213 protein-coding genes and 3 tRNA genes (1 of these 216 running past the window's edge) are annotated in these 230686 nt (G+C 51.5%); 109 read left to right on the top strand and 107 right to left on the bottom strand.

What is annotated here, in order from left to right; translation table 11 throughout:
• Positions 1–193: 193 nt before the first annotated feature.
• Positions 194–1540 carry an MATE family efflux transporter gene (locus RIC29_09375; GenBank protein MEQ8735123.1) on the top strand — a complete coding sequence of 449 codons (1347 nt, stop codon included), beginning with the start codon at positions 194–196 and terminating at the stop codon, positions 1538–1540.
• A gap of 11 nt (positions 1541–1551) precedes the next feature.
• On the opposite strand, the gene RIC29_09370 is transcribed toward RIC29_09375, so the two are convergent.
• Both RIC29_09370 and RIC29_09365 read right to left on the bottom strand, forming a co-directional pair.
• Positions 1552–2463, bottom strand: coding sequence for an alpha/beta hydrolase (locus RIC29_09370; protein MEQ8735122.1), 912 nt, complete (start codon positions 2461–2463; stop codon positions 1552–1554).
• 39 nt (positions 2464–2502) lie between these two features.
• Entirely contained in the window at positions 2503–3066 is a 564-nt protein-coding gene (locus tag RIC29_09365) for a VOC family protein (GenBank protein MEQ8735121.1), read from the bottom strand.
• 170 nt (positions 3067–3236) lie between these two features.
• On the opposite strand from RIC29_09365, the gene RIC29_09360 reads away from it, so the two are divergent.
• Together RIC29_09360 and RIC29_09355 are read left to right on the top strand one after the other, a co-directional pair.
• The gene (locus tag RIC29_09360) at positions 3237–4199 is read left to right on the top strand and encodes a hypothetical protein (GenBank protein MEQ8735120.1); all 963 of its coding nucleotides are present in this window, start codon (positions 3237–3239) and stop codon (positions 4197–4199) included.
• Positions 4200–4303: 104 nt separating this feature from the next.
• Entirely contained in the window at positions 4304–4510 is a 207-nt protein-coding gene (locus tag RIC29_09355) for a hypothetical protein (protein ID MEQ8735119.1), read from the top strand.
• A gap of 25 nt (positions 4511–4535) precedes the next feature.
• Here RIC29_09355 and RIC29_09350 read toward each other — a convergent pair whose 3' ends face one another.
• The 14 genes from RIC29_09350 to RIC29_09285 all read right to left on the bottom strand — a co-directional run bounded on the left by RIC29_09350 (position 4536) and on the right by RIC29_09285 (position 20716).
• A complete protein-coding gene (locus tag RIC29_09350) occupies positions 4536–5480 on the bottom strand; it encodes a Gfo/Idh/MocA family oxidoreductase (protein ID MEQ8735118.1) in 945 nt (314 codons plus the stop codon).
• A 27-nt stretch (positions 5481–5507) separates the two neighbouring features.
• Entirely contained in the window at positions 5508–6953 is a 1446-nt protein-coding gene (locus RIC29_09345) for an MFS transporter (protein MEQ8735117.1), read from the bottom strand.
• 101 nt (positions 6954–7054) lie between these two features.
• Positions 7055–8446 carry an FAD-dependent oxidoreductase gene (locus RIC29_09340; GenBank protein ID MEQ8735116.1) on the bottom strand — a complete coding sequence of 464 codons (1392 nt, stop codon included), beginning with the start codon at positions 8444–8446 and terminating at the stop codon, positions 7055–7057.
• A 128-nt stretch (positions 8447–8574) separates the two neighbouring features.
• Entirely contained in the window at positions 8575–10119 is a 1545-nt protein-coding gene (locus RIC29_09335; protein ID MEQ8735115.1) for an ABC transporter substrate-binding protein, read from the bottom strand.
• A gap of 116 nt (positions 10120–10235) precedes the next feature.
• A complete protein-coding gene (locus RIC29_09330) occupies positions 10236–10613 on the bottom strand; it encodes a DUF6481 family protein (GenBank protein MEQ8735114.1) in 378 nt (125 codons plus the stop codon).
• Positions 10614–11212: 599 nt separating this feature from the next.
• Positions 11213–12514 (bottom strand): serine hydrolase, encoded by a 1302-nt coding sequence (locus RIC29_09325; GenBank protein ID MEQ8735113.1) that lies wholly within the window; start codon positions 12512–12514, stop codon positions 11213–11215.
• Between the two features lie 26 nt (positions 12515–12540).
• Positions 12541–13407 (bottom strand): NmrA family NAD(P)-binding protein, encoded by an 867-nt coding sequence (locus RIC29_09320; protein MEQ8735112.1) that lies wholly within the window; start codon positions 13405–13407, stop codon positions 12541–12543.
• Between the two features lie 47 nt (positions 13408–13454).
• Positions 13455–14633, bottom strand: a complete 1179-nt coding sequence (locus RIC29_09315) for an FAD-dependent monooxygenase (GenBank protein ID MEQ8735111.1) — start codon at positions 14631–14633, stop codon at positions 13455–13457.
• Between the two features lie 190 nt (positions 14634–14823).
• Positions 14824–15648: an alpha/beta hydrolase gene (locus RIC29_09310; protein MEQ8735110.1), complete on the bottom strand. Its 825-nt coding sequence runs from the start codon at positions 15646–15648 to the stop codon at positions 14824–14826.
• Between the two features lie 130 nt (positions 15649–15778).
• Entirely contained in the window at positions 15779–16588 is an 810-nt protein-coding gene (locus RIC29_09305; GenBank protein ID MEQ8735109.1) for an alpha/beta hydrolase, read from the bottom strand.
• Between the two features lie 2 nt (positions 16589–16590).
• Positions 16591–17967: an MmgE/PrpD family protein gene (locus RIC29_09300; GenBank protein ID MEQ8735108.1), complete on the bottom strand. Its 1377-nt coding sequence runs from the start codon at positions 17965–17967 to the stop codon at positions 16591–16593.
• Positions 17967–18887 carry a hypothetical protein gene (locus tag RIC29_09295; protein ID MEQ8735107.1) on the bottom strand — a complete coding sequence of 307 codons (921 nt, stop codon included), beginning with the start codon at positions 18885–18887 and terminating at the stop codon, positions 17967–17969. Before RIC29_09295 ends, RIC29_09300 begins: the two co-directional genes overlap by 1 nt.
• Before the next feature lie 77 nt (positions 18888–18964).
• Positions 18965–19816 (bottom strand): alpha/beta fold hydrolase, encoded by an 852-nt coding sequence (locus RIC29_09290; protein MEQ8735106.1) that lies wholly within the window; start codon positions 19814–19816, stop codon positions 18965–18967.
• Between the two features lie 90 nt (positions 19817–19906).
• Entirely contained in the window at positions 19907–20716 is an 810-nt protein-coding gene (locus RIC29_09285) for a helix-turn-helix domain-containing protein (protein ID MEQ8735105.1), read from the bottom strand.
• A 175-nt stretch (positions 20717–20891) separates the two neighbouring features.
• Between RIC29_09285 and RIC29_09280 the strand changes: the two genes are divergently transcribed.
• Positions 20892–22511: an ABC transporter substrate-binding protein gene (locus RIC29_09280; protein ID MEQ8735104.1), complete on the top strand. Its 1620-nt coding sequence runs from the start codon at positions 20892–20894 to the stop codon at positions 22509–22511.
• A gap of 87 nt (positions 22512–22598) precedes the next feature.
• Here RIC29_09280 and RIC29_09275 read toward each other — a convergent pair whose 3' ends face one another.
• Positions 22599–23126 (bottom strand): flavin reductase family protein, encoded by a 528-nt coding sequence (locus tag RIC29_09275; GenBank protein ID MEQ8735103.1) that lies wholly within the window; start codon positions 23124–23126, stop codon positions 22599–22601.
• 260 nt (positions 23127–23386) lie between these two features.
• On the opposite strand from RIC29_09275, the gene RIC29_09270 reads away from it, so the two are divergent.
• The 4 genes from RIC29_09270 (at position 23387) to RIC29_09255 (ending at position 28161) form a co-directional block, all read left to right on the top strand.
• Entirely contained in the window at positions 23387–24418 is a 1032-nt protein-coding gene (locus RIC29_09270; GenBank protein ID MEQ8735102.1) for an alpha/beta hydrolase, read from the top strand.
• 27 nt (positions 24419–24445) lie between these two features.
• Positions 24446–26005, top strand: coding sequence for a class I adenylate-forming enzyme family protein (locus tag RIC29_09265; GenBank protein MEQ8735101.1), 1560 nt, complete (start codon positions 24446–24448; stop codon positions 26003–26005).
• 196 nt (positions 26006–26201) lie between these two features.
• On the top strand, positions 26202–26996 hold the full coding sequence (locus tag RIC29_09260) for an enoyl-CoA hydratase/isomerase family protein (GenBank protein MEQ8735100.1): 795 nt from the start codon (positions 26202–26204) through the stop codon (positions 26994–26996).
• 1 nt (position 26997) lies between these two features.
• Entirely contained in the window at positions 26998–28161 is a 1164-nt protein-coding gene (locus RIC29_09255; GenBank protein ID MEQ8735099.1) for an acyl-CoA dehydrogenase family protein, read from the top strand.
• Between the two features lie 517 nt (positions 28162–28678).
• On the opposite strand, the gene RIC29_09250 is transcribed toward RIC29_09255, so the two are convergent.
• Positions 28679–28755 (bottom strand) — tRNA-Ile (locus tag RIC29_09250).
• 327 nt (positions 28756–29082) lie between these two features.
• Between RIC29_09250 and RIC29_09245 the strand changes: the two genes are divergently transcribed.
• Positions 29083–29907 carry an alpha/beta hydrolase gene (locus tag RIC29_09245; protein MEQ8735098.1) on the top strand — a complete coding sequence of 275 codons (825 nt, stop codon included), beginning with the start codon at positions 29083–29085 and terminating at the stop codon, positions 29905–29907.
• Complete coding sequence (locus RIC29_09240; protein MEQ8735097.1) at positions 29904–30638, top strand: hypothetical protein; 735 nt, start codon at positions 29904–29906, stop codon at positions 30636–30638. Before RIC29_09245 ends, RIC29_09240 begins: the two co-directional genes overlap by 4 nt.
• 19 nt (positions 30639–30657) lie before the next feature.
• Here the strand turns inward: RIC29_09240 and rpoD are convergent, their stop codons facing one another.
• The 3 genes from rpoD to RIC29_09225 all read right to left on the bottom strand — a co-directional run bounded on the left by rpoD (position 30658) and on the right by RIC29_09225 (position 35090).
• On the bottom strand, positions 30658–32676 hold the full coding sequence (gene rpoD / locus RIC29_09235) for an RNA polymerase sigma factor RpoD (GenBank protein MEQ8735096.1): 2019 nt from the start codon (positions 32674–32676) through the stop codon (positions 30658–30660).
• A gap of 102 nt (positions 32677–32778) precedes the next feature.
• On the bottom strand, positions 32779–34587 hold the full coding sequence (gene dnaG, locus RIC29_09230) for a DNA primase (protein MEQ8735095.1): 1809 nt from the start codon (positions 34585–34587) through the stop codon (positions 32779–32781).
• A gap of 47 nt (positions 34588–34634) precedes the next feature.
• Entirely contained in the window at positions 34635–35090 is a 456-nt protein-coding gene (locus tag RIC29_09225; protein MEQ8735094.1) for a GatB/YqeY domain-containing protein, read from the bottom strand.
• 365 nt (positions 35091–35455) lie between these two features.
• On the opposite strand from RIC29_09225, the gene carA reads away from it, so the two are divergent.
• From carA to greA, 3 genes are all read left to right on the top strand, one after another.
• Positions 35456–36664: a glutamine-hydrolyzing carbamoyl-phosphate synthase small subunit gene (gene carA / locus RIC29_09220; protein MEQ8735093.1), complete on the top strand. Its 1209-nt coding sequence runs from the start codon at positions 35456–35458 to the stop codon at positions 36662–36664.
• A 3-nt stretch (positions 36665–36667) separates the two neighbouring features.
• Positions 36668–39934, top strand: a complete 3267-nt coding sequence (gene carB / locus RIC29_09215) for a carbamoyl-phosphate synthase large subunit (protein ID MEQ8735092.1) — start codon at positions 36668–36670, stop codon at positions 39932–39934.
• 82 nt (positions 39935–40016) lie between these two features.
• Positions 40017–40490: a transcription elongation factor GreA gene (gene greA / locus RIC29_09210; GenBank protein ID MEQ8735091.1), complete on the top strand. Its 474-nt coding sequence runs from the start codon at positions 40017–40019 to the stop codon at positions 40488–40490.
• Between the two features lie 17 nt (positions 40491–40507).
• Here the strand turns inward: greA and RIC29_09205 are convergent, their stop codons facing one another.
• Positions 40508–41002 (bottom strand): Lrp/AsnC family transcriptional regulator, encoded by a 495-nt coding sequence (locus RIC29_09205; GenBank protein MEQ8735090.1) that lies wholly within the window; start codon positions 41000–41002, stop codon positions 40508–40510.
• Positions 41003–41226: 224 nt separating this feature from the next.
• Here RIC29_09205 and trxB point away from each other — a divergent pair, with 224 nt between their 5' ends.
• Both trxB and RIC29_09195 read left to right on the top strand, forming a co-directional pair.
• Positions 41227–42171 carry a thioredoxin-disulfide reductase gene (gene trxB / locus RIC29_09200; GenBank protein MEQ8735089.1) on the top strand — a complete coding sequence of 315 codons (945 nt, stop codon included), beginning with the start codon at positions 41227–41229 and terminating at the stop codon, positions 42169–42171.
• 39 nt (positions 42172–42210) lie between these two features.
• On the top strand, positions 42211–43170 hold the full coding sequence (locus RIC29_09195) for a LysR family transcriptional regulator (GenBank protein ID MEQ8735088.1): 960 nt from the start codon (positions 42211–42213) through the stop codon (positions 43168–43170).
• A gap of 15 nt (positions 43171–43185) precedes the next feature.
• On the opposite strand, the gene RIC29_09190 is transcribed toward RIC29_09195, so the two are convergent.
• Both RIC29_09190 and RIC29_09185 read right to left on the bottom strand, forming a co-directional pair.
• Positions 43186–44142 (bottom strand): alpha/beta hydrolase, encoded by a 957-nt coding sequence (locus RIC29_09190; GenBank protein ID MEQ8735087.1) that lies wholly within the window; start codon positions 44140–44142, stop codon positions 43186–43188.
• Between the two features lie 57 nt (positions 44143–44199).
• A complete protein-coding gene (locus RIC29_09185) occupies positions 44200–45402 on the bottom strand; it encodes a pyridoxal phosphate-dependent aminotransferase (protein MEQ8735086.1) in 1203 nt (400 codons plus the stop codon).
• A 155-nt stretch (positions 45403–45557) separates the two neighbouring features.
• On the opposite strand from RIC29_09185, the gene uvrB reads away from it, so the two are divergent.
• From uvrB to RIC29_09165, 4 genes are all read left to right on the top strand, one after another.
• Positions 45558–47711 (top strand): excinuclease ABC subunit UvrB, encoded by a 2154-nt coding sequence (gene uvrB / locus RIC29_09180; GenBank protein ID MEQ8735085.1) that lies wholly within the window; start codon positions 45558–45560, stop codon positions 47709–47711.
• 179 nt (positions 47712–47890) lie between these two features.
• A complete protein-coding gene (locus RIC29_09175; GenBank protein ID MEQ8735084.1) occupies positions 47891–48475 on the top strand; it encodes a PadR family transcriptional regulator in 585 nt (194 codons plus the stop codon).
• Entirely contained in the window at positions 48472–49629 is a 1158-nt protein-coding gene (locus RIC29_09170; protein MEQ8735083.1) for an efflux RND transporter periplasmic adaptor subunit, read from the top strand. Before RIC29_09175 ends, RIC29_09170 begins: the two co-directional genes overlap by 4 nt.
• Positions 49626–52784, top strand: a complete 3159-nt coding sequence (locus tag RIC29_09165) for an efflux RND transporter permease subunit (GenBank protein MEQ8735082.1) — start codon at positions 49626–49628, stop codon at positions 52782–52784. The genes RIC29_09170 and RIC29_09165 overlap by 4 nt, the downstream gene beginning before the upstream one ends.
• A 7-nt stretch (positions 52785–52791) precedes the next feature.
• On the opposite strand, the gene pssA is transcribed toward RIC29_09165, so the two are convergent.
• From pssA to RIC29_09145, 4 genes are all read right to left on the bottom strand, one after another.
• Positions 52792–53616, bottom strand: a complete 825-nt coding sequence (pssA, locus tag RIC29_09160) for a CDP-diacylglycerol--serine O-phosphatidyltransferase (protein MEQ8735081.1) — start codon at positions 53614–53616, stop codon at positions 52792–52794.
• Positions 53617–54324 (bottom strand): phosphatidylserine decarboxylase, encoded by a 708-nt coding sequence (locus RIC29_09155; protein MEQ8735080.1) that lies wholly within the window; start codon positions 54322–54324, stop codon positions 53617–53619.
• A 104-nt stretch (positions 54325–54428) separates the two neighbouring features.
• On the bottom strand, positions 54429–55400 hold the full coding sequence (locus RIC29_09150; GenBank protein ID MEQ8735079.1) for a LysM peptidoglycan-binding domain-containing protein: 972 nt from the start codon (positions 55398–55400) through the stop codon (positions 54429–54431).
• Between the two features lie 102 nt (positions 55401–55502).
• Positions 55503–56294: a hypothetical protein gene (locus RIC29_09145; protein MEQ8735078.1), complete on the bottom strand. Its 792-nt coding sequence runs from the start codon at positions 56292–56294 to the stop codon at positions 55503–55505.
• 171 nt (positions 56295–56465) lie between these two features.
• Here RIC29_09145 and RIC29_09140 point away from each other — a divergent pair, with 171 nt between their 5' ends.
• Positions 56466–57212: a cytochrome b/b6 domain-containing protein gene (locus tag RIC29_09140; GenBank protein ID MEQ8735077.1), complete on the top strand. Its 747-nt coding sequence runs from the start codon at positions 56466–56468 to the stop codon at positions 57210–57212.
• Positions 57213–57287: 75 nt separating this feature from the next.
• Here the strand turns inward: RIC29_09140 and RIC29_09135 are convergent, their stop codons facing one another.
• Entirely contained in the window at positions 57288–57728 is a 441-nt protein-coding gene (locus RIC29_09135; protein MEQ8735076.1) for a cytochrome c, read from the bottom strand.
• Positions 57729–57856: 128 nt separating this feature from the next.
• Between RIC29_09135 and RIC29_09130 the strand changes: the two genes are divergently transcribed.
• Both RIC29_09130 and RIC29_09125 read left to right on the top strand, forming a co-directional pair.
• Positions 57857–58474, top strand: a complete 618-nt coding sequence (locus RIC29_09130) for a TIGR00730 family Rossman fold protein (protein MEQ8735075.1) — start codon at positions 57857–57859, stop codon at positions 58472–58474.
• Between the two features lie 110 nt (positions 58475–58584).
• Entirely contained in the window at positions 58585–59799 is a 1215-nt protein-coding gene (locus RIC29_09125) for an NADP-dependent isocitrate dehydrogenase (GenBank protein ID MEQ8735074.1), read from the top strand.
• 75 nt (positions 59800–59874) lie between these two features.
• Here the strand turns inward: RIC29_09125 and RIC29_09120 are convergent, their stop codons facing one another.
• Positions 59875–61239, bottom strand: coding sequence for an MFS transporter (locus RIC29_09120; protein MEQ8735073.1), 1365 nt, complete (start codon positions 61237–61239; stop codon positions 59875–59877).
• Positions 61240–61357: 118 nt separating this feature from the next.
• Between RIC29_09120 and RIC29_09115 the strand changes: the two genes are divergently transcribed.
• Positions 61358–61936, top strand: a complete 579-nt coding sequence (locus RIC29_09115; protein MEQ8735072.1) for a CIA30 family protein — start codon at positions 61358–61360, stop codon at positions 61934–61936.
• A gap of 22 nt (positions 61937–61958) precedes the next feature.
• On the opposite strand, the gene RIC29_09110 is transcribed toward RIC29_09115, so the two are convergent.
• Positions 61959–63005, bottom strand: a complete 1047-nt coding sequence (locus tag RIC29_09110) for a TRAP transporter substrate-binding protein (GenBank protein ID MEQ8735071.1) — start codon at positions 63003–63005, stop codon at positions 61959–61961.
• Positions 63006–63135: 130 nt separating this feature from the next.
• Between RIC29_09110 and RIC29_09105 the strand changes: the two genes are divergently transcribed.
• The 3 genes from RIC29_09105 (at position 63136) to RIC29_09095 (ending at position 67270) form a co-directional block, all read left to right on the top strand.
• Positions 63136–64287, top strand: coding sequence for a methyltransferase domain-containing protein (locus RIC29_09105; GenBank protein ID MEQ8735070.1), 1152 nt, complete (start codon positions 63136–63138; stop codon positions 64285–64287).
• A gap of 101 nt (positions 64288–64388) precedes the next feature.
• Complete coding sequence (locus RIC29_09100) at positions 64389–65516, top strand: class I SAM-dependent methyltransferase (protein MEQ8735069.1); 1128 nt, start codon at positions 64389–64391, stop codon at positions 65514–65516.
• Between the two features lie 389 nt (positions 65517–65905).
• The gene (locus tag RIC29_09095; GenBank protein MEQ8735068.1) at positions 65906–67270 is read left to right on the top strand and encodes an MFS transporter; all 1365 of its coding nucleotides are present in this window, start codon (positions 65906–65908) and stop codon (positions 67268–67270) included.
• 12 nt (positions 67271–67282) lie between these two features.
• Here the strand turns inward: RIC29_09095 and RIC29_09090 are convergent, their stop codons facing one another.
• Entirely contained in the window at positions 67283–68275 is a 993-nt protein-coding gene (locus RIC29_09090; GenBank protein MEQ8735067.1) for a hydroxymethylglutaryl-CoA lyase, read from the bottom strand.
• A 218-nt stretch (positions 68276–68493) separates the two neighbouring features.
• Here RIC29_09090 and RIC29_09085 point away from each other — a divergent pair, with 218 nt between their 5' ends.
• The gene (locus RIC29_09085) at positions 68494–69696 is read left to right on the top strand and encodes a CaiB/BaiF CoA-transferase family protein (protein MEQ8735066.1); all 1203 of its coding nucleotides are present in this window, start codon (positions 68494–68496) and stop codon (positions 69694–69696) included.
• A 67-nt stretch (positions 69697–69763) separates the two neighbouring features.
• Here RIC29_09085 and RIC29_09080 read toward each other — a convergent pair whose 3' ends face one another.
• The 5 genes from RIC29_09080 to leuC all read right to left on the bottom strand — a co-directional run bounded on the left by RIC29_09080 (position 69764) and on the right by leuC (position 74784).
• On the bottom strand, positions 69764–70786 hold the full coding sequence (locus RIC29_09080; GenBank protein MEQ8735065.1) for a hypothetical protein: 1023 nt from the start codon (positions 70784–70786) through the stop codon (positions 69764–69766).
• A gap of 1 nt (position 70787) precedes the next feature.
• On the bottom strand, positions 70788–71723 hold the full coding sequence (locus RIC29_09075) for a diguanylate cyclase (GenBank protein MEQ8735064.1): 936 nt from the start codon (positions 71721–71723) through the stop codon (positions 70788–70790).
• Positions 71724–71812: 89 nt separating this feature from the next.
• Positions 71813–72718 (bottom strand): DMT family transporter, encoded by a 906-nt coding sequence (locus RIC29_09070; GenBank protein ID MEQ8735063.1) that lies wholly within the window; start codon positions 72716–72718, stop codon positions 71813–71815.
• An 18-nt stretch (positions 72719–72736) separates the two neighbouring features.
• Complete coding sequence (gene leuD / locus RIC29_09065; GenBank protein ID MEQ8735062.1) at positions 72737–73357, bottom strand: 3-isopropylmalate dehydratase small subunit; 621 nt, start codon at positions 73355–73357, stop codon at positions 72737–72739.
• A 23-nt stretch (positions 73358–73380) separates the two neighbouring features.
• The gene (leuC, locus tag RIC29_09060; GenBank protein ID MEQ8735061.1) at positions 73381–74784 is read right to left on the bottom strand and encodes a 3-isopropylmalate dehydratase large subunit; all 1404 of its coding nucleotides are present in this window, start codon (positions 74782–74784) and stop codon (positions 73381–73383) included.
• Between the two features lie 220 nt (positions 74785–75004).
• On the opposite strand from leuC, the gene RIC29_09055 reads away from it, so the two are divergent.
• Positions 75005–75505, top strand: coding sequence for a hypothetical protein (locus RIC29_09055; protein MEQ8735060.1), 501 nt, complete (start codon positions 75005–75007; stop codon positions 75503–75505).
• Positions 75506–75557: 52 nt separating this feature from the next.
• Here the strand turns inward: RIC29_09055 and RIC29_09050 are convergent, their stop codons facing one another.
• The 7 genes from RIC29_09050 to recA form a co-directional block, all read right to left on the bottom strand.
• Positions 75558–76763: an ABC transporter permease gene (locus RIC29_09050; protein ID MEQ8735059.1), complete on the bottom strand. Its 1206-nt coding sequence runs from the start codon at positions 76761–76763 to the stop codon at positions 75558–75560.
• 9 nt (positions 76764–76772) lie between these two features.
• Positions 76773–77495 (bottom strand): ABC transporter ATP-binding protein, encoded by a 723-nt coding sequence (locus RIC29_09045; GenBank protein MEQ8735058.1) that lies wholly within the window; start codon positions 77493–77495, stop codon positions 76773–76775.
• Positions 77492–78820, bottom strand: a complete 1329-nt coding sequence (locus tag RIC29_09040; GenBank protein ID MEQ8735057.1) for an efflux RND transporter periplasmic adaptor subunit — start codon at positions 78818–78820, stop codon at positions 77492–77494. Before RIC29_09040 ends, RIC29_09045 begins: the two co-directional genes overlap by 4 nt.
• Before the next feature lie 236 nt (positions 78821–79056).
• Positions 79057–79437, bottom strand: a complete 381-nt coding sequence (locus RIC29_09035) for a phasin family protein (GenBank protein ID MEQ8735056.1) — start codon at positions 79435–79437, stop codon at positions 79057–79059.
• Positions 79438–79646: 209 nt separating this feature from the next.
• Positions 79647–82313, bottom strand: a complete 2667-nt coding sequence (gene alaS / locus RIC29_09030) for an alanine--tRNA ligase (GenBank protein MEQ8735055.1) — start codon at positions 82311–82313, stop codon at positions 79647–79649.
• Between the two features lie 206 nt (positions 82314–82519).
• Positions 82520–82993, bottom strand: a complete 474-nt coding sequence (locus RIC29_09025; GenBank protein MEQ8735054.1) for a hypothetical protein — start codon at positions 82991–82993, stop codon at positions 82520–82522.
• A gap of 213 nt (positions 82994–83206) precedes the next feature.
• Positions 83207–84304: a recombinase RecA gene (recA, locus tag RIC29_09020; GenBank protein ID MEQ8735053.1), complete on the bottom strand. Its 1098-nt coding sequence runs from the start codon at positions 84302–84304 to the stop codon at positions 83207–83209.
• A gap of 241 nt (positions 84305–84545) precedes the next feature.
• Between recA and RIC29_09015 the strand changes: the two genes are divergently transcribed.
• Positions 84546–84677, top strand: a complete 132-nt coding sequence (locus RIC29_09015) for an entericidin EcnA/B family protein (protein MEQ8735052.1) — start codon at positions 84546–84548, stop codon at positions 84675–84677.
• An 83-nt stretch (positions 84678–84760) separates the two neighbouring features.
• On the top strand, positions 84761–84895 hold the full coding sequence (locus RIC29_09010) for an entericidin A/B family lipoprotein (GenBank protein MEQ8735051.1): 135 nt from the start codon (positions 84761–84763) through the stop codon (positions 84893–84895).
• A 7-nt stretch (positions 84896–84902) separates the two neighbouring features.
• Here the strand turns inward: RIC29_09010 and RIC29_09005 are convergent, their stop codons facing one another.
• From RIC29_09005 to RIC29_08975, 7 genes are all read right to left on the bottom strand, one after another.
• Positions 84903–87422 carry a PAS domain-containing protein gene (locus RIC29_09005; GenBank protein ID MEQ8735050.1) on the bottom strand — a complete coding sequence of 840 codons (2520 nt, stop codon included), beginning with the start codon at positions 87420–87422 and terminating at the stop codon, positions 84903–84905.
• On the bottom strand, positions 87406–88479 hold the full coding sequence (flhB, locus tag RIC29_09000; GenBank protein ID MEQ8735049.1) for a flagellar biosynthesis protein FlhB: 1074 nt from the start codon (positions 88477–88479) through the stop codon (positions 87406–87408). The genes RIC29_09005 and flhB overlap by 17 nt, the downstream gene beginning before the upstream one ends.
• Positions 88472–89248 (bottom strand): flagellar biosynthetic protein FliR, encoded by a 777-nt coding sequence (gene fliR / locus RIC29_08995; protein ID MEQ8735048.1) that lies wholly within the window; start codon positions 89246–89248, stop codon positions 88472–88474. The genes flhB and fliR overlap by 8 nt, the downstream gene beginning before the upstream one ends.
• Before the next feature lie 50 nt (positions 89249–89298).
• Positions 89299–89565 (bottom strand): flagellar biosynthesis protein FliQ, encoded by a 267-nt coding sequence (gene fliQ, locus RIC29_08990; protein ID MEQ8735047.1) that lies wholly within the window; start codon positions 89563–89565, stop codon positions 89299–89301.
• A 35-nt stretch (positions 89566–89600) separates the two neighbouring features.
• Positions 89601–89915: a flagellar hook-basal body complex protein FliE gene (locus RIC29_08985; protein ID MEQ8735046.1), complete on the bottom strand. Its 315-nt coding sequence runs from the start codon at positions 89913–89915 to the stop codon at positions 89601–89603.
• A gap of 79 nt (positions 89916–89994) precedes the next feature.
• Entirely contained in the window at positions 89995–90405 is a 411-nt protein-coding gene (flgC, locus tag RIC29_08980; protein MEQ8735045.1) for a flagellar basal body rod protein FlgC, read from the bottom strand.
• A gap of 12 nt (positions 90406–90417) precedes the next feature.
• Positions 90418–90828: a flagellar basal body rod protein FlgB gene (locus RIC29_08975; protein ID MEQ8735044.1), complete on the bottom strand. Its 411-nt coding sequence runs from the start codon at positions 90826–90828 to the stop codon at positions 90418–90420.
• Between the two features lie 318 nt (positions 90829–91146).
• Here RIC29_08975 and RIC29_08970 point away from each other — a divergent pair, with 318 nt between their 5' ends.
• The 4 genes from RIC29_08970 to fliP are packed head-to-tail and all read left to right on the top strand — an operon-like array spanning position 91147 to position 92907.
• On the top strand, positions 91147–91485 hold the full coding sequence (locus RIC29_08970; GenBank protein MEQ8735043.1) for an EscU/YscU/HrcU family type III secretion system export apparatus switch protein: 339 nt from the start codon (positions 91147–91149) through the stop codon (positions 91483–91485).
• Positions 91478–91816, top strand: a complete 339-nt coding sequence (locus tag RIC29_08965; GenBank protein ID MEQ8735042.1) for a hypothetical protein — start codon at positions 91478–91480, stop codon at positions 91814–91816. Before RIC29_08970 ends, RIC29_08965 begins: the two co-directional genes overlap by 8 nt.
• A 3-nt stretch (positions 91817–91819) precedes the next feature.
• On the top strand, positions 91820–92128 hold the full coding sequence (locus RIC29_08960; protein MEQ8735041.1) for a flagellar biosynthetic protein FliO: 309 nt from the start codon (positions 91820–91822) through the stop codon (positions 92126–92128).
• Entirely contained in the window at positions 92125–92907 is a 783-nt protein-coding gene (gene fliP / locus RIC29_08955; GenBank protein MEQ8735040.1) for a flagellar type III secretion system pore protein FliP, read from the top strand. Before RIC29_08960 ends, fliP begins: the two co-directional genes overlap by 4 nt.
• Positions 92908–93045: 138 nt before the next feature.
• On the opposite strand, the gene RIC29_08950 is transcribed toward fliP, so the two are convergent.
• The 8 genes from RIC29_08950 to RIC29_08915 all read right to left on the bottom strand — a co-directional run bounded on the left by RIC29_08950 (position 93046) and on the right by RIC29_08915 (position 102193).
• Positions 93046–96519, bottom strand: coding sequence for a tetratricopeptide repeat protein (locus RIC29_08950; GenBank protein MEQ8735039.1), 3474 nt, complete (start codon positions 96517–96519; stop codon positions 93046–93048).
• 9 nt (positions 96520–96528) lie between these two features.
• Positions 96529–97284 carry a flagellar motor protein MotB gene (locus RIC29_08945; protein ID MEQ8735038.1) on the bottom strand — a complete coding sequence of 252 codons (756 nt, stop codon included), beginning with the start codon at positions 97282–97284 and terminating at the stop codon, positions 96529–96531.
• A 17-nt stretch (positions 97285–97301) separates the two neighbouring features.
• Positions 97302–98015, bottom strand: a complete 714-nt coding sequence (locus RIC29_08940) for a hypothetical protein (GenBank protein MEQ8735037.1) — start codon at positions 98013–98015, stop codon at positions 97302–97304.
• Positions 98016–98057: 42 nt separating this feature from the next.
• Positions 98058–98450: a response regulator gene (locus RIC29_08935; protein ID MEQ8735036.1), complete on the bottom strand. Its 393-nt coding sequence runs from the start codon at positions 98448–98450 to the stop codon at positions 98058–98060.
• A 203-nt stretch (positions 98451–98653) separates the two neighbouring features.
• Positions 98654–99379, bottom strand: coding sequence for a hypothetical protein (locus RIC29_08930; protein ID MEQ8735035.1), 726 nt, complete (start codon positions 99377–99379; stop codon positions 98654–98656).
• A 198-nt stretch (positions 99380–99577) separates the two neighbouring features.
• On the bottom strand, positions 99578–100243 hold the full coding sequence (locus RIC29_08925; protein ID MEQ8735034.1) for a DUF6468 domain-containing protein: 666 nt from the start codon (positions 100241–100243) through the stop codon (positions 99578–99580).
• A 171-nt stretch (positions 100244–100414) separates the two neighbouring features.
• Entirely contained in the window at positions 100415–101575 is a 1161-nt protein-coding gene (gene fliM, locus RIC29_08920; protein ID MEQ8735033.1) for a flagellar motor switch protein FliM, read from the bottom strand.
• Positions 101576–101611: 36 nt separating this feature from the next.
• Positions 101612–102193 carry a flagellar basal body-associated FliL family protein gene (locus RIC29_08915; protein MEQ8735032.1) on the bottom strand — a complete coding sequence of 194 codons (582 nt, stop codon included), beginning with the start codon at positions 102191–102193 and terminating at the stop codon, positions 101612–101614.
• A 363-nt stretch (positions 102194–102556) separates the two neighbouring features.
• Between RIC29_08915 and flgF the strand changes: the two genes are divergently transcribed.
• From flgF to RIC29_08890, 5 genes are all read left to right on the top strand, one after another.
• A complete protein-coding gene (flgF, locus tag RIC29_08910; protein ID MEQ8735031.1) occupies positions 102557–103300 on the top strand; it encodes a flagellar basal-body rod protein FlgF in 744 nt (247 codons plus the stop codon).
• A gap of 40 nt (positions 103301–103340) precedes the next feature.
• Entirely contained in the window at positions 103341–104126 is a 786-nt protein-coding gene (flgG, locus tag RIC29_08905; protein MEQ8735030.1) for a flagellar basal-body rod protein FlgG, read from the top strand.
• Positions 104127–104147: 21 nt separating this feature from the next.
• Positions 104148–105530 carry a flagellar basal body P-ring formation chaperone FlgA gene (flgA, locus tag RIC29_08900; protein ID MEQ8735029.1) on the top strand — a complete coding sequence of 461 codons (1383 nt, stop codon included), beginning with the start codon at positions 104148–104150 and terminating at the stop codon, positions 105528–105530.
• Positions 105531–105584: 54 nt separating this feature from the next.
• Positions 105585–106337: a flagellar basal body L-ring protein FlgH gene (gene flgH / locus RIC29_08895; protein MEQ8735028.1), complete on the top strand. Its 753-nt coding sequence runs from the start codon at positions 105585–105587 to the stop codon at positions 106335–106337.
• A gap of 565 nt (positions 106338–106902) precedes the next feature.
• Positions 106903–107778, top strand: a complete 876-nt coding sequence (locus RIC29_08890; protein ID MEQ8735027.1) for an IS1595 family transposase — start codon at positions 106903–106905, stop codon at positions 107776–107778.
• 105 nt (positions 107779–107883) lie between these two features.
• Here the strand turns inward: RIC29_08890 and RIC29_08885 are convergent, their stop codons facing one another.
• From RIC29_08885 to RIC29_08870, 4 genes are all read right to left on the bottom strand, one after another.
• Positions 107884–108822: a hypothetical protein gene (locus RIC29_08885; protein MEQ8735026.1), complete on the bottom strand. Its 939-nt coding sequence runs from the start codon at positions 108820–108822 to the stop codon at positions 107884–107886.
• A gap of 9 nt (positions 108823–108831) precedes the next feature.
• On the bottom strand, positions 108832–109443 hold the full coding sequence (locus RIC29_08880; GenBank protein ID MEQ8735025.1) for an RHS repeat domain-containing protein: 612 nt from the start codon (positions 109441–109443) through the stop codon (positions 108832–108834).
• A 60-nt stretch (positions 109444–109503) separates the two neighbouring features.
• Positions 109504–109761 (bottom strand): hypothetical protein, encoded by a 258-nt coding sequence (locus RIC29_08875; protein MEQ8735024.1) that lies wholly within the window; start codon positions 109759–109761, stop codon positions 109504–109506.
• A 94-nt stretch (positions 109762–109855) separates the two neighbouring features.
• Positions 109856–111343, bottom strand: a complete 1488-nt coding sequence (locus tag RIC29_08870; GenBank protein ID MEQ8735023.1) for an RHS repeat-associated core domain-containing protein — start codon at positions 111341–111343, stop codon at positions 109856–109858.
• 71 nt (positions 111344–111414) lie between these two features.
• Here RIC29_08870 and RIC29_08865 point away from each other — a divergent pair, with 71 nt between their 5' ends.
• The 7 genes from RIC29_08865 (at position 111415) to RIC29_08835 (ending at position 118056) form a co-directional block, all read left to right on the top strand.
• Positions 111415–112581 (top strand): pyridoxal phosphate-dependent aminotransferase, encoded by a 1167-nt coding sequence (locus RIC29_08865; protein ID MEQ8735022.1) that lies wholly within the window; start codon positions 111415–111417, stop codon positions 112579–112581.
• 193 nt (positions 112582–112774) lie between these two features.
• The gene (locus RIC29_08860; GenBank protein ID MEQ8735021.1) at positions 112775–113314 is read left to right on the top strand and encodes a methyltransferase domain-containing protein; all 540 of its coding nucleotides are present in this window, start codon (positions 112775–112777) and stop codon (positions 113312–113314) included.
• A 358-nt stretch (positions 113315–113672) separates the two neighbouring features.
• Complete coding sequence (locus RIC29_08855) at positions 113673–114014, top strand: flagellar biosynthesis regulator FlaF (GenBank protein ID MEQ8735020.1); 342 nt, start codon at positions 113673–113675, stop codon at positions 114012–114014.
• Positions 114015–114512: 498 nt separating this feature from the next.
• The gene (locus RIC29_08850; GenBank protein MEQ8735019.1) at positions 114513–115355 is read left to right on the top strand and encodes an NAD(P)H-binding protein; all 843 of its coding nucleotides are present in this window, start codon (positions 114513–114515) and stop codon (positions 115353–115355) included.
• 9 nt (positions 115356–115364) lie between these two features.
• Positions 115365–115919, top strand: coding sequence for a hypothetical protein (locus tag RIC29_08845; GenBank protein ID MEQ8735018.1), 555 nt, complete (start codon positions 115365–115367; stop codon positions 115917–115919).
• Between the two features lie 133 nt (positions 115920–116052).
• Positions 116053–117198, top strand: a complete 1146-nt coding sequence (locus tag RIC29_08840; GenBank protein ID MEQ8735017.1) for a DNA cytosine methyltransferase — start codon at positions 116053–116055, stop codon at positions 117196–117198.
• A gap of 18 nt (positions 117199–117216) precedes the next feature.
• Positions 117217–118056, top strand: a complete 840-nt coding sequence (locus RIC29_08835) for a NotI family restriction endonuclease (protein ID MEQ8735016.1) — start codon at positions 117217–117219, stop codon at positions 118054–118056.
• Between the two features lie 114 nt (positions 118057–118170).
• Here RIC29_08835 and RIC29_08830 read toward each other — a convergent pair whose 3' ends face one another.
• From RIC29_08830 to RIC29_08820, 3 genes are all read right to left on the bottom strand, one after another.
• The gene (locus tag RIC29_08830; GenBank protein MEQ8735015.1) at positions 118171–119376 is read right to left on the bottom strand and encodes an NAD(P)/FAD-dependent oxidoreductase; all 1206 of its coding nucleotides are present in this window, start codon (positions 119374–119376) and stop codon (positions 118171–118173) included.
• 98 nt (positions 119377–119474) lie between these two features.
• Positions 119475–119891, bottom strand: coding sequence for an RNA polymerase-binding protein DksA (gene dksA / locus RIC29_08825; GenBank protein MEQ8735014.1), 417 nt, complete (start codon positions 119889–119891; stop codon positions 119475–119477).
• A 184-nt stretch (positions 119892–120075) separates the two neighbouring features.
• Positions 120076–120531: a flagellar assembly protein FliX gene (locus tag RIC29_08820; protein MEQ8735013.1), complete on the bottom strand. Its 456-nt coding sequence runs from the start codon at positions 120529–120531 to the stop codon at positions 120076–120078.
• Between the two features lie 348 nt (positions 120532–120879).
• Here RIC29_08820 and RIC29_08815 point away from each other — a divergent pair, with 348 nt between their 5' ends.
• Genes RIC29_08815 through RIC29_08795 form a run of 5 tightly spaced genes read left to right on the top strand, consistent with a single transcriptional unit; the run spans position 120880 to position 126875 of the window.
• Entirely contained in the window at positions 120880–121986 is a 1107-nt protein-coding gene (locus tag RIC29_08815; protein ID MEQ8735012.1) for a flagellar basal body P-ring protein FlgI, read from the top strand.
• Positions 121986–122471, top strand: a complete 486-nt coding sequence (locus tag RIC29_08810; GenBank protein ID MEQ8735011.1) for a rod-binding protein — start codon at positions 121986–121988, stop codon at positions 122469–122471. Before RIC29_08815 ends, RIC29_08810 begins: the two co-directional genes overlap by 1 nt.
• Before the next feature lies 1 nt (position 122472).
• Positions 122473–123033 (top strand): hypothetical protein, encoded by a 561-nt coding sequence (locus tag RIC29_08805; protein MEQ8735010.1) that lies wholly within the window; start codon positions 122473–122475, stop codon positions 123031–123033.
• Between the two features lie 43 nt (positions 123034–123076).
• A complete protein-coding gene (flgK, locus tag RIC29_08800; protein MEQ8735009.1) occupies positions 123077–125248 on the top strand; it encodes a flagellar hook-associated protein FlgK in 2172 nt (723 codons plus the stop codon).
• Between the two features lie 28 nt (positions 125249–125276).
• Positions 125277–126875 (top strand): hypothetical protein, encoded by a 1599-nt coding sequence (locus RIC29_08795; protein ID MEQ8735008.1) that lies wholly within the window; start codon positions 125277–125279, stop codon positions 126873–126875.
• Between the two features lie 8 nt (positions 126876–126883).
• On the opposite strand, the gene RIC29_08790 is transcribed toward RIC29_08795, so the two are convergent.
• The 8 genes from RIC29_08790 to RIC29_08755 all read right to left on the bottom strand — a co-directional run bounded on the left by RIC29_08790 (position 126884) and on the right by RIC29_08755 (position 137021).
• Positions 126884–128830, bottom strand: coding sequence for a tetratricopeptide repeat protein (locus RIC29_08790; protein MEQ8735007.1), 1947 nt, complete (start codon positions 128828–128830; stop codon positions 126884–126886).
• A gap of 56 nt (positions 128831–128886) precedes the next feature.
• Positions 128887–131664 (bottom strand): tetratricopeptide repeat protein, encoded by a 2778-nt coding sequence (locus RIC29_08785; GenBank protein ID MEQ8735006.1) that lies wholly within the window; start codon positions 131662–131664, stop codon positions 128887–128889.
• 64 nt (positions 131665–131728) lie between these two features.
• On the bottom strand, positions 131729–132172 hold the full coding sequence (gene flaF, locus RIC29_08780) for a flagellar biosynthesis regulator FlaF (protein MEQ8735005.1): 444 nt from the start codon (positions 132170–132172) through the stop codon (positions 131729–131731).
• Positions 132165–132557: a flagellar biosynthesis repressor FlbT gene (locus RIC29_08775; GenBank protein MEQ8735004.1), complete on the bottom strand. Its 393-nt coding sequence runs from the start codon at positions 132555–132557 to the stop codon at positions 132165–132167. Before RIC29_08775 ends, flaF begins: the two co-directional genes overlap by 8 nt.
• Before the next feature lie 217 nt (positions 132558–132774).
• Complete coding sequence (locus tag RIC29_08770; protein MEQ8735003.1) at positions 132775–133668, bottom strand: flagellin; 894 nt, start codon at positions 133666–133668, stop codon at positions 132775–132777.
• Between the two features lie 262 nt (positions 133669–133930).
• Complete coding sequence (locus RIC29_08765) at positions 133931–134842, bottom strand: flagellin (protein MEQ8735002.1); 912 nt, start codon at positions 134840–134842, stop codon at positions 133931–133933.
• Between the two features lie 234 nt (positions 134843–135076).
• Entirely contained in the window at positions 135077–135985 is a 909-nt protein-coding gene (locus RIC29_08760; GenBank protein ID MEQ8735001.1) for a flagellin, read from the bottom strand.
• A 148-nt stretch (positions 135986–136133) separates the two neighbouring features.
• Positions 136134–137021, bottom strand: a complete 888-nt coding sequence (locus RIC29_08755; GenBank protein ID MEQ8735000.1) for a flagellin — start codon at positions 137019–137021, stop codon at positions 136134–136136.
• Positions 137022–137310: 289 nt separating this feature from the next.
• On the opposite strand from RIC29_08755, the gene RIC29_08750 reads away from it, so the two are divergent.
• The 3 genes from RIC29_08750 to RIC29_08740 are packed head-to-tail and all read left to right on the top strand — an operon-like array spanning position 137311 to position 141159.
• The gene (locus tag RIC29_08750; GenBank protein ID MEQ8734999.1) at positions 137311–138195 is read left to right on the top strand and encodes a hypothetical protein; all 885 of its coding nucleotides are present in this window, start codon (positions 137311–137313) and stop codon (positions 138193–138195) included.
• A gap of 54 nt (positions 138196–138249) precedes the next feature.
• Positions 138250–139173 (top strand): hypothetical protein, encoded by a 924-nt coding sequence (locus RIC29_08745; protein ID MEQ8734998.1) that lies wholly within the window; start codon positions 138250–138252, stop codon positions 139171–139173.
• A gap of 9 nt (positions 139174–139182) precedes the next feature.
• Complete coding sequence (locus RIC29_08740; GenBank protein MEQ8734997.1) at positions 139183–141159, top strand: tetratricopeptide repeat protein; 1977 nt, start codon at positions 139183–139185, stop codon at positions 141157–141159.
• Positions 141160–141175: 16 nt separating this feature from the next.
• Here the strand turns inward: RIC29_08740 and RIC29_08735 are convergent, their stop codons facing one another.
• Complete coding sequence (locus RIC29_08735; GenBank protein MEQ8734996.1) at positions 141176–142357, bottom strand: glycosyltransferase family 4 protein; 1182 nt, start codon at positions 142355–142357, stop codon at positions 141176–141178.
• Between the two features lie 159 nt (positions 142358–142516).
• On the opposite strand from RIC29_08735, the gene RIC29_08730 reads away from it, so the two are divergent.
• From RIC29_08730 to RIC29_08720, 3 genes are all read left to right on the top strand, one after another.
• Complete coding sequence (locus tag RIC29_08730) at positions 142517–142807, top strand: hypothetical protein (GenBank protein ID MEQ8734995.1); 291 nt, start codon at positions 142517–142519, stop codon at positions 142805–142807.
• An 86-nt stretch (positions 142808–142893) separates the two neighbouring features.
• Positions 142894–144186, top strand: a complete 1293-nt coding sequence (locus tag RIC29_08725) for a 3-deoxy-D-manno-octulosonic acid transferase (protein ID MEQ8734994.1) — start codon at positions 142894–142896, stop codon at positions 144184–144186.
• Entirely contained in the window at positions 144179–145951 is a 1773-nt protein-coding gene (locus RIC29_08720) for a hypothetical protein (protein ID MEQ8734993.1), read from the top strand. Before RIC29_08725 ends, RIC29_08720 begins: the two co-directional genes overlap by 8 nt.
• A gap of 4 nt (positions 145952–145955) precedes the next feature.
• Here the strand turns inward: RIC29_08720 and RIC29_08715 are convergent, their stop codons facing one another.
• Both RIC29_08715 and RIC29_08710 read right to left on the bottom strand, forming a co-directional pair.
• Complete coding sequence (locus RIC29_08715; GenBank protein MEQ8734992.1) at positions 145956–146609, bottom strand: hypothetical protein; 654 nt, start codon at positions 146607–146609, stop codon at positions 145956–145958.
• A 53-nt stretch (positions 146610–146662) separates the two neighbouring features.
• On the bottom strand, positions 146663–148210 hold the full coding sequence (locus RIC29_08710; GenBank protein MEQ8734991.1) for a tetratricopeptide repeat-containing glycosyltransferase family protein: 1548 nt from the start codon (positions 148208–148210) through the stop codon (positions 146663–146665).
• Between the two features lie 104 nt (positions 148211–148314).
• On the opposite strand from RIC29_08710, the gene RIC29_08705 reads away from it, so the two are divergent.
• From RIC29_08705 to RIC29_08685, 5 genes are all read left to right on the top strand, one after another.
• Positions 148315–150051, top strand: a complete 1737-nt coding sequence (locus RIC29_08705; GenBank protein ID MEQ8734990.1) for a tetratricopeptide repeat protein — start codon at positions 148315–148317, stop codon at positions 150049–150051.
• Positions 150052–150189: 138 nt separating this feature from the next.
• On the top strand, positions 150190–151311 hold the full coding sequence (locus RIC29_08700) for a hypothetical protein (GenBank protein MEQ8734989.1): 1122 nt from the start codon (positions 150190–150192) through the stop codon (positions 151309–151311).
• Positions 151312–151545: 234 nt separating this feature from the next.
• Positions 151546–153330, top strand: a complete 1785-nt coding sequence (locus RIC29_08695) for a flagellar hook-length control protein FliK (protein MEQ8734988.1) — start codon at positions 151546–151548, stop codon at positions 153328–153330.
• 24 nt (positions 153331–153354) lie between these two features.
• Positions 153355–154062, top strand: coding sequence for a flagellar hook assembly protein FlgD (locus RIC29_08690; protein MEQ8734987.1), 708 nt, complete (start codon positions 153355–153357; stop codon positions 154060–154062).
• Positions 154063–154145: 83 nt separating this feature from the next.
• Positions 154146–156023, top strand: a complete 1878-nt coding sequence (locus RIC29_08685) for a flagellar hook-basal body complex protein (protein MEQ8734986.1) — start codon at positions 154146–154148, stop codon at positions 156021–156023.
• An 86-nt stretch (positions 156024–156109) separates the two neighbouring features.
• On the opposite strand, the gene RIC29_08680 is transcribed toward RIC29_08685, so the two are convergent.
• From RIC29_08680 to RIC29_08665, 4 genes are all read right to left on the bottom strand, one after another.
• On the bottom strand, positions 156110–156991 hold the full coding sequence (locus RIC29_08680; GenBank protein ID MEQ8734985.1) for a class I SAM-dependent methyltransferase: 882 nt from the start codon (positions 156989–156991) through the stop codon (positions 156110–156112).
• A 14-nt stretch (positions 156992–157005) separates the two neighbouring features.
• Positions 157006–157863 (bottom strand): carboxylating nicotinate-nucleotide diphosphorylase, encoded by an 858-nt coding sequence (nadC, locus tag RIC29_08675; protein MEQ8734984.1) that lies wholly within the window; start codon positions 157861–157863, stop codon positions 157006–157008.
• 34 nt (positions 157864–157897) lie between these two features.
• Positions 157898–158926 (bottom strand): quinolinate synthase NadA, encoded by a 1029-nt coding sequence (nadA, locus tag RIC29_08670; protein ID MEQ8734983.1) that lies wholly within the window; start codon positions 158924–158926, stop codon positions 157898–157900.
• A gap of 197 nt (positions 158927–159123) precedes the next feature.
• A complete protein-coding gene (locus tag RIC29_08665) occupies positions 159124–160131 on the bottom strand; it encodes a hypothetical protein (protein ID MEQ8734982.1) in 1008 nt (335 codons plus the stop codon).
• 184 nt (positions 160132–160315) lie between these two features.
• Between RIC29_08665 and fliF the strand changes: the two genes are divergently transcribed.
• From fliF to RIC29_08615, 10 genes are all read left to right on the top strand, one after another.
• Complete coding sequence (gene fliF / locus RIC29_08660; GenBank protein MEQ8734981.1) at positions 160316–161944, top strand: flagellar basal-body MS-ring/collar protein FliF; 1629 nt, start codon at positions 160316–160318, stop codon at positions 161942–161944.
• Positions 161945–162065: 121 nt separating this feature from the next.
• Positions 162066–163085, top strand: coding sequence for a flagellar motor switch protein FliG (gene fliG / locus RIC29_08655; protein MEQ8734980.1), 1020 nt, complete (start codon positions 162066–162068; stop codon positions 163083–163085).
• A gap of 27 nt (positions 163086–163112) precedes the next feature.
• Positions 163113–164177, top strand: a complete 1065-nt coding sequence (locus RIC29_08650; protein MEQ8734979.1) for a FliH/SctL family protein — start codon at positions 163113–163115, stop codon at positions 164175–164177.
• 50 nt (positions 164178–164227) lie between these two features.
• Positions 164228–164653 (top strand): flagellar motor switch protein FliN, encoded by a 426-nt coding sequence (fliN, locus tag RIC29_08645; protein ID MEQ8734978.1) that lies wholly within the window; start codon positions 164228–164230, stop codon positions 164651–164653.
• A 7-nt stretch (positions 164654–164660) separates the two neighbouring features.
• On the top strand, positions 164661–165476 hold the full coding sequence (locus RIC29_08640; protein MEQ8734977.1) for a MotA/TolQ/ExbB proton channel family protein: 816 nt from the start codon (positions 164661–164663) through the stop codon (positions 165474–165476).
• Positions 165477–165554: 78 nt separating this feature from the next.
• Positions 165555–166874 (top strand): sigma-54 dependent transcriptional regulator, encoded by a 1320-nt coding sequence (locus RIC29_08635; protein ID MEQ8734976.1) that lies wholly within the window; start codon positions 165555–165557, stop codon positions 166872–166874.
• Positions 166875–167057: 183 nt separating this feature from the next.
• Positions 167058–169238, top strand: coding sequence for a flagellar biosynthesis protein FlhA (gene flhA / locus RIC29_08630; GenBank protein ID MEQ8734975.1), 2181 nt, complete (start codon positions 167058–167060; stop codon positions 169236–169238).
• Positions 169239–169309: 71 nt separating this feature from the next.
• Positions 169310–170344, top strand: coding sequence for a GTP-binding protein (locus RIC29_08625; protein ID MEQ8734974.1), 1035 nt, complete (start codon positions 169310–169312; stop codon positions 170342–170344).
• Positions 170344–171171, top strand: a complete 828-nt coding sequence (locus RIC29_08620; protein ID MEQ8734973.1) for a MinD/ParA family protein — start codon at positions 170344–170346, stop codon at positions 171169–171171. Before RIC29_08625 ends, RIC29_08620 begins: the two co-directional genes overlap by 1 nt.
• A 19-nt stretch (positions 171172–171190) precedes the next feature.
• Complete coding sequence (locus RIC29_08615) at positions 171191–173308, top strand: hypothetical protein (protein MEQ8734972.1); 2118 nt, start codon at positions 171191–171193, stop codon at positions 173306–173308.
• A 4-nt stretch (positions 173309–173312) separates the two neighbouring features.
• Here the strand turns inward: RIC29_08615 and RIC29_08610 are convergent, their stop codons facing one another.
• On the bottom strand, positions 173313–173816 hold the full coding sequence (locus RIC29_08610; GenBank protein MEQ8734971.1) for a YbaN family protein: 504 nt from the start codon (positions 173814–173816) through the stop codon (positions 173313–173315).
• Between the two features lie 397 nt (positions 173817–174213).
• On the opposite strand from RIC29_08610, the gene RIC29_08605 reads away from it, so the two are divergent.
• The gene (locus tag RIC29_08605) at positions 174214–174660 is read left to right on the top strand and encodes a hypothetical protein (GenBank protein MEQ8734970.1); all 447 of its coding nucleotides are present in this window, start codon (positions 174214–174216) and stop codon (positions 174658–174660) included.
• Between the two features lie 50 nt (positions 174661–174710).
• Here RIC29_08605 and RIC29_08600 read toward each other — a convergent pair whose 3' ends face one another.
• On the bottom strand, positions 174711–175586 hold the full coding sequence (locus tag RIC29_08600; GenBank protein ID MEQ8734969.1) for a TauD/TfdA family dioxygenase: 876 nt from the start codon (positions 175584–175586) through the stop codon (positions 174711–174713).
• Between the two features lie 91 nt (positions 175587–175677).
• Positions 175678–176748 (bottom strand): ferrochelatase, encoded by a 1071-nt coding sequence (hemH, locus tag RIC29_08595; protein ID MEQ8734968.1) that lies wholly within the window; start codon positions 176746–176748, stop codon positions 175678–175680.
• A gap of 54 nt (positions 176749–176802) precedes the next feature.
• Here hemH and RIC29_08590 point away from each other — a divergent pair, with 54 nt between their 5' ends.
• The 3 genes from RIC29_08590 (at position 176803) to RIC29_08580 (ending at position 179755) form a co-directional block, all read left to right on the top strand.
• Positions 176803–178368, top strand: a complete 1566-nt coding sequence (locus RIC29_08590) for an MFS transporter (protein MEQ8734967.1) — start codon at positions 176803–176805, stop codon at positions 178366–178368.
• A gap of 20 nt (positions 178369–178388) precedes the next feature.
• Positions 178389–179396, top strand: a complete 1008-nt coding sequence (locus RIC29_08585) for a DUF1838 family protein (GenBank protein MEQ8734966.1) — start codon at positions 178389–178391, stop codon at positions 179394–179396.
• A gap of 188 nt (positions 179397–179584) precedes the next feature.
• Entirely contained in the window at positions 179585–179755 is a 171-nt protein-coding gene (locus RIC29_08580) for a hypothetical protein (GenBank protein ID MEQ8734965.1), read from the top strand.
• Between the two features lie 126 nt (positions 179756–179881).
• Here the strand turns inward: RIC29_08580 and RIC29_08575 are convergent, their stop codons facing one another.
• On the bottom strand, positions 179882–180814 hold the full coding sequence (locus tag RIC29_08575; protein ID MEQ8734964.1) for a hydrogen peroxide-inducible genes activator: 933 nt from the start codon (positions 180812–180814) through the stop codon (positions 179882–179884).
• A 110-nt stretch (positions 180815–180924) separates the two neighbouring features.
• Here RIC29_08575 and RIC29_08570 point away from each other — a divergent pair, with 110 nt between their 5' ends.
• Both RIC29_08570 and nhaA read left to right on the top strand, forming a co-directional pair.
• Complete coding sequence (locus tag RIC29_08570; GenBank protein ID MEQ8734963.1) at positions 180925–181845, top strand: universal stress protein; 921 nt, start codon at positions 180925–180927, stop codon at positions 181843–181845.
• 51 nt (positions 181846–181896) lie between these two features.
• On the top strand, positions 181897–183123 hold the full coding sequence (nhaA, locus tag RIC29_08565) for a Na+/H+ antiporter NhaA (GenBank protein ID MEQ8734962.1): 1227 nt from the start codon (positions 181897–181899) through the stop codon (positions 183121–183123).
• Positions 183124–183221: 98 nt separating this feature from the next.
• Here the strand turns inward: nhaA and RIC29_08560 are convergent, their stop codons facing one another.
• Positions 183222–183914, bottom strand: a complete 693-nt coding sequence (locus RIC29_08560; protein ID MEQ8734961.1) for a GntR family transcriptional regulator — start codon at positions 183912–183914, stop codon at positions 183222–183224.
• Between the two features lie 136 nt (positions 183915–184050).
• On the opposite strand from RIC29_08560, the gene RIC29_08555 reads away from it, so the two are divergent.
• Positions 184051–184824, top strand: coding sequence for an alpha/beta hydrolase (locus RIC29_08555; protein MEQ8734960.1), 774 nt, complete (start codon positions 184051–184053; stop codon positions 184822–184824).
• A complete protein-coding gene (locus tag RIC29_08550) occupies positions 184821–186023 on the top strand; it encodes an LLM class flavin-dependent oxidoreductase (GenBank protein MEQ8734959.1) in 1203 nt (400 codons plus the stop codon). The genes RIC29_08555 and RIC29_08550 overlap by 4 nt, the downstream gene beginning before the upstream one ends.
• Before the next feature lie 36 nt (positions 186024–186059).
• Here RIC29_08550 and RIC29_08545 read toward each other — a convergent pair whose 3' ends face one another.
• Positions 186060–186800, bottom strand: coding sequence for a cytochrome b (locus RIC29_08545; GenBank protein ID MEQ8734958.1), 741 nt, complete (start codon positions 186798–186800; stop codon positions 186060–186062).
• Between the two features lie 307 nt (positions 186801–187107).
• Between RIC29_08545 and RIC29_08540 the strand changes: the two genes are divergently transcribed.
• Entirely contained in the window at positions 187108–188520 is a 1413-nt protein-coding gene (locus RIC29_08540; GenBank protein ID MEQ8734957.1) for a di-heme oxidoredictase family protein, read from the top strand.
• 30 nt (positions 188521–188550) lie between these two features.
• Here the strand turns inward: RIC29_08540 and RIC29_08535 are convergent, their stop codons facing one another.
• Genes RIC29_08535 through RIC29_08525 form a run of 3 tightly spaced genes read right to left on the bottom strand, consistent with a single transcriptional unit; the run spans position 188551 to position 191415 of the window.
• Positions 188551–189963: an MFS transporter gene (locus RIC29_08535; protein MEQ8734956.1), complete on the bottom strand. Its 1413-nt coding sequence runs from the start codon at positions 189961–189963 to the stop codon at positions 188551–188553.
• A 39-nt stretch (positions 189964–190002) separates the two neighbouring features.
• Positions 190003–190299 (bottom strand): hypothetical protein, encoded by a 297-nt coding sequence (locus RIC29_08530; protein ID MEQ8734955.1) that lies wholly within the window; start codon positions 190297–190299, stop codon positions 190003–190005.
• A gap of 27 nt (positions 190300–190326) precedes the next feature.
• Positions 190327–191415, bottom strand: coding sequence for a class I SAM-dependent methyltransferase (locus tag RIC29_08525; GenBank protein ID MEQ8734954.1), 1089 nt, complete (start codon positions 191413–191415; stop codon positions 190327–190329).
• Positions 191416–191698: 283 nt separating this feature from the next.
• On the opposite strand from RIC29_08525, the gene RIC29_08520 reads away from it, so the two are divergent.
• The 4 genes from RIC29_08520 to RIC29_08505 all read left to right on the top strand — a co-directional run bounded on the left by RIC29_08520 (position 191699) and on the right by RIC29_08505 (position 196695).
• Positions 191699–192130: a hypothetical protein gene (locus RIC29_08520; protein ID MEQ8734953.1), complete on the top strand. Its 432-nt coding sequence runs from the start codon at positions 191699–191701 to the stop codon at positions 192128–192130.
• A 91-nt stretch (positions 192131–192221) separates the two neighbouring features.
• Complete coding sequence (locus RIC29_08515; GenBank protein MEQ8734952.1) at positions 192222–193823, top strand: amidohydrolase family protein; 1602 nt, start codon at positions 192222–192224, stop codon at positions 193821–193823.
• Positions 193824–193925: 102 nt separating this feature from the next.
• Positions 193926–195917 carry a hypothetical protein gene (locus tag RIC29_08510; protein MEQ8734951.1) on the top strand — a complete coding sequence of 664 codons (1992 nt, stop codon included), beginning with the start codon at positions 193926–193928 and terminating at the stop codon, positions 195915–195917.
• 94 nt (positions 195918–196011) lie between these two features.
• Complete coding sequence (locus RIC29_08505; protein MEQ8734950.1) at positions 196012–196695, top strand: OmpA family protein; 684 nt, start codon at positions 196012–196014, stop codon at positions 196693–196695.
• A 4-nt stretch (positions 196696–196699) separates the two neighbouring features.
• Here RIC29_08505 and RIC29_08500 read toward each other — a convergent pair whose 3' ends face one another.
• Positions 196700–197743: a hypothetical protein gene (locus RIC29_08500; GenBank protein ID MEQ8734949.1), complete on the bottom strand. Its 1044-nt coding sequence runs from the start codon at positions 197741–197743 to the stop codon at positions 196700–196702.
• A 168-nt stretch (positions 197744–197911) separates the two neighbouring features.
• On the opposite strand from RIC29_08500, the gene RIC29_08495 reads away from it, so the two are divergent.
• Both RIC29_08495 and RIC29_08490 read left to right on the top strand, forming a co-directional pair.
• A complete protein-coding gene (locus RIC29_08495) occupies positions 197912–198985 on the top strand; it encodes an LLM class flavin-dependent oxidoreductase (GenBank protein ID MEQ8734948.1) in 1074 nt (357 codons plus the stop codon).
• 13 nt (positions 198986–198998) lie between these two features.
• Positions 198999–199436 (top strand): hypothetical protein, encoded by a 438-nt coding sequence (locus RIC29_08490; GenBank protein ID MEQ8734947.1) that lies wholly within the window; start codon positions 198999–199001, stop codon positions 199434–199436.
• A 13-nt stretch (positions 199437–199449) separates the two neighbouring features.
• On the opposite strand, the gene RIC29_08485 is transcribed toward RIC29_08490, so the two are convergent.
• Positions 199450–200490 (bottom strand): NAD(P)-dependent alcohol dehydrogenase, encoded by a 1041-nt coding sequence (locus tag RIC29_08485; protein ID MEQ8734946.1) that lies wholly within the window; start codon positions 200488–200490, stop codon positions 199450–199452.
• 260 nt (positions 200491–200750) lie between these two features.
• Between RIC29_08485 and RIC29_08480 the strand changes: the two genes are divergently transcribed.
• Together RIC29_08480 and RIC29_08475 are read left to right on the top strand one after the other, a co-directional pair.
• The gene (locus tag RIC29_08480; protein ID MEQ8734945.1) at positions 200751–201356 is read left to right on the top strand and encodes a superoxide dismutase; all 606 of its coding nucleotides are present in this window, start codon (positions 200751–200753) and stop codon (positions 201354–201356) included.
• Positions 201357–201530: 174 nt separating this feature from the next.
• A complete protein-coding gene (locus tag RIC29_08475; GenBank protein ID MEQ8734944.1) occupies positions 201531–201887 on the top strand; it encodes a hypothetical protein in 357 nt (118 codons plus the stop codon).
• Positions 201888–202082: 195 nt separating this feature from the next.
• On the opposite strand, the gene RIC29_08470 is transcribed toward RIC29_08475, so the two are convergent.
• Both RIC29_08470 and RIC29_08465 read right to left on the bottom strand, forming a co-directional pair.
• The gene (locus RIC29_08470) at positions 202083–202232 is read right to left on the bottom strand and encodes an entericidin A/B family lipoprotein (protein ID MEQ8734943.1); all 150 of its coding nucleotides are present in this window, start codon (positions 202230–202232) and stop codon (positions 202083–202085) included.
• Positions 202233–202505: 273 nt separating this feature from the next.
• Complete coding sequence (locus RIC29_08465; GenBank protein MEQ8734942.1) at positions 202506–202733, bottom strand: ribbon-helix-helix protein, CopG family; 228 nt, start codon at positions 202731–202733, stop codon at positions 202506–202508.
• 316 nt (positions 202734–203049) lie between these two features.
• Here RIC29_08465 and RIC29_08460 point away from each other — a divergent pair, with 316 nt between their 5' ends.
• The 13 genes from RIC29_08460 (at position 203050) to RIC29_08400 (ending at position 213179) form a co-directional block, all read left to right on the top strand.
• The gene (locus tag RIC29_08460; protein ID MEQ8734941.1) at positions 203050–203604 is read left to right on the top strand and encodes a sigma-70 family RNA polymerase sigma factor; all 555 of its coding nucleotides are present in this window, start codon (positions 203050–203052) and stop codon (positions 203602–203604) included.
• An 18-nt stretch (positions 203605–203622) separates the two neighbouring features.
• Entirely contained in the window at positions 203623–203820 is a 198-nt protein-coding gene (locus RIC29_08455; GenBank protein MEQ8734940.1) for a hypothetical protein, read from the top strand.
• 190 nt (positions 203821–204010) lie between these two features.
• The gene (locus tag RIC29_08450) at positions 204011–204181 is read left to right on the top strand and encodes a DUF1328 domain-containing protein (protein ID MEQ8734939.1); all 171 of its coding nucleotides are present in this window, start codon (positions 204011–204013) and stop codon (positions 204179–204181) included.
• An 82-nt stretch (positions 204182–204263) separates the two neighbouring features.
• Positions 204264–205406: an AI-2E family transporter gene (locus RIC29_08445; GenBank protein ID MEQ8734938.1), complete on the top strand. Its 1143-nt coding sequence runs from the start codon at positions 204264–204266 to the stop codon at positions 205404–205406.
• 88 nt (positions 205407–205494) lie between these two features.
• The gene (locus RIC29_08440) at positions 205495–205752 is read left to right on the top strand and encodes a hypothetical protein (GenBank protein MEQ8734937.1); all 258 of its coding nucleotides are present in this window, start codon (positions 205495–205497) and stop codon (positions 205750–205752) included.
• 28 nt (positions 205753–205780) lie between these two features.
• Entirely contained in the window at positions 205781–206245 is a 465-nt protein-coding gene (locus tag RIC29_08435; protein MEQ8734936.1) for a hypothetical protein, read from the top strand.
• A 116-nt stretch (positions 206246–206361) separates the two neighbouring features.
• Positions 206362–206565 (top strand): hypothetical protein, encoded by a 204-nt coding sequence (locus tag RIC29_08430; protein MEQ8734935.1) that lies wholly within the window; start codon positions 206362–206364, stop codon positions 206563–206565.
• A gap of 187 nt (positions 206566–206752) precedes the next feature.
• Positions 206753–207259, top strand: a complete 507-nt coding sequence (locus RIC29_08425) for a hypothetical protein (protein MEQ8734934.1) — start codon at positions 206753–206755, stop codon at positions 207257–207259.
• Between the two features lie 130 nt (positions 207260–207389).
• Positions 207390–208148, top strand: coding sequence for a hypothetical protein (locus RIC29_08420; GenBank protein ID MEQ8734933.1), 759 nt, complete (start codon positions 207390–207392; stop codon positions 208146–208148).
• Between the two features lie 360 nt (positions 208149–208508).
• On the top strand, positions 208509–209501 hold the full coding sequence (locus RIC29_08415; protein MEQ8734932.1) for an alpha/beta hydrolase: 993 nt from the start codon (positions 208509–208511) through the stop codon (positions 209499–209501).
• A gap of 206 nt (positions 209502–209707) precedes the next feature.
• Positions 209708–210874 (top strand): nitrilase-related carbon-nitrogen hydrolase, encoded by a 1167-nt coding sequence (locus RIC29_08410; GenBank protein MEQ8734931.1) that lies wholly within the window; start codon positions 209708–209710, stop codon positions 210872–210874.
• A gap of 12 nt (positions 210875–210886) precedes the next feature.
• Complete coding sequence (locus RIC29_08405) at positions 210887–211738, top strand: DUF1838 family protein (GenBank protein MEQ8734930.1); 852 nt, start codon at positions 210887–210889, stop codon at positions 211736–211738.
• A gap of 4 nt (positions 211739–211742) precedes the next feature.
• Entirely contained in the window at positions 211743–213179 is a 1437-nt protein-coding gene (locus RIC29_08400; GenBank protein MEQ8734929.1) for an NAD(P)/FAD-dependent oxidoreductase, read from the top strand.
• A gap of 95 nt (positions 213180–213274) precedes the next feature.
• On the opposite strand, the gene RIC29_08395 is transcribed toward RIC29_08400, so the two are convergent.
• From RIC29_08395 to RIC29_08375, 5 genes are all read right to left on the bottom strand, one after another.
• A tRNA-Met gene (locus RIC29_08395) sits at positions 213275–213343 on the bottom strand.
• A complete protein-coding gene (locus RIC29_08390) occupies positions 213313–213993 on the bottom strand; it encodes a hypothetical protein (protein MEQ8734928.1) in 681 nt (226 codons plus the stop codon). The genes RIC29_08395 and RIC29_08390 overlap by 31 nt, the downstream gene beginning before the upstream one ends.
• Before the next feature lie 17 nt (positions 213994–214010).
• A complete protein-coding gene (locus tag RIC29_08385; protein ID MEQ8734927.1) occupies positions 214011–214637 on the bottom strand; it encodes a GNAT family N-acetyltransferase in 627 nt (208 codons plus the stop codon).
• Positions 214638–215390: 753 nt separating this feature from the next.
• Positions 215391–216554, bottom strand: a complete 1164-nt coding sequence (locus tag RIC29_08380; GenBank protein MEQ8734926.1) for a response regulator — start codon at positions 216552–216554, stop codon at positions 215391–215393.
• Entirely contained in the window at positions 216544–217776 is a 1233-nt protein-coding gene (locus tag RIC29_08375; protein ID MEQ8734925.1) for a response regulator, read from the bottom strand. The genes RIC29_08380 and RIC29_08375 overlap by 11 nt, the downstream gene beginning before the upstream one ends.
• 119 nt (positions 217777–217895) lie before the next feature.
• On the opposite strand from RIC29_08375, the gene RIC29_08370 reads away from it, so the two are divergent.
• Positions 217896–218921: a response regulator gene (locus RIC29_08370; protein ID MEQ8734924.1), complete on the top strand. Its 1026-nt coding sequence runs from the start codon at positions 217896–217898 to the stop codon at positions 218919–218921.
• Here RIC29_08370 and RIC29_08365 read toward each other — a convergent pair.
• Complete coding sequence (locus RIC29_08365; protein MEQ8734923.1) at positions 218918–220240, bottom strand: ATP-binding protein; 1323 nt, start codon at positions 220238–220240, stop codon at positions 218918–218920. The two genes, RIC29_08370 and RIC29_08365, sit on opposite strands and share 4 nt — an antisense overlap.
• The gene (locus tag RIC29_08360) at positions 220237–220791 is read right to left on the bottom strand and encodes a heme NO-binding domain-containing protein (protein MEQ8734922.1); all 555 of its coding nucleotides are present in this window, start codon (positions 220789–220791) and stop codon (positions 220237–220239) included. Before RIC29_08360 ends, RIC29_08365 begins: the two co-directional genes overlap by 4 nt.
• A gap of 144 nt (positions 220792–220935) precedes the next feature.
• Here RIC29_08360 and RIC29_08355 point away from each other — a divergent pair, with 144 nt between their 5' ends.
• Positions 220936–221367 carry a response regulator gene (locus RIC29_08355; protein MEQ8734921.1) on the top strand — a complete coding sequence of 144 codons (432 nt, stop codon included), beginning with the start codon at positions 220936–220938 and terminating at the stop codon, positions 221365–221367.
• Positions 221368–221369: 2 nt separating this feature from the next.
• The gene (locus tag RIC29_08350) at positions 221370–221774 is read left to right on the top strand and encodes a response regulator (GenBank protein ID MEQ8734920.1); all 405 of its coding nucleotides are present in this window, start codon (positions 221370–221372) and stop codon (positions 221772–221774) included.
• A 192-nt stretch (positions 221775–221966) separates the two neighbouring features.
• Here RIC29_08350 and RIC29_08345 read toward each other — a convergent pair whose 3' ends face one another.
• Entirely contained in the window at positions 221967–223208 is a 1242-nt protein-coding gene (locus RIC29_08345; GenBank protein ID MEQ8734919.1) for a porin, read from the bottom strand.
• A 155-nt stretch (positions 223209–223363) separates the two neighbouring features.
• Between RIC29_08345 and RIC29_08340 the strand changes: the two genes are divergently transcribed.
• Together RIC29_08340 and RIC29_08335 are read left to right on the top strand one after the other, a co-directional pair.
• Positions 223364–224263 (top strand): phosphate/phosphite/phosphonate ABC transporter substrate-binding protein, encoded by a 900-nt coding sequence (locus tag RIC29_08340; GenBank protein ID MEQ8734918.1) that lies wholly within the window; start codon positions 223364–223366, stop codon positions 224261–224263.
• Positions 224248–226152 carry an ATP-binding protein gene (locus RIC29_08335; GenBank protein MEQ8734917.1) on the top strand — a complete coding sequence of 635 codons (1905 nt, stop codon included), beginning with the start codon at positions 224248–224250 and terminating at the stop codon, positions 226150–226152. The genes RIC29_08340 and RIC29_08335 overlap by 16 nt, the downstream gene beginning before the upstream one ends.
• Positions 226153–226473: 321 nt before the next feature.
• Here the strand turns inward: RIC29_08335 and RIC29_08330 are convergent, their stop codons facing one another.
• Positions 226474–227499, bottom strand: coding sequence for a tyrosine-type recombinase/integrase (locus RIC29_08330; protein MEQ8734916.1), 1026 nt, complete (start codon positions 227497–227499; stop codon positions 226474–226476).
• A gap of 495 nt (positions 227500–227994) precedes the next feature.
• The gene (locus RIC29_08325) at positions 227995–228258 is read right to left on the bottom strand and encodes a helix-turn-helix domain-containing protein (GenBank protein MEQ8734915.1); all 264 of its coding nucleotides are present in this window, start codon (positions 228256–228258) and stop codon (positions 227995–227997) included.
• Positions 228259–228414: 156 nt separating this feature from the next.
• On the opposite strand from RIC29_08325, the gene RIC29_08320 reads away from it, so the two are divergent.
• Positions 228415–228930, top strand: a complete 516-nt coding sequence (locus RIC29_08320) for a hypothetical protein (protein ID MEQ8734914.1) — start codon at positions 228415–228417, stop codon at positions 228928–228930.
• 12 nt (positions 228931–228942) lie between these two features.
• Complete coding sequence (locus RIC29_08315) at positions 228943–230136, top strand: site-specific integrase (protein ID MEQ8734913.1); 1194 nt, start codon at positions 228943–228945, stop codon at positions 230134–230136.
• 108 nt (positions 230137–230244) lie between these two features.
• Here the strand turns inward: RIC29_08315 and RIC29_08310 are convergent.
• The 3 genes from RIC29_08310 to RIC29_08300 all read right to left on the bottom strand — a co-directional run.
• Positions 230245–230320 (bottom strand) — tRNA-Phe (locus RIC29_08310).
• Positions 230321–230403: 83 nt separating this feature from the next.
• Entirely contained in the window at positions 230404–230634 is a 231-nt protein-coding gene (gene yacG / locus RIC29_08305) for a DNA gyrase inhibitor YacG (GenBank protein ID MEQ8734912.1), read from the bottom strand.
• 6 nt (positions 230635–230640) lie between these two features.
• Positions 230641–230686, bottom strand: the 3' end of a protein-coding gene (locus RIC29_08300; protein MEQ8734911.1) for a ribonuclease E/G. The gene runs 1094 nt beyond the window's last position; only the last 46 of its 1140 coding nucleotides appear in the window; its start codon lies beyond the right edge, outside the window — the gene reads right to left on this strand; the stop codon is at positions 230641–230643.

The following is a 230686-nucleotide window of genomic DNA, read 5'->3' as shown; positions in this document are numbered from 1 at the left end:
CAAAATAGCAGTAGGACTTTTGGCCAATGTCGCATTTTATTCCCCTGATTCTGACTTCACCTTGATCATCGTAGGGCTAAGAGCCTCCCCCGCGTCAATGGTCAAGTGTGAGCCGGTCACGTGTTTGTCAAACCCATAGCCAATTTTATCGCGTAGAGTGTCCTCATAGAGATTTTGGGGTTCAGGGATTTATATGACCGACGCGACGCCAACACCACTGCCCGCAAGTCGGCTTAAGACAATTCTAACGCTATCGCTGCCAATTGTTGCCGGCATGGTCTCGCAAAACATCCTGAATCTGGTCGATACAGCCATGGTCGGACGGGTTGGTCCGACCGCCCTAGCAGCTGTTGGGATCGCCAGTTTTACAAATTTTATGGCGATCGCAATCATTCTAGGGTTGGGCACCGGCGTTCAAGCCATTGCGTCGCGCCGAAAAGGCGAAGGCAAGGAGCACGAAACCGCGATTCCTTTAAACGGCGGCTTATTCCTCGCCTTCATTATCGGCGTGCCGCTGACGGTCATATTTTACTATGCGACCCCCTATGGGTTCCCTCTCTTGGTCAGCGATCCGGAGGTTGTTGAGCAAGGTGTGCCCTACTTACAGGCCCGCTTTCTGGGCACAGTTGCGATTGCCATGAACTATTCCTTCCGCGGGTTCTGGAACGGAATCAACATGTCGTTGGTCTACATGCGCACTCTGATCGTGATGCATGTGGTCAATATTTTCCTCAACTGGGTTCTCATCTTCGGCAATCTGGGAGCCCCGGCCCTGGGGGCTGAAGGCGCCGGTATCGCGACGACGATTTCAATTTTTGTGGGGACTGTCCTCTACGCCACTCAAGCCTGGCATCTGGCCCGCGACCGGGGCTTTATGGACCGCCTGCCCAAACGCGAAACTCTTGTAGGTATTCTGCGCATCTCAATCCCAGCTTCCATTCAGCAGTTCTTTTTTGCCGCCGGGTTTACCGCCCTATTTTTGATTATTGGAAAAATTGGGACCGCAGAATTGGCCGCGGCAAACGTTTTGATGAATGTCTCTCAGACCGCATTTTTGCCGGGATTAGGGCTGGGGATTGCCTGCGCGTCCATGGTCGGCCAAGCCTTGGGGCGCGGCGATCCGGAAGATGCCAAAGCCTGGGGGTGGGATGTCGTGAAAATCGGGATCTGCGTTATGGGCGTGCTGGGCATTCCCATGGTCTTTCTGCCAACGCCGATCCTGTCGATCTTTCTCACCGACCCTGAGGTCATTGCGCTGGCACGACCGGCCCTCATTTTGGTTGGGGCAACGATATGGTTTGAAGCCGTTTCGATGATTCTCCTGAGCGGTCTGCAAGGTGCTGGCGCGGCCAAGATCGTGGCTAAGATGTCGATCAGCTTGCAGTGGCTGGTGTTCTTACCCCTGGCGTATGTAATCGGACCGGTGATGGGCTATGGACTGATGGGCGTATGGACGTGGTTCATCACCTACCGCCTGCTCACAACGCTGATCTTTGCCGGGTTCTGGCAATTTGGCCGCTGGCAACACATTAAGGTTTGAGCGCGATTAGCTTATTCAGTCATCTGGACGGTTTTGGCAAATTTCGACAGTTCGTCATTAAAGCGATCAACGCGCTGGAAAAACGGCAAGTGGCCTGTGTCCGGGTAGAATGACAAGATCGCATTGGGGAGCGTTTCCAGCGCCAACGTCGTATCTGAATCAGGCATCATGAGATCGTCCGAACCGCGTGTTAACAGCATGGGCACAGTCATCTGCATCGCGATGTCTATATTGTCCAACTTGCGGCCCGCCATAGCACGGCGCACGTAAGCGGGCATCATCAGCCCCATAGCCACTTGCGCCGCTTTATCGGTCTCGGTCATGTTGTCCGTGTAGAACGATGCCGCCACATTCTCAGCGGCGATGACGTTTTCCACGAGATTCAAGGACCGCGTGCGGGCAGAGTTTTCCATAATCTCTTTGACATCATCGGTCTGGGGAAAAGGTGAGCGCGGCACCAAACCGCCAAGCGACCCAACCAGGTTGATGCCGGCGACATTACCCACGCCATAGTGACGGACGTAATCCGCGACCACAAAGCCGCCATAGGACCAGCCGACGACAACCGGTTTATCTAGGCCCGTGACGGCCATGACTGTTGCGATATCACCGGCCCAGGGTTGAGAGGGTCCTAGGAGTTCAGGTTGCCATGGCTTACCCGACAAACCATGACCCCGCATGTCAAACGCAACCAGATAAAATTCATCCGCAAGGCCGGATTCAAATTGAAGACGAAATGCCTGTGAGGCTTGCGCCATGCCGTGAATAAATAAAATCCCCGGATTGTCGGGATTGCCCGCTGTCATCACGTTCAATGGCACGCCGCCATAGCCTTCGACCGTCATAAACTCAACATCGGCTGACGCGATCGCCGACCAGGTCAACGTGACCAGAAGAGACATGTGAAATATAAATTTTTTCATTTTATTCTCCGAAGGGGCAGTACTTTTTGTCTGAGTCTTCTAGTACTCGTAAATCTCAAGCCGGAGACCATTGGGGTCTAGAATGGAGATGGATCGGCTGGTCCGCGTTGTACCTGAGTCACCGAGATCAGCGACAAGGGGCGCGCCAGCTACTTGGGCGCGTGCGACGACCTGATCCAAGTTGTTGACGCTTAGTCCCAGTATGGCATCCCCCACAAAGGAAGGGTGGCTTGCGTTTCCTCTATTTGGGCGCGACGACGCTGATGGCACTTCAAAGAAACTAAGGATCGCGAGCGACTTATCACCTTTGACCCAGGAATCCGGTGCCAGAGCAGCATAGCGAACAGCTTCACCAGACGTCACACCGACCACTTGGCGTGTCTTTGACGCCGTTACATCAGTAGCTCCCACCACAGAAAAGCCGAGAACGGTCTCGTAGAAATGAATGGTGGCGTCTAAATCATCGGTAACGAATCCGACAGAGCCCATCTTGGCCAGAGGGCGTTCCACCTCTTCTTGCGCCCCTAGAACAGAGCCTCCGGCGAAAACGAACAGGACGCAGCACGCTAGAGATAATAACCCTCTATGTTTTAAAGCTGACATGTAGCAATGCTCCGGTAAAGTCTATGAACTTTCATAGCGATTACCTTAGCTGGCCTGAGAGAGGCTCAAAAGCTCTAAGGTTGGGCGGGTCAGAGAAAATGACCTTTACCGCCCCAAAAGAGGTTATAAATACCCTTGAAGTGTCGTCTCAACGATTCGGATGAAAAATCATGACCCTGCGCCTTGCATTGACAGCTTTCTCACTGGTGGCGGCCTCAGCATCTGCCCTTGCCGATGCGGACCGATACACGGGCAATCCAGGACCATATGAAGTGAGCTACGTGCGCGATCTGGAACTGGTTGCACCCAACCGCCCTGAACCCTTTGTTGTACAGGTTACGCGGCCTGTTGATAAATCTGAGTCGCCAGTGATTATTTTTTCGCATGGCTTTAAGTGTGAATTAGACGGCAACGACCCATTGGTCGCCCACTGGGCCAGCTATGGCTATACCGTGATTCAACCGCGCCATCTGGATGCCGAACCGGACTCAAAAGCCGAAGCCTACCCGCAAGAGGTTATTTGGACAGAACGGCGGCGTGACCTGGAGCGCAGCCTGGACTTGATGGATCAGATCGACGCTGCCATTCCGGGCCTAAGTGACTCTCTCGACCTGTCTACCGTGGTCGCCGCAGGTCATTCCTATGGCGGCCTCACGGCGCAATCCGCAGGCGGTCTAAAAAGCTATTCACGCGGCGAGCCAAATGTGCTGGTTCACGAACCGGACGGCCGCTTCAAGGCCATTGTTGCGGTTTCCCCCCCTGGCCGGATGCCTGGGTTTGTCGACGAGCAGTCTTCGTTGTCCATTGACCGACCGATGATCGTGACCACCGGCACTGAAGATTTTACTCCACCCATGATGCCGACTTGGGAAGTTCACGCGGACACGTACCGAGACGCCTTGCCCAGCGAGAAATACTTGGCTGTGGTGCAAGGCGCTGATCACCGCTTTGGCGGTCTCATCTGTGGCGACGTTGGTGGCGAACCGATGCCTGTGCAAATGGCGACCCTGAATGCGGCGACTCTGGCCTTTATGGACCTGTATGCCCTGGATATGGACGCCGCCCGCGTTTATCTGGAGGCTCTAAGCGAGGCCGGACAGACAGAGGCGATGTATGCGTTTGAGCGTAAATGATGTGGCATGACCACTGTTGGGTCGGCGAGACCTTGCGTTGGTGCCAAAAAGGCGACAGAAATACCGTAGATTAATCACTGCCGAGTTAAACACAGGTAAGACATATGTGGATTTTAAAACTCTTGAAAGTTCTGGGACGCGCCCTTGTGGACCTACTTTTCATAATTTTGTTCGTTGTTCTGACCTCTATTGTTCTTAGCTCGGTCAGTTTGGTTATGGCCTTCGTGCTAGCCATTCCCATCTGGCTTGCCTGCGCTTATGTCTATCGCGCGCTGCAGTCTATTGGTGGTCAGAAAGCCCAAGCGGCTTAAGCCCTGAGCGAACCCTGCGGTCGCTTCACGCAGCCGCATACAGCTCATCAATCAGCGTTAAAGCTGGCAACACATCTTCCAGTGTGACCGGAAACGGTTCTTCGCGTGAGAGTGCCTGTGTCGCCTCGGCCACAAGTGTGCCGTGTCCTGGCCCGAAAAAGAAATCCGAATGCGTTGGCTCTGGGGCTGGCGGGTCTGAAACACCTGATGCTGTTACGATCTGATGCCCGTGCATTTCGACGCGTTGGGCGTTTTCACCGGTTTGTCCTTCGATAATGCAAACGACAGGTCCAGCCGCCCGTTCTTTAATCGCTTGAAGGGACACAGACGCCTGGCATCCGGACTCAAACTCAAAGGCTAAATCGCACGCATGATCCTGAGGCTGCCCCCTCAGTTGAACCTTAACCTGTGTGGGCGTCCCAAACCACCACAACAACAGATCCAAGTAGTGCAAACCGATGGTGCGGAGCACACCGCCCCCGGAACGACTAGGATCAGCATGCCAGCCCGTTAAGCGTGCCAGATCACCCGTGAAGGTCACGCGCGTTGGGTTCAGATGGCCACTCTGCATAAGGCTAGTTACCCAGCGTGTGTGCGCCTGAGCGCGTTGATTTAGAACCACACCAAACGGCACACCCGCAGTCCTCGCTTTTTGATTTAAGGCCTTAGCCTCAGCCAATGAGACGCCTACGGGCTTCTCGCATAAAACAGGGAGGCCAGCCGCGATCGCTTTTTGGGCTATCGCCGCTTGCACATCGTTGGGCGTCGCGATGATAAGACCATCTGCTGGACCGGCTGACAGAGCAGACTCAAAATCCTTAAAAAAAGAGGGAGCTCCAGAAGCTCGCGCCAGATCATCGGTCAGGGATGGATCAATCACGCCAACCAAAACTGCGTCGGAGCACCTTTTGATCGCAGCGATATGACACCGTCCGGCTTGCCCTGCCCCCGCCACAAGCCAGTTGACCACCCTACAGCACCCGTTTGCCTTCAAAGATCACTCTGCCTCAGACTTTGCAAAGACGGGATATGGGCCTAAGGCCAGCATCATTAAGCCGCCCAAAACAAACAGGCCAGCCGTTGAGTACAGAATCAGTTCATAGCTGCCAAACGCATCGAATGATAATCCAAACACGGCCGGTGCGGCGCCAGACCCAATGGCAAAGAAAATAAACTGCGCGCCATACAATTGACCGTAGTGCTTCATCCCGAAGTAGCGGCTGGTCAAATACGCAATCAGGTCAAGTTCAGCGCCAGCAGCCAGGCCAATAGCTAAGGCCGCGATGGTGATCATGGCCGGCGTCAATTCGCCCTGTGCGAGAAGGATGCAAGACACAGCCGGCAATATCAAAAACAAGCACGCCACCTTTGGTGCCCAAATGCGGTCGATGAGATAGCCCACGAGCAGTCGACCAACCACAACCATCGCCCCCACAAAACCGGCATAGCTTGCCGCTTCGGCAACGGGATATCCCTTGTCCATAAGGAGCGGGACAAGGTTAGAAATCAGCCCAGCCACGCCATAACACACGAAGAAGAGCGCAATCCCCATCACCCAAAAGCGATATCCTGAAAGCGCTTCTTTAGGGCTCAGACCTTGGTCACCTGCTGGCGCATGCGAATCAGAGATGCCTTTGCCGCGCTCACGCAGATAGAAGAGTGCCACGAGTACGCCGAACCCCACCAGCACCAAGCCAACGGTCATGTCCTGCATGATCTTGAGGGCGAGGTTAGACAGCAATCCCCAAAACACATACACAACAAACAATACTGCGGCGGCCATGATAAGCAGCCGTATCCCCTTAGGCTTTACGCCTAAATCTGCGCGGTCTGTATCTGCACTGCCCTTTTCGTAAAAGAAGAAATAGGCAATCGGAAAGGTGCAGACAAGAAGTGCCAATCCTAAGACGCGATACGCATCTCGCCATCCGTAGTCTTCTATGAGCGACGCGGCAAACGCAGGCCCCACAGCCGCCACCAAGCCTGTGCCCATCATCGTCAGACCAAGTGCCAGCCCACGGTTGGCATTGAACCAGGTGTTTACACCCCGCGTCCAGGTCACCGGAAAGGTGCCCGCGGCCAAGACCGACATAATGATCCACAAAGCGTAGTAGACGAAAATCTGATCCGTTGTCAGAGACAGGGCGGCAAACGTTGCGCTGAGGGTAATCAGCGATATGAGTGACAATTTACGTGCACCATACTTGTCGCTCAAAAACCCAATGAATGGGGCTGTAACCAACGCACTGATCATAACAAAGGAAAAGGCGAATTGGGTTGCACCTCGAGTCCAACCAAATTCTTCCGTCAACGGAATGACGAAGACACCATGGGTATAGAAGACAATTCCGGTCAGGCCCGCACCAACACCAAAGATCGCGCCAACAAGTGGTTGCCACCCGGCGCGAAACTCATCCAAGGACCGTATGGATTGCTCTGACATAAAACGGCCCCCTCGCCGATCTTTAAAGAGAACCACAGCTTAGCTTAAATTCTGAGACAGAGTCTCTGCTGGGGCTTACAGGTAATGATAACTCTATAATATTAGGTAACAATCTTGGCCGCCGCGCGACCAGAGAGCCAGCCAAAAGCGGTGGCTGTCAGGAGGCCATTGCCAGCCATGTAGCCTGATGCCCCTGGCCCCGAAATACCGCGCGCGGCACCTCCCCCGGCAAACAGATTCGGGAACAGCGAACCGTCCTCCCGTTTAACTTGACCGTTGCCATCGACAACCAAACCGCCTTGAGTATGGAACAAGGCCGCGCTGACCTTCACGGCATAGTACGGTGCTTTCAGAACCGCGTGACCAGTGAAATCACGCCCGAAGGAGTCTTCAGCCTCGCCACGTGTCATGGCTTCCACATCTGCGACTGTTTTCTTCAAAGCATTGGGCAGCTTTGTGATCGCGACAAGATCATCCAGTGTTTCGGCCTTACGAATACAATCCGCCTTCAAGGCATCGTGGTAATCGTCAAATTCTTTCATGACGTTATGACAACGTTCATCGTAGATGCTCCAGGCGTAATGATCCGGTTGCGCGACAATTTGTACAGCTTGTTCCGAATAGCCTTTGGCTTCGTTTGAGAACCGCTCCCCCTGAGCATTCACCTGGAAGCCGCCTTCCATAATATGCGCCCAAAGGATGGGAACCCCCTGACCGTAGGCAAGACCGCCATGACCTTGGTACGAATGAATATCACCAATGGCTGCGCCCATACCTCGCCCCCAACGGATGGCATCGCCCTTATTGCCAGGGTGCCCAAAAAACTCCGCCGCAACGATTTCAGGAATATATTCCTTCAGCATCTCCTGATTGCCGGCGAAACCGCAGCATCCGAGGATCAGGGCATTACAGCCGAGGTCTTCAACCGTGCCGTCTGGACGAGTGATGCGCACACCTTTGACCAAACCTGCGCTATCCGCAAACAAAGCCGTTACAGGCGCTTCCAACACGATATCCAGGCTGTTGCGCGCCATCGCATCGTGCAGCGCACCCATCAGTTCAGACCCGGTGCGGTTGGGTGTGCCATGCATGCGGCGTTTGGTGTGACCGGGGTAGTCGAAGGAGTCAACCAGGGACAAAGGTACACCGCAAGACTCAGTAAGCCATTCGACCGTTGGTGCAGAGACCTTGGCCATATGAGCCGCCATATCATGATCTGTTTCATTATGTGTTTTACGAAGAAGATCGGCCGTGAAGAGTTCTGGCGAATCTTTAATGCCCTTCTCTATTTGGAACCTGCTGCCTGCCCCCGGAATCAAACCGGTCGACATGGCTGTCGTCCCAAGGGCAGAAGAATCCCGTTCAAGAACCAGAACTTCAGCGCCTGATTCATGAGCAGAGAGCGCCGCTGTTAGACCACAGCCGCCAGCCCCAATCACCAGAACATCAACTTCGCCGTCAAAATTCGCTGTTTCTGGACTTAAAATACTCATGCCCGCCTTACTTTCTAATCTATTGATGCGCGTACGCTTGAAGACCTTATAAATTAACAATCATTACTGACTTCAAAAAGCGCGATGATGCACACTGAATGACTGTTTGTTCTTGCTCACCCCTGAGTTTAATTAGCATCAATGGTGATCTTATCGTAATCGATATGTCCTATGACAATTTCATAGCCCTGCACAGACCGGCTGACCGCATCAAACCGTGATGTTTCATACAGTAAAATAGCCGGTGCTAAACTCAACTGATGACGCATAACCGCCTGGGTGAGCTTACGGCGTTCCTCTATATCAAAAGCAGCCTCGGCCTTAGCCATGAGCGGCGGCACAGAGGGATCACAGAACCAGGGCTGAACCCATAGGCAGGAATGACGCACCAACGGCGTTAAGGCATCCAGCGTTGGGTTAATGCCGTAATCCACACCAAACGCTTCGCCGCCCCAGTCACCCTGATAGAGACCACGCGCATACTGAGAAGCAGGAATCTGACGCAGAGAGAGGGTCACACCGATGCGGGCCAGGTCGGCCGCCACCTGCTGATAGACCTGCGGTGCAAACGACGCACTATTGAGTAAGATATCTGCCGAAAACGAAAACCCATCAGGATAACCAGCTTCGGCAAGCATGGCTTTTGCTTGATCAGGATCATAGGGCCAGGGTTTGATCTCCGGGTCCCAGCCGAACGCAAAGCTCGGCGTGGTCTGGGTCGCCATTTTAACGCTGCCACCAAGCAACCCCTCAGCGATTGCCGTGCGGTCTACCGCATAATTGAGCGCGCGGCGCACTTGGAGATTTTGTAGTGGAGACTCTTTCTCGGTGATAAAGGCCAGCACCTGCATGCTGGGGTCAACACCGACAACCATGCGATGTCCGGCGGCTTCCACCATCGGTGTTTCATCAGGCCCCAACTGCAAACCTATATGCAAACGCCCCGACAAAACGCCTTGCACGCGGGCTATGGCCTCAGCTGCCGCAATAATTTCCAATCCATCAACACGTGGCTGACGCCATGCGGTTGGAGATCGGGTTAACGTCATGGAGGACGATCTATACTCTGTGATCATAAACGGTCCGGTGCCGATCGGTGCCGAGGCAAAACCATCCACACCGACATCAGCCCAATAGCGCGGTGGAACAATTTTCAGGGCCGCGATTTTGTTTGGGAGGAGGATGTCCGGCGCTTGAGTGCGCACACGCACCGTTCGCTCATCGACAACTTCAATAGCCGTAATGCCCGCCAACTCACGAGCAATGGGATAAGTAACGCCGATCTCTGTTTGTAAAATCGCGTACGTGGCCGCTACGGCAGCCGCATCTAGTGGTTCGCCATTAGAAAACAAGACATTTGGCCGGAGGTGAAAAAGCCAGGACGTCGTCGTCTCTGACTCCCATCGTTCTGCAAGCATGGGCACCGGCGCGGCGACACTGTTGACGCGAGTCAGCCCCTCGAAGAAAGCCGCATAGGTATAGAGACTGGGCAGGCCACTTGTGGTGTTAAACGGATTACCCCGCGAGGTTGGCAAGCTCGTGACACCAACACGTAAAATCTGCTCGCCATTGGCAGTTTTGTGAATGGCGGGGCTAAAGAAGAGGCCAATAGTCAGCGCGGTAAAGAGTCCCACTGCGCGTGTCCAGCGGCTTAAGATCGAGAAACGAACCATGTCTCACCCAGGTCAGTTGACGAATCGTAGCACTAGCATGGCAGTCTATGCTGCGGGCGTCACGCCGCAGTTGATAAAAAATGACGTCGATTTTAGGGAGGTCTAAGACAAGACGATTAACGTCGGCGGGCCTTGCGCGCTGCATACTTAGCGTCACGCGCCGCTTTTTGTTTGGCCTTCAGCTCCTCTTCAGCGGCCGCTTGGGCCTCGACATCAGCCACCTTTGCCGCTTCGGCTTCTTCCAGCTCTTTTTGACGCTCGAGTTTCTTGGCCGCGCGCTCTTCTGCAACACGGGCCAGCTTCTCTTTCTTCTCAGCGGCCTTTTTTGCTATGCGTTCTTCACGCTCTTTGGCTTTTGCCAGGCGTTCTTCTTGGCGTTTTTCAAAGTCAGGATCGTTCTCCGGAGCTTTAGCACGGGCCCGTTCCAGCAGCGCTTGCTTCGCCTTTGCTGCTGATTTCATGCGTTCGGCATGGTCCGGTTCGTTGTGCTTCATGTGTGTCCTGGCTCCGATTGATGTGATTACAGTTGATGGCCTAAAGATTTGAAGGCCGTTCCTATCAGAAATTTCTCATACAGGTCAAAAAATAGCGCTTTGTACACAAAATTATAGATATCGGCCTCCCCCTGACTTTTTACCTTATCGCCGGTATTTGCTATGTAATCCGTCTAAGTATTATCGCCTTACAATAGCACCCTCATGCTCAAGAGGCTGCGGAATTGGGGAATTCTTACTTAGAGATTTAGGTGAGTCCGAACACGATCTTAATATCGGGCATAGCTCTTCAATGTCTAACGAAGATGGACCTCTCCAAATAGGGTTTTGTGGCCAAGACATTTCTGAACATTGAATCGATAACGCGCCCGATATATCCATTTTATCATGGAGATCCAGATGCCGTTGCGCGGTCTCTGATGCCGATGGAAATGCCTCAGTGCGATGTTCTCTGCCGCAAGGCATTTCTGTGTCTTGCTCAGAGCCAAAATTGCCACAATGAAAACGCCGCGAATTAGATCATCCCAATCCGATGACAGATGATCCATGACCTATTCAAGCGAGTGAGATTTCCCAAAGGGACAGCGATGGTTTTAAATTTACTGACTATTCAATAAACCCGATTGCGGGACCGACACCCGCTGATCCTTATAGATACCGCGCATAATTGCATTGGGAAGGTATGAATTATCCCATTCAATGCCCTCGCCACGCGCTGGCGGCAGTCCTGTTCGAAGTACGACAAGGTTCTGAGAAGGGACGATATAAACGACTTGGTTTGCATTGCCATCAAACAGATAAAGATCATCCGCAAAATAGGGCTCGCTGTGAAGAATTTGCGGCAATCCGCTGTCCGGATTTGAAAAACCGCGTCGGTCAGTATAGGGACCAGCCACCCATATACTCAAACCAAAGTATGGGTTTTCTTTGGTCGGCGTTATCATTTTCTGAACATAACCCTCTGGCAAAAGCTGCTGCCCGCCCCAAACGCCGTCCTGCAGCATTAAAATACCGAGGCGCAAGAAATTCTCAGCAGGCACCATCATGCAGCATCCAGCGTGGGCCATACCTTCGGGCCGATTAACCCAAACCGTTCCGCCCATGGCCCCGATCTTTTGCCAAATTTCAGTCCCTACGAATTCTGCGTACCGCCGCCCAGTGGCACGTTCAATTAATACAGCAACCATTTCGCTTGCTGCATTGTTGTAATCGTAGCGCGTGCCAGGTTCATTTATTACCGGATATTCCGCAATGATGATCTCATCATGCCTTGGATGTAAGAAGGTTCGAGACATGACGTCCCTCGGATCAGCGCCCCCACCTTGCGGTAAAAACCCAGCGCGCATATCCAATAAATGACGAACAAGTATCTTATTGCGTAGAGGGTCGTCTCTCCATTCTGTTACATAGTCAGCTACTGGCTGATCAAGCGATTTAATATCTCCGAGGGAAAGTGCGCGCCCAATGGCGAATGCCGTGACTTGCTTTGCAAGAGAATGAGAAATGATCGGTGTGGAACGCGTATGGTCACCAAAGTAGCTTTCCAACTCAACTTTACCATTCCGCCAAACGATAAAAGCGTTTGAATTATTTTTGGCCACATATGTGACCGCATCCTGCAGAGCTGGTTCTGAGATCGTTCGCTCGTCCGGCAAGGCAGTCGGAAGCGGTTCCCAGTTCGGGGCTCCGAGAATAGTTTCTTGATCAACGTAGATCTCATCCGCTGCTGCTCGCACCTGAGCCTTTTTATGACGCTCCAGGTATTCCGCTTCCTCTTCGGAGGAAAACATCAGTTCCCCGACATAGAAACCGTCAATTTTTTTTAATTGCGCATACACAGGCGTTACAGCTGCGACGGCGCAAACAATAATAATAGCGAGGTACCCAAATGGCACTTTCATGTTTGAGATCCTACTAAATAACCAGATCATTTAACGGATATCGTACCCGTGCTCATAAGCTCGCGCGCAAACTTTTCGAAGGTAATTAATTCATCTGGCAATAGACTGCTTTTTGCCTCGCCTTCTTCGGGTTTCATTCCCGTTTGTTGAGTCGCAGCATACATGTGACGCAGCGCATTCAACGACCACGGAGGAAATGTACCCTTTTTAAATTCCGCCCATTGATCAAGGTCATCTCCATAGTAGCGGATCGGTTTTCCGAGGAGTTTTGAATAGATTTCAGCAATGCTATCGCCAGTAAGAGAGTCCGGTCCAAAAACACGAAATTCACCTGTTTCAAAAGGCTCTTTGGTCAACGCTTCTGCCATCGCATACCCAACATCGCGCGTATCTATGCGATTAACGCCCACCGATCCAATTGGTGCGCTAAACACACCTTGATCAACAATTTCTGATTTCAAACCAGCATCCGACTGAAAAAAGCTGCTCGACCTGACAATGGCCCACGCCATGCCCGACTGTTTGAACGCCGCTTCGATTGCAAGCTTGCTTTGGTAGAAGGGCACCTTCTCTGTTCCTGGCCCATGCACCAGAGACAAAAAGGCCAATCTTTTAACACCGGCAGCTTTAGCTGCCTCTACCACGGCCAAGCCCCGCGCTTGCTCTGCCGGATTAACCGCTAAGATGAGCATCACCTCATCAACGCCGTCAAAGGCTGCCGGGATAGTCTCAGGTTTATCGAGATCACCTTGCGCAGCCTCGACACCAGATGGAAGAATCGAGAGTTTGTCTGGAGAGTGTGTAAACACACGAACGGTTCGGCCCTTCTCGACCAAACGCCTAACCGCCGCCGAACCTACTTTACCGGTTCCGCCGAATACCAATGTAACCATAATTATGTTCCTAACTTAGGTTTGGTGTCATACCTGCGCCGACAAGATTATGCTGCGAGAGGACATTGAATCGCATCGTAGCTGTAAATCTCTTCTACACTCGCAGCTCGCTCTTTAGACTTATCTCCGTGAACACGTTGATATAGTTTCGTGGCTTGTCGAGCATGCTCGACAAGCCACGTGGTGCGCGAAAGGCGTGTGTTTTGATAAACTTTTAGCGCACGTTCGTCATTATCTTGGTCAGCCAATGCACGACCTAATACAACAGCATCTTCGATCGCCATCGCGGAACCTTGCGCAGCAAATGGGAGTGTCGGATGCGCGGCATCGCCAAGCAACGTTACACGACCGACAGTCCAAGATTTCAAAGGTTCTCGAACGAACAGTCCCCACTTGTAACAATCCTTTAACGGCGTGGAGGAAATAAGTTGCAAGATATCTGGGTGCCACTCAGCAAACTGCGCAATGACCTCCTCAACAGGCGCAGCTCTATTCCAACCTTCTTCTGCCCAATCTTCAAGGGCTACAATCGCAACATAATTGATCAAGCGTCCCTGCCGGACAGGGTATTGTATGATGTGCTTGTCCTCACCAATCCAGGAGATCATGCTTGGCTCAATCACAGATTCAGGCAGTCCTTCAGTTGGGACCATGCCGCGCCAGGCAGATTGCCCGGTGTACTGCGCATTGCTCTTACCAAACAAACTCGCGCGCACCTGAGAGTGAATGCCGTCACAGCCAATTAGGAGATGGCCGGAAACGGACTCCCCATTTTCAAAGCGCACAGCAACACTCTCATCACTCTGATCTATTCCGGTAACCCCGTAACCCGGACATATAGCTTCAGGGTCATAAGCCAGCACAGCCTGCATCAGAATAGAGTGCAAATCAGCTCTGTGGATCAGGTAGTAACCGGCACCATAAGTGTCGCGCATTCTGTCTTTCACCCCAGCGCGCATAATAACTTCAGCAGTATCGAATTTACGATAGATTGACTCTGAAGGTTCGATCGCAGCCGCCGCCAATGCTTCACCAACGCCCAAGTATTCTAAGCATTTAACCGAATTGGGCGTGAGCATGATGCCTGCGCCAATTTCACCGAGCGTCTTTGCACGCTCGAAAATACGAACCTGCCGCCCGATCTTTTGACAGGATAAAGCCGCTGCCAGACCGCCAATACCCGCACCAGCAATAATTAAGCGAGTCCCTATCTTGTTAAGTGGCAAGTGAAAACTCCGGGTTTCAATGCGTCAGCAACAGCTTGATTTATGAGACTTATTCGCTTTGGTTAGAACAAAAACCTATTTCACACGCAGAAATGCAGACAAGTTGTCATGCATAGAAAGCGCGCAATGCGTGCACCGTGAACGATTATCTCTGTGTTTTGTGTTTAACAAAACAATGGCCAAGCGCGCTTTAACGATCTTGCCGATTCAAGAAGTCTTCCACGCGTTCGGTAATTTGTTCAACTCCGAGGTCAAAAATCGCACCTGACAATGTCGGGAGTTCAATGAACTCGACATTTTTGAGTATTTTTGCAGCAGCCCTGGACGGACCAGAAAGCGGGTTGTTCGGATTTAATATCAAAACAGGGCAATCAACCCGCTCTAAGCTGGAAACAGTGTCATAAGTAAATAAGGCTTCATGCGCCCACCATTGATTAGGATAAGCGCGTAATTCGTCAACGAAACATTCAAAGGCTCGTGACAAAGATAAGCCTGGTGTGCGGTCGCGAATAAAGTACTCCCAACGCGCTCTGAACTGTTCAAAGTCTTCCGTCAATTTGGTTTTCTCAGCCAGCACCGCCCTCCGCTCTTCTCTCTCTGCTCCGAGATAATGTGGCACGCCAATGAGGATTACAGATCGAAACAACTCAGGGCGTTGAGCAGCTACCTCAAGCGCAATAAAAACACCTGTGTGATATCCAAGAACATCAACGGGACCAGACTCCGAATTGGTTGTCTTGGATACGAGGTCAATAAATGCTTCAGCATAGCCGCCAAGGTCTGGAAGTTCAGACGGACGGTCTGAGCCACCATATCCGGGTGTGTCCGGTGCATGCACAATCCGATTGTCAGAAAGCTTTTCCATCAATGGAGAAAACGTTCGGCCTGAATATGCAGTGGCATGAAGCATATATAAGGGCGGTTTGGAAGCCCGCTCTTGCCCACCAGTTAACATATGTACTTGGCCATAGAGGCCATCAACATAGGACTTTCTAAGAGCAGACGTTCTGGTCATTTCAACTCACGCTCAATGGCACGTGAGGCCAGATAGAAATGAAGCGCGGACCAAATCCACCAACCTTTGCCGCTACAATGAAATGGCAGCTCTGCCTCTTTTGCTATTTCTGCCATCTTCCGACCAACCTCTATCTATTGATGAAGTCAGCAATGTATTTTGCCGCCAATTCAGGCTGCTCAATGACGAGATAGTGCCCACATTGATCTAGTATTTTGGTTTCACAGGTCTTGAGGCCCTCGGAAATATTAGACATTCCAACACCGCTCTCGGAGGGACTGAAGGGAGTCATATTGTCTTCATCACCCGCGAGCAGGAGCGTAGGCGCTGATATCTTCGAAGTCAGATGACTAAGGTCAGTCTTCTCAATGGTTTCGGTGCCGGCGATGAATGCCTCAGGGTCAGTATTGTTAAAGGCATCGCGCATGGATTGCAGTTGTGCTCGTGCACCATCAAGATCGTAGAAACTGCGGGCGAATCCAGCAACTGATGTTAAGTCAGCGACAGCTTCCATACCGCTGTCTCGCGCCGCACGCTTCCAGGTTCCGCGCATCATGCGGGCCGCGTTATCATATCTCGCGAGGAAACAACTCAGAATGAGATGATCAATCACTTCGGGATGATGTGCGGCAAGGCAAAAACCGATCATGGCCCCAAATGATGTGCCGTGTAAGTTTACCCGCTCATAGCCAGTCCGAAGGATAAACTCATACACCTGCTCCGCGAGACCCTCCATACCGCCTGGCCTGGACGCCCCAACGCTTTGGCCGTATCCAGGTAGGTCAAAGTCAATCACTTCAAACTTTTCTGCAACACGCGGGGTGAGCTTTTCAAAGTTACGGTGACCAAAGGCTGAGCCATGGATGTGGAGTAAAGGTGGACCTGATCCGGTCTTCTTATACCAGAAGGTCTCGCCCTGGCTTAGGGTAACAGTTGTCATTTTCACACCGTCTGCTTGAGAGTCAGAAGCGATATGAGGTTAGAGATACTGTCAGCGTCTTCGAGGGTCCAAACCGCATCTAAAATTTGATCCGCACGGCCCTGAGGTAAAACATCAGCTGAAGACATGCGGAACAGATCAGAAAGCTGCTCGTCTGTCATGCGACTGCCTGGGCTGCCCAAAAATGCATCGACGTTTGCGGTTTCGGTGGTCCCGTCCGTAAATCTAACGGTCAAAGAACAGCCTTCAAAGGTCTCGCGCGTTTCATCCTTTACGAGACGCGTCCGTGATCGCAGATCAAGAATATCTTTATCTGTGTAGGCTGGTTCCCGCATTTCATCCAAGGTGAACCGGCCACGCTGCCAGGCAGCTGCAGCGCAAAAGCAAAGATCAAACCTTGCGGTCAATTCACTGTCGGGATCACCAAACCGCTCCATCCGCTCGTCGCAAATTTCTTTGACGATCGGACACACTGCAAACTCGAGACTCTCGACGTCACGGCCTTTGGCCCTTGGCAGAACGTCTAGGACTAACTCAACTGGTCCATGGGTAATGGTTTCAGTTGGTATGACTTTGTAAGTTTGACCATGAATGCGCCAACTCTGACCTAATGTGCCAAGCACCTCATCAATTTTTTTCACATCTTCATCGGAGTGAGTCACCAACATACCCTTGTCGCCTTCAAAGGCCGTCTTCGGTGCGTCGAACCCCTTCTCTGCAAGACTGAAAGCCGTCAAGCCGGATCGTGCGGTTGCTCCGGTGATGTAGGAGAGCGTCATACTGCCAACAGAGACATACAGCCCGAATGCCGTGCACATGGCGATGCCGATCGCGTTACGCATCTGTTCCTTGCTCAATCCTGCCAAGATACTGCAGGCCGCCGCAGCTCCGACACTGCCTGTCAAACCTGCTGGGACGTAGCCACGAAAATAGGCCGTCGGCATGAGTATCGTCGCGATGGCCAATTCAATTTCCATGCCCAACGCGAGCGCTTCAATGACCTCTTTGCCACTTTTACTCCTCCCTTCAGCGGCAGCCATAACTGCTGGTAAAACCGCCGATGTGGCATGCATGTAGCAAGGGATATAGGTGTCGTGGAAATCAAGGACTTCATAGAGAGCACCGTTAACCAGTGCGGCGTCTTCTTGGGTGGTTTGAGTCCCCAGCCAAAGAACGTGTGCAAGTTTTTGATCTGGCCGAGGTGGCGCGATAGACTCATGAAGAATTCTAACGGTTTCAGTTTGGGTTGCGCCGACCGACGCTTTGAGTTGATTAAGAAGAAGCCGCTTAGCTTCGTGCGTCACATCCTCGGGAACCCCACGCTCTTTCCATTCAAAGGCGAAATCAATCAATCTCTCTGATACTGATCTGTCTAGCATTAGGAGCCCTCTGCCGTTCCGTTTTTAGCAATATCGCCATACATCCACTCCAACAGGCTTGTTTGCCGCTGGTTTTCGGCATCTAGAGCGGTCAAAGCTTCGTAAGCAGGATATCCACGCAGGCCCACCAATGTCGGTTTTCCGTTGTAGTTGCTGGTGTAGATGACACGTACGGGGTAAGCGTGAATAACCGAGATGTGAGACGCATAATCAATCCCATCATCGTCGCAGACCAATGTCTTACCACGCGCTTCAGTGTCCAAAGCGATCTCTATACAGGCTTGATATTGCCGTTCCACGGGATGAGTCTTAACCGGGTAACCCGCCTGACGCTCTTTCTCCATATCGGGCGCGTCAAACAAGCTAAGCCGGAGACGGAGAACACCCGTTATTTTTGACCAGCTTTCTGCAATTTGGCGCAGGCAAGACCGGAACTCTTCTTCGCTCGATTTGCTGCGAATGAAGAGCGCGAATGTCGGCGCGGCACATGGCCCCTGCGGCATAGCGATGCCTGTCTCGTCTACATAGGTAAACGCATTTCCATTTACAGCACGGTAAGTGGTGCTCTGATCCACAATAATATCAATATCACCAAGGATATCGGATTTCGCTTTACCCTCAGGCGACTTATCGAAAAGCGCTAAAGCCGCCTCGTCTCTATAGCGAACATCCGACGTCCACATCAGCTGTTCGAGAGGGGGGGCAGCAAATTCAACGCTCACAATCGGAGCCAATACATCTTTACGTACGGGGTCATATTGATAGTGGCGGTAATCATAGAGTCCAGCGCGCCGCGCGATAGCAGGACTGTGCACGTCGCGCCAGTAACGCCGCACCCAGTCAATTGGTAATTCAGGTTTTTTCCAGCCGCATGTGATGCGGCACAGACCTGCCTTATTTTCAATATCGACGAGGGTCATGTGTTACCTATTTAACTCGTTCTGTATTGGTAATTTTCTTGTGTAACTGAACCAAGCTGATTCACTTGATGCCGTGCTTAAAACACTGTCAGAAAGTCAGCAACTGCCTTCTGGAAACGAATACGCGGATTCTGAATGTGCGCATAATCGCCAGCCCCTGGAATGACCATCAGTGATTTATCTTGAGTGCCTAGACTTTCAAAGAAATCACCACGCCGCTGGCTGCCATGCATATAGTTTGCTGCGCCCGCGGCATCACCATACAGCAGCATTGTGGGGCGTGTTATGGCCGCCGGATTAGTGGGTATGCTTCCGTTAGCATTTTCCTGCCGAATGCCATTTGGTGCCTTTGGTTCAGTAGACGAAACAAGGGCGGCAAACGCCTTACGGGCTTGTAACTCGGTGTATTCTTCTTCCAAACGGTTGAAGAAGTAGTCGTAGGTATTATCCCACCATTCCTCTGTCGGATGAGGAAGAACCAATTGACCGCCCCCCAAGGCAGGGTCCAGCAGCACAAGCCGGTCTATGCGATCCGGATTGCTTTCAACATAGCGCCCAGAGATTCTACCTCCCCAAGACCAACCAAGAAGGTGCGGTTTTTTTATGCCTTCTGAATTCAGCCAATTGACAACGGCGGCGAGATCTTCAATGGCTTGCTCTGTTTGTACAGATAGCGGAGCACTTTTTAATTCTGATTTTTCATATCCGCGAATAGAAAATGTAACAGAGCCAATTCCGCGCGCTGACAGGCCATCCATAAACGAATAATCTGCGCCGCCATCAAACTTGAAATCATACCCGGCCTGCCCCGAAACATTGGCACCCTGGACGAGCACAACAACGTTGCCGTTATTGTCGCCCATACCGCGTGTTCGAACGGAGATTCTCCCATCGGGGCCAGGAATCATAAGGTCTGCGTTGTCAAGCATGGATTATCCTCTGTAAAAAAAACTTATGAGTTGCAGCTGAGCTGGCAAGGTGAACCCGGCAGCAGGACTTAATCTCAACGAAGCACTCGCTCATCGCTGGTCGCTCTTTTTAGAACTCGTGATGCTGTGCTGATCAACTCCAACAAGTGATTCGGCAATATTATCGGCGCTGTCGGTCAGGGGCTGATAAAATTGTGTTGCCGCTTTCGCAGGACTCAGAGCTGATTGAAAATACCGAAGAGATAACGCTCCAAACATTATGTCTCCGAATCTAATCGGAACTGAAATAGCACCTGTGTTGGCCAACTGACCTCGAACAGACGCGTATCCCTGGCTGCGGATTTTATCAAGACGCGAGGATAAATTCGCAGAACTCAAGATGGACAAATCATCGGGGTCATCCAACAATCTTAGCAGCACTTCAATTAACGAAGCACGTTGCTGCTGCGTGCTAAACGCTAGATAGGAAAGTCCTGACGCTGACTGAGGTATAGAAAACCTAAATCCTCTGGAATACCGATTCAAAACCAGAGGGCTTTGTGAGTCTGACGAAACTCTCACCAGCATGGAATTACCCGACAATGTGGTCAGCGATATTGGCCACATCAAATCTCGACCAAGTGCATTCACCACCGGTTTGGCAATTGTCTCAACCCATTCCTCATCATTGAAGCCATCTGCCAGATTACGCACAGCATTTGTGAGCCAATACTTAGGGGACTCAGCCTTTTTTGTGACGTAGTTCTTCTTGCGAAGCGTTTCCAAGAGGCGATAAACAATCCCACGGTTAATTCCTGTGGCACTGGCCACTTCACCGATGGACGCGCCATCGTGCGTGTTCAAATAGACCAAGACGTCCAGACCCCGATCAAAAGCTTGTACTATTCTTTTTTGCTCCATATCTGATGAGTTCACTTCGGTTTATGGGATGTGTTTAGAGTGACGCTAAATAATCGTTTCACAAGACCAGCCACCATTAAAGCACGCAATGCGTGCCATCGAAAAGTTAGCTTGTAGCAGGCAGAGGGATCGCATGTTTTCATTCTTTTACACCGACTGACCGACAAGAGGCCCCATGTCACAAAATACAATAAAATTCGACACCGACTTTGGAACTCAGAAAGTCCAGGCCCGGTGTAATGGCCTCAAGCTATTCTGGCTTCAGCAGAAGCGGAAAAGGCTACTTATTCTCTCAAGTACCTTTCTACTATTCGGCCTTTGGAGCACTGGACCTAGCTTTGCTAAGCCGGACATTTTGCACGTGGGCATCGCTGAGCTACCGCCCTCTCTTGGCAATCCTTATACAGCTATGGGGCTTCCATCTGGACATTTCTGGGCAAGCATTTTCGACCCCCTGACTGAGATCTCTGAAGATGGGACTGTCGCTCCGTCTTTAGCGGTGAAATGGGAACAAACAGAGCCGAAACGATGGGTGTTTAGCTTGCGTCGTGATGTGCTTTTCCATAATGGTGCTCCTTTTGATGCCCAATCCGTTACAACGACAATTAATTATTTGAAAAGTGCAGAAGCTGCTCGTTACCTTTTGGCCACTGAGGTCAAGAATATTGATAGCGTTCATGCCCTCTCGGACCATGACGTAGAAATCGTCACCATCGAGCCGGATGCTATCTTACCGCGTCGCCTCAGCCTTATCATGATGATCGAACCAAAGCTTTGGACCGAACTTGGGCCAGAGAATTATGCTCAGGCACCAGTCGGCACAGGTCCCTATGCATTGGTTCAATGGGGCCGTGGCAACAACTCTGCCACCCTAGAAGCGTCAATAAATTCTATATCATCAGCACCTGCAATAAAGACTCTGATTCTGACTGAGGTGCCTAATAACGTTTCACGGGAACAAGCCTTACTGTCTGGTGATTTAGACCTCATCGACAACCTCAATTCCGACTCGTACGAGGGATTGCAGAACGCTGGCTTTAACGTGCAGGTACATTCGCGTTCGCAGGTGTTATCGGTTGCACTCCCGAATGCGACGCGGGGATCGTCTCCATTGAACTCAGCTTTGGTGCGTCAAGCTCTTAACTTTGCTGTTGATCGACCGAGCATCGCAAAACATATCTTTGGGGGATTCGTTGAAGCGGCAAGTCAAGGAGCTGTTCGCGGAACAGTCGGCTTCAACCCTGACTTAACACCCTATCCTTATGATCCCTCTACCGCACGCGAGCTTCTCGTTAAAGCTGGATATCCGCTTGGCTTTCCGCTGACGATAGGTGTCTTGAGCGCTGCCGGATCGGGACAAGAATTAGCTTACCAGAAAGTTGCCCAGGACTTAAACGCAGTCGGCATTTCAGCGGAAGTCAGAGCTCTACCCGGAGCAGAATTCTTACGGCGCTTTACTAGCAATGACTGGGGTGAGTACGATGCGTTCTCGTTGCTCTGGAATAATGAACCGATGCGCGATGTTGGTAGGGCATTGGAATACTTTTCCTGCCTTCGGCCAAAGCCGTTTTTCTGTGATGAAGCATTGGCTGACGACATCCGCTTAAGCCGGACACAAGCTGACCCAGAAATAAGAGATGCTACGCTTCAACAGATCATGTCGGCTATGCGTGAATTAGCGCCAGCCATCTGGCTTACCAACACGGCTCAAATCACTGCGTCCAACCCTAAACTTACAAACGTCAAAATGGGATCACGCGGCCTGAAATTTGAGGATATGGCATTTCAGCCATAAACGATCTTTTTTCGCAATTACATAATGTTGGAAGTTACAAGAATACTCATTAATCACTTATGTGTGTTCAACAATTAATCCTAAACATCACACAACAAGCGCTTCGCCAACGAGCCGATCATATACGCCGTTTGCGTAAACCAGCGGCTCTATTTCATGGCCGAAATGAATATCTCTCACGAGGCCAATAAAAATATCATGAGAACCATACGACTGACAAAGATCTTGCTCACAAATTATTGATGATTGTGCATCATCAAGATAAGGAACGCCAAATTCGTCTTGAGTCCACGCGCCTTGATCAAAACGCGCTTCGCCCTTTGCGCCAACACTGCAGACATGAGCCAGCAACAAATGATCTCTGGCCAAAACATTTATGCAAAAATCGGCTCCCTCCTTGAGCGCTGGATAGGATGATGCATCACGGTTGATACAGAAAAGCATGGAAGGCGGTGCCATACTTACTGGTGTTACTGCGGTTGCTGCCATCACGTGGCGTTGCCCGTTTTTATCTACGCTCGAGATGAGCACGACGGACTTTGCAAGACCGCGCATTGCCAATCTAAATGAGTCCGCAGTATTGGATTTGGTTTCATTTCTCGGTGCATTCGGCATATCAATTTTTGCTTGTGAAGAAAGCAGCTACTCCCTGTTCGTATCGACCTTGCGGTATGAAAAACTTGATCATCACGTCTCTCTAACTTTGGGCAAATCAAACACAATCTCCAGACACAACGCAGCATACGCACGTAATGCGTGCGAAAACGGGATTGCCAATTGTGGGGATAATTCTGTTGCTTTCTACTTTCGTAATCAAATTTAGTAAGCGAATAATCGTCCATTAACCGGCACCACAAGCAGGAAAACCCTACTATATGAAATTCTCTGCGCTGCTGAGGGCCCTCAAGTATCTGACTGGCGTTACCGCAGCAATTTGTGTTGCCGGTCTACTTGCAACACTTTGGATTTATCGCGACATACCAGTTGAAGTTCTGGAAGCGGATTATGGTAAGCCGCCATCACAATTCATGATGATTGACGACGTTCGGATCCACTATCGTGACGAAGGTGATGGTACAACGATTGTTCTTATTCACGGACATTGGGGAAGCCTGTTTCAATGGGACTTCTGGATGCCAACCCTTCTGCAGAACCATCGCGTTGTGCGGTTTGACCTGACAAGCCACGGCTTAACTGGTGTTGATCCAACTGGTGACTACACAAATGAACGTGCCGTTTGGTTGCTGGAACAGCTTGCCGACCGGCTAAACCTCGAAAAATTTCACATAGCTGGGACTTCAATTGGCGGAATGATCGCTTACAAATATACTGCAGCTAACCCCGATCGAATTTTAAGTCTTGGGCTGATCAATTCTGGTGGCCTCAAAAACCCTACTAGGGGACCAGACGACCGTTATGAGATGGCTTGGTGGATTGACGCTCTTGCCTACTACACCCCGAAATCAATTGTAGAGAATATATTGCGCAACGTTGCTGGCGATCCGGCGAGCATCTCCGATGACGTGGTCGATCAGTGGTACCGCTTCAATATGGTTGAAGGTCAACGGGAAGCAGAGATAGAACGCAATCGACAATTCACAATCGGTCGCACCACTGAAGAACTTAATTTGATACGCTCCCCCACCCTGCTGATGTGGGGTGAATCTAACGGCAATTTACCTTTGAGTCAGGTTGATGAATTCAAAAGTCGATTGATAAACGCGCCCGTTACAACGGTGACATACGAAGGCGTTGGACACAATGTTACTTATGAGAATCCAAAGGAAAGCGCTAGAGATTACCTAGAGTTTGTCAAACAAGTACCTGCTGATGTCGCCGCACTGACTCACATATTTCGCAGATCATATTCTAAACTTTCTGAAGATAACTTCAGACACAAGAACTAACGCACCAAACGTATTTGGATCTCAAACATGCAAACACGCCTTCATCAAAATAGAGCAGCAGCATCGCCTCCTTCGTCATTTATTTCACTATTGATCTCGGACGGTGTTCGGTCGACTGCGGTTCGAAATCCAAACAAACCAGCCCTTATGATAGATTCCGAAGTGAGAACCTACCGCGAGTTTGTCAGTCGCATGAACAAAATCATCAATGCCGCTGCTGAAGACTTAAATTTAGGGCCTGGCGATCACGTTGCAATATTGGCAAGAAACCGCTTCGAATTCATGGAAGTAATGGTAGGCATTTCTGATCTGGGTGTTGCAGTTGCGACTCCAAGCCCAAGCCTTACCGCTATTGAAGTAAATGACATACTCTTAGACTGCGAGGCACAAGTCGTTTTCACCGAGCCTGAACTTGTGGATTTGATTAATGCAGATGCACTGCCAAAGCTTCACAAAATTATGACCTTCGGCGCTGAATTTGAAGCTTGGATTGATCAAGCATCCGATCGCCCTCGTAAACCACTTGCAGATGAATGGACAACGTTTTCCATTCCCTACACCTCTGGCACAACAGGAAAACCTAAGGGCGTTCTTGTGCCCCATCGCGCCCGAACACTTAACATCTATGCAATGGCTGTTGAATATGGGTGCTATGGTCCAGACCATCATTTCCTTGGCACGACGCCTATGTGTCATGGAGCCGGTTTCACAATGTTATATGCGAGCCTGTTCTTTGGAGGCACCGGTGAATTCATCAGACAGTACGATGTTGAGCACACGCTCGAAAAGCTACACCACGGAAACGCGACCGGCGTCTTTCTTGTACCTTCTCAATTTCATAAGATTTTTAACCTCGACGACAAGACCTTGGAAAAGTATCGCGGCACCAAACTAAGGTCGATCATTTCCAATGCTGCCCCGTTACAACAATCCTCAAAGGAGAGAATTGTAGACTACTTCGGATCGGACAAGCTGTTTGAGTGTTATGGCTCTACAGAAGCTGGGATAGTTTCCAATCTCAGGCCAGCTGATCAACTCAGAAAACAGAAATGCGTCGGGCACCCTTTCTTTTCAACCTCGGTAAATCTCCTGGATGAAGATCGGAATGAAGTCAAAAATGGTGAAGTAGGAGAGCTCTTTGCTACCGGGCCCTCGCTCTTCAATGGATACTGGAACAGACCCGAAGAGACCGCCGAAGCCTTCTATGGAGACTGGGTTACAGTTGGTGATATGGCTGTCAAAGATGACGAAGGCTACATTTATATCGTAGATCGCAAAAAGGATATGGTCATTTCCGGTGGCCTGAACGTGTACCCAAGAGAGATTGAAGAAGTCATTTCAGAACTGTCTGGTGTCACTGAAGCCGCTGTCGTTGGCGTTGAGGATGCCCAATGGGGTGAAAAGCTTGTCGCACATATCGTTCTGCAGAACGGAGCAAATGTCACCGCTAATGAGATTAAGAAGCACTGCTCGCAATCGCTGGCAGGATTTAAAATTCCTAAAGAGGTTATGTTCGAAACAGAGCTCCCGAGAAATCCAGCCGGCAAGGTGCTCAAAAGGGAACTTAAGAACCGCACAAAGATTTAACAGGTACGACTTAGAAAACGAACATTTCATTCATGATACAGGCTTCCCATAAAAGTCGGCATCTAAGCTCTTGATAGAGGTAATATTAAAAAAACTTATCTGAAGTGCCCTTCGCCCAGGAAGCGTCTAGTGTGTCTATGGAGAACAAATCGACAAGCTTGGCCTAGTAATTAAAAAGAAACGTCACGGAGCCACCATGAATCCTAAAGACTACAAGACCATATCTGTAACGCGTAGAGGCAGAGTTCTAATACTCAGCCTAAATCGCCCAGAGGCCCTCAACGCCGTGAATGGTGAAATGCACGAAGAACTTTCTCGCGTGTTCATTGATGCTCAAGACGATCAAGAGTCAGACGTCGTTATGATCACAGGATCGGGAAAAGCTTTTTCAGCAGGTGGCGATATCGGTTGGCTCAAAAGCATGACAGCAAACACCGCTGAATTTGACATTGTTCGTGCACACGGCAAGCGCATTATTTTTTCGATGCTAGATTGCGAAAAACCAATCGTCGCAAAGATCAACGGTCCCGCAGTCGGCCTTGGGTGTACCATAGCCCTTTTCTCAGACATCATCTTCGCTGCAGAAGATGCAGTGATTTCTGATCCTCATGTCAGTGTTGGCCTTGTGGCAGGCGATGGCGGGGCCGTGATATGGCCTCAGTTAATCGGATACGCTCGCGCAAAGGAATATCTCATGACCGGTAAACGGCTCTCCGGCTCTAAAGCAGCGGAGATCGGTCTGGTTAATCACGCAGTGCCGACAGGCGAGCTAGATGCAGCCGTAGATGTTTTTTGCGACGACCTGCTGGCAGGCGCTTTACTGGCAATTAAATACACTAAGGTTTCCATTAATATCGGTCTGAAACAGCTTGCTCATTCAATTCTCGATACCAGCCTGGCCTATGAGACCATCACCAATAGGTCGAAGGATCATCTCACGGCAGTCACCGCCTTCGCCAACCGTGAGAAACCTACTTTTACAGGCGAGTAAAATGGATTTTACAGAACCAGAGCATATCCAACTTCTTCGGGATTCACTGGCCCGTTTCACGGCGAAACATATGCCACGTGAACAAGCGCGGCTGTGGGACAAGAATGATCATTTCCCAGAGCAAGTGTTTAAAGCCCTTGGTGAGGCTGGAATGATGTCTCTGGTTGTCCCAGAGGTATATGGTGGCGCGGGTCGAGACATTTTGGCCTGTATGGTGGTCATCGAGGAATTGTCAAAGCGCTCCATGGCTGTCGCCGTACCGTACATTATGAGTGCCTGTTACGCTGGTATGAACCTCACAGAGTCGGCATCTGATCAACAGAAGCGAGACCTTCTGCCAAAGGTTGCTGAGGGGAAGATTATGTTTGCTTATGGATGGACTGAGCCAGATGTTGGCTCCGACGTTGCATCCGTAAAAACTACGGCCAAGCGCACGGATGGTAAAGTCATCATCAACGGGTCTAAACGGTTTTGCACCGGTGGTGGCATTGCCGATTACCTCTATACCGTCTGCAACTCAGACCCTCATGGTGAGCGTTACAAAAATCTTTCGATCGTCCTCATACCCAAAGGCGCGCCAGGCTTCGAAGTAAAACACATGGATATGATGGGCTTTAAGGGCGCAGGAACGACTGATATCACGCTCGATAATGTGGAGGTACCAGAAGATCACATTCTCGGTGGACCGGACGGGTGGAACCAGGGATGGAAGATGATTGCCGGGCCTGGCTTGGACGTCGAAAAACTAGAAGTGGCGGCTATGGCGCTCGGTCTCGGCCAGGCAGCCTTTGATGATGCCTGGAATTATGCCCAGGACCGCATCCAGTTCGGCAAAGCCGTATCAACCTATCAATCGATCCGACATAAACTGGCAGACATGAAAACGGCGCTGCATGCCAGCAGGCTAATGCTTTATAATGCGGCTTGGATGGCCACCAATAACATGCGTGCTGGCGTTGAGACCTCTATGACTAAGTTGTTTGTGACTGAGCAATGTAAATTGGTTTGCCAAGAAGCTCAGACAATACTTGGCGCTTATGGCTATTCTAAAGAGTTCGACACAGAGCGCTACGTTCGGGACAGTTTACTCATGCCCATCATCGGCGGCACCTCGTCCATTCAAAGAAACAATATCGTAAACTGGTCTGGATTAGCAAAAGCGTGATTTCAGCGGCATCAATTTCGAGTAAACGAGATTTATTTTAAGCTATTATCACAGAAAAAATGGTCTTTATTAGCTAGATTTCCTATCATCTAGATTCCCCATGACAATACTCTCTCATAACGATGGTAATGATTCAGAAAGAAAAACTGAGACCATTCGCACCCACCTGCTTTAAATATGTTTCTAAGATGGATTCGAGATTCAAGACAACAAAACGATGTGGACGGTGAACCTCACCACAAACCACCTCAAACGGCTGAGCCCGTTTCCGACAGACCAGCAAGGGCAACGCTGCGTCCCGGGCTTCTCCCTCTAAATTCTCAGCATCATTTAGCTCTATCGTCATGCAACGTTCAACGTTCTGGATGCAGGAAATCGGCCACAGAGACTTTTAGGGATTTGGGGCGATTCGGCAGAGAATCGAAGTCTGCAAGCGTCTCCGTTACAGCCAAAACCGGCCAGTTCTGCGCCATTCCGGGGCAGAAATTCTCTGGCGGTGAGTTCGAGCAAAAAGGAGTGGTGGGCCCGGCAGGACTCGAACCTGCAACCAGACCGTTATGAGCGGCCGGCTCTAACCAGTTGAGCTACGGGCCCCACCTGCCCCGCCATATTAGCGCGGACGGCGACAAAGTAGCGTTACCTTTGCCGAGGTCAAGCGTACAGATTATTTCTAAACCACCTTCAGGCGAACGCCGACCACCTAAAGTGGCTTTATCAGTAAGTCTTCCCTGTAATATGGAACATCGCCATCAGCCCAAAGTGAGATCTGATATGAGCCAGCGACGACCACTAAAAACACATCGACTTATGAGCCGGCGGATAGCGGCAAGCCTTCTTACCAGCACCGCAATCGGTGCAGGCATGGCTGTCAGTGAGTTGATTTCGAAGCCTGCTCTTGCCTCTAACCAAGGAGACACTCTTATGCCTTCTGACAGGCAGCTAACGACAGTGCGCAAAGCTTATGCTGATGGGCCTTATGGGCAGATTCATTATCGTTACGCCGGAGATAAAACCTCCTCAGAAACGCCATTGATGTGCTTGCATGCCAGCCCCTTGTCAGGAATTCTTTACGATTATTGGCTGGCCGAAATGGCAAAAGATAGGTTTTGTGTCGCACCTGACACACCAGGTTACGGTGGATCTGACACACCAAGTGAGCCTCCACTCATCGGTGACCTGGGCGATTTAATGATTGGTTTTATGGACTCGGTTGGTCTGCAAACCGTGGATGTTATGGGCTACCACACAGGCTCTTTCACATCGGCTGATCTAGCAATGCGCTATCCCGAGCGCATTCGAAAAGTCGTGATGATCTCGGCCCCGATTTTTGATCAGGCAATCATTGATGATTACAGCACACGCATCTACGACGCCGTGCCACCGCTTCATGAGGTGTTGGCTTCCACAGCTAAAAACTTACGCGAGAACGGTCGCGGTATGTTTCGGGATATGACTGATGAGCGTTATGAGGATGTTAGTCTTGAGCGTTTACGTCATTTCCGAACGGGCAACTGGGGCTTCCGAGCCGCGTTTGCCTATGACCTGACAAAAACACTGCCGGAGGTCGATCAGCCAATTTTGATCCTAAATCCTGAAGATGATCTATGGGAGCAAACACCCAGGGCAAAGCCCTTTCTAAAGAACGGTCGCATCCACGACTTGCCGGGATGGACTCATGGGCACCTGGACATGCACACCGAAGAGATGGCTGACATCGTGCGGGGGTTTTTGGCGGAACCTATATGACCCTTGGTGTATTACGTCCGTCACATATCCGCCTTGCCCTACCGCTTATCATCGGCTTTTTTTGGCCGGTTACGGCACTGACCCAGAGCGTTGCGGGTGTTTTTAGTCCGGTCGTCAATGAAGGTCATATCTCGGCAGAATACCGTTTGGGCTTCGTGCCCGAGGGAGACCGCGCCGTCCACCGCCTCCACTACCAGCGCGCAGTAAACGACTCGGTCTTGTGGCGCGTTTCAGCACAAGGGCGCCATGCGTCGGGTGCGTCATTCTATCTCGACCATCTCGGCGTCGAGCTAACATGGCAAATCACAAATAATGCGGCGCCCTGGCAGAGTGGCATTCGGATAGATGCCCGCTACAATAACAGACACGAGAATGGCTCATTTGCGGTGAACTGGGCCAATCAAGTTCAGCTCTCTGACGGCGTATATCTTCGTTTCATTGGGCAAGGCGCCTTAGATATAGGCAACGGCAGACGCAAGGGTGTGTTGTTACAGACACGCGCCCGCATCGACTGGGCTGCTTCAACTGTGACAACGCTCGGCATTGAATCCTACAACACTTACGGATCGACTGTGGAGATTCCAGCTTTGAAAGACCAAGTCCACCAGACAGGTCCCTTCATAAGCGCTCGTTTGGGACGTGAGTGGTCCGTATACGGCATTCTACTGGTCGGTGTGACCGCGGCCAGCCCCGACGAAGAAATCCGTGTGCGCCTTGGCCGGCGCTTCTAGCACCGGCCGCTCCAACCTTTTAGTTGTCGAGGAAACTTCGAAGTTTCCTCGAGCGACTTGGATGCTTCAGCTTACGCAGCGCTTTGGCTTCAATCTGCCGGATACGTTCACGTGTAACCGAGAACTGTTGACCAACTTCTTCCAGGGTGTGATCCGTGTTCATACCGATGCCAAAACGCATGCGGAGCACCCGCTCCTCACGAGGAGTGAGGCTTGCAAGAACGCGTGTCGTGGTTTCCCGCAGGTTGCCCTGAATAGCCGAATCAATTGGCTGTATGGCGTTTTTATCTTCAATGAAGTCGCCCAAATGGCTGTCTTCTTCGTCACCAATTGGCGTTTCAAGCGAGATTGGTTCCTTTGCAATCTTGAGAACCTTGCGCACTTTCTCCAGCGGCATCTGCAGCTTTTCAGCAAGCTCTTCAGGTGTCGGCTCACGGCCAATTTCGTGCAGCATCTGGCGGGACGTTCTGACGAGTTTATTGATCGTCTCAATCATATGGACCGGAATACGAATGGTCCGCGCCTGATCCGCAATGGAACGCGTGATCGCTTGACGAATCCACCACGTGGCATAGGTGGAAAACTTGTACCCACGACGATATTCAAACTTATCAACGGCCTTCATCAGACCAATGTTGCCTTCTTGAATAAGATCGAGGAACTGCAGGCCACGGTTTGTGTACTTTTTAGCGATAGAAATCACCAAACGAAGGTTGGCTTCAATCATTTCCTTCTTCGCTTTGGAGGCCTCGCGCTCGCCTTTTTGAACGGTAGAGACGACACGGCGGAGTTCAGAAATAGACAAGCCTGCCATTTCCGAGACCTCAGCGATGCCGGTTCGCAAGTCTTCAATTTCGGTTTTGTATTTGGCACCAAAATCTTTCCAGCCTTTGCCGGTTAACCGGCGCACCCGGGCAAGCCATTTCGGATCTAATTCACTGCCGTAGTATTGCTCAATAAACTGGTCTCTCTTGACCTTAGCCTTGGTTGCCAACTGCATAAGTTGGCCTTCCATGATCATCAGAGATTTATTGAGGTCGTTCATCTGCTCGACCAGATAATCAATACGAGCATTGTTCAGATGAATGTCATCCATCATCTGAATCAGTTCTTGTTTGTATTTCTGATAGCGCTTCTCAACGGTCTTGGCGATTTCTTCACCAGTATTGAGAGACGTCAAACGCTGATCTTGCGCGCGCTTCATCTTAGTATAGACACTGGAAATTTTTTCGAAGGCACTGACCACCTTCGGCATCAATTCAGCTTCCATAGCGGCCAGAGATACTGCACCCTCGTCGTCGTCATCGTCGTCGTCGTCTGAATTATCAGAGGTAGACTCCGTTTCCGAGCCATCTTCATCAGCCTTATCATCAGAGCCGCTAGACTTTGCGTTGTCATTATTCGATTCTGGCGGCTTTGCAACTGAAGCGCCAGGCGCGGCTGGGTTGACTTTGGCATTGTTTGTGGCCGAGTTACCGCCATAGGTAGTATCGAGATCAATAATATCGCGTAGCAGCATTTTGCCATCGACCAACGCATCGTGCCAGGACAGCAATGCACGAATGGTCATCGGGCTCTCGCAAATACCGCCAATCATCATTTGCCTGCCAGCTTCGATGCGTTTGGCAATCGCAATTTCGCCTTCACGGGACAACAACTCGACAGAGCCCATCTCGCGCAGATACATGCGAACAGGATCATCCGTGCGACCGATATCGCTTTCACCAACATTGCCGCTGGCTACAACTTCGGTGGCTTTTTTTTCGGCTTCTGTCTCAGAGTTCTCGTCTTCTTGCTCGTCTTCTTCGACGACGTTAATGCCCATTTCCGAGAGCATCGACATCGTGTCTTCGATTTGCTCAGAAGACATCTCTTCAGACGGTAGAGCGCTATTGAGCTCTTCGTAAGTGATGTAGCCTTTCTCTTTGGCTTTCTGAATCAGTTTTTTGACTGATGCGTTGGTGGAGTCGAGAAGCGGGCTATCGCCTTCTTCCCGTTCTTCCTTTTTCTCAGTCTTGGCTGCGGCCTTAGTCGCCATGGAGCTACGCTCTCCCTTCGTTAAACCATCCCAGCGACTCACGCTTTAGCAATGCGTCGCTTCCCCCGTCGGGCCTCTTCATACAGCCCGTCTGGGCTATCTTTACGACCGATCATTATCGTCTGACTCTTGACCTTCAGTTCTCAAAGACTGAAAAACTGCAAAGGCATTGTCGGTCGGATCATTGATCAAATCATCTGCTGCACGCCGGACATCTGCCTCTAAGTCGCCGCGCTGACATAACGAAAACGTGTGATCCCACCCTTTCGTTGCGTCCTCAAGTTGAGCCTCTTGACGTGCAAATCCGGCGTGTATGTAAACCTCTGAACTGATTAGCTTCTTTAGTTCGTCGGAGAACCCTAATTCTGATAAGTGGTCCTTTAAGACCTGGGATTCAAGGTTCGACGACTGCGAGAGGTGCATTAAGGCCGATTGTCGAAGTGAGTCAAGGCGCGAATCGGCATACGGCATAGCTCCAAGCCGCTCTTCAACATGATCCAGGAGCTCTGGATGGTTGATAAGCGTGGCTAACAAGATTCGATGTCGTAAAGTATCCACGTCCATAGCGGACTGTTTTGCCGCAAAATGAGGTGGTCTTGAGCCAGTTTGCAGGCCCCGGCCTGGCCGAGTTGTATTGCCACCGCTCTGCCCCCGGAACAGCTGATATATGCGCTCACGAAGCAAGCGCCGATAATGCCCTTGAACCGAGCCATCTTTAATCACCCGAATCAATTCATCTGCTTCTTTCTCTAGCGCTGCCCGACGCTCAGGCGTATTGATGCGCCGCCCCTCGATAAGACGCCGCCAGATAATTTCGGACAACGGTAGGGCACCATCAAGCACAGCGCGCATTGCTTCTTTCCCGTCTGACTTAATTAGATCATCTGGGTCCTGCCCTGCTGGCAAAATCGCAAATCTCAGTGATCGCCCTGGCTCCAGCATTGGCAGCGCCCGGTCGGCGGCCCGCAGAGCAGCTTTTTGCCCCGCGCTATCGCCATCAAAACAAAGTATGGGCTCAGGGGATATGCGCCAAAGTAAAGCGATCTGCTCTTCAGTGAGGGCCGTTCCTAAAGGCGCAACAGCGTTTGTGATACCGGCCTGGGATAACGCAATAACGTCCATGTAGCCCTCGGCAATAATCACTTCGCTTTGCTCTGCGGCAGATTTTCGCGCTTGTGAATACCCGTAGACAATATGCCCCTTGTGAAAAAGGGGTGTTTCCGGTGAGTTCAGATACTTTGGCCCGCCATCCCCCAAGACTCGACCTCCGAAGGCCACTGGCCGCCCGCGTGCGTCGAGAATCGGAAACATGACCCGGTCACGGAAAAAATCGAAAGAGGGTCGCCCATCCTGGCCGGGGCTCAGAACACGCGTTTCTATAGCAATATCTTCACCTATGGAGTCTCGTAATAAAGCCGCTTTAAGGGCATTGCTCCCGGGTGCGTAACCCAGACGATAGGCTTTGATGACAGCGTCACTTAAGCCACGGTTGCGGAGGTAGTCATAAGCCTCACGCCCTTCTGGTGATCGCAATTTTTGCTCATAAAATCGACAAGCAAACTCGACAGCATCCTGAAGCGTGGTGCGGCGTTCCGCCCGCTGCGCTTCTTCTGGCGTAGCGCGAGGAACTTCCAAGCCAGCCTCTTCGGCCAGTCGTTCTACAGCCTCTGGAAATGGCACGCTCTGGGTTTTCATGAGGAACGTAAAGATGTCGCCGTGCTCACCGGACGAGAAGCAGTGGTAAAACCCTTTCTCATCATTGACCGTGAAAGACGGCGTTTTTTCAGATGTGAACGGGCTTAAGCCTATGAACTCCCGACCACGGCGCTGAAGTTTGACCGCACGTCCAACCACCGACGACACGGGCACACGCACGCGGATTTCATCAAGAAAATTAGGAGGGTAGGACATATGGCATCCCTAACCTGGCCCTTATGAATCGCCCAAACAATGGTGCGTCAGGCAAGATTTTCCTTAACCACCGAACTGGCCTGACCGAAATCCATCCGACCAGAGAAGCGCTCTTTAAGGGCCGCCATCACCCGCCCCATATCCTTTAAACTGGAGGCTTCAAGCTCACCAATTACATCCGTGACAGCGCCACGAATCTCATCCTCATCGAGTTGCTCCGGCATAAAGCGGGAAATAATTTCAATCTCTTCTTGTTCCCGCTCAGCCAGTTCGCAGCGACCGCCTTGCTCATACATGTCGATGCTATCGCGGCGTTGCTTAATCATGGACTGAAGCATTTCAAGGATTTCAGCATCATCTATGCCGTCGGTATTGCCGCGCCCACGATCACAAATGTCGCGATCCTTGAGCGCTGCAAGAATAAGGCGAACTGTGGCGACGGACCTTTTGTCGTTGCCACGCAGCGCATCTTTCAGCGCGTCGGAGAGTTGGTTACGTAACATGGAAAAAGAACTTCCTAAATAGAAGTTAAGGGATCAAAATAACCTATTAGACGGACTAACGCAAAGCCTTCTCGCATGCGATCAAGTTATTGTTTTCGCTAACAAAAATCTGGCACACCAGAGACTTGACTTGATCCATATGATTGCTTATCAACCGCAAAATTTTGCTTATTCTAAGTACTTATGTGAGATGGTTTCGGTCGTTTTACAAGCCCGGGTTTGACCCCGCCACAATATTGAGATTTTGCGATGCTGACCCAGGTCATCAGACTGGGGACGGAATAGCAGGACAACTGGACCGGGTAAACACGCTTAGATGGGCGACCACCCAGGGCTTAATTAGGCCCCAAAACAGACGGATTCTTATGCCGGAGGCGAGTGCCAAAGAATTTCCTCCCCAGCCACCAGGTGCGACGGGGGTATTGGTTCTCAGCGATGGATCTGTTTTTTGGGGTAAAGGCTTAGGCGCCATCGGCGCCCATGTCGGAGAAGTGGTCTTCAACACGTCCCTTACGGGATACCAGGAAGTACTGACCGACCCATCCTACGCAGCACAAATTATCACGTTTACATTTCCTCACATCGGTAATGTGGGCACCAACGACGAGGACATGGAGAGCACGCGCCCTGCCGCTCTTGGCTGCATATTGCGTATGGACGTGACCGAGCCCGCCAACTGGCGGTCCAGTCAACATCTAAACGAATGGCTAAAAGACCATAATCTTATTGGGTTGTCAGGTGTTGATACGCGGCGTTTAACAGGGCTTATTCGAGATAATGGCGCACCTAACGGAGTTGTTGCTCATTCTCCCGATGGCAAGCTCGATCTTGAGGCCCTTCTCAAGCAAGCAAAGCAATGGCCTGGGCTTGAAGGTATGGACCTCGCCAAGGCGGTCACGCGGGAATCTTCAGAGGTATGGACAGAAACCCGATGGGATCTGGCCAAGGGATATGGGGCGATAGGCAAAGATGGTGCAACGGCAAAGCATCACGTTGTCGCAATTGATTTTGGCGCTAAACGCAACATTCTCAGATGTTTGGCCAATGCTGGATGCAAGGTCACGGTTGTTCCGGCAACTGCATCAGCAGAAGATATATTATCCCACAAACCTGATGGCATCTTTCTTTCCAATGGCCCCGGAGACCCCGCTGCAACAGGCGCCTATGCAGTTCCAGTTGTGCAGTCTCTGCTGGAAACTGGTAAACCGATTTTCGGGATTTGTCTTGGGCATCAGATTTTATCGCTGGCCCTCGGTGCAAAAACTTACAAGCTGAAATTTGGTCATCGTGGTGCTAATCAGCCGGTCAAAGACCTGGAAACCGGTAAAGTTGAAATCACCTCCCAGAATCATGGCTTCAGTGTAGATCGGGACAGCCTCCCGAATGGTGTCATCGAAACCCATCGCTCTCTATTCGATGGCATATTAGAAGGCATACGAGTCGAGAATAAGCCGGTGTTCTCGGTGCAATATCACCCAGAAGCGTCGCCAGGCCCTCAAGACAGCTACTATTTATTTGAACGATTCGCAGACCTTATGACGGCTGCAAAAACCAATGCGGCAAGAAGCGCTTAACCCATGCCCAAACGTACAGATATTAAAAGCATTCTAATCATCGGCGCTGGCCCAATTATTATCGGTCAGGCATGCGAATTTGATTACTCCGGTGCGCAAGCGTGTAAAGCCCTGCGTCAGGAGGGGTACCGCGTCATCCTGGTCAACTCGAATCCGGCGACCATCATGACCGACCCCGAGATGGCAGATGCAACTTACATTGAACCCATCACGCCGGAGACCGTTACAAAGATTCTCGAGAAAGAGCGTCCAGACGCCATTCTTCCCACCATGGGTGGACAGACAGGGCTGAATACAGCCATGAGGCTTGCTGACGATGGCGTACTTGAGCGGCTTGGTATTGAACTGATCGGCGCACAAAGAGATGTCATCGCCAAAGCTGAGGACAGACTGCTGTTCCGCGAAGCGATGGAAGCCATTGGACTAGAGAGCCCACGCAGCCAAGTGGTTCATAGCCTTGAAGAAGCACGGGCCGCTGTTAAACATATCGGTTTACCGGCCATTATTAGACCGTCCTTCACCCTTGGCGGAGAAGGCGGTGGCATTGCCTACAACACAGAAGAATTCGAGACCATCGTCGGAACCGGCCTCTCTGCGTCTCCAACGACGGAAGTTCTGGTTGAAGAGTCTGTATTAGGCTGGAAAGAATTTGAGATGGAAGTCGTGCGCGACAGCGCAGACAACTGCATTATCATCTGTGCGATTGAGAACGTCGACCCCATGGGCATCCACACAGGCGATTCCATAACTGTCGCACCGGCACTCACTTTAACTGACAAAGAATATCAAATTCTCCGTGACGCTTCGATTGCATGCCTCCGTGAAATTGGTGTGGACACAGGCGGCTCCAACGTACAGTTCGCCATCAACCCTACAGACGGGCGGATGGTCGTTATTGAAATGAACCCTCGCGTCTCACGATCATCAGCGCTCGCTTCCAAAGCGACAGGGTTTCCGATTGCCAAGATCGCCGCAAAACTGGCCGTCGGTTATACGCTGGACGAACTTGACAACGACATTACTGGTGTAACGCCAGCGTCCTTTGAGCCGACAATTGATTACGTGGTCACTAAGATTCCACGTTTTACCTTCGAAAAGTTTCCTGACACCGAACCGCTGCTCACCACCTCAATGAAGTCGGTTGGCGAAGCGATGTCGGTGGGACGGTGTTTTGCCGAGAGTCTTCAAAAAGGCCTGCAATCCATGGAAACGGGGTTAACTGGCTTGAACGAAGTCTACCTTGAGGAAGCAGGAAAACCGGTAAACGATTTGAGCACCCTCACGGCAGCACTGCTTGCACCTCGCCCAGACCGGTTGCTCGTGATCGCCCAGGCTTTCCGTGCTGGAATGACGCTTGAAGAGATTCAGAAGCCAAGCAAGTTCGATCCGTGGTTTTTGGCTCAGATCAAAGCCCTTGTCGATGTTGAGACCCAACTGAAAGCTGATGGTCTTCCTACTGACCCGCCAGCGTTTGCTCGCCTCAAACGTCTCGGCTTTTCAGATGAACGGATCGGCGAACTGACAAATACAGACCCGCTCGTGGTCGCTGAGAAGCGCCGCGGAGCTGGAATTCTGCCCGTCTATAAACGCATTGATACCTGCGCAGCAGAATTCGCCTCACAGACGCCATATATGTATTCCACCTATGAGGGCGATGGATATGTTGAGCCTCATTGCGAATCAGACCCAACAGACAAAACAAAAATCATCATTTTAGGTGGTGGTCCAAACCGGATCGGGCAAGGCATCGAGTTTGATTACTGTTGCTGTCATGCGGCCTTTGCACTGTCTGATGCTGGCTATGAGACGATTATGGTCAACTGTAATCCAGAGACTGTCTCAACTGACTACGATACCTCTGATAGGCTTTATTTCGAGCCGTTAACGCCAGAATCAGTAATTGAATTAATTCGCGTTGAGCAACGTAAAGGGACGGTAAAAGGCGTTATTGTGCAGTTGGGAGGTCAAACACCCCTAAAGCTGTCACAGGCCCTTGAAGCCGCAGGCATTCCTATTTTAGGGACATCACCCGACGCCATTGATCTCGCCGAGGATCGTGAGCGTTTTCAGCATTTGCTAAACGATCTTAAGCTCCGTCAGCCCGCCAACGGAACTGCCCTCACAGAAGAAGATGCCGTAAATAGCGCAAACAAAATCGGATACCCCGTCGTCATCCGTCCGTCTTACGTTTTGGGTGGACGGGCCATGCAAATTGTTCATGAGGAAGAAGGACTTCGCTCTTATATCCGTGATGCCGTCAAAGTGACGGGGAGCAATCCTCTTCTGATTGATTCCTATTTATCCGGCGCGATTGAAGTTGACGTTGATGCTGTATCGGATGGAGATGACATCTACATCGCCGGCATCATGGAACACATTGAAGAAGCTGGAATTCACTCTGGAGACTCAGCCTGCTCGCTGCCGCCTTACTCATTGTCTAAAGAGATTGTTGAAGACTTAAAAATTCAAACACGCGCCTTGGCTAAGGGCCTTAATGTGGTCGGGTTGATGAATGTTCAATTCGCCGTCAAAGACTCTGAGATTTATATTCTTGAGGTCAATCCGCGTGCCAGTCGCACGGTTCCATTCGTGGCCAAAGCAACTGGCATACAAGTTGCTAAGATTGCTGCCAGGGTGATGGCAGGTGAGAAACTCGCTGACTTGGGTTTATCAGGATACGATTTCGACACGCGCGCAGAAAGCAAGGATCACATTGCTGTAAAAGAAGCCGTGTTCCCCTTCGCCCGCTTCCCAGGCGTTGATATCATTTTAGGACCCGAGATGAAGTCAACCGGTGAAGTTATGGGGATTGACGTCGATTTCCCCAGGGCGTTCGCAAAGTCGCAGATGGGGGCCGGAACACGACTCCCGCTCTCAGGCACTGCATTTTTATCCCTAAAAGATCAAGATAAGGCCGGTGCCCTCAAAGTGGCTCACAAACTCACAGACCTTGGCTTTAAGATTATTGCAACCTCAGGAACCCAGGCTTTTCTGGCTGAGAAGGGTCTTAATGTTGATGTTATTAACAAAGTTCTTGAAGGACGACCGCACTGCGTGGATGCTATGATTTCAGGAGACATCCAACTGGTGATCAATACTACGGAAGGCGCACAATCGCTTAAGGATAGCTACGATATCCGCAGGACCGCGCTAACCCGTCAGATTTGTCATTATACAACCCTTTCGGGGGCTGAAGCGGCCGTAGATGCAATTTCAGCTTTAAGAGACGGCGCACTTGATGTCGCCCCCCTGCAATCCTATTTTAGATAACTTCAAGAACCTGACGTTAAGCGCCTGGCTCACCTTGGAAGAGCAGGCGTTTTTCATTTACGGATAGAATAAAGGGTGCGTCGTGGAAAAAGTTCCTATGACGGCTGGGGGATTAGCCCCGCTGCAAGACGAGTTGAAACGACTAAAGTCGAAAGAACGGCCAGCTGTTATTAAGGCCATTGCGGAGGCGCGTGAGCACGGAGATCTCTCCGAGAACGCAGAGTATCACGCTGCCAAAGAACGACAGGGCTTTATCGAGGGCCGCATTCAGGAGCTTGAAGACGTCATCAGCCGTGCTGACATTATAGACGTTTCGAAACTCTCAGGGTCTGTCGTGATGTTTGGCGCCACGGTCTGTTTTGCCGACGAAGACACGGATGAAGAAACGACCTACCAAATAGTTGGTCCATACGAAGCCGATTTGGATAAAAAACGCATTTCTGTTCAGTCTCCTATTGCACGCGCGTTGATAGGCAAAACTGTTGGAGATACCACTGAGGTGAGAGCCCCGGGTGGCGTTAAAAGCTACGAGATCATTGACGTAAAATTTAAGTAAGACTTCTGGCGTGAATTCTAAGCCACATCCTTATCTGGCCGCACCGTAATTGGAACACCAGAGAGCTTCTTTGAACTGCGAATAGCTAAGGCTGACTTAACCTGCGCAACATTGGGCGCTGCGGTCAGCTTTGAGGTGATGAATTTTTGGTATTCGTCCCAATCGCGGGCAACGATCTTGAGTAGAAAGTCCGTCTCACCGGCAAGCATGTGACACTCCCTGACCTCGGGCCACAGATCGACCATTTTTTCAAACGCCAAAAGATCAACTTCTGCTTGGCTATTTAAACCGACGTGCGCGAAGACAGACACATTAAACCCGAGCGATACGGGATCTAAATCTGCATGATACCCTTTGATGAATCCTGCTTCTTCTAAGGCTCTGACTCTACGCAAACAAGGTGGGGCTGAGATGCCCGCTGCTTTAGCAAGATCAACGTTTGTCATGCGACCATCAGACTGGAGATCACTTAATATCTGTCGATCAATTCGATCTAGTTTTACACGCTGCATGATCTCTCCCGACAACGATATAGTTCGGATGATTAAGACTTTACGCGTAATAATATTACACAAATAGGAAAAATTGCGACCGAAATAGTCACGCGCACACCAAGATACAGAATCCCTAAAGAACCGCCCCTCTTTGCTCCACTGTCGTCTTGTCACTCCCCTGACCGAGACCTATGTTACCGCTCCCTTTGCTACACTTTTCTATTAGAAAGCATTCACGACTTATGGCCGAGCACCACTCAAAAGTACTTATTCTTGGATCAGGCCCTGCAGGCCTTACGGCTGCTATTTACGCTGCACGCGCCAGCTTAAAACCTATTTTGGTGGCTGGAATGCAACCTGGCGGCCAGATGACGATCACAACCGATGTTGAAAACTACCCTGGTTTTGCCGATGTGATCCAAGGTCCATGGTTGATGGAACAGATGCAAAAGCAGGCGGAACATGTCGGGACCAAAATCATTCAAGATACCATCAGCTCTGTTGACTTAAGTTCAGGCCCGTTCACCTGCATCGGTGATGGCGGAGATATCTATACAGGGGACTCTTTGATCATTTCGACAGGTGCATCAGCGCGCTGGATCGGTTTGGAGTCAGAAGAAAAATTCATGGGATTTGGCGTATCTGCTTGCGCAACCTGCGATGGCTTCTTCTTCCGAGGAAAAGAGGTATGTGTCATTGGGGGCGGTAACACTGCCGTCGAAGAGGCCCTTTACCTGACCAATCACGCCAGCAAAGTGACATTAATCCATCGTCGAGATTCTTTCCGGGCTGAAAAAATTCTTCAAGATCGCTTGTTCGCAAACGAAAAAGTTGACGTGATTTGGGATACAGTCATGGAAGAAGTGGTCGGAGATTCTGATCCATTAGGTGTGACGGGTGTGAAGCTAAAGAACATCAAAACGAATAAGACATCACATCTTTCAGTCGATGGCGTTTTTGTCGCTATCGGACACACACCGAATACGGAATTGTTTAAAGGCACATTGGATATGGAAGATGGCGGCTATCTGATTACAGCCTCTGATTCCACACGAACCAACATCGACGGTGTGTTCGCCTGTGGCGATGTCCAAGACCATATCTTCAGGCAAGCAGTTACGGCGGCAGGAACCGGATGTATGGCCGCTCTTGAAGCAGATAGGTTCTTAGCCTCACGCTCAGCCTAAACCCCTCGTGCGGCACATTATGACCGGGAAGGACACATCATGCCCTCGCAAGGAAAAAGCCGACTCGACTGGGACAAACTTCGTGTTTTTCACGCCGTCGCCGAAGCGGGTAGTTTTACCCATGCCAGCGAGGCTCTAACACTCAGCCAATCAGCCGTTAGCCGGCAAATCAGTGCCCTTGAAAGTTCTCTTAAAGTTACACTGTTTCATCGCCATGCACGCGGCCTGATCCTGACCGAGCAAGGTGATTTGCTCTACAAAACGGTGCACGACGTGTTCTCTAAATTGACGTCCGTCGAGAACCAATTGACCGAATCAAAAGATGCCCCAGAGGGTCCGTTAACAATCACGACCACAATGGCCTTTGGGTCAGTATGGCTCACAGGTCGTTTACGACAGTTTATCAAAGACTACCCAGGGATAGACGTTACGCTCAGATTGGATGATCGCGAATTGAACCTTGCTATGCGTGAGGGCGATGTCGCCATCCGCTTCAACGAGCCAAAACAGCCTGACCTTATTCAACGCCATGTAGGCCATCTATACGGCCATATTTTTGCGTCGGCAGACTATTTGAAAGAGCATGGAACACCGACATCGATTGAAGACCTAGTTAATCATAAGCTTGTTGTCTTCGGTGGAAGCGCCCTTCCGTTTGAAGAAGTGAACTGGCACGTCAATGAAGTTGAAAAAACGGTAGGAAAAATTAATCCTGTCCTGCGTGTAAACAGCCTCTACGGCGTCTACCGGGCAGTGAAAAGCGGTATAGGAATAGGTGCGCTACCCGAGTACTTTTATCGCGAAGGTCGGGGTTTAGTACAGATTTTACCTGAACTGAGTAGCCCACCGATTGATGCCTACTTCGTTTATCCGGAAGAACTGCGCAACACCATGCGTGTAGCTGCTTTTAGAGACTTCCTGCTCAAAGAAATCACACGTGCACGCCTGCAACTTCCTGTGTCTCAACAGGACTTAGAGAAAGCACAAGACGCCAGTTAAACCATAGCCTGTGTTTTAGGGCTCGCCCCCCATAAGAAATGCGCGAGCATCAGAAACCGTGGTTTCCGGGTCTTCCAGCATTAATTTATGGCCAAGTCCAGGATATCGGATCACCTTGACTTCAGTGTTTGTAAATAGAGGCAGAACGTTGCTCAGACCATCTGCTGTGAGGACTGGAGACTGGCCAGCCCACTGCAACAACGTTGGTGCTGTAATTTGAGCAGCAGCCTCAGCGAGATCAAACTTACTGCGGGCGTTTGCCATAATGAACTGACGCACTCTTGGAATGTTACCCGCACGATTGTTGAGGTCCGCATACCCTTGAACCATCTCCGGCGTAATTCGGTCGTCGTTGCCAAAGATATTTTCTAAAAACAAGCGCCAATATAACTTTGGCCGCCAAACCTTAAAGATGTTGTCACTGATCCACATCATCGAACGAAACTGCCACGGCGGTGGAATTCGATCTCCCGGTGTGTATGCAGGAACCGTTGATAAGAGCAGTTTATCGACACGCTCGGGAAACTTCGCAGCATATCTGAGGGCCATAATGCTGCCCGATGACGTGCCGCCAAGGTGAAAGCGTTCGTAGCCGAGTTCTTCAACCAGCCCCTCGAACAATGGCATCGCACGCTCAACACCATACTCCTCTGTCGGGTCCGGCCCTGACAACCCAAAGGGCGCAAAATCAAAGCGCACAATCCGGAAATCCTGTCTCAGACGCTCTGCCCAGCCTTCCCACTGACGGTTACTACCGAGGTAACCATGAACAAGAATGATGACCGGCCCCTGCCCTTCCTCCACCACATGAAGACGAACGCCGTCAATTGTTAGAAATCGCGAGCGCTCGTCTGTGTAAGTTTCAACAAGATAGTCTTCAGAGGGATTGAAGGCCCCAAATCTCACTGCTATCAGCCACAGGACAAGCAGAGAAACAAGAATGCCGACGCTAACGAGACTTACTCTGACCATGGCAAAACCGCCCCCAGTTGACTAGGAGGTAGTCTGCCACATGTTTAAGCACGATTCCTAGGAAAGCGCTGCACAGAACCTTTGGATGCGCGTGCAGGCGTCTTTTAGCGCTTCGGTCGATGTCGCGTAGGAAATCCGGAAGTGCGGTGACAATCCAAAGGCTTCCCCTTGCACAGCCGCGACCGCCTCTTCTTCGAGAAGAGCCGTCACAAAGTCTGAGTCGCCCTTAATCTTACGCCCGCCTTTAGACGTTTTTCCAAGACATCCCGCTATAGACGGGTAAACATAGAATGCACCTTCCGGTGTCAAGCAGCTAATACCTTCGGCTTGATTGAGCATCTTGACGACCAAATCACGACGCTCTTTATAGACCGCATTGCGTTCAGCCAAGAAATCCATCGGACCATTAAGCGCGGCCACGCAAGCGTGTTGAGTTATTGAACTGGTGTGAGAGGCGCTCTGAGATTGAATATTGTTCATGGCCTTAATCAGATCCAAGGGCCCAGCAGCATATCCCATGCGCCATCCCGTCATGGCAAACGCTTTGGAGACACCATTAATGGTGAGCGTGCGATCAAACAGTTTTGGTTCAACTTGCGCGATCGTCTTAAATTCGAAATCGTCGTAAACGAGGTGTTCATACATGTCATCAGTCATCACCCAAACATGGGGGTGCTTGAGGAGAACATCAGCAACGGCCTTCAAGTCTGCTTCCGTATAAGCGGCACCCGTAGGGTTTGAGGGGGAATTGAGGATCAACCACTTGGTTTTATCGGTGATTGCCGCGTCCAGCTTCTCAGCCGAGAGCTTGAAGTTTTCATCCTCAGTGCATTCAATAAAAACCGGCGTACCGCCAGCGATAAGCACCATATCCGGGTAACTCACCCAATAAGGTGCCGGAATAAGCACTTCATCCCCGGCATTAATAGTGGCCAAAATAGCGTTAAACAATACTTGCTTGCCACCAACGCCGATATGGACCTGACCAATGTCATAGTCCAAGCCGTTTTCGCGCTTGAACTTATCCACCACAGCTTGACGCAATTCGGGGATACCATTGGTCGGCGTATATTTGGTTTTTCCGGAGTCAATCGCTGCCTTACCGGCCGCTTTGATGTGATCCGGGGTGTCAAAGTCGGGTTCTCCAGCACCTAGCCCAATGACGTCTACGCCTTGGGCTTTGAGTTCACCCGCTTTGGCCGTTACGGCCATCGTTGGTGAGGGTTTGATGGCTGACATGCGGTCGGCGATGATGGACACGGGATCCTCCCGGAAGATTGAGAAAAGTTGAATAGTCGTTTGGCCGCAAGCTACTGCCGTGGGCGGTCCGGCGCAACCAAGATCACCTCAAAAAGCATCGAAATCTTGGATTTCGGTACTGGAGGCTATCGAAATCTATCCCTATGTTAGCAAGCATGACCATCGCCCTTCCCATGTATGAGAAACCTGAGCCAGGAGAGAGTGCGGACTTTCGACTCGTCAGCGAGTTTGAGCCTGCGGGAGATCAACCGGCTGCTATTAAAGAACTAGAGAAGGGCCTTCGGGCAAATGAACGCGATCAAGTATTGCTGGGCGTTACCGGGTCCGGCAAGACATTTACCATGGCGCAACTTATTGCGCGCACTGGCCGCCCCGCCCTGATATTGGCGCCGAACAAGACTTTAGCCGCACAGCTTTACGGTGAATTTAAATCCTTCTTTCCGGACAATGCGGTTGAGTATTTCGTATCCTATTACGATTACTACCAACCTGAGGCCTACGTGCCCCGCACAGACACCTACATAGAAAAAGACGCCAGCATCAATGAACAGATTGATCGGATGCGGCATTCTGCGACGCGATCAATATTGGAGCGTCGGGACGTCATCATCGTATCCTCGGTGTCTTGTCTATATGGTTTGGGCTCGGTTGAATCTTACTCACGCATGACCATTGTGATTGAAGAAGGGGCCACACTGCCCCGAGCAGAACTGGTCAAGCAACTGGTTGCCCTGCAATACAAGCGCAATGACACGGCTTTTGTGCGCGGCACATTTAGAGTGCGTGGCGACGTCATTGAGATTTTCCCCGCTCACTATGCAGATCGGGCCTGGCGCCTGTCATTGTTTGGCGACGAAATCGAATCGATTAATGAGTTTGACCCTCTGACAGGGGAAAAAACAGCCGCCCTGCAACTAATCACCGTTTATCCAAGTAGCCATTATGTGACCCCGCGCCCTGCGCTCTCCCAAGCCGCTAAAGGCATAAAAGCAGAACTGAAAAAGCAACTGGACGTGTTTCACAAGGAAGGAAAGTTGCTGGAAGCTCAGCGGCTTGAACAACGGACCATGTTTGACCTAGAGATGATGGAAACGACGGGGCACTGCAAAGGCATCGAGAACTATTCGCGCTATTTGACAGGTCGCAAACCTGGAGAACCACCCCCAACATTATTCGAATACATTCCTGATGATGCCTTGCTATTTGTAGATGAAAGTCACGTTGCCGTTCCACAAATCGGCGGCATGTATCGAGGTGACTTTGTACGGAAATCAACACTCTCCAACTTTGGTTTTCGGCTACCCTCCTGTTGCGACAACCGGCCACTGAAGTTTGAAGAATGGGAAACCATGCGCCCACAGACCGTGTTTGTGTCGGCAACCCCCGGTGATTGGGAAATGGAGCGTACCCAAGGGGCTTTTGTCGAGCAGATCATACGACCGACCGGACTGATTGACCCGGTCTGCCACATTCGCTCGGCAGATACACAAGTCGATGATCTGCTTGGAGAAGTCCGGGACGTTGCCGCAAAAGGTATGCGTGCCCTTGTTACCACTCTGACAAAACGTATGGCGGAAGACCTAACAGAGTACTTGACGGAACAAGGCGTGCGCGTGCGCTATATGCATTCGGATGTGGACACACTGGAGCGTATTGAGATCATTCGCGACCTCAGATTGGGCGTCTTTGACGTGCTGGTTGGAATTAACCTGCTGCGTGAAGGCCTTGATATACCTGAATGTAGCTTGGTCGCCATTCTGGATGCTGATAAAGAGGGCTTCTTACGGTCCACCAGATCTTTGATTCAGACTATCGGTCGTGCAGCCAGAAACATCGATGGCAGAGTTATTCTGTACGCCAATAAAATGACTGGGAGCCTGGAGCAAGCCATCAACGAAACCAATCGCCGTCGAGAAAAACAGCAAGCCTTTAATGTGGCCAATAATATTACGCCGGCAGGCATCCGCAAAGAGATCGCAGATCTTCTGGAAAGCGTTTACGAGCAGGACCGCGTAACAGTTGATACGGGCTTCGCCGAGGAGAGTGAGCTCCTGGGTCACAATCTCCGTGGCGTAATTACGGACATGGAAAAGAAGATGCAAACGGCGGCAGGTAATTTGGAATTCGAAGAGGCCGCCAGATTACGTGATGAAATTCGTCGATTAGAAAACCTAGAACTTGAAATGGCACCCGATGCGCTGAGTAGCCCGGACCAAGAGGCCAGGGGAAAAGTGGCACGCATCCCTGAACCAGGGGCTAAAGGCAGAGGCCGCACGGTAAGACAACGTCAGAAATCACGCCGACGCTAACCTGCTTCAATACCACTTAACTTATTGTTCTATAAGTATTCATAGGGTTTTTCATGCCGGTGACGCATAGCTGGCATACTGAGATTGTATGTTGACCCAGCATATATCAAATCGATATAACGCCATCCGAAAGTCATAAAAGCGGATCATACCGCTTTCACAACTTAAAGGGGTAGGCCGTGGACGCCAAAACACTTTGCCTAGGTGCGTTGATGGACAAAGACGCATCTGGTTACGAAATTCGTAAGCTTTTTGAAGACGGCCCCTTTAGCGCCATCTACGATGTGAGTTTCGGGTCCATATACCCAGCTCTTAACGTATTGTTGGATCGTGAATGGGCGACCTGTTGTGTCGCCGAGCAGGCTGGTCGTCCTGATAAGAAAGTCTATAGCATTACGCCCGCTGGCCGGTCTGCCTTTTTAGAAGCTTTATCGCACACACCAGCACCCGATAAAATGCGATCAGAAATGCTCTTTATCTTATCGTTTGGTGACAATCTGTCCCGATCAGTCGTGCTGGATCTTGTTGATCGCTATATTGCTGATTACGAAGAACGGCTCGCGGCTATCCACGACTGTACTGAGACACGCGCCATCTCAAGTCCTGTTAGACACTTCGTCCATAATTTCGGCGTCACTATGTATGAATCCGCTTTGACCTATTTGCGCGATCATCGTGCAGAGCTTGTTGAAATCAATGAGGAGCACCCCCCCTTAGCAGGTGATCTCAATCAACAGAACCTATCGGCAGGAGCGTGCTCATGAATAACTCCTATGTAATAGCGGCTGCCATTGCTGCCGTGGCCATACTTTGGGTCGCCTCCGGTGTCATATTTTCTCCAGATACCGAATCTGGACTCTCGGCTGTAGAGCAAGCCGCTAGAAATCAGCCTGAAGGGTTGCAACGTGTGCAGGTGATGCAATCTCTCGCCATACCAAGAGTGAGAGAGATTCGTGTAGCTGGGCGAACGGAAGCCTCCCGTCAGGTGACCCTGCGTGTCGAAACCGAAGGCCCGGTCACTGCATTGCTGGTTAGTCGTGGTACAGCTGTGAAGAGGGATCAGCCGCTCATCAAACTCGGAATTAACGACCGCCAAGCGAAGTTATCAAAAGCAGAAGCTTTAGTTTTAAAACGTGAATTGGAATTTCGGGCTGCCGAAGACTTGTCTAAAAAGTCTTTTACGTCAGAAGTCTCCCTTGCCAATGCCAGGGCGGAGCTTGAGTCTGCACGAGCTGAGTTAGAAAGCGCTAAACTTGAAATCGCACGAACCATTATTCGTGCGCCCTTTGATGGAATATTCAACCGCAACCACGTTGAAATAGGTGATTACGTCCGCGTTGGTGATGAGATTGCAGAGATGGTCGACCTTGACCCGATTCTTATCATCGCTGAAATTGCAGAACTGGCGGTCAGCGATGTGAAAACCGGTGCTGTCGCAACTGCAGATCTAATCAATGGCCTTAGTGTAACTGGCCCGATTACGTTTGTTTCAAGTCTCGCCTCACCAGAAACTCGCACGTTTTCCGTTGAGATTTCCGTGCCTAACGCTGATGGCCGAGTTATCGATGGAATGACTGCGACTCTGAGGCTTCCCACCCAAGAAGTTATGGCGCATAGCGTGCCACCCGCCGCCCTGACACTTGATGATAGCGGCGCAGTTGGTGTGAAATTGGTGGATAAAGAGGGCCGTGTTTCTTTCGCCGAAGCCTCTGCCTCGTCTGCATCCTCTGACAGTGTCTGGCTCACCGGACTACCTGGATCAGTAGATATCATTACCGTCGGTCAAGAGTTTGTTACCGTCGGTCAAAAGGTCGAGCCTGTGATCATAAACAGCAGTGAACTAGGGCCAGTGGGACTAATGCCTTCCCGAGCCTCTGATCAAACTCAACTGGTGCAGCGACAAGGAGCGCAACAATGATCGCCCTTATTGATGCTGCTTTAGACCGTTCGCGGACGGTACTCTCTTTGCTGTTCATGATCCTAGTCGCAGGTATTAGTGCTTTTATGGACATCCCTAAAGAAGCGGAACCAGATATTCCGGTTCCAACGATCTATGTAAGCATGGTGTACCGAGGGATTTCGCCGGAGGATGGGGAGCGCCTGTTGGTGCGCCCAATGGAACGCGAAATGCGATCCGTCGAGGGCGTCAAAGAAATTACTGGCCAGTCTTACCCCAATGGCGCCAACGTCACACTGGAATTTGAAGCTGGATTTGACGTCGATAAAGCTCTTATGGATGTGCGTGAAGCAGTAGATGTCGCAAAAGCCGAACTTCCAGAAGGCGCGGAAGAACCGACAGTGCAAGAAGTAAACATGAGCTTGCTGCCCATCTTGGCCATTAGCTTATCGGGTGATGTGCCAGAGCGGACCTTGTTTACAATCGCCAACCGCTTGAAAGATAAAATTGAAGAGATTCCGAGTGTTCTCGAAGCTGACATCGCTGGTGACCGTGAAGAACAGATGGAAATCATTATTGACCCAGCATTGTTAAAATCATACGGCATCGATGCAAACGAGTTTACAAATTTCCTTAAGCGCAACAATACAGTCATTGCCGCTGGCGAACTGGACACAGGTAATGGACGCTTCGCAATCAATTTACCTGGGCTGATTGAAGGCGTTGATGACGTTCTTGAGTTGCCTGTCGTAGTTAACCGAGATGCCTCAATCACAGTTGGAGACGTTGCTAAAGGTCGACGGGCATTTAAAGACGCTGATGGTTATGCACGGGTTAACGGTCAATCGTCTTTGACTCTGGAAGTTTCTAAGCGCTCAGGTGAGAACATCATTGAGACTGTCGACCTTGTCAGGTCAGTGATCGAAGAAGATCAAGCGTTGTGGCCATCTGGCATTCAAGTGAATTACTTCCAAGACAAGTCAAAAATGGTCAAAGACATGCTGTTTGAATTGCAAAACAACGTGGTGACTGCAGTTCTGCTTGTTATGATCGTCGTTGTCGCAGCGCTGGGTTTGCGTGCGGGGTTGTTGGTCGGGATCGCCATCCCTGGTTCATTCCTTATGGGTATACTCGTGTTGTATACCGGCGGCATGACCATCAATATGGTTGTATTATTCGGCTTGATCTTATCTGTCGGCATGCTTGTAGACGGTGCCATTGTGGTTACTGAATACGCAGACCGCAAAATGACCGAAGGCTTAGATCGTAAGGAAGCTTATGCATTGGCCGCCAAACGCATGGCGTGGCCAGTTACGGCGTCAACGGCAACAACACTTGCTGCGTTTACGCCCCTCCTATTCTGGACCGGTCTATTTGGTGAGTTTATGAAGTACTTGCCAATCACACTTATCGCAACACTCACCGCCTCACTACTCATGGCTTTGATTTTTGTACCAACGCTTGGGGCTCGCTTTGGAAAGCCGGGCATTGGCAACCCAGACATCATGCGCGCCATTGCCGCAGGACAAAACGTAGACATGACCAAGCTGCCGGGGATTACAGGCACCTATGCGAGACTGCTGACCTCGGCGCTGAACAACTCAGGCAAGGTGCTCGTGGGCGCGCTTGTTTTGTTGGTTACAGCGCAGGCTCTCTATTGGTCATTTGGGAAAGGTGTAGAGTTTATGCCAGAGTCTGAGCCTGAACGCGGCGCTGTCTATGTTCATGCCCGCGGCAATCTGTCCGTCGATGATAAAGACCGACTGACTCGGGAAGTTGAGCAACGCATCTTTGATCTGCCTGAATTCACAACCGTATATGCACGATCCGCCCAAGGCGCACGTTATCGCGACGGCGGCTCCGCTGACATCGTTGGTGCGGTTCAGTTCGAATATAAAAACTGGGAATTTAGGCGGTCTTCTGAAGAGGTTGTCGCGGACATGCGCCAACGCCTATCCGATCTTTCTGGTGTCAAAATCGAGATATGGGAAGAAAAAATGGGCCCTCCGACAGGCCGGCAATTTCACCTCAATCTGATGGCGCAGGATTTCGATGTCTTAGCTAACCATGTTGCCATGGTCAGATCCGAAATGGCACGAGTCGGGGGATTTGTTGATATCGAAGACACATTGCCCCTTCCAGGAATCGAGTGGGAACTCGAAGTTGATCGCGCCCAAGCGGCTAAGTTTGGCGTCGACATCGGTGCCATCGGCGATATGGTGCAACTGATAACCGAGGGCTTAAAACTCTCAGACTACCGGCCAGATGATGCGGATGATGAAATTGATATTGTTGTCCGCTTTCCAGAAGAATATCGAACCTTAGATGAGATGGATGCTATTCGGGTCAATACACCCGCTGGGCAAGTCCCTGTCTCAAGTTTTGTCAAAAGAGTTGCCAAGCAAGATCCCGGCGAAATCAACCGGATTGATGGTCGGCGCGTGGTGTCAGTTATAGCTAGCGTCGAAAGCGGCATTTTGGCTGGTGAGCAAGTAGAACAGATAGAACAATGGCTCAAATCTAATGACGCTTGGAGTGAGTCCGTTAAATGGGCCTTCAAGGGCGAGGATGAAGAGCAACAGGAATCTGCAGCCTTCTTGCAACGCGCCTTTATGGTCGCCTTGTTTTTAATGGGCGTGATTCTGATTACGCAGTTTAACAGCTTCTATTCAGCCTTTCTGATCCTAAGCGCTGTTGTGATGTCGACCATAGGCGTTTTTATGGGGCTACTTATCTTCCAGCAGCCCTTCGGAATCGTTATGTCTGGCGTCGGTGTCATTTCCTTAGCCGGAATTGTGGTGAACAACAATATCGTGTTGATCGACACTTATGATCGCTTAAAGAAAGACTTTACGGATCCTGTTCAGGCGATCATCCAAACAGGTGTTCAACGGTTGCGCCCGGTCCTCCTGACCACAGTCACGACTGTGCTAGGTCTGATGCCCATGATGTTCCAAATCAACGTCGATTTCGTGCAACGAGCCGTCCACATTGGGGCACCATCTTTACAATGGTGGCAGCAACTGGCCATTGCCATTGTCTGCGGCCTGAGTTTTGCAACGGTCTTAACCTTGTTTGTCACGCCCTGCGCCTTAAAACTCAGGACAGACGTTCAGTCGATTATGGTGCGCCGAGCATCGGCGAAAGCTGGAGTCGTTAATCAACCCGCAGAATAAATTGCGATCAGTCTTCCGCTTCAACTTCGGCAAGCTCTTCCTCAGAGGGGCCACCGCGGCGTGATAGACGGTGAAAAGTAAGAACACTGAACGGGATGCTGGCAAGATAAAGCACTCCCATTAGGCCAAGCGTCGCCCATGTTTCCGTGACCATGAACCCGGCAAACAGAGCGATAAAAATCATCATTGGCAGGGCAAAATGCCTTGGTACGCGCAGCTTTTTTATCGAGAACGTAGGAACTTTACTGACCATCAAAAACGATACTGTCGCCAAAAATACGCCGACAATTAGGGGTGTATTAAAAACACCCGCTTCAAAATAAAACGAAAGGATCATCGGCAGGATCGCTAGCCCAGCCGCAGCTGGTGATGGTACACCGGTAAAATAGTTATGCGCCCAATTTGGAAGTCCTGGGTCACCGACCATTGTGTTAAAACGCGCCAAGCGCAAGACACAACAGACCGCAAACAGCAGGCATAGTGCCCACCCAATGGTGCCCGCCCCTTGCATCGCCCAAAGGTACAGCAGAATAGATGGTACCATGCCGAAGCTAATGGCATCTGATAAAGAGTCCAGTTCCGCTCCAAATTTAGTCGTACCGTGTAGTAAACGCGCGACTAATCCATCAATACCATCAAGAAAACAGGCAATCACCAAGGCAATAACTGCCCGTTCCCAGTCTTCAGAAATAGCGAAACGAATTGAGGTCAAGCCGCTGCATAATGCCAAAACGGTCAGTATGTTCGGAAACAGCTTATTAAATGGCAACGTCTTGTGATGCCGCGGATTATCTTTCTTCGCATTATCAGGCTGTTGAGGTTGCTCGGTCACTTAGCGGACCTCACCAAGTCGTTGCTCTTCTTTAGAGTTGGCGTCAGCGATGACAGTCTCTGCAGAAACCATTTTTTGGCCAATAGCGACAAGTGGATGGATTCCGGGCGGTAAGTAGACATCGACGCGACTGCCAAATCTAATTAAGCCGATGCGTTCACCGGTTTCCAGCTTTTGGTTGGCTTGAACATCACAACGTATGCGCCGCGCGACAAGGCCAGCAATTTGTACGACGGCAAACTCCTTCCCATCTTCGGTTTTGACGAGCAGGCACTGGCGCTCATTATCTTCACTCGCTTTATCTAGGGTGGCGTTTAAAAACAGGCCTGGGACATAAACTTCTTTTATGATTTCTCCCGCGATCGGCATGCGATTCACATGACAGTCAAATACACTCATAAAAACGCTCACACGCGTAAATGTCTTTTCCGCCAAATCGAGTTCAGGTGGCCCCGTCGTTTCTGTAATTGATTGAATGACGCCATCTGCCGGACTGATGATAAGGCCGTCGCGCGTAGGTGTGATCCGGTCAGGGTCGCGGAAAAAGTAAAAACACCATACGGTTAGACCCAGCCCAACAATTCCCAGCGGGGTCCATATGGCCCATAGAATGAGTGTCACGAGCGCAAATAAGGCCAAAAAACCTGGGCCTTCGGGGTGCAAAGGCGGAAACAAATAGTCTTTCCAAGTTATTTCGCGGCTGGTCATATGGCCATTCTCCGAGCGGTGCGTGCAATGTTGATTATCTTTACTTTAGGCAAGCTTAGCCGTTTTTCGAGATCGACTTCATATAAAGTCTATCACATTGAGTTTTATAGCCTGTCTTTGACGGGCAACGTAAAGACTTGGCCAGGATAAATGAGATCAGGGTCTTTGATCTGATCCTGATTCGCTTCATAGATCAGAGTAAACATAACACCCTCGCCATAAACCCGACGCGCGATGCGCCACAAACTATTACCTTTTACAACTGTAATAGCGCCAGATTGCATATTCGGATCAGGCGGTTGACGATTAAACGGCACTTCAACACGAGAGATCACAGTACCCTCTGAATCCAATTCATCGGCTCTTACGACGTGTTGGCCAGGCAAAGCGCGTTCCGTCGCTTCAATGCTCCAGTAACCTGTGCTATCGACCTGAACACGACCCGCAAACGTGTTATCCAAATAGACCTGTATTGTATTACCTGCCAGAGCTTGACCGCTCAAGAACAGCCGCCCTTCGTCATCGTAATCAACAGTTTCAACACTTAACTCAATCGGACTGACTTGGGCAGGTGCTTGTAGGACACGACTTGTCCCACCATCACGTGCCGTTTCTATAATGAGAATGTCGCCTTCTTGTTCCGGGATAGACATCACCACAACATTTTCAGAAAGCAAACTCTCTTGTCCGTCGCGGTCAACCTGAAGAGAAAGCTCATGCGTACCGGGTGACAACGATTGCGGTGGAATAAAAACCCATTCACCGCGACCATCGGCGACTATACGTCCAATCTCTGACTGACCATCTAGAATTATGACCGTCGCACCAGGGCCAGCACGGCCAGCCATGACTGTATTCCCCTGGGGGTCAATGCGCACCACATCAAAACTAGGGAGTATAGGGCCCGCAGAGGCTGCAGTATCAGCAGCAGATGATCCCGCGTTATCCTCAACGCCAAGACGTAACTGATCAGCACCGGGCGCAGGGGTGCCTGGATCTTCAAGCGTAAAATTCAATATGATGGCCGCTATTACGACAAGAACACCAATAATCGCAACCAGGAGTGGACGGTTCACAGTGCCTCTCAGCTTAGAAAACCCTTTCCTTTTAGTACGGGATTGCGTGGACTGAAGCAACGGGACACTTGGGGCAATCGCCCAAGTGTGAAGCGATTTTTCTTAGCGTCCCGACAGGAGAAACGCGATCACCGCTGAAAGCAAGACCGGCATCAGACACACGACCATTAGAGCCAAAGGATACAGCGCTGGCCGGAGTGCCACAGGCCCAAGCGGTAGGCGCTTGGTTGTGCCGTCGGCAAAAGGTACCAGAAAAAGGCAGAATAGAGCGATTATGGACGCTTCGGCAAATGGATCAGCCAGGGCCATGGCAAGGGCCAGAACTGTACCGCCGCAGCCCAAAATAACCGCCTGACTGACCGCCAAGGCCAAAACCCAAGACAAAATAAGATGCCCCGCGATGGCAGCAACCAAACAGTAAGCCGCCGCTGCAATTGCTCCTTCACCGGACATTTGGGCCACCAAGGCCAGTCCCAGAGCCAACATCACTGAAAAAATCAAGACCGACGGCCCTTCAAGACGCAGGGCCGTAAACCGCCAAAACAGGCCAAACCACATTAATAGATAGATAACGAGCCTCAGCCAGCCGCCAACCTCATCTGGTGGCGGCCCAAGCAAAGCGCCAGAAATAGTGGCCCAAACACTGCCAAAAGTGTAAATAGCGACCAAAATTGACGTAATTGAGCGTCGAGGCTGCACAAAATCCAACACCAAGCCAAAAAGAAAGCCACCAATAGCGATATGGATGACCCGGCTTAAGGGGTCATGCGGAACCCAAGGCGTCAACAATAGCCAATTCCAGGCAGCTGCAAAGCCAAACAGGATGCCAAGTCCTGCGAGGCGAGCACCATAATTTGGACCCGCGGCTAGGCGTAAAACGCCTCCTATCGCCAAGGCGACTCCAAACGGTATGAAGTATGGAAGCAGAGAACCTGTCAAAATTTATACAGTCCAAACCATACGGCTATGAATTGCCCCTAGGTCGTACCGTCCTTTATGATGCTGCTACAGCGAATAGCAGCCCGTCTCAAAGGCGGTCAAGCTTGGGGAAAGAGGGGAGCAAGAATGTCTGACACGGGACACCATAGAAATGGCCAGAAATGGACCGCAAAGGTCTGGGATATTTGGGTGCGATTGTTCCACTGGTTGCTCGTAGTAGCGATTCTGATGAGCTACCTCACCGGCGAGATTGGCGGGTTCGATTTCACCATGCCTGGGACCGACCGTTTTGTTTCAAATATGAACCTTCACATTTGGAGCGGCTTAACCATCTTGGGATTAGTCATCTTCAGGATCATTTGGGGGTTTACCGGATCATCCACAGCTCTGTTCAAAAACTTCATTGCCGGGCCATCCGTGATCATAAATTACGTTAAATCTGTATTTGGCGGGCCAGTAAAATTTTTCGCCGGCCATAACCCCGCTGGCGGCGCCGTCGTCATGATTATACTGCTGGCATTGATGGTACAGGCCAGCACCGGATTGTTCGCAAAGGATGAGTCCTTCTTCGCCACCAGTGGACCGCTGGCATTCTTGGTCAGTGAAGAGACAAGCAAAGAAATCACCAGCATCCATAAACTGTGGTGGGAGTATGCGGTGCTGATTTTGATCGTATTACACATCGCAGCCAATTTGTTTTACTGGCTCGTAAAGAAACAGGACTTGATCTGGGCAATGATAACAGGGCGGCGGAAGCTGCCTGACGGGGTTCAAGACCCGGACGTCAAATTTGCGCCTCTTTGGTTGGGGATCGTGATCGCCTTAGCCGCTGGTGTGATCGTCTTTCTGGTCAGTTCTGCAGAATCACTTTAGGCGTGCTGTACGCAAAGAAAAGCCGCCGGTCTGTATAGACCGGCGGCTGCTTCTGAAGGCTCTTGAATAAGTGGCTTATTTCTCGGTGCGATAGATGTCGTGACAAGACTTACAGGTGAACAAGCCGCTCATCATCGGTCCTGCTTCTGCCATTCCACCACTGCGTGCTGCGGCGGCGACTTTGCGTGCTGAGTCAGCAAGGGCTGCAAACCGCTGGTTAAAATCTTCTTTGTTTTCCCAAATGTTTGCAGCTGCGGTGCCACCTGGCAGATTTTCAGAAAAAGCCAGTTCTGCGGCGTCCGCTGCGGCGGCAATGCCGTCTGCGTGATAAGCAAGGTTATCAGAGAACGGCACTTTATTCTGAGCAATGGCACCGAGGGCCGCAGCGTGGGCACCCAACGATTTCATCAGATTCTGCCGGTAATCGATAAAATCCTTATCAGCAGCCTGTGCGGACGACAGTCCGAACGAAAAAGCAGCTGCAACCATCGCAACAGCAAGATGTTTTAACTTCATTCTAATTCTCCGGTTTGACCCTATTTCCTACTCCGGCGCTCAACCACATTAACTTCGCAGTAGATTATGCGCTGACATAAGCAGTACATAGTTCCTATATACCTGGCAACCCGAACCCAAAGCGCCCCATGAGCCTAGACCCCAACAAAAATATGGTTTTTAGCCTTTGCGTTTTTTGCGGCTCAAGAACTGGTATTGACCCTAATTATGTAAAGTTCGCCGCTGAACTTGGCGAAACTATGGCACGTGATCAGGTCCGGTTGGTTTATGGCGGTGGGGCCAGCGGCATGATGGGAGCCATCTCAAACGCCATGATACAAAATGAAGGTCAGGTAATTGGCGTTATTCCTAACTTTCTGACCAGCCAGGAAGGCACAAATCCATTTGCTAACATGATTGTTGTGCCAGATATGCACACTCGCAAGCGGACAATGTTTGAACACTCAGATGCGTTCTGTGTGTTACCGGGCGGTGTTGGCACTCTTGAAGAATTTCTGGAAATCGTGACCTGGCGGCAATTATCCGTGCACAACAAACCCGTCATTTTGGCCAATTGGAATGGGTATTGGGATCACTTCGTTACGCTCGGAAACACCATAGAATCCAGTGGGTTTGGCTACGGCCCAATGCAGGAACTTTATACCGTCGTCCATTCTGTGGCTGATATTATACCTACCGTTAGACGGGAATTGGCTAACCTCAAGCAAATTTCAGGCCCTGGGCATCCAGATTTGACCAAAACCTGAACTGTTGGGGTTGCGCCCAAACGCCCGGTTGCCCTAGTTTCCCGGCACTTGAATTCGGGCGATAGCCCAAAAGACCAAGCGGAAAAAGTCCGCCATTAAGGGAGCAGTCAGTGAACAAAATTAAAGTTAAGAATCCAATCGTCGAGTTGGACGGCGATGAGATGACCCGGATCATTTGGGAGTTTATTAAGAGCAAATTGATTCTCCCTTACCTCGACGTAGATCTCAAATACTTTGATCTCGGCGTTGAGGCCCGTGACGCCACGGATGACCAAATCACAATTGATGCCGCCAACGCGATCAAACAGCATGGTGTGGGCGTAAAATGCGCAACCATCACTCCCGACGAAGAGCGCGTTGAAGAGTTCAAACTCAAAAAAATGTGGCGTTCGCCAAACGGCACCATCCGCAACATCCTCGGTGGTACCGTTTTCAGAGAACCCATTATTTGTTCGAACGTCCCGCGGTATGTTCCGGGTTGGACCGACCCCATTGTCATCGGTCGCCACGCATTTGGAGACCAATACAGAGCGACAGACTTCAAGGTACCTGGTGCAGGAACCTTAACCATGACCTTCAAGCCAGAAGACGGCAGTGAGCCAGTTGAGTACCTAGTATACAAGTTCGAAGAAGCCGGCGTGGCAATGGGAATGTACAACCTTGATGAGTCCATCCGAGGATTCGCACGTGCCTGCATGAACTATGGCTTACTGCGGAACTATCCAGTGTACTTGTCGACCAAGAATACGATTATGAAAGCTTATGACGGTCGCTTCAAAGACCTGTTTCAGGAAGTCTTCGAAAAAGAATTCAAAGAAAAGTTTGATGCCAAAGGCATTACCTACGAGCACCGTCTGATTGATGACATGGTGGCCTGCGCCATGAAATGGTCAGGCGGATACGTTTGGGCGTGTAAAAACTATGACGGTGATGTTCAATCAGACACTGTGGCCCAAGGCTTTGGCTCACTTGGCTTGATGACATCAGTATTGATGACCCCAGACGGCAAAACTGTAGAAGCCGAGGCTGCGCATGGCACAGTGACTCGTCACTATCGCTTGCACCAACAAGGCAAAGAAACCTCCACAAACCCAATCGCCTCTATCTTCGCGTGGACGCAGGGTCTGAAGTATCGCGGTAAATTTGACGAAACACCTGATGTTGTCAAATTTGCAGAGACCCTGGAAAAGGTTTGTGTAGACGCAGTTGAGAAAGGTTTCATGACAAAAGACTTGGCGATTCTTATCGGTCCAGATCAGGCGTGGATGACAACCAACCAGTTCTTGGAAAAGCTTGATGAAATGCTCCAAGCTGAAATGAGCTAATGCTTTTATAAGGCAACGCGAAAACGGCATCGCCAATACTGGCGATGCCGTTTTTCTTTGCAAGAATCGTTAAAACTAAGCAGCTTGCGCTGTTGCTTTCAATTTTTCTTCATCAAGGTCATAGAAAAACAGAAGGCCAACAGCCGCCATAAGACATACTCCCGGTGCCACACCAATAGTTAAATATATTGCTGTGATGGCGCTTGCAGGTTGCTCAATAGCAGCCCCCGCCGTCCCAGAGACATACCCCATGCCCCCCAAGAGCACGCCCGTCAATGCTGGCCCTAGAGCATAGGCCATCTTTTCAGCCGTGGTGTATATGCCAGCAAAAACGCCCGCCCGCTCCAGTCCGGTCCGACGACGATCGTACTCAATGGTATCCGGCAACATAGACTGCCCAACAATCAGCATACCGGCAGCCGCAACACCGGTCCCAAAGGGGCGCAGCAATATAAGGAATAAAGATTCATCCGCCGTAGCGAGCAACCAAGAGAAGCCAGACAAAGCCAAGATGGAACAGGCAATCATTAACGTCCGTGGTTTTCCAATTTTTCTCGAAACTTTCAACCAGATTGGAATGGCAAGAAGGCCCGTGGCCGTGGACGTCATGAACATATAAGACAAAACAGTATCAGGTTGTTGAATGACTCGCTGCACGAAGTAGGCGAAGCCTCCAAATGAGAATGAGTTAGCTAACAACATGAAAAATTTGATGCCTAGAAGCTGCAAAAAGGGTTTGTTGTCAGCAACGGTTCGTAATTGATCAAAAAACTTCGGTGCTAGACCCGATGGGACATCATGAAAATGAGCCTTTGCTGTCATGCGGAAGCTGAGAATGCCCGCAACGACCACAACAGATGCCATCACCCAGCCAACAACAGCGTACCCCTCTCGTCCGCCACCGGCTGCGACAAGAATCACGGGCGAGAGAATCAATCCGATAATTTGAGCACAGTTGATAGCCACCACGCGCCACGACATGAGAAAAGACCGCTCGTGATAGTTCTGTGTCATCTCAGCCGGCATGGCCAAGTAAGGAACGTTAAATATCGTGTAGCCCGTTGAATACAACACCAGCGCCCCGAGCATGTACCAAGCTGCTGTTGAACCAACCACACCGGCCGGCGGGCCAAATATGGCGATAAGCGACGCACCGCAAACAATTCCACCAAAAATTAAATAAGGCCGGTGGCGCCCCCATCGTGTCCGCGTCCGGTCACTGATCGTTCCCATAAGAGGGTCGGTCATGGCGTCATAAATCTTGGAAACTGCGAAGATTGCCCCTGCGGTCACAGCAGCAATACCAAGCACATCAGTCATAAACCGCATCAGAAACACGTTCGTGATATTGAACATGATTGAGGGCACGAATGTGCCGATACCCCATCCTATCGCCACAACGAGTGGCAACTTTACATCTGTTCTAGAAATATCGACCATATCTTCGTCCCCTGTTTGGGTCAGTATGCATAAAAATTGCCGGTCCACCTAGTCAGCTGTCGATCTAACAAAGGCTATTCCTCGTAGAATGGATAAGGTCCTCTGACGGAGTTTAGCAATGTTTAGGCGTACATTTTTTACGGGATCACTTGCCCTTATTGCTTTACCCTCAAGTGCTGTGAACGCAAATCAAACACTACTGATAGATGATTTCTCTAGTGGAACCGGGGTAGCTCTCACTGGCAATCAATGGATGGGCTTTACCGATCAAGTGATGGGTGGGCGCAGCACAGCAACGTCGCGCCTGGATGAGATTGACGGTCGACCCTGCATCCGCTTGACCGGCACAGTGAATACCAAGGGAGGCGGCTTTATTCAGTTGGCCATCGACATGGGAGAACGGCGTAAGCCTTTCGACGGAAATCCGTATTCCGGCATTGAACTGGATGTTTATGGCAATGATGAAGAGTACAATTGTCATCTACGCACCACAGACATCAGATGGTATGAACAGTCATATCGTTCAACTTTTAGCGCTCCGCCAAAATGGACGACTGTGAAGCTGCCCTGGTCGGCCTTTGAACCTCATGCCATAGACAAGGGTCTTAACTTAAACGGGCTTTTGCGTCTGGGCATTTTGGGGTGGATGCGTGACTTCAAGGCTGACATTGCGGTCGGTCGCCTCGCCTTATTTTAACTGAGTTCACTCGTCGTGCCTGCTAGTCGCCCAGTTCGTTTTGCTCCGCCGCGAACACAGCTTTGGCGGCCATGACCTCTTCGTAAAGCGCAGCGGCATCACCACCAATTTTTTCTATAAGAGTGCGATGAATAGACAACCCTCTTTTTTGCCATTCGGCCCGTTCATTTTGCTTTGGTTCGATCACCGTTAATCCACGACTGCGCGCGGCCGCCAGATACGACTCATTTTTTTCGAGCACGAATGAACGATACCAAACAGCGTTTGGCACGGCATCTCGATAAACAAGTTGGTCTTCCCTCGGGAGGCTATCCCACCAAGATTTATTGGCGACAACGCCTGCTGTTGAATACGCGTGATGCGTTAAAGATAAATAAGGTGAGCGGCTTTCTAATCCCGCCAATGCAAAAATTTGTGTGCTCTGCTCCCCGCCTTCAACCAAGCCGGTCTGCATGGATGGGATGACATCACTAAGTGGAATCTGAATTACATCAGCCTTTAATGACCGAAAAAACATTAATGCTGAGTCATCAGCAGAAATCCGGAGTTTTCGCCTCGCCACATCTTCTGGCATATGAATAGGAAATGTTGCGTAGATATCCATCCACCCATCCATCATCCATGACAACAGAACCAAATCCTTATCCCTAAATTTGGCCACCAAGAACTCAAGCAAATAACGGTCGAGTACAAATGACGCTTCTTCTAGAGAGTCGAATAGAAATGGAGCCCTGAGCACGGCAAGTTCTGGGACGGCCAAACCGAGTGTCCCCGTTGATATGCCACCGACCTGGAGCCTATTACGGCGTAGACCTGCAAATTGAGTTTCTTCTGGGCCAGCCTCGCCTAATACCATCAGCGTGACATCCAGCCTCCCCCCACTTAACGTGCGCACAGCATCTTTGTACTGCTGCCAGTACACCTCTCCTGCCGTTCCTGGAGCCGCGAAACCGGCAATTTTCGGAGGGTCAGCGCAGGCTTGGCTCGAGACGAGCCCTCCTGCGGCAGACAGCATCAAAACCAATGCTACCGGTGCGTACCCAATAATTCGTGTGTAGAATGTAATCATAACCCCAGCAAACCACACAGAGTCGTGAAACGGTAGAGTCTTGGTGCAGGTTTATTACTCGGGCACTATGTTGATTACATATGGTTAAAATATGGGTTTAAAGCCCCCAAGATTACAAAGGTAAACCTTAATGCAAGATATGGTTCAAGACGTCGTCAAAGCGCGCTACGGAGCAGGCGCTCAAGAACGTGAGGAAGCCCTCTGTTGTCCTGTGGAATACGACCCAAAGTATTTGAAAGTCATTCCAGCCGAAGTCATTGAACGTGATTATGGCTGTGGTGATCCTTCTCAGTATATTCGTGAAGGTGAGACGGTGTTGGACCTTGGATCAGGCACAGGAAAAATTTGTTTTATCGCATCACAGGTTGTAGGCAAGAACGGCCAAGTTATTGGCATTGATATGACAGATGAAATGCTTGATGTCGCTCGCCGGAACGCCCCCATCGTGGCTGAGCACATTGGGTTTGGGAATGTCGAGTTTAGACGTGGGCACATTGAAGATCTCGCAACGGATGTTACGGCCTTAGACGCTATTCTTGCCTCGACGCCAATTTCCAATGCGGAGCAATTGGCTGATTTTGATGAGGCGCGCAGCCGGCAAAAGCGTGAGGCCCCCCTTGTTGACGACAACTCTATAGACGTCATTGTCTCCAACTGTGTTTTGAACTTAGTGGCTGACACCGATAAACCGGCTCTCTTTAAAGAAATGTTCCGGGTTCTTAAAAAGGGAGGGCGCATTGCCATATCAGATATCGTGTCTGACGAACTGTCACCAGTTCATCTCAAAAAAGATGACACGTTGTGGAGTGGCTGCATTTCTGGCGCACTTCAGGAACATGAATTTATCGCCTTGCTTGAGGACGTCGGGTTTTACGGCATAACCATAGACAAACGAGACGCCGAACCATGGCAAGTGGTTGAAGGTATTGAGTACCGCTCTGTGACTGTGCTGGCCTGGAAAGGTAAAGAAGGGCCCTGCTGGGAGAAGAATCAGGCCGTTATGTATAAGGGCCCCTTCTCCAGCGTTGCGGATGACGACGGGCACGCCTACATCCGCGGAAAACCGATGGCCGTATGTGAGAAAACATACAAAATTTTGACATCTGAGCCCTATCTATCGCATTTCCATGCCATCCCCGCTCAAGTCGAAGTGACCGATCAGGTACCCTTCGATTGTTCACGAGATGCAGTTAGAGCACCATCAGAAACCAAAGCGGGTGTGACACCAGAAACGCGCGTCAACGACGCTTCCTGTTGCGACCCTTCGACGGATTGCTGTTAGATCAAATTTAAACTGAAACCACCTTATCCACTGGTCGAGTCCTCCTCATATTGGTTATAGTAATGAGACAAATCCGCTGATTCTGATAAAGGAGCCTTGCTATGGTGCGTAACCCAGAACACGAAATGCTGTCCCCCCCGACTCATGATGAACGGTTACGCCAGCAGTTTGTCTTCTCGCTCAAAAGGCACATCGGCACAAAAGTGCGACCTGGAAACCGCACGATTTTTGAGAAAGTGGCAAAGCCTGCTTTTGAAAAAAAAGAAGGTCGCCTGCCAGAAACGACATCAGAGATCGGGGCCACCATGTGGCAACAACCGGGGTATCAATTGTTCTCTGCACTCAACAGATCGGCCCAGGAGATGATGTGGGACTCGGTCGCTGATCCTATATACCGTAATCGTGAACGCCTCTCCGAAACCTACGACAAATTACATAATCGCAATGATCGCAAGGGGTCATTGGAATTGTCGCCGGGCTTCGAGGTCCCGCGCGGCATCGCCAGCATTGATATACACTTGCAGCCTGGAGGATACGCCATCGACTATGGCGATAATGACGTTCTTGCCGGTGCTTTTTATGAGGGCGGTGGCAATCTCTATTCCATGTCCGGTGGTATAGGCACACGGGAAAGCAAAGCCGAAGTGATTATGCGCTTCATCAAAGAGCGCTACCCTAATTTCACGCCGACAAAAATCTTGGACTTCGCCTGCTCTGCAGGGTCTTCATCTACGCCTTGGGCTTTGGCGTTTCCAGAGGCGGAAGTGCATGCCATTGATGTGGGGGCCGCCATGCTGCGCTACGCCCATGGGCGCGCAGAAGCGCTCGGCGCTCCCGTACATTTTCACCAAATGGATGCCGGAAAAACTACTTTCGAAGACGAATCATTTGACCTCGTCGTTTCCCATAATGCAATGCATGAAATGTCGCAAAAAACGACAGAGAATATGTTTAAGGAAAGTTTCCGGCTCTTAAAGCCAGGTGGCATCGCCATCCACCAAGACGTGCCTCTGCGGTTCAGTGAACTGGATGCCTACACAGAGTTTGAATTCAGTTGGGATCAACAGAACAACAACGAGCCCTATTGGAGCACCTATGCCTCTAATGATCCTCATCAAATGTTCTTGGATGCCGGCTTTCCGGAAAAAGATGTCTGGTTCGGTAAATTTGAACAACTCGACAAGACGGTCAGTTGGTTCGTCAGTGCGGCGCAAAAGCCTAAAAAGTAGGTTTTTAAGTCAACGGCCAAGCCGCCCTCGACATCGTGCCCGCCATCGATGGTGCCACGCTTGGACTGTGTAGGCACCAATAACCGCCAGAGGTCGGCAGAACTGAGCTGACGAGATCGCCTATTCCCGGCGCTGCCCCACCTTCATAGCCCCGAGACACGAGGGAGGGGGAGATCCGAAGACCAGATTTACCAAGCAAACGGAAATGATTGAGGTTGTGTATTGAGGCTCCAATTAGTCGAAAATTTGAATATCCTTTAGGCGGCAAACATCTCTCTGCACGCCCTGGCACCACCCCTTAGACCACCGAGCCACAGAACGAGTGCCTAGCAGTTCAGTCTGAAGCCTGCTACAGACATATAGCCGTTTCTTTCTGAGGGGACCGAAATATGGCCGAAGCTACCCAGCAATCGTCGTCTGAGTATCCGAACCAACGCTACGCTTGGTATTGCATGAGCGTTATCGTATTCGCCTATTTCTTCGGTTTCATGGACCGAATCATTGTCGGCCTGCTTACTCCGGCGATTCAGAAAGACCTAGGGTTTTCAGATACACAGATGGGTGTCATTCAGGGCTTGGCCTTCGCCGTCTTTTACTCCCTTTTTGTTATTCCAATCGGATGGGCCGCTGACCGCTTCAGCCGGAAAAACATGCTCACCATTGGCACCGCCACGTGGAGCCTGTTCACCGCTGGCTGTGGTCTTGTCAGAAGCTTTGGCGGTCTTTTTGGCATGCGTGTGGGCGTCGGGATCGGTGAAGCAACACTGAATCCCTGCACGGCCTCTTTGATTGGGGATTATTTTGAGCCACGCAACAGACCCAAAGCATTTGGTTTTTATACTATGGCCACAGCGTTTGGCACCGGGTTGACCTATGTCTTTGGGGGCCTGCTCATTTCGTTCACCGGTGCTTTTGCCGACCAGGTGGCCATGTTTAATATGCCGCTGCTGGGTGAAATCCCAGCTTGGCAGGCTGTCTTCATTATCATCGGCTTGGCCGGACTTATTCCAGCCCTCTTGATGGCGCTGACCGTGCGAGAACCGAGTCGAAAAGAAATTGCCTTAGATAAAAGCGAAAAAGCGTCATGGCCCGAGATCTGGGCTTTTGCGAAAGAAAATAAAACCACACTGCTGTGTCATCACTTTGGTGTCGCATTCATCCTGATGGCCGTGTACGGCTGGGTGAACTGGCTGCCATCGTTATTTGAGCGTGTACATGGCTGGTCCGTGCCGCAATTCAGTGTCTGGTACGGCATATTTGGCGGTCTATTCGGCATTATCTCTGCAATTTCCAGCGGATACGTCACCAACTGGTTCAAAGACCGGGGCAACACGGACGGCGCGATGCGCACCGTACTATGGGGCGGCGCAGGTCTCACTATTGGAACGACCCTTGCCCCGCTAATGCCGACTCCTGAGCTTTGCCTTGCTCTCTTTGCGATGGCTGGTATTTTTTCGAACTGGCCCCCGGCTCAGGCACTTGCCGCCGTCAACGATATGACGCCAAATCAACTCCGGGGCGTCATCACTGGTGGCTATATTCTCGTTATCGGTATTGGCGGCGCTGGGGTTGGCCCCTTCGCTATGGGGTGGGTCACGGACAACGTGTTCGGGGATCCTCAGAAGATCAATCATAGCATGGCGCTGGTGACGGCTGTTATGGGTTCGCTGGGCACCCTGCTCATTGCCTATGGTTTAAAATCCTATCGGGACAGCCTTACCCGTGTCGACTGGATGACGGAAAGCAGCAAATAGACTTATAAAAGCCTACTCTGCCGCAAATTTAGCGCCGTCGGTGCCCCACCCTGCACCGCCTTTTACTGTCTGCACATAACCTTTGGGCAATCCAGCATCCGGGGTGAAGCCATACATCGCCTCGTCCGGCAACGCAGCAATGACGATCTCACGCACGGCGAGAAGTTTTTCGAGGTCAATGCCCGTTTTTAGCCCCATGCTATCGAGCAGGAACACCAAGTCTTCGGTGATGATGTTGCCGGACGCGCCGGGGGCAAATGGGCAGCCGCCCAGTCCGCCGAGGGAACTGTCCAAGGTATCCAACCCCACATCCAGGGCTGCCATAACGTTGGCCAGACCCTGACCCCGGGTGTTGTGAAAATGGATGCCCGTGAGTTTGTCACGTCCGACGGCACTCCAAATTGCCGTGATCATGTTCTTAACCTGAACAGGATTGGCGTAGCCGGTGGTATCGGCAAGCCCCACTTCATCACAGCCTAAGCCGATGAGTTTTTCAGCCATTTCCACAACTTTGGACTGCGGCACATGGCCCTCCAAAGTACATCCAAAAGCTGTCGACAATCCGCCCTCGAAATGGGGTTTTTGGTCATCCGGCAGGGTTTTGATCAGCGCGACAATCTTCTCAACCTCCTCCAGCACCTGGGCATGGGTTTTACGCAGATTGGCCTGGGAGTGCGTTTCAGACACGGAAAGCGGCAGGGTGATTTTATGCGCCCCGGCTTTGATGGCATTTTCAGCCCCTTTAAAATTGGGTACGAGGGCGGCAACCTGGAGGCCCGGAATGGTTCGGGCATAGGCGACAACTTCACCGGTGTCGGCCAGCTGGGGAAGCAACTTCGGCGGCACAAAAGAGCCAACTTCGATCTCGCGAACACCCGCGTCAGCCTCGGCTTTGATCCACGCTTTTTTGGCATCTGTCGACATAACTGATGCGACCGACTGCAACCCGTCGCGTGGCCCTACTTCACTGATGAGGATATCAATTCCGTTCATTACGTCCGTCATGGCTTTTCCTTTCTTATTCTCTGCCCTTGTTTAGGACATCCCGCCCTGCGCTGTCACCGGTTGGATTGACCCAAACGGGACTTTATAGAAAAGCCGTCAGGATTGGCGTACCGATACTTGCCGTGGGGTCTCTAGGATATATGATCAGACCCGACAGCAGTCCAGAGCTGGATCGGGCTGAAAACTGATAAGATATTGATTAAGAAGGATATTGTTGCATGTCGGACGCTCAGACTCTCCCCCTTTCAGGAACCAAAGTGGTTGAATTCACCCATATGGTGATGGGGCCTACGGTGGGGTGCATTCTCGCGGACCTCGGCGCAGATGTGATCAAAATTGAACCCCTCAAGGGTGACAACACCCGCCGCCTGAAAGGGTCCGGGTCTGGGTACTTCCCCATGTTCAATCGCAATAAACGGTCCATATGCCTCGACCTTAAAAATGAGACCGGCCATGGCGTCGCTCTCGACCTGATCAAGCAAGCCGATATTGTTATTGAAAACTTCCGCCCTGGCGCTATGGATAAACTTGGGTTTGGCTACGAGGCGCTTAAGAAGATCAATAAAGGACTCATTTACTGTTCAGAAAAAGGCTTCCTCGCCGGTCCCTATGAGCATCGGACGGCACTAGATGAAGTTGCCCAAATGATGGGTGGGTTGGCCTATATGACCGGACCCCCAGGACAGCCGTTACGGGCCGGCGCCTCTGTCATTGATATCACCGGCGGCATGTTTGGCGTTATTGGTGTGTTGTCTGCCTTGGTTAGCCGCAATCAAACCGGGGAAGGACAATATGTTGTCGCCAGTCTGTATGAAACAACAGTTTATTTGGTTGGCCAGCATATGGCGCAGTATGGCGTAACGGGAGCACCGGCCAATCCCATGCCGGCCCGCGTCTCAGCTTGGGCCATCTATGACGTGTTTGAAACCAAGGATGACGACAAGGTTTTTGTTGGTGTGGTGTCCGACACACAATGGAAAAACTTCTGCGAAGCCTTCGGATTAGATGACCTATGGGCCAAGGAAGAACTGAAGTTAAACAATGGCCGCGTTGATGCGCGCCCCTGGCTGAAGCCACAAATCGAAGAGTTGTTTAAGGGGTATACTAAGGCTGATTTGATGGAAAAGCTGGAAGCAACCGGTATGCCCTTCGCCCCCATTGCGAAGCCTCATGAGTTATTTGATGACCCGCACCTCAATGCTGGGAACGGCCTTTCAGAAGTAACGCTGACCGACGGCGACGGCGCCGGCCGCAAAATAAAACTACCGAACATGCCAGTCTCCATCGGTGGACAGCGTCTTGGGGTGCGCAGGGATTTACCGCGCGAGGGCCAGCACACCCGCGAGGTATTGAGAGAGCTTGGCCATGATGAGGCAAAAATCTCTCAAATGTTAGACGATGGCATTGCCGCCGGAGAGTGACTTCCGCCAGCTTTCAACGAACGGATCACTGAAGCAGCGCGGAACGGACCACTGACACAGCGCGCCTTTATCTGTGAAGCGGCGCGAAGGCGTCAGTCTTATCGCAGATGATGGTAACACCGTTATAAACAAGCGTAACGTTGTCATGCGCCGGTGGTGCAACTGCGACAGCCAAAGAGTCACCGGACTCTGAATCGGTCAACATCAGACGCAGAAGGTCATCGCGGCCAAAGCCGTCAACGGCAGGATACTCAGCGCGCAACAACATGGCTTCGAGTTCCCTGCCATCGTTTGACGTCAATTCCATTTTAAAGCCGCGATCATGGCCAGTCTGTTCAGTCTCATCAGCGGCCTTTGTTTTGCAAACGTACGGGCGTGCCCGATGCAAACGAATATGAGTTTGGTCTTCCCGCCCTAGAAACAGCATGCCCGCAGACCAGTTATTATCGTATAGCCAGAGTTGTTCAGGGGTTAAAACCCACTCAGCGTCAGCGCGAAATTCTTCACCTGTGCGTTGGGAAATAAACGAGCATGTTCCTGGGCCATACGCTTGTTTATCAGCTGTATTGCCTTGGAGAACACCAAAAATCTGATCTCCGTCACGGCGCCAGAGCCAATCGCAGTTCAGTGCCGGGCGATCTCGAAACTGAACTTGCCCCCACAATTCAGGGCGCTCATGCAGATTTTCAAAATTTTCTGGGTCACTTGGTCCCTGGCCAAATATATTTACGGCACCAAGCTCCTCATCAATGACAGCGTGATACAGAACTTGGCTACCACTGATGATAGGTCCATCTCGACCCTCAACATTTATTTGACCATAAAATACAACTTCGCCGATTTGCGGGGCCTCTATCCGTGCAAAGGTGCGGTGCCAGTGCTCATGCCCCTCACCATTAGCCGGCATTTGAACATTTTCTTCAAACCAAACCTGTGGGGCTGAATCCCAGACGCCGGGAAAGTAACGGATAAGATACTCCATCACCCATTCCAGGTCTTGACGGCTTTGATCATACCCCGGAGCGGCATGAACCTTTATTCCAGAACTCAGGAAAATCAGTGCGGCTACAATGGTCAAAGTGTGTTTCATTTTAATTCTGGTCCTTGTTCGAATCCTTGCTAAAGGGAGCGCTTTCAACTCGGTTACGCCCGCCGTTTTTTGCATCGTAGAGTTTCTCGTCAGCACGGCGCAGTAACTCCATCGGCTCCATGCCTTCATCAGGGATACAGGTTGCAACGCCAATACTCATTGTCACGTGATGAGCAACATCGGAATATTCGTGTTTAACCCCAAGATCGATAATAGCTTGACGCATGGCGTGGCCAAACGCCCGCGCGCCTTCCAGATCTGTCTCAGGCATAACGCAGACGAATTCTTCTCCACCATAACGGGCCACCAGATCCGCCGCACGCTTCACCTCCTGGTTCAGTGCAGCACCCACCTTGCGTAAGCAATCATCGCCTGCACCATGGCCATAATTATCATTAAATGGCTTGAAATAGTCGATGTCCATCATGGCAATTGAAAGCGGCGCTTTATGCCGGCGACACCGTCTCCACTCTGACTCCAAGACGGTCTCAAAACGACGCCGCGTTGCCAATCCAGTAAGGACGTCTTCAGAAGCAATACGTTCCAGTTTGTCCTTATATTTTTTGAGGTCCATGTGGTTGCGAACCCGAGCCTTAACTATCGGAGGACTGACAGGCTTCGTGATGTAATCGACAGCCCCCATCTCTAGACCACGGACCTCGTCTTTGACTTTTGAAGAAGAGGTAATAAAGAGGATCGGTATATCTCGGGTGCGACGTTCATTCTTAAGCGTATAACAGACATCAAAACCACTCTGAGGCGCCATAACCACATCTAAAAGGATTAAGTCTGGGACTTCACGGCTTGCTTTCTCCAACGCCTCATCACTATTGAAGGCAAACAGAAGGTCATACTCATCCTTCAAAGTTGCTTCCATAAGTTGGACGAAAAGTTGCTCATCATCCGCAATTAAGATTTTCGGTTTTTGATCGTTCATTACCGTCTCATTTTTTCAGCATTAGAAAAGCCTGGATAAGTCGGTAGTACAAGCTAAAAAGGGGCTGTTTCCGTTCAATTAGGTGTTTATCAACCGTAAATTACAACGACAAGAATACCGATTGCCGTTGCACACACGCCCACGGCCTCTGATACGGCCATCCTCTCAAGAAACACAAAGCGTGAGGCGACATAGGTAAAAACGAGTTCCACTTGGCCGAGAGCCATGACGTAAGCCGCATTTTGCAAAGTAAATGCGCTATACCAAAGAGCCGAAGCGACGATTCCAGTGAACCCCACCCAAATACTGACAGGCCAGCTTCTTAAGACCTGACTGATGATACCTGGTGACCTCCACTGCAACCAAACCGCCATCACGACAGCTTGTGCGACTGTAACCCAGGCCAAGGTTGTAATGGCACGTAGCAAGAAGTCTCCATGGTCTAATGATAACGCCGCTGCTCGGTAAAACACGGCAGCGATGGCGTAAAAGGCTCCGACACAAAGACCGTATAAAGCAGGTTTATGTTTAAGAGCTTCAGCAAGGCTTCGAAACGATAAGCCTGCACGCCCTGTTGCCATTAAAATGACGCCAAGAAACGCAATGAGTATGCCCAAAAAGCCGCCCGGTTCTACCTGCTCGTCTAACACCACATAAGAAACGGCGACGGTTTGAATCACCTCAGTCTTGGTATAGGCCGTACCTACTGTGAACGTGCTCAACCCGAGCACATGCAAGAGCAAAGCATTACCGAGAAACTGCACAATACCCCCCGCCCAGGCGTAACCTATAAACACTGAATTGGGATCCGGAACAGATTGGCCTGTGAAGCTAACCAGACCAAATAACCCCGCTAACACCATTGGCAGACCAAAGAAGAACCGCGCGAATGTCGCTCCGTAGACCGTTAGGCTAACAGTCAGATGTTTTTGAATAGACGTGCGCGCCGCTTGCACACCGGCAGCAGCGATGGTCAGTAAAATCCATAGGTCCATGCTCTGCGCCCAGTCGGACTAAAGATACACCCACGGACGTTCTGTTTGATCCTGCTGTTGGAACGCCAAGATTTCAGCGTCACGTTTGAGCGTAAGACCAATGGGATCCAAACCTTCCACCAGCATCTCCTTATCTGCAGGTGAAATTTCAAAGTCGTGGACGTCGCCTTCAAAACCGGTGACCTGCTGTTTGGGCAAATCGACGGTGAGTTTGTCGTCTGATTGACCACGTTCAGCAATATCTGCAAAGGTTTTGACAACAGCTTCCGGCAGCACAACCGGCAATATGCCATTACGCACACAATTGCCGAAGAAAATGGTCCCGAAGCTTGGTGCGACAACACAACGGATACCCCATTCTTTTAGAGCCCAGACCGCATGCTCACGCGACGATCCACAGCCAAAGTTTTCACCAGACAACAAAATTTCTGCATCACGGAACGGCGGCCGGTTTAATACGAACTCAGGATTCTCGACACGCGCGTCAACATCTGTGTATCGCCAGTTGGCGAACATACCAACCGACAAACCTTCTTTGGTGACACCTTTCATCTCACGGCTTGGGATAATAGCATCCGTATCAATGTTAACCCGCATCAGTGGAGCAGCAACCGAGGACAGCGTCGTAAATTTCTGCATCGTGAGTGACATGATGTACCTTCCTACCCCAACTTCCGAACGTCAGCGATTTTGCCCGCTATGGCAGATGCCGCGACTGATGTTGGACTGGCCAAATGGGTGCGAGTTTTAGGACCTTGTCGGTTTTCAAAATTTCTATTGGTGGAACTGATCACCCGCTCGCGTTCTCCAAAGCTCTCACCACCCGCATAAAAACACATAGAACACCCACTTTCTCGCCACTCAAATCCAGCAGCAGTGAGAATTTTATCTAAACCCTCCGCCTCGGCCGCCAATTTCACCTGACTCGAGCCTGGCACGATGATCGCCTTCACCCCGTTAGCAACCTGATGTCCTTTCACAACATTTGCGACGTCTCTCAAATCGCTCAAACGCGAATTCGTACACGACCCAATAAAGGCTGCATCTATAGGCAGTCCCTCCAAGGGCTGACCTGGCTTGACGTCCATATATTCTAATGCGCGTTCCCAAGATGTGCGGGCGTTCGCATCTGGAGCTTCACTAGGTTGCGGAACGACGCCATCAATCCGGGTTGTGTGTCCTGGGCTGGTTCCCCAGGTGACAGTCGGAACGATGTCAGCACAATCAATAGTGATGTCTTTGTTGTACACGGCATCGTCATCAGCCGTTAACGTGCGCCAATAGGACAATGCCTTGTCCCATGCTTCGCCAGTTGGCGCATAGGGTCGGCCATGCACATATTCAAAAGTCGTGTCATCCGCTGGAATGACACCGGTAAAGGCGGCAAACTCAACGGCCATATTGCAAACAGTGAATCTGTTTTCTTGTGGCAATGCGCGAATGGCAGCCCCCGTGAATTCAATGGCATGACCAACGCCACCTGAAGCCGTGTAAGCGCCGATGAGATTGAGAATCATATCTTTCGCTGTGACGCCAAAAGCCAGTTTGCCATCAAAATTGACCCGCATAGACTTAGGCTTGTTTACAGCGAGCGTTTTGGTCGCAAGCGCATGCTCTCCCTCTGTAGAGCCAATGCCCCAAGCAAGAGCACCAAGAGCGCCGAGGGTGCAGGTATGACTATCGGGACATACCTGGGTAAAACCCGGCAGGGTTATTCCCTGCTCAGCAGACACCACATGCACAATACCCTGACGGTTATCTCCAATATCAAACAATGTGATTCCAGCCGCCTTGGCGGCATCGCGCGTGGTTGTAATAAAAGCCTTGCCCGACGGCATAATTGTATCGTCACCGCGACCGGGCAACGTATCGACGATGTGATCCATCGTGCAAAAAACCTGTTCGGGGTTTCGCACCTTGCGACCAGCCGCTTCAAGTCCCTTAAGCGACACTGACCCTGTACGCTCGTGAAGGAAAACACGGTCCACATAGAGCAGCGATGCGTTATCACCAAGATCTGCAACGGTGTGGGAGTCCCACAGCTTTTGAATGAGTGTCCGGCCCATACCTTTTAATCCTGGAACGTTTATAAAGTTATTCGGGTATAACGCCCTATTGCGATTTCATCCAGCCCCTGGGAAGCATCCATTGGCCTAATGCGCAGCGACCCAGAATGATCTTCCAAGTCCTCACCCTCTAGCGCCTTTTACTGTTTTGAAGCCATACTCACTCTTAAGGGAGAGTGATTCTATCTCTGTACACCTCTGGAAACGTGGGAGATGAAATATGTCACTGATTAGTCCAATGGTACGAACGGCACTGTTTGTTCGCAACCTTGATAAATCAGCCACTTTTTATAAAGAAGTCTTCGAGTTAGAAGATGTATATGCCCAAGGCGAGTTGCAGCATGCCGCAGCAACAAAACTACTAGGTATGCCCCCCGAAACCAATGTGCGATACAAGATTCTAAGATCTGCTGGCTTTAACAAAGGGATGGTTGGACTATTCGAGCTCACCGACCCTGCGCCGCCCCCCATTCATCGCCGCTTAGACGTTTGCAACGCCGGAGAAGGCTGTCTGGTATTTTACTGTGGCAATCTCGACATTATTCACCGACGCCTGATGGATGCTGGCAGCGTAGTGCTTTGCCCACCTACGTACCTGGAAGTGGATATCGAAGATGGTGCGGTCAAAACTGCCCAACGCGGACAACGAGAAATGACGTTCCGCGACCCCGACGAGATTTTGATTAACTTGATTGAGAGAGACCCATCAAGCGACGACTAAAAAGTTTACGCAGGCGAAGTATTGCTGCAGGACTGCTATCCATCACCCTCAATTATTCATGACGCAGCGCTTCAATAGGATCCAATCGAGCGGCACGACGCGCCGGCATATAGCCGAAGATCACGCCAACTGCCGCAGAAAATATGAAGGCCATGACCATCATATCTGGCTGGACAATAAAGGGGACATTCAGCAACGGTGCCAAAGCAAGTGCGCCACCCAAACCAAGGGCAATGCCAACAAGCCCACCAAAACCAGCCAGCATTGCCGCTTCAACGAGAAACTGTAGCAAGACCTCTTTCTCACGCGCACCAATGGCCATGCGAATACCAATCTCTCGAGTCCGTTCCGTAACAGACACCAGCATGATGTTCATGATCCCGATTCCACCTACCAAAAGGCTTATGGCCGCAATGGCAGACAGAAAACCAGTCATAACCGCAGTCGAGCTTTGAAAGGCTATGGACATTTCCTGGACTCCGCGCACTGAGAACATATCTTCTGCACCGGGTTGCGAGGGACGGCGTTCACGCATGATCATTTCAACTTCGGACTGGGCCGCATCCACAAGCGTGTCATCAAGTGCAGCAACGTAAATCTGATCAACATTGGTGTTGCCCGCAATTCTGCGCTGATAGTATTTGATCGGCACAACCACAACGTCGTCCTGATCGCCAGAAAACATGACTTGGCCCTTAGGCTCCAACAGGCCAATAACTTCGCAAGACGCCCGGCCAATGCGCAGAACATTGCCTAGGTATGCCTCCTCTTTAAAAAGCTCTTTGCGAACGGTTTCACCAATGATGCATACTGATTTTCCAGATTGTTCCTCGGAAGGAGAAAACATCCGTCCCGCAGCCAATTCCCAGTTTCGTACATTTACAAACTCACGGTCAGTTCCCACAACCTGCGCTCGGCGATTACCATTTCCATAGACAACCACCTGTCTTTGAATGGACATCGGCGCCACGCTCGATAACATGCTTGTTTCACGACGGAGCGCCGTAACATCCTCCATCTCAAACGGGGGCGCTACTTGCGACGCGCCTCCATGTCTTCGCTGGCCTGGAAAGACCGTTAACATGGTACTGCCAAGCTTTGAGATTTCCGTTTGGACCTGGGCCTTGGTTCCGGCACCGAGGGTGACCACCACAATAACCGCCGCCACACCGATCACGATGCCGAGCGTGGTCAGGATGGACCGGAGCACGTTGCGTTGAATTTCGCGTAGGGACAAAAGCAGAATGTTACCAATCATACTATTCTCCTATGCCGCTTCAGAGTGGGATTCATGAACGATGTTGCCATCCCGGAACTCTAAACGACGGCGGGCAAATGCAGCCACCTCATTTTCGTGCGTGACCAGAACGATGGTTAACCCTTGTTCCTGGTTGAGCGCGGTGAGTAGTTCCATAATTTCCAGGCTGCGAGCCGTATCGAGGTTGCCGGTCGGCTCATCAGCCAACAAGAGAGACGGCTTCGTCACCATGGCACGAGCAATAGCAACACGTTGTTGCTGACCTCCAGACAATTCTGCAGCCGTATGGTGCTCGCGATTCTGCAAACCAACAGCATGTAAAGCTTTCATGGCCATATCACGACGCTCAGATTTGGAAATCCGGCGATAGATCAGCGGGAGCTCAAGGTTCTCCAGCGCTGTTGTTCTCGACAGCAGATTAAACCCCTGGAACACAAACCCAAGATAATGCCGTCGCAGCAAAGCGCGTTGGTCTCTCGTTAGCGTCTTCACATCGACGCCCTTAAACAAATACTGTCCGCTGCTGGGCGTATCCAGGCAACCTAGAATATTCATCGTGGTTGATTTACCGGAGCCGCTTGCCCCCATCACAGCGATAAATTCGCCAGCATGGATTTCAAAGCTCACATCATCTAACGCACGAACGGCTGTGTCTCCTTCACCGTATACCTTCGCTACATGTTCGAATGCCACGACAGGACCTTCGTAGACTTTGGTCGAGAGATCACTCATGACCCAGCGGCCTGTATACCGGTTATAACTTCCGTGCCTTCGACCAAGCCATCAGCAATGACCTCAGCGCGCTCGCCGTCAAGTAGACCTACATCAACAACAATTGGCTGTGGCCGACCTTGCTCCATAACCCATACTTGACCTGGCGCGCCGGCCTGGAGGGGCGCCTGACGCCCGCCTCTGTTGCGACTAAAACGTGGCATCATCATACCCATCAAACCGGGTGGCGCCGCTCGCCCCCCGGCGGGAGAAGCTTCATCACCTTCTGGCATTGGTGGTGTAAAACGAAGCGCTGCGTAAGGTACAAGCAGGGCCCCCTCACGGTTCGCGGTTGTGATCGTTGCTGTCGCTGTCATGCCCGGACGAAGCGAAAGATCACTGTTATCAACGGACAGCAATGCTTCATAGGTAACCACGCCGTTTTCATTTTTCGGCGCAAAGCGAACAGATGTAATCGTGGCCGGGAACACACGTCCCGCATACGCATCAACCGAAAAAGATGCCTCCTGACCTTCTTTTACCTGGCCGATATCAGCTTCATCAATATCAACAACCAGCTTCATGGCAGACAAATCTTCAGCTAAGGTGAAAAGCACTGGGGTCTGGAGGGAAGCCGCAACTGTTTGTCCAGGCTCCACCTGACGTGTCAAAACAATGCCGTCAATTGGTGCCGTAATATCGGTTTTAGCGAGGTTCGTTTGATCCGCTGCTAGATTAGCTTCGGCCACAGTGACTTGGGCATTAACACTGGCAAGCACAGCGCGGGCCCGTGCGTTTGCGGCTTTGGCATTGTCCAAAGATTGCTCAGAGACATTTCCCTGTACATAAAGGCTTTCAGCCCGTTTAAGATTATTGCGGGCCTCAAGTTCATTGGCTTTCGCCTCTTCGACTTTTGCCTTGGCAGAAATCAGTTGCGCTTCTGACTGACGAACGCGCGCGGATAATTGATCCTTATCCATAGTCGCCAAGCTCTGCCCCAGGGATACCCGGTCATTAAAATCTACATTCACGGTCTCTATAAGACCTGAAATCTCTGCGCCGACATCAACTTGATTGAGAGGTTGTATGGTTCCTGTGGCTGTAACCCTGACCGTTAAGTCACCGCGTTCGACCGGAGCAGTTCGGAATGTCACCTCGGCCGGGCCTGAGTTAAACTGCACCACAAAGAAAGCCGCTAGCAATAAGAGGACTAATCCACCTAAGAGCCATTTATAGCGTTTAAGAAAACCACCGGACTCTGCGTTCAGCCCGAGTTTTTGAGCCATTTCTGGAGTGGGCCCTGAGTTTGGCTCTTGGGTGCCGCCTTGTAATCTTCCGTCGGTCATACTCTCGCCTAAACTTTCATTGCTACTTCAAGACAGAAACGCCCCACGGGGCTACCGTGCGAAAGATTAGCATCATAGACAAGAATCGTATCGGCTTTGTGTCAGACTGATCAGCTTTGTGTAAGCGATTGTAACAAGCTCCACGGTCCCAATACAGATCCTTATGACCACAAAACAAGAAAGGCCCGGAGTTACCGGGCCTTTCAAGGCTACCCAACTTGGAGGGAGGGAAGGATTTAGGCGGCTTTTTTGCCCGCTTTAGTCGCTTTTTTTGCCGACTCTGTTGCAACATCAACAGAGGCTTGAACGCGGTCTGAGATCGGAGCAGAGGCTTCTTTGAAGATACCAGTTGAGAGGTCTGTGATCTTCTTGCCTTCGGCTACAGCTTTTTCCCAGCTGGTCTTGGCAATTTTGGTCTGCAAATCAACAGCTTCGTTCACAGTTTTTGCAGTTGCGATTTTTTTGCTAGCTTCAACAGCGTCCTCAAAGCTTTCACTTGCGAAAGCAACGTATTGCTTCGTCAGCTGCTCAAAACCCTTAGCGACAGCTGTGCTGCTGGCAACAAAGGCGTCGATGTTGTTTTGGTTGAAAGCGACCATATCTTCGTAGGTGTTCATAACATTCATCCTTTTGTTCGTGCCGGTTCTGGTCTGCGCAACCTAATTCAAGTATGGGCGCAGCGCCGTGCATTTCGTTATGCAGTCATCTATGCTGCAGTGCGATAAATATAGGGTGTTCAGCGCGTAGCGTCAAGAAATATATTGCGCTGCAACAAATAATTTACTGCTATGCAACATGGGGTGTAGTGCTTTGTTTTTAATTAATTTTAGGACTCAAAAGCCGCTCTTAGAGCGTTTTCAATGCCCAGAAGGGCATCTTCTGCCTTATCACCATCTGGACCTCCAGCTTGCGCCATATCAGGACGCCCACCGCCCCCCTTGCCGCCAACAGCCTCCGAGCCTGCTCTGACGAGAGCGACCGCGTCAACTCTATCAGTCAGGTCCCTTGCAACATTCACAACCAGTGACGCTTTGGCATCAGCCACGGAGACCAACGCGACAACGCCTGTGCCAAGGGATTGCATAATTTCATCAGCCAACCCCTTTAAGTCCTTAGCAGGAACGCCATCAAGGACGCGCCCGGAAAACGCAACACCGGCAACATCTTTGAAATCTTGCTTGGTCGATCCGCCGCCCCCGCTGGTGACCAGCTTTTTCCGCAAATCAGAGATCTCACGCTCGAGTTTTCGGCGGTCGTCCAGTAAAGCCGCGATTCGCTCAGGCAGATCACGCGGTGCAACCTTTAATGCCTCAGCAGCTCGACCAACCAGATTTTGCTGATCTGCCACCCAAGCCTCGGCGGCCATGCCAGTCACAGCCTCAATGCGACGTACGCCTGACGCCACGGCAGACTCATCTATAACCTTAAACAGACCAATATCCCCGGTTCGCGAGACGTGAGTCCCCCCACAAAGCTCAACTGAGTATTGAGGCTGGGCGCTATCTTCTTGTGTCCCCATAGCAACAACACGCACTTCGTCGCCATACTTCTCACCGAACAACGCCATTGCACCGGCCTTAATGGCCCCTTCAGGGTCCATCAGCTTGGTGCTCACAGATGCATTGGCGCGTATTTGGACGTTCACTATTTTTTCCACTTGCGCCACCTCGGCGCTGGTCAGCGGCTTTGGATGACTCACATCAAACCTGAGCCGTTCATCGCTAACAAGTGAACCCTTTTGGGTCACGTGGTCTCCTAGCACTTGCCGTAACGCAGCATGTAAGAGGTGGGTTGCAGAATGATGCCCACGCACAGATGCCCGCCGTTGACCATTCACTTGAAAAGTTGCGTCTTGTCCTAACTTAATGACACCGCTCTCAACTTTGCCAAGATGGACATGCAGTGAGTCCAATTTTTTTTGCGTATCCGTAATCTTGATAACGGCGCCACCAACCGTTGTGATGGAGCCGGTATCTCCAACTTGGCCACCGGACTCACCATAAAACGGCGTTTGATTGGCAAGAAGCGCTATGGATTGCCCCGCTTCTGCCGACGCAACAACGGTACCATCGACAACCAAGGCAATAATTTTACCTTGGGCCGTTTCCGTTGCGTATCCTAAGAAATCAGAGGCACCAACTTTCTCACGCAGGTCAAACCAAACTTTATCTGTCGCGGCTTCGCCAGACCCGGTCCACGCCTTACGCGCCTCCGCACGTTGACGCTCCATAGCGGCCTCGAAGCCATCTGTGTCAACCGTAATACCTCTGGGACGCAATGCATCCTGTGTTAAGTCGAGCGGAAAGCCATACGTGTCATAAAGCTTGAAAGCGACACCGCCCGAGAGCTTAGTGCCGGTTTCCAGGTCTTTGGTCTCTTCGTCCAATAATTTCAGACCGCGATCCAGCATGTTCTTAAAGCGGGTTTCTTCAAGCAACAGCGTCTCGGAAACCAACGCCTGTGCACGCTCCAATTCTGGATACTGCACCCCCATCTGCCCGATAAGAGCGGGCACTAAGCGATGCAATAATGGGTCTGTACATCCCATTAGGTGGGCATGGCGCATGGCACGCCGCATAATGCGTCGCAAGACATAGCCGCGCCCTTCATTGGAGGGCAACACGCCATCGGCAATCAAGAACCCTGACGCACGCAGGTGGTCAGCTATGACGCGATGCGACACGGCATCTTTGCCATCTGGGTCCGTTCCAGCAGCTGAGCCGGTCGCCTCTATAAGAGACCGGATCAGGTCAATCGCATAATTATCATTTGTCCCTTGCAGAACGGCTGTCGTACGCTCCAGCCCCATCCCCGTATCAACACTGGGCTTTGGTAGGTCAATCCGTTCGTCCGCAGAAAGTTGCTCATACTGCATAAAGACGAGATTCCAAATTTCAACGAAACGGTCTCCATCTTCATCAGGAGAGCCAGGTGGACCACCAGGAATATGGTCGCCGTGATCGAAGAAAATTTCAGTGCATGGACCACACGGCCCAGTTTCGCCCATGGCCCAAAAATTATCTGACGTGGGAATGCGGATAATCTTAGAGTCCGGCAAACCGGCAATTTTACGCCACAACTCGGCCGCTTCTTCATCGCTTGAGTGTACGGTAACAAGGAGACGTTCTGCGGAAAGGTCAAATTCCTGAGTAACCAAATCCCAGGCGAGCTTTATGGCTTGCTCTTTAAAGTAATCTCCAAACGAGAAATTGCCGAGCATCTCAAAAAATGTGTGATGCCGAACGGTGTAGCCAACATTATCCAGATCATTGTGTTTGCCGCCAGCGCGCACGCATTTCTGGGCTGAAGTTGCTGTTGTATAGGGGCGCGTTTCATTGCCGGTAAAAACATCCTTGAACTGCACCATTCCAGCGTTCGTAAACATCAAGGTCGGGTCATTGCGAGGCACAAGAGAGCTCGACCCAACAATTTCATGACCGTGGCGCGCAAAGTAATTTAGAAAAGTCGCGCGAACATCGTTCGTTTTGCCCATAACATCCATCACTACAAAGGAACTCACGCTATCGCGCTAAGTTCTGGCAAACTCTATCCATAGACACTCAAGGATATGGCTATTAATAGCCAGAAAACCTGGGTTTTAACGCTTCACATCAATACTGTCCAGAAACGCTCATCAATACGGCTAATAACTATATGCTCCCGCAATGCTAAGCACCGTCAGTATTTAGGGGAATTACACTATTTTTTAGGAAACCCAGTCGGGCTTGCAGTCTGAGTTCCTAATTTAGCCCCTAAAGTGGGGTTAGCATAATAAATGACCATGTAATAAATCTTGCCAGCGCGGCAGCGAAAGAAATTCGAGTTATTTAATGTAAGCGTTCCTGTGTCCTCATAGGCTGAGCCTGGTTTAGGTGTCAGCGTGACCAGAAAATTGGCAGCACAGCGCTGCATCTCGACATCTACAGTATGCTCAAAATGCTCAAACAATGCGTCATAGTTGCCAAGAAGATGATCGTAAAACACCTTCAATGGCAATTGATCTCCCTTAGGAGAGCCATAAAAACGGCGGACCTCGTTATCACCATGATAAATAACGACTTCGGAATCTTTAGTGAAACAGGCGCAAGCTGCTAAAATATCTTCTTTCATAACATTGCCAAAATAGTCGTCTTCAACAAGTTTCTGATAATAGGCTCTGTCAAACTTGCTCATTCAAAAATTCCTTTAACGCATGGCAGTCTTCGCCAGTCATTGACGTGATCACAAGAGTCTGAGTGAAGGCTTGTTTATATGCAAGCCTTTGACAAAACACGCCCTTAACGCAAAACAGCAGTGGCCTAAGGAGAGGACACTGCTGTTCCGAGGAAGGACAGCGGCGAACTGAGGGGGCTTCGCCGCTGCAAGGACCCGAGGGGGTCGGGTATTCTACTCTGCAGCTGGCGCTTCAGACTCATCTTCATGGTTAGGGAGCTCAACTTCACCGATCATAGTGTCGGCAATCAGGCCGGCGTTGACGCGAATTTGGCGCTCAATTTCAGCCGCCATATCAGGATGCTCTCTTAAAAATGTCTTAGCGTTCTCTCGGCCTTGGCCTATGCGCTCTGAATTGCAAGAGAACCAAGATCCAGATTTTTCAACAATACCAGCCTTGACGCCAAGGTCGAGCAACTCGCCCATCTTAGACACGCCCTCGCCATACATAATATCAAACTCAACCTGCTTGAATGGCGGGGCCACCTTATTCTTCACCACCTTGATTCGTGTTTGGTTCCCCACAACTTCATCGCGATCTTTAATTTGGCCAATCCGGCGAATGTCGAGACGAACGGACGCATAAAACTTAAGGGCATTCCCGCCCGTTGTCGTTTCTGGATTACCAAACATAACGCCAATCTTCATGCGAATTTGGTTGATGAAGATGATCATGGTGTTGGAGCGTGCAACAGAGGCCGTCAACTTGCGTAAAGCCTGACTCATAAGACGCGCCTGCAATCCAACATGATGATCGCCCATCTCGCCCTCAAGTTCAGCGCGAGGAGTGAGCGCCGCAACCGAGTCAACAACGAGGACATCAATTGCCCCAGACCGCACTAAAGTATCAGAGATCTCAAGCGCCTGTTCTCCGGCATCCGGTTGTGAAATCAGAAGCGCATCAAGATCAACACCAAGTTTACGGGCATATCCTGCATCAAGAGCATGTTCTGCATCAACAAAAGCACAGGTTCCGCCCAATTTTTGGGCTTCTGCAATAACATGTAAGGCGAGAGTCGTTTTACCAGAACTCTCCGGACCATAGATCTCAACAATCCGGCCACGGGGAAGCCCACCGATGCCAAGTGCTAAATCAAGCCCAAGAGATCCCGTTGGGATAGATTCAATGTCGATAGCCGTGGTGCGCTGGCCCAAACGCATGATTGAGCCTTTACCAAAGGAGCGCTCAATCTGCGAAAGAGCTGCATCCAGAGCCTTGGTTTTATCCATGCCGCCCTTGTTCTCCACTACCCTAAGATTTGCTTCGGCCATCGTAGCCTCCCTCCGTGTTTAATCTGGTCGTTAACTGTGTGCAATGGAAACCAATGTACTTACTTTGTTCTCTCTGTCCAGAAAAAAGAACATTATGCGAACAATATTCGTGAAGTTGATAAAAAACAAAGGGTTAGAGGAGGCTTTTCCGGCAATTACCATCAAAATGCTTTGAATTATTGTAGTCAGTAGCGCTGTAATGCTAATCATTTCGTCTACAAAACTTTATGGGCCTCATAAAATGCCAAAAATTTCTTTTCTGATTGCTATTACATTAACAGCCTTATTGGGGCTCAGCGCCTGCAACACGGTTCAAGGTGTGGGTAAGGATATTCAATCTATTGGCAAGACAACGGAAGAAGCTGCGGATTAGATTGTTACTTTTGCCTCTCTACTTCCTGGGCTTATGTAACTCAAAAATTTTTAGCTGATAAAATTATCGAAGGGGACGCTTGCATGACGTTGCTGCGCTTGATCATCACAACTGTTGCATTTGGATGCTTGCTTGGTCTTGCAGGATGCAACACCTTAGAAGGTATAGGTAAAGATATGCAGGGTGCTGGCAAGCGCATAGAAGACGCCGCAGATTAAGCTGGAGTTATTGTCCGGAAGGACCAGCTAAAACATCTTTCACCTTCGTCGCCAACTGCCCGAGACTAAACGGTTTGGGTAAGAAGTGAATATCGGGACTATCAACGACATCACCCCGAGCAACTTCCTCTGAATAACCCGAGATTAAAATAATACGAACTTCCGGTCTCTCGACGCGCACGAAACGTGCGAGCGTTCCACCATCCATCCCCGGCATCATCATATCAGTAATCAACAAGTCCAAGGGGGTCCCCTCTTGCAGCATCTCCATGGCTTGCTCACCCGTACGCGCTTCCAAAACATCGTACCCCTTATTCTTCAGGGCTCTGGCAGCAAACACACGAACCGCGTCTTCATCCTCTACAAGAAGCACGGTTCCACTGCCAGAGAGATCACCTTTGCTTGGACTTTTAGCAAGGGCAGCGCCAATTTTCCCGGCCAGCGCCACAGGATCTTCGTCCGATTGAAATTCGACTCTTCTTGAGAGATTAACCGGTTTCTCACTCGCCCCCGTCTCGCTCGTCTCGGGCTCTAGTCGTGGTAAGTAAATCGTAAACTGGGCACCTTGACCGGGCGAAGAATCCACAAAGATAAAGCCACCAGTTTGCCGCACAATTCCGTAAACAGTTGCGAGACCTAATCCAGTACCTGCGCCCGGAGTCTCCTGTTTTGTAGAAAAGAATGGCTCGAATATCCGCCCCAAATCCTCTCTGGCGATGCCATTGCCCGTATCTGTCACAGAAATTTTTACATAACGACCAGCAGGAACTTGCTCAGCCCCCAACTGAGTCGGCGCTTCAAAGATTTGCGTGTCAGTGGCAATTGTTAAAGTTCCACCGCCAGCCATAGCATCTCGCGCATTGACCGCAAGATTGATAATAATCTGATCAAACTGCCCAGGATCAACCCGAACCAGCCCAAGATCACGTCCGTGTACCAAGTTAAACTCTATGGATTCCCCAATGAGCCGCGTTAGCAAATGTGAGAGTTCTGTGAGGTGATCAGTGCAATTCAGTTCTTTTGGCTGCAATGGCTGTTTACGTGAAAAGGCAAGAAGCTGTCTAACCAGATTAGCTGCCCGGTTAGCATTCTGTTTGATCTGCATAATATCGGCAAAAGATGGATCTCCCGCAGCATGGCGCTGCAGCAATAAATCACAAAAGCCGATCATTGCGGTCAGCAAGTTATTAAAATCATGGGCGACTCCACCCGCCAATTGACCCATGGCCTGCATCTTCTGTGCTTGTGCAAATTGCACTTCCAAGTTCTTTTGTTCCGTAGTGTCAATCACATGAACTACAGCCCCATCCACTTCTCCTGCTGCGGATGCTGCCGCGCCTGATAATGGCCCTAAGAATATTGAAACTTGTTTTGACGTATTGCCTGCCGCTTGCACAAGCCGCACATCGACCTGCGCGCTGTCAGATCGTCCATCAACAAGACGATCAAACTCGCTGCGAAAAACACGGTGATCATCATCTATAAGAAAGTCTGACAGAGATGACCCAATGACCGCCTCTCTCTCGCGAGCGACCAATTGTGCAAATGACCGGTTGCAATCGCTGATCGTCCCATCGGCCTCTGTTAAGGCTGTCGCGACTGGCGCGGAATCGAGCAAACTCCGGAATCCAGAGGAATTTAAATCCTGCCGTGTTTGAGTCACTTCGCTGACATCGCGCATGATCAGCGATCTGGTCCGCGTCACACCAGCATCATCATAGGTCCCTTGAAACACCAACGCATCAATCACGTCGCCATTTAACGAGCGAAAATGGACCCGTCCTTGCCATTCTCCGTCTGGATCCGGACGTTTTGAGCCAGCCAAAACGTCATCTAAAGAGAGATCCATGATTTGGTCAGCTGTATAACCAAGCCATTCGGCAAATCGCTGATTTACATAGTGAAAGGCACCATCAACATCAACCGAGTAAACGCCCGTTGGCATGAAGTCGAGAAAGTCAGCAAGGTCTTGCCGCTCACGGCTAAGTACATCATTGATGGCTCTCTGTGCCGTCACGTCTTCCAGTGACCAAATGTATAAATCAGGTAAGGTCTCCATAGGCCGGACAGAAATCTGATACCAATCAGGTTCTGGCATATCACCACGAAGTGGAATTTCTAGTTTCTCAGACAAACCTGAGTCGATAGCCTGGCGCAGGCGTTCAACCAGTTCACCCCCATCGTATTCCTCAGCTGCTAGATGCGATAACCGGCTTATTGGCCGGTCGTTCGCCAACCACTCTTGACCGGATGCATTTTGATAAAGTACGTGCCCTTCCTCGTCCGTCACGAGCCTAGGTCCAGACGCTGACTCAAAAACGGCGGTAACAGTATTAAGCTGTTGCTGACGCGATGGTGGCGAAGAGAGGTCGGACCAGTACATCACTGGCAGCACGATAAAAAGTGCAGACGCAACAACAGCGACAACTGGCCAAGAAACCAATGGAATTGTGGCGTTAACTGCTAAACCGATGACCGCAAATATGGCAAGAGCGGTAGCGATTATTGATTTAAGATGCGCGCGCAACCTTGCCCTTTAACTGCATGACGTAACCGATAACCTCGGCAACAGCCTTATAGTGCTCCGGCGGGATTTCTTGATCAACTTCCACGGCAGCATATAGAGCACGAGCGAGCGGCGGGTTTTCTACAATAGGCACCTCATGCTCATCAGCGGCCTGTCGGATGCGCTGGGCAAGATAATCCACTCCCTTCGCAACCAATACGGGCGCATGCATATCATCCATTTCGTATCTCAAGGCTACGGCATAGTGCGTTGGATTAGTAATAACCACACTCGCGCGTTGGACATTCGCGATCATGTTTTGGCGATGTCTTTGCATCCGAATATTTCGAATACGGGCCTTAATCTTGGGATCACCTTCGGCATTCTTTCTCTCGTCTTTGACTTCCTGCTTGGTCATCTTGAGTTTTTCGTTGTGATGCCACTTTTGATAGGTCAAATCGATAATGCCGATCAGCCCCATAAATAACACAACCAGGAACAGTACAATGATGACGAGCCAGTGAATCTCTCCCAAAGTTATCATTAGGTCCCGGTCAACCAATTGGTCTGGGTGGCGGAACAAAGGAATGACGACGAAAGCAACAAGAATAGCGACGACAGTAATCTTTGCCAGGCTTTTTCCAAACTCCACGAGTGTCTGGGTAGAGATAAATCTTTTTACACCTGCGATCGGGCTCAATGTTGAGAGCTTCATCTCCATCTTTTTTGGGGTCCACATAAACCCGTTTACGTAGAGCGGTGGAACTATCGCAGCGACGACAAAGATAGCCATAGCAAAGGCCAGCAATCCCGCAACCTTGAGACCTGCATTAAAAATAAGATACCGAACCCCCTCCGCTTCCAGAGAAAGGGTGTGTGGTCTCTGCAAAAATATCTTCAGAAAATCAGCCATATCAGCAGCCAATTGAGGCGCGATTAGGCCAATCACCACCAAGCCCGCCAGAAGCATTGAAAAGGTTTTTAACTCCTGATGCTGTGGGACATTGCCGTCGTTCCGCGCCTTGCCCTTTTTCTTCGCGGTCGGCTGCTCTGTTTTTGAGTCTTTATCGTCAGACACCGTTTACTCCTGGTAACAGAAGCGCGATCAGATTGCTCTCGAAGTAATGCAAGAACGTCATCATAATCGCTGGCAAAGCGATCGTAAGTAGGGCAAAACCCAGCAAAAGTTGGATCGGCAACGCGACAAAAAAGACATTCATTTGAGGCGACAATCGCGACATAATGCCCATCGTCACCTGAAACACCAATGAGTATACCAGAAATGGTGACGCCAGACGTGTTCCAACGTGAAAAGCCTCAGTCAAAGCTGATGCCAACATGTTGAGCATGTCGCCGGTCATCAGCGGATCGTTCGGCATCATTAAAGTATAACTATCGACGATTGCCATGATCATCAAAGCATGAAGGCCGGTCGAGAAAATAAGAATAACAACAATCATGTTTAGAAAGCCGATAATAATCGCGCTTTGGGTATCACTCACTGGATCATCTACGAAGGCGTTCATCAGGCCAACAGCCTGACTTATTTTGAGGCCAGCAAGGTCCAAAGCCGCCATTACAGTCTGAATAATAGCGCCAATAAACGCCCCCACCATCATTTCAAGAAAGATCAGCTTGACAAGGAGGCCAGAAGATTCTGGTTGCTCCGGAAGGTATTGCTGCACCAGAGGCAGAGTCAGTAAGGTCACTAAAAGAGCCAGGATGAGGCGAATCCTGACGGGTATGTAGCCAGCAGAAATACCTGGCATAAGCAAAAAAACCACTCCTAAACGTGCGAACACTAGTAAGAAGTGAAACACGTTTATGACGAGCAAATCACTTAACATGAATGCGCCTTAAATTGGCTAGCCAGGGCATCAGGGCCACCACAGCCTTGCTATGGCAAAGATATGATTTTATCCATAATTCTTTGCGTAAACTCCGTGAGCTGGGTCAACATCCATGGCATAAAAAATATCAGTGATGTGAACACGGCAGTGATCTTTGGAATAAACGTCAATGTCATTTCTTGGATATGGGTCAGCGTCTGGAAGACCGATACAGTTAACCCAACAGTTAAGCCCACCAACAGAATCGGCCCGGCTACTTTGAGCATGGTAAAAACCGCATCCCTGCCAATATCGATCACTTCGACTTCGTTCATTTTTAGATCTCCAGGTATGGCAGGCTCAAATGACGTTAGATCGGCATCCTAAGAACTTCCTGATAGGCTTGGAGGACTTTGTCCCGCACAGCGACAACTGTTTCTAAGGTATGCTGGGCACTCGCCACAGCCGTCACCACATCCATGGTGCTTGCTTCGCCTGCGATTCTTGCCATTGTCACTTGTTCAGCGTGTTTGTTTATTTCCATAGCTGAATCAAGAGAATCCTTCACCATATTCACAAAAGACCCATCTGACTTGCCCGGCGGAGTGACGCCACCACCGGCCCCACTTACCGAAGCGGCAGCTTCTTTGTACGCACTGACAGCCGTATTGAAATCTATGGTCATTGTCCCCTCCGGGGTTATCTAAGTGTTTTGTTCATCTTGAGCGTCCCGCTTTTAAGCGCGGTTTACGCTCTGTCATGGCCTAGCGCAGAAGTTCTAGAGTTTTGGCAACCATTTCCCGCGATGCTGTGATCACGTTCAGGTTGGCTTCGTAAGATCGTTGCGCCTCACGCATATCCATCATTTCAATGAGTGGATTTACGTTTGGCGTCAGAACATAACCATTTTCATCGGCCGCAGGGTGTGCTGGGTCATATTTAACGCCCAGTTCCGATTGGTCGTCATAGATGCGTTTTACAGTAACTGTGTTGGCCTCTAGCTCGCGATCCAGCGTATTACGGAATGTCAGAAGTTTTCGTCGATAAGGCTCGCCCCCCGGGACTTCCGAGGTTGAGTTGGCGTTGGCTAAATTTTCCGAAATCACACGCAAACGCGTTGCTTGGGCCTTCATGCCTTGTGCGGCAATTTCTGAACTGGCGCTGAGATTATCCATGGTCATTTACCTTTATGCTCCGCCGCCCTTACCGAGGGCCATCTTCAACATTTTCATATGCGAGTTCATCAATGTGATCGCCTGATTGTACTGACTGCGTGTTGATCCAACTTTTTGCATCTGCTCTTCAAGAATGACTTGGTTGCCATCTGGGGAAACTTCAAAATTCCGGCGCACCTCACGATTGCGGAAGGTTTCCTGCTCTGGAATGGTTCCTTTTGAATGCATCGGATTGGTCATCGCGACTTGCACGGGCGCAGCGGACCGCAAGGTTTTCTTGAAATCAAAAGACTTAAGATCCTGCGGCGCATAGCCTGGCGTATTCGCATTCACGACATTTTGCGACAAAAGTTTTTGGCGCTGCGATGCCCATTCCATCTTGGTCATCGCCATCTGGAAAACTTTTAGCTTGCCTATATCCATCGTTCCGGTCCCCAGGTAATTCGGCACGTCACACGCCAAACCGCCTGTTTTCACTTCTCACCCGGAACAGGGAAACTCGTTGGTCCCCGTCATTCCGGTGCCTCACGGCGTTTGCTCCGTCTGGGCGGAGCGGCCCTTACCGGGAATGAATTTGGCTCCGGAATCTTAAGAATCCATGAATCCCGGAAAAGTGCGCCTTTAGAACCTGTGGACTCACCCTTTTCGCACCTAAGTTTAAGCGTTTCTTAAAGGCTATCAGGCAAATTTTGCCTACTAAGAGCCACCTGCCGCAGATATTCACAAAGGACGACATCCACGATGTCTATTCCGCCAAAACGCACCGACTCCGATAAAAACATCAAAAAAACCGATCAGAGTCCCAAAACGATTGCGATTGCCCTAGAGGAGCAAAGCGATTCGGCGCCAAAAATTATTGCCACAGGCCGAGGTTTTATTGCTGAGCAAATTCTTGATGTCGCTTTTGCTAATGATGTGAAGGTGCGGGAAGATTCTGACCTCGCTCAGATTCTATCAGCTATCGATGTAGACAGCCCCATCCCCACGAATGCGTTTACAGCCGTTGCGCAGGTCCTCGCGTATTTGTATGCGGCCAACGGCCAACCAGCGCCAGAAAGTTTAGGTGAGTGGCATGACTGATATGCAGCAGCCGTCCTTAAGCGAAACACACTCAGAACTCCATAAAGTCGGGTCTTTGATCGCCACAGCTAGTCGCTTGGTGTCGGAAGGCAGACTCATAGATTTGAGCGCTTTGCAAACGCGGACCCAAACAGCGTGCGACGCGGTGGTGTCCCTTTCCGCAAAGGAAAGCCGGACTCTTTTGCCAGACTTAGAGAAAGTTATCTCTGATCTGGATTTATTAACCGCAAAATTGAAGGAACAGTTTGGTGATCTGCCAAACCTTCAAAATGAGACGACACCGAGAATAGCCGCATCCGCATACAGCCGTAACGAATCCACAGGTCAATAAATTATGGGAACAATGTCATACGTTCAGGCTGTATTAGCCCTGATCTTAGTCCTTGGATTGATTATGGGGATGGCCTGGCTATTGCGACGCTATGGCTTGGGTGAAGGCGGGCGGAGTCCACTGGGCCGGAAAAAGCGGGTAACGACTGTGGAATCAACATCCGTTGATGCGCGGCACAAATTGGTCTTAGTGCGTCGTGACAATATGGAGCACCTGCTCATGATAGGACCCGGAGATAGTCTTGTTGTTGAACAAGGTATTCCAGTACCGACCGAAACAAATTCGAACATAACGACGGTGGCAACCTCATGAGATTGCTCTCAGCAGACCGGCGGTATCCCTTGAGCCTGCTCAAGTTTTTCATAAGGTTTGCGGGCCTTGCGGTTGTGCTCTTCGGCGCAACGACAGCAAACGCGCAGAGTCTGAGTTTAGATTTTGGGTCAGACTCTGCATCCACCACCGGGCAAATCGTTCAGCTGCTGCTGCTGTTCACCGTCCTGTCAGTTGCCCCAGCAATTCTCATGATGGTGACAGCCTTTACGCGCGTCGTCGTCGTCATGTCTATCTTGCGGCGGGCCTTGGGAACAAATACATCTCCGCCAAACGTCGTCGTCATGTCCCTAGCGATTTTCATGACAGCCTTCATCATGGCACCAACTTTTACCGAAGCTTGGGAAACGGGCATCAACCCCCTTATTGAAGGACAGATCGCGGAGGAAGAAGCCTTCAACCGGACAGTTATTCCCTTTCATGAATTTATGATGCGGCACGTCCGGCCAAAGGATCTCAGTCTCTTTATGGACATGGCCAACACCGGCCCTGTGGCCTCACCAGAAGACACACCGCTGCAAGCCCTCATACCCGCATTCATGATTTCTGAATTGCGTCGTGCCTTCGAGATTGGTTTTCTTATTTATGTTCCGTTTATCATCATCGATATGGTGATCGCATCGGTATTGATGTCCATGGGCATGATGATGTTGCCACCGATGATGATCGCGCTGCCGTTTAAATTGATCTTCTTTGTGTTGGTTGACGGTTGGTATCTTCTGGTCGGAAGCTTGGTGCAGAGCTTTGGAGGGCCTGGATAGAGCGACGCGAGCTCGCTCCATCTTCCAGTTCCGACTCACTTTTGTTCCATGGCATATGCTAAACGCGACACCGACATCGCTAGACAGTCGCGCAAGCTCTCGGCGGCAAACCACATATAATTAATTGGAATGTAAGTCTTAATTGATGGCGCTTGAGAGTGTTTGCTCACCAATCATTTCTTCATACTCAACCAGGAAAGACTGGAAGTCTTCTGCTTGCTCAATCTGTGATCTCACGGTGCGGTAGTCGACCAGACCACGCTCACGTGGCGTGGTGATTAAGTCAAACGCATCCGCGAAAGGCGTTTGCTCCATTGCCGCTAAATATCTCTGACGCACGCGTGTGGCCGTGCGGTCGTCTCCGGCAAGCGTTAACGCTGTCACCCAATCCAGAATCAGTCGTGACTGGTCATCGCTTAACGTGAGATTTCTATCCGCAGGTGGAACCATCTCTGCAATGGCGTTGGCGGCGGCCGACCAATTCTGGCTCCGCCAGTATATTTCAGCGCGGAGTTGCTTTGACTCCATGCTCATATCGGCCCCCAGAAGAATGATCGCCTCGTCAGATCTGCCCAGTTCCGTTAAGGCCCGGGCTTGCAAGCGGCGGCGGCTTTCTTGCAATTCCCGCGTCAACTGCCCGGAATTTGTATCTTGCAGGACCTGTAATGCTTTTTCTGGTTCGCGATTGAGCAAATGGACCAAGGCGAGGCGCCCACCAACCCGGGCTTGATCCGGACCAGCAAGTCTGAATTCAACCTGTCGCTCAAGCAACAGAGCAGCCTGATCCAAGAGATCGACACTGACCAGCCGATCCGCAAGTTTACGGATCATCTCATCGCCGCGACGGCCAGGTGGTAAGAGATCACTGAATTCGTCAAACAGCGCGATGGCTGTAATGGGAGACAAATCGTCAGCCTCGCCATTAAGGAACAGCTCTTCAAAAACCTCGTTCATACGGGCGGCCACTTGCTCAACGCCAGGATCATCCCTGAAGTAAGACGCCGCCAGCTTCAATGTGCGAAGCGCCTCACCGTAATTATCCTGTTCAATATACAAATCAGTCAGGCGACCCAGGATGCTCAACTCAATATCGTCACCGCGCCAGCGATAGCGGAGCTTCTCAAGATTCTCTATCAGTTCAGGCGTCGTTATTTCGCCAAGTTGACGCTCTAACTCATAGCGTTCTTTTGAGGCTAAGGTTTGATAAAGCCTACTCTTGCTCTTTTCAGCAGTTTTGAAACTCTCCAGAGCGACCTGCAACTCGCCAATTTTAGCGTTTAATTTTCCATCAAGATAAGCGATCGCTGCCAGTTCATTGGGTCTTGGGTTTTGGCGGCGAATCATATCTAGAAAGCCCTGCGCTCCAAAATCATCACCCGCATCAATGGCCGCTTCAGCTGCCATCAAAGCCAAAGGAATCTTGATGCGCCGGGGATAACTTTCAATAATCGAGCCCGTCTTGATGATGGTTTCCGCTTCAAGAGTGGGGTCTGCAATCTGGGCGCGCGCAATCGATGTCCAGAACCGCGTATCCTCTTCGTTGGCCAGGGAATAGTGATTAAAGTCATCAATCGCTTCCTCATAGCGCCGCATCATCAGATTCGTCGCGCCGCGCAAGGCACGATAAGGTCCTGTGCCGGTAATATCAGGATCGTTGTCAGCCATAATTCTGAGGATTGCGAGCGTCTCTGGGAAAAAGCCATTGACGAACTGGTATCGCGCCAGCCTATACCGCGCTTCTTCGCGCACCTCTGCGCGCTCATCCCCCAGCACAAACTGAAGAGCTTGCTTATTGCGATTATAGTTGGCGGCATCACCAATCTGCCAGTCGCCGAGATTGAGTATGCGTTGCATTTGTTCGGCTGACTCAAAGGGGATCATAACATCCCCACCCGCAAGTGATTGTTGCGAAACCGCCATACCGCCATCAAGATCGATGTCGATCCCAATACGTGATGCCTGAGCGCGCACACCATCCGTTTTCGGAATAACAATCACACCCTGAGCGGTTGCTGGCATATCAACATCGGGATAGCTGCGATCTGGAAAGATTCCATACCCCAACGGAATAACGGGTACCGCAAGGAAGTAATCCCCTATTTCAGGATCTTCGATCGCAATGGTTCGCCCGGCTTCCGTAATCGGTAAGAACAAGTTCGGATCAGTCCGCTCAAACTGGGGACGCACTTCAATGGTTCGGGTTGGCCTTAAAGGTAAGGCTCTAAAGTCAATAATCCAGGCCAAACCTTCACGCCGCACAAATGGGTTTAGACCGGGCTGGGTCACCATGCGCAAGATCGTGTTATTACGATAAGGAAGTTGCTCGACAAACGTGATGTAAGGCGCGCCGGCACGCGCTAAAGCATCTACGTCAAGCTGCTGATAACGATCAAAGATCGCCCACAAAAAACCTGACCTGCGGAAGATGGCGGCAGCGGCTGGTTCAGACCAAGGTATAACCAAGCTGACATCTCTCGGTCCTGCCCCGACGGGTGCCATATCTTCTGTAGCATCTGCCGAGCGCATTGCCGGAACGATACCCGCGTTTGTCGTGTTTACTGTTGGGGCTGCCGCAGGCATCGCCGCGCGTTGTGACGGGCTACCGGTGACTTGTGGCTTCGCAGGAGGCGGCACAGGGATGCGGAGCTCACCCAGTAACGCCAGAGGTATATTCCCGGACGGACGGATAGCACGCGCTGGAGTTGGAGCTGGGTCCGCCGACTGGCTGGGACGCGGTTGCGGCGCGGCCGCTGGAGTTGGGGTCTGAGCCTGTGCCGTTTGAGCGGATGGCGCATTTGCAACAGCACCGGATGACAGCAGATCAACAACGATACTATTACCATTCACGAAGTGTCTAATTTCCTGGTCTGCTGGCATTGGTAAATTGACATTGGTTGCCCCATTAGAAATCGACAGGGTTGCAGCCCGGAGTTCCACAGGAAGGCCTCGACGCAATGCCTCAATTGTTAATGAAGACGGCCTTTGGATAATGATAGAAGCCCGGTCACCATCGCGTTGCACGGCATAGGGTACTGCTGCAGGGAGATCAAAAACGATCCGCGTGTAATCCGGATGGCGTCCCGTTCGCACGTTGATCGAGACTGGCACAGTCGGTTGTGCTTGGATTGTAGAAGAGGTCGCAGGCTGGGATGCACCGCTACCAGCAGGTTGAACGGTCGCTGGTGGTGTTGAAGGCGACACCACTGGCGCCGGCGACACGGGCACCGGTGACACGGGTGCGGCTCCAAACAGATCAATAACAACAGCCGTTCCGACGACGAGAGACCTCATTTCAAAGGTATTCGTAAGTGGAAAAGAGGCCGTCAATCGGTCTGGACTTATCCGCCCAGCATTTAAATACCCGGGTAAAGCTGCAGCCGCTGCGCTCACATCACCTGTAATTGGGCGGTCAAACTGTAAGACCAATTGACCACCAATCACGTTGGCGGAGTAACGAACTGGTGCCGGCCAATCAAAAACGATCCTGCCATATCCGTCTCTCTCGGCCACGCGCATTGGGGCAGACAAAACAGGTTGACCCATGCCGATCAGCAGCGCGATGGCAAAAGCCACCCGCAGGCATGATCTTGATATGGGTCCAATCGTGTTCATAACTTTAGTTTACACCCCTGAGACGTAAGGAAAAATCACTATATCAACCCTGTCCGCAGCTTCGGCCAGAGCATTACGCGCGGCCTCCGGTAAATTTTGAGATCTCATTTTAAAATCAAGGTCTGCACGACCAAAGACCGTCATATCCCCTTGATAGCCAGATTGGCGTAAAACGTCTGAAACACGAACGGCGCGGGCCAAGGATAGCTCCCAGGTTGTTAAAAAGCCTGCGCTGTTAACACCTTCAGGCCCAACATGCCCCGTCACGGCAACCTCATTTTCTAAGGCACTCAATAAACCTGCCAGATCAAACAGAGCAGAACGAGCTTGTTCTCCAATAGTGGCGGACCCAGCCTCAAACAGCAACGAGCCAGGGAGTGAAAGAACCAGATACTCTTCCGTCAGCCGTGTTGAAACACGGCCAAAGCGAGCGTCTTTTGAGAGCGCATCTGAGACAACGGCTTTCAAAAACCCGAGATCTGCCGCACGAGGCAAGTCCTGTTGTGGAATGGTGAAGTTGGTTGTTGGCGATTGAGTCTCATCGCGCAACGGGTCAGACAACGATAAACCTGTAGATCGTGACAGGGCACCGTATCTCCCCAGATCAATATCAGACATGGCAAACAACAATATGAAGAATGTCAGCAGCAGAAGAACCAGATCACTGAATGTGAGTAACCAGGCAACCGATGAACGGTCCCTTTTAGGCTCTCCAAATTCTACGGCAAGCCCCATATCATGCTGAAGGGAGGTTAAATCTGACATGTGTAATGTACTTAAAATCATGGCACACCCGGACCGGACCGGCTTGGCATAACAACCCGATCTGCGCCCTCTTCTACGGCGAAAAAGATGAGCGTGAAAGCGCTACTGTCGCCTTCATCAAGACCAATCGATAATGACTTAGGGGGCATTCCGCGCGCATCCAGAGCGCGTGCAATATTTCCTACGCGGGCAATATCCGTCGTCATATTTATGGGCAGCGTCTCACTGTCTTGCGCCGGCACCCGGGCGATTACGGACAGTTCATAGGCCGTCCCAAATGGCGGCGAACTTACGGTGGCAACGATGCGATCCAGCATTGGCAGCGGATTGCGGACCACCACACTGTCATCTTCAAAAAAGACTTGCGATGGCACATCAACTTCCATTCGTGTTCCGGTAATTGCGACCCGGAGGTTTGCCAATGGAATTGCAGATTCAAAAATATCCGTCACAGCATCCTGGAAACGCCGGGCCTGAAACTCATTGCCGGTCGTCCCACCCAGGTCTTGCTGGATGCCAGGTCCGGAAATTTGAGCGAAAGCGTCCAACACGCTGTTGATGACAGCATCCCGGCGGCCAGAGTCAAAGGTCGAGAAACTGTTCAGAACAATAAAGAAGGCAAATAACAGTAAGTAGAGTGAGAGAAACAGCCATAGGCTTTGGTCGCCGCGCCGTGGTGCAGCAGCGATGGGTATGGAAAATGGGGTCCCAAGTTCGCCTCGGACAGCCATTTCTGCTTTGCCTCTTTCCCCACGAGCCCAACAGCGAACCCGTTAATCGCAGCCGAAATGTTTTTTGATCTCAGAGACCAAGGTTGGCGCCGCAAACGGCTTAACCAAGAACCCTGAGACACCGGCAGCTTCGGCGACTGCCTGTTTCGCTTCAGTGGGTTCGGCCGTCATCAGAACAAAAACAGACTGTGAATGCTGAGGATCAGCACGCACTGCTTTCAACAGTTCCAACCCTGTCATCGGATCCATATTCCAATCCGACACAATCAGGTCATACCCACCTGCAGCCGCTATTCGATCAAGGGCGTCCGGACCTGATGACACTTCGTCGACAGGGCCAAAATCCTGTTTGCGGAGAAGGTTGGCAACGGACCGGCGCATAACGTCCAGATCATCAACCACAAGGGCGGACCGGCGTTTCGCAGAGCTCGTCACGGCCTTCTCTTATCTGATCGAGACAGACGGACCGCAGATTGGATGTTAGGGATCATTGGTTAGCGACCGGTTAATTTATAGGTTCGCGATTTTTAGAATTTTCTTTTAAATTCCGCATGTTACGACGACTGATGCTCCGATTTTTGGCAGTAACATGGGTCGCTAACAGGTGATACCAACAGGGAGCCGTCCGAGAGCGGCTGTTAGCCCTGAGGGTCGTCATTGATACCAGGAATGAGTTTACGCATAGACAGCGCCTCGGTCACCGCTGTGGCTTTCATCGCATCCATATCAGCAAGAATAGGAGCGACTTTGTTCTCTTTCATGCCTTCAACAACTGTCAGTAGGATCGGCATATCCAGATCATTGAAAATCCGTGCCGCATCCTTAGGCTTCATAGCGCCATAAATACGAACGAGTTGTTCAATTTTGGCTTTCTGTTGACCATCAGCCTCAGCCACCAAATCTGACAAGGTTTGCTCAAGCTGCTGGAGTTCTGCGATTTTGCCATCAATACGCGCTTCAGCAGCCCGAAGCATTGCCTCACGGGCTTTGTTTTCTTGTGCTTGTGCCTCAATGACCTTCCTGCGTTCCGATAAACGTTGCAAGAGTTCCAATTCGGACTGCGTAAAAGTTTGCGGGTCAGTGCTGAATTCAGCAACGTTTTGATTTGGGGCATCTAATACGCCAACATTATCTTCGGAATTTGCCGCTGGTTCCGCCTCCGTCGTGCCGTCGGCACCAGGTTCCGTATTTGGCTGAGCCGCAGTGGTCTGAGCAGTGGCTTGAGCCTGGGCAATCTGATCGGTTGTGGTGGCCGTTGCACCATCCTCAACTCGTGCTCCAGCCCCTTCTTGAGCAACAGCACTAGGCTGAGAAACATCCACGGAGGCCATGAGAGTCTGAACATCATTAACAACCACGGTCACGCGAAAACCCAGGACAAAAATCGCCACGAGAATAAGGAGTGGCAATATCCGAACAATCGGGCCACGCCGTCGCACCTTCTTCTTTGAAACCCCACGAGGTTTTTTTCTCGTAGGATTTCCGCCCTTGGGTTGGCTGGGCCTAGGATGACGTTTGGTGATGCTCATAGTAAGTTACGATACCATAAAAACTGGGTTTTATCAGCGTGCTGATTGTAACGCTTTAAGAAGCTCACGCTCGGCCTCTGAGCGCTCATCTTCAACTGGCATAGCCTCAGCAAGGGGGCGCGGTGAGCCAAAAACGGGGCCAGGTTCGCGTTGGCCGCTCACCTTAGCCTCAGCCCTTGCAGCACCAATGGCCGCGCGCAAATCCAGTTCTCCGTCATCATCGCTCGCTGCCATTGCCGCGCCGGCAAGCGTGCGCGCATTTACGGCGGGGTCACCCTGCGGAGAAACAGCGCGAAGTGGAGCAGATCGTGGTGGAGCAGAACGAATAGGACTGGTCGCTGCGGGAGCCGCCTGAGGGGCATCCACCGTCCGCGTTGTTCTGACTGCGCCTTCTAAACGATCGGCGGTTTCTTCGGCCCGCTCAACCATAAAGGCAAGGTCATCGCGGAGGGCATGTGCCTTCTCAACACGCTCCTGCAGGGCATTATTGGCGTCGAGTGTGGCTTTTTTGAGTTTTGGAATGCCTGCTTCAGCACGCATTGTCGCTTCATTGAAGCTACTAACAACTTTAGCCAGTTCGTCTCGGGAGTTTCTAAGGGCATTCAATCTACGGTTCAGGATCACCGCGTATATAATGGTTGGCAAAAGCAAAAAGATGATGACTAAGTCCATAATCGTGTCGAAGGGGATGTCCATCATTTGTCAGCCTCACACCGGTTTGGCAGCGAATGTTGTGCCACTTTGACCTGCTTTTTTAAACTACACTGGTCGGGAGATCTCTAATCACCTGAAAGATATAGGTCAAAGCCCATAATAAAGAGTTAAACCCTAGGGATATTGAAACGCTGCTAGCGCCTTTTTTTCCTGGGCTTAGCTCTGCGCAACGGCCTTTTTCTTCTTGTGATCGACGCGGATTGCAATGTTATTGCCCCGACGGCCCATCCGCCCCTCAAACATCGGAACATCCCCACAGCGCAATTCTACCGCTGAATCGGGTTCGGTATTGAGCATAAGACGAGAGCCAACTTCCAGATCCAGAACCTTTTTCAAGGACATAATTTGAGTGTCAAGGACGGCCTCAAGCCCAACCTCCGTAAACCACATTTCTTCTGCAAGGTGGGTTTCCCAGATGGAGTCACGGCCAAATTTCTCACCCATGAACATCTGAAGTAGGAGTTCGCGCACCGGCTCCAGTGTTGCAAATGGGATTAGGATTTCTAAGCGCCCCCCACGGTCTTCCATATCAATGCGTAGACGCGCCACGATCGCCGCATTAGAAGGCTGGGAAATTGTCGCAAATCGCGGATTTGTTTCAAGACGGTCAAAACGGAACGTGACCGGCGACAACGGATCAAAGGCGGCTGATAAATCAGCCAAAACCACATGAATCATGCGTTCGACCAGGGTCCGTTCAATTGTGGTGTACGGACGACCCTCAACACGCATAGCCGCAGTGCCGCGACGACCACCAAGCAACACATCAACGATGGAGTAGATCATCGATGAATCCACGGTCATCAGGCCGTAATTATCCCACTCTTCTGCCTTGAAAACCGTCAACATGGCGGGCAGCGGAATAGAGTTCAGGTAATCGCCGAACCGCTGAGAGAGAATATCATCCAACGAGACTTCAACGTTGTCGGAGGTAAAATTACGCAGAGAGGTCGTCATCATGCGGACGAGGCGGTCGAACACCACCTCAAGCATGGGCAGACGTTCATAGGAAACCAGCGCTGAATTCAGTATGGCCTGAATACCAGCCCGGTCCATGCCCTCGTCTGAGGCTTCATCAAACCCTAAAAGACTGTCGATTTCGTCCTGATTGAGAACGCGGGTCGACTCACGGCCACCCATAGAGGCCATATCATCGCTATCATCATCGCCGCCGAGCATAGCCTCCCATTCGGCGGCCATGGAGTCAGCTTCATCTCCATCACCATCATCCCCGCCGTCAGACGCCATGGCTTCCCATTCGGCCATAAGGTCTTCGTCGTCTTCTCCGGGCGTTTCATCTTCGCTGGGTGGAACCATTATCGTTTTTCCGCTAAAGCGCTGTTTTTATTGATATTATTGTACGATCATTTCTTTAAAAAGCACATCATTAACCCGCGCCGGCTGAACAGCAGAATTGACCCTGTTCAACAGTTCCTCGCGTAATCGATACATGCCGGCAGCACCCTGTAAGTCTTCCATACGCAATTCGCGCAGATAGACCTGAAAATTATCTACGATCCGGGGCAACACCATTTCAATGGTCGTAATATCATTCTCATTCGCAAGCTCAAGGCTAACGCGCATCTTCAGGAAGTTACGGGTACGGCCAGGCGTATTCAGATTAACCAGCATTTCCGGTAGGTCATAAAAAATCGCCGAGCCAACCGGTGCGCCGCCTGCACCCAGACCACCACCAGCATCACCAGACATTTCGCCGTCCGATATTTCTTCGGTAGCAGCAGGTTCTTCACCGCCGAGCATTGCCAGTAAAGGGTCTGCTAAGCCAGAGAAATACGCACCAGCAGCTCCACCGATCACCAGCAGAAGCGGCAATACGACAAGAAGGATGAGACGCTTTTTCCCGCCACCTTCGTCATAGCCGCCGGAATCGAAATCTACGTCGTCATCAAAATCTTCATCAAGATCTTCAGACATCCCACATTCTCCCTTAGCCCAACGGCTTTTCTCTTATCATAGTGTTATAAGAGTGTAGCACGGGGCGCGGCCACACCCCCCACAGGCGAGCCTAAAAAACTGAGCCTATAATCAAAGGCCCAAATCAGAACCTAGGCAGGTTTGGTTAATAATATATTGAATCTGGGCCGGTGATCACGCGAGCCTCCAAGACCGGGGGGCAAGAGTTGCCCGCCTCACCCGGCGGAGAACTCCCCTTAGACCAGCTTTCCGGCCACTCCTTTATCCCTAAGGCATTATAAAACATAGTTTTTTAGAGTTGGCATGCTTTGTGCATTCCTTTTGGCCTGAATAAACGCGCAAAAAGCGCAAAGAAGGTAGGCCATGGATAATACAACGTATATTTCGCTTTCGCGACAGAACGCTTTGTGGAACCAGCTTGAGGTGGTTTCAAACAACCTCGCCAATGTGAACACCATTGGCTTTAAGGGATCCGACGTTCTGTTCAGTGAATACCTTGTCAAAGTAAGGTCTGATGAGCGGCCCTTTAAAGACAAGATCGCTTTCACCCAAGACTTCGGCTTGGTCCGGGATATGACCCAGGGACCGCTGCGCCACACCAACAACACGCTTGATCTCGCCATTCAGGGCGAGGGTTATTTTGTTGTTGAAGGCGTTGAAGGTGAAAACTTCACACGCGCCGGAAACTTTACTCTGGATATCAACGGGCAAATTGTGAACCAGGAAGGGCTTCCCCTTCTCTCCACAAACAACACTCCGATCACTTTGGACGCCAGCGTTGATGAAATTACCATCAATGGGGATGGTGCCATCATCGTCAATGCCGAAGAAGTCGACCGTATTCGTGTGGTCAACTTTACAGACCCACGCGACCTGCAACAGGTTGACGGCACGTTGTTTCGTGCTGTTGCTGGGCAACCGTCTATAGATATTGAGCGCCCCCGCATTGCTCAAGGGGCACTTGAAGATTCGAATGTAAACGGTGTCGTAGAAATGACCCGGATGATCGCGCTAAACCGCGCGTACCAAGACATTAATAATATGGTCAAGACGGAAGACGAACGGAAGAAAAAAGCCGCCGACGTCTTCACGCGCAAAGTTGCTTAACAGAATTCAATAGAAGGGAAGCGAGGGAACAGCCATGAGTATCCGAGCTTTAAACATTGCCGGAACCGGCATGCTAGCGATGCAGACGAATGTGGAGGTTATCTCCAACAACATCGCCAACATGAACACCACCGCCTACACCCGGCGGCGAACAGAATTTAATGACTTGCTGTATCAAGATTTACGGCGTGTCGGGTCGACGTCTTCCGACGCTGGCACCATCGTCCCCGCTGGGGTGCAACTCGGCCTGGGTGTTAAAACCGCTGCCGTGTATCGCATCACCGAGCAGGGCAGCATGCTCTCGACGGAAAACAGCCTCGACTTAGCCATTCAAGGCCGTGGCTATTTCCAGATTGATTTGCCAGATGGTGAAACCGGCTACACCCGAGACGGCTCGTTTCAGTTAAGCCCGGACGGCGAAGTTGTGACCCATGACGGCTTTTTGGTTCAAGGATTGTCCGCTGTTCCAGTGGACGCGATTTCGATCTCGGTCAACCAGCAGGGCGAAGTTTTCTATAAACAAGATGGCGTCACAGACCCGCAATCCGCAGGTCAGTTGCAGCTTGCCACCTTCCCCAACGAAGCCGGCCTTGAAGCCATTGGGGACAACCTGTTCCTGCTGACCCCGGCCTCGGGCAACGAGAACACAGGCGTTCCCGGTGACCCTGGATTTGGCACAATTTTGCAGGGCTTCCTGGAGACCTCCAACGTCAACGTGGTGTCTGAAATCACCGATCTGATCAGTGCGCAGCGGGCCTACGAAATGAACTCGAAGGTCATTCAAACTGCCGACGAAATGTCGTCCACCGTCAACCAGATGGTCTAACGGAGCTTATAGGAAACAGCCATGAACCTGGTTCATCGTTCACTTTTAGCTTTTGTGTTTTGCCTGACGGCCGTTGCAAGTGTTGCAATCGCAGGCAACGCTCAAGCTGACATTCACGACTTTACAGCAGACCTGCGTCCGTCAGTGACCGTTACTGGGCCGGTCGTGACATTAGGCGACCTTTTTGAAGGCGATATCATGCGCCCTGAAAAGGCTGTCGCCAAGGCGCCAGAACCCGGCCAGCGGTTTGTGCTTGGGGCCAAGTGGCTTTCAGATTTAGCTCGCACCTACGGCATTGATTGGCGTCCATCGAACACCTACGACCGGGCCACGGTGTATCGTGAAGGTCAGACCATTAGCCAAAGCGAAATTCTGGATCACCTGCGTGGTGAACTCGCCCTTCATGGGCTGCCCAGCAACTATGGTTTAGAAGTCGTAACACCGCTGAGTAGCGTTACTGTTTCAACCGATGTTGCACCCGAAATTGGCATCCGTGAGCCTTACTTCGACGCAGAAAGCCGTGTGTTTTCGGCTGTGATTGAAGTGCCCCGGGGGGCCCCGTCTGCACAATTTATTCCCGTGCGTGGCCTGGCGTTCCCAACCGTGACCGTGCCAACTCTGAAGCAGAATATCAGCAAGAATACCCTGATCACCGATGACATGATCACGCTGGTCGATATTAAAGCGGACAACGTCTATCGCGACACCATCATGGACCCCCGCTTGCTGGTTGGCAAAAGCCCGCGCACGTATATCCGCTCGGGTGAACCGGTGCGCGATACAGATGTTATTCGTGTCTCTTTAGTCGATATTCCAGTGCCCGTGCAGAACCTGCGCGAGGATGCAAAAATCACCACGGCGCATCTGCAATGGGTGACGGTCAATCAGAGTGATTTATCTGACAACGTGATCACCGACATGAACCGCCTGATTGGGCTGTCTCCCCGGCGATTCTTGCCCTCGGGTGCGCCAATCCGCAGTTCAGATGTGCATTCCGTCGTGCCCGTCGAAATTCCAGTGGCCATCCGCGATATCCGCCGGGGCACATTGGTAACCGACAGAGACTATCATTGGGTGACCGTGAATGAACACGAGATCAATGGCGACGTTCTTTACGACGATTACGATATTGAGGGCCTGGTTGCACGCCGCACGGTCAGAGCCGGTCAGGCGTTCCGCGACCGCGACCTGCGCACCCCGATTATGGTGGATCGCGGCAAGATCGTGACCATCAAGCTGAATACGCCCTACATGCAGCTATCGGCCAAAGGCAAGGCGCTGGAAAAAGGCGGCGCCAATGAAACGATCAAAGTCGTCAACACGCTGTCGAACAAGACCATCCTCGCGACCATCGTCGATGCCGACACGGTCCGCGTGGACTCTCTACAAACAGCAATGCAGTAACGCCTGCAAATCGCAAATCAGTAATTAAAACTAAGAGAAAAAAGGACAAAGGCCATGAACGTCCCTCGCTCAACACTTAAAACGCTAGCTGCTCTTCTCATCGGCGCAACCGCGCTATCAGGATGCAGCAACATGGAACGGCTCTCCCGTGTGGGGCAGCCGCCCGCCATGACCCCTGTCGTCAACCCGACAACAGACAACAATTATCGCCCAGTGAGCATGCCGATGCCGACACCCCAGGTGCTGGCGCCGAATGCCAACTCGCTGTGGCGTCCCGGCGCACGCGCCTTCTTCAAGGATCAGCGCGCCAGCGATATCGGTGATGTTCTGACGGTCATCGTCAACATTCAGAACGAAAGCGCGACCCTGAACAATGAGTCCCAGCGGACCAGAGACAACGTCTCTGAGACCCTGAGTGTGGGCAACCTGTTCAACGCCCAGAACCGTATTCTGCCCGGCAGCAACCAGACCCCAGCGTTGGATATCAGCAGCGGCAGCAACTATCGCGGCTCTGGCAACATCGCGCGGGATGAAAGCATCAACATCCGTCTGGCTGCGGTCGTGCTTCAGATTTTGCCGAACGGTAATCTGGCCATCGCCGGACGCCAGGAAGTGCGCGTCAACGACGAGCTTCGTGAACTGACAGTGGCCGGCGTCATCCGGCCTGAGGATGTCGGCTCCACCAACACAATCACCTGGGACAAGATCGCCGAAGCGCGCATCTCCTATGGTGGACGTGGCAGCCTGTCTGATGTCCAGCAACCTCGCTACGGACAACAGATCTTCGACATCGTCTTTCCCTTCTAACACGCCAGGGTGCGGCGACGGGTTCAACACCAGCGCGAACAGAATGTTCCGCCTCCGTCGCCCCCCAGGCACGCACCGAGATCCTTCCGGTGTGATGCAGATCGGTCCACTCTGACAGATTTTAGGTCTTGACGACTCCGAACGATCACACCTGCCGTAGCAACTGTCATGGCCTGTTGCGGCGCAGAAGCAAACTCGCCGGTGGGACATGTTCCCACCGGTCTTTTTTTGTGCTTTTGAGACCCGATCTTGGGTCGATATCTGGCTTTTTAAGGATTGAGTCGAGGTTTGAGATTTTTTGTTGTGGGGCTCGACGGTGGAACGAGATTTTTTGTTGTGGGGCTCGACGGTGGAACGAGCCCATGCACGACTGGTTCAGTTCAAACGAGCCCATGCACGTATGATCGGGGAAACGAGCCCATGGAAGCGCCTTAGCTGCACCCCTTGGAACGAGCCCATGCACTAAGATTTTTCTGGCCTGATGGAAAAAGATCTTGCTATCAACAAATTTAATGGTGATTATCCCCTTGACGCACGGTAGGTGTTTTTGTAATATCTAACCATCATGAAAACACAGACCCTTAGAGACTTTTTCAAGCAGTTCCCCAGTGATCAAGCCTGTTTAGATCATCTATTCGAGGCCCGTTATGGTTCTGATTACGTTTGCCCCAAGTGTGAGAAACAAGGAAAGTGGTACCCGCTCACTAATCGGCGGGCTTATTCCTGCCAGTGGTGCGGGCATCATGAATATCCCTGCGTAGATACGCCGTTTCACCGCTCGCGCACGTCCCTACAGCTTTGGTTCTATGCGATCTGGATGTTTACCACGTCCCGCCATGGTGTTGCTGCCAAGGAACTAGAGCGCCAGTTGGGCGTTACCTACAAAGCGGCTTGGCGTATGGCTAAGGTTATCCGTGAGCATATGTCCAGGGTGGATGGGGACGAACCGTTATCCGGCACAGTCGAGATCGACGAGAGCATGTTTAGTGGCCGTAGAAAGGGCATTGGCGGCGGTTTCAAGGTCGTGGGTAACAAAGCAATCGTTCTTGGCATGGTACAGCGCGACGGTGACGTTCAAACCCAGGTCGTCCCTAACTCACAAGCCAAGACGCTTTTGCCGATTATTGAGGCTAATGTGGTTAAGGGTTCAACCATCAACACAGACGAAGCACACGCCTACAAGAGTCTGTCTAAGCGTGGCTATAAACACGAAACGGTTGACCATGGCCGCAAGGAATACGCTCGTGGTGACGTGACTACCAATTCAATGGAGTCATATTGGGCAAGGCTGAAAAACAGCATCCGTGGCACTCACGTCCACGTCTCGTCTAAGTACCTTGATCTTTACGCGGACGAGTTTGAGTTTCGTCACAATCGCCGGAAGTGTCCTGAGACGATGTTCCCTGAGTTGCTTTCGACTTTTGAACCATTGAAGAAATAGCAGCGTCGAACTCGTCAACGTCTCCATCACCGTCCTTGTCGTGTTCGGAGATGAACTGGTCGAGTTTACCCTCTTTCAGGGCCTTTTTGAGCGTAATTCGTGGCATTAGTCGAACAAATCATCCTGCTTAGCGGGCGGAATAACATCATGAACGGTAGATACAAAATAACTCGGATCCCCTACCGGGTCGTTCTTGTCGTCCAATCGTATCTCAATTCTTAGGTCAACAGAAAGGTAGCTGCCAGCAGGCACCTGCACCTCATTGGCATGGAAGCGATCCAACCATTCAGCATCCTCGACCTTAACATCTATAGTCTTATCGAAGATTACAGACCATTTTGAATCTCCGATAAGGTCCGGTTTCTTAACCTTAACTTTAGCCGGGAAAGTAGTTTTATTCACACGCTCTTGCGGCTCTTGAAGCCCGAACTCCATTCCATCCATTTCAATTCCTTCGGCCACCGATATTTCTTCACTCACGACATCGTCATGTTCAAATTGAAGTTTCTCGTAGCCCGTTCCTGTTAGCGGTTTAATGACCGATTTCACATTCTTAAGTACGGACGGCTCACCCATCATCAGGTACGTGTTCTTATTGACGGTAATTGATCCGCTATTGTTGACATTCTTTAGGATTACGTTGTCGTCCCCCTCCTGAATTTCAAGCTGCTCCAGGGATGAAACCTTGTTCTTAGCAAGCCACTTATAAAGTTGAAAAATGCCGCCGCCACTTAAGGCGGTCCCACCGATTAAACCAATCCATTCGGCAATTTCTTTGGCTGTTGCAACGCGTTCGTCTTGAACAAGAAGGGCGGCCTGCTGGAGAAGGGTCTGTGCAATCTCAATATAAAACTGAAAGCACTGTTGTTCAGTATCGACGTTCACCAAAACTTTTACCGACGACCGACCGCCGTTGAATTTTCTGTTGGCGGTTTTGACGAGTCCCGACAATGCCAGAAGGGCTGGAGCCAAATCGGCCACATCCATAGAGTGTCCGGCTAGCGCCGGACCGTCATAGCGTACAATTGCAGCGGTTTTTGACATTCCCACACCTTACACCCATGGAAGTAGAAAGTGAATCCCACCGTGTTTCAAGGGGATAAACCTGAATTTAATTGTTATAATTCTCTTATGCTGGAAATTACAAAACAGTTTATTTGAATAAGTTAGGCAAACGAAAAATGGCCGATCTAACGGGCCATAAACATAGGTGGCGGTAATCAGGCGGTTTTCTGCATCGTAGGTATACGCCCAGATGCCAGACGTTGTGAGATTGCCATTGGCATCGTAGGTAACGGCTTGGCCTTTGATGGCGGTATACTGGTTGAGGCCGTTGACGACATAGTCATCATCCACCGCGCTGGCGGTTCTGTAGATAAAATCCAACGGCAGGGACTTAGAAGAGACCTGATTGGCCGGTGTGTAATTGAAGGCCCACACGGCGTCGTGCGTTTCACCCGGGGAGGTCTCAATCAAGTTTTGATGGGTGATGGACTTAAGGGCAGAATCTGCTTCGTAGTCGTAAGTTTTAACGCGCCCATTGCCGAAGGTCGCCGAGGTGCGACGACTGAGACCATCGTAGAGATAGCTTACGTAAGAGTCCGGATCGGTACAGACAATGGCTGTATGTTCGGCAGGCGTATCCGCCTCGCAGATTTCAGACATGCGGTTGAGGGCGTCATGCTCGAAGATCACCCGGAGACTGGAGCCCCCGGCCCATTAGAGTCATGCGTTCTCTTCTTTTTTCAACTGTCGATAATAATGTCTGAAATTCAATACACCGAAAATAACCGCAAATATTATCCATGACAACAATATAACCGTCGGCAGCATTTCTATATCAACAAACAGGTATTCAACATAAGCGATTAGGCCCATGACTAAGGCAATAATATAGTACTTAAAAAGCAGAAAAATTTTATTTTTTTCCCGTTCTATCTGAACTACTCGCCAATAAATAGATAACCTGCGCTCCTTAGACATTTAGGTATTCCTCAATTTAGTAATTCAACTCATAGGCCACGAACATCACTGAACTTATAGCAAAAACACATTTTTGACATCGTTAGCTGAGTTACTAAAAACAAAGCGCTGCGCGCAAACGGATACAAACTGAGCCAGAAATTTGGTTTGCGTCACGCCTATCATTTGCACCTTGCATTACATTTCCTACATTCACCGTAGACGAAACACTACTATTGCCTGCTGTGCCTTCACTATTAGAACTGCCACTGTCTGTACTATTGCTTTCGGTAGATGGGTCAAAGCCTGCCCACGGGAACACTTCAGTATTCTTCACCAATATCGACCCACCAATCTGCGGGCCAAACCCTGCCGAAAATCCTAATTTGTCTCCAATAGGTTTACCATCTGAATTTAGAGGAAGCTGCGCGCCAAAACCAAATATTCCGAAATCACCAGAGACTTCAACTGAAGGACCTTGGAAATCTCGCACATCGCCCTGTAGAAAACCAAAATCTGCAGCTACACCGTCGTGCACGCCCAGACCAGCACCGCCAGCAACATATGGCCCAAAACTAAATTTCTGCCCTCTTGACGTAGGTATACTTAAGTAAAAGCCCGTCGAACCATTGACCTCAACAGGTGTTACGCCAAGGTTTGCAATTGCATCAGCTTCTACCCATATGACTAGTGTTCCGCTGGGATCAATCCTATTAAGCGGATCATTCAGGGCATATTGATACAATCCCATGCTGTCTTGATAGCCGATGGGGTCGATCTGCAGGAAGCGTCCGAGGGACGCGTTATAGTACCGTGCACGGTAGAAATAGAGGCCTGTTTCCGGGTCCAGACGTCGGCCCGCGAAGCGATAGGGGTTGCCTTCCACCCCCTCTATGCCTACTTCCCCAAAGGACGAGTAAGAGTATTTCTCCGCCAGGTTGCCCACATTGTCTGAGGTGGCCACCACGGTGCCCGCATGGTCGGCATGATAATACTGCACCTGTTCATCGGCGACAGGCTGGGTGGGATCAAGCATGACCACCGGCTCATCCACCTGCGGGCCATGGACATATTGCCGCAGCAATGTGCCACCACCCGTAAACTCTGCAATGACATCACTACCCGCATAGAGATAACGGGTTTCAACTGGGTTGCCGCCAGAGGTGGTGACCGTTTTGGCAATACGCCGATCCAGCGGGCCATAAACATAGGTGGCCGTAATTAGCCCATTGGTGGCAGTAACGAGGCGGTTTTCTGCATCGTAGGTATACGCCCAGATGCCGGAGGTGATGAGGTTGCCGTTGGCATCGTAGGTAACGGCTTGGCCTTTGATGGCAGTATACTGGTTGAGGCCGTTGACGACATAGTCATCATCCACCGCGCTGGCGGTTCTATAAATAAAATCGATCGGCAGGGACTTCGATGACACTTGATTGGCGGGCGAATAATTGAAGACCCACACTGCATCGTGCACCTCGCCAGGAGACGTCTCGATTAAGTTTTGGTGGGTGATGGACTTAAGGGCAGAATCTGCTTCGTAGTCGTAAGTTTTAACGCGCCCGTTGCCGAAGGTCGCCGAGGTGCGACGACTGAGACCATGCACCCCGCCCGCTTTTTTGCTATGACCGTGCCTGAAAACTGAAACACCATTGTGAACGTGGGACACAAAAAGCCATGAATCTTGTCGAAAATATGAGCCGCCTCGGCACCGAGACTGCCTTTGAAGTTTTGGCCCGGGCCGAGCAACTGGCCCGCGCGGGCCAGGACATCATCAACCTCGGCATCGGCCAACCGGACTTCAAAACGCCAGCGCATATTGTTGAGGCGGCAGTTAAAGCCCTGCGCGACGGCCAGCACGGCTACACGCCTGCCAATGGTATTCTGCCGCTGCGCGAAGCCGTAGCGGCGGATCTGTACAAGCGCCATGACGCCGAAGTAAACCCGGATAACGTAATGATCATGCCCGGTGGCAAGCCGACCATGTTTTTCGCCATCCTGATGTTTGGCGCACCCGGCCGTGAGATCATGTACCCCGACCCCGGGTTTCCGATTTATCGCTCAATGATTGAGTTTACCGGCGCGACGCCTGTGCCGATTCCGCTGCGGATGGACAACGACTTTGCCTTTTCCGCCGAGGACGTGCTGGCCAACATCACCACGCGCACCAACCTGATCATCGTCAACTCACCGGGCAACCCAACCGGTGGTATAACCCCGCAAAGCGAAGTGGACACCCTGGTGGCCGGACTGGCGGACTGGCCCGACATCGCCGTTATGTCTGACGAAATTTACAGCAACATGCTGTATGACGGGCGCAGCCACGTCAGCTTTCTGAACAAACCAGAGATCCGTGACCGTCTCATCCTGCTGGATGGCTGGTCCAAAACCTACGCGATGACCGGCTGGCGCCTTGGCTTCTCGGTGTGGCCCGATACGTTGATCGACAAAATCACACGCTTGGCGGTCAACAACCATTCCTGCGTCAACGCACCCACCCAGTTTGCCGGCATCGCCGCCCTGACCGGACCGCAAGACAGCGTGACCACCATGATGACCGCGTTTGATCAACGCCGCCGCGTTATCGTACCACTGCTCAACGCCCTGCCGGGGTTTGAGTGTATCGCGCCCGGCGGCGCGTTTTATGTGTTCCCCAACATCGCAGGCACAGGTCGTACGGGCAAAGCACTCCAGGCCGAGATATTGGAGAACACCGGCGTGGCCACTGTGCCGGGCTCCAGCTTCGGGATTCATGGCGGTGACTTCATCCGCTTTTCTTACGCAGCATCCTTGGAGAATATCGAAGAAGCCGTGCGCCGGATTGGGGACTATTTGGTTGGTTAGTTCAGCACAATAAGGCCCAAAGCCATATTTTTGGTAAAACGGACGCAACCTCCAAGACTCACTCTGAAGTTCTTCTTATATCTTACAGTTGAGCTCGCTATAGTTAAAATACGAAGTATCCTGAGTTGATACCTGTGAGATAAACACAACAATACTGCCTGTGCTTTGCTCCCTATGCCTTGAAAGATCTACTGTGAAACAGAACAAAATTAATCCGGAATTGATTTCGTCTGATTATGCAGCCCTAAACACAGAGCTCCACAAGGACAAGTTATACGGAAATTCAGGCTGGAAGTATGCCAATGACATTATTCAACTGAGCCAGGACAATGGTTACAAAACTGTCTTGGATTATGGATGTGGTAAGGGCACTTTTTCAGAAGCGCTGAGGCAAAAAGGTAGCGACCTGATCGTCTACGAATATGATCCGGCCATCAGCGATAAAAACGCAGAGCCCCCAGCGGCGGATATCGTTTTATGTTCTGACGTCTTAGAGCACGTAGAGCCCGAGGCACTGGACTCGGTCATTGCGCACATTGCTACTAAAGCTGAGAAAGCAGCTTTCTTATACATCGCAACACGTGCCGCCAAAAAGACTTTGCCAGATGGCCGCAATGCCCACCTGACAATCCAGTCGGGTGACTGGTGGACTGAAGCGCTTTCAAAAAAGTTCGATATTATCCATACCGTTCGCAAACCTTGGTTCATTGCAGTCGTGGCTAAGCCGCTTTAGCCGTTGCGTGAAATATTCCGACTCCACCCTATGAGCGGGGCTTTCCGGGTCTATTTTGATCCACCGAGTCCCGCCAATTAGCCCCTTTTTGCGCCCTTTGAGAGAGGCTAAAACCTCGCTGTTGCTCTTTTTTCAAGGTCGGCGTGAGTCGAAAATAAAAATCATAAGTCACTGTTATAAATAGATTTTATGGAATTTCGGAGATCATTTTCCGCGCCTCTTTTGCCCGCCATACGATTTCTTACCCACTAAAACCATTTGTTAACACTCCGGGGGCATAAATGGTGACGTTAGAAGCGTTAAAAGGCCGCGGGCCTGTGATCAACGATCCTTGTATAGGGGAAAACGGATGACATTTATGTCGAACATCAAAACTGAAATGAGCATGCTTGAAGAGGACGCCTTCGCCCTCACCCAGGCCGCTCTTGAGATCTCCCAAGCGCAGGAAACCAAAGACGAGCGTCGCCTTGCCGCCGCTCTCGATAAGAATCTGCAACTCTGGGTCGGAATTCGCACCCTGGTCGAGCGTGAAGGCAATCCGCTGCCGACCGAGGTCAAAGCCAATCTGAGCCGGTTGAGCCACTTCGTCGCACAAAAAACATTTGAAATGCAAGACGGCTCAAACGACAAAACCCTTGAAGCCCTGGCCAACACCAACCTTCAGATTGCTGAAGGTCTGTTGGAAAGCAAAGCGAGCTAACAACGCTCGTTGAGCGGCGAACGGCCCGCCCTCCCCCGGGAGCGCTTGGTCTGACGCCCAGGTCCGCGAACCTCAAAAGAGGCGTTTCCGAAAGGAGACGCCTTTTTTTATGGCGCCGAGTCCGCGCGTTGGTTTTTTGCGCCGAGTCCGCGCGGTTAAAATCCACACCGTGATTATTGCCCTGGATGCTCGGACTAAATCCGAGCATGACAGGATGGGGTAAAACAAAGGCGCAAAATATAACTCGATTTGTCACCCTCGGGTTTAACCCGAGGGTCCAGGGTAAATAAAACAGTAGAGGAGAAAACCTGGCGCTCAGTGTACTTCCTAAAACACCCAATCCTCCTCTAAACCCCAGTACCCACTGCACGGATAGGCCACCATCATTTCCGCCATCATATCCGCCGTCATATCCCTTGCCGTCCTATGGCTTTGTTGCCGCAGAATCCTCTAAGATCATGTTGGCGGGCATTTAGCCTGTCTTGGAAAGGATTTATTATGCACCGCAGGGGTTTCTTATACGCATCCGCCGCAGTGATCACCGTCGCTGTATCGCGCGGCGCATTGGCCCAAGATCGCAGCGACGCCCGGGGCGATAAGCCGACCATCGCGCTGATCGGCGCGACGTCGCGCTCGGGCCGGGAAATTATCCGCCAGGGTCTCGCCGCCGGATACAAAATTAAGGGCCTGGCCCGCACGCCGTCGAAGCTGGGCATTGAACACGAGAACCTTGAGATGTTTGAGGGCGATGTGCGCGACCGCGCCTCACTGGAAAACATGCTGAACGGCGATGAAGTGGTTGTTTCCATGGTGGGACGCGGCGCGCCTGACGACCCCATGGCGGAAGTCGGCCCGGTGGACATTTACACGGTGATGGCCACCAACCTGATCGCCGCCATGAAGAGCAAAGGTAATGCGCGGTTGATCATGGCCAGCTCCACCGGGGTGGAACATCGCGCCGATGTCAACGCGCCCAAACCAGCGCCGGGGCCAGGACTCGGGCCGACACCAAACCACATGACCGAGATGTGGCGGTGGAATGCGCGGCACTTGTACAACGACATGTACGAGATGGAAGAGATGATTGCCGCCAGCGGGCTGGAGTACATTTTGCTGCGCCCCGGCTTCATGGTGGAAGAACCGGCGCGTGGGGACATGCAATTCAACACCACCAACGATACGCCCGGCGCACGCATCATCACCTATGCAGACTTCGCCGCCTTCATCCTCGATCACTTGCAAGGGCCGGACTATTTGAACCAAGCCATTGGTTTGTATTCCGACACCATTATGAATCCGCAGGCCGAGATTGAGAAATTTCTCGCCACACAGAAGAAGTAGGAGAGTCCCATGCTGCTCAACACGTTAAAATGCTTCAGCCGGTTCACCCGGAGTTTGGTGGTTGTTTCTGCCCTGGTTGCCGTTGCCGCCTGCGACACCGACCCCGCCGAGGACCACAGCGACAACAGCGAGACAACCGAAAGCACGGAAATCACGGCTGGCGGTTTTGAACATGCCCAAAGCCGGTTTTATGAAGACGACAACCCCTACGCCGAGATCATCGCCAAATCAGAGGCGTCGTTTCAGGCCATGGACATTGAAGGCGCGCTGCAAGGTCTGGACGAAGAATTCACCATGTACGAAATCACCGCCGAGGGCGCGGAAGAACGCGTGAAGGGCATCGCCCAGGTGCGCGAGGCCGTGGGCGGCGTGTTTGGCACCGGCAAATGGCTGGGGGCCAACGTGTACAAATGGGGCCTGACCGACAACACCCTGGTGCAGATTGAAGAAGACTTTTTTGAAACCGAAGACGGCGGGCGGCGGTCGATCAAAACCCTGGTGGTGTTTGAACACCGCGATGGCAAACGCTGGCGCGAATGGCGGTTTAAACCGGAAGCGAAGTAAGTTGTCATTAAGAAGAAGTGGTTAAGGGCATTAGGACGTTCCCAAGGGACCGTACGCAACAATATAAACCCTAATTGACTGAGCCCCACAATGAGAACATAATGCGAACAAATAAGCTTTAAGGTTATCAAAAATGGATAAGAGACCAACAGCGATTGATTTATTCTGCGGAGCAGGCGGACTTTCTGAAGGCTTTCGACAGGCTGGTTTCCAGGTTCTGGCTGGTAACGACATTGACGAAGCAGCTAGTAGAACTTTTTCTGCCACGCACCCTGAAGCAATTTTATTGCCGGGGTCGGTTGCTAAAATTTCCGGAACAGACTTCCTCAAATCGGCTGGACTCAAAAAAGGCGAACTTTCATGCCTTATTGGTGGTCCACCCTGCCAAGCATTTAGTGTTTACAATCATCAGCGCGGAATACACGACGAACGTAGTCAGCTCTTCCATGAATATCTTCGGATTGTTGACCAAATACGCCCTGAGTGGATTGTTATGGAAAACGTAACAGGCATCACTTCAATTAGTAGCGGTGCAGTCGTCTCCTCAATTATGGAAGGGTTTAAGAAGAGAGGATACAATATTGAAAATAACGTTCTTCGTGCGGAAGAATATGGAATACCACAAGAACGGCGCCGTGTCGTTTTTATAGGGAATCGGCTGGGAAAACCGATCATCTGGCCGGTAAAAACACATGGCAAAGGGCTACTACCGTTTGTAACGATACATGATGCCTTATCGGATTTACCACAGCTAAAAAACGGTGAAGACAAAGGCGATTTGCCATACTCAACTGGACCATTTTCTTCTTACCAAAGAGAGCTGCGAGGAAGTGCAACTCGCGTGCTAAATCACGCTGCGCCTAAGCTAGGAGCGGTAAACATTGAACGTTTAAAGCATATTCCAGCAGGTGGAAGCTGGCGTGACATTCCGGTCGATCTGCTTCCCGAAGGCATGAAGCGCGCTAAACGCAGTGATCACACAAAGCGATATGGGCGTATGCGTTGGGACGGCCTCTCTTCAACCATATTAACTAAGTGTGATTTGCATTGGGGGGCGTTCATTCATCCTGAGCAAGAGCGAACCATTTCAGTCAGAGAGGCTGCCCGTATTCAATCATTTCCAGATTCGTTTCAGTTTTTTGGCTCAAAGACCGAACAATACGTTCAAGTAGGTAATGCAGTTCCTCCCATTCTTGGACGTAGTATCGCTAGAGCTGTTATCGAAGCTTCTATGTCGGCTAAGCAAGGAGACAGGGTGCTGACTGACGTAGCAGCCTAACTTTAGGATTGACGCACCATGCTAATTTCTGAAGTGTTTGGATTTGGCGTTGAAGATCAGTCCGAGATAGCATGGAATGCCCGCAACGCTAAGCTTTGCCCTTTCCGCAATAGCGCGTGCACGAAATCCAGCAAAACAAACCCAATAGGAATTTGTTCGCTCTCTGACGGTTTAGAAGCGGCCTCGCTTTGTCCTGTTCGGTTTATTGAAGATGACCGGTGCTTTTATGACGCGGCCTCGCTTGCATTTGGCGAAGGTGTTTCATTTGGTGTTTTTCCGGAAATTAGAATTCTAAAAATTGAAACTGGAGAAGAAGGTAAGCCGGAACGAAAAATCGGAAAAATCGATTATCTACTTGGAAAAATAGAGGCCGGAAAGATTTGCGATTTTGCCGCTGTAGAAGTTCAAGCCGTCTACTTTTCAGGCGAAGAGGTTCGTTCTCCTCTGAATTATTTTCTCGAACACCGAAAGTTAGACCTTCCAAATTCGGAGCGGCGAGCAGATTTTAGATCATCTGCACAAAAACGTCTCGTGCCACAACTACAACTGAAAGTTCCGATCTTCCGACGTTGGGGTAAGAAATTCTTTGTCGTCGTAGATAATCAGTTTTTTCGTGCACTTCCTGAATTCAAAACGACTACACAATCGAATAGTGAATTAACATGGTTGAGCTATCCGATTTTCAAAACTGGTAAAAGTTATAAGATGAAAGAACCAAATATTGTATTCTCAGAATGGGATGAAATTCAAAACTCTTTGAGAGAAGGTTCTCCTCCAGAACCGAGAGAGATTTTGGAAGAACTGCAACTCAAACTTGACGGTCCAGCAAGAACACGACCAAAGTTACTAGAGACTTAGAATAAATGATATTTGATAAACAGTTCATTCAAAATAAATTGGTTGAGTCTAAAATTTTACCCTGACATCAGTAAATTTGCCTTAGCCACCCTCCCCCACACTTCGCCTCATCCTTTACCCTCTTCGCTCGGCGATCGCCTGACCCGCCGCGACGCCCGACGACCAGGCCCATTGAAAGTTATAGCCGCCGAGCCAGCCGGTGACATCGACCGCTTCGCCGATGGCATACAACCCGGGCACGGCGCGCACTTCCATGGTTTTGGACGACAGCGCAGCGGTGCTGATGCCGCCAGCGGTGACCTCGGCCTTGGCATAGCCTTCGGTGCCGGACGGCTTGAACGTCAGGTGGCTGAGGCTTTCAGCTGCGGTGTCCAGCACGGCGTCAGCCACGTTGGCTAACTCGGTGGTAATGTCCGTCGTGACACCAATGCGGGTGGCCAGCGCTTCGGCCAAGCGCTTGGGCAACAACTCGGCCAGAGCGGCTTTGAGGTGGGCGCGCGGCATGCGGCGTTTGGCATCGCGCAATTTGGCGGCGGCATCGTCCACCAGTTGTAGCGAGATGGGCTGACCGGGCGTCCAGTAGGATGAGACCTGAAGGATCGCAGGACCGGATAACCCCCTGTGGGTGAACAACACCGCTTCTTCAAACGCCACGTCGCCAGCCTGTGTGCTGACCGTTGCGACCGCCGGACAGGCCATGCCCGAGATCTCGCGGAACATCTGCTGGTCCGGGCCGAGGGTGAACGGCACCAAAGCGGGACGTGGCGTAACGACGTCCACCCCAAACTGTTTGGCGATGGCGTAGGCGCGGCCCGTGGCGCCCATTTTAGGGATCGACGGCCCGCCGGTGGCAATGACGAGCTGTGGGGCTGTGTAAGACCCGACCCTGAACTGTCCGTCCGTGTGGCTGATCTCACCAATGTCTGTTGAGAGCACAATATCTACGTTTCCGGCACCGCTGGCCTGCTGGCATTCGTCCAACAGCATCGCGACGATCTGCCGGGCGGAACCATCGCAGAACAACTGGCCCAGGGTTTTTTCATGCCAGGCGATTTGATAGCGCTCGACCAGGGCGAGGAAGTCCCACTGGGTGTAGCGGCTGAGCGCCGACTTGGCGAAATGCGGATTTTCAGACAGGAAACACGCGGGCGCGATGCCCATGTTGGTAAAGTTGCAGCGCCCACCGCCGGAAATGAGGATTTTCTTGCCCGGCGCATCGGCGTGATCCAGCAGCAGGACGCGTGCACCCGACTGGCCTGCCGTCGCCGCGGCCATCAGGCCGGCACCGCCCGCGCCCAGGATAATTGCATCATAGGTCATGACGGCGTTCTATTGCATTGCAGGCTTTTGCAAAAGGCTATTGGCGTAAGCGTTTATCTTGCGCCGGATTGGTTTTTACTCTGAACGGTGCGTTCGTTTTATTCTGAACGGTGCGTTCGTTCCATCCGCTCATGCCGCTCTTGCGCTTCCAGGCTCAGCGTTGCGATGGGCCGCGCTTCAAGACGCTTGAGGCTGATGGGCTCATCGGTTTCTTCGCAATAGCCGTACGTGCCCTCTTCAATCCGGGCGAGCGCCGCCTCGATTTTTGAGATCAGCTTGCGGGCGCGATCTCGGGTGCGCAGCTCCAACGAGCGTTCCATTTCCGCCGTCGCCCGGTCAGCCAGGTCTGGCTCTTGCAATCCGCCATCTTGAAGGCTCTCGAGGGTTTCCTCGGTTTCCTTCATCAGTTCACTGCGCCAGGCGAGCAACTTCTGACGGAAGTACTCCTGCTGCTTGGCATTCATGAACTCTTCTTTTTTGGTCGGACGGTAATCTGGTGGAAGATTGACAGTCATAAGCCCCTGAGCCATGAGTGGTTGGGTTGATGGCGCGGGACTATAGGGACAGGGTTTTGCTGCGGCAATAGGGAATCAGGCTCAATTCACAACCTTGTCATTTCAGTTTACATGACAAAGGCGGAACCTTCTAAGCTATTGATTTCATTTATAAATATTTTTGGCCGCGTTTGGACAATCTGGCCTAACGTCTGGACAACTTGGCCAATTCGACCTCTGCCCGCAGCTCAATCTCGTCCAATAACTGCGAGATCAACGGATCAGCCCCCTTTTCGCGCTTCTCGCGGACCAGTCTGGCGAGGGCGGCGAGCTTCTCTTTGGGAACATTCCCCATGAGAAGACCTCGGCGCACTTCTTCCAGGCGGTCGAGGATATCCTCCCCCTTGCGCGCCCGGCGTTTACGCTCAGAATAGTCTGGCATGGTGCCGGTTTGAGGAGCGACGGACTGGGCCGCCAGGATGCCCCCAACATCAGCGACTGGGCTCGCGCGCTCGGCGGGGGCAATTTCTTCGCCCGTTGCGGCGTCCACGCGACGCAGATGCGAGGCAAATTCTCCCGGTTTCCCGGATTTTTTTGCCTTGTCGGTCTTAGTGGTTTGAATGCGCGAAGGGCCACTGGGCCCGCCCACCTTCATCGCCATAGAAGTGATCCGCCTGCGGTTTGAAAACGTCTCATCACATACTCTTCAATACCATGGTCCGGGCTGCCGTCCACTGGGCAATAACTGCCGGGTCAAAGCCGCTCAGGCATGGTTAAAAGCCACTCTACACACTCTCAGCCCGACAGAAAATCTTTTATTTCCATAGGGTTAGCTCAGAACCCAGGATGGCATGATTTTCGCATATGAGGGAACGGGAAAACGTATTCCCGATCGGACCTCTATTTTTGGTGCGATTTGGGAGGCAGGAGCGAAAAAGAGGACAGAATGTTAGATCTGCGTCGCATAACAGAAGCCTTAGCACCGCAAGACCTGATCAACCGGGTTTGGATGATCGGGATGCATGTGGTGCTGGCTGCCATGATTTTGGCCAGTGCCAGCCACGCCGAGGCGTCTTCACGTATTAAGGACATCGCCACCTTCGAAGGGGTCCGCGACAACCTGCTGGTGGGCTACGGCCTGGTCACGGGCCTGCAAGGCACCGGCGACGAACTGAGGAACATGGCCGCCACACGGGAAAGCCTGATTGGTATGTTGGAGCGCCTCGGCGTCAACACCCGGGACAGCACCCTGAGGACTGACAACATTGCAGCGGTGCTGGTCACCGCGACAATGCCCCCCTTCGCCCGTCAGGGCACACGAGTCGACATCACCGTGAGTTCCTTAGGCGATGCCGAGAGCCTGCAAGGCGGCATGTTGGCGGTGACCCCGCTGATTGGGGCCGATGGCGAAGTCTACGCCGTGGCCCAAGGCCCTGTTCAAGTCGGTGGCTTTGTCGTGCAGGGCGCGGCTGAAGTTGTCTCGCGGGGCGTGCCCACCAATGGCCGCATTCCTGCCGGCGGCATTGTTGAGCGAGAAATCGATTTTGCGCTGGAGGACCTCGTTTCCATGAAAATCGGTCTACACAACCCAGACTTTACAACAGCGCGCCGAATGTCTGACGCCATTAACGCGTTCCTCGGCACCACGGCTGCGGTAGCGATGGACCCCGGTACAGTGCAATTGCAAGTGCCCCAAGGCTACGCGACCTCGGTCGTTAACTTGGTCACAGACATTGAACAGTTGCGCATTGAACCGGATCTGCCGGCGCGCGTTGTCATCGATGAATCGACCGGCGTGATTGTGATTGGCGATGGCGTGCGGATTTCACAAGTGGCCATTGCCCAAGGCAACCTGACCATTCGTGTCACAGAAACGCCGCAGGTCTCGCAACCGGCACCATTCTCTGAAGCGGGTGAGACGGTTGTTGTTCCGCGCACACAAATTGAAATTGATGAAGACGAGGAACGGCGCCTGCAAGTGGTGAACGGCGGCGTGAACTTACAAGACCTGGTCAACGGCTTGAACTCTCTCGGGGTCGGCCCCCGTGACATGATTTCTATTCTGCAGGCCATCAAAGCGTCTGGGGCCCTGCATGCTGAAATTGAGGTGATGTAATGCTTGATCCAGCAGCCCTTCTCTCTCAGGCCAGTGATGCCTATAGCGCCGGCACGCAGAACCGTGTTTCCGGTCAGGCGAGCGCAAAAAATGCGATGACCGAAGAACAGGCCCGCGCCGCCGGCAAAGAGTTTGAGTCGTTTTTTATCGGGCAAATGCTTGAATACATGAACACCGATATTGACTCCGGCGGCATGTTTGGCGGCGGCCATGCGGAAGACGTTTGGCGCTCGATGCTCAACCAAGAGTACGGCAAAGAGATGGTCAAAAGCGGCTCTATTGGCATTGCGGACGCGGTCATGAAGTCTTTGATTCAATCTCAAAACGAAACTTCACCTGTTAACGCAACCTCTTCGAGCGCGGCAGCCGCCGCTGCAGCGACCGCCGCTGCTCTGCCCGCCAGTGCTGCGAAAATTCCTGGAGCCGCTGGTGCGCCTATCGCGCCAATCTCGGCGACAGCTTCAACCATTGAAAGGGTGATCTGACATGAATGCACATCCAAAGATGCCCCCTCGTCTGCGCCAACCTGGCCAGCAATCTGCGCCCGGCAATCGCATGGGCCAACAGGCTGTCCGTCAGCGGGGGCCGAATGGTCGCCTGGATCACTTGCCACCGCGCGATAAAGGCGAAGACGTATTTCAGATTATTCGGCAGCTCAATGACTTGCTGATGAAAGAAAACGTCGCTCTAAAAAAGCACCGCGTGCAGGACGTGCATGTGCTCGGCGAGCGCAAGCAAGACTTGGCGCGCCTGTATCAACAGCAAATGAATGCGTTTCACCGCAATCCTAAGCTTCTGAAAGATATGGAAGAACCGAAACGCAACGCGCTGATTCAATCTGCTTCTCGTCTCACGGAATTGATGAAAGACAACGCCAGCCTGCTTAAGGCCAACATCCAAGTCATCAATTCATTCATGAAATCTGTTGTGGACTCCGTGCGTGAAAAACAAGAGCGGAAATCCACATCTTATTCCAAAGAAGCGCAGCTTGACGGCCATGTCACAGTTAAGCGCCACATGGCCGTTAGCTTTAACGAGGTGACCTGATCGCAGGTCAGGCCAAACAGACTATTTTTAAAGGACAACGACAATGTCGTTAACACTGGCCCTTAATACGGCGGTCTCCGGACTTAACACCGCACAAGCGGGTTTAAGTACGATTTCGCACAACATTGCCAACGTAAATACGCCTGGTTACACGCGGAAGATTCTTGATCCGTCATCACGGATTCTTGCGGGGGCCGGCGCTGGTGTTTTTGTCGGGGACATTCGCAGTAACGTTGACCAGAACCTGCTGGAAGATCTGCGCAATGAACTTGGCGGATTTGGTTTACTCCAAACCAAAAATACTTACTTCAACCGGATTTCCGACACTTTCGGAACGCCACAATCCAACAATTCAATTGCCCATACCGTCACCAAAATGGCGAACGAGTTTGAGTTGCTTTCCACAGAAGTCGAAAAGCCAGCAACTCACCTTTCAACAGTTCAGTCCGGGATCAGCGTTGCCTCTCAATTGCAGCGCATGAGTGATACCGTTCAGGGTCTGCGCTTGGACGCTGACCGTGAAATTGAACGCAATGTCCTTGAGATGAACAATCTCATGCAGACGATCTCGAGCTTGAATGATCAAATCTCACTTGGGTCGGCAACAGACCGCCAGACTGAGGATTATGAAGATAAGCGCGATGTCGCCCTGAGCAAGCTGTCTGAAATTATCGACATTCAATACTTCTTTACACAAACGGGTGCCGTGACGGTTTTCACAAAAGACGGCACGACGCTGGTTGACAGCCAGCCCGTCAACATGAGCCACGTTGCTTTGAACCGGGTGAACCCGGAGCACACTTACGCCGGGGGCGATTTCAACGGTATTTTTGCCGGTGTTCTGGACCTCACCAACGATATTCGCAGTGGCAAACTTGCCGGCCTGATTGAAATGCGGGACCGCACATTGCCTGAGATGCAGTCACAACTTGATGAGATGTCGCGCAATCTGATGGAAGAAGTGAACCTGGTGCATAACCGGGGCACAGCCTATCCGACCGTAAACACACAAGGACTGGGAACACGGACGTTCTTGGACTCAGCAACGCAAGAAATAGACATCACCGATGGTGATGTCAGCATCGTGTTGTACAACACCGACGGCAGCGAAGCCTTTTCGACCAAGCTTGGGGCCGATTTGGGCTTTACCACAGGCACGGTGGATGCCATGGCCACCGCTATTCAGACATACATTGCCGCCCAAGACCCGCAATTGGCCAACGCCACGGTCGCCGTGAACGCAGCTGGAAAGTTAGAATACAGCCTGGGCACAGAAGCTTATGGAATTGCCTTTCGGGATGAAACATCTGCCGTGAAAGGCAGTGAGTCCGAAGACATTACCATTGAGTTTGATTTGGACGGCGACGGTGTCGATGACCAAACCCATAAAGGGTTTTCAAACTTCTTTGGTTTGAATGACTTCTTCACCACAGCGCCTAAATTATCGTTTTATGAATCCAACTTTAAGCCTAACAACTTTACGCTCGGCACAACGGCCACACGCACGCTGACCTTCTACGACGAAACCAACGACCCTGCTACCGCTCCCATTGGGACGATTGACGTCGCCCCGGGTGACAGCCTGCAGGATATTGCCGATGCCATTAATTCAGACAACACCCTGAACCAGCGCCTTGAAGCAGAAGTGGTGCCTGACGGAAATGGACAGAAGCTGCGTATTCAGCAAATTCAAGGGGAGCAGGTTCTGATCACTCAAACCGTGGGGCGCGACGCCATTGACGCCCTAGGGCTGGACGTGTCTGAAGTCGCGACGTCACAGTTGCTGGATGTTTCAAGCACATTGAAAGACGATCCCAGCACCATTTCCCGCGGGCGCGTGCAGTTTGATAACTTAACCGGCCGTTACTTCCTGTCCCCTGGGGACAATGAAGTGGCTGTCGAACTGGCTGCTTTGATGAGTTCTCAGACATCGTTTAATGCAGCGGGCGGACTTTCCGGCGGCAACAACACGTTTGCAGATTATGCCTCTCAGATTGTCTCCCGCGCCTCAACACTGGGAGCCGCAGCGAACACAGATTTTCAATTTCAGAAAGACATCAAAGGCGCGCTTGAGTTGAAGCACTCAGAAATCAGTGGCGTCAACTTGGACGAAGAACTCAGCCAGTTGTTGGTGTTTGAACAAACTTACGCGGCATCCGCCAAAGTGATTTCAACGACCCAACAGCTTTTCGATATTCTCAATAACCTGGTTTAAGACGGTTAGAATCAGGAGGACATAGACAATGGTTTCACGCATATCTACCTTCGCGAACAACCAAGCCATGGTTAATCGCATGCTTCAAACGCAGGTCAAAGTGTTTGATGCCCAGACTCAAATTGGAACGGAGAAGAAATCTCAGACCTATTCGGGCATCGCGTCAGACAGTTTCCGTTTGATTAGCATTGAGGGCGAACGCGCACGGCTTGACCAGTACGTCAAAAATAACTCCATCGCCGAAACAAATGCCAAAGCCATGGTCACCACCATAGAATCCATGGACGAAGTACTACGCCTGCTGAGGTCTGAGATGATCTCATTCACCAGTCGTGACCTGAGAAACCCCTCGAATGAGGATGTGGCCGCCGTGACCGACATTCAGGAACGTGCCTTCTCCGCCCTGAACGACATGGAGTTTTTCCTCAACCTGAAAATTGATGGAAAGTATTTGTTTGGCGGTGGCAAAACGGACAGTCCCCCCGTATCCATCCCTTATGACAATGTCACAGAATTCCAGCAGGACTATGATGGCATTGAGCGAACCTACGCGACAACTCGCACGGCCCACTTGAGCCAGGCCAAGTTTGAAGATGTCACGGTCACTTACACCAATGAAAACATCCCCGTAAAAGGCGAAGACACCGATGTGACGCGAATCACCGGCGCTGCAGCTGGAGATTTGATTACCGCGACATTGGATTCCAACAGCTTCGGTGATTTGACCTTTTCTAACGTTAATAGTGCTGGCGTTATCACTTCCTCCAACCAGAACGCCTTTAACAATGTGACGGTTGGCCAGACAATCCTGATCAACGGCACTGAAATAGCCGGGGCCGGTGCGACAGACAACAATGGTGTATATACAGTGACCGCTGTCTCTGGTGACGGTACGCAGATCACACTGGATCAAACGGTCACGGCAGGTACAGAACTGGCCGCCGTTGGCGTGAACATCAATTTGGCCGTTCCCGACGGCACGACAATGTTTTTGTCTGGTGATGACGTAACCAATGACGGCCCTTACACGGTGCGCTGGCCTACCAACGCAGAGATTGCCGCCATTCCACTCGATATGAACGCAGCGACACCGGCTGTGGTATCCGGCGACGTGATGTGGGTGACCGGGCAGGTTTTAGATACAAGTGGCGAAGACATCACCTTAGATTCCGCCCCTTATTACCGCGGTGACCGGTTGGAAACTGAACACCGGGTAAGTGAAAACCGGGTCATTAAGTTTGGTGTCAACGGCCTCGACCCTGCTTTTGAGAAAGCCATCCGGGCCATTGGCCAAGTCTTACAGGGCGATCTGATCAACAACCAGCAGCGGGCTGTTGATGCCTTAGAGCTCTTAAACAACGCCATTGAACATTCGCCGCAATCCACCGAGAAACCCAGCGACGTTCAAGATGTCGCCCAACGCTTGGCGATCAATCAAAAGATTATCTTTGATGCCAAGGAAAATATGAAACAGTTCGACGGGTTTCTGGGTCAGCGTCAGATCGAATTGGAAAACGTGGATATCACTGAAGCCGCTGTGCGATTGCAAGATGACGTGCGTGCCCTGGAGATTTCTTTCGCAACTTTGGCCCGTATTCAAAACCTGTCGCTGAACAACTTCCTCTAGATCTAAGATTACTTGAGGGTTTGCTCGAGGGCGCGTTCGATTGCGTCTTCAAAGGAGCGCGCGGCCCCAACCGCATCTGTCAGGCGACTTTCTAAAAGTTGATCTCGGAGGCTTTCACGCAGACCTTTTAAAGTAGTGGTATTTTTGGCTAAGGCAACGGCTTTGTGAATAAATGCGTCCGGCGTCGCGGCAATATGATCGCTCAGACCGGCTGAGGTCAATAGACTGGCGCCAACCCGCGCTGCATGACTGTTTCCCCGTAACGTCACCACCGGCACACCCATCCACAGCGCCTCACAGGTTGTGGTGGTGCCATTATAGGGAAAGGTATCCAATGCAACATCGACGCGTTGATATAAGGCAAGATGGTCCGTATCTTCGATGGCCCATCCCATGGTTTGAATGCGATCTGCCGAAACCCCTGCTGCGCTAAAGCGGGCTTTAAGAGTGTTTGCCGTTTCATCTTCGGTGAAGGCACGCGCTTTCAACAGAAGACGCGCATCAGGAAGCTCGCGCAGCACTCGCGCCCACAATGCAACCGTTTGATCAGAGATTTTGGCGGCCTTATTGAACGAGCCGAAGGTCACATGGCCATTTTCCAATAACGGTAAAGACAAGACCGGGGGACAGTCCGTTGGCGGTGCAAAAACATGTAAGCCCGTATTCAAATACAAAGGGCGATCTCGATCAAAGTTATTGCCTTCGGCGGGAGGATTGGTGATCTCATCACATAACCAATAATCTATGGCTGGCACGCCTGATGGCCCGGGATAGCCTAGACCGGTGATTTGAACCGGTGCGACACGAGACGACAGCGCCCGCAGTCTATTGCCCGTGGTATGACCGGCAAGATCAACCACCACATCAAGCTTGGTATCTCGCACGCGTGCGATCACCTCATCATCCGGTTTATCTGAAAGCTCTATCCATTCAGCCGCAACAGACCTGTAAGCCTGGGTCACATCGTCCGGTTCACGCACATCACTGCACAAAATGACGGATATTTTGGCAGGGTCGATGGCCTGGATCAGCGGCAACGCGAACCGGCTAACAGAATGCCGCCGAAAATCTGGTGAAATAAATCCAACGCGAATGGGGCGTTCAATTTTTCTCGCTAATGCTTTTGGGGTTTGAGCAGACGGAGGCAGACGATCGCCAACTGTGTCATGACGACGACGGATGTCAGCGGGGTCATCTGCGCGATACATCTCGGCATACAGTGTGTTATCTATCGCTGGTGGATGATCGGGCACTTTATCGAGAACGGACTCGAATACGGCAACAGCCGCTGTGATATCGCCCTGCTCCAGCAGCGCTACACCTTGGTTGGTGGCCGCATCTATATTGTCCGGGTTCGCGGATAAAGCCGTGCCGTACGCTTGAGCTGCCGCGTGAAACTGGCCACCAGCGGCACGCAAAGCCCCCAAGTTGTTATGGGCTATTGAGAACGCGGGAAACTGATCTATCGCGTTTTGAAACGCATCCGCGGCGGCGGCTGCATCGCCAGTGCGCTCGAACGCTAGGCCAAGATTATTCCAGGCCACTGGATAGGGGTCTTGCCGGGCTACAGCGCTCTGATACGCGGTGATTGCACCAGAGATATCTCCAATGCGCTCACGCACCCAACCAAGATTGTAGTGAGCTGCCGCTAAGCCCGGCTCAACATCAACCGCCTGTGCAAGCGTTTGAAGGGCGCCCTGCTGGTCGCCAAGATCAGACAAAACACGTCCTTTGAGCAACAGTGCATAGCCGTCATCTGGCGTTTTGGTTAACAGTAGGTCGCAATAGGTAAGCGCACTCTGCAGATCGCGGCGCTCGAAGGCCAGGGTCGCAGAGATACTGATCGCTTCGGCCGGTGGATCCGGCTCGGCCATAACCTCGGCCACCAGGAGCGACGCCTGCGCGTCCAAATTCGACTGGTAGTACTTGATGGCGAGGGCCAGCCGGTCATCCATGATGAATATTCATGACCATTGTTTACAATGTTTTTTCATGACGGGCCTCATGATACTTAAACCACTTTGGCCAGAACACTTTGGACGGAGTCATCGGTGCGTAAAGGCCGTGGTGCCTTATGCTCGAAAGTTTCCGGCCCCTCACACCAGGCCTGCCACGCGGTACGATATAAAGCCTCAAGCGTACGGGTAAATTCGACTTCGTTGCGCAGGGGTGAGGTTTTCATCTGCCCCCGCAACGTGCCACGAATTTCGGCCAGGCGTTCAGGTGACTTTCCCCACGCAATCGCTTTTGCAACGTACGTTTCAATATCAGGCGCCACGAACTCTTCGTCCAGCCCTGCTGCGCTCAATAGACTTAGCCCCACACGCCCGCTGTGGCGGTCGCCCAGGACAGTCAGTACAGGCACCCCCATCCACAGCGCCTCGCATGTGGTGGTGGTGCCGTTATAGGGAAACGTATCCAGGGCAAGGTCAACGCCCGCATACCGCCCGAGATGATCTTTCACAGAAGGTACGAACGCCTCCATGCTGATGCGGGAAGCCTCGATACCCGCATCTGAAAAATATCCGAGAACCCGGTCGCGGACGCTTTCTGTTTTGAGCTGTTTGCACTTGAGGTACAAGCGAGACTTCGGAACATGTTTTAAGATTTCAGACCACGCTTCAACCACGTTTGCATTGAGTTTCGGCAGCACATTAAACGACCCGAACGTGACATATCCGCGCTCTAGGTGCGGCGCGGGCGCGGTGCTGGGTGCTTTTGAGGTCGGGCGGTAACAATGAAAACACTCTGGCAGTCGCAGAAGCGTTTCAATACTGCGCGACTCAGCCTCACCCTTTGGGTCTGCACGCTCATCCGTGATGCGATAATCCATAGCCGTAACACCACTGGTATCGGGATATCCAAGATATTCAATCTGGACCGGCGCTGGTTTATGACCGCACGCAGGCAATCTGTTGCCGGACGTATGTCCACCAAGGTTGACCAAAACATCAACACGATCGGATCGAATCCTCTCGACCAAAGCCGCATCTGTCAAACCAGCGGTTTCCACCCAAACATTTGCCGCCCGCTCCATAGCCTGCGTAATCTTATCGATGCGCGTAGTGTTCGAATACAGAATAACCTCAAAGGCCGAGCGGTCATGCTTTTCCAACAATGCTTCCATAAAGTGTGACACGGAATGACCACGAAAATCGGGTGACATATAGGCGAGGCGAAGCTTGCGGTTTAAATCACGCGGGTTAGCATGAGGCCGCGTCTGGTCAATTTCACCGCTGGTGAACCGGCGTCCGAAATCGCAATGGATGCGGTACAATTCATCGTTATCTACATCAGGCTGGTACAGACTGGTGAACAAATGATTTGACGCATAGACCGGCGCAGACATGGTGTCGGCCTCAGCCGCGGTCGCCATAGCCGTGCGCGCTTCTTTAATGCGGTGTTGTTCCAACAGAGCCACGCCAAGTGTATTACGCGCCATGACGTTATGAGGGTTAACGATCAAGGCGTACTCAATCTCTTTAACCGCTTCCGTCAGATCCTGTTGTTCAAGCAGCGCCACCCCAAGGCTATAATGCGCAAACGCATTATAGGAATCGATACTCAGCGTTTGGCGATAAGCGCGAATGGCCTCGTCATAATTGCCCCGCATGAAATGCGCGACCCCCAGATTAACCAGAGCATCCAGATACGTGGAGTCGAGTGAAACAGCCCGCGCCAATTGATAAATTGCCGCTTCAAGGTCAAACATCTTCAGCAGCAGCGTGCCATAATTATTGGCCAGAACGGGCATGTCCGGGCGTAGCGCACAGGCCCGCTCAAACATATCCGCAGCCGTAAAACGCTCACCCAGCAGGGCGAGAACCAAGCCAAGGTTGTTGAGCACTTCTGCATTCTCAGGCTCAAGCTCAAGGGCGCTCTCTAAGGCGTGTTGGGCCTCTTTAAACCGTTCAGCCTGGCGCAGAGCATTGCCATAAGCATTTAAAACAGATGCTTGATTCGGGTGTTCTTGCAATACCTTTTTCAGGGCGACGATGCAGCCATCCACATCCCCAGACTCGCGCAAAGCAAGCGCCAGGTTCACCTTGGCATCAAGGTAATGGGGATCAAGGGCAACAGCGCGGTGATACGATTTCAACGCCGCATCAAAGGTACGCTGTTCTAATAGAAGATTGCCAAAATTGTTGTGCGCCACCGGATCATCCGGCTTGAGTTTCAAAGCCTGCTGGAAACTATTGGCGGCGCTTGTCAGATCGCCAACACCTTTTTCCACCACACCCAGATTGACCCAGGCGTCTGCAAAAGCGGGATCGAGTTCGACTGCTTTTTGAAAGGCCAGCCTTGCGCCTGAAGGATGACGGCGCTGCGCCTTCGCCAACCCCAAAGCATAATGCGCCCGCGCCATATTGGGGCTGATTCTAAGAGCCAACTCAGCGGTCGCCTCCGCAGCAACTGCATCCCCAAAGCGGCGATGCAAGGCAGCCTTAGCCAACACCAACTCGATATCATTTGGCACCACGGCAACAGCATCATCCAAGGTGGTGAGAGCCTCATGCGCTTGACCAAGATCGGCGTAGATTGAGGCAAGCTGCATCGCAGCACGCACTTCCTGAGGTGCCAGTGTGAGTGATTTCTTTAAATGTGCGATGGCCGCGTCATTGTCCCCCAGCGCATGCCGACAGAGCGCGGCAATAAACAAAGCCTGGGTATCTTCTGGCTTTCGGGCCAGATAGGTCTCTAATAGAAGATCAGCGGACTCCGCATCACCCTCTTGCAGGTAAGACACAGCTTGGCTGAGAAGAGGTGAAGTTCCTTGACCGGCTGTCATACCAAACGGCGGCTTTTCATCTTCACAGGCTGCGCCATAACTGGTTTAGCCTCAGGGCAAGAGATCAGGCGCTGTCGACCGGGGTTGTGCCGCCCGGGACGGTAGCTGCAGCGGCTGCATTGGCATCAATTGCCGCTTGGTCCCCTGGATTCGTTCGTAAGCCTGCTGCAAGATTACGGTTAATATTGATCAGCACATCAAGATCGTTGCTGTTGGCCGAGCGCAGCGCCTTGGTGGTTTGCTTATCAACAAAAATACTAAGGCTCATCACGTTGGCCTTAATCTCCGGCGGGAGTTGGTTTTCTTCTTCCGTGATGTCGGCCTGCATGATGGTCCACAACAGATGATTAAATCGCAAAGCGCGCGAGAACTCATCGATATTGCCGGAGACCTTCTTCGCATCTTCAAGAAGCAAAGCCGCTTTGGTAAAGGCCATGGCCTCAACTTCTCGTGGCGTCAGATTCTGTTTCTGCTGCTGAGAATAAGCTGCGTATTTATCTTTAGACATTCTTTAGAGCCTCCGCCTCAAGCTTAATAAGCTGTCGGCACAGCTTCAATGCTCGGTAATGGTCGCCTTCGAGTATCCGCTGTGACATTTCCACCATCATATCAATTGCCTTGGCATCTATGGGCATCAAAATCATCTGCCGCATGAGTAAAAAGTAGATGCCGTGGTAGTCCTTTTCTTGCGCTGGGTTGATATACATATTGAGGATGGTGACATAGAGCTTTTTCGCAATTGTATCTGCGTCTTCCTCAGTAATTATATCTTTTTGCCGCACCACCGGAACGCGGTTCAGAACGACAAATTCGGTCTTATTCGGCCCGTTGGCGATGACAGACGTCCCAATCAGAACTTTCTCGTTGGGCTTTAATGTCAGTTTCAGCGGCATATCTACCCTTAGACATCGCAGGATAAAGGAAAAAAAAGGTTAACTTACTTAACTCTGACCCCTAAAAAGCCAAAGAATAAGCGGGTTAGAGAGCTTATGCGACGTCATATTCGTGGCCCGACTTCTACACAGTTTTGACCAAAAACGGAAGTGCCCAGTGACAGGCCGGACAAGATCAGATGACGTCATCAGGGAAAGAGGGGTTTGTTAGTCAGCTTTACCCGAACAGTCTTAGGATGGCCTGCTCAGACTGCTGGGCAATAGACAGCGAAATTGTGCCAAGCTGCTGGCGCGTTTGCAGCGATAAAAGGTTTGCCGATTCTTCATTGAGGTCAGCGTTGACCAGGTCTGACGCGCCCCCCTTAAGCGTATTCACAATGTCTTCCGTGAACGATCTGCGAATTTCGAGCAACGCCGAGTTCGTGCCAAGGGCCTGTGCAGACTGACGCACCGTGATCAACGCGGAGTCGATGGCGCGGATCGCGGCATTGATCGCCCGTACAGCAGCGGTTCCAGTTTGCCCCCAAACCGTCGAGTCTCCGGGCGTTCCGGTTGCAACGGCTGAAATTCCGACCATGGTATTAAAGTCTGTCGCACTGATGCCACTGATGATCAATTGGTTGATCGAGACACGCTCGGTCCGCTCATTAAACTTAACCGTCAACGTATCGGCACCAGCTTCAAACGCGGACGTAGAATTCTTGAGCAAATTGATACCATTGAAACTGGAGTCCTCTGCCAGGTTATCAACCTGACTGCGCAGCTCATTAAACTGGCTGGCCAGTTTGCCACGCGTCGAACTTTCCGGCGCGGAAATAGCGGACTGGGCCAGGGCTTTCATCTGTTTCAAGACAGCTTCCATGCCCTCGAGACCTTGAATGGAGGCCCTAATCACATTGATGCCGTCGGTGATTCCGTCCTTGATGTTTTGCAGATCGGCGGCGCGGCTGTTGAGGTTACGCGCCTTAAAAAATGACAGGGCATCATCAATTGCACTGTTGACCTTGAGACCTGTGGCAAGCCGTTCTTGCGTGCGGCCAATCAGCGACGTGGTGCGCTGCAGGGAGAGCAGGTTGGTGCGTGTCGCCGTTGATAAGGTTATATCACCCATTGTTCCGCCTCGTGCCGCAACTGGAAACTTATCTGCCGACTATCCGGTCACGTCCATTGATGTTGTTATGCTGAGTTCTGAGGTTACAGAAACTCAACCCAAACCTTTTCTTAGACTTCGAGTCTTATGCCTGAATGGCGAATAAAAGGTTAAAGGGCGAAACAGTTTTTCTGCACAAAAGCAGGCCGAAACAACAAGGAACGCAATAAAAAAGCGGCGGGCCAAAGCCCGCCGCTTAAGTTGGTTTCGAGCTAAAGAAACCTTAGAAGAGTCGCAGAACGGCCTGTTCAGACTGCTGCGCGATGGAAAGCGAAATCGTACCCAACTGCTGACGTGTTTGCAGCGAGAGCAAGTTCGCAGATTCTTCGTTGAGGTCAGCGTTGACCAAATCAGAAGCACCGCCTCTCAGCGTGTTGATCAAATCAGCCGTAAAGTTACGACGAATTTCCAACATTGAAGAGTTGGTACCCAATTCCTGAGCAACCTGACGCACGGTAATCAACGCCGAGTCGATAGAACGGATCTGCGCGTTAATTGCACTGATGGCAGCTGTTCCGGTTTGTCCCCAGACGTTTGCCGATCCGGCAACACCGGTGGCTGTGGCCGAGCTCGCAACGATGGAGGCAAAGTCAGTGGCTGAAACACCGGAGACGACCAACTGGTTCAATGGACCGGTCGCTGTTCCAGGTGTGTCATCCTGACGTTCGTTAAATTTAACGGTGAGGTTGTCTGCACCAGCTTGGAATTCGGTGGTGTTGTTCTTCAGCAGGTTGGTCCCGTTAAAGCTGGAGTCCTCTGCCAAGTTGTCAACCTGTGAGCGCAATTCGTTGAACTGGCTGGCCAGTTTCGCACGAGTCGAACTTTCTGGAGATGAAATGGCGGACTGCGCCAAGGCTTTCATCTGCTTCAGTGTGGACTCGATGGCTTCAAGACCTTGGACAGCCGCCCTAATGACACTAATACCGTTGGAAATTTCATCCTTAATGGATGCCAAATCTTCAGCACGTGCATTCAAGTTACGGGATTTAAAGAAGGCCAACGCATCATCAATCGCGTTGTTCACTTTGAGGCCAGTCGCCAAGCGTTCTTGGGTGCGACCAATTAGACTTGTAGTTCTTTGCAACGACAAAAGGTTTGTTCGCGTCGCCGTCGAGAGTGAAATATCTCCGGACATGTTGTTTCCCCCTTTCTAGGTTCAGGGACTTTAAGACCACTAACAAGGCGCCGCGGGCTTTGGCTCTAAATGCTTGAGCTTTTGCAACTAACGTTGCGACGTCATGCCATCCGATTTAGGGGGAAAACCCAAACGAAAGGTTAACCGGATGAATTTTTTTGTTCTTAGGGGAAAAATAAAAAAAAAGCGGCGGGCCAAAGCCCGCCGCCAAACCAAGAGAAAACTGCGCTTAATTTAGAAGAGTCTGAGAACCGACTGTTCTGATTGCTGGGCAATAGACAAAGAAATTGTACCCAATTGCTGCCGGGTTTGAAGAGACAAGAGGTTGGCCGATTCTTCGTTCAAGTCGGCGTTGATCAACTCAGACGCCCCACCCCGAAGCGTGTTGACGAGGTTTTGAGTAAAGTCCCTGCGAATTTCCAGCAAAGATGAGTTTGTACCCAAGTTTTGTGCAACTTGACGCACCGTAACCAATGCAGAGTCGATGCCGCGGATTGCCGCGTTAATGGCTGACACAGCTGCCGTTCCGGTTTGCCCCCAGACCGTAGCCGACCCAGCGGCACCGGTTGCCGTCGCGGAACTTGCAACGATGGTCGCAAAGTCAGCCGCAGACACACCAGACACGATCAATTGGTTTCGCGGCCCGGTATCCGTTCCAGGTGTGTCATCCATACGCTCGTTGAATCGAACGGTGAGGTTATCCGCGCCTGCTTCAAACGTATTTGTCGAGTTTTTCAAAAGGTTGACGCCATTGAAACGGGCGTCCTCCGTCAAGTTGTCGACTTGAGACCTTAACTCATTGAACTGGCTTGCCAATTTTGCCCGGGTTGAGCTTTCCGGCGAAGAAATAGCCGATTGCGCGACAGCTTTCATCTGCTTCAAAACAGACTCGATGGCCTCCAAGCCCTGAATTGAGGCCCGAATGACGCTGATGCCGTTAGAAATCTCGTCTTTAATGGTTGAAAGGTCCTGCGCGCGACTATTCAAATTGCGCGCTTTAAAGAAGGCCAGCGCATCATCAATGGCGCTGTTCACTTTAAGGCCCGTTGCCAACCGCTCTTGCGTGCGGCCAATCAGTGACGTTGTGCGCTGCAAGGACAAAAGGTTTGTCCGAGTGGCATTAGATAGCGAGATATCTCCCATAACCTGCTCCTTTTCACCCCTCTAAGTGGGGGCACGACCGCTGAATAGCTCAATGACCCTAAGAAACTCTTTATAATAAGAAACGAGGCGACGCACCATGCGGTACGTCGCCCCGATTGAGTGTCCTAGATCAAAAGCGTCTTTAGTCTTAGAACAACCGCAAGACGGACTGTTCAGACTGCTGCGCGATCGAGAGCGAAATCGTACCAAGCTGCTGTCTGGTTTGCAGTGACAGAAGGTTAGCCGATTCTTCGTTAAGGTCAGCGTTGACGAGCTCAGATGCACCGCCACGCAGTGTGTTGACCAGGTTGGCCGTGAAGTCTCTACGGATTTCCAACAAGGATGAGTTGGTACCCAAGTTCTGCGCAACCTGACGCACAGTCACAAGAGCAGAGTCGATGCCGCGGATTGCCGCGTTGATGGCGGACACAGCGGCTGAGCCAGTTTGTCCCCAAACAGTGGCCGACCCGGCTGTCCCGGTCGCTGTTGCAGACGATGCTATGATAGAGGCAAAGTCAGTGGCGGACACACCGGACACGACGATCTGGTTTAGGGCGGTATCCTGACGTTCGTTAAACTTAACAGTCAGGTTATCAGCACCCGCTGCGAATGCCTCAGAGGAGTTTTTCAGCAGATTTGTGCCGTTGAAGCTGGAGTCTTCGGCCAGGTTATCAACCTGAGACCGCAGTTCGTTGAACTGGCTTGCCAGTTTTGCACGGGTCGAGCTTTCCGGTGACGAAATAGCGGATTGTGCAATAGCTTTAAGCTGCTTAAGGGTGGATTCAATGGCTTCCAAACCCTGAATAGCAGACCGAATAACGTTAATACCGTCGGTGATGCTGTCTTTAATGGACGACAAGTCAGACGCACGGGCGTTGAGGTTACGAGCCTTAAAGAAGGCCAAGGCATCGTCAATGGCACTGTTAACTTTGAGGCCTGTTGCCAGACGCTCTTGAGTTCGGCCAATAAGATTGGTGGTTCTTTGGAGCGACAGCAGGTTTGTGCGTGTCGCATTCGATAGGGAAATATCACCCATTTTGGTTGCTCCTTTTCTAGGACCAGGTTATCGACGTTTCTGTCTTGTTCGCTGTGTACGGATTCTCCATACATTCCCTTTCAGGAATACGAACGCTACCCTCTTACGTTAACGTCCTGTTAACTGTCAATGCTTTTTTCACACGTAATAGGCGATACACTAAACTTCAGTAGATTAAGCGGGGCGGTATCCTAATGTTTTTTGATGTTTTTGGGCCTCCAGCCCCCATTGAAATCAGGAAAATAGATGAATGGTTTCAGTTACTTAGACCAGAAGAAGCCACACTCTGATGGAAGGCTATCTGCTGCTCGCCCTCCACGACCCGCGCTACCTGGATCTGGCCGCGAACTTTGCTATTTCAGTCAAGCGCCTGGAGCCAAGGCCCGTGAGCGTGGTTATTAGTCCCGAAACGCCTGTTCCCGAGGCTTATACACGCTTTTTCGACCAGATTATTAGGCTCGAAGATCACCCGAACCTGCGCGGTGCTATGGCCAAAACGCTTCTTTTCGGCGCCTCTCCCTATGAGCGGACGATGTATATCGATGCTGATTGCCTGCTTTTTAACACCAAAATCGAGTTTTTCTGGCGGCAGTATCGAGGTCATCCCTTTGCGGTCGAGGGGCGCCCGCAAAAAACCGGCCCCGTCTTTGCCTGCTCACTTGGCGTTAAAGATGCGGCTGTTCTCTGTCAGTTGGTCAATGTGCCTGAACTAACCGTCTTCAATGCCGGCGTGATGTACTTTGAAAACAGCGCGGCCTCAGAGCGTGTGTTTAATACCGCTATTGAACTATTCGAGGGGCCCCATCGCGATGAGATCAGCTACCCTTACAAGCATGACGCTGAATATGCAGATGAACCCTTCTTTGCCTGCGCGCTGGCCATGCTCGGGATTGCCCCTTTCCGCCCCACCACAACACACCGGCTTCAGGTGACCACACCGAATATGATTGAGGGTGTTATGGATTTGACCGTCGGCGACTTGCAGGTCATCAAGCAGGTCGCAGGCGGTAGAACCGAAACATGGGCTGGAGCGATTGGACACTTTTGTGGACTTGCCCCTATGGACACGTATTTTGGTCTCGCCGACCAGCTGCGTGATGAAGCTGGGCTAGAACGTATGGACAGGTCGCAGTTTCAGGCCAAAGTAATGACAGCCAATACGCACCATGACTAACTCATCATCACAAACACAGCGGACAAATCGTTTTCACCGGAGCGCTCACGCAAAATGACACAGCAAAAATCCGGTGGTGAAAATGCACCGCGCCTGGTTTTGGCAACAAGCCTATCGCCCATTGATGAGCGCGATGTGCAAGCCACGACCGTTCAATCTTGGCTCGACAATGACATCACCGTGGTTGCGGTCAATACAGCCGCAGAGATTGATCAGTTCAAGTCGACCTATCCGAACATCCATTTCGTAGTGGCAGAGCGGACGGCAGAACAATACGCGCATAAGCCCGTGCCCTATATTTATGACCTGCTGCAAGCGGCCAAAACGCAATCTAGCCCCGGAGATACGGTCGGGATTATCAACGCAGATATTTTTCTGCGGCCTGCGCCGGGGCTAAAGCAATTCCTAATGCAGTCAGCCGACGGGTGCGTCGTGCTTGGTCCCCGCGTTGACGTCACAACGGCTGACTCCTTCAACGTGAAAACCCCAATTTCAAACCCAAAATTTTCCGTCGGCTACGATTACTTTATTATGAGTCGTGATGTTGTGGATGTCTTTGCTGACAGTCCATTTGCCATGGGTATGCCCTTCTGGGATTACTGGCTACCGCTGACCGCCTATTTGGCGGGGCGTGACCTTAAGAGCCTAAATAGCCCCATCGCCTTACATGTAAACCATGAGACCCGTTGGGATGAAACCATATACCTGTTCTTCCATGCATTAATCGCCTATGTGATGGAACAAAGTAAAAGCAACGCGGGTAACGGCACAGCAGCTAACCGGCAGTTGGCGTTCCTACTTAACTTCATATCCCATCATTATGGATTTATTCTGGACAATGGCACTTCAGGGAAAGAAGGAGCTCCTCCGGACGAAACAGCCATAGCCGCGCTGGCCGATTTCTATGACCGCTTTCAAGAGGCCGCCGTTCACACCATAAAAAGCAATGCCGAAGTGATCCACTTCGACGCCACATAAGAGTGCGTCATGACTAAGAATCTGGAAGACGCCTTTGCCGCCGCGCAACAAAAATATCAGTCTGGTAATCTCGCTGATGCTGCCGACTTGTATCAAGCTGTACTCGAAATTAACCCAAGGCATCCTGATGCGCTGCACATGCTGGGTGTTGTTGCCTACCAACTCGGACAGCCGGAGGCAGCGGCAGCACTTTTGCAACAAGCGGTAAGCGTCAAACAGCCCTTTGCGGATGCTGAGTCCAACCTCGGGACGGTGCTTTTGGAACTTAGTAGACTTGACGATGCCTTAAGCGCCTTGCGTGCCGCGCACAGTCACGCGCCAGACAACCCAGCGATCATTTACAATCTTGGCAATGTGTACGGGAAACTCAGAAACTGGCCCGCCGCCAAAGAGGCGTACACAAAAACCATCGCACTTGATGACCAACACGCGCAGGCGTGGTGTCAGTTGGGCCTGACCTTAACGAACTTGGGAGAGGCCACAGCTGCGGTTGCAGCATACGAACGAGCCTTAGATATCCAACCGGATCACAGCCAAGCCCTGTACAATCTGGCGAACGTGCAGCGCGACCTGGGTCACCTGGGAGAAGCAGAATACTTGCTGCGCCGCGCCATCGCTGCACGGGCCGATTACGCCATGGCGTGGAATAGCCTCGGCACCCTCCTGGGTGATATGGCCCGGTCCGACGAAGCCCTGGAGGCGTTCGATCAAGCCGTGAAGTTTGCGCCTGAGTCCACCGCCTACGCCTCTAACAGATTATGCGGACTGCACTACGTTCCGGGGATAACAACAAAGCGCTTGGCCGAAGCGCATACCGAATGGTACTGGCTCCACATCGCAACAATCCTTGAGGCAGGAAACCCTGCCCCCGTTGATGCTGACCCAGACCGCACCTTAAGGATCGGATTTGTGTCACCCGACTTTGGCAAGCACCCGGTGGGATATCTGAGCGCACCCCTCTTTGAGAACACCTCTCCTCACGCATTAGAAACGGTTGTGTTCAACACACGCCCGGTTGATTTTAAAGATGTGCTCAGCCGACGCATCGAAACCGCCTGCTCAGCCTGGCATGATGTTGCCCAACTGAACGATGAAGCGCTGGCGCAGTTCATCACATCGGAGCGTATCGACATCCTGTTTGACATGAGTGGCCAAACCGCTGGCAACAGACTGGCCGTGTTCGCGCGTCAGCCAGCCCCGGTGCAGATGAGCTGGATCGGATATGTCGGCAGCACCGGATTACCGATGATGAATTATGTGATTGGCGACGCGCATCAATTCCCGCGTGACGCTGAAAAACATTACACGGAACGTTTGTTGAAACTGCCCAATGGCTACACCTGTTATGCACCACCAGATGATGCGCCTGATGTCGGGCCACTGCCCGCCAGCACAAATGGCCATGTGACCTTCGGCTGCCTCAACAACCCGGCCAAGCTCAACGATGACGTTATTCAGACCTTCGCCAGCGTTCTAATAGCCGTTGACCACAGTCAATTGCTGATGCGCTTTCGTGGGTTAGATGACCCTGTAGTCCAAGCGCCAATACTTAAGCGCTTTAAAAAGCATGGTATTGCGCAAGACCGCATTGCGTTTGAAGGGCGTGCGGATCATCACGTTTTTCTCGACACCTACAACCGTGTGGATATGGCCTTAGATACGTTTCCGTATTCGGGCGGACTGACAACCTGTGAGGCCCTATGGATGGGAGTGCCGACGCTCACAGTGCCTGGTGAGACTTTTGCCGGACGGCATGCGGCGACTTATCTCAGCACGACAGGGTATAACGATTGTATTGTTGGCTCGAGAGATGAACTTGTCGAACGCGCAGCCTCACTGGCGTCAGACCTCACGGCCCTTGCCGAGCTGCGGGCCAAGATGCGAAATCAAGTGGCACATTCACCGTTGTGCAATGGCGCGACTTTTGCTGCCGGGTTTGAGGCGAAGCTTCGCGAAGCCTGGAAAAACTGGTGTGCGACGCAATAGCGCAGCAGATATGGACTCAAGAAACGTCTGTGAGAACATCCAGCAACCGGTCTACCTGCGTTGACCAGGACCATGCTTTCATAAAATTTGCGCCATTGCTGGCAATGCGTTTCGCCTGATCGCGATGGGCGTAAGCCAGTTCCAACTTCTGCACCATCTCTTCGATAGAAGACTCGCCCCAACCCTCCATATCTTTTCGTCCCATGACCTCACCCAGAGGAATTTGCAAGTCGATCCCAAAACACGTGTCATCCCCAAACAAGTCTAAGTGCCCGGTGTTACGTGAGAGAATAGTGGGTACACTGCAGGCCATAGCTTCCATGGCCACGAGATTCGTTCCGCCCTCGCAGCGGCTTGGAAACACGGCAACATCCATCTCCCGCAAGACCGCTGGCGTTTGTGAATTGGCAAGGGCGCCGAGATCGATAAAGGAGTCAGGCGCAAGCCCCTCGCCCAACAACCACTCATTGATATTTAACAGGCCGTCTTCTGTGCGGCGGGGCACGCCAGAAATATGCGGAGACATTTTCAGAGAGTCCGCCGCCTCTGGCCATGGATTTTGCCAGGCCGTCACCAACAGAGCTTCAGGGTGGCGTTTTTGAAACTGTTTAAACGCCGCAACAACCAAATCTTGGCCTTTGCGATACTCGAGCTTGCCGCCGGAAAAAACGGCGAAGCGATCTTGAAAACGGCCCGTCCTGCTGCCTGGACAAAACAGGGCAGGGTCGATCCCTTGCGGACAGTTAAAAACGTTGTTGAGACCGGCTGCGCGCAAAACATCTGTGTTCCACTGCGACCCCGTAATAACAGCCCTCAGAGCTGCAGCCCGCGTCAGGTTCTCTGTGGGCACGTCCGCAGATTCAAAAAACACCACACCGATATCAATATCTGCCGACCATCCATCTAAAAAGGGCGGAAAATCTAATCCGTCGCCCAAAGCCCGCAGAAAAATTCCCGAGACGGTCTGGCCTTCGATTTTGCCTTCGGTATTTCTGAAATGCTCGCGGTTCGCGATCGCTGAAGCCAAAAGGTCTGGCTGTGTGTCACTTAAGTTTAAGATTTTGGCGAGAAAAGGCAGACCGATATCAACCCCCTTTTGAGCGAGTTGTAACGCGAGGTTCAAGCCATATGTCCCCCAACCGCTGGGCACGCCGACCTGCCATCCAATAACAACTGGCTGAGATATCGGCTCTTTCATCGACATATCCTTAAGAGCTTGTTTACCAAAGTGGATTACGCAAAGAGGAGTGGGGTATAGAATTAACGCTGTAAATCATAAATGTATGCGATTTCAGCAGAACAGACGAGATGACGCGAACAAAACAGCGTTCGCTCTCAGTGTAGAAAGGGAGTTTCCATGTCCGATTTCATGATGAGCCAAGTCAAAGGCCTTCTGTCCAAGGTGTCCGACGACATGGAGGGCCTGGCCGAATCAAACACAGATCAATTTGAGATGCTGCTTGGCGCAATTGACGATCTGGCGGCCAATATGTTTGCAACTCAGGCTGTCATGACTATCCTTCTTAAGCAAACACCTGTGGATGCTGAGGAAGCGAAAGCTTGGATCCGCGAACAAGCCGCCGCCGCTGGCCAAGAAGCGCCAAAAGCTGAATCCATGGTTGACTACCTCATCCCGGGTAAGTCCTAACCAAAACCTGCGTTTCACGTCATAATGACGGCCGACCCCAGACGCAGTCCTGCGCCTGGAGATATTGATATGGCTGCTTGACGTTAATGCTCTCTCTTTACGCCTTTCTTACGGATATTGCCGCGTGGCCTTTGCGAGCTCTGCTGCGGGTCAGATCATGGCGTGGCAAAGAAGAACCCCTGCGATTGGCGGAACGCCGAGGGCTGTCTGCACTGCGCCGCCCCGAGGGCGTACTGGTGTGGTGCCACGCCGCGAGTGTTGGAGAGTCTCTGGCTGTATTGCCGCTCATTCAAAATCTAATCGACACCTCGGGAATGCATGTTCTCCTGACCACCGGCACAACCACCAGTGCACGCCTTATGGCAGAGCGCCTGCCCACGCGGGTTATTCATCAATTCGCCCCCATGGACAGACGGGCCTGGATTTCGAAATTTCTGAGTCATTGGCAACCCAACATCGCCGTTCGCATGGAATCAGAGCTGTGGCCAAACACGCTAATCGCGCTGAAAGATGGCGGCGTTCCAGTTCTCATCATCAATGGGCGCTTGTCAGGCCGCACGGTAAAAGGCTGGGCGCGATTTCCCGGTGCAGCTAAAGCCGTGATGAACTGCATTGATCTGGTTTTGGCACAATCGAACGAACACGCGGAGAAATTTCGTGCACTCGGCGCCAGGCAAGTCAAGGTCGCCAGCAATTTGAAGTTGGCGGCCCCGCCGCTGCCGGTGGACCAAAAAACGGTGGCCGAGCTAAAATCTATGATTGGTCAGCGACCACTGTGGCTTGCTGCAAGCACACACCCTGGCGAAGAAGACATCATCTTCTCTGTGCATAAAATCTTGGCCGATAAATATCCTAATGTTCTGACCATAGTTGTGCCGCGCCATCCCCATCGCGGGTCAGAGATTGTCAAACAAGGCAGAAACGAAAACCTGCAAATCGTGCACCGTGGCGCCGGTCAAGAGATTACGAACACGACCAGTATTTATGTGGCGGACACCCTCGGCGAGTTAGGGTCCTTCTTCACCGTGGCCCCTATCGTTTTTATGGGAAAAAGCCTTACCGTTAGAGACGGCGCTAAGGGTGGCCAAAATCCTATTGAACCAGCCCATTTCGAATGTGCCATAGTGTTTGGCCCGCATATGGAAAATTTCGATGATGTTGCGGCAATGATGGTGCGCAAAAAAATGGCCCTTCAGGTGGCGAATGAAAATGAACTGGCTATGACGGTTAGTGCGCTATTTGGCTCCGCAGACACCAGACAGGCTTTGGCCCTGGCCGCCAAAGAGATTGCGCTGACCGGGTCTGATGCGGTGGGAGACGTCTTAGCCGCCATTCAGGACCTCTTGAAAGTGGTGCCCAGGGGGCTCAATCATGGCTGATATGGATGCAGAAACCGAAGCGAAGTTGCGGGCTCTTAGGTTAGAGCTTGCCGAAATTTGCCTCGATGCGCGTCTGGAAAAAATATCCGCGCTTTGCAACGCTGCCTCAGGCGATGCGCTGGCAACCATGTACAACTCAGGTTTACGCCACCTGAGTATGACCAAAGCGGATCAGGCTGTCGCTGAGCGATGCCATCGCATGCTGACCGTAGAACACGACCCAGTAAGAAAATCCTGCGCCTACCTCGCTCTGTCGTTGTTTATGTTCTCATACCGGATTGAACGGTCGTTTGAACTTATTGACGTTCCGACAGAGATCGTTGCAACCATGGTCAGAGCCTTCTTGGGCCTGCCGCAGTTTTTTGACCGGGATGGTGCGCGGCGACAAGCCCTGACTCATCTGATGAAATCTGTCGAAGAGATTCATAAAGCCGCCCGCGTTATTGATGAGCCGGATTTTAGACGCGCCGTCCTGGCGGGATTTCTCGACGCCTTTATCCTGACGCCAGTTTACGGCGAAGACACTTCCCTCAAGCAGATCGCCATCCAACGGGCTGAATTGATTCAGCAGCACCTTGATATCTCTGGTGTAAGGCGAGATGCCACCGTGAGCTGGCCTACTGACATGCCCGAAAAGTTAAGCATTGGCATTTTAAGTCCAGGCTCTCAGTCAGAAATGGCCGCGATTCGAGGGCATCTATTTGGTCTGTCCAAAGACAGATTTTCAATCACCGCTTTCGTGCCAGACGCTGCCATAGATAGCGTGAGCCGCGGTGTGGATGACTTAGCCGATGCGTTAATCGCCCTGCCCGTAGATGACATTGCTGCGGCGGCAGAGATTATCGTTCAGGAAGATTTAGACATTCTTATCGGCGCGGCCAACCTGACCAATGCATGCTCCTTTCCCTGGACACAACTCATGGCCCAGCGCCTCGCCCGTCTGCAAGTTGCGATGCACGCCTGCCCGATAACCACCGGCTTTGATACCGTTGACTACTACATCAACGGCGCTTTGAATGAGTTGGAGGGATCAGAGGAAGAGTACACGGAAGACCTTATTCTTATTGAAGGGTCGTCCAACCACTATCAGTTTATCGACAGCGCGACCGAACCACAGGATTTGACGCGCAGCGACTTCAGTCTACCCGAAGACGGCATCATCTATGTGTCTGGCGCGAACGCTTTTAAAATTGGGCCTGACCTCGTGAAAGCCTGGACCGACATCCTCAGCGCCACGCCCGGCTCTCACCTTGTGCTGTATCCGTTCAATCCAAACTGGTCAGCGCAATATCCGCAGCGGCGCAGCTTTGTGCGTTTTCTAAACCAGCGGTTTACGGCGGCTGGCATCGACATTGACCGCTTACATTTACTAGAGCCTCAGCCCTCGCGTGCGCCTATTCTGGGCCTGCTTCAGTTGGCCGATGTCTACCTCGATAGCTTCCCTTACTCTGGTGCCGTCTCGGTGATTGACCCCTTGATGTGTGGTTGCCCGCCTATCGTGCTTGATGGCACACAAGCACGCTGCCGGCAAAGCGCCGCCTTGCTTGAAGAAATCGAATTGGAAGTGTTGGTCACACAATCCCCGGATGATTATGTATCCGTCGCGGTGCGATTGGGCCGCGACCAAGACTTGCGCGAGGAAATGGCCGAGGCCGTTGAAGACATGGCACGCCAGGCCGGACTTGGGCGCTCTGATTATATCGGTGGTCAGGTCGGACAGGCTTTGTGGCATATCTTTGCAGAGCGCCTAAACTCACTTTCCTGAACGATCAACCTTCTGAAGAATCGCGGCGCGTTTGCAGGGCCATCATGGCTGCTTCTAGTTGACTGATGTGATCTGCCCGGATGGCGCTTTTGACTTCGAGGTCTCCAATACGCTGTTCCTGCCCCGCATAAAACCGACCAAAGCGCACCATATCAGCGGCTTTTGCGGTTTCCCTGTAACCAATAAGATTCAGTTGGGTCCACGGCGTTGGTTGAAACACGGATAACGCATCAATGCGATCAAGAATGCGATGGCCGAACGAATTATCGTTTCGCCAATAAGACGCGCACATGGTGTACTTTTGGTCTGTCAGAAAAGCAGACACCTCGGTTACTTTCGTCGCATCTTCTGTAAAGGCTGCGTTAATCTTAACGGACTCCGGCGTGAACACCGTCACCATATGCCGCCAGTCGTCAGTCAAATGCACGATGTCACCAATGACAAGACAAGGCGCAGCATCCAGAGATGCTGGGTCGAACACATCTATCGGCAGATCTCGGGGAATGTCGCACCCCTTAAAATCCTGTACATGCAGAACGCGCCACCCTGCAACTACGTACTGCTCCATTTGGGTCGCATGCGTTGCTGACAAAAATATCACCACAGGTCGCGGCTTTAACGTCGTCTGCGCAAAAATTACCGGAATATCATCACTCATTCTAAGCCCCTGGTTCTAAGTCCCTGGTTCTAAGTCCCGGGCGTTGCCGCGATTTATACGCGTTGCTCCAGTATGCGAGCAACCTTGCTGATCAAATCATGCCAGCGCCCAATGCGCGCGGCGCGGAAGATGTGCAGGGTGCGGTACCAGGGCGAGTCATGCCGACCCTTCATCCATCGCCAATCATTGGCCGGTGACACCAAAAGCCAGACCGGCTTTTTCATGGCACCAGCGAGATGGGCCATGGCCGTATCAACCGTAATCACATAATCAAGCTGATTAACCCAAGCAGCGGTGGCACTAAAATCTGTTAACTCTGGCGCAACGTCAGTGATGTTATACTTCTTTTGTGCAGCCTGAAGCTCTGTACCGTCTGTGCCAACCTGAAGGCTATAAAAATCAACACCCGGGATCTTTAAGATCTCACCCCAAAAGGACAACGGTATGGATCTGAGATGATCGGTTTCATGCTTGGGATTTCCCCGCCAGACCAAACCAACCTTTATGCCCGCGCCTCCCAAATGTGGACGCGGCGTTTTTACCGGCACAGACACATAGGGTACAGCCCGCGGGATTGTGTTTTCTTCAATACCCAGCGCCGCTGGCAACGACATAATGGGCAGCCAATAGCTGTACTCATTAGACGGCTCCCCTGGGGCCAGCACATCAGAGATGCCGGGCACAGTCGATAAAAGGCCATGCAGCGTTGGTTGCGCCTCAATGCCGACCCTGTGTCCCTGATCAGATAAGGTTTTGGCAAAGCGCACCATTTGGATGGTATCGCCAAACCCCTGCTCGACAACAAGGAGCAAGCCTTTGCCGGTGTCACTGGAGCCATCCCACATGGGCAGATCGCGCCGCGGCGGCAGGAAACCCGCCCTCTTAAATCGCCATTCTTTGCGGACAAAACCGTCTTTCAAGTTGCCCAATAAAAGATCCAGGTTCGCTAAATTCCAATGGGCGTCGACTTGATCAGGGTCGCGCTCAATAACTTGGGTCAGCAACGTGCGGGCCGCCTCATAGCGCCCCCAGTAACGATAAATCAGCGCCAAATTAATCATCGGTCGAGACCCATTGGGGTCGAGTCTTGCAGCCTGGCGAAACCACCGCTCTGCCGCAACCAAGTTGCCCTTGCGAAACATGACGACGCCACGATTGAAAATCGCATCCACCCGCGAAGTGTTTTTTGAAGTGAGTTGCAAATACAACTGCTCAGACTCATCCAGTCTACCGAGCGACTGTAAAAGCCGGGCTTTGTCCATCAGGGCTGGCTCGTGATTTGGCTCAATCCGCAAAGCTGTGTCGAACGCTCGCTCCGCCTTATCAGTTTGACCGAGCTTCCAGTACACGGCCGCCAAAGCGTGGTGAATATCAGGGTCCCGGTTTTCTTGCTCAATAGCCAGTCCATAAAAAACCAGCGCTTGATGAAAATCTGCATCAGCAAAAGCCAACGCACCCAGTTGAGTTAAAGCGGTGATATTGGTTTCATCAACACGCAGCACCCCTTGATACAGAACTTTTGCCTGCTTCATTGCGCTGCGGGCAATGGCACCCTCCGCATCTTGCAAAAAGCCGTCGATCAGGTCTGTGTCTATTGTCATTGAGGGATTATCATGTGGAAAAGGCGATCAGCCAAGACTAAGGCTACTTATGTCATGTCTGGGAGCCGAACCATACGACGGGATGACGGGTAAGTAACGCACAGATGACCAGCACTGAAGACATAAACAGCGCCCGTGCCTTGTATTTGTCTGGTGATCTTGCGGCGGCCAAGCAAGCCTACGATAACGCTTTGGCCTCGGGCGGTTCTCTTGAGCTCTGTAACCTGGGCCTTGGCCTCATTGCCATGGACCGACAACAGGTAGACGAGGCGCTGCGTCATCTCACCATTGCCGCCCAGCCAGACGACAGTATTGAAGCCAAGATTGCCTTATCCTTGGCGCTGACAAAGGCAGACCGTTTTGAAGAAGCCCTTAGCGTCCTGGAAAAATCGGCGGCGCTGTTTCCGAATGAGAGCGCTCTCTGGCGGCTCAAAGGTAAGACAGAGCTCAAGTGCGCGCGGCGCACAGAAGCCCTGGACAGTTTTTTAAAAGCGCAAGCACTTACCCCTCAAGACACAAACATCTTAAACGACCTTGGCGTCACATGCCGCGCCTTGAAACGCTATGCCGAGGCTGAATCCTACTATCGCCAAGCAATTTCACTTAACCCGTCATTGCCCGTAGCCCACGCAAATCTGGGCAATGTTCTGGAACTGCAGGGCCGAGGCGATGAGGCTGAGCAGGCTTTAAGGACTGCGCTCAAGCTCAACCCGAAAGACCAGGACGCCGCCTATAATCTAGCGACACTCCTCATCAAACGTGAGCGCCCTCAAGAAGCAGGACCTGTTTTAGAAATTCTGCTGACCACGCACCCTGACCGCTGGGATGCCTTAACCAACCTTGCTGTCTGCAAATTGCATGTCGGGGACCTTAAGGGCGCTGAAACAGATTTAAATCGCGCCCTCAAGATGAACCCGGACAATACAGAAGCGCATTATAATTTAGCATGGCTGTTGCTGCTGACCGGTCGTTTCCAGCGCGGCTGGGAAGAACTTGAATGGCGTTGGAATCTCGATGAGTTCTCAAAACGCGCCTTCGATATGCCTGCTTGGACAGGGGATTCTCTGAATGGCCGAACAGTACTGGTGCATGCGGAGCAAGGTTTTGGAGATACGATTCAGTTTTCACGGTTTCTATCTGATATTCCAAAAGACGGCGGGCAGGTCATTTTGGAATGCCAACCGCCTTTGGTGAACCTCTTAAAAGATCTTCCCGGCCTTGATGCCATTGTCCCGGCGGGAACCACATTGCCCGCTGCGGATCTCCATACCCCCCTGCTCTCTCTCCCCAGGCTGCTCCACTATAATGGGGCACGAACACCGGCAAGTGCAGGTTATCTCGCTGCCCCTTCACAACGGTCAGCGTCACTAACCCTTGCCGACACCGGGAAACGCCGCATTGGTCTCGTCTGGGCCGGCTCACCAGACAATAAAATTGAGGGACGCCGGAAGGTGGACATCGAGTCCTTTTTATCGCTGTTTGACTCAACCGATGCAGACTTTGTCGCCCTTCAGGTCGGCCCCCGGAGCAAAGATGTCATTGCCTTCCCTGAGCAGCGGATTATTTTCCAATGCGAGGACAAAGTGAGGACCTTCGCAGATACCGCCGCGGTTATTGATCAACTCGACCTGGTGATCGGTGTGGATACATCTGTAATCCACCTCTCCGCCGCACTGGGTAAACCCACTTGGATCCTGTTACCCTTTATGCCCGATTACCGTTGGGGACTCGGGCGAGAAACCACGGCCTGGTACGACAGTATGCGGTTGTTCCGGCAGCCTGACCGTGGCGACTGGAGGCCCGTTTTCAGCCAAATCTGCCAGGCGTTAAGGTCCTGGTAATCGGAGGCTGATATGGGATTTGTTGGAATAGTTTGCAACTCGTGGTAATTTCTACGCGTTAATAGGGTTAGTACGGCCCTTATTTAGTGCGCAGAAGCGCAAACTTATGCGAGCAAGAAAGCTTCGTGGAGTAATAAAGTGGTAGGCATCCTTCAGGCCGCGCAAAACAATACGAGCGTCTTTGTTGCAACCCCGAATTTTCTCTTTGAGCAAATTCGCGATACAGCCGCTATGCGCTTTGCTGTACAAAAAGTCGCGATTGACGAAAATTTTACGGAAAAAGCAGCGCTCATTGATTCACAGAGCGACCGCTATATTTCCGTCAAAGCGCAAATCAACAATGCCAGTGTTGGGGTTGAAACCGGTCGTGAGGCCGCTGACAAAATAAGAGAGTTGTTGCTGGATCTCCGCACGACAGTCGCGCAGGCTGGAGAATCGGACGAAGATATTGAGTTTCGTGCCTCACAGTTTGACCTCGCTTTTAACAAAATCAACGACCAAGCCGACAAAATCGGCAAAGGCTTTAATATTGTCGGGGCCATCAATCGTGACGACTTTACACCCAATCAGGTGGAATACCGCAGTGATTTGGGCATTCGCACAACATTGCTTCAAGGCACGCATATTGGATCTGACTATCGCATTGAGGTTAATGACGGCACCGTCTGGATTCCCGAGCTCGGCGTTGATCTGCTGCAACAGTTCTCTCAAATTCAAGGCGTTGCGCTCAAAACCACAACCGTTGGCAATCAAGTGATCAGCAGTGCGGCCTCCACAAGAAATGCGGTCACGCTGATCAACCATGATGAAAAGACGAACGATATCACGCTGCAAATCAGCGTCGACCCGGATGCCGACCCAAAAACCTTCAACGGCAAGCTGAAAAGGAGCGGTATTGAGCTGATGCCCTCCTGGTTTTACGATGGCCTATCAACAGCAGAAGGGCGTTCTCGTGCCCAGAAAGCAATTGACAAGGCAGAAGTGCTTTTGACCCTTGGCGAAGGTAAAATTGCTGAAGCAGAGGCAAAAGTTGCGTCTGACTCGAACCGCATCGACCGCGAGTTCGACCGCTTGGCTGGGGAAAAGACAAATGCGCGCCTGAAACAGGCAGACGACGTCAATAAGCTGCTCATTGAAGGCCAGCAGCAGGTTCAAGCCATGCAGATCAATCTGGAGAACCTCAGCATTCAGCAGGAAAACTACGTTAACGCCTTTGCTGGTTTTGTCACCAGTCCCTTCACCTATGACCTTCTAACTTAAGACCTCTCGCGCCAGAGCTTAACACGTCATTTTAGCCCGGCAATAACTGCCCAGTGCGGCATAAGATTCCTCCAAACAGCCCAAAAACTCTCTCCCCGGGCTCAAGCCAAAAATCCTCTTTTCTATTTTTTTACAATGACTTAGCCACCGACCTCCGGTTTGGCCCAGCAATTGCATCCTTCTTGATGAATTCATGCGTGAACGCACAAATACGTTATTCAAGAGGGTTTCAAAATGGACGCCATCAACGCCGTAACGATCAAAACTGAGCGCAACCCAATTACGGGGTCTGCCGATGACTTCCGCAACGTCGCCGACGGGTTTGCTGCGCTCGTTCAAATTTCAGGCAAGAAAACTTCCCTGGACAGTGCGAAGAGCAACGCGGAAGGCGAGTTGATGCGCCTGGATGACAGCCGGGATCTGGTGCGTGATAGCCACAAACTTAATGACACCGATGCTGACAAAACTGACCGCGACGACGCGACAGAGGGTGACGACAATAAAGACGATACCCGCAAAGCCGACGACACAGATAACGAAGACTCAGACAAAAACACATCAGAGTCATCAGACTCGGAAACGTCCGAAGACACAGATGGCACAGGCGACGATCAAACCGCCGCTAGCACCGATGGCAACGCAGAAGGCCAACCACAAGTCGCAGGTGATGGCTTTGGTGCAGACTTAAGCGTTATCGAAGGTGCCGCCGCTGCCGCAGCAACGACTCAAGTTAAAACAACTGTTGAAGCGATCGTTACCAACACGACCGTTGATAAAACAGTAAAAGTCGCTACCGCCGCTGATACCGGAACGACTCAGACTGGTGTACAATCGCAGCAGCAGGCTGACGCTGGTGTACAACAAATTGCAGCCGCGCAGTCTACTAAGACTGAAACAACGGCGACACCGACCCAAACGCAGACTGTTCAAACGGCCGCTGCAGCAAACCAAACGCAAACAACATCAAATCAAACCACAGCCGCACAGGCCAACCCAGCGCAAACCCAACAAGGGCAGCAGGTGGTGCAAGAGCGTGTTCAAAATCAATCAACGGAAAGCCGTTCAGCCGCTGCGCAGGCACAGTCACAAGACTTGTCAAAGCGCCTTGGCGACTCAACACGTGCTCAAGTGCAAGTTAATGTTACCGGCCAACAGGCCAATCAAACAGCCACTGAACCAAGCCCCTTCAATCGTTTTGTCGGTTATAACGCTGGTGACTCCCGTACCGTTTCCACGGCCAACGGCCAGGCTGGAACCGGCAATGCGACGAACGCCGCCTTAAACAATGCGAACACCCCGGCTGAGAAGCCCGCAGTGCAGACCGCCGCTCCCATCCCAACGTCTACACCGCAACCTCACACACAGCCTTCTCAGCCGGGGACAGCTTCAGGTCTGCCACGCGCAGAGCTCTCTGGCACACCAGCGCGCGGTGACAGCGGATTGAGTCAAGCCGGAACCGGACAAACCAATTCTGGTGCGACAAGTGCGCCACAACCAGCGGCGCAAGCGACTGCGCTTCAAAGTGGTCCGTCTTTTGCGCCAACGGCGCAAGCAGCGACCGGAGCAGAGCGCCCCCCTGCACCTACGTCTTCGCAGGTTGTTGAGCAGATTAAGGTGAACATCAACAAAGGCGTTAAAGCCGGTCTGGATCGCGTCACCATTCAACTGCGGCCTGAAAACCTCGGAAAAATCGAAGTGAAGATGGAACTTTCACAAGACGGCAAGGTCCGCGCCTTCGTGACAGCTGACACCAAAGAGACTCTTGATCTTCTGCAACGCGATGCTCGTGGATTAGAGAAAGCGCTGCAAGATGCCGGCCTAAGAACAGACTCAAACAATCTGCATTTTGCCTTAAAGAGCGACACGCCAGAGCAAAATGCCAAGAACGCCAAAAACGGTAGCGGACCGGCTGCCAACGACAATGCGGACGAAGAAGCAGATGAGTCTCTCATCGCTGAAGAAGAATACGACCGCGCGTTCGCTGCCGCTTCTCGCGGCGGTGTGGATCAACTGGTCTAAAGCGCGACAGGAGCGAGCAGAACCATGTCTGACCTTTCAACAAATATTACCGGCCTTATTGGTGGCTCAAACAGCCAGGCGCTGAGTTCTTCGGATGCTGACCGGAACAAGCTTGCCAAAGACTTAGATTCGTTCCTGACACTTTTGACATCCCAGCTAAAGAACCAAGATCCTCTCTCACCCATGGACTCGACAGAGTTCACCAATCAGCTGGTTCAATTTGCGCAAGTTGAGCAACAGATCAATTTGAACGAGAGCATGTCCGAAGTTGTTGATTTGACGCAACAAAGCATCGTGACCAGCGCCGTTAATTACATGGGCGAAACTATTGAAGCCGCCAGCGATCAAGTGCCGTTACAGAACGGCATTGCCCGCATGGCCTATGGTCTGGGCGCAGACAGCACAGCCACAACCGTGGTTATTCGCGACGGTACGGGCGAGATCGTCCACACTGAGGCTGGACAAACCACAGCAGGCGTTCATGAGCTGACCTGGGATGGAACGCACAAAGACACCGGACAACAGCTTCCGGATGGTACCTACTCCGTAGAAGCAACAGCTCTGGGTAAGGGTGAAGAGCAAGTACCAACGTGGACCACCACATTTGGCCGGGTCACGGGCCTAACCAATGTGAACGGAACAACCGTGCTGTTGATGGACAAAGTCGCAGTGCCCATTCAGCAGATTTTATCTGTCAGTGAAACCATACCGGAGCAGCAGCAACAAAGCTGAGCACGTTAGGAAGAAATTAACCGCCGCCAGGACAATCTGCCACTTCAGGCAAACCGTGTGCGGCACACGTAAGGAGACATAAGATGTCACTTTTTGGGGCTTTATTTTCAGGCGTTTCAGGACTGCAGGCACAGTCAAGCGCTATGGGCGCCATCGCTGATAACGTAACCAACATCAATACGATTGGTTACAAGGCGACTCAGGTGAACTTCAAAACCCTGGTCACTTCTCAGGTGTCCCTGACGCAATACTCACCGGGTGGTGTGCAATCTGCACCGCGGCAAAGTGTCGACTTACAGGGCCTCCTGCAGGCCACGACCGCGTCGACGGATATCGCGCTCTCTGGCCAAGGATTTTTTGTGGCGAACGAAGCTGCCGAACCTGCCCGTGGCGACCAATTTGTCTTCACCCGCGCTGGGTCATTCAGAGTGGACCAAGAAGGTTTCCTGCAAAACGTTGGCGGCTATTATATGCAAGGCTGGCCATTGAGCTTCTTTGACGGCAGCCAAGGTGCCGCACAAGTTCAGGTTGGTAACAACACCTTTATGAAGTCCTACATTAACGAATCTGGCGACCGGGTTCTGATCAACGATAACGTGATTGACGAACGCAACTTGCGCCCGATCAACCTGCAGACGATTGGTGGAACCGCCTCCCCCACCACAACGGTCGCGATCGGTGCGAACTTACCGGCCGAAGCGTTGGTCGGAGAGTCAGAACGGGTCAACAACCTGATCTTTGACTCTCTCGGCAACCCACACAATCTGACGTACGAATTCCGCAAGACGGCGGCCAACAACTGGAACTTCGCAGTTGAGCAACCTGCTCAATCCGCAGTGATTGAGATGTCCAGCCAGAACGGTGAAACATACTTCTCATCAGGTCGCCTTGATTTCCTGGATCAATTCACTTCACCCATGACAGGGACCATCAACATGACGGCCGGTGACGGCGACGTCGTGACGATTATTCTGAACGATGGCGGCGGTGATGACACGGTTTACAACCCTGGTGCCACAGACACGACACTTGAAGTTGATGTTGCAGGTCGGACATTAAGCCAGATTTTGGATGAAGTGGCGGACCGGGTTGACACCTTCCTGACCGATGCAACGGTCTTCGGTGCTGCCCCAACCCCTCCCGGCAACTGGGCCCGCCGGATCTCTGGCGAAAATGGCATCACGTTCGATCAGGCTGCAGAAACGGGTGGTGGCAACGTGGCCATGACCTTTACCGCAAACATCAATGACGCCGACGGCGACTCTGTTGTGTTCCAAAATGACACCGCCGGATACTCAGTGCCGCTGCTCAGTGCAACGACCGGTTGGTACGATCTGTCAGCAGGTACCTTAGGAACAAACGCGATTGAATTTAGCGGCAGTGGCACGGCCCAAAACATGTTCGGCCTCGATTCCTCGCAGGCGAACTCGCCGCGGCATACCTTGGAAATTGTTTGGGCCAACGGCGCTGAAAACATGGAATCGGGCAACTCAAACAGTCCAGCGATTGAAGTGTTTGTCGGCAACTACGGCACACCTGACGGTCTCACCCAGCTTTCTGGCAACTTCCAGCTCAACTTCTTGCAGCAAAATGGTGCGAAGTTCGGCAACTTTGCTGGGGTATCAGTTGGACAAGACGGCATTGTTACAGCGCTGTTCGACAACGGTGTAACGCGCCCGGTCTTCCAGATTCCCGTAGCGACCTTCACCAATCCGAACGGCCTGAGTAACGTCAGTGGCAACGTGTGGATTTCAACTGACTTCTCAGGCAACCCGGTGTTGCGTGAAGCCGGGGACGCTGGCGCGGGGTCTGTCAACTCAGCCGCACTTGAAGCCTCAACGGTGGACCTCGGGCAAGAATTCACGCGGATGATTACCACGCAGCGCGCCTATTCGTCCGCCGCGAAGGTGATCACCACATCTGATGACATGCTGGACGAACTGCTGAGAATTAAGCGTTAAGCCTAAACGCATAAACGAGACAAAACCCCGAAGCTTAATCGCTTTGGGGTTTTTATTTGGTGGTTGGAAATGAGTTGATTCGCGGCTCACCGCACGAATATGTATCTGTGGTTGTTGGCATCATCCTGGGTCAAGACTCGTGCACTAGAGCAAAGCTCACCAAAGAAGGCGAGCGTCTCTTCAACTCTATCGTGACCGACATCAACAATAATCACTGAGCCCTCTCTTGTTTGGTTGCGAAAGATGGCTTCATATTCATCAAATCCGTATAAGAAGCAGCAAGATCTCAAAGAGATGATCAGGTCGAAAGTATCGATTAAGTCAGGAGACTTAATGTTAAGTCCGTTATCCCTTAAAAGCTGATGAGCCGATTTTAATGATTCTTCGTCCGTATCTATAAGCGAGAACGTTTTTGCACGTTGACCTATTTGATTGATAAAAATATTTGCCGCGCCTACGCCACAACCTATATCCAACACACTTTCGACTGTGGTTGGAATTAGCCTCTGAATCTCGAACACATCATCAAGAACCCACAGCGCAATATACAATGGGGATAGATCAACTGTTGCCACGCTGTCATGACCGGCAAGCAAAGTATCCTTATATGCTGCAAAATTCATTGCGACTTGTCTTTGCCAAACTTTCGAGCCTTTACCAACTAAAGACCCCTTAAACTCTGACAGCGATCTCGCACTATCCATATTGACGACCACTTCTCCGCCATGATCAAGGTACGGGCCGACATCAACAAAATAGCTTTGCCCCTTTTGAGCCCCATCTCGCCAAGCCTGTTGAATCAAGCTATTCTTTGCTAGGTTCTCATGCAGATTATTGGCCGATACATCGTCAGAAAGAAACGCCCGCAGATCAGGTATAGTAGGGAGAATCGCTTCATACTCAGGCACCTGTGAGGCTATGTTCATCCAACTTTCGATAACTGAGGGTTTTATGGCTGGTTGGGTCATTCAGAATTCTACTGTTAAGATTTAAAATCTAAGCCGACATCAAGGCAGGGTGCGGAATGGGTGATCCACCCGACTGAAATGACGTCTACGCCACTTTCTGCAACGGCGGCAACGGTGTCTAAAGTAATTGACCCTGAAGCTTCAACAATGGCTTTGCCATTTATCTGCTTCACAGCCTGCGCCATGGTCGCAGGATCCATATTGTCCAGCATGATCACGTCCGCACCGGCTTCCAACGCGGCTTCGATTTGATCAAGGCGGTCCACTTCCACTTCAACCTTCACCATATGCCCAACTTTGGATTTGGCGTGCCGCACAGCAGCGGCAACGCCCTGGGCTGCGACAACGTGGTTATCTTTAATCAACAAACCGTCGCCCAAACCAAAGCGATGGTTATATCCGCCGCCACATCTGACGGCGTATTTTTCGAGCGCCCGAAGTCCAGGCGTGGTTTTACGGGTGCAGCAAATCCTCGCTTGTGTGTGTGCAACGGCATCAACAAGCTTACGTGTTTCAGTTGCAACGCCAGAGAGATGACCCAGAAAATTCAAGGCTGTGCGCTCGGCTGTCAATAGCGACTGAGCCAAACCTGACACACGTAGAACAACGCTGCCCGGCTTAACACTCTGACCATCTTCAATGCAGATTTGTGTCGTTACAGCAGGATCAACTGCCGCAAACACCCGTGCCGCGATCGCAACACCCGCCACAACGCCGGACTTCCGCGCGGCAATTTCAGCACTGGCTTGTGTCCCCGGATGGACCGTCAATCCAGATGTAACATCACCTGCCGTGCCAATATCTTCGGCTAACGCAACCTGAATAATTGGGTCAAGCAGCGTAAGCGGTAACGGGCGAACTGGCGCAGTCATTGGTATACCTGCAAGCCCCCAGCATCAGACGGCGTTAAGCGCCAGGCTTCCAGCCATTCAACATCCGGTCAACAGCGCGTCGTGCGTTGCCTGCGATCGCTGGGTCAATGGTCACTTCGTGTTCCATGTTCTGCAATGCCGTCAGAATGTTATCCAACTCGATGCGCTTCATGTGCGGACACAAATTACAGGGTTTTACGAATTCAATATCGGGATACTGAGCTGAAACGTTATCGCTCATGGAGCATTCCGTCACCAACACAACACGACCCGGATTATGCTCACCAACATAATCGGCCATGCCCGCTGTTGAGCCTGAGTAATCTGCTTCGTCAATCACATCTGGTGGACACTCTGGGTGTGCCAATACAACAACACCGGGATAATTCTCGCGGAAGTCGCGAATATCCTGCGGCGTAAATTGTTCATGGACCTCGCAGCGGCCTTTCCACGTTATAATTTTGACATTGGTTTCGCGCGCAACGTTTAGCGCTAGGTACTCGTCAGGCAGCATGATGACCTGATCAACGCCAAGAGATTCAATAATCTGCTTGGCATTGCCTGACGTGCAGCAGATGTCAGACTCTGCTTTAACGTCGGCTGATGTGTTCACGTAAGTCACAACGGGCGTACCAGGGTATTTCTCTTTCATCAGGCGTACATCTGCCCCCGTGATAGAAGCGGCCAAGGAGCACCCAGCATGTAAATCGGGAATAAGAACCGTCTTATCGGGATTAATAAGCTTTGCCGTCTCAGCCATAAAGTGGACGCCGGCCATAACAATAACATCCGCATCCGTATCAACCGCATGACGTGCAAGAGCCAAGGAGTCGCCAACAATGTCTGCGACACAGTGGTAAATTTCTGGGGTCATATAGTTATGACCCAGGATCACGGCATTGCGTTCAGCCTTGAGCCGATTGATCGCATCAATCTTTGGCGCGTGAACCGCCCACTCAATTTCAGGAATGACCTTTTTAACCCGCTCGTACATAGGGGCCATCCGCGTTTGGATGTCCTCGTTATAGGTTAAGTCCAGTGGAGCGCTATTTGACGCGTTCATGCCAATACTTTCATTTGCGATTAAATGACACTTATACTTATTTTGAGCATATGGGGAGCCTATAAAAAAGGCATGCTTATGCTCGCTATGAGCGGAAGGTAGGTATCCGCGATCAAGAAGTCAAGAAAACCAATGCGGTAGACAATATTCGTATCAACCTCAACGCCAGGATGAGACGCTAAAATTATAGAAAAGGACTATTTTGTGCGCCTTCCACGCGGCATTCGCACGCCAGGGGCTGGCCTTTCGCGCACCACATCCCGCCGAAATCTGAACAATTCAGCAGGCCGACCACCAGTCTCAGCTGAGACTCGGCCCGTCGGTTCTACGAGTCCTTCAGCGGCAACGAGGCGTCTGAAATTTTGCTTGTGCAAAGGCGCACCTGCGAGTCCCTCAACAGCACGTTGCAGTTGGAAAAGAGTAAATGCCGGGGGCATAACCTCAAAAATCACTGGCCGATACCTAATCTTGCCACGTAACCGACCAAGGGCCGTCGCCAGAATTCTGCGATGATCCTGATGTAAGGGCAGGCCCGTCCGGGGATGCGCCTCAGTCTGGCCTTCGCCCGTTTTTATGCGTCCGTCGGTAACGGTTTCGGCCACCAATCCGGCTTCATAGAGCAGTTCATAGCGCTCTAACACGCGGTCGGCGTCCCACCCTACATCATTGAAACCAAAGGCAATTTCAGCTCTTTCACGGCGCAAACGTTTGGATTTTGCATCCTCAGCGGACGCCGCCCACAGCAAAATCTCCGGCTGGATGACATCCTCAATGAGACTCGGCCGACCGCTGCGCCAATCTTCCCAGGGAAACAACCGATACCAGTCAAACCAGTCCGACCCAGCCGGACGACGCGCCGAGGATTGGCGCACCAATGCCACATAACCAACAGTAATCGAGCGTGCGCCGCCGGCAATGGCAACAGGATCGCGAAAGCGGTCTCCAAAAGTATAAAGCTGCTCTACAAATCCTAAATTTAATCCTGTCTGACTTTCAACCCAACGACGCAACCCCTCTTCCATGGTCCGGTCCGAAGATGGGTTAAAAGGCCCGAACGGCAGCCGTGGCCGCGCACTGGCTTCGCTAGCGGGATCACTGGCTTTAACCAGCAGCACCCGGGGTTCATCCAACGTGACCGTCGCGATCACAGCACTGAGATCAAGCACCACGGCCTCTGCTGACTCTGATTCTGGTCGGTTTTTCATAGGAATTTTATAAGCCACCCACTGCGATCAGCAATAACCCGGCAAATCTTGCCGGGTGTTAACGTCTTCTTCACTCAGCCCTCTTAACGTCCAAACCTAGAGGCAACAAAAGCTTTTTGGCCTGAAAGATCAGAAAAGTCTGGGACGACAAGAGACTTTAGGCCATTTGGGAAAGGGACCAAACGTGAATCCGTTTACGCAGCAGCTCAAAAACCTTGGGCCTGCCCGATTGGCCGCCATGGCAGGCGTCGCTGTCGGGTTAATCGCATTCATTATCTTCTTTGCGACGCGGTTTTCCACACAACCTATGGAATTGCTCTACGGCAATCTCAGCACGACCGACTCGCGTGAAATTACGCGGCAGTTGGAATTGTCGGGGATCAAGTTTCAGGTCGAGGAAGATGGCGCTGAGATTATGGTGCCCGCAGACCAGGTAACGCAAGTGCGTCTCCAGATGGCTGAACAAGCCCTCCCCACCGGTGGATCAGTGGGTTACGAGTTGTTCGACAATATGGATGCCCTCGGCGCAACCAACTTCATGCAAAACGTGAACTTGGTCCGGGCCCTGGAAGGTGAGTTGGCGCGGACCATTCGATCAATTGAAGGGGTGCAGTCTGCCCGCGTCCATTTGGTGATGCCACAACGGGAGATGTTTACCCGCGAAGTGCAAGACCCCAGCGCATCTGTGTACATCAAAATGTCAGCCGGTCGCCTCGCCCCCAATCAGGTCAATGCGGTTCAGCATATGATTGCGTCTGCGATCCCAAAACTGATGCCATCCAATATCTCGATTGTTGATGAACGCGGCACGCTGCTGTCCCGCACGTTTGGCAACGACGATGAAATGGTTGCCGTGCAACAAGATGAAGCGCGGATCAAACTCGAAAACCGTCTGTCCAGCGCCATTGTTGCCATGGTCGAGAGCTCTTTGGGCCCTGGCAAAGTCAGGGCTGAAGTTCGCGCCGAAATGGATTTCGACCGTGTTGTCACGGAAGAAGAAATATACGATCCTGATGGCCAGGTGCCACGATCAACGGTCACAGTTGATGAAAACCTGGAGACCTTAGATTCAGACCCCGACAACGTCACGGTCGGACAGAACCTGCCCGATGCTCAGTTCCAAAACCAAGGCGGGCCTAGGTCTTCAACCTCTGAGCAAAGAACAGAGGAAACGGTCAACTTTGAAATTTCAAAGCGCGTCGTAAACCAGATTCGTGAGTCTGGCGTTGTCCGGCGTCTTTCCGTCGCCGTCCTTGTTGATGGCAACTATGTCGAAGACGAAAATGGCGAGCGCGTTTATCAAGCTTTACCGACGGAGACGATGGATAAGTTAGAGTCCCTTGTGCGTTCGGCTATTGGGGCCGACGCGGCGCGGGGTGATCAAATTGAAGTCATCAATATGCCGTTCACGAGCTTTGATGACCTTGCCGGTGACATTGAACCCTTCGACTTGTTTGGCTTCTCCAAAGAAGAAGTCATGCGCATGGCCGAAGGTCTGGGTGTGGCCATCGTCGCTGTCCTGGTCATTCTACTCGTCGTGCGTCCGTTGGTCACGAAAGCCTTTGAGTCCATGCCCGCAGAAGATGCCTTATTGTCGGCGGATGGCGGATTGGCGCAACTCACTGGTCCTGGTGGCATGCCAATGCCGATGCCCACTGAGGATGAAGATGAAGACCTGGATGAACTGATTGATATCGATAAGGTTGAAGGTCGTGTGAAAGCCTCAAGCCTGCGCAAGATTAACGATATCGTTGATAAACACCCTGAAGAAGCAATCTCAATTTTCCGGACCTGGCTGTATCAAGAAGCTTAGCCAGACCTGGGATGAATTGAAGGAATTGCCAATAGGGCTGCGGCATGTGCTGCGTTATATTAAGACTGTACTGAGCCCGCCTCCCAGTTAGACGGTCTCAAAAGACGAAGGAGCAAGGGATATGGCCCGGGTTAAAGAAGACTATCGTAGCCTGACCGGCCCGCAGAAGGCTGCAATCATGATGCTCTCGCTTGGCGAAGAGCAGGCTGGCAAGCTGTTCAACATGATGGAAGACGATGAAATTAAAGAGCTGTCCCAGATCATGGCCAGTCTCGGAACCGTCGGCGCTAACCTTGTGGAACGACTCTTTGTCGATTTTGCGGATGCCATTTCCAACACCGGCTCGCTTGTCGGGTCATACGAATCAACAGAACGCCTGCTGATCAAGAGTTTGGATAAAGATCGCGTTTCCACCATCATGGAAGAAATTCGTGGTCCTGCCGGTCGCACCATGTGGGACAAGCTGGGCAACGTTCATGAGCAAGTGCTCGCCAACTACCTTAAGAATGAATACCCGCAGACTGTTGCCGTTGTTCTTTCTAAGGTTAAACCTGACCACGCCTCCCGTGTTCTCTCGTTGCTCCCTGAAGGGTTTGCGATGGAAGTCGTGATGCGTATGCTTCATATGGAATCGGTGCAAAAAGACGTTTTGGAAAGCATCGAGAAAACACTGCGCACCGAGTTCATGTCCAATCTGGCGCGTACAGCACGTCGCGACAGCCACGAGATGATGGCCGAGATTTTCAACAACCTGGACCGCAACACGGAAAGTCGGTTCCTCACGGCTTTGGAAGAGCGCAATCGCGAATCAGCCGAGAAGATCAAACAACTTATGTTTACCTTCGAAGATCTTATCCGACTGGACTCCAATGCGATCCAAACGCTGTTGCGCCATGTCGAGAAAGACAAGCTGGGTATCGCGCTCAAAGGATCGTCCGACGATCTCAAAGAACTGTTCTTTGGCAACATGTCAGAACGCGCCGGCAAGATGCTCAAAGACGATATGGAAGCACTTGGACCATTGCGTTTGCGCGATGTCGAAGAATCTCAAAACGTTGTCGTAGCCCTCGCCAAGGAGCTGGCCAACTCTGGTCAGATCGTTATTTCCGAAGGCAAGGACGACGACGAGTTGGTCTACTAAGACAATTAGGACTTAGAGAAAAACACCATGTCACCCGCCAGATCAGCCTCGGCACGTTCCAAGCCGTTCACATTTGATCGCTCGTTCGACGATCCGTCGAAGGTCTATCTGCCTGGCGAAAAATATGGGCCAGCCGTCGAGATTAAGATCCCAAAAAAGGTGCCAACCAAAGACACCGCCAACAAAGCCAAAGAGACAGAGCCTGAAGCGCCGCCGCCACCGCCTAAAATTTACACCGAAGCTGATCTGGAGGCCGCTAAAGAAGACGGCTATGTGGAAGGGCACACAGCTGCCCTTGAAGAAGCGGAAACCGCCAGAGAGCATTACGCGGCTGACGCCCTAAATCTGATCAGCGAGGGTCTGGGCGCGTTGACCGCGCATCAGGACAAAGCCAACGCGGAAATTGGCCAGACAGCAATGCGTATGGTGTATGCCATTATTGAGAAAGTCGTTCCGGAGCATGCTCAAGCCAGTGCTATAGAATCTGTTGAAGCCTTGGTCCGCGAAGTTTTGCCACTGGTCTACGAAGAACCCAAATTGACGGTCCGCACACACACTATGATTGCTGAGGACGTTCAAAATCAATTGAACACGATTTGTGAAAAATCAAACTTCAATGGCGAAATATCTGTCGTACCCGATTACGAATTGCAGCCGGGCGATTGCCGGGTCGAATGGAATGGCGGCGGCGCTGACAGAAACGAAGACCGCCTTTGGAAAGAAATCCGCACCATTGTGGAAGAAAATGTTGGCGCCGTAGACGTCCAAGCCATGGATGCAGCCGCAGATGCCATTCCAGACGATGATATTTCAGCGGATGGTGCTACAGAGGATGCCATCTTAACCGATTCTGCAGAGCCGAACGCAGCAGATAACGCATCAGAGGAAAGTTCGAGCACCGCGATTCAAGACGCAGCTCTCTCAGAACAGGCAGAAACAGTTGTGTCTGATCAGGATGAAGCGCAACAAGGCGGGCTGGAACAAGATGGGTCGGAACAAAACAAAGAGCCGGAATCACTGGCCACAGACGAGACGACAAGCGAGAATGATACTATTACTGAAAACAAGCCTGAACCGTCAGGCAGCAACTGATAAACCGCATTTAATCACGTGGGGCCGCCCGACGAGGGGCGGAAATGATTATGGCAGATGACGACGATGACATCCCTGAAGGCGCTGATGCGTCCGAAGATAGTGATGACCGGGCTGACGACGGCGACCTTGGCTTGAAAGAGCTCTCAGGTGAGCTCGCGTCCGCCCAGAAGGACAAAGGCGACGCCTTTGATGATCCGCCGGTTGATGTTCCTGACAAGCCGCGATCGGCACAGGACCTCGAAGCCGTTTACGATATTCCCGTGCGCGTATCGGCTGTCTTAGGTAAATCGTCCATGCAAGTGAACCAGTTGCTCAAGTTGGGGCGCGGCGCGGTTGTGGAATTGGATCGCAAAGTCGGCGAAGCCATCGACATTTATGTCAATGATCGTCTGGTTGCGCGTGGTGAAGTTGTGGTTGTTGATGAACGTCTCGGCATCACCATGACAGAAATCATTAAGACACAACGGAACTGACCACCCTATGTCCGACACCGCAGACATAACCGCTGCGCCGCGTCGCACAATCATTGATGGCGCAACCATACTTGGTCTTGGCTGCGCCTTCACCTTGATCGTCGCGGCAATTATTATTGGTGGCACGGCAGACTTTTTCTTCAACGTCCCAGCGGCGCTTATTGTCGTTGCAGGAACACTTGCGGTCACAACAATCTGCTTTAGCTTCAGGGACATTGCCCAAACCGGCGCTGTTCTCGGCACAACCGTTGTGTATCGTGAGCATGATGCACGCGACACCGCCTATACGATGCTTGAGCTGTCTGACTTCTGCCGTATGAACGGCGCCCTCAAACTTCAGGGTGCCCCACTATTGCGTTTTGTCAGCGAGCCGTTCTTGCACAAAGGACTAGGGCTGGTGATCGACGGTCTGGGCGAAAAAGAAATCAATGAAATTCTGGGCCAAGACCTCATGTCAACCAGCCAGCGTCATATGCGTGCCGCAAGTGTGTTGCGCAAGGCCGCTGAGATTGCCCCGGCCATGGGACTGATCGGAACGTTGATCGGATTGGTGCAGATGTTGGGACGTTTACAAGATCCCGATGTTATTGGCCCAGCCATGGCTGTTGCGCTTTTAACCACATTTTACGGCGCTATTCTGGCCACAATGGTGTTTAACCCGCTCGCCTCTAAGCTTGAGCGCAACGCCGCGAATGAGCACCTGATCAACCAGATTTATATGACGGGCGTCATCGCCATCGCGCGTAAAGACAATCCACGGCGGCTTGAATTGCAGCTCAACAGCGCTTTGCCGCCAGATCGCAAAGTAAAATATTTTGATTAATACCGTTGCCCTGATAGATCAGGGTTTAAGCACCCTGCTGAACCAGGGGTTAAGTCATGTGTTTGGAAAGAGGGATTAATGCGGCTTCTGATCATCGGAACGTTGGGCGGTCAGATTGGTGCGGCAAGTAAGATAGCCGTCGCCAGGGGCGCGAAGGTTGTGCAGGCCGACACCGTCGACAACGGCTTGAGGGTGATGCGTGGCGGCCAGGGCGTAGACCTTGTCATGATTGACGTCAATATGGATGTGGACGGACTCATTGTCGCCATGGCGGCCGAGCGTTTGCATTATCCGGTCATCGCTTGCGGCATTGAAACCGATTCACAAGCAGCCGTTGCGGCTATTAAAGCTGGCGCGAAAGAGTACCTGCCTCTCCCCCCCGACCCAGACCTGATCGCTGCCGTTTTCCAAGCCATCAGCGACGACCAGGACGCGTTGATATTCACCGACCCGGCGATGCAGAAATGTGTCGATATGGTCGAAAAAGTGGCGCGCAGCCAGGCAGGCATTCTCATCGTTGGGGAATCTGGCTCTGGTAAAGAGCTGATCGCCCGATTGGTTCACCGCAAAAGTGGCCGCAAAGACAAGCCTTTTGTTGCCATTAATTGCGCGGCAATCCCCGGTGAGCTTCTTGAGTCAGAGCTGTTTGGCCATGAAAAAGGGGCCTTCACCGGTGCCGTTGCGCGCCGTATTGGTAAGTTTGAAGAAGCCACCGGCGGCACGCTCCTGCTGGACGAAATTTCAGAAATGGATTTGGGCCTGCAAGCAAAGCTATTGCGGGCGATTCAGGAGAAAGAAATTCAGCGTGTTGGCGGCAACACAACCATAGACACCGATGTGCGCATTCTCGCGACGTCAAACCGCAATATGGAAGCTGAAGTTAAAGGGGGACGGTTTCGCGAAGACCTGTATTTCCGCCTGAACGTGGTCAGCGTGGCCATACCGCCGTTGCGCAACAGACCCACTGATGTGCCTTTGTTAGCAAAACACTTCATGGAAAAATACGCAGAAGAAAATGGCGTTACCATTCATGGAATTGATGACGACGCCATGGCAGCCTTGTCAGGCCATAACTGGCCCGGAAATGTGCGCGAACTCGAAAACACCATGCACCGCGCCGTTCTGATGGCCACTGGCACCGAAATCACCGCTGAGGCGGTCCTCATTACAGGTGGCATGGGCGGTGATCTGGCCGGTGACGGAGCGGACTCTCAGAGCCTGGTGGGGCGGACTGTGGCGGATGTCGAGCGCGACCTGATCATCGATACCTTGAAGCACACCATTGGCAACCGCACCCATGCGGCAAAAATTCTCGGAATCTCGATTCGCACCCTTCGGAACAAACTGAACACCTATGTCGAGCAAGGTGTTCCCGTCCCCTCGCCCGGCGACGCCTAAAGCCATACAAATCTGCTGAATCTTAGCAATAGATAGGCATTTCTTGCCTATCTAAACACCTTGTTAACGGTCCCCAGGGCAAAGTGCAGGGTATGAAGCGGACCTTCCGCCGCGCCCCGGGACGGGCCTGGAAATCGCTGAATACTGGGATTTATTGAGCTCTTTAGGGACTCCGGGACTCACATGGCTGAAGACAACTCCACTGGCGCTGCCCCAAGCGGCGCGCCTCCTGCAGACGGCGCAGCCCTATCAACGACAGGGAATCAAGCTGCCGGGCCAGGATTCGACTATGATGCCGCCCTAAGCAAGCTTGGCAATGCCGCAAAACGTGGCGATCTTGGCTTCGCCCTCGGCTTGGTGATGATCCTCGTCGTGCTCATCATGCCGATGCCAGCATGGCTGCTCGACATCGCGCTGTCTCTGTCTTTGACCTTGTCTGTCCTCATTCTCATGACAGTGGTGTTTATCTCCCGCAACATCGAATTCAACTCGTTTCCAGTGGTGTTGCTGATTGCCACCATGCTGCGCCTCGCGCTCAATCTGGCGTCAACGCGGCTTATTCTCGCGGAAGGCCACGAAGGACCAGATGCAGCGGGAGACGTTATTGCCGCGTTCGGCAGTTTCATCATGGGCGACAACTTTGTCATTGGTATCATTGTGTTCGCCATTTTGGTGCTGGTGAACTTTATGGTTATTACAAAGGGTGCAGGACGCATCGCCGAGGTCACAGCCCGGTTCACCCTCGACGCCCTTCCCGGCAAACAAATGGCCATTGACGCCGATATGTCCGCGGGTCTGATTGATGAGCCGACGGCAAGAGAACGGCGTGACGAACTGCAAAAGGAAAGCGACTTCTTTGGTGCCATGGACGGTGCATCCAAGTTCGTCCGTGGGGACGCAACTGCAGGTATTTTAATCACCGTCATCAACATCATCGGCGGCATGATCATAGGGATGGCCCAGAACAACCTGACCTTTAACGAAGCCGCAAACACCTACACAATGCTGACCGTCGGTGATGGACTGGTCAGTCAGATTCCGGCCCTCATCGTCTCCGTTGCAGCCGGCCTCATGGTGTCTAAAGGCGGCCTGGATGAAGCCGCTGATGTGGCGCTGACAACCCAATTCACCCGTTATCCAAAAGCCTTGGGCATGAGTTCTTTCATGGCCATGTGCTTGGCCATGTTGCCCGGCACACCTATGGGTCCATTCCTGTTCTTGGCGCTGCTTTCGGGTGGTGCGGCCGGGTGGATGACCTACAAAAACAACCTCGTCTTGGCCGCTGAAGCCGAGATGGATATGGAGCTTGGCCAAAACGAACCTTCAGTTTCAGAAGAACCCATTTCATCGGCCATGCGCATCGATCAAGTGCGACTGGAACTGGGGTATGGCCTGTTGTCGATGATCAACAACGACAACCATCGCCTGACCGATCAAATCAAAAGCCTTCGGCGTGCGCTTGCCACCGATATGGGCTTCGTGATGCCGTCCGTGCGCATTCAAGATAACATGCAACTGCCTGCCAATTCCTACGCGCTTTACGTGAAGGAAGTGGAAGCCGGGCGTGGCGATTTACGGCCCAACATGCTCCTGGTCATGGACCCCCGCGGTGAAGAAATTTCGCTGCCCGGTGAGCGTACACGTGAGCCAACCTTTGGCCTTCCCGCGCTATGGATTGATCCGTCTGCCCGTGAAGAAGCTTTGTTCCGTGGCTACACGGTTGTCGACCCGCCGACCGTGATCACAACGCACTTGACCGAAGTCGTGCGCGACAACATGCAGGAACTGCTGTCCTACACCGAGACACAGAAACTCTTGGATGAGTTGGACAAGGAACAACAAAAACTGATTTCTGAAGTTGTACCGGCCCAAATCAGCGTCGCCGCCATTCAGCGCGTTCTTCAGAACCTACTTTCTGAGCGCATTTCCATCCGCGATCTGCCAACCATTCTTGAAGGAGTCGCCGAGGCATGTGTGACAACGCGCAACGTCATGCAAATCAGCGAACATGTGCGCACCCGCCTGTCGAGGCAACTCTCAGACTTTTCCAGCGATGACGACGGCGTGATCCCACTGGTCACACTCTCGCCGGAATGGGAGCAAGCCTTCGCCGAATCCTTGGTCGGCCAGGGTGAGGAAAAACAGCTTTCCATGCCGCCGTCACGACTTCAGGAATTCATCACCGCAGTGCGGCAGAACTTTGAGCGATTTGCAATGCAAGGGGAAACCCCCGTATTGCTGACGTCACCGACCGTTCGCCCCTATGTCAGATCCATTATTGACCGGTTCCGGCCCATGACCGTGGTGATGTCGCAAAACGAGATACATCCGAAGGCAAAAATCAAAACGGTCGGACAAATCTGACTTATAGTGAGCTTAAGTATTAAACTGAAAGCCACGAGAACCGCGATGGGGAGCGCGATAGGTCGTACGCTATGCGCCTGAAGTCCTACACAGCCGCCACCATGGCCGAAGCCATGAATCTCGTTCGCGAGGAACTTGGGGAAGACGCGATCATCGTCTCCACCCAGCGTTCTTCCGATGGTCAGGGCGTGCGCATCACAGCGGCCTTGGAGGAACCTGAAGGTGAAGAAGATATCGCCCGGGCGCTGGCTGGAGAAAATGCAACACCCTTCTCGGAAAATGTACGCAACGCCCTCGCCTACCATGGCGTCCCAGCGCGCCTGATCGAGAAGCTGGTCATGACCGCCCGCTCCGTTGAAGTGGGATCCCCAACCATGGCCTGCGCCGCAGCCCTGGAAGATAATTTTGATTTCGCTCCTCTGCCCGAGCGCAAGGCGACCAGACCCTTCATGCTGGTCGGCCCACCAGGTTCAGGAAAAACAATCACGGTGGCCAAACTCGCAGCCCGCGCCCGGTTGTCGGGGCGTCCGGTCGGTGTCATCACCACAGATACAGTGCGCGCTGGAGCTGTTGAACAACTGACAGCATTTACAAAAATTCTGGAAATTGAAATCCAACAGGTGCGTGGCCCAGACGCCTTGCCTCATGCCGTTAATGAAATGATGGCCAACTATGACTTGGTGTTTATCGACAGCCCTGGCCTCAATCCGTTCAGCCATCATGATATGGATTACCTGAAAGCGTTGTCCCAAAGTGCAGATGTTGAACCAATTCTCGTGCTTGCCGCAGGCGGTGATGCCAGCGAAGCTGCCGACATTGGCGAAGCCTTTTCCACCAGCGGCGCAACCCGCATTCTGGCCACACGCCTGGATATGACGCGCAGACTCGGTGCCATCCTCGCCGCCGCCGACGCAGGCCAGCTGATGTTTTCAGAAGTCAGTCTGAATCCACATGTGGCAACCGGCCTATGCGCGATCAATCCGGTCTCCATGGCCCGTATGATCTTGCCGCCAGATGAAGACTTGCAACCCGCGCGTTTCGAAAACACTGATTCGCTAGAACAGCCCACAGGTCAGCCCATAGACCCCAGAACTGAGGTATCTTAATGAATTCCGATCTGCCCCCCTCGTCACGTCCACCGGCAGGCGCTGAAACACCCTCCCTCGCAGGTCGGCCTGCCGTTTCCGCCAAGCGGGGACGCATTATTGCTGTGGCCTCTGGCAAGGGCGGTGTTGGTAAAACGTTCTTTTCCATCACCCTTAGTCACGCCATGGCGATGCGGGGCAATCGTGTTTTGTTGTTTGATGGTGATCTCGGCTTGGCCAACGTTGATATTCAACTTGGCCTGATGCCTCATTATGACTTGGGCAGTGTCGTTGCCGGCAAGCTTTCTTTAAATCAGGCCGCCATGCATTACGAACAAGGTGGCTTTGATGTCATTGCCGGACGCTCGGGTTCGGGAAGCTTGGCCAACATTCCACTGTCTCGACTACAAATCTTGGGCGAAGATCTCGGCTTGATGGCGGCAAGGTATGATCGTGTAATTCTTGATCTCGGGGCTGGCGTCGAAAAATCCGTACGCCAACTGGCGCGCGCCGCAGATACAGTGCTCGTGGTCACCAGCGATGAACCCACAGCCCTAACCGACGCCTATGCCTTTATTAAAGTCACGGCGATGGAGCGGCCAAATTTGGACATCAGGGTTGTCGTAAACGCCTCCAATTCAACACGCGAGGGCGAACGGACATATCAAACTCTGTTTAAGGCGTGCCAGGGGTTTCTAAAAATTTCGCCCCCCTTGGCGGGAATCATCCGACGAGATGCGCGAGTCCGCGAGACCATCCGCAATCAAACCCCCATTCTCATTCGGTCCCCCAGTTCAGAAGCCGCCCTCGACATTACCGCGATCTCTGAAAACCTGCTTGCGGGATAGAAGCTGACGAAGGAGAGCCGTGTCTACTGTACCGCCACCGGCCACACAGACGCCCCAACCGCAACCCGCGGCTGCGCAAGCTGTTCCCACGGCTGTCGTGCGGGATCCCTCTGTCGAGGTGTTACGGTTGGCTGCGGGTGCCCGTCTTGAAGGCACTGTTGTCGCTCCCCCTTCGCAGGCCACAAACGTAGACGCCGCCAGAGTTGCTGCACAAGCCGCACAAGTTCAAGCCACACAAGCCGCGGTTGATGCCAACCGGGCTGACTTGGCGCGCGCGGCCAATACTCAAGCTCAAAATACTCAAGCTCAATCAGTGGATACACGGCAGGCCCAGCCTGCGGACCCCCGGCAGGCCCAGCCTGCACAAACCACCCAACCTCAAATCGTTCAGGTGCGCACCCCGGTTGGCGATATCACCCTAAGAACGCCCTTGCCGTTGCCGGAGGGGACCCGCGTCACTCTGGAAGTCGCGACGTCGTCGAATACACAAGTCTCGGTGCGATTTGCCACCGTGAACGGTCAACCTGTGCAACAGGCTCTCGCGCAACTTGCGGCAGACCGTGCGGCCCAGCCTCCCCCAACGGAGACCGGCGCACGACCGGCCCCAACACAATTGACCTCGGCTGCGGCACTTACCTTTGGACAAATCGCCACACCCCTTGGGCCTGTCGCTCTGACACAAGCAGGCCCCCTCAACGCTTTTGTGATGAGCGGGGCTACGCCCCTAGCGACCGCTTTGAGTGCTCAACTAGGTCAGCCAACAGGGCTGGTTATGCCGGGCCAAACTGTGCCAGGCCAAGCAACTCCAGGACAGATAGCACTGGGACAGCCAGGGCAAGCGGCAACACCTGGCGCGGCGCTGCCAGGCGGAACACCAACAGCGACAACACCGGCGGCCACCGCACTGCAGATCGGTCTGGTGACCGGGTCAGACATCACTCTAAGAGTCACCGGGCTGACTCCGGGACAACCGGGTGTAACACCACCCCAAGCCGGAGGCATAGCGACTACCACTACCGGGCCACCAACGAACGCGGCAGGTGTAACGATAAACACACCTGTCCCCGGGCAAACGACGACAGCAACAGGACAAGCACCAACGTCAGCGCTCACCCAACAATCCCCCCAAGGACCAAACGCGCTGCTGCCCGGCGGCGGTTCAACGCAAAGCGGCTTGCGTCTGGTTGGGGCACAAGGCTGGCCGACAACCCCGTTTGCAACGCCCACACAGGGGCAATCAGCACCTCTTCAATTGGCCTTAACGGGTACAGTCACTTCGCTCTCTAACGCTGGACAACCCACCGTGCAAACAGCTACCGGTACAGTGCAATTGGCCAATGCGGCGAACCTTCCTGTCGGCACAACTGTGACTTTTGAAGTGATCTCACAAACCCTGCCGCGCGGCGCGGCGACTGGTATAAACGCACCGCCGCCAGCCCCGGGGGGGCTGCCCTTCGCAACCGGGGTGACTCCCTGGCCGACGTTGACCGAAGCGCTTCAATTGATGCAACGGATAGACCCGCAGGCAGCGCAACTTCTGGCCAACACAATTCCGGACGGCGGCCCACGGACCGTAGTTGCCGCGCTCTCGTTTGTTCAAGCCATGCGCAGTGGCGAACCGCGGCAATGGCCGGGAGATAACAATCTGCGTGCTCTGGAGCGCACGGGCCCACGGGGTGCCCATCTCGCCAAAAGCATCGCTGGCGAAGTTTCTCAACTCAGCACGCAATCTCGCGACACAGGTGGGGAATGGCGCGCGACGCCGATTCCCTGGAACGCAGAAGGCCAGATTGAAAAGATTCGCTTGATCACGCGCCGGGAAGACACCGAAGACGACGAGAAAGAAGATAAAAAGGGATCAGGTATTCGCTTCTTGCTGGAACTCGACCTTTCGAAAATGGGGCCTCTGCAACTGGATGGTATGGTGCGTGAGGATGTGAATGGATTTGATCTGGTCATCCGCAGTCACGAGACTCTCGCGGATCAAGTCCGACGTGACCTGACAGGATTGTTTATCGTCGCCAACCAGGCGGTCGGACTCAAAGGCGGACTCACGTTTCAAGTCACACCTAAGTTCCCTGACCCCATTGGCCAGAGCGCGCCATTCAAACAACAAAGAGATGGGGTTTGGGCCTAACGCCTTAAGCGTCAGCAGACTCAGTCGCATGGGAGTCAGGTAAAGCCAGTGGCAGTGCACTCCGCCGCGTTACGATCCACGTCGCAATCGGGGCCAACACCACAGCTAAGATGGTCGGCGCCACCCAGGTTGATGCCGTGACAGCGACAATCGCAACACTGATCATCATCATCACCACGGCTGCGGTTTTTGCCGGTGGAGGAATCACCCTATGCATATGCCAAGCGCGTAGGGTCGCGCCAAATTTTGGATGCGTCCACAGCCACCATCGTAACCGGTCAGAGCTTTTAGAAAACGCCCACAAGGCAATGATCAGGAAAACCGTTGTCGGCAAACCCGGCAGAAACGCGCCGACAAACCCTAATCCAACGCAGAGCCAGCCGACTGCCAAGAACACCGGACACAGACTCGAATGCGACAAGGGCGGCGGCGGTGCGCCGTCCCATCCTGCCGCGCGGGCTTTAGCCTCATGATCTAGGGCCTGATGATCTGGTTTTGCGTCTGACATTGAGCTCTCTTTACGCCTGAGACTGCCTTTTAGACCAAGCGCACGCATGGGGGCAAGGATGAGCAGATTTTCCGGTGCCTCGATCCAGAGGTCAAGACTGCGGGAGAGGACCGAAGCCCTCTCCCGACCTAGGCGTGACTCCATAGGGGAGGGAGCTGGAATCACACAGGAGTCAGCCAATCTTTGAATGGCATCAAGCTGATAAATGAATATGTACCCTTATTAATAATCATTTGCAATGATAATAATTATCAATAACATCTACTTCTCTTTAGCGGTAAGTAGATGGAAGCAAAGTGATGATGCAAACAGATAAAAACATCTCGCAGGTTCAATTCGGCACACTGGCGGACAAACAGCGGACCTCAGACCTGAAGACATCAGAAATGATTGCCTTATGGACCATCCGAACATGGGTCTGGGCATCAACCGGCCGATGACGCCAGCGCAGCGTTTCGATGCCGGGTTAGACGAAGCAGGCTGTCCAGACGCATCAAACGCGTTTGCCACTTTCTTAGCGATCGTCGGCACAACCGCGTCACAAAAAGTGGCCGTTCATGCCCCCACCTGTCCAAACATCAGCGATGATGAAAAACGCCTGCTCCATGCCTTAGCCGCTTTACAACGCGGCCATACGCTCGAAGCCTTTGATGTTCTCACCCACTTGCTACCAGGAGCCGCCGTTCGGATTGCATTATCTCACGCAGAATCCGCCGCGATGGGTCTTGCCCGCGCCGGACTCTTTTTGCCGGACAGAGCGTGGAAGCTTGAAGAGCTCTCCCTCACCGATCAGCTCAGAGCCCCGCGCTCCGGCCCCACCTGCGTGCGCTACATGATTCATTAACTGAAATAACAAGAAAGCAGCTGTGGTTCGTCAATCTGAAACTGGCGCCTTTACGAGGGCTTCCACGTGCCTTGAATGGCAACCCGGTGCATTAGGCGTGGGCCTTCATAGTCGGGCACACCACGGTGCTGGACCGCTTTATTATCCCACAACAGTAGACCTTTGTTTTGCCACCTCACCCGACACTGGAACTCTTGCTGGGTCGCGTGTTCAAACAAGAACGCCAGGATCGACTTACTTTCAAGCGGACTAAGATCCTTAATCTTTGTGGTCCAGGCTTCGTTGACGTAAAGCATTTTGCGGCCCGTATCCGGGTGCGTACAAACCAGCGGATGCTCAGTGGGCAGCGGCATTCTGAGAATTGCCTGACGCGTATCCTCTGTCTCAAACAGACCCGAGCGCAAGCCATAGGCCACAACATCATGCACCGCCACAAGCCCCTCTAAGTAGTGCTTCATGGGCTCGGACAACGCGTCATAGGCCCTGTACATGCTGGAGAACATGGTATCGCCGCCGGACGTTGGCACATCAACAGCGTAGAGGACGCCCCCAAAACTGGGCTCAGGTTTATAGCTATGATCAACGTGCCAAATTAAATTTTGCGTGGTCAGCTTGCTTTTGCTGATGCCCTTCAGCACATGAACCCCGGGATACCCCTCAAGCGGTGGAATAAAACGTTCCTTCTCGAGTTCGCCGAAATAGCCCGCCATCACTTTCAAATGGTCCGGCTCTAAGTCCTGATCCGGAAAATACAAAACCAGATGTTCAGACAGCGCCGCCTCAACCGCATCAATTTCTTGATCACTCAGTGGCGCACTAAAATCGATACCTCGCACTTCTGCGCCCAGCGCGCCGGTCATCGGTTTGATCTCTAAAATACTGGCTGCTGATCTTGCGGGATGTTTGAGCGCAGTTGCAGATGCCATCAGAAATATTACCTATGTAAAACTTCTCTCGAAGCGGGAAGTGCCACGGGATAAAGTATTTTTGAGTCGATATGAGTTTTAAATATATGTTTTAAATCTCGGGGCGCAAGTCTTCGTTGACGCCCTTGGTGTTAGGGCAGGTTCCAAATTTCATGGGGCAGCGCCGGCTGCCAATATCTGAAACAACAACATCATCAGAGTTCATAGCACCGCGCACCAAATCACCTAGACCTCTGATGAAAGTGCAATCAGCGGCGACAGCCGGGGTGCGTGCAAAAAACGGCACACCGGAGTCCTTGGCCATCTCACGGAATTCGATATCCAACTCCACCAGCGTTTCAACATGCTCAGACACAAAGGCCACCGGCGCAATGACAACCGGCACCCCATCCGCGCCCGCGCGGGCGACTTCATCTTCCGTGTGGGGGGAAATCCACTTCACCGGACCAACCCGGCTCTGATAACAGGTCACCCAGTCCAGACCGGGCCTGGCCAAAGCTTCAACAATCGCCATTGATGTCTGCTCGACCTGCCATTGATACGGGTCACCGGCGTTAATTGTGCGCTCCGGCAAACCATGAGCCGACAGCAACAGCCGTGGTGTGCCATAGGCAGACGCTTCGTCGAGCGCTGTGACGATGTTGGCGACAGTTGCGTCAAGAAAACCATGATGCAGCGGATAACAACATAGTGTGTCCTGGGGCACAGAAAGCCCTTGCCGCACGGCCTCTTTTTGAAACGCCTGCACTGACGTGCCCGTGGTCGTTGTCGAAAACTGGGGATACAGCGGCAGCATCAAAATACGGTCAGGGTTGTACTGTTTTATCTTCGATACGGTTTCCTCAACCATCGGATGCCAGTAGCGCATAAACACAAAGACTTCGACATCATCCGCCATATCTTGAATTTCAGCTTTAAGCGCTTTGGCCTGTTCTTCGGTCGCCGGCAAAAGTGTCGATTTGCCGCCAACTTGATCATAAATCTCGCGACTGGTCGGCGCCCGGCGCCAGGAAATCAGCTTTGCCAGGATCCACCGCATCGGGTTAGGAAGACGCAAGATCGCGGGATCGTTAAACAGGTTAAACAGGAAGGGCTGAATAGCCTCAGGGGAGTCCGGGCCGCCGAGGTTGAAAATAACAACAGCCAATTTTTGATGCGCCATGCAGCCTCTCTAAACTGAAGCTCGTTTCGAGTAAAAATTTGAGGGGGTTATGGCATGCCCGCTGCATCATTCAAAGACCTGAAAAGGCCAAAAAACCACGAAAATCCTGTGGACGTGATCGGGTTTGACGACAAACCGCCTGAAAAGAAGAGCAAACACGCCCTCCCGCGCGCAATCGACGACAGGTCTGCAACGCTGACGACAATCCGCTATTCGAAGCTGAGGCGCAGCCTTAGAACAGGATCACCTGAATTTTACAGAAAACGAGCGTGGGGAAGCGTTTTGACCATGTCGTCCGCACCAGCCGAACCTAACCGGGATGGCATTAAAGTCGGTCCCGTCTGGATTGAGCCCGGCTTCTCAAGGCTTAACGTCTACACCCTGCTCTATGCCGCGTTTTTCACCATCGCCAGTTCGGTTTTTCTGAGTTCAACCCAACCCTATCTGTTCAACACAATCCTCAACATTCCGCTGGAAAATCAGGGGGCGCTGTCTGGACGGCTGGTGCTGTTCAATGAGCTTGTGGTGATTGTGCTGATCGGGCCTCTCGGCTTGCTCGCCGATAAAATTGGCCGGCGACCGATTTATGCCGCTGGATACGTCTTTCTCTTCATCGGCTACATGCTCTATCCCACCGCCGAGAGTATTGCTGAGCTGACCGCCTATCGCATGATCTTTGCCGTCGGCGTTGCCTGCAACACCGCGATGATCACCACCATAACGGCGGACTATCCGCAAAATGCCTGGCGCGGCAAACTGCTCGGCCTCTGCGGTTTGCTCCAGGGCATTGGCGTTGTCATTGTATTGCGCACGTCGAGCCTCATGCCCGGATGGTTCGTGGAAGGCGGCGTGGATCAGATCGCGGCCGGGCGCATGACGTTTTGGACCTTTGCGGCCATCTGCCTGATCAATGCGATCATCATTCGTATCGGCCTAAAGGGCGGCACGCCCTCCACCAAAACCGAGAAAGAACCGCTGCCGGACATTTTGAGCAAGGGGTTAAAGGCCGGTCGCAATCCGCGCGTGGCCTTATCCTATGTGGCCGCGTTCGTCTCCCGCGGTGATCTGACTGTGGTCAGCACGTTCTTCTCTCTGTGGTTGGTGCAAGCGGGAATGGCCAACGGCTACAGCGCCGAAGAGGCATTGGAAAGAGGCATCTTGTTCTTTGTCGTCGTGCAGACGTTTGCTGTCCTGTGGGCCCCATTCGCTGGCGTGATTATTGATCGCGTTGACCGAGTCACCGCCTTGTCCATCGCCATGGCCATCGCCGCCATCGGCTACTTGTCTCTGGGATTCATCGGCGACCCCACGCAGCCCATTATGTACGGCGCCGCGGTCATCCTGGGCATGGGCGAGATTAACGCGGTCTTGGCGGCGCAAGCCTTGATTGGCCAGGAAGCCCCGAAAGACGGACGCGGCGCCGTTGTCGGCGTGTTCGGCTTTTTTGGCGCCATCGGCATTTTACTGGCCGCGTCCATCGGTGGATACCTGTTCGACGCCTGGATGCCTGCCGGTCCCTTCGTGCTCATGGGCGTGGCCAATGCCACACTTTTTTGCATCGCCGTGTGCGTCCGCGTTTTTGCCTCATCACCCAACGTCTCAATCAAACAATCCGCGTAGTCCTTAAAAAGGAGCCTCTTATGAATTTCCATTACCCCATTTCATCACCGCTCACCGCTGACCTCAACCGGCGCGGCCTGTTAAAAACCCTCGGTGGCCTCGGTGGTCTCGGGGGCGCCGGTTTGATGGGCGCCGCACTTGGCGCAGGACAAGCACAGGCGGGTTTGACGCCAGGCAGCGACGAAATCAGCATCGACCTGTCAGACCCCGCACAAAACTTGAGGTCTTACATTCGTCTTCAGGGGGATCTGGATTCCTCCAAAGTTTCTGTCGGCTATTATTCCGGCACAATTTACAACGTGGTCGGCGACTGGAAAAAAGTGACGCCGCTGTGCGGCTTGGCCGGCATTGGTGTGCGGCGCATAGAACCGCAACCCGACAACAAATACCGCGTCTTCAACCGCGAACTGGCGTTCTATTCCGACATCAACACCGGCGAATTTGTTGACGTTTGGGAGAACCCACTGAACAACGAGAGTGTTGAAGTTTTGCCCATTCAGAACATGACCGTAAACGCCGAAATCGCGCCGATTTTCGAGTTTGATATGGAAGGCACAATCGTCCGTTCACCGTTCAACCCGCCTTGGGAAATTCTTAACGGCTCCGCCCTCGCCCTATTCGAAGTTCACCAGGAACTCAAATCAGAACTCCAACCCGATGAATGGCCCCGGGAAAGCTCTGGCGAGAGGATGCGCATTTCAGAAATGTTCCACCGCCATTGCCGCGCGGCGGATTTAGAAAACCAAGACCTGACCTCCATTCCCTATGTCGGCACCTGGATGCGCCTCGCGCCCTATCTGCCCTGGATGTTGATGGGACAAACTGAGGGACATTTGTACTACCGTTGCTCCATGCACAAATTCAACCGCGTCGAACAACTGCCCAAAGCCTTCCTCGTAAAAGCGGAGCGGGACTACCCAGAATTCTTGTCAGCCCCAAAGCCAGACAGTTGGGGCACACCAAACAATTCCAGCTTTAATGTCTATAAAGAGCTGCGCGCTCCTGTGGCAGCAAAAGGCCAGAGCTAGTGTAAAAACTGGCAGCAGGTCTGTCCTAAAGATCACAGAAGATAGTTTTCTCCTAACGTCGAGATTGCTTTAACGCAACGTGCGCGAATTTCATGCGTGGACACTTGTGAGTGTGCGGGACGGACCCCAAATTCATATCAACGGCAACGCAAAAACAGTTGCCGGAAACTGGATCAAAGGAGACTGTCATGTTCAAACACGCCGCGTCTTACCTCTCGGGCCGCGACACGTTTAAAAGCACACGGACAAGTCGACTAGAACGGTCTTTGATGTGGAAAGCCATCCGCAATACAAAAACCAAACCGGCCGCCAAAGCGGAGCAGGAGCGGGGACCACCTGAAGTCCTCGCCGCAGCCTAGCGTCTCCCCAGCGCTGAGATACCTGTCCCCAATCAGGCCGTGACTGGGCTCTGCTCTCCCCCAAGCAGAGCCCAAAACGGTTTTTTCACACCCGGTTTTAAAACCCCAGCTTATAAAACACCCAGCTTATAAAACGATCGTGTCTTTAAACTGTGCCGCCACGGAATGGCGTATGATGTCTGCAATCTGCCGGTAACCATCGGCATTCGAATGATGCTTCCGCCACACCAAGCCAATCGTACGATGAATCTGCTTATTTTTAAGTTTAGCCACCGCCACCTCACCCCGCGCTCCGATTTCTGTTTTGACATACAGCGCCGGTAAAAAAGTCACCCCTAATCCGCTGCCAACCATCAGTCGCAACGTATCAAGGCTGGTGCCTTCGAAGTCCCGCAACATCACAGCACCAAGATCAACACAGAGATCTCTCACTTGATCATGCAACAAATGCTTAGGGTCCAGCGCCAGCACCTCTGCATCTTTCAACGCCGCCGGGTCAATTTCGCTTTGGGTGGCTAGTGGATGATCGGTGGCACAGGCAAAATACAACGGTTCACGAAACAACCGCTCCACCACGACTTCGCTGGAGATCACCGGCAGAGGTGTCACGATCAGATCATAGGTGCCGGCCAGCAACGCGGCGTATAAATCTCGCGGCGGCTCCTCACGCACGTACAACCGCAAATCCGGGTAAGTCTTGTGCAGGCGCTTGATCACCTGCGGCAATAAATACGGGCCAACAGTCGGCGGTACTCCTAGACGGATCGTGCCACTGAGCCCATGTTGAGCCCCAGCCGTAAGATCAACAATCGCCTGCACATCCAACAGCACTCGCTGCGCCAGTTCAGAGACGGCCCGGCCTGTTGGCGTCATCACAACGCCGCCACGCCCCCGTTCCGCCAGTTCCACACCCAATGTCTCTTCCAGAGTCCTCAGTTGCACGCTGAGAGACGGCTGAGTGATATCGAGCATATCAGCCGCCTTCCCAAAATGACGGGTTTCTGACACAGCCACCAAATATTGAAGCTGGCGTAATGTTGGCAGAGTGGTGTTATTCACAGCGCGTTCACTTTCATAGTTTTAAACTATCATTATTTATATAATCACCTTATTTCCCTATTCAAGTTAATCCCCTATACCCCCATCACGTTCGTTAACAGGAGTTTTTGGTGAAACGCTTTCATAACATTCTTGCCGTCGTGGGCGACGCAAAGGGCACCGATGAAGTCATCGACCGCGCTTCACAACTGGCAAAACGAAACAACGCCGCACTCACACTCATTGAAGTGATTGAGGATGTCTATGTGTCTTCCGACATCATCGCAGAGCGTGAGCGGGCCCTTGCTGGTCTTGTCATCCCCATCCGCGCGCTTGGGGTCGAGGCGCACAGCGTGGTGCGCCGTGGAAAAATATTTTTCGAGGTCATTCAACAGGTCCTGGGTCAAAAAAATGATCTGGTCCTGATGGCGGCTGAAGCACCGGGCGGGTTCCGCGACCTTTTGTTTGGCAGCAACTCTCTTCACCTCATGCGCAAATGTCCTTGCCCTGTTTGGGTGCTTAAGCCCGGCGAGGCGAAGCAGTTCCGGCGCATTTTGGCTGCGATTGATGTGCATCCCCATACTCCACATGAGAACGCAATCACGACAGACATTCTAAAGTTGGCGACGTCGCTGGCGAATCTGGAAGACGCTGACCTTCATGTTGTGCATGCCTGGGATGTCACCGGCAACGATGCCTACACGCTACAGTCTGAAGTGCCAGACACGGTTCGCACGGAAATTCTAAAACGCCATGTGAGTCAGACAGAGGACGCTGTCACAGAGATCCTAAAGCCTTTTCTTGAAACGTTCGGTGATATCCAGACCCATATTGAACGCGGCGAAGCCTGGCAGGCGATCACGGCTGTCGAGAAAGCCCACAACATTGATTTGATTGTTATGGGCACCATCGACCGCCCAGGTATCCCAGGTTTCTTCATCGGAACAACCGCAGAGACCGTCCTCAGACAGGTGAACTGCTCTGTTCTGACGATAAAACCAAGTCAGTTCGTTTCGCCGGTCACCCTTGAAGGAAAGATCGCCTATGCATAATAACACGTACCACACGACCTCCTTTTAAATTTCAATAAAAGAAAAAGTCTCATGAATCCCGATACAACACCCGTGAACAAAGAAATGCTCGGCGGTCTGCTCCTGATCGGCGCCGCCATAATCGCCTTGATTGTTGCCAACTCCCCCCTTGCCGGTCTCTACGAGACTATACTCTCGACACCCGTCCAAGTGCTCATTGGCGGTAATGGCATCGACAAACCGCTCCTGCTGTGGATCAACGATGGCCTGATGGTCTTGTTTTTCTTTCTTGTCGGCTTAGAAATCAAACGCGAATTGCTGGAAGGCACTCTGTCCGACACCAGAAAGGCGATCCTGCCGCTGGCCGGTGCCATTGGCGGCATCGTCGCCCCCGCGCTCGTTTACGCGTTCTTCAACTGGGAAGATGCAGAAGCCTTGCGCGGTTGGGCTATTCCCGCCGCAACCGACATCGCCTTTGTGGTTGGCATCCTGGCGTTGATGGGATCACGCGTTCCAGTATCCTTGAAAGTTTTTGTATTGGCTTTGGCGATCATTGATGATGTCGGTGCCATCGTCATTATTGCGGTGTTCTATACAGAGAGCGTTGAAATGATCCCACTCGCGATTGCGGGGGTCGCTACGGTTGTTCTTGCGATGTTTAATCGAAGAAACGTTACTGATCTCGCGCCCTACATGATGATCGGTTTCGTGTTGTGGGTCTCTGTCCTGAAGTCTGATGTCCATGCCACCTTAGCTGGTGTGTTATTGGCGATGTTCATTCCGATGCGGAACAAAAGAGATCCGTCCAAGTCGCCCGTGCGTGACCTCGAGCATGCCCTTCACCCTTCAGTCGCGTTCGGTGTCATCCCGGTGTTCGCGTTTGCCAACGCGGGCGTCTCCTTCAGCGGCCTCAGCTTAGAATCTGCCTTTGGAACGGTCCCGCTAGGCATCGCACTCGGACTGTTCCTGGGCAAACAATTCGGGGTGTTCGCCTTCTGCTGGACGGCGATCAAGTTGGGCTGGGCACAGCTTCCCGCTGGCGCCTCATGGCTGCAACTGTATGGCGTCGGCATCCTGACCGGTGTGGGTTTCACCATGAGCTTGTTCATCGGTACGTTGGCTCTTGATCCGCAAGCCTATGCGACTGACTTGCGATTGGGCGTCCTGGGCGGCTCACTGCTCTCTATCCTTGTTGGGGTCAGCGTTCTAATGCTGGCCCAAAACAAAGAAGGCAAGCCCGTTCCAAAAGCCACCGGGCGCAGCGCACAGAGCGCCAGCCTGCAGACGTCACAGGTCTAGGGTTCGGGATCTCCCCAGCTTTCCCCCCGAACCCAAACAAAAGGCCAGTTCACTGCCCCCGGTGAGCTGGCCTTTTTCTATGTCATGTTTGGGTGCTGTCACACTTGATCCGGCACGCCAGCATTTTTAGCCGACAACATATGCGTGCGCATCTGAGTTTCAGCCCATGCCACGTCTTTGGCCTCAAAGGCAGCAATCAACTCCCGGTGATGCCAGCAACTGCGTTCTAAGTGTTGGTGTATGGTGTGCTGATAGCGTTTCATCAACACCAGTTGAACCTGCATCAAGGGATGCAGCAGGTCGGTCATGCGCCGCGTTCCCGCGTGCTCCAGAATGACTTTATGAAAGGTGTCGTTTAAATCTGAAAACCGCAACGTCGCGCTGGCCCCGCCTTCCGCAACAGCGGTCTCCATGGCATTCGCCAGATCTTTGAGCTGCACGATAGCGTCAGGCGTTAAACGTGTGGCGGCCTGCGCTGCGGCATAGCTCTCGAACAGCGCGCGCAACTGGAAGCATTCCTCAATTTCTTCCTCGGTAAAATCGCGCACAATGGCGCGCTTGTACCCGCTCATGGACACCAGCCCTTCGCTTTCCAAACGGCGCAGCGCATCCCGCACCGGCGTGCGGCTCACGCCAATCACTTCGGCAAGATCTTGCTCGACCAAAAAAGCACCCGAAGGCAAAGACCCGTCGATAATGCGGGCGCGAATCGCTTCATAGGCACGGTCTGCGGCCCGCTCTTTTTCGGGGGCAGCCAAGGTCTCAGACGGGTGAAGCGCATCATTGGGCATAAAACTACAATCTCTGGCGATGAAAGACCTGTCAATTGGCCGTATTGTATACAAAATAACTGATAAGTGTTGAATAATCCCTTATTATTCTCATTATTGTATACCATTATAAGTCAAGCGACATGGAGGAAGCGCCGTGACCAGCCTGAACACCAAAACAGTCGACATCAACGGCACCAAGATCACCTATCGCCGCGGCGGCAAAGGCCCGGTGCTGCTTTTTTTACATGGTGCCGGGGGGGCCGGTAATGCGCTTGGGTTCTGTTCCAGCCTCACAGAGGAACACGATGTCATTGTCCCCGATCACCCCGGCTTCGGCGACAGCGACATGCCCGACTGGCTCGACACCATTCACGACATGGCGTTCTTCTATCTGGACTTTCTCGAAGCCCTCGACCTGTGGGATGTCCATGTGGCCGGTCAATCTTTAGGCGGATGGATTGCGCTGGAAACCGCCGTCCGCTCGACCGAACGGATCGGTCACCTGACGCTCATTGGCGCAGCTGGCTTGAACGTGCCCGGTGTCAAAAAGGGCGACCTGTTCATGTGGGATAAAGAAACCCGCTACCGCACGATGATTCACGATGAGGCATTGGCCGAAAAACTTCTCGCGTTACCGACCACACCCGAACAAGACGAAACCGCAATCAAAAACGAATTCACCACCGCGCGCCTCGCCTGGGAGCCACGTTTCTTTGATCCCCATTTGCACAAATGGCTGCACCGCATCACCGTGCCGACCCAGGTGATATGGGGCGAGCAAGACCCTGTCTTTCCGCCCCCTTACGGCGAAGCGCTGGCAGCGCGTATTCCGGGTGCCCAGTTGGTCATGCTGCAGGAGTGCGGCCATCTCCCGCAGATCGAAAAGCCCGCTGAACTGTTTGCCTTGATCAAGGGGTTCTCGTCATGAAATTCACCCTCTTTCACCTCATGCCCTATGCCGCGTTGGACCTGGAAGAAGCTGCCAAGTACCCGACCGCCTGGCTGCACACCCCCAACACCCTGTACGACAAAGAAGCCGGTGCTGATTTGTATGACCGCTACCTTGGCGAGTTGGAGCGCGGCGAAGATCTGGGCTTCGACGGCATTGCCGTGAATGAACATCACTCCACCGCCTATGGCATGATGCCTTCGCCCATCGTCACCGCCTCGGCCCTGGCGCGGCGCACTAAAAACGTCACCATTGCGATCCTCGGCAGCGCGTTGCCCTTGCGCGATCATCCCCTCACGCTGGCGGAAGAACACGCCATGATTGATACCCTCACGCGCGGGCGTCTCATCACGGGCATGGTGCGCGGCATTGGGGCTGAGTATCACGTCTGGGGCACCAACCCGGCGTTCAGTCATGAGCGCTTCCATGAAGCCCATGACATGATCATCCAAGCCTGGACGCAACCTGGCATCACCAGCTTTCACGGCAAGCATTACAACCACGAATACGTCAACGTTTGGCCGCGGCCCTATCAAGACCCCCACCCGCCCATTTGGGTGCCGTCTCAGGGCTCGAAAGAAACCATCGTCTGGGCCGCGCACCCCGACCGCAAATACACCTATCTGCAAACCTTCAGCCCGATCAAATCGGTGCGAAAGTATTTACAGCAATACCGTGATCAGGCGGAAGACTATGGCTACACCGCGACCGACCACCAACTGGGTTGGGCACTCCCAATTTATGTCGCCGAAACAGACGAGATCGCCCGTAAAGAAGCCAAGATCCACTACGAGAATTTCCGCAATAAGTTTCTCAAAATGCCGATCGAGATGCTGCTCCCGCCCGGCTATTCCTCGATTGAATCCATGAAGGGTGTGGCCAGAACAAAAGCCCAGATCACCGGCGACATTACGCTGGAGCTGTCCATCGATATGGGCATGTTTATTTGCGGCAGTGCTGAAACCGTACGTCAACAAATCGAAGACTATTGGAAAGACATGCGCATGGGGCACCTGCTGACCATGCTGCAGTTCGGCACGCTCCCCGCCGACCTGACCGCCAAAAACATGAACCTGTTCGCGACCGAAGTGATGCCGCACCTGCGCGCGTTGTCAGCCGAGCAAGAAGACACACATATGCCCAGAAAGATGCCAGGACAAGTGCACGCGGCGGAGTAAGGCGCGGTGGAATAATGTGCGGCGGTCAAAGAGGAGTCAGCGTTCCCGCTCTGACTCCATGCGCCCCGCCGGCCATATGCGCAGCAGAATGTTGTCTTTGCGGGCAAAGTGATGCCACAGCGCGGCGATGATATGCAGGCTGAGAATCACCCCTCCGGCATACAATGCATAGCGGTGAATGTTGGCGAAGAAGACGTATCCAAACATGTGGTCCAAGGGCAGTTGCGGGAGTATCGGCGGCAGGATATCCCACGCAAAAAACCACAATTCCGTCTCCCCAAACTGCGGTGAGTCCCCCAGCACGGAGTTAGCGGCCCAGCCCGACAGCGGCATGATGAACAACAGCGCATACAGAAACCCATGCGTCAGTCGGGCGACCACTTTCTGATACGCCGCCAACGATGCTGGCAAGTCCGGTGCCGGGTTTCTGAACCGCCAGCTCAGGCGATAACTCACCAGCGCCAGAATCAGCACGCCATTGGTGATGTGAATTTGGGCCATCAAATTGTGCAGGCCCAGCATGGTCTCGTCTTTGAAGGACGCGCCGTATGTGGTGGACATCACATAGCCCACCGGCACTTCCACCAAAATCATAAAGGCAATCAGCCAATGCAGCCACTTGGCCCGGCTGCCCCAGGTTGTTTCAGACTCTGTCGCCATAAATCGCCCCTCCGCATTTCCACCGCCATGGTTCCTTGATCCTCGGCCCGTGGCAAGGGCCGAGCCGCAAAACCGTGCATGGGCTCGTTCCAAGGGGGGCGGTTGAACGGGGTCCATGGGCTCGTTCCTCCGATCATACGTGCATGGGCTTGTTTGACCGGAACCAGTCGTGCATGGGCTCGAACCAAGGTGAGAGCCCCCACCAGAAAAACTCAGATCATAAAAAAGCGCAGAATTCTGCCAAAGGGCTTCCAGCCTGCGGACAGGAGTCTAGGGTTCTACAAGGGGCTTAGGCGACGGGCCTGACATTCCGCCTCCAGACCCTGGATTATGAGTGGAAAGACCGTCGCAAAGATGATGTCATTGCACCTCCAACCGGGTCTGGTGCCAGCGCCGGACTTTGAGACCTTAAGGATCGTTATTGATGCACTTCCCTTCTGCTACGTCTGTTGCAGCTCTATTCGGACTCAGCCTCATTGGCTGTGCCCACGCCTTGGATACCTCTGTGCGCGACCGATTGCTGGCCGTGCCCCTCTCACCCAACTTGGGCGGTGAGACAACGCGCCCGGTTGCAACCTCGGAGGCGTACACCTTCATCACCGCCAACGCGCCCGCCGAGGTTAAACCGGGTTTCACCTTTGGCAATCAACTGTTCAACACCTTCTGGACACCGCACCCCGGCCCGCAACCCACCACCGACGGGCTCGGTCCGCTATTCAACCGGGAGGCCTGCTCTGACTGTCACGTCAACAACGGGCGCGGCGCGCCGCCAGAGACCGTGGGCGCCCCCATGGACTCGATCCTCGTGCGCCTGAGTGTTCCAGGACAATCCGGCACCGGCGGGCCCCTCGGGGTGCCTAACTACGGGGACCAGCTTCAAGACCGCGGGATAGACGGGGTCGCCGCAGAAGGGCGCGCCATCATGGAATGGCAAGAAACGACAGGCACCTATAGCGACGGCACCCCCTACAGCCTGCGCAAACCTGTCATTCGTTTTGAAGACCTCGCCTACGGACCCATGCCAGACACCATCATGACCTCACCACGCGTTGCCAACGCTGTGATCGGCCTCGGCCTACTGGAAATGGTCACTGACGATTTGTTATACGCCCTCGCCGACCCCGATGACGCTGATGGTGACGGCATCTCAGGCCGCGTCAACGTGGTGTGGAATGAGCGTGATCAGAAGATGGCGACAGGAAAATTCGGCTGGAAAGCTAATGTCTCCAATCTAACCAATCAGAATTCCGGGGCGGCAGTCGGCGACATGGGCATTACCACGCCCGTGCGCCCGACCGACAACTGCGAAAGTACTCAAACCGCGTGCTTATCCGCCGCAAACCACGATGGCATCGAGATGACGGGGGCTTTTCTGAACCAGCTAAACGTCTACATGCGGCGCCTGGCCGTACCCAAGCAACGGGGCGCAACCCTGCCAGAAGTTGTTAGAGGTCAAACCCTGTTTATGCAGGCTGGCTGTCAATCCTGCCATATGCCGACGCTAGAGACCGGCGTCGACCCCCGCACACAAGACCTCGCCGAGCAGACCATTCACCCATTTACAGACCTGCTCTTGCATGATCTCGGCGATGGTCTGTCTGACGGTCGGCCTGATTTTCTGGCCAGCGGATCAGAATGGCGGACCGCGCCGTTGTGGGGCATCGGCCTGACCGAAAAAGTATCCGGGCACACTTACTTTTTGCATGATGGGCGGGCGCGTGGCCTGGCTGAGGCCATCCTTTGGCATGGTGGCGAAGCGGAAGCCTCTAAAGAAGTTTTCAGAACCCTGCCTGCCGCTGACCGCGCCGATCTTATTTCTTTCCTAGAATCGCTTTAAGCTGAGCCGAGGCTTTCTAGCCAACGTTCTCTATTCGACGGCTGTTTCACTCACCAACCGCGTGGCCTTCAGCTTCTCTTCAGTGAGGTCATACTGCGTGAGGCACAAGGCCCCAACAAACCCCATCAAAGCTGGAATGCCCGCTGCACAGATATAGATGGCGATAATCGCACTCTGAGGCTGGGCCGCAAAGCCGTCGCTTGAGGCAACATATCCAGCCGCTGCCAATAAAAGTCCTGTAATTGCTGGCCCGGCTGCATAAGAAAACTTTTCGATGGTGGTATAAAACCCGGCGTAAACACCTTCACGACGAATGCCGGTGCGGCGCACGTCATATTCCATCGTGTCCGGCAGCATAGCCTGCCCCATCAACAGAGTCGCGCCGCCGAAGAAGCCTAAGAACAAGCCTCTGATGATTGTGACGGCATAGGGTTCTGTAGGCGTTGCAATAAGCCATGTCAGGTTGACGACTGCTGTTGCGATCAACGCAAAAATGAAGATGTTCCGCTTGCCATGGTTCTTTCCGTAGCGGAGCCAAAAGGGCTGAGACGCAACCATCGCAATGTAGAACGCAACCCAGTAATAGCCAAAGCTGGTGAGACTGGCCCCCAATACCAACGGGAAGAAAAAAGCTTTGGCTGGCGCGCTCAGCGCACTACCGAGAAGTCCACATAACTTCGAGATCATCAGCCACATAAACGGACGGTTCTCAATGGCCAACCTGATCTGTTCTTTCAAAGTATAATGAGATGTTGTGACCTTATTCTTAAACGGCGCATCTTTGGTGAAGTAGAAGCACAACAGAGACGAAGCGAGGACGGCGCCTCCCATAATCCAGGCCATCGCTTCAAAGCCAGCGCGGCCACCGCCAAATCCATCAATCAACATAGGTCCTGCTGCCAAACCGACGAAGCCAGCAGCCGCAATGCCATACACGCGAAAACTCATAAGGTATGAGCGCTCATGATAGCCATCAGTCATCTCGGCAGGCATCGCCAGATAAGGCACATTGAACACTGTGTACGCCGTTGCGTAGAACAGCAGGATAACGGTCATGTAAAGCAACGCATTCTCTGGCGACACGAAGGCCGGCACGTTGAACGTCAAGACCATGCTGGCGGCCAGCATAAACGCTCCCACCAACAGATAGGGCCGCCGGCGTCCCATGCGTGTGTTGGTCTTGTCAGAGATCACACCCATCAAAGGGTCTGTTACACCATCGTAAATTTTGGACAGACCTATAAGTAGCCCAGCAAAACCGGCGGAAATCGCCAGTTGATTGACCATGAAGCTCAGGGCAAACGTATTGATCAAACCGAACATCACAGCCATGCCGAGACTGCCAACACCCCACCCCAAGCAGACATGGAGCGGCAGGGTGCGTTCTGGGTTATCTCCAACCGCGCGCGTTATAGACGCCGTCTCTGGCGTGGCATCTGTCATGCGCAACCCTCTTAAGTTGGTCTTACAATAGGATCTTGCTTAGCGCTGGCCGCGCTCAACCAAGGACTCAACGGTAAATTCTACTTCCCAGGGTGCGCCAGCAACACGACGGACAAAGCGCTCACGTTCTTCATCAAGCTCTTTAGCAAACTGACCTTCAGGGGCGTAGTCGTTAATATCATTTCGTGCAACCACGCCTTTGTCTTCAAGTAACTTCTCCAAGACTGTCACGCGATCACGCAGGATCCAAAGCTCAGACATAAGCTCCGTATTTATGCGCATCATCGCGTCCATTTCATCTGAACCTGTAATGGGATTGGGAGGGGGTTTCGTCATCTTAAGCTACTCCGAAGGTTCAGCATTCTAATTTGGCTTTGTGCCGAGATTAACCCAAGGATAACCTTGAGACCCCAGACCAAATGCTTTGGTATCGACAAAACCAACGTCCTTGAGAACATCAACCCACTCCATAGCGCAGGTTTCAGAGAAAAAGGGCTCGCCGCGATTATCTGTATCCCAATCCAAAACGACAGCCTGGAAAGGATGCACGGCGGCAAACGGCGGCGGATCATTAATAATAATATCTCCGCCCGGCTTTAAAATGCGATACGCCTCCTTAATGGTATCGACGCAAACGTCCACAGGCATTTCATGAAAAACGGCGTACAACACAACAGCATCGACGCTCTCATCGGGCTCGCGTGTGTCACGCGCATCACGCTGTTTAAATGTGACGGGGAGACCCATGGCACGCGCAGCATTGTGCCCACCTTTAAGCATCGCTGGAGAGAGGTCGCTGCCAATTAACTCAGCCTCTGGGTAATTCTTGTGACACGCCGCAAGCGTTGCCACACCACCACACCCCATTTCGTAGATGCGATCATAATGATCTTTCGGCAGGCGCTTTGTGACCTCAACACGGTGATTCATGATGTTGTCGCCAACTTCAACAGCCGCGTAACCGCCTTTACTGAAGACGTATGGCGCGATGCCAGACATGAACATTGGGCCGGCGAGATCATAGCCATCCCAGCCCCCTGGCTCGAGATGCCATTCGACACCTTCATAGTACTCAGGCACTTCGACACTGTCGTCGAGTTCAAGAGAACCGCCACAATCTTTAAACTCAACATTAACGAGTTTCTCAGCCTCACTGCGCTTTTCTTCAATCGCTGGGATGGCGCGCACAAAATTTTCTTCCGCCACGTAGCGCTGATAAAAACGCTCGTGCTTGTAGGCGACAGACTTCTCGGCCACAGCTTTTGCTTTAGCGATACGGTCAGGCCAAGGCTCATTTGATCCACCGCGCTCGTGCTCTGCAACAATCGCCGCACCTTCCGGGTCGGCTTCAAATTCAGACTTTGCAATGCTGCGGACTCGACTTGAGGCATAGGGCTGTAAGGCTCCGAGAAACTGGAGGCCGGCGCGACCGCGTTGTGACAGATTCAGCATGGATATCGCCTTTCTTTAAACAAAATAGTTTTAGTCTCTTGTGTAGATAATGGTGTAGGCCCAAACAGGCTGCAAGTCCAAGCACAGCGACTCACCGGAATCGTTCCCTAGGTGATTATAACAACGGTTTTCCCTGAAAAACCTCCATCTCTTTCATGCGCTAATCCTATGATGACAAGCATATTACGCATGGGTCTGGCTCGAAAGGCTATCCTAGGCTAGCGTGCGACATTCGTTAGGTTGCGCTAGCGTGTCACTTACTGGAGTTAAGGAAGGATATATTATGTCCGGCCCAACAGGTTCCCACTGGCTTCGTAATCTATCACTCAGCGCACTGACTACCCTCGCTGTCTGCGCTTGCGGTGAAACAGAGAACTCCGGCACAATCGACATAAAGATTATTGAGCGGGAAGACTTTACCTATTCCGCTGGCTACAGCAACGGATGCCGCTTCAAGGTTCAGGTCATCAACAACACAGAGATAGCTTTAAGCAGTCTTGACGTCTTTGCTACTGCTGATGACGAATTTTTATTCTCCATCAGCAGTGAACTTCCGGTCAATGGCGCTTCGATACGGACACATGATGTACAACAGAACCAGCGGTGCAATGAATTTAGCAACGATGTAAAGCTTAAGAAAAATCATTGTACCCTCGGCACACTGAGTGAAGCCGAATGCTTTGATGCAGTGCAAATTGTCCCGGCTGACTCCTAGTGGATGTTAATAAAGAGAATGATGTTCTTACCTAACAGAGAACGTCAGACCGGTTAGAGTTGGTAAGACAGAGCAAGGGAAAACAACGCCGATGACCACTCCCCTTTTCATGAGCGATGGCCCTTGCGCTTTATGTGGGTCAGATATTCGCGAACATGATCATACAACTCAAAAATACGTTAGCCGACGCAGCGCACTCACAGCAGTGGGCGCGGCCTCAGCTTTTGCGGGCACCTCCTTAACCTCACGTAAACCTCTGGCCCAAAGACCAGAGAGAGGAGACATTCCTGCCGGTGAATTTGTTGTTGAAGCAGGATGGCTGTTGGTCGAGCAGAACGGCACGCACGCGTTGATTCAAAATGGATCGGTCTTGGTTTCAGGTGGTCTTATTGCCAAGGTCTCTGCGGACCGCATCGCCGGTGACTACAAACGCATCGACGCGCACAAGCACATCGTAACGCCTGGGTTTATCAGCGGACACACGCATGCCTGCACGGCCACACCCACACGCGGCCTGATTGAAAATGGACGACGGCCTAACAATCGACGCCCGCAAGAGCTCGTCGAACAATTAAGTGACCGCGATCAGGATAAGCTGACCGCCTACAACGTGGCCGAACTCTTACGCAGCGGCACCACCACTCATGTCGAGATGAGTCTCAGTTTACGGCAAGCACAAGCTTATGTGCGAGTTGCAGAAGCTTGGGGGGTACGCGGGTATCCCGGCGGCATGATCCCTGGTTCAAACCGCCTCGAACCGATCTGGTCGCGCACCGATGATCAGGTTTTGCTGGACTCGGAAGACGGCACCCTGGACGAGATCGCAGCCAATTTGGCCTTCGCCAAAGAAAAAATGGGGGCGTCCGAGGGACGTATTTTACCCATGATGGCACCCCACGCCACAGACACCCATACGCCTGCCACCATGACCGCACTCGCTGCCGCTGTAACAGAACTGGGAACGGGACTGCATATCCACCTCTCACAATCCGGTCAGGAAACAGAGCGAGTTAAACGCATGTGGGGTGTCACCCCGACGCAATGGCTGGAAAGTTTCGGACTATTGGACGGAACAGTCTTTGGCGCCCATATGGGCGGCTTAGATTGGACCATTGATCCAGAAATATTGATCAAAAAGGGCGTGGTTCTAGCCCACTGCCCGTCCGCCGGCGGCGCTGGGGGATTCAGTCAAAACTATCCAGAAGCCCTCGCCGCCGGAATTTCTGTGAATATTGGGATTGATACACACTCAAACGACTACCTTGAGAACCTAAAACTGGCCGTGCTTTATGGCCAAGCAAGATATGCGATCCTGAGAAATGGTCCGCAGCCGGTCAAAAACCCGACCATGTGGACTGCGCTAAGAAACGCGACCTCTGTTCCCGCAGATGCGCTGAAACGGAAAGACATCGGTCGCATTGTGGAGGGGGCTAAAGCAGACCTCATTTCAATCGACGTCTCTGGCTTTCTGGTAGGTGGCGGCACCTTACCGCCCGAGCCCGTGAACAACCTGTTATATGCCAATGGCTTGATGGTGAAGCACGTCATTACTGACGGATATGTGCAAGTTTTTGAAGGCGCTTTAGTGGTAGATGACGAATCCCGGGTTTTAGAGGATGGGGGTGCCGTTATGGCTTCTATCTATGATCAATTAAGAACCGAGAACTGGTTTACGGCTCTGCCCAGAGAGTGATGCGGGACAGCATCGTCATGTAAACCGTTGGTCTGGGTCTCAGGACAGGCTATGACATAACTTGACCTTTTATTTGAGCCCCACAACCAGAATGAGCGTTACGTGACTGATACTCCGCACCCCGTTTACCCCCACCTGTTCTCGCCAATCACCGTCGCCGGTAAGCAGCTCAAAAACCGACTTGTACACGCCTCAATGTCATTACGTTATGTGACGGACGGATCGGTCAACGACGACACCATCACCTACTACAAGAATCGCGCCCAAGGCGGCGTATCCATGTCCATCACAGAGCCTATGGGTACAACCCGTTGGAATGTCGCCCCGCGCCGCATCCAAGTGTTTGGCAAGGCCAACGGGGACGGTTTAAAACGCTTTGCCGATGAAGTCGGCGCGGAAGGTTGTCTGATGTTGGGGCAACTTCAAGACTCAGGGCGTGGTAATCACGAAGGCGGTCGTAAAGCCAACTCGATCGGTGCGTCCCCCCTACCAGATGACCTAAGCTGGACCGTCCCTCACGCGCTATCGACAGAAGAAGTGGAAATCATGATTGCAGACTTTGCAGAGTCTGCAGCCTGGCTGAAAGAATGCGGCTGGGGCGGTATTGAAATCTCTGCCGGACACGGTCATATTTTCCATCAATTCTTTTCTCCTCATTCCAACGCCCGCGAAGATAAATTCGGTGGTGACATCGAAGGCCGGTCGCGATTGGTTTGTGACTTAATGAGCGCCATCCGCCAGCTTGCTGGCAGTGACTTCATCATTGGCGTCAAACTGCCAGGGGAAGATGGCGTACCTGGAAGCATTGATCTGGAGGAATCCAAAAACATCTCCAAGCAAGTGGCCGCAAATGGCAATGCTGATTACGTCACCTACTGTTGGGGGTCGCATTCCGACACCTTGTACTGGCACCTGCCCGATCTCCATGGAGAAAGGGCACCTTTTGTAGAGAAAATAAAACAGATCGCGGAACCGTTTGGGGATATTCCGGTCGGCGCCCTTGGTCTGATTACCGACCCCAACGAGGGCGACCGCGCTGTGCAAGCCGGTCATGCAGATCTGGTGATGTTGGGACGACCATTGGTGACAGACCCAGCCTGGGGCAAGAAGGCCATGGAAGGCCGTGAAGCCCAAATTCGCTATTGCGTCTCAGGCAATACCTGCTGGCAAGTCATCATCGCAGGCGGGCGGCTACAATGCGACAACAACCCGCGCGTCGGCCAACCCGATGAAGTGGACTGGTGGCCTGCACCAGCAGAAATCAAACGTAAAGTTGTCGTCGTCGGCACAGGTGTTGCCGGTATGGAAGCAGCCTGGATTGCAGGAGCCCGCGGCCATGACGTGACAGTTTTTGGGATTTCAGGCGATGTTGGCGGCAAGACACGGCTGCACGCTGAACTGCCTGGGGGTGAGAACCTCTCGAGTATTTATGACTACCAGCAACTCAATGCCAAGAAAGCCAATGTTAAGTTTGAACTCGGCATCACGGCATCAGACTCTGATGTCCTGGCGCTGAATCCAGACGCTGTGATTTTAGCCACTGGCTCAACAATGTCCTGGCCATCGTTTTTGCCTGAAGAATATAAAGATGAAGGGTTTTTCCCGGACCTAAGGGAAACCATGGCCATGCTGCTTGAGCGCCCCTCTCCACAACCTGGAACGGCTGTGATCTATGATCACGATCACACCAAAATGACGTACGCGTCAGCTGAATGGCTCGCTGATAAGTTTGACCGGGTGATTATTGTGACGCCGCGCGATCGGATTGCATCTGATGAAGCGCTGGTGAATCGCCAGGGCATCTACGCACGGCTTATGCAGAAAAAGGTGCAGTTGCTTACCTGCTTTAGTCCCTCACCTGAATCCGCGTTTGAAGAAGGGCAGATCACCGTTAGAAACGTCTTTAATGGCGAAGAACAGGTGATTGATGATGTCAGTCTGTTTACCTATGCAACATCCCGTATTCCAAATTTAGGCATGGAAAGTGCAATGAGAAAAGCTGGCGTAGAGATGCATGTTATCGGCGATGCTTACGCCCCTCGGGTTGTGGTTACCGCGACTGCTGATGGCAATAAAGCTGGTTTAGCCGTCTGAGTCGGGGAAATATCTCACATCATTTGGAACGAACTTGGCCCCACCGCGTTACCTAGTCATGCAGAATATTCATGCATGGCTTGACGAGGGTAATATGGCATTTCGTTCGATTAAATCTGTAACAACTTTGACTGCGGGCGTCGTTCTCTTAAGCGCTTGCACCACATATGATCCCTACACCAATGAGCAAGAGGTTTCCAAAGCGACCATCGGCGCGGGCATTGGAGCGGCCAGTGGTGCGGTGATTGGCCTCATCACAGGCGACAATTCAAAAGAACGCCAGCGCAACGCCCTGATTGGGGCTGGCGTCGGCGCACTCGCAGGCGGTGGCGTTGGTTTATATATGGACCGGCAAGAAGAAAAACTGCGTGATGAATTACGTAATTCAGGCGTCAAAATCGAACGGGTTGGCGACGAAATCCGTCTTAATATGGATCAGAGCATCACCTTTGATGTCGATAGCGCTCAAATCCGATCCGGCTCATATAACGCATTAACATCCGTTGCAAAGGTGCTCAGAGAATTCGACAAGACGATGATTGATGTCGCCGGCCACACGGATAGCGATGGCGGTGAAAACTATAATCAGGCCCTATCTGAGAGACGGGCACGAAGCGTTGCACAAGAAATCGTGTCTAAAGGCGTGCTCCCAGAGCGATTGCTCATAGCCGGATATGGTGAGACGCGGCCAATTGCATCGAACACAACAGCCGCCGGCAAGCAAGCCAATCGGCGCGTAGAGATTCAAATTTCACCGATTCTGGCGACTAGGTCCTGACACTCTAAAGAGGCTGAAACATTTCGAGAAAAACACCGTCGGGCGTCGTCACTGAGAACATTTTAACGTCACCATAAGGTGGCATTGAAACAATCACAGGCGGCCCCGACACACGCCCGCCGTTATCTTTGATGTTCTTCGCCCTTTTTTCAGCGTTAGCAACAGGGAAGCGTAGAGTTAAGATACCCAGGTTAGGAGCCACAGCCCGGTGGGTCAGGTCACGCCCCTCCAAGCCATCCCATTCGACAAACTCAACGCGACCACTTTCCCCCCCAATGGGATGCATGATCGCGGATTTGAGAGGCGTTGAAGTTACCAAATTAGCCGGAAGTCCAAAGTTGTTGGCATCTTCTTGGGCTGCAGGCGCGTTTCCAATCGACATTGAAACAAAGCCCAGTACGTCCTCGTAGAAAGCGACGGTTGCGTCTCGATCTTTGACGATTTGCATCGCATTAAAAGGACGGCTCATTTTTTTGAGGTTTGGCCAGCCATCCAGGCCAGGGACCACGCGTTCATAAACACCGAAGTTAATGCCATCCGGCCCGCGCAACACAACATTCCTAAGACTACGCTCTGGCCCAAGATACAGAGTTACGGGATCATTATAGCCGGTCCATTGGTAGCGTCGCGCATCTGCAAAATTCTGATCAACGCCACGTGACCTCAGCAATAGGGATAGAAACCCGCCAGTATCCCAGGATTGCGCGCTGGATCGTATTTGCACTTGCTCCGCACCGGAGAACTGCACCAGGCGGACTAAGCCCTGTGTTTCGCCTGGGTTCTGCAAGACGATAAATCTAGCTGAAACTTCGCCATCAAGCCCCCAAAGCGCAAGCTGCCGTCTATCCACATCGCCAGACAAAATTGGCTGCCAGCCCGCAATGTCTTGGAGTTGAGTCTGCCATTGTGTTGCATCACTTACGCTCAGCACGGCCTCTTGCCAGCCTGCGTCCACCTCAAGCGGCCAGCCAGGCTGAGCATAAGGAGAGCTGCTAAAGCCCAGTATTAGAATGGCTAGGGCTGTAAGTGCGCCAAAAAGGGACGGCATGTAAGACCTCCATAAAATGTTGAGCCCCAACTTACTTGCCAGCCCTCGCACCACGCAATCGTTAGAATCAGTGAGCCAAAAACACTGAAGGGCTTGAACTCCATTGGTAATTCGTCGTCCAATCCACCACCTTTAGATTGATAAACGAATAAAAGGATGGACTTAGCTATGATGGAAATCGGCATCTTCCTACCGATCGCAAAAGGCGGCTTCATTATTTCGAAAAATGTACCGCCGACCTGGCCTACATGGGAACTCAACCGCGACGTGACTTTGAAGTGTGAAGCGCTAGGTTTCGACTTCGCTTTATCCATGGTTAAGTTTCGTGGCTTCGGCGGTGAAGTTGAGTATTGGGATTACGCCCTTGATTCCTTCACTTTAACCGCCTCGCTTGCACCAGTCACAAGCAAGATCAAGCTTATTCCATCGGTGACAAACCTGTCTCTGCATCCCGCCGTCGCGGCCCGCATGGCCTCAACCATTGAAGCTGTTTGCCCAGGACGCTTTGGCCTGAACATTGTTTCCGGGTGGTACAAAGAAGAATTCAACCAAATGGGCTTATGGCCAGGCGATGAATTCTTTGCCACGCGGTATGATTATGCAACCGAGTACGTGCAAATTCTAAAAGAGCTATGGGAAACTGGGAAATCGAACTTTAAAGGCCAGTTCTTTGAGATGAACAATGCCGAGATCAAACCACAGCCGACAACACCAATCCCATTGGTTTGCGCTGGTCAGTCGGACCGCGGTATCCGCTTCACAGCCGAGTTGGGCGACCGCAACTTCGTGATCGCAGGGGGTAATAGCCATGATATCGAGAGCGACATTGAAGCCTTCAAAAGCATCACATCGCGACTTCAAGCTCATGCAACTGAATTAAAACGCGACGTCGGCACCATTGCCCTCTTCAACGTTTTTGCGGCCGAAACAGATCAGGATGCTCTCAAACGTTTTGAGCACATTGTGGAAGGCGCTGATGAGGAAGCGATTACCAACCTCGTTGGCCAGGCTGAACTCGATAAATCCGATGGCATGTCTGAAAGCCTGAAACGCAAATCGATGTTTATGGGCCTGCCGACGCTTGTTGGGTCTTACGCGACTGTCGCGAATTATTTAGATCGCATTTATGACGAAGCGGGCGTGAGTGCCTGTATGTTCGCTTTCCCTGACTTTGAGCACGATATCGATAAATTCGGGGAACACATTCTACCCAAGCTAGAATCCCGAAAAAGCGAATCCTAAGAGGAGACCGGGCATGAGCAGCACGAAACTGCGTCTGTGGTATGCACGCCTAGTGATGGGCTTGGCCCTAATAATATATGGATTCCTTGCGAGTTTATACGCCTTCAACCCGTTAGCGGGGATCGATATGTTTGGCGTTAGCCTCTCAGGCGAAGCCCATTCAGTTACGTTCTTGCGCACCGGGGTTGGGGCTATGTTTTCGAGTCTCTTTTTTGCCGCTCTAATTGGCTTAGCCCGTCCGAAATTATTCATGACCTGTTTAACAATCATCGTCGGGGTTATGACCATTATCGTTGCTCTCAGGGTCTATGGTCTGATCGTCGATGGCATAACAGACAAGAACCTCTCTGAGCTAAGAACTGAAGGTTTATCTTGGCTGTTCTTCGTGAGTGGTTGGGTTTCTTATCCACGTGCCGTCAGGCGCTACGAGAAAACGAACGATACAGATTAAAACGCAAGCCCCTCTAATGCACTTTGATGACAATTTTTCCGATCTTGTGACCGCTTTTCATATACGGAATCGCGTCTAAAAAATCATCAAAGGCATACACCCGATCAATTACAGGTTTAATTTTGTTGGTCGCCATCGCCTGGATCAAATCCTTTAGCATGCGTCGACTACCGACAATAATGCCTTTAATCGTGAGATCTTTGATGATGAGATTTGGGAATCTCGTCAGCACAACTGGCTCACCAGAGCCCTGACCATGCACAACCGGATTCGCGCCGATATACATGACACGCCCGTTTGAGGCACAGGACGAAAGACAGTTCTCCATCTCCTGTATACCCACATTATTGAGCACTACATTGGCACCTTCTCCACCGGTCATTTCAAGAACGGCATCGGACCAATTTGGGTTGTTTTTATAGTTAATGGTCAGATCCGCGCCCAACGCTTTCATCCGCTGAAGCTTCTCGTCGCTGGAAGACGTCACAATCACCTGAGCACCGAGCATTTTTGCCCATTGCATGCCGAACACCGAAACTCCACCGGTCCCAAGAGTCAGGACTGTATCGCTGGGGCGCACGCCACCCGCCTCAACAACCGCGTTCCAGGCCGTGAGGCCCGCACTTTGCAACGTACTCGCTTCTTCATAAGACAAGCTGTCGGGGATACGCACAAGAGCCGCAGCTGGCACCACAACTTCTTCAGCCAAAAAGCCGTCCAATGTCGCCGAGTAATCCTGCTCTGCCATAGAGGCATGCCAATCACCATCAAGCCACTGCCAGTAGTGGGTCATGGTCACGCGATCTCCAACGACCACATTTGTGACTCCAGGACCGACGACAGCAACATCCCCGGCGTTATCACTAAGAGGCACCCGCGTGTAAGGCATCGCCCGTGTCGATAAGGCGCCTTCCATAATTGAGAGGTCGCGGGCGTTGAGACCTGTGGCCCTGACCTTCATCAGAACTTCGCCATGCCCGGGTGTAGGACGAGGGCGTTCAACAATATGCAGATTAAGACCGGTCGAATAATCGCCTATTTCATAAACTCTCATAGTGTACGCCTCTCATAACTTTCAATTAGACGAATACCAGCTTCATAAGCATCCTCATGGAAATTCCAGAGAAAACTAAAGAAAACAGCCCTTTGGAAGGGATCCATCTCTGGCATCAAGGCCAAAATCAGATCCTTAATGCATTAAATACGGAACCTTCACATATGAGAAGCGTTTGAGGTTTAAGGTGTGCCGCCTAACTGACACTGCGTGCATCACAACCCCCTCGACTTTCTAGTTGTCTAACAGAGGAAATCAAAATGCATATTACTTTACCTCAACTCCCTTTTGCTATGGATGCTTTGGAGCCACACATATCAAAACAAACAGTGGAGACGCATTACAGCAAACATCACAAGGGATACGTCGATAAAACAAATGATAAGATCGACGATTTTGACAAGGCCGCACAATTATCACTTGAAGATCTGATTCACTTTGCAAATAAGAATTCTGACCGCAAAGATCTGTTCAATGTGGCTGCGCAGATTTGGAACCATAACATTTACTGGCAGTCACTTTCGCCAGATGGAGGTGGCAAACCTTCTGGTCCCTTTTCTGAGGCTTTAAATAAAAGTTTCGGTAGCTTTGATGCCTTTAGTGAAAAATTTAAGAAAGTAGCGACCAGCGAGTTCGGTAGCGGATGGGCTTGGCTCACAGCCGGTAAAGAGGGACTCCGCGTCCGCTCAACTCATGACGCTGAATGCCCACTGGTCGATGGTGAAACAGTGCTGGTATGCTGCGACGTTTGGGAACACGCGTACTATCTGGACTACAAAAACGAGCGTCAACGATACGTAGATATATTCTTGAACCACCTTGTGAATTGGTCCTTTGCTGAGGAGCAATGGCTTACAGAAAAGTAAAAAACTGCATGCAGGTACTTCTGATGACTTTTTTATGTTTAGCAACTCTTCCATCAGGAACATTCGCTTCTCTTTAGCGTTCTACTGTCACTACTCAAGACATTAGCGACCTCTGCCCTTAGCGATTCAGAGTGGCAAGACAAAGTATTGAGACACAAATAAAGGAGAATAAAAATGAGATTTGTTATTGGTGCTATCGCAATTATCGTGATTGCAGTGGTTGCCTTTTACACCGTCGACCTAGATGTCAATGATAGTGGCGCCTTGCCCAGCATCGAATCTTCAGTCGAAGTGGACCCTGGTGAACTTCCTGATTACGACGTTGTGAAAACAAAAGATGGACGCGCACCCACGGTAAGTGGCGACATAGACGTTGAAGGCGGGCGCATACCAGATGTTGATGTAGATGTTGTTGACGTTGAAGTCGGTAGTGAAGATGTAAAAATAGAAGTTCCTGATGTTGACGTCGAAATGAAGGAAAAAACAATTGAAGTTCCATCTGTAGACGTCGATCTACCAGAAGATCAATAGAGCTAATCCCGCTCTTCTAATGCCACCTCCCCCACCGCCCAGGTGGCATAAACGGAAATGCCACGCCTCTCAGCGCGGCATTTCTCTTTTTTTGCTTATTTAGATCGCGCAAATAAAGATGATCCATTAGGCAAAGAAAAACCCCGTACTCAAAAGAGTACGGGGTTTTTATCTATTGGGCTGATGTAGTGGAAATTAATCAGCAGCGTCTTCAATACCGTCGCCAACTGATTCAACATCACGACCGACACCCTCAACAGTATTACAGCCTGAAAGACCTGCCATCAGAAATACGCCAAAGATCACAGTGGCGATGCGCTTTAGAAATACTGTCATGTCAAACATACTTTAACCTCTCCTACTTATGACAAATTAAGATCGCTTGAGATAAACGCATATGAAAGCACAAAGTTCCGTAAGACACACAACTTGCAGTACAACAGGCATAATTCTATCAGCGCAGCAACATGATCTCGAAAGATCATTCACCACAAATAGAGTTATCTGCCTTTCATCAGGCGTGAGCGGAAGTTGATGTATTTGATCCGGAGAGACCTATTCGAACGATGAATAAGGCGTGACTGGACTTAAAAAGGCTTGCTGCATTGCGCGGTTAAACTACTTTTCCGCTTCCGGCAGCACCGTAAAATCAGTTGATTTGGCCTGCAAATCAGCTGGTTCCGCTTTTTCTTGAGTGTCTAAGCCGATTCTCAGCAATTCCCGAATGGCTGCAGAACGAGACGGTAGGCGCATTTCGTAACGCCATTCTTCTATTGCTTTGAGTTCTTCTTCATCGAGCATAATTTGCAAACGCTCTGTTCTGTAAGCTCTCTTCGGTTTGGTCATCTGCTTTTTTCCTATCTCAAAACCTGCAAGCCAGTCACCAACTCAACAAACGACACTCATACCACGTGAAACGCGCAAGTGCGTAAAAATACTCATTTTAAGGCATTTCCTCAAAGAGGTGAAAGACCACTAAAATGGGTATCTGAGTTCAATTAGATTGAACCATCTTGTTGGTCAAAAACACACCCTACTCAAAGGTCTACAACGTAGGTTTTGTGCCATTTTTATGCACATCTTTTCCTTGTTTAAAGGTCACAGATAGCTACCCTCTCCTCAGCAACATCGACGTAAACGCGATAACAAGAGGAGAAACCAAATGGCTACGTTAGAACAGTTTTCTGACGCCACAAAAACTGACCCTCAAGAATTAACGACGCATATCTCGGCTCTTGAGCGCTATGCACTTAAGCTGACGAAGAATGTCACCCAAGCTGAAGATTTGGTGCAAACAAGTTTAGAACGCGCCCTGTCCCGCCTTAAACAGTATCAGATGGGCACTAACATGAAGTCCTGGTTATTCACGATCATGCATAATGAGTTCATCGATGAAGTGCGGCGTGTGGCACGGCGCGGCCATCAAGTTGAAATTGAAGACTGGCAGGAAAGTGCATCTACACCACAAATGCAGGAGAAATCTTTGGAAATGAGAGATTTTGAAAGAGCGTTTAATCAACTGGAAGCGACGGAACAAGAGTTGCTGCGCCTCGTTAGTGTAGAAGGTAAGACATACGATCAGTTATCAAATATTTTTGACGTTGAGATTGGAACGATAAAGTCACGGCTCTTTAGAACACGAGAGAAGCTTAGAGCCATTCAAGAGAGAGTGAATTCAAATGGGGCTAAAGGGAGCAAAAACGAAAGGGCAGCATGAAAATGGTGCACGTAAAATATGACCTTAGAAAGAGTAGAGTTCTTCACGCCGAGTGACCTGAGCGCATATGTTGATGGCGAGCTTGAAAGCAAAACGAAAAGAGCACTAGAACATTATATTGCTGATAACCCGGACGCGGAATTCACTGTTAAAGCTTATCAGCAACAAGCTCAGCATCTGAGAAAAATTTATGGTGGCGCAAGTACTGTCCATTAGCCTCCATTAGTAATTAAACAAAGAACAGAGTCGCAGCTTCAAAGGAGCGGCTCTTTGTCTTTTGGGGCCAACCATTGGCTTTTCAATAAAGCTAACATGGAACCAATACCCTCGGCGTTCGTTTTGTAAGTGAGTAAAACGGATAAGCACCCGATGCTCGCAGCAGAAACGAAAACGAAAGGATAAGATAATGCTTAGTTGGGCTCTTACATTTTTGATTTTGGCTTTGATTGCAGGGCTATTCGGTTTCGGTGGAGTAGCAGCAGCTGCATCAGGCATTGCTCAAATTCTCTTCTTTGTGTTCCTTGTGCTACTGGTGATTTCGCTCATATTTGGCATGGGACGAAAAACCAACCTCTAAATTAAAGGGTTGTTCTTGAGAAGAGCACTGCACAACGCGGCGCTCTTTCACTTCTAGCCCCCTCCACAGCGCATTGGCGTCTATGACATTGACGAATCCCTCCTCCATTCCCCCTCGAAACAACCGGCTTAAGTTCGCCATTATTTTCGGGTTATGCTCAGTCGTCGTCATCGGACTGCTTATTGCTCTGGGCGGCGCAAGCACACCGTTTTTGGCTGGTGCCGTATTTGCATACATAGCGATGCCGGTCGTTGACAAGTTAGAGGCATGGGGCTGCAGAAAATCTTTGGGTGCTTTTGTTGTCACGATGGTTTTCTGCGGTGCATTCATTGCCCTGCTGATGATTCTTATTCCACTGATTATGGATCAGATCAGCAGCTTCATCCGCGCCTGGCCAGAGCTTATATCGGGCGCAAAGTCAAAGCTCATCACGTTCTTAGATAACCATGTGCCTGGCGTCAGCAAAAGCGATTTGATCTCGAATGATCTGGATGTCAAATCGATAATAGATAAGACGGAAGAGCCGGCGAGCCAGGCTGTTAACCTTGTGTTCTCAGCGGTTGACCTGATCCTGTTCACGGTACTTACACCATTCGTGTGTTTTTTCCTGCTGAAAGATGGTCACAATGCTATCGAAGCACTCAAGACTATTTTTCCTCAAAACCAACGCTCAACTGCGAAATTCCTGATGAATGCAATACACGTAAAATTATCAGGATTAATCCGAGGCCAGAGTCTTGTTATGCTGACACAAGCCGTAATCCATTCAGTAGGGCTGCTAGTTATCGGGTTAGAAAACGCCGTTTTGATTGGGGTTCTCACCGGATTATCCGCCATAGTCCCTGTTGTAGGAAATCTGGTGCTCTTTGGCATCGCCCTTGTGGCAGCTTTTGCGCAATTCAATGATATCCTACCACTTATTTTGATTTGCCTTCTTTATGGCACCAGTCAGATCTTAGAGACTGCTGTGTTTTCACCCTTTTTCGTAGGGCGCAACGTCAGAACTCACCCTCTATGGATCATTTTTGGCTTGCTGGTTGGCGGGTCTTTGCTTGGTGCAACTGGTGTAATTCTAGCGCTGCCCATCGTTGTTATTACTGATGTATTTATCAGTTTTATTATCAATGAGCGTCAACGTATTGAAACCAAGGAAAGCACTCTTCCTGAAGCAACGGCAGGGGATCCACCCCCGCCAGCACCACAGCCATATCAAGAGTCAGCATAAATAGATCGAAAACTTAGTAACGTTCAGGGAACAAAGTGGACGCTGAACCGTTTCTAAGGTGTAACTTTACTTAATAAAGGAGCTCACCATGTCTACTCAAACATATGACAAAGAAATTAAAGCGCTTCGCGACGATTTTGAAGCTCTTAAAAGCGATATCTCTGAGCTCACCACCGCTGTACGTGCCGACGTTAAGGCCACGGCGAAAGCAAAATCACAGCAAGCTGTAGATGCTGGAGCAGCTGGTGTTAACGCTCTTCAGGCAACGATCGAAGATCGTCCTTTTGCCACCACACTGACTGCTTTCAGTATTGGATTGATCATTGGCAAAGCCCTTAATAGATAGTCTCGAGTCAGATTAAGCAGAAAATATAATGTCTTTCTTATCTACGATTGAGCAAGTTGCTGTTCGAGCCACGCTATTAAAAGTTATGGCTAGCACGGCAGCTTGCTTTCTGCTTATTGCTATCACAAGCGCAAGCGTTACTGCCTTTATGGTGATTGCGGCAAGCTATGGACCAGGTGTTGCAGGCGCAACAGTTGCAGGTGGCTCCGTTATCTTTGCGGCTTTAATTGTGATTGTGGCTTGGGCATTAGCCAAGATCAAAAAATCAGCTGACAGCACTCCTTTGCCATCTGAAAAACTAAACGGCCTTAACGGGCAAGAGGAATACGCAAAACAAAATGCGGACAAGCAGATCCTGGCTCAATTGGCGCACCTCATTCAACAAAACCCTATGATGGCTGCGGGCGTTGCCCTTGCCGCGGGGATAGCCGTATCCAGCAATCCCGACTTGGTTAAAGAGGTGCTGAAGGGCATCAACGAGGCTAACAAGTAGTCGGCCAAAACCTTCCTGTATCATATGGTACAAAGCATTAGCTGAGGTTATTTAATCTTTGCAATTCTTTGTAAAAGTTAAGCGTCGCTAGACTCGAATTAAAAGGGGTGTCAGGGATGCGTTTGCATTTAAAAAAGAATATCTGCCAAGCGCTGCTCGGGCCAACACTGTCCCTTTGTTTCGTTACGCCAACTTTGCCTCAAGTGACAGCCTCCGTAGAATTCAGCAGTGATGATTTTGAGAAAGAGAAATCAACGATAAATGCGTGGCTATCGCGTATTGATGAGATAAAGGCTACCGCCGAGACCCAAAAACCTTAACCAAGCTCAGGCGTCTAATTTCAGGGAATAAGTCAGAAACATCAGGACTGGCGCCCAAGACCTAAATGACATCATTCGAGACGAGATAGCCCGTCTTGAGGCCCTGCTCAACCCACCAACCTTAAGCTCTGAAGGCAATAAATCTGTTGCTCTCGAGACCGCAGCAGCAACACCGAGCCCACTACCATTGACCAATTTGGGCGCAACACAAAAATCTTACGCCTCAGAAAAAAAGAGTGATGAACTGGATACATCAACCGAGTCAACAGATGGCCAGGCAATAGCGCAGCGGTCAAAGTACGAAGCACAGAAAGTTTTTCTAGAAGACCAGCTTTCTAAAACAGAACTCATACTCGCACTCTCAAAACAATTAGATAACGAATTTCTAACTGAAGGTGTGCGGGCTTTTATCGATGCCGTATTTGACCCTTTGCCACACGCTTTGGCATCAGACACTTGGATTACCGCAGCAGAGCAAATACTTGAAATCCTGGCTGAAGTTCAGAACTATGCTCAAATATGGTGGTCCGGATATGATAGGTCTGCACAATCTAAACATTCACAACTGAGTTTAGCGTTCATAGCGGCCATTATACTACTGGCTGTGCTTTGCAGACGATGGATTAGAGACAAATACCCGCGCCCGAGAACCAGCCATCCAGAATCACAAACCGATCTCGTTTACGCATCGTAGCGATTTAAGATTTGTTATAGATGCAAAATTCAGAGGCAACGGAATAGAAATACCTTTTCCACAACGGGTTATACATCACGCTGATAAATCGAAAGAAGACGAAGCATAAGATTGGGAGTAGAATAGGCAAATGATACGGGATCAATCTAGACATAACGTTTCGGGAGAAGACGTTCAGGCATGGATCGATGGAGAACTCTCAGAACTAGAAGCAGCACGCGTCAAGGCGGCCCTTGCCCGAAATCATGATTTAAGGAAACTTGCAAAAAGCCTCAGAAAACAAATTGAATTGATGCAAACTATGCATACTCCGAAAGGAATAACCTCTAGCTCGAGTCCCCCAACAGAAAAACTGCAACCTCTGGTCAGAAAACCGTTCATTTATGCAGCAACAGTGCTACTTGGGATTGGGATCGGCATCGGGTGGCTTGGCCAGGATTGGGTTCAACGTAAAACTACGGAAGCCAGGTGGAACAGTGAGGTGCTGAATATATACGATTTTCTCACAGAGGATTCCTTCTGGTCCGTTGACTTCACGCCAGACAACAAAGCAAACCTCGAGAAAATTACAGAAAAACTGTTTGGAAAAACCTTACCTATTCCCGATTTAAATGATCGGAATTTCGCTTACTATGGCGCAAAGGTAATGCCCGAATGGGATGGAGATAACCTCTATTTGATTTATCGGGACCCACAGAAGAGATTGGTGATGGTCACCATCAGTTCTGGCCAAGCAATAGGCTCTAGGTTCCGTCCCAGGGACGTTACATTTGAGAACTTAAAATTCCAAACCCGGCAAATGGATGGTTTCGGAATATCAATTGCAACGCCCAAGGATGATGACACGTCTAATTTCGTATCTGCGAGAGTCTTTTCAGCATTTAGGTAATGCGCCTGCCTCTGTTAAAGCGTAAATTTCAATCCTTGGTATACGGAAGTCAGTGGAACATCCACGATGGCGCAGGTCCTTTCAGGGAACCATTAGGGTCCAAGCAAGCGTTACGACTAAAGCCTTCAGTTTCTTAACGTCAATCACTCGAGAGAGTCAGCCGTATTTGTGTTAATTCACCCTCATAGTATCCACCGTTGCATTCTGCTTTTTTAAGTTCGCAACTCAGAGCCAACTCACACTGGTGTGCAACCCTTTCCAATTCGCAGTTAACACCATAACTCTCGACAAAATCACCACCTCACCTTACTTTTCAATATAGAGGTATTGGGTGATAACTTGTTACTTAGAGGTGAAAGCATGGACATACATAAAACCGTCATCTTAGGTTTATGTGTTTTCTTCTGTGCGAGCACGTCTTCATCTGCGCAACCAGAAAACAGCTTGGTTGATAATTATGTGTGCCCGGAATCGTCCGGAGGAACACTTACTTATCCTCAAATTATCACTAAGTACGCTGACAAAGACTCTAAGTTTGTAGTGCTAGAAGGCAAAGTCGGCATCCGCGTTCACTACAAAGATAATGGCAGCGGTCCTGCAATCCTACTCATTCATAGTTCGTCGGGAGACACAAAGGATTGGGATCCCTGGGTCGAAATACTCAGTGAAGATTACCGCGTCATCCGTTTGGATCTGCCTGCTTTTGGGCTAACAGGTATGGTGCCAAGTGGCAATTACTCTGTTGAACGTTTTTTGACTCTGATTGATGCGCTGATGGATCATCTTGCCATCCAGAAATTTGCAATTCTTGGAATGTCTTACGGTGGACCTGTGGCATTCCGTTACGCCGGAACCCGTGTTGACCGCATTTCTGCATTGGTCTTGGGAAATTCCGCCGGAATTGAATATGGAGGGCGCGGCGGAACTGTTGAGCGGAATCGCGACTTCAATGCAGTTTTTACCCCATCGACACGCGAAGCGCGATTTACAGCTGAGTTTTTAAATACGGTCATAAATGATCCCAGCAAAGTCACGCCTGAACTGATCACCCGCAAGACGGATCTTGCGAATGTTGTCTGTCGAGACTGGGAGTCGTTTATTGCAACTCGCTTGTATGAGCGCGGCAATCCTGAGCGAGTTCTCAATCATGTTCGTGCACCGGCGCTGGTGTTCTGGGGCGGCAACAATTCTGCTTTATCGGTGGAAACGGCAGATGCTTTTGTAGAGGCATTGCAAAACGCAAAATCTGTAGAGAAGATCATTTACGAAGGTGGAGGGCATTTGTTGCATATCGAACGCCCCCGCCAAACAGCCCGGGATGTAAAAGAATTTTTCGACCAGAACATCAGATGATTTAACCATTTAGAATTTCGATTTTGGTTCAATAGCTTACAAAAATAATTTGGCAGAAAAGTAGGTAACTGCCAGCTCTTACAGCCGTCAGCGATAGTGTTGCATACTGCTTAATTTAAATAGTCTATGGTTCGCAACTCAAAGCATAGGATAGCTCGCCCCTTTTGATTCCCTCCCGAAACGCTTATCCAGAAGGACATTAAAAAATGACCGATGACGCCCATACCTCCAAGCGCTCTGGCATCAGCCGAAAATCCGTCCTTAGAGGGTTTGCGGGCACTGGTGCAGCGGCTCTAAGCACAGGCTTTCTTAGAAGCACTACGTCTGAGGCCTTCGCACAAGCCTCCCCCAGCAAGATCGTGAAAGTGCCGGCAAACGGTAAATATGAAACTGTGGCGCTGCGCAAAGACGTCATTCGAGTGACCGCAGTCCAGTCACCGATCCGAGCGGCCGATCCCAACAGTCCCAAAAAGGTCATGACTGCCAACCTGAACTCCATGTTGGAAAGCATTGACCAAGCTAACGGCTTCCCGGGCCCTCAGGATTTGGTCTGCTTCCATGAGCAGCCCATCATGGGGTGGAACCCTTGGACCCGTGAAGAAGCCCTGAAAGTCGCCATCGAGATTCCTGGCATAGAAACAGAAGCTCTGGGCAAAAAAGCCAAAGAATATGGCTGCTACATCGCCTTTGGAACTTATGCCAAGAGTGACGATTGGCCTGGACACCTGCTCTTGATCGGAGTGCTCATCGGACCGGATGGGGAAGTCGCCGCACAGCATTGGAAACTCCACAACGTACGCCTAAGCCCCACTTGGACCATGTACACTACATCTGTCTGGGATGTGTTGGACCAGTACACCGAGATGTATGGTGCCGATGCGGTTCTTCCTATTGCGCGCACGGATATTGGGAATCTTTCTCTGACCATTTCGCCCTATGATCCCGATATTCACCGGGCACTGGCTATTAAGGGCGCTGAAGTCTGCGTGCGCTTCTCCTCCGGTGGGTTCAGCGCTGAAGACTCTAAGTCTGCGGCTTTATTCAACCAAAATTACGTGATCACCGTCAACCAGTCGCTCTCTCCGGATCAACCGGGCTTTCCAGCCTACGCTGGCGCTGGCGGTACAAGTATTTATGGTCCGTTTGGGCGCGAAGTGGACATGGCAGAGTCAATTCATGAGGAACACATCACAGCTGCGATTCCCATCGCTGAGTTCCGCAACACACACCGTCCCCCAGACGTTCCCCTGGCTATGGTTATGCCTGTCTATGAACAGTACCAACCGCCTAATCCACCAAACTTACTGGCCAAATATTTGCCGGAAACCCCTGAAGAGGCCGCCAAATTCTTCACTTCAAACCGCACTTGGTAAGGAGACAACCTAATGAAACGCAGAACTGCACTCGGCGCCCTTGGCGCAACGCCATTTATGGCAGCCACCTTCGGACGGCAAGCATATGCGCAAACCGATCTGCTCGATCTTGATCCGACCAATCCGGATCATAACTTGATGGTCTTCCGCAAACTCGCGCATAGCATGGACGATAGTTTAGCCTTCTTCTGGGCGAATTTGCGGCGCATGGGCCAAGAAGGCCCGGTCGCCACCCCGATGTGGGATATCAAGCTCGCCTCCGTGTTAGGGACGAAGGACGTCGGCGAGGACGGCACTTACGAAAACACGGCGATCAGCATGGTGGCCTACACTGACACGGTCACTGGAGAAGTGTTGGAAACATTTGATAATCCTTGGACTGGAGAGACAGTAGATATATCGCTGTTTCCCTCTGCGCCGGCGACGCGCATCATAACGAAAGAGGGAATCAAAGCGCCACTGATTGAGCGGGAAGGCACAATTGTCGATTACGCCAGCCCAATCGGCCCGAGCTATATCCAAGGCGATAAAGTCTGGGTTTACGGCGATGATATGACGACGCTGAGAAGCGATGACGACGAGCGCAAACTGGTCTTCGGGGTCAATGATTGGAGCACATTCACGGGGCTGTACAAAGACGTAGCTGATCCATCCAACGGTAATCCTCTGTCAGACTGGTACTTCAATGACATCCTGACATGGTCGCCCTGGCTCAAGATGCCCGGGCACCCCGGCAACATGATCTCACGCGGGTTCGGGGCGAAGGTTCGGTCCTTCGACGAGATGCCTGCAGACATTGTTGCGCTGGTTAAACGTATGCATCCAAAAGTTTATGCAGACCCGCGTGCGGCCCTAGGCCTTTAGTGTGATGCGTCCGACCCGCCGTTCCGTTGTCAAAAGCCTTGGCGCTGCGGCGCTGAGCAGCCCCTTCGCCGTTCACTCACATTCTGCGCGGGCTCAGGACAAGGCTGATGTGTTGGTCCTCGGTGCCGGATTGTCGGGTTTGCAGTCGGCCTTGCTGCTGGAAGAACTTGGCTACAGCGTCATTCTGCTGGAGGGCCGCAATCGTATCGGTGGCAAAGTCCTCACCCACAAGATGCAAGAGGGCTTTGTTGAATTGGGTGGCCAAACCATCGCCGCTGGCTACGGTCGAATGCGCGACATGGCTGCGCGCACAGGCATCGAACTCTTCGACTTTTTACCGCGCGTTATGATGGACGGTGCGCCCGCGCTTGCGCTGAATCACCAGATCATCCCAAAAGCGAACTGGGCCGACTCACCACTAAATCCGTTTGCGCCGCATAACAAGGACAAGATGCCGTGGGAGTTGGCTTCGGGCATTCTGGCAAAGCACAATCCACTTAAGGACCCTGGTGACTGGAGCGACCCGAAAAGTTTTAACCTGGACGTGCCGTTTTATGACTTCTTAAAAGCGCACGGCCTCACCGACGCCGAGATTGAGCTCAGTTACAACACGAATGTGGGTTACGGGACATCAGCCCATGATATCTCGGCGCTGATGATGTTCTTTATTCAGTCTTGGAACACACAACAGAGCGAAGGCGCGCCTAACATGTTCGGTGCGCCCGGTGGCAACACAGACATCATCACTGGTATGGCGAATCAACTCAGCACTGAAGTACGGCTCAACCAGGAGGTCCAGTCTATTAATTCGTCTGGTAAGGGCGTCGAAGTGCGTTGTGCGAATGGGTCTCGATACTCCGCCAAAGCCGCCATCTGTTCTTTCCCCTTCTCGACTTTGAAATATGTAAATATTACGCCCACACTGTCTAGTGCACAGCAGCAAGCCGTTTACACCCTGCCCTTCATGCAGATCACAATCACTGTACTGGAGGCCGCAGAGCCTTTTTGGGAGAAAGACGGCCTTGGACCAACAACGTGGACCAATGGTCCGGCAGGCATCATCACCGCTACCCGTTATGGCGAGAGCGGCGAGGTCAATGCATTGACGTCATGGACGCGTGGCCATGACGCCGCCCGATTGGATCGTCTGGGCCCAGACATCGCTAAAGCCCTGGTGTTACAGGAGCTTGAAGCCGCCCGACCAGCCGCCAAGGGTAAGGTGAAGGCCACGCATTATCATTCTTGGGGGGCCGAGCCGTTTTCTGCCGGCGACTGGGCTGTGTTCCGTCCTGGCCAGATTGCTTCCTTCCGCTCAGAAATGGCGACTCCCCATGAACGTTTGTTCTTCTGCGGGGAACACACGGCCATTTCTAATAGAGGTATGGAGGGTGCGCTCGAGTCAGCCGAACGGGTGGTGTTTGAAGTGATTGAGCGCATATAGTTTATAGGCTATTTAGATGGAACGCCTCTAATGCCATGATATTTGCCCAGAGTCATTGAGCTGTTCAGCACGTTCAGACAACGGTCTGTAAAAAGTGGTGCCCAGGGGCGGATTCGAACCACCGACACACTGGTTATGGGCCAGAAGATTCAAGGCCAAAATCTATGCTGTTCTTAAATCCATCACGGTATGTCCAGTCGTCATCAGCCCACTGTCTCTCAAAGATAAAAATGCGAAAGCCTGTACAGAATTTGTGGCATTCTTCCGCCGCATCCTGAGAACTCAATAACTCCTTAGCATTTCGGCGCATCTCTGAAAGAAACCAAGGTCTATGAATACGGTTTTCAGCTCGAATGATGGGTTCCCAAGTGTCTCGGAGGATATGATAGTTTTCGTTGTCTCCTGCCACCCAAAGGTCTTGGCATCGATCATGAATCGCTTCGATAAAATTCCACATCATAAGCGCATAATTCTCATACCTACTAATTTTCTCCTGATCCGCATCTGTAAACGGACTATAGTCTGCCTTTATCGCCTCATCGTCATGAGCGATGGTCTTTGGGCTGCGAAGAAAAGGGTATGTTAGCGATAAGGTGAGTAACTCAGAATAGAATCGATCTAGTTCAGAGTAATGCGATACCTTAGCGTCTTGGTTTCCTTGTTGAACTGCATTTCTGAAATTTCTCAATGAGATCCATAACGCTATCGCAGCGATTGTAATCGAAAATGTGGTTAGGACGTCGCCGAATTCTAATACTCTTTCAATCTTTAAGCCCATGAACTCGAAGTCAAAGTATAAGTCTTCTGAAGTCATACGACACCCTTTCTCGATTACTTCAAATAAATTTCGTTTGGTAGATTATCCAGCATCCGAATAATTCGAGGATCAGCACGAGATTGATTGTAAACATTCACATAAATGTCTTGCAGCCAGTAACGCACGTCATGTTTTGTAAACGGTTCATCGCGCCCATTTGGATGCAGCATTAAATCCATTACAGGGGGCTCGCCTTTACCAGGTAACGGTAACTTATAGTCTAGCCCGACAATCTGGTGTGCGCCAAGGCGCCGATAGAAATTCTTCCGTCTAATTCTGATTGTCCGATCGGGTGTGTTCTCGCGGTCGGAGTCAACCTCAATCAATATGCTGCGACCTGAGGCAGATGCAAGACCATACAAGAATAGCTTAGCCCCGATTCCTTGGTTGCGGCTAGATTTATCGGTTGCCATGTATTCAAGAAGCGCAATGTCGTAGTTAGTTGATAAGTAAAAAATTGAGAAGCCCCTGACGATACCATCGAGCTTTTCAATAAATATCTTATAATCCGGTCGCGCTAGTAACCGCCCCACCTCAAGTCGGCTTTTTTGTTCCTCAGGTGGAATCGAATTCGCGTAAATGTCAAACAACTGGTCGAATTCGTGGACTTCATTGATTGAGCGGATCTCCTCGACAGCCACGTTATTTGCTCCCGCGTTCAAAATTAGTTTTTGCTAGATTTCTGTTCTTTGGACCGGCGCTTCATCGGGCTGTAATCACTAACTCTTATCGACCGTGCGGCGCAATACACGGGGCGGCGTCACTAATACTCTAGTGCTTTTGTACTAGAGTATATCGGAAAGCTTCACTTCCGCGCTAACTCCTACAGCAGACATTGTATTTATTGGCAGTCGCGATCAAATTCTGTCGCAATTACACAGATGCGCGTAGTCGCTATTTCTAAGATTGATAAAATCTTAGGACGAAATGGTGCCCAGGGGCGGATTCGAACCACCGACACGCGGATTTTCAGTCTTTGGTGCCATTGCACTTACTTGAGGAATAAAGTTCTAAGAATGGCTGTTTGATTAGCTTTCCTAATATCCTAATGAAAATTAAGATGCCCCAAATTCGCGCTTATTCTGGGAATTTCTGTGCATTACTTCACAAGAATTACACAGAAAATGTTCTCGTCCTGTTCGACTTAAATAAAGTGCCCAAATTCCTCTATTGATGAATGGTAGCCGAAGGACGATACACACGAGCATATCTAATAGTACGGCTTGAACTAATCTGGAGTGTAGTACCAGCTTTTTCGATATCTGGATGAGTATGGTTCTAAAGGCTTACAGTTCTATCGATCCTTAGTTAGATGGTACTCGGCTTTCAAAAGCTATGAGAATTGGCGTTTTAGGGAAACGTGTTAATAGCTTCCAATAATTCAATACAGCACACTAAATCTTTATTCTCTCTATAGTAATCGGCTCGATAATACCCGATAAATTTTTAAGGCTTTTAACACGTTCAATATGCGCGTCAGTGATTGCATTACCGCTTGATAACAAGAGGTTTCCATTTTTAAGCCTAATGTCGGATATTAAGCGATCACCAGCCATAAGCAGGCTTACTGGAACATCCTTTCGGATTCCTCTAGGACCATCTGCCTCACCAGAACTGGAACCCCATAGATCAATGATAACTTGTAAGATCTTTGGGTCGTAATCATCTGCTTGATCCTCCAATTTTAAGACATCAGTAGGTCTGGGATCTGCCCCCCGCGTTTCCTTGGCCAGATCACCGAGCACCTTCAGAATGCGAGCGCCGTAAGGAATAGTCTTTCCAGCGAGGTTCTCATTAAACGGATACCCTTCTCCTGAGAAGCATTTGGATTGGTAATAGACCATATCTGCGACGCCATTGAGGCGGGGAATATTTGCAATTAACCTGCGGGCGGTTCCGGGAGCCGCATCGAATACATCTTGCTCAACAGTTGACAACCTCGCGCCTGACCTTTGTTTCGCAACAATATCTGGCGGCACCGCAACTAACCCTAGCGGCATAAGTGTAGCGGCCATGTCCAATTCCCATGTATTCTTTAATTGCAAAGCTTGTGCAACCTTACGAGACCAAGCCCTAACCTGTGTCGCCTGCCCAAAAGCGTCAGGATCAATCATAGACAGTACATCCATGAGGACTTTTACACTGCCAGCTAACGTGTGCTGCAGCAGCGTCTTTTCTGCAGTGACCAATTCATGCTGTCGCAAGGCATCTTTAAGTGCGCTGCGTAAAATGTCATCTGGACAAGGCTTGTTCAGAAACCTGAATATCTGACCCTGATTGATTGCATCAACTGCTGTTTGCTGATCGGCGTTTCCGGTTAGCATCAAGCGTGTTGTATCAGGTGACAACTTGTTAATTTCTGCCAACGTAGTCACACCGTCCATGTCAGGCATTCTCATGTCGCAAACTGCAACGGCAAATGGCCCGTCACTTTTCAGCTTGGCGATGGCTTCTGCCCCACCAACCGCCGTCACTAAATCGAAGTCTCGGCGTAGTTGGCGTTGCACAGCGGTGAGGACGTTTTTTTCGTCGTCAATAAAAAGAATCTTACGTGTCATCAGGCCAATCCTTACTAACTAAGTTGTACGTTTCCTCCCATTTCTTCATGTCATCTTCTGCTCCTAATTTATTGAGAAAGCGCTGATCGATAGACTGGGCGAACCTGTCTTCGCGAACTGAAGAGTTTCGCTTAACACGCAGAAGATGTTGCGCGACGTGTGTCGCGAGTAAGATGCCGGACACGTCACCCGAACAAGAATCTGGATCATGATGAAAAGCTACGGCTTCAACGATTGAGTCGTTAAAGCCCCATAAGCCAAGAAGATATGCGCCAAGCTCACTATGAGTGGCACCAAAGATTTCCATCTCGGCTTCAACAACAGACAATCCTTCCTGCTCAATTAGACGAACCATCTTCCCGTATTCACTTGGCCAATTCGCGACCAAAAGCAATGTCCCAACATGACTGACTAAACCAGTGCAGTATGACTGATTCTTTTCCTCCTGTGACAAACCGTTCCCCTCCGCTATCGCTCGAGCAAGAAGACCAAGTTGCATGCTGCGCCTACTTAATGTTTCCACAATATCGGAGACAGACTGATTGCCTCTAATCTGATCAAAAATACCACCAAGCAAAACAATCGCTTTTACGTTTTCAAAGCCGAGAAACGTTATCGCTTGCTTGGGTGACGTGGCTGGCATCGGCAGGCTGAAGTAGGCTGAGTTTGTTAGCTTCAATAGATGAGCGGATACGCCGATGTCTTGCGAAATTTTATCGGCGAGGCTCTCAGCTGAGGCATACTCATAGTCGAGCTCTTTCACCACCGTTGCGAAGATTTTGGGTAACGTCGGAATGCGCTGCATCCCAGACACAATTTTTCTCAAGGGGCCAGACCTAAGAAGCACGCGTAAGCGGATCGAGCGTTGAATCGTTTCTATCAGCTTGTCTGGGTCGCATGGTTTGGCAAGGTACTGATGAGATGGGCCAATCGTTTTTAAGATGGCTTCTTTCTCCGCATACCCAGATAGAACAATTCTAACAGTCTGCGGGTATAGCGTTTGAACTTGAGTTAAGAGTTCAGCGCCATCCATCCCTGGCATACGCATGTCAGAGACAACAACATCGATATGTTGTTTCTCTAAGCACGTGAGAGCCTCTAGGCCGCTGCTGGCGAAAACGGTATCCCAGTCTTCCCGTTTGGGCCTCATCATGCGCTTGAGCCCGCGGAGAATGTTATCCTCATCGTCGACAAATAGAATGGTTGTTTTCTGACTATCCATCTGCATCACCTCCGCTTTCGATCCAACATATTTTCTTAGATTTTAGAGTTTTGGGTTACCCCCAATTGGGGGTAACCGTGGTATACTCAGCTATGAGAACAAGCCACTGTGAAGATTCAATGCCTCATATCCTATTTGTTGATGACGAACGGTCTGTACTGGACGCGCTAAAGCGGCGTTTCCATGGAGCCGCCCCGTCGTGGGCGCTGAGTTTTCTCGACAGCCCAAAGGCGGCGCTCAAATTGGTGCAGGACCAGGATGTCGCCGTTGTCATTGCGGATATGGCGATGCCAGAGATGTCTGGTTTGGAAATGATCAAGAAAATGAAGCAGGTTTCCCCTCAGACTCATTATATTATGCTCACTGGAACTGCCGACCTACAGACAGCTATGAAAGCGATAAACGACGTCGCCGTCTTCCGTTTCTATACGAAGCCCGCTGATGCGAACTTGATTTCTGAAGGTATAGAACAAGCTCTAGCGGATAGGGGGAACAACGCCAACCCAGAAGAAAAAGAGGCAGATTCGAACGATATTGGTGATGTTGGCTTGGCCGCACTTGATCACTTGGCTGTCGGTGTCATCGTCGCTGACCGTCAAGCCCGTGTTCGCTTCTCCAATAGTATGGGTGGAGTATTGCTATCAGAGCAAGATGGCTTGACTCTCAGCGCTGGCGAAGTTTGCCGTGCATCGGTTGTCGAAGAAACACAACTTCTCCACGGTTTGATTCGAGCCGTGTGCGATGGTCAAGAGTCAACAGATACTCCCGCATTATCGCTAACGAGACCATCTGCCCGACGACCTTTGGCAACTGTGGTTCGCCCTGTGCATTCAAGGCGTAAGGAGAATAGTGGACCTCACGGTATTCCTCCGTTAGCAGCCATATTTGTCAGTGACCCAGAGCGACGTCCGCCGCCTGCACCACAAGTACTTGAGCAGCACCTGGGCCTTACGCCTGCAGAAGCGCGCCTTGTGAGCGTTCTGGCACAAGGCCATTCAATCGATAGCGCTGCGACCAAATGTAGTGTAACTGTTACAACTGCTAGGTCATATCTAAAACAGATTTTCTTGAAGACGGGCACTAACCGCCAAGCTGAGCTTGTTAAACTCGTGATGACGTCTCCGGGTATTTATCAAAACGACTAAGTTAACGTGGCCCCTGCATTGCGGACCGGAAAATTTATAACGAAAGTCGTTCCCTGCCCGACTTCAGACTCTACAGTGATGTCACCCCCATGCGATAGGGTCACAATAGAATGCACTATGGAAAGGCCTTGCCCCGTACCTCTACCAGGATCTTTTGTTGTAAAGAATGGGTCGAAAATCTTTTCAACAACATCTTTGATCATACCAGCCCCATTGTCAGAGACTCGGCATTCAATCGACGAACCACTGCTTTTGGTCTGAATACTTATTTTACCTGGCACTGTCTTATCGACTTTGTCTTCGATGGCATGAGCAGCATTGACAATCAGATTGAGGAAAACCTGATTGAGTTCACCGGCATTACTCGACATCAGCGGAAGGTCCTCATCGAGATCTAAGTCGAGACCAGCAACATACTTCCATTGATTCTTGGAAACTGTCACCGTGGTGCGAATAATATCATTAAGGTCATTTTCACTCTTACCTGAAGAGGTCGGGTACGAAAATTTCTTAACCGCGAGCACAATGTCGGCGATCCTTCTTAGGCCATCAAGAGATTGCGATATCGCCTGCGGAGTTTCCTCTGCGAGGTAGTCGATATCAAATTTTTTCCTAATGTTATCTCTGCTGTTCAGATCTTGTGGCTTCTCAAATTCATCAATCGCACTCAACAAATCAGCCAGTGCCTCGGATAGAAAATTCATGTTATCGGTGACGAACTGAATTGGCGTATTGAGTTCATGCGCGATCCCGCCTGCGAGAGTACCGAGGGATTCGAGTTTCTGTGCTTGCTTTAGGTCTTGTTCGAGTTGTCGCTGCTCCGCCTCAGCTGCTAGCCGCAAAGCAATATCTCTCACCATCCATAGAACGCGTATGTCGGGCTCTTCACCGACGGTCGTAAACGCGAGCTCAACGGGAAACGTGGATTTATCAGCCCGTATTCCAGTCACTCTTAAATCCCCGGCGTCGACCACGGGGTTGGAAAGTGTCAGGGCAGCGAGTTCATCAAGCGAGAGGTAAGACTTGAGGTTAATGCCTGCCGCTTGATCAGCCGGAACATCAAACAGTTTTTCTGCATGTCGATTAACCGTAAGAATAGTGCCTTCGGCATCTGTTAATATTATGCCTCGCGGTATATTCTCGAGAATAGCATTCAATTCTTCCGCAATAAGTTTTTGAGACCTGTGTGCTGCTTCCATTTCTTGATTGGCGAGATAGAGCGATAAACTTTTTTCCTCGAGAAGCCTCTCAGCTTCAAGCCTCGCACGCCTTTCGCGCTCAAGGCGTTTTATTAGGCGTTCAGGGTCTGGCGACGTCATGGCGACGACTCATGACGGGTCTTCTGAAGCTCGAACTTCACAATACGGCCGTCATGCTCATCCTGACGCTTTATGATTACACTATCCTTGTAATGCTCAAAGCAACCCTCCATCAGTCCCTCTGCAAAATCCCCTAAACAGCGCGGTGATCTATAAATCATACGCATATAGTCCGGAGATACTTCGAGCGTCTCAAACGAGGGCAACTCTGCATCAGGGTATAGTTTTTTAACTTCTACATGAATGAATGCTTCGATGGTACTCAGAAAACCAAAGCTCTCATGGATCCCGTCAAAAAATTGTGGGTATCCGGCAAAAAATCTCGAAAACAAATGCCGACCATAAGCTTTGAGTAAATCAGGAACGTTAGCACCGGTACGTTTGCTAAGGGCAATTACAAGCTTTCCCATTTCCGCATGGTCATAGGTGCCGACCGCAGTGTAGGCTCCGCCTGAGGGTAAGTCTGATTCATCAATTATATCGTCGACAAGATCAGCAGAGTACTCACCCTCAACCATGTCCAAGAACTCACGAAATACAATGCCTTTCATACTCACCTCCACCTACGGCTTCCACGTTATTGTTTCAGCAATAAATTTAGACGACCAATACGGATCAAGTTACCCCCAAATAGGGGGGTGAATGCGACTCTATTTCTGCCAAATGTCCATTGAGTATAATTTGGGAGAAACATCGTGCTGCATAAAACGCATACCAGTCAGAAATTGACAAAAAGCATTTTGGTTGTTGACGACGATGAGTCTTTCGTCATGGGCCTCACTCGCCGTCTAATACGGCATGTTGGCGTTATACCGACATGTTCTGCGGAAGAGGCATTCAAGCTCTTACAGACGAATAGCAACATCGGGGCTGTCGCAACAGATCTAAGAATGCCCGGTAGAGATGGTATTGAATTACTCAAATACGTACAGGAACGTTTTCCTAAAAAACCTCGAATACTCTTTACGGGGCACATCGATTTTGTCGATATAATGAGGTCGATTGATAGTATCGAATTAACAGCCTTGTTATTGAAGCCTGTCAACCCTTCACTCATTCTCCAATACGCGCTGGGCGAACGCCCCGCGCAAACATCAGCAATCGCTGACGCAATATGGAACCTATGAGTATGCGAGACCATGATAGAATAGAAGTGGCGGAACGCCCCAATCTGGTCCTTGTAGATGACGACAAAGAGCTCGTTCTAAGCATTCAGCGACGACTATCGGGCTGGATCAACGTTTTACCGGCCGTAAGTGGTGAATCCGCCCTGATGCTTTTAAAAGACGTTACAAACGTGTCTATACTTGCGACAGATTTACGCATGCCAAACATGGACGGTGTGGAGCTGCTCGAAAAAGCAAAGGGCAATTACCCCGATATTCATCGCATTCTGTTTACTGGCTATCCAGATATCTCTGAAATACAGCGCGCCGTCGATAATATAGGCGTGCTAGCAGTCATCTTTAAGCCCTTTAGCGCATTAGAGTTTCTTGAATATGTCCACATGATCCATCCTCAAGAAGTAAGTTAAGTCTCTCAAAAATTGATCTCCCTGGCCGATTATGTATCGTGAGTTTCAATGGGAAAGATCGTCGCGGGCTTCATTCTTTTTTGAATCGATGACCTGTTGATTAGTAAAGCCACCGCCTTAACTCCTTCAACTCACGTGAAATGCCATTTAGTATAAGAAATTAGGCTCAGAGCGCATACTTCAGCCAAATTATCAGAAGGCTATTTGGAACCTACCGGCAAGCGCATTGATCGTACCGTCTAGGTAAGACATTGGGCGGTCGATGTACGCTGTAATGTAATTGGCAGAAATGCGAGTGTTGCCATTCAGGTACCAATTGAGCCCAAGTGTATAGCGATCCATCTCGCCACCAAGAATGTTGGAATCTGTGAGATCAGCGAAATCATAGCGGAAAGCGATTTCTAAAGCGCCGCCGCCATTACTGTGCTTTGATAGTGGTTCAAGGGGCTTAACACGTGCCATCCCGCCTTTGGACGCATTATAGGGCCTGTTCTCTCCTGTCATAAACCAAGATCCCTGGACATAAAATGCGTCAAAGTGCGCATTCGGCAGCGCCTCCGAGCGCAATACACGTGTTTTAGCATACTCCATTTGCAACGACACAGATCGATAATTCAGCAATGCCTCAAGATTAACAACGGACGACCTCTTCGCAGCCTCAATCCTTCCGGTATCGAGTATAGGTATAGCGCTCAGCGAGGTCTCATGCTTGGTTTTATAGCGTATCCCCTCCACGTCGTCGGGGGTACGAAAACTAGCGCCTAACCCAATATGCAGAACAATATCCTCTGTTTTCATTGGCACGACATGGAAACGGCCAGTAATGGCGCGATCAATAGCAGACGTGCCTTTCATTCTAGCAGCATCGCCAAACCATCCACCTGAGAGGCCCCAATTCTGTCCGCCGGATGATAGCATGGCACCTACCGCCCGCTTAGGAGTGAGCGTCGACACCAATCCGCGGTCTAAAAATGTCCACCATGGCGCTCCGGTCGACCATTCCAAGCCGATCGGTTCTTTGAATTGCCCTACTTGAGCAGACGATTTAGACCTAAAACGATAGCCAATGCTGGCATCATAGAGTTCAGTCATGCCGCGCCCGGCATCAAGCTTGATGTCGTAAGTCCAATCAGAATCGATCTTGCCTTTAACACCAAGCCTAACTCGGCGGAGAACGGCACCATCATCTAGAGCATTCAAGTCATTTGCTACAGCATCTGCTTGCAAAAAGCCGACGACCTCAAAGCTACTGCTCCCATCTGCACTTGTAATATGTGGCAGTGGTTTTAGGTCAAGCTGTTGGGCTGCTGTTTCGGCTGCCCAAGTAGAATTCGCCCCCAAAAAAAGGCTTGTTAACCCAAATGCCGTGGAAGCCAGAATTCGGAGCTTCTGTGAGAACTGATTATGGGCTTTCATTCTGGTATATACGTTCATGCGTTCCTCCTAACTGCAGCAATAAATGACGTGTCTTTATTCCTGAGGAACCTCACCCATAATGTATCGCGGCCATATCCCCATATGAGGGTATTGAGCTCTTTCTATTTTCTGCACATTTCTCATCACGTTCCAAAAGAGTGAGGAGTCGAGCGATGAAGTTACGAACTTTCAGATTTAGAGCGTTGGCAAAAAGATCAATCCAAAGTTTGGAAAGGTATATTTTGATTGTTGCTATGAGTGGTGGATGTTCTGCTGCGTTTGCTGATGAAGATACGATCTACAGCTTCGGGATTGTCCCCCAGCAATCGGCAAGCCGACTCGCGGAAATATGGGTGCCTTTGCTCCAGGCGATTGAAGCAGACACAGGCGTGCGCCTTTCTTTTTCCACTACCAAAGACATACCTACATTTGAAAGTTGCTTATCCAGACAAACATACGCTTTCGCTTACATGAACCCATATCACTACACGGTGTTTCATGACTCGGCGGGGTACTCTGGATTTGCTAAGCAGAAGAACAAACTTCTCCAAGGACTTCTCGTGGTTCGTGCTGATAGTGAACTCAGTGATTTAGAAGATCTGGAAAACTTGACGGTTGCCTTTCCTTCACCTGCGGCATTTGGTGCAAGCGTCATACCTAGGGCGGAATTGCGCCGAACAGGCGTTTCTTTTAAGGCCCGCTATGTCAAGTCGCACGACTCAGTCTATCGAGCTGTCAGCTCTGGGTTAATTCCGGCGGGCGGTGGCGTAAAGAGAACCTTCAATACTATTACTAGTGAAATACGAGACAAATTAAAGGTCATGTATGTCACTTCTGGATACACGCCGCACGCCTTTGCGGCGCGCCAAGATGTACCTCCAAGAATCGTGGCCGCCGTTAGTGCAGCGATGCAAAATCTTGATCAGAGTCATGCTGGTTTATTAGCAGCACTCGGGATGGAAGGCATTGAAGTTGCGACTAACAGCGATTGGGATGATGTTCGCGCTCTCAATCTTAAAGCTGATGACACTGACATTGTCTTACAGGACAGCTCAACATGTCCTTCAGATTAAAAACCATCCTTGGCATAGCGGCTATTGAAGTGATTTTGCTTGCTGGCTTGATCATTAGCGGCTTGTTTTATCTGCGCAACTCAACAGAGACTGAACTTCTAAAGCGAGGACAGGTCACGGCTCAGTTGTTCGCGACAATGATCAGTGACGCTGTACTTTCCTTAGACCTCGCGACCTTAGATAGCTTGGTGCAACAGACTCTAAGTAACGACGGTATCGTCTACGTGAGAGTTAGAGATGCAAGCGGGCTAGTTTTGTCGGAATCCGGCGACGACAAAGCACTAGCCGCACATTTCTTGGCTGATCAAGACTTAAAATCGACAAAAGATGATGACCGACTAGACGTTGCTTATCCCATCAAAGCTGCAGAGACATTATTCGGGGTAGTAGAGATTGGCTTGGCGACCAACCAGGCCAAAGCCATATATGCAGATGCCCAGAGATGGATGTTCATGATCGCCAGTACCGAAATACTTCTTGTTGCTGTGTTCGGACTCGTGCTCGGCAACTTTCTGACGAAGCAATTGGCGCTGATACGACGTGCTGCCTCTCGGGTCGCATCTGGGGACTTTGGCTATCAAGTAGAAGTGAAAGGACGAGATGAAATTGCTCAGACCGCTTCAAGCTTCAACCAGATGTCTCGTTCCCTTGCCGCTTTTGCAACACAGGCCCTCGAAGCAAAACGTGTTGCGGAGGAGGGACAAGACTACGCAGAGACAGTGCTAAGGGATGCGCTAAACAGCATGCCGCAGGGTGTTTTAATAGTTACGCCCGACGCCGAAGTAAGCTTCATGAATAACGGTTATTCAGAGCTTTATGGCGGTTCAGACCTGATCAAACAGAACGAAACTAAACTCGAGCCTGTTTTGTCAAAGATGCTCTCGTTGCAAGATGACGAGACAGAGTCGTTTAAGCCGATTTTAATCCGGGAGCGCCTTGAAAAACATTTCGACATAGATAAGCATCAACAGTGGCAGACCAAGTTGAAAGACGGTCGACAAATAATGACTAGCCAGCGCCGCATGTCCGATGGCGGGGTCGTCATAGTAGACAACGACATAACTGATCTATTTGAGGCCCTCGCACGCAATCAGAAACTAGAATTAGAACTCATGCAGTCCAACAAAATGGAAGCTCTTGGTACAATTGCCGGCGGCATTGCCCATGAAATCAACACGCCGGTACAGTTTGTCGGAGACAATCTAAGGTTCCTGCGCGGAGCATTTATGAGTCTCACAGCATTTATGTCTTCGATCACGAGCCACTCGGTGTTGTCGCCGGAAAAGTTGACCAAAGATTTGGATGAGCTTGACTGGGACTTTCTCTCGGAAGAATTGCCTGGTGCCATTGCGGAGGCTCTCGGGGGCGTAGATAGAATAGCTACGATCGTTGAGGCTGTTCGCACCTATAGTCACCCTGAATCTGAGCACCCAACTGAAGAGGACCTCACAAAAATCATTGATAACGCTTTAACGGTCTCACGCAATCAGTGGCATTCAACCGCAACCGTAGAATGTAGTTTCAAAGGAGACCTATCTGCTGTGCGCTGCTTTCCGGGGAAGCTCAGTCAGGTCTTAATCAATCTTGTTGTTAATGCTGCTCAGGCGATTACAGAAACATCTCAGATTTCTATGGGTAAGATTAAGATATTCGCCGAACGAACAGCGGCAGGTGTTGAGATTAGAATTGAAGATAATGGCCCAGGTATTCCCGAACATTTGCTCAACAAAGTCTTTGATTTATTTTTCACAACAAAAGCACCGGGCAGCGGCACAGGGCAAGGGCTTGCTATCTGTCAAAGTATTATTGAAAAGAACCATGGTGGAGACTTAACGGTGTCATCTCAGATAGGAATTGGCACCACATTTAGAGTTTGTCTTCCGAAATAATTATATACGCTTTTTTTGCTCGTCATCCGCGTGATCTGTGCCCGTCATCTAAATGATTGGAACAGAAGGGTTGATGAGATGACGAAGGACAATATAAATGGCCTAACCTCGGAGAAGGACAAAGATAAGCTGGAAATGCTAAACAGTTGAGCAGATGCTTGGGATAATCCGGGAAGCCGAAATGCGGATTTGAAATCCGCGTGTCTTTTGATCTTACGTGGCCCTTATAGATCAGATTTCTGCCATTATTACGTGCCCGAATACCGCCAAACTCTCGATACTGTGTAGTTCCTGTGTAGTCAGGCAGGTGGATTGGTCTATTCATTGGGTTTGCAGCCCCTTAATCACCTCACCCTGACGGTGTGTGGGCACGTTGCCATAGCTTATGAAAGTTGTGAGCACATGCTCATGACCCAAATTCTGGCTCCAGGCCTTAAACTCTTCTGGTGTCTTACAAGCCTGCTCACCAAAACGCACCAGCATGTGCCGAAAACTGTGAGGCCGATAATAGGGTAGCCCAGCACCTTCAAAAGCGGCCTTGAAGATGCGCCGAATTGGCTCTGCAGTGCTCCAGCACTTGCGCTTAAGGCCTAACGCTCGGAAACCGCCATCATTTCCAGCGCCAACGTCAGTTGCCGGAAATAAGGGATCATCGTACCCCCACAACAATGTAGTTTTGAGGTGATCAATCCAATTCGTAAAAATCTCGCGAATGTCCTCGCCAACGGGAAAGAAGTAAGTGTCGAATGTCTTGCTGTTCTTGGTCGCCACGTCCCGGCCATCCTGCCAGACGAGTCCTTCGAGGGGATCGACATGCTTGAGTTTGAACGAGACCACCGCTCCATCCCGCGCACCCGTCAAAGTAATAAAAGCGACCAAGGCTCGGTCCCGCTTTTCAATATCGGTGCCTGCTGGCATCTGAGCCAACACACGCCGAACTTGGTCCAGCGTCGGGCACGATTTGGTTCGCCGTGCCGTTGCGACCCGACCATCCTTTAGGGAAATATTGAAATACTCGGCATCTGAGTAGGTAAACCGGGACTTGAATCCTGGCTGCCCAGCAAGCCAATGAAAGAAGCGCTTTAGGGCCGCCAAGTTGGATTTGAGTGTCGACTTGCTTAATTTCTTACCCGATCGAACACCTGATTGGTTTTCAATATGTCTCTTGAACCCAACGGCCTGCTGAATGTTGAAGGTCTTAAAGTCTTTGAAACTGGTGAAAGTTTCAAAACGATCTAAGGCCAATGCGACGACATCAATCGAAGCCTCACTCATGCGCCCAGCCTCCTTGAGGTAAGTGAAATACTGGCGCTTGGTACGTTCGTTCATAGCGTTGGTTTTTGACATATTCATCCCTCCCTACGTGGAGTCACAATTCAGGCTGGCTTTGCCGCGCTCACTTAATCTCTCAGCATCTTGCGGATAGGCGATGTCAAAGACCTGCTCCAAAACCTCTAATTTCGTCTGGCTGGTTCGCCGGTGCATAAGGGTTTCACACTCAGGACAGAGTCCCCTTAAGTTCCCAGAAGTTCCTGTTATTGGTAGATAATCAACGACATCACCAGCCGGCCGTCGTGGCGCCCGGCACTTAAGGCAATACATCTCATGTGACGTACATGGCTGTTGCTTAGATTTACGCTTGTTCTGGAGATAGGCTTTTAGTTGCGATCCCTTGAACAGGGTTGGACGCTGATCATCGATAGGAACCAATCCACTCTTCTGCCAATTTCGCACTGTGTGCTCATGGACCTCAAGAAGGGTCGCAACTTCTTCAACCGAATAGGTGCGGTGTATCTTGACCCTATTGGGATTTACCTGGCGGCGTGCCATGTGGGTGGAACCCTATCGATCGTTTGCGGGCCGTTTCATTTCGCTGAGGGCACGGGCCTCGCCAGTGCTGCGGACCCGAGGCTGATCTTCCATCCAGGCCTGCAGGTCTTCCAGGAAATAGAAAATACGTCCTCGTTTGACGAATTTTGGACCATTTCCAGCGGAGCGCATCATGGCTAGGGTTTTTGGGCTCAGCCCCAGGTAAAGGGCCGCATTACAGGAATCTAGGCGGCCATCCGGAAAGATAGTCACCTTAATTTTCTCAATTTCACTCATTTCTAGGCCTTTTCGGCTATTGGACATAAGGAGAACAATTTCGATAAACCCTTATAAACCAAGAAAACATAGTTGCAAATAGATGCTACATGCATCTATAATATTCTGGAACATTATAGTGATTCCGACACGCGGTTTTGAAGGGAATAGTAAAATATGGCGCGAAAAGCATCAGGGAAACTTACACAAGACTCGCCGCAAAAGGCCGGTGCCGTGACCGTGCGCCTGGACCCCAAACTCAAATACTTGGCCGATCTTGGAGCCAGAAAACAGCGTCGGCCTTTGAGCGGTTTTATCGAATGGGCCGTTGAAGAGAGCCTTTCAAAAGTCATTCTTGAAGAAGACAGGAATGGCGACACGTCTTTGATGGACGCCGAGCGCTCGAGAAACCTTTGGGACGTAGATGAAGCGGATCGCGTAGCGAAATTAGCCCTCAATTACCCAGAACTCCTTACTTACGAGGAGCAGCTTATCTGGAAATTGGTACGCACCAATGGTGCGCTGTGGGTGGGAAACTATGAGAACTTTACTTGGACCTGGACAACGGAAGCACGAAATTTGAACTGGGAGAAACTGAGAGAACATTGGGACACAATTATAGCCGTCGCGGACGGCTCACTACCTGCTTCAGAGTTACCTTCTTGGGAAAAGGAAAAAGAAATCCCCTTCTAGGAGAACGCGACCATGGCCAAAACATTCACCAAACTCACCCGGCCCGCCACCCGTAAATTACCTAAAGGCGAACGGATACAAGAGCACGGTATTGTCTTCGAGCGCCTCGCAACTGGGGATGGCCTATTCCTCGTCAACGTCATGGTAGATGGGCAGCGTATACATCGCAGCATCGGCAAAGAGTCTGACGGTGTCACAAGAACAACTGCTGAGGATTTCATCTCCAAGGCACGTCAAGATGCGCGCGAAGGCCGCCTCAAACTTCCCAAGAACCGGAAAGTACCGCTCTCCATCAAGAAAGCGGTTGAACTGTATTTAACCCGCCTTGAAGAAGAAGGTGGCAAAGATATAAAAGCTAAGCGCTATCGCCTCACCCACCATGTCGCCCCCTTCTTTGGTGATCGGCCCCTTACTCAAATTTCAACCTTTGATATAGAGCGCTACAAGAAAAAACGGTTGTCGGAAGTTGTGCAGTCACCACGTAACTTAAAGGTGGGGGAAGAACCGACGACCACAACACCCGCCACCATTAATAGGGAATTGGCCGCCTTCTCCCATCTCTTCAATAAAGCAATAGAATGGGAATGGATTGATCGTCGGCCAGCAAAAATCACGAAATTGAAAGAAGGGTCTGGTCGCATCACTTACTTAACATCTTTACAAAGCGCACAGCTTTTGGATGCGGCTAAAGCTGATCAAAATATTCAGATATATCCGTTCATCTTAATTGGCCTCCGCACGGCCATGCGCAAGTCGGAAATTCTTTCCATCACGCGGGAAAACGTCGATCTCAACACCAATACGATCTACTTACCAAAAGCGAAAGCGGGTGCCCGCACTCAACCCATCACCCAAGACCTAGCTGAATATTTAGAAAATTATATGGACACTCTGCCAAAAGGGACGCCCTGGCTCTTCCCTTCGGTCGCCGCCAAATCAGGGCATACCACGGATGTCCGTAAAGCGTTCGTGCGAAGTGTAATTCGCGCTGGTCTCGATCCCGTACAGGTTGTCCGGCACACTCTGCGCCATACAGCCATCACCCATCTGGTTCAAGCTGGTGTGGACCTACCGACCGTCAAACGCATCAGCGGCCATAAAACCATGGCCATGGTGGAACGATATTCTCACCAATCCGGTGAGCATATTGCAGCAGCCATGGAAAAATTGGATGCCCGCTTTAAAGAAGGCAAGGGACTAGCCTGAAGTAACCGTTCAGCATCGGAGGCTGACAAATATTCTGTAGCAATTACACAGGAATTACACAGGCACCCTAAAAGGCCTCAACGCTAACCAGAAAAACTCTAGGATTAGTGGTGCCCAGGGGCGGATTCGAACCACCGACACGCGGATTTTCAGTCCGCTGCTCTACCAACTGAGCTACCTGGGCATACCCGGAGCGGGCGAGAAGAAGGCGGCCTTATAAAAGAGATTTACGGCTCTGTCTAGCTTAGCGCATAGGCGCGGCACCACTTAATCTTCATCTAACTCTACGTTTAGATCGCCGCTCTCCACCTGTTCTTCCGTCGGGATGCGATATTGGCCGGTCAACCACCCCGCCAAATCAATGTCTGAGCACCTCTGAGAGCAAAAGGGGCGGAGCCGCGGTGTCACCGGAGCTTTGCACCGAACACATTTCGCTGCAGTCACTCTCACCCCATCAGGCCGATCACTAGATGCTTTGTATTTTGAAGTATTGGTCATATCGAATCAAGCTGCCACAACATCAATATACGTCATAGGGACAGAGGTCTTC

The organism is Rhodospirillaceae bacterium (genome assembly GCA_040219235.1).
GTDB lineage: Bacteria > Pseudomonadota > Alphaproteobacteria > Rhodospirillales > Rhodospirillaceae > WLXB01.
This window is presented reverse-complemented; position numbering and strand designations above follow the sequence as displayed.

Coding starts and splice junctions, on each gene's coding strand:
- RIC29_09375 (MEQ8735123.1), top strand. CDS start 194: ATGACCGACGCGACGCCAACACCACTGCCCGCAAGTCGGCTTAAGACA.
- RIC29_09370 (MEQ8735122.1), bottom strand. CDS start 2,463: ATGAAAAAATTTATATTTCACATGTCTCTTCTGGTCACGTTGACCTGG.
- RIC29_09365 (MEQ8735121.1), bottom strand. CDS start 3,066: ATGTCAGCTTTAAAACATAGAGGGTTATTATCTCTAGCGTGCTGCGTC.
- RIC29_09360 (MEQ8735120.1), top strand. CDS start 3,237: ATGACCCTGCGCCTTGCATTGACAGCTTTCTCACTGGTGGCGGCCTCA.
- RIC29_09355 (MEQ8735119.1), top strand. CDS start 4,304: ATGTGGATTTTAAAACTCTTGAAAGTTCTGGGACGCGCCCTTGTGGAC.
- RIC29_09345 (MEQ8735117.1), bottom strand. CDS start 6,953: ATGTCAGAGCAATCCATACGGTCCTTGGATGAGTTTCGCGCCGGGTGG.
- RIC29_09340 (MEQ8735116.1), bottom strand. CDS start 8,446: ATGAGTATTTTAAGTCCAGAAACAGCGAATTTTGACGGCGAAGTTGAT.
- RIC29_09335 (MEQ8735115.1), bottom strand. CDS start 10,119: ATGGTTCGTTTCTCGATCTTAAGCCGCTGGACACGCGCAGTGGGACTC.
- RIC29_09330 (MEQ8735114.1), bottom strand. CDS start 10,613: ATGAAGCACAACGAACCGGACCATGCCGAACGCATGAAATCAGCAGCA.
- RIC29_09325 (MEQ8735113.1), bottom strand. CDS start 12,514: ATGAAAGTGCCATTTGGGTACCTCGCTATTATTATTGTTTGCGCCGTC.
- RIC29_09320 (MEQ8735112.1), bottom strand. CDS start 13,407: ATGGTTACATTGGTATTCGGCGGAACCGGTAAAGTAGGTTCGGCGGCG.
- RIC29_09310 (MEQ8735110.1), bottom strand. CDS start 15,648: ATGACCAGAACGTCTGCTCTTAGAAAGTCCTATGTTGATGGCCTCTAT.
- RIC29_09305 (MEQ8735109.1), bottom strand. CDS start 16,588: ATGACAACTGTTACCCTAAGCCAGGGCGAGACCTTCTGGTATAAGAAG.
- RIC29_09300 (MEQ8735108.1), bottom strand. CDS start 17,967: ATGCTAGACAGATCAGTATCAGAGAGATTGATTGATTTCGCCTTTGAA.
- RIC29_09295 (MEQ8735107.1), bottom strand. CDS start 18,887: ATGACCCTCGTCGATATTGAAAATAAGGCAGGTCTGTGCCGCATCACA.
- RIC29_09290 (MEQ8735106.1), bottom strand. CDS start 19,816: ATGCTTGACAACGCAGACCTTATGATTCCTGGCCCCGATGGGAGAATC.
- RIC29_09285 (MEQ8735105.1), bottom strand. CDS start 20,716: ATGGAGCAAAAAAGAATAGTACAAGCTTTTGATCGGGGTCTGGACGTC.
- RIC29_09280 (MEQ8735104.1), top strand. CDS start 20,892: ATGTCACAAAATACAATAAAATTCGACACCGACTTTGGAACTCAGAAA.
- RIC29_09275 (MEQ8735103.1), bottom strand. CDS start 23,126: ATGCCGAATGCACCGAGAAATGAAACCAAATCCAATACTGCGGACTCA.
- RIC29_09270 (MEQ8735102.1), top strand. CDS start 23,387: ATGAAATTCTCTGCGCTGCTGAGGGCCCTCAAGTATCTGACTGGCGTT.
- RIC29_09265 (MEQ8735101.1), top strand. CDS start 24,446: ATGCAAACACGCCTTCATCAAAATAGAGCAGCAGCATCGCCTCCTTCG.
- RIC29_09260 (MEQ8735100.1), top strand. CDS start 26,202: ATGAATCCTAAAGACTACAAGACCATATCTGTAACGCGTAGAGGCAGA.
- RIC29_09255 (MEQ8735099.1), top strand. CDS start 26,998: ATGGATTTTACAGAACCAGAGCATATCCAACTTCTTCGGGATTCACTG.
- RIC29_09245 (MEQ8735098.1), top strand. CDS start 29,083: ATGCCTTCTGACAGGCAGCTAACGACAGTGCGCAAAGCTTATGCTGAT.
- RIC29_09240 (MEQ8735097.1), top strand. CDS start 29,904: ATGACCCTTGGTGTATTACGTCCGTCACATATCCGCCTTGCCCTACCG.
- rpoD (MEQ8735096.1), bottom strand. CDS start 32,676: ATGGCGACTAAGGCCGCAGCCAAGACTGAGAAAAAGGAAGAACGGGAA.
- dnaG (MEQ8735095.1), bottom strand. CDS start 34,587: ATGTCCTACCCTCCTAATTTTCTTGATGAAATCCGCGTGCGTGTGCCC.
- RIC29_09225 (MEQ8735094.1), bottom strand. CDS start 35,090: ATGTTACGTAACCAACTCTCCGACGCGCTGAAAGATGCGCTGCGTGGC.
- carA (MEQ8735093.1), top strand. CDS start 35,456: ATGCCGGAGGCGAGTGCCAAAGAATTTCCTCCCCAGCCACCAGGTGCG.
- carB (MEQ8735092.1), top strand. CDS start 36,668: ATGCCCAAACGTACAGATATTAAAAGCATTCTAATCATCGGCGCTGGC.
- RIC29_09205 (MEQ8735090.1), bottom strand. CDS start 41,002: ATGCAGCGTGTAAAACTAGATCGAATTGATCGACAGATATTAAGTGAT.
- trxB (MEQ8735089.1), top strand. CDS start 41,227: ATGGCCGAGCACCACTCAAAAGTACTTATTCTTGGATCAGGCCCTGCA.
- RIC29_09195 (MEQ8735088.1), top strand. CDS start 42,211: ATGCCCTCGCAAGGAAAAAGCCGACTCGACTGGGACAAACTTCGTGTT.
- RIC29_09190 (MEQ8735087.1), bottom strand. CDS start 44,142: ATGGTCAGAGTAAGTCTCGTTAGCGTCGGCATTCTTGTTTCTCTGCTT.
- uvrB (MEQ8735085.1), top strand. CDS start 45,558: ATGACCATCGCCCTTCCCATGTATGAGAAACCTGAGCCAGGAGAGAGT.
- RIC29_09170 (MEQ8735083.1), top strand. CDS start 48,472: ATGAATAACTCCTATGTAATAGCGGCTGCCATTGCTGCCGTGGCCATA.
- RIC29_09165 (MEQ8735082.1), top strand. CDS start 49,626: ATGATCGCCCTTATTGATGCTGCTTTAGACCGTTCGCGGACGGTACTC.
- RIC29_09155 (MEQ8735080.1), bottom strand. CDS start 54,324: ATGACCAGCCGCGAAATAACTTGGAAAGACTATTTGTTTCCGCCTTTG.
- RIC29_09140 (MEQ8735077.1), top strand. CDS start 56,466: ATGTCTGACACGGGACACCATAGAAATGGCCAGAAATGGACCGCAAAG.
- RIC29_09135 (MEQ8735076.1), bottom strand. CDS start 57,728: ATGAAGTTAAAACATCTTGCTGTTGCGATGGTTGCAGCTGCTTTTTCG.
- RIC29_09130 (MEQ8735075.1), top strand. CDS start 57,857: ATGAGCCTAGACCCCAACAAAAATATGGTTTTTAGCCTTTGCGTTTTT.
- RIC29_09120 (MEQ8735073.1), bottom strand. CDS start 61,239: ATGGTCGATATTTCTAGAACAGATGTAAAGTTGCCACTCGTTGTGGCG.
- RIC29_09115 (MEQ8735072.1), top strand. CDS start 61,358: ATGTTTAGGCGTACATTTTTTACGGGATCACTTGCCCTTATTGCTTTA.
- RIC29_09110 (MEQ8735071.1), bottom strand. CDS start 63,005: ATGATTACATTCTACACACGAATTATTGGGTACGCACCGGTAGCATTG.
- RIC29_09105 (MEQ8735070.1), top strand. CDS start 63,136: ATGCAAGATATGGTTCAAGACGTCGTCAAAGCGCGCTACGGAGCAGGC.
- RIC29_09100 (MEQ8735069.1), top strand. CDS start 64,389: ATGGTGCGTAACCCAGAACACGAAATGCTGTCCCCCCCGACTCATGAT.
- RIC29_09095 (MEQ8735068.1), top strand. CDS start 65,906: ATGGCCGAAGCTACCCAGCAATCGTCGTCTGAGTATCCGAACCAACGC.
- RIC29_09090 (MEQ8735067.1), bottom strand. CDS start 68,275: ATGACGGACGTAATGAACGGAATTGATATCCTCATCAGTGAAGTAGGG.
- RIC29_09085 (MEQ8735066.1), top strand. CDS start 68,494: ATGTCGGACGCTCAGACTCTCCCCCTTTCAGGAACCAAAGTGGTTGAA.
- RIC29_09080 (MEQ8735065.1), bottom strand. CDS start 70,786: ATGAAACACACTTTGACCATTGTAGCCGCACTGATTTTCCTGAGTTCT.
- RIC29_09075 (MEQ8735064.1), bottom strand. CDS start 71,723: ATGAACGATCAAAAACCGAAAATCTTAATTGCGGATGATGAGCAACTT.
- RIC29_09070 (MEQ8735063.1), bottom strand. CDS start 72,718: ATGGACCTATGGATTTTACTGACCATCGCTGCTGCCGGTGTGCAAGCG.
- leuD (MEQ8735062.1), bottom strand. CDS start 73,357: ATGCAGAAATTTACGACGCTGTCCTCGGTTGCTGCTCCACTGATGCGG.
- leuC (MEQ8735061.1), bottom strand. CDS start 74,784: ATGGGCCGGACACTCATTCAAAAGCTGTGGGACTCCCACACCGTTGCA.
- RIC29_09055 (MEQ8735060.1), top strand. CDS start 75,005: ATGTCACTGATTAGTCCAATGGTACGAACGGCACTGTTTGTTCGCAAC.
- RIC29_09050 (MEQ8735059.1), bottom strand. CDS start 76,763: ATGATTGGTAACATTCTGCTTTTGTCCCTACGCGAAATTCAACGCAAC.
- RIC29_09045 (MEQ8735058.1), bottom strand. CDS start 77,495: ATGAGTGATCTCTCGACCAAAGTCTACGAAGGTCCTGTCGTGGCATTC.
- RIC29_09040 (MEQ8735057.1), bottom strand. CDS start 78,820: ATGACCGACGGAAGATTACAAGGCGGCACCCAAGAGCCAAACTCAGGG.
- RIC29_09035 (MEQ8735056.1), bottom strand. CDS start 79,437: ATGAACACCTACGAAGATATGGTCGCTTTCAACCAAAACAACATCGAC.
- alaS (MEQ8735055.1), bottom strand. CDS start 82,313: ATGGGCAAAACGAACGATGTTCGCGCGACTTTTCTAAATTACTTTGCG.
- RIC29_09025 (MEQ8735054.1), bottom strand. CDS start 82,993: ATGAGCAAGTTTGACAGAGCCTATTATCAGAAACTTGTTGAAGACGAC.
- recA (MEQ8735053.1), bottom strand. CDS start 84,304: ATGGCCGAAGCAAATCTTAGGGTAGTGGAGAACAAGGGCGGCATGGAT.
- RIC29_09015 (MEQ8735052.1), top strand. CDS start 84,546: ATGCCAAAAATTTCTTTTCTGATTGCTATTACATTAACAGCCTTATTG.
- RIC29_09010 (MEQ8735051.1), top strand. CDS start 84,761: ATGACGTTGCTGCGCTTGATCATCACAACTGTTGCATTTGGATGCTTG.
- fliR (MEQ8735048.1), bottom strand. CDS start 89,248: ATGTTAAGTGATTTGCTCGTCATAAACGTGTTTCACTTCTTACTAGTG.
- fliQ (MEQ8735047.1), bottom strand. CDS start 89,565: ATGAACGAAGTCGAAGTGATCGATATTGGCAGGGATGCGGTTTTTACC.
- RIC29_08985 (MEQ8735046.1), bottom strand. CDS start 89,915: ATGACCATAGATTTCAATACGGCTGTCAGTGCGTACAAAGAAGCTGCC.
- flgC (MEQ8735045.1), bottom strand. CDS start 90,405: ATGGATAATCTCAGCGCCAGTTCAGAAATTGCCGCACAAGGCATGAAG.
- RIC29_08975 (MEQ8735044.1), bottom strand. CDS start 90,828: ATGGATATAGGCAAGCTAAAAGTTTTCCAGATGGCGATGACCAAGATG.
- RIC29_08970 (MEQ8735043.1), top strand. CDS start 91,147: ATGTCTATTCCGCCAAAACGCACCGACTCCGATAAAAACATCAAAAAA.
- RIC29_08965 (MEQ8735042.1), top strand. CDS start 91,478: ATGACTGATATGCAGCAGCCGTCCTTAAGCGAAACACACTCAGAACTC.
- RIC29_08960 (MEQ8735041.1), top strand. CDS start 91,820: ATGGGAACAATGTCATACGTTCAGGCTGTATTAGCCCTGATCTTAGTC.
- fliP (MEQ8735040.1), top strand. CDS start 92,125: ATGAGATTGCTCTCAGCAGACCGGCGGTATCCCTTGAGCCTGCTCAAG.
- RIC29_08950 (MEQ8735039.1), bottom strand. CDS start 96,519: ATGAACACGATTGGACCCATATCAAGATCATGCCTGCGGGTGGCTTTT.
- RIC29_08945 (MEQ8735038.1), bottom strand. CDS start 97,284: ATGTCAGATTTAACCTCCCTTCAGCATGATATGGGGCTTGCCGTAGAA.
- RIC29_08940 (MEQ8735037.1), bottom strand. CDS start 98,015: ATGGCTGTCCGAGGCGAACTTGGGACCCCATTTTCCATACCCATCGCT.
- RIC29_08925 (MEQ8735034.1), bottom strand. CDS start 100,243: ATGATGGACATCCCCTTCGACACGATTATGGACTTAGTCATCATCTTT.
- fliM (MEQ8735033.1), bottom strand. CDS start 101,575: ATGGTTCCACCCAGCGAAGATGAAACGCCCGGAGAAGACGACGAAGAC.
- RIC29_08915 (MEQ8735032.1), bottom strand. CDS start 102,193: ATGTCTGAAGATCTTGATGAAGATTTTGATGACGACGTAGATTTCGAT.
- flgF (MEQ8735031.1), top strand. CDS start 102,557: ATGGATAATACAACGTATATTTCGCTTTCGCGACAGAACGCTTTGTGG.
- flgA (MEQ8735029.1), top strand. CDS start 104,148: ATGAACCTGGTTCATCGTTCACTTTTAGCTTTTGTGTTTTGCCTGACG.
- flgH (MEQ8735028.1), top strand. CDS start 105,585: ATGAACGTCCCTCGCTCAACACTTAAAACGCTAGCTGCTCTTCTCATC.
- RIC29_08890 (MEQ8735027.1), top strand. CDS start 106,903: ATGAAAACACAGACCCTTAGAGACTTTTTCAAGCAGTTCCCCAGTGAT.
- RIC29_08885 (MEQ8735026.1), bottom strand. CDS start 108,822: ATGTCAAAAACCGCTGCAATTGTACGCTATGACGGTCCGGCGCTAGCC.
- RIC29_08880 (MEQ8735025.1), bottom strand. CDS start 109,443: ATGTCTGAAATCTGCGAGGCGGATACGCCTGCCGAACATACAGCCATT.
- RIC29_08875 (MEQ8735024.1), bottom strand. CDS start 109,761: ATGTCTAAGGAGCGCAGGTTATCTATTTATTGGCGAGTAGTTCAGATA.
- RIC29_08865 (MEQ8735022.1), top strand. CDS start 111,415: ATGAATCTTGTCGAAAATATGAGCCGCCTCGGCACCGAGACTGCCTTT.
- RIC29_08855 (MEQ8735020.1), top strand. CDS start 113,673: ATGTCGAACATCAAAACTGAAATGAGCATGCTTGAAGAGGACGCCTTC.
- RIC29_08850 (MEQ8735019.1), top strand. CDS start 114,513: ATGCACCGCAGGGGTTTCTTATACGCATCCGCCGCAGTGATCACCGTC.
- RIC29_08845 (MEQ8735018.1), top strand. CDS start 115,365: ATGCTGCTCAACACGTTAAAATGCTTCAGCCGGTTCACCCGGAGTTTG.
- RIC29_08840 (MEQ8735017.1), top strand. CDS start 116,053: ATGGATAAGAGACCAACAGCGATTGATTTATTCTGCGGAGCAGGCGGA.
- RIC29_08835 (MEQ8735016.1), top strand. CDS start 117,217: ATGCTAATTTCTGAAGTGTTTGGATTTGGCGTTGAAGATCAGTCCGAG.
- RIC29_08830 (MEQ8735015.1), bottom strand. CDS start 119,376: ATGACCTATGATGCAATTATCCTGGGCGCGGGCGGTGCCGGCCTGATG.
- dksA (MEQ8735014.1), bottom strand. CDS start 119,891: ATGACTGTCAATCTTCCACCAGATTACCGTCCGACCAAAAAAGAAGAG.
- RIC29_08820 (MEQ8735013.1), bottom strand. CDS start 120,531: ATGGCGATGAAGGTGGGCGGGCCCAGTGGCCCTTCGCGCATTCAAACC.
- RIC29_08815 (MEQ8735012.1), top strand. CDS start 120,880: ATGATCGGGATGCATGTGGTGCTGGCTGCCATGATTTTGGCCAGTGCC.
- RIC29_08810 (MEQ8735011.1), top strand. CDS start 121,986: ATGCTTGATCCAGCAGCCCTTCTCTCTCAGGCCAGTGATGCCTATAGC.
- RIC29_08805 (MEQ8735010.1), top strand. CDS start 122,473: ATGAATGCACATCCAAAGATGCCCCCTCGTCTGCGCCAACCTGGCCAG.
- flgK (MEQ8735009.1), top strand. CDS start 123,077: ATGTCGTTAACACTGGCCCTTAATACGGCGGTCTCCGGACTTAACACC.
- RIC29_08795 (MEQ8735008.1), top strand. CDS start 125,277: ATGGTTTCACGCATATCTACCTTCGCGAACAACCAAGCCATGGTTAAT.
- RIC29_08790 (MEQ8735007.1), bottom strand. CDS start 128,830: ATGGATGACCGGCTGGCCCTCGCCATCAAGTACTACCAGTCGAATTTG.
- RIC29_08785 (MEQ8735006.1), bottom strand. CDS start 131,664: ATGACAGCCGGTCAAGGAACTTCACCTCTTCTCAGCCAAGCTGTGTCT.
- flaF (MEQ8735005.1), bottom strand. CDS start 132,172: ATGTCTAAAGATAAATACGCAGCTTATTCTCAGCAGCAGAAACAGAAT.
- RIC29_08775 (MEQ8735004.1), bottom strand. CDS start 132,557: ATGCCGCTGAAACTGACATTAAAGCCCAACGAGAAAGTTCTGATTGGG.
- RIC29_08770 (MEQ8735003.1), bottom strand. CDS start 133,668: ATGGGTGATATAACCTTATCAACGGCGACACGCACCAACCTGCTCTCC.
- RIC29_08765 (MEQ8735002.1), bottom strand. CDS start 134,842: ATGTCCGGAGATATTTCACTCTCGACGGCGACGCGAACAAACCTTTTG.
- RIC29_08760 (MEQ8735001.1), bottom strand. CDS start 135,985: ATGGGAGATATCTCGCTATCTAATGCCACTCGGACAAACCTTTTGTCC.
- RIC29_08755 (MEQ8735000.1), bottom strand. CDS start 137,021: ATGGGTGATATTTCCCTATCGAATGCGACACGCACAAACCTGCTGTCG.
- RIC29_08750 (MEQ8734999.1), top strand. CDS start 137,311: ATGGAAGGCTATCTGCTGCTCGCCCTCCACGACCCGCGCTACCTGGAT.
- RIC29_08745 (MEQ8734998.1), top strand. CDS start 138,250: ATGACACAGCAAAAATCCGGTGGTGAAAATGCACCGCGCCTGGTTTTG.
- RIC29_08740 (MEQ8734997.1), top strand. CDS start 139,183: ATGACTAAGAATCTGGAAGACGCCTTTGCCGCCGCGCAACAAAAATAT.
- RIC29_08735 (MEQ8734996.1), bottom strand. CDS start 142,357: ATGAAAGAGCCGATATCTCAGCCAGTTGTTATTGGATGGCAGGTCGGC.
- RIC29_08730 (MEQ8734995.1), top strand. CDS start 142,517: ATGTCCGATTTCATGATGAGCCAAGTCAAAGGCCTTCTGTCCAAGGTG.
- RIC29_08725 (MEQ8734994.1), top strand. CDS start 142,894: ATGCTCTCTCTTTACGCCTTTCTTACGGATATTGCCGCGTGGCCTTTG.
- RIC29_08720 (MEQ8734993.1), top strand. CDS start 144,179: ATGGCTGATATGGATGCAGAAACCGAAGCGAAGTTGCGGGCTCTTAGG.
- RIC29_08715 (MEQ8734992.1), bottom strand. CDS start 146,609: ATGAGTGATGATATTCCGGTAATTTTTGCGCAGACGACGTTAAAGCCG.
- RIC29_08710 (MEQ8734991.1), bottom strand. CDS start 148,210: ATGACAATAGACACAGACCTGATCGACGGCTTTTTGCAAGATGCGGAG.
- RIC29_08705 (MEQ8734990.1), top strand. CDS start 148,315: ATGACCAGCACTGAAGACATAAACAGCGCCCGTGCCTTGTATTTGTCT.
- RIC29_08695 (MEQ8734988.1), top strand. CDS start 151,546: ATGGACGCCATCAACGCCGTAACGATCAAAACTGAGCGCAACCCAATT.
- RIC29_08690 (MEQ8734987.1), top strand. CDS start 153,355: ATGTCTGACCTTTCAACAAATATTACCGGCCTTATTGGTGGCTCAAAC.
- RIC29_08685 (MEQ8734986.1), top strand. CDS start 154,146: ATGTCACTTTTTGGGGCTTTATTTTCAGGCGTTTCAGGACTGCAGGCA.
- RIC29_08680 (MEQ8734985.1), bottom strand. CDS start 156,991: ATGACCCAACCAGCCATAAAACCCTCAGTTATCGAAAGTTGGATGAAC.
- nadC (MEQ8734984.1), bottom strand. CDS start 157,863: ATGACTGCGCCAGTTCGCCCGTTACCGCTTACGCTGCTTGACCCAATT.
- nadA (MEQ8734983.1), bottom strand. CDS start 158,926: ATGAACGCGTCAAATAGCGCTCCACTGGACTTAACCTATAACGAGGAC.
- RIC29_08665 (MEQ8734982.1), bottom strand. CDS start 160,131: ATGAAAAACCGACCAGAATCAGAGTCAGCAGAGGCCGTGGTGCTTGAT.
- fliG (MEQ8734980.1), top strand. CDS start 162,066: ATGGCCCGGGTTAAAGAAGACTATCGTAGCCTGACCGGCCCGCAGAAG.
- RIC29_08650 (MEQ8734979.1), top strand. CDS start 163,113: ATGTCACCCGCCAGATCAGCCTCGGCACGTTCCAAGCCGTTCACATTT.
- fliN (MEQ8734978.1), top strand. CDS start 164,228: ATGGCAGATGACGACGATGACATCCCTGAAGGCGCTGATGCGTCCGAA.
- RIC29_08640 (MEQ8734977.1), top strand. CDS start 164,661: ATGTCCGACACCGCAGACATAACCGCTGCGCCGCGTCGCACAATCATT.
- RIC29_08635 (MEQ8734976.1), top strand. CDS start 165,555: ATGCGGCTTCTGATCATCGGAACGTTGGGCGGTCAGATTGGTGCGGCA.
- flhA (MEQ8734975.1), top strand. CDS start 167,058: ATGGCTGAAGACAACTCCACTGGCGCTGCCCCAAGCGGCGCGCCTCCT.
- RIC29_08625 (MEQ8734974.1), top strand. CDS start 169,310: ATGCGCCTGAAGTCCTACACAGCCGCCACCATGGCCGAAGCCATGAAT.
- RIC29_08620 (MEQ8734973.1), top strand. CDS start 170,344: ATGAATTCCGATCTGCCCCCCTCGTCACGTCCACCGGCAGGCGCTGAA.
- RIC29_08610 (MEQ8734971.1), bottom strand. CDS start 173,816: ATGTCAGACGCAAAACCAGATCATCAGGCCCTAGATCATGAGGCTAAA.
- RIC29_08605 (MEQ8734970.1), top strand. CDS start 174,214: ATGGACCATCCGAACATGGGTCTGGGCATCAACCGGCCGATGACGCCA.
- RIC29_08600 (MEQ8734969.1), bottom strand. CDS start 175,586: ATGGCATCTGCAACTGCGCTCAAACATCCCGCAAGATCAGCAGCCAGT.
- hemH (MEQ8734968.1), bottom strand. CDS start 176,748: ATGGCGCATCAAAAATTGGCTGTTGTTATTTTCAACCTCGGCGGCCCG.
- RIC29_08590 (MEQ8734967.1), top strand. CDS start 176,803: ATGCCCGCTGCATCATTCAAAGACCTGAAAAGGCCAAAAAACCACGAA.
- RIC29_08585 (MEQ8734966.1), top strand. CDS start 178,389: ATGAATTTCCATTACCCCATTTCATCACCGCTCACCGCTGACCTCAAC.
- RIC29_08580 (MEQ8734965.1), top strand. CDS start 179,585: ATGTTCAAACACGCCGCGTCTTACCTCTCGGGCCGCGACACGTTTAAA.
- nhaA (MEQ8734962.1), top strand. CDS start 181,897: ATGAATCCCGATACAACACCCGTGAACAAAGAAATGCTCGGCGGTCTG.
- RIC29_08560 (MEQ8734961.1), bottom strand. CDS start 183,914: ATGCCCAATGATGCGCTTCACCCGTCTGAGACCTTGGCTGCCCCCGAA.
- RIC29_08550 (MEQ8734959.1), top strand. CDS start 184,821: ATGAAATTCACCCTCTTTCACCTCATGCCCTATGCCGCGTTGGACCTG.
- RIC29_08545 (MEQ8734958.1), bottom strand. CDS start 186,800: ATGGACCCCGTTCAACCGCCCCCCTTGGAACGAGCCCATGCACGGTTT.
- RIC29_08540 (MEQ8734957.1), top strand. CDS start 187,108: ATGCACTTCCCTTCTGCTACGTCTGTTGCAGCTCTATTCGGACTCAGC.
- RIC29_08535 (MEQ8734956.1), bottom strand. CDS start 189,963: ATGACAGATGCCACGCCAGAGACGGCGTCTATAACGCGCGCGGTTGGA.
- RIC29_08530 (MEQ8734955.1), bottom strand. CDS start 190,299: ATGACGAAACCCCCTCCCAATCCCATTACAGGTTCAGATGAAATGGAC.
- RIC29_08525 (MEQ8734954.1), bottom strand. CDS start 191,415: ATGCTGAATCTGTCACAACGCGGTCGCGCCGGCCTCCAGTTTCTCGGA.
- RIC29_08520 (MEQ8734953.1), top strand. CDS start 191,699: ATGTCCGGCCCAACAGGTTCCCACTGGCTTCGTAATCTATCACTCAGC.
- RIC29_08515 (MEQ8734952.1), top strand. CDS start 192,222: ATGACCACTCCCCTTTTCATGAGCGATGGCCCTTGCGCTTTATGTGGG.
- RIC29_08505 (MEQ8734950.1), top strand. CDS start 196,012: ATGGCATTTCGTTCGATTAAATCTGTAACAACTTTGACTGCGGGCGTC.
- RIC29_08500 (MEQ8734949.1), bottom strand. CDS start 197,743: ATGCCGTCCCTTTTTGGCGCACTTACAGCCCTAGCCATTCTAATACTG.
- RIC29_08495 (MEQ8734948.1), top strand. CDS start 197,912: ATGATGGAAATCGGCATCTTCCTACCGATCGCAAAAGGCGGCTTCATT.
- RIC29_08490 (MEQ8734947.1), top strand. CDS start 198,999: ATGAGCAGCACGAAACTGCGTCTGTGGTATGCACGCCTAGTGATGGGC.
- RIC29_08485 (MEQ8734946.1), bottom strand. CDS start 200,490: ATGAGAGTTTATGAAATAGGCGATTATTCGACCGGTCTTAATCTGCAT.
- RIC29_08480 (MEQ8734945.1), top strand. CDS start 200,751: ATGCATATTACTTTACCTCAACTCCCTTTTGCTATGGATGCTTTGGAG.
- RIC29_08475 (MEQ8734944.1), top strand. CDS start 201,531: ATGAGATTTGTTATTGGTGCTATCGCAATTATCGTGATTGCAGTGGTT.
- RIC29_08470 (MEQ8734943.1), bottom strand. CDS start 202,232: ATGTTTGACATGACAGTATTTCTAAAGCGCATCGCCACTGTGATCTTT.
- RIC29_08465 (MEQ8734942.1), bottom strand. CDS start 202,733: ATGACCAAACCGAAGAGAGCTTACAGAACAGAGCGTTTGCAAATTATG.
- RIC29_08460 (MEQ8734941.1), top strand. CDS start 203,050: ATGGCTACGTTAGAACAGTTTTCTGACGCCACAAAAACTGACCCTCAA.
- RIC29_08455 (MEQ8734940.1), top strand. CDS start 203,623: ATGACCTTAGAAAGAGTAGAGTTCTTCACGCCGAGTGACCTGAGCGCA.
- RIC29_08450 (MEQ8734939.1), top strand. CDS start 204,011: ATGCTTAGTTGGGCTCTTACATTTTTGATTTTGGCTTTGATTGCAGGG.
- RIC29_08445 (MEQ8734938.1), top strand. CDS start 204,264: ATGACATTGACGAATCCCTCCTCCATTCCCCCTCGAAACAACCGGCTT.
- RIC29_08440 (MEQ8734937.1), top strand. CDS start 205,495: ATGTCTACTCAAACATATGACAAAGAAATTAAAGCGCTTCGCGACGAT.
- RIC29_08435 (MEQ8734936.1), top strand. CDS start 205,781: ATGTCTTTCTTATCTACGATTGAGCAAGTTGCTGTTCGAGCCACGCTA.
- RIC29_08430 (MEQ8734935.1), top strand. CDS start 206,362: ATGCGTTTGCATTTAAAAAAGAATATCTGCCAAGCGCTGCTCGGGCCA.
- RIC29_08420 (MEQ8734933.1), top strand. CDS start 207,390: ATGATACGGGATCAATCTAGACATAACGTTTCGGGAGAAGACGTTCAG.
- RIC29_08415 (MEQ8734932.1), top strand. CDS start 208,509: ATGGACATACATAAAACCGTCATCTTAGGTTTATGTGTTTTCTTCTGT.
- RIC29_08410 (MEQ8734931.1), top strand. CDS start 209,708: ATGACCGATGACGCCCATACCTCCAAGCGCTCTGGCATCAGCCGAAAA.
- RIC29_08405 (MEQ8734930.1), top strand. CDS start 210,887: ATGAAACGCAGAACTGCACTCGGCGCCCTTGGCGCAACGCCATTTATG.
- RIC29_08400 (MEQ8734929.1), top strand. CDS start 211,743: ATGCGTCCGACCCGCCGTTCCGTTGTCAAAAGCCTTGGCGCTGCGGCG.
- RIC29_08390 (MEQ8734928.1), bottom strand. CDS start 213,993: ATGACTTCAGAAGACTTATACTTTGACTTCGAGTTCATGGGCTTAAAG.
- RIC29_08380 (MEQ8734926.1), bottom strand. CDS start 216,554: ATGACACGTAAGATTCTTTTTATTGACGACGAAAAAAACGTCCTCACC.
- RIC29_08375 (MEQ8734925.1), bottom strand. CDS start 217,776: ATGGATAGTCAGAAAACAACCATTCTATTTGTCGACGATGAGGATAAC.
- RIC29_08370 (MEQ8734924.1), top strand. CDS start 217,896: ATGCCTCATATCCTATTTGTTGATGACGAACGGTCTGTACTGGACGCG.
- RIC29_08365 (MEQ8734923.1), bottom strand. CDS start 220,240: ATGACGTCGCCAGACCCTGAACGCCTAATAAAACGCCTTGAGCGCGAA.
- RIC29_08360 (MEQ8734922.1), bottom strand. CDS start 220,791: ATGAAAGGCATTGTATTTCGTGAGTTCTTGGACATGGTTGAGGGTGAG.
- RIC29_08350 (MEQ8734920.1), top strand. CDS start 221,370: ATGCGAGACCATGATAGAATAGAAGTGGCGGAACGCCCCAATCTGGTC.
- RIC29_08345 (MEQ8734919.1), bottom strand. CDS start 223,208: ATGAACGTATATACCAGAATGAAAGCCCATAATCAGTTCTCACAGAAG.
- RIC29_08340 (MEQ8734918.1), top strand. CDS start 223,364: ATGAAGTTACGAACTTTCAGATTTAGAGCGTTGGCAAAAAGATCAATC.
- RIC29_08335 (MEQ8734917.1), top strand. CDS start 224,248: ATGTCCTTCAGATTAAAAACCATCCTTGGCATAGCGGCTATTGAAGTG.
- RIC29_08330 (MEQ8734916.1), bottom strand. CDS start 227,499: ATGTCAAAAACCAACGCTATGAACGAACGTACCAAGCGCCAGTATTTC.
- RIC29_08325 (MEQ8734915.1), bottom strand. CDS start 228,258: ATGAGTGAAATTGAGAAAATTAAGGTGACTATCTTTCCGGATGGCCGC.
- RIC29_08320 (MEQ8734914.1), top strand. CDS start 228,415: ATGGCGCGAAAAGCATCAGGGAAACTTACACAAGACTCGCCGCAAAAG.
- RIC29_08315 (MEQ8734913.1), top strand. CDS start 228,943: ATGGCCAAAACATTCACCAAACTCACCCGGCCCGCCACCCGTAAATTA.
- yacG (MEQ8734912.1), bottom strand. CDS start 230,634: ATGACCAATACTTCAAAATACAAAGCATCTAGTGATCGGCCTGATGGG.